Here is a 227383-nt window from a genome sequence, read left to right on the forward strand (position 1 = left end):
TTCTTCATCATCGGCCTGATCATCTGGGTGCTGCGTAGCGTCAACCCGGAGCAGATCGAGGAGAACGAGTTCCAGATGAAGGAAAACACCCAGCCGAAGGAGGCCGTGTAACATGGAACACTATCTGAGCCTGTTCATTGCCTCGGTCTTCGTCGAGAACATGGCCCTGGCGTTCTTCCTGGGGATGTGCACCTTCCTGGCCGTGTCCAAGAAGGTGGCCTCGGCGTTCGGCCTCGGCATCGCCGTCATCGTGGTGCTGACCATCACCGTGCCGGTGAACAACCTGATCCTGGAATTCCTCCTCGCCGAAGGGGCCTTGACCTGGACGGGCATTCCCGGCGCCGAGAACATCGACCTGTCGTTCCTCGGCTACCTGAGCTACATCGGCGTGATCGCCGCCATCGTGCAGATCCTGGAGATGTTCCTCGACAAGTACGTGCCGGCGCTCTACAACGCCCTGGGCGTCTTCCTGCCGTTGATCACGGTGAACTGCGCGATCCTCGGCGCGACCCTGTTCATGGCCGAGCGCAGCTACCACTTCGGCGAATCCGTGGTCTACGGCCTCGGTGCCGGCGTGGGCTGGGCCCTGGCCATCACCGCCCTGGCCGGCATCCGCGAGAAGCTCAAGTACAGTGACGTGCCCGGCTCCCTGCAGGGTCTCGGCATCACCTTCATCACGGTGGGCCTGATGTCGCTGGGCTTCATGTCCTTCTCCGGCATCCAGCTCTGAGACGGCTTCCCGGCGGCGCGCCGCGCCGCCGGTGACCAGGCAACGCTAGCAATAGGAAACCGACATGGTTGATACAACAGTCATCTTGCTCGGTGTGGTCATGTTCACCGTGATCATCATCGGTCTGACCGCGGTGATCCTGGCCGCCCGCAGCAGGCTCGTCAGCACCGGGGACGTGACCATCGAGGTCAACGACGACCCCGAGCACACCCTGACCACCCAGGCCGGCGGCAAGCTGCTCAACACCCTGGCCGCCAACGGCATCTTCCTGTCCTCCGCCTGCGGCGGCGGCGGCTCCTGCGCCCAGTGCAAGTGCCGCGTGGAGGAGGGTGGCGGCGCCATCCTGCCCACCGAGGAATCGCACTTCACTTTGCGCGAGAAGAAGGAAGGCTGGCGCCTGTCCTGCCAGGTGCCGGTCAAGCAGGACATGAAGATCGAGGTTCCCGAGGAGGTCTTCGGCGTCCAGAAGTGGGAATGCGAGGTCATCGAGAACCCCAACGTCGCCACCTTCATCAAGGAGCTCAACCTGCGCCTGCCCGAGGGCGAGGAAGTGGCCTTCCGCGCCGGCGGCTACGTGCAACTGGTGGCACCGCCCTACGACATCAAGTTCTCCGACTTCGACATCGAGGAGGAGTACCGGGGCGACTGGGAGAAGTTCGGCCTGTTCGACGTCTCCCACAAGAACACCGAGGAAGTCATCCGCGCCTATTCCATGGCGAACTACCCGGAAGAGAAGGGCATCCTCAAGTTCAATATCCGTATCGCCACCCCGCCGCCCAATACCAGTCATCCGCCCGGCCTGATGTCCACCTATGTCTTCAACCTGAAGCCGGGTGACAAGGTCACGGTGATGGGGCCCTTCGGCGAGTTCTTCGCCAAGGACACCGATGCCGAGATGGTCTTCGTCGGCGGCGGTGCGGGCATGGCGCCGATGCGCAGCCACATCTTCGACCAGCTCAAGCGCCTCGACACCAAGCGCAAGATCTCCTTCTGGTACGGGGCCCGCTCCTGGCGCGAGACCTTCTACAACGAGGAGTACGACAAGCTGGCCGAGGAGCACGACAACTTCGACTGGCACCTGGCCCTGTCGGACCCGCAGCCGGAGGACAACTGGGAGGGGCCGACCGGCTTCATCCACAATGTCCTCTACGAGAACTACCTCAAGGACCATCCGGCCCCCGAGGATTGCGAGTACTACATGTGCGGGCCGCCCATGATGAACGCCTCCGTGATCAAGCTGCTGCTGGATCTCGGCGTCGAGCCCGAGAACATCATGCTCGACGACTTCGGCGGCTGAAGCGAGCGCCGTGAGGCGACGCGGGCCGGCCCCTCGGGGCCGGCCTTCGTCGGTTCCGCTGCCCGATATGCCGATCCCGCGGGTCGGCATATCAGGCAACGGATCCCCTGGAGTCGAACCTCCCGTCGCGTGGTCTCAAGAGGACCCCTCTCTTTTCAAGTTCTTTGGAGCATCCTATGAGCACCTTTCTCGTGGTCCTGGCCTTCATGCTACTCATCATGGCCGCCATGGCGGTGGGCGTGATCCTCGGCCAGAAGCCCATCGCCGGCACCTGCGGCGGCCTCAACAAGCTCGGCCTCAAGGAGGGCTGCGAGGTCTGTGGCGGCAAGGATGAGGTCTGTGAAGAGGAAAACCGCAAGCGCCAGGGCAGCGCGCGTCGGCGCAGCGACGAGAGCCGCGGGGCGGATCTCGGCTACGACGCCACCAGGCGCTGAGCGGGCTTCGTGGAGCCGTAAACCTTAAGCTGTAAGTGATAAGTGAGGCCGGATAAGTCCGCGAAGCGGGCGTTCCCACAGGAGGTGGCAGTTCGGCTCTTCGTGGGAGCGCAGCGAGCTGCGCGATCCGCCGCGCAGCGGCGGCAGGAGAAACCCCGGGCGCTTCGGATGCTGGCGGCGCCATCGCCGATACGTCGGACCGGATCTATCGATCGCTCCTACAGAAGTTTCGGGACGTCGCTGTTTCTGTGTGCGCAGCTTGATACGCGATGAGAGGGCGATCGCCCGTTCCGACCCCCGCCTGACGCGCCGCGCCAATCTCCATTCCCTTTCCCACACTCCCCGGTTGTTCTCTCGAGAGGGCAGCCTCTTCGCCTGTGCGTTCAACGCGCCATGGACGTGCCCGATGTCTCATCGCCCCCGCCGGTCACCGCCCCAGACGGACGTAGACCATAAGCCCGGCGTCCAGAGCATGACAGCGCATCAGAATAAGTATGAAAAAAACCAGCTACGCAAGAAATAAATACGTTTAGTAACATTGTGTAGGGGAAAGTTAACATTTTTAATACAACCGCCACCTAATCAATGAGGGGCGCGTCATGAGAGTGCGCGTCATCGAGGGGGCGTGCAAAGAGAGGGCGCGTAAAGAGAGGGCGCGTAAAGAGAGGGCGCGTAAAGAGAAGGCGCGTAAAGAGAGGAGAAGCAGAGTCGTGCCGATGGCAATGCAGGGCCAGGGCCGGGAGCCACCATGAAATCGATGCCTCGTTCGTTGCCTTAGGAGATGCCGTCTGCGGATGACAGCTTGGAAAAGCGGCTGCGCGCTCATGAGGTTACCAAGCCAGGGGCCAGAGTGAGGAGATCATGACGACGAATTACAGGCCAGAGGTCGATGGCTTGAGGGCAGTGGCTGTTATCCCTGTCATCCTGTTCCATGCCGGCTTCGAGTGGGTCAGCGGTGGCTATGTCGGGGTCGATGTCTTCTTCGTGGTGAGCGGCTATCTGATTACCAGCATCATCTACGGCGAAATACTCAAGGGAAACTTCTCGATCGTCCACTTCTACGAGCGGCGAGCGCGTCGGATCCTTCCAGCCCTCTTCTTCGTCACGCTCGTCTGTCTGATGGTTGCCTGGTTCTGGTTGCTACCGGAAGAGTTCGAGAGCCTGAGCGAGAGCCTGATCGCCGTCAATCTTTTCGTCTCCAATATCTACTTCTGGCAGTCCCTGGACTATTTCGCAGGGCCGGCGGAGATGCAGCCCTTCCTGCACACCTGGAGTCTTGCCGTCGAGGAGCAGTTCTACCTGTTCTTTCCGCTGTTCATGTTGATCGTGGCACGCTTCAGGCACGGGGTGATGCTGAGCATCATCGCCCTGGGACTCCTGGGCAGCCTGTTACTGGCCGAGTATGGCGCGAGTCATCACCCTACCGCCAACTTCTACCTGCTGCCGACGCGCGCCTGGGAGCTGCTGGCAGGAGGCATCATCGCCATCTACATGCACGATCACAGGATCGCTCGTTCCTGGTGGGTCAGCCGAGTGGGCGGCAGTTTCGGCCTTGCCCTGATCCTGTATGCCGCCTTCGCCTTCGATGAGACGACGCCCTTTCCCAGCCTGTGGACCGTGCTTCCCGTGCTGGGGGCATCCCTGGTGATCCTCTTCGCCAACGGCAACGATGTCGCCGGCCGCCTGCTCTCCTGGAAACCGGTCGTCGGCATCGGGTTGATCAGCTATAGCGCCTATCTGTGGCATCAGCCCGTCTTCGTCTTCGCCAAGGAGCGCAGCCTGGGGCCGATCAGTGATGGTCAGCTTCTGTTGCTCAGTGTGTTCTCGATTCTTCTGGCCTGGTTATCCTGGCGCTTCGTCGAGCAGCCCTTCAGAAACCGCCGCAATTTCACTCGAGCCCAGATCTTCAAGACAGCATTGGTGACATCCTGCCTGATGATCGGCATCGGGACGTACGGGCTACAGGCACAAGGCATTCCCTGGCGTTTCGGTGAAGAGGTAGAACGAATCGTCAATGTGCGTATGACGAACAGTCAAGTGCCGGAGGAGTGTCATGCGACCGAAGGCAGGTTCCTGAGAATCGACGAGACCTGTGAGTACAACGAGAACGGCGAGAAAATCGTGGTGATCTGGGGCGATAGTCATGCCACGCCGCTGGTCAAGCCGGTGGCGGATCGCGTCGATACACTGGGCATGAGGGTCAAGATGCTCGTGTATACCAACTGCCTGCCGATCGAGGGGATTTCTCGATTCGATGAGCCGGGCTGCGGCAGGTTCAATGACCAGGTCATGGACTATCTGATAGGGAATGAAGATGTCGATATGGTGATCATGATGGCACGCTATCCGCTTCAGATCGAGGGTGAAGTCTTCGATAATGGTGAAGGCGGTATCGAGGACGGAAAAATCATGAAGGCCATACCGATGGAGCAGGAAAGCGACGCGTATCTTGATGATGATGAGCGTATCGATATCGTTGGACAGCGACTCGAATCGACCGTCGATCGGCTGGTCAATGATGGCAAGCGAGTCGTGCTGTACTATCCAGTGCCGGAAGTGGGTTGGGATGTTCCCTACCTGCTGGCCAAGGAAAGAATTTATGGCATCGAGCGACAGGCGCCACTATCGACCAACTATGAGCGCTACAAGGAGCGTGTCGCCAGTTCCTATCGTCAGTTCGCTAGAGTGGCACCGCATCGCAATATCCTGAAAATGGAACCCTCGGCGCTGTTGTGTGATACGTACCTTCCCGGGCGATGTGCCGCCCAGATTGAAGACCAAATCTTCTACTACGATAGCAATCATCTGAGCGTTCAGGGTTCCTCGCTGCTCGTGGACCAGATGTTCCGCGATATGGGGCACAGGGGATGGATGAACGAGCAGCAATTGAAACTGACCCAGTTGGATGAATGACGAGCGGACAGACACATCGGTTCCTCAATCCTGAATGGCATGCAAGGGAAGGGAATGACATGAAGATACTGGTTATTGGCAATATGGGCTATGTCGGCCCTGTGGTGGTGAGAGAGCTGGCCAGGCAACATCCGGAGGCCGAACTGCATGGCTACGACAATGCCTATTTCGCGCACTATCTGACCGGGGTCGATTGTCTTCCGGAGCGATACCTGGCTCGCCAGTATTTCGGCGACATTCGCCAGTTGCCCGACGGCATGCTCGAGGGCTACATGGCGGTGGTGCAGCTGGCCGCCATCTCCAATGACCCCATGGGGAGTCGCTTCGCGAAGGTCACGCGAGAGGTCAACCAGGAGGCGACCGTGCGCATTGCCAGGCAAGCGGCCACGGAAGGCGTCGGCCACTTCGTGTTCGCCTCCAGCTGCAGTGTCTACGGGATGGCCAGCGGCGAACCGAGAAAGGAGACAGACCCCTTGTCACCGATGACGGCCTATGCCAAGTCCAAGATCGGTACCGAGCAGGCGCTACAGGAAATCGAAGGGGACATGGTCATTACCAGCCTGAGGTTTGCCACCGCCTGTGGCATGTCCGCGCGACTCCGGCTCGATCTGGTACTCAACGATTTCGTCGCCTGCGCCCTGTCGCAGAAGAAGATCAGCGTGCTGAGCGACGGCACGCCCTGGCGCCCCTTGATCGATGTCAACGATATGGCGCGGGCCATCGACTGGGCCGTGGCGCGCCCGGCCAGTCAAGGGGGCCGAATCCTCAGCGTCAACACCGGGTCCAGCCAGCGCAACCATCAGGTACGCGACCTGGCCGAAGCCGTTGCCGGGGCGATACCCGACACGACTCTCAGTATCAATGAGCAAGCGGCGGTCGACAGCCGTTCCTACAAGGTCGATTTCGGCCTGTTCGAGACCCTGGCACCGGACCATCAACCCAGAATGACATTGCATGATTCCATTCAGGGCCTCGTCGACGGGTTGACGCGCATGGACTTCGCCGATGCCGATTTTCGCCTTTCCTCCCTGATGCGGCTGAAGGTCCTCGAGGATCATGTGGACCAAGGCCGGCTGACGGATGCCTTGACATGGACAAGATCATGACAGGCCGGCATCGCTCATGATGCCGACCTCGGTATCCAATACCAACAACCGAGCGGGAGTACAGATCATGAAAGTCGTTATCCTGGCAGGTGGTTTCGGTACTCGTCTAAGCGAGGAGACCTCGATTCGTCCCAAGCCGATGGTAGAGATAGGCGGGCGACCTATTCTCTGGCACATCATGAAGAACTATGCCCATTTCGGCTTCAAGGACTTCGTGATCCTCGGCGGCTACAAGGTCGACTATATCCGCAATTACTTTCTCAACTACCGCGGCAAGCAGACGGATTACACCATCGACATGAAGACGGGGCGGGTCGAATGGCTGCAGGGCGTCAGCGAAGACTGGACCGTGACCGTACTGGATACCGGTGCGGAGTCGTTGACCGGCGGCAGGATCAAGCGCGCCGCGCCATTGATCGGCAATGAATCCTTCTGCCTGACCTACGGTGACGGTGTCAGCGATGTGGACATCCAGGCCCTTGTCGAGGCCCACCGTGCCTCGGATTGCTGGTGCACCCTCACGGCGGTGACACAGCCCGGACGATACGGGGCCCTGAGGCTGGATGAGGCGAGCAGTCACGTCAAGGCCTTCCGGGAAAAGGGAGCCGTGGATGGGGGGCTGATCAATGGAGGCTTCTTCGTCTGTGAACCCGAGGTGATGGACCTGATCGATGACGACCGAACGACCTGGGAGAACGAGCCGATGGAGCGCATGATCGAGATGGGCAAGCTGGGATATTTCCACCATCAGGGTTATTGGCAAAGCATGGATTCGCTGCGTGACAAGATGGTGCTCGAGGCCAGCTGGGCGGATACCCCCCCCTGGAAGCTTTGGGCGGACTAGCCTTGCCTGAAAGAGTCGACGAACGAAACCTTTCCCCATTTTGTGAGACGGCCATGATTATCGTAGACACAGCACTAGCGAAGAGAGCCGCGGACAACAACCCCATTCGCGTGGGCATGATCGGGGCGGGATTCCAGGGCAAGGGGATCGGCCTGCAGATCATGACGGCGACACCGGGCATGACGCTTTGCGCGGTGGCCAACCGGCATATCGAATCGGCCATCCAGGTCTTCGGGCAGGCAGGCCTCACGCCGGAGCGGTGCGATACCAGTTCGCAGATCGAGTTGGCCATCGCCAGAGGTCAGCCCGTGGTCACGGAAGATGCCAATGCCCTGGCGACGGCAGAGGGCCTGGATGCCATCATCGAAGTGACCGGATCCATCGAGTACGCGGCACTGGCCATCCTGTCGGCCATCACCAGCGGCAAGCATGTCATCCAGATGAACGCGGAACTCGATGGTACCATCGGGCCGATCCTCAAGCGCAAGGCCGATCAGGCCGGGGTCATCTATACCTTCGCTGACGGCGATCAACCCGGCGTGCAGATGAATCTCTACCGGTTTGCCCAGGGCATCGGCCTCAGGCCGGTGCTCTGCGGCAATATCAAGGGGCTCCACGATCCCTATCGCAACCCGGCCACCCAACGCGCCTTCGCCGAACGCTGGGGGCAGAAGCCGGCCATGGTGGCCTCGTTCGCCGATGGCACCAAGATCTCCTTCGAACAGGCCATCGTCGCCAATGGTACCGGCATGCGAGTGGCACGCCGTGGCATGCTGGGGCCGGATTTCTCGCGGGGTGACCCCAATGCACCACTGATCCCCATCGAGCAGACCGTCTCCTCATTCGCCCCCTATCTGAACACCTCGAGCACCGGCCTGGTGGACTATGTGGTGGGGGCCCGGCCGGGGCCGGGCGTGTTCGTGATCGGTACGCTGGAAGACCCCCGACAGAGGCACTATCTCGAACTCTACAAACTCGGCAAGGGACCCTATTACTGTTTCTACACCCCTTACCATCTGTGCCATTTCGAGGTGCCGACCTCAGTGGCACGCGCCGTGCTGTTCAACGACGCGGTGTTGGCGCCACAGGGCGCGCCGAGGGTCGGGGTCGTCGCCATGGCCAAGAAGGATCTATCGGAAGGCGAACGGATCACCGAATTCGGCGGTTTCGAAGTCTATGGGGTGGCGGAGAATATGGCGACGATTTGCCGGGATAACCTGCTGCCCATCGGCTTGGCTATCGACGCCACACTGCAACACCCCGTCAGGAAGGATGCGCCTCTGACCATGGATGATGTCCGGATGCCGGAAGGCCGGCTGGTCGATCGGCTCTACAGCGAGCAGGTCAGGATCTATTCCGGGACAACGACTCTGGCCTAAGCGTAAGGGGAGGGACACAATGAAATTCATCGAGACGACCCTCAAGGATGCCTATCTCATCGAGCTCGAGCCCCGCGGCGATGATCGAGGATTCTTCGCCAGGACGATGTGCCGCGAGGAGTTTTCCCGAATGGGGCTGGATAGCGATTTCGTTCAGCAGAATACCTCCTTCTCGGCTCAACGCGGGACCCTCCGAGGGCTGCATTTCCAGAAACCGCCCTACGGGGAGGATAAGCTGGTTCGCTGTCTCAATGGCGCCATTGTCGATGTCATCGTCGATATCCGTGAAGATTCCGAGACGTACATGCAACATCAGATGTTCGAGCTGACGAGCCGGAACCGTCTTCAGCTCTACGTCCCCAAGGGGTTTGCGCATTCTTTCATGACCCTGGAAGACAATACCGAAGTCAGCTATCTGGTGACGTCCTGGTATGCGCCCCAGTCCGAAGATGGCCTGCGTTATGATGATGAGGCACTGGGAATCGAGTGGCCGCTTCCGGTAACGGTCATTTCGGAAAAGGATGCAAGCTGGCCCCTGATAGCCGAGCGTCATGGTGTTCTTTACTGATTTCAGGCAAAGCAAACCAAGGGAGAGCCCATGATGGATAAGGTAATCGCGGTCGTATTGACCTACAATCGAAAGGAACTGCTTCAGCGATGCCTCGAGGCTATCCAGGCGCAGACACGACCCTGTGATGACATCATTGTCATCAACAATGCCAGTACGGATGGCACCCTGGAAATGCTGAATGACGGAAGCTTTTCCGATATCAAGATCTATACGCTCAAGGAGAACAAGGGAGCGGCAGGCGGGTTCAATCTTGGCTTTCGCGTGGCCTATGATAATGGTGCCGATCATGTCTGGATGATGGACGACGATGTGATACCCGAACCCACGGCATTGGAAGCCTTGCTGGAGGCCGATGCCCTGCTCGAGGAGAAGCGTACGCCCAGGAGCTACCTCGTCTCGATGGCCTATTCCGAGGCCGGCAGGCTGACCAACCTGCCTTATCTCAGTGAATGGCATAAGAACCATTGGCCTCAGTATCTCGAGCATGGCCTGGTAGCCGTAGGATACAGTACCTTCGTGTCGATCCTGGTACCTCGCCGCATCCTGGAAACCTACGGGCTGCCGATCGCCGAGATGTTCATCTGGGGCGAGGATGCCGAGTTCACACTCCGTATCACCCGTGAGGCCCCCGGGTATCTGGTGGGAGACAGCAAGGTCGCCCACGTTCGCGCCGGCACCGGTGGCATCAGCATCCTGCCCGAGACCAATCCGGCTAGAATCGCCTACTACAGTCATTTTATCAGGAACAACATCTTCCTGGCGCGCAAGTACAAGACGCGCCGGCGGCTCGGTTCGGTACTCTGCTCCAACCTGATGCTCGTGCTCAAGCTACTGCTCAGGAAGGAGCCGGGCAAGGCGCGGGTCGTGCTGAAGGGCATGCGTCAGAGCCTCTACTTTTCCCCTCGAGCCGAGTCGGTGCACGCCGACTATGATGATTCGTGTATCGAACTCACCATCACCGCGCCCCATGAAGGGCGAAGCGCCACGCCCTCCCACGACAATGACGACAGGAAGCTGGTGCTGGTGAGCCACTCGTCTTCTTCGTGAGGTCGAAGCGGGGTCAAGATGGCATCTCGAATTCCCGTGTTCATGGCCCTCACGCCGAACTGCACGTCGCGACAACCAGGAGCCAGCCCATGTCACTCGACTCCCTCACGGATACCGACAGTGCCCTTCTGGCATCTGCCGGGGCGGCCTCGGTTGTGTCTCCGAAGGATGCGGCGGCGCCCGGGATACGTCCCAGGCCGCCCATTCTCACCACCAGCCAGCTGGGCATGGCACCCAGCGGTGATCCAGTGACGGACCATCGACACCTTCAGCGCTTTATCGACGATGTCGCCACGGACAGGGTGATAGGAGTGATCGAGGCGGGGCACTGGTTCGTGCATCGCAAGTTGCGACTGCGTGATGGTCTGCGCCTGCGTGGTCAGGGGATGGCGAATACCGTTATCGAAGCGCGTCCCGAGGACTGGCTCGAGGACAGGTATACGCTGATGCATCTCGATGTCGGGGAAACCCTTCATGAGAGTGGCGTTGTGCTGTCCGACTTCTCTTTGATCGGTGCCGACAAGCGTGCCACCGACAACGGCCCCCTGCTGGTGCTGTCGGGGGTCTCCGACTTCCTGATCGAGAGGGTCCGCACCGAGGATGCCTCCAGTTACGGAATCTTCGTGGCCGGCTACGGGGTAGGGGACTTTACCAACGACATTCACAGTGACTTCTGGAACTCGACGCATCGTGGCGTGATTCGCCAGTGCCGAGCCTTGCGCGGCCAGGTCGGGATCGGCTGCGAGGGCGGGGCACAGAACGTGCTGATCATGGCCAATCATACCGATGGTCAAACGCTACATGGTTTCCGTCTCGCCTCCGCCTATGATACCCAGCTGATCGCCAACAGCGCGATCAATACCCTGAATGCCTACTGGATCGACCGTCACGACGGCATCCATGTGCTGTACAACGTGGCCAGCCAGGTCAAGCGAGGCTGCGTGTACGGCGGCTTCCACCAAGAGCGGGACGGTCGCGTTTCGAGAGGCCTATGGATACTCGGCAATCGCTTCAGTACCTCGGGCACCACCATTACCGATGCCTATCAGGGGAATGCCGACAAGTTTACCCGTATCGTCAAGATCAAGGACAACCTGCTCGAGGGAGGCCATGTGCGCCTGCTGTGGTCGCGGCAGGTCGATATCCAGGGCAACGATGGTGATGGTCGCAATGCCATCATCACCTCCCACGAGGTCAGTGGGTTCATCGGCAACAACTTCCTGCGACTGCACAACACCTCGGATGCCGTGATGGACCTGGGCAGGAATATCGACGCTATCGAGCCCCTCGGCCGCTGAGACTAGGCTGTCTGGCTGGAATGGGGGGCTTTCTCGTGCATTCCGGCACGACGGAAATGACTAGTTTTCTCCTCCTGCCTGATCCATTCTCCGCCCGTGACTGTGCGATCCCGCCTCTAGTGACCAGTCATCACGTTCCTTTTTTCCTGGTCCGATTGAAATGCCTTTCAATACAGGAAGATGAAGTCGGTATGCGATTGCTTCGACTGTCATCATGCATCATGACGACTAAGTCTTTAGTAAGTCTTTAGAAATGAGAAATTCCATACTCACGACAGTTCGTTATATTTGTAATTTTGTGTAATGATGATTGTGACCCTGTATGTGTTCGGGGTGAACCTGTAATTCATCGAGTGTGATGATGCCATTCATGGAAGATGTCATTGCTGACTGTTAGCGGGCGAGAGTTTCTCTCGAAAAAAACCATGAAGCGCGCATAGCGAACATCTGGCACTTTCTGCTGGGCATCGGGCAAAGGCACCACGGATGAGCTCGGTCGGTGATTCGCCGATGAATGAGAAGGGTGGGCCACTGGACTCCAGAAGAGCACTCGGCATTTCTTGAGAGCGAGGGAGAGGAAGACCATGAACAAGCTGACACGCAGCACCTGCTTGGCTGTCGCACTGCTTCCTGTGAGCCTGGTGGGAGGGTGTGCTCTGGCACCCGGTGGCCATATCGATTATGAAGCGCAGGAGATGAACCTGGATAATCAGGTGGATATCGTGTCGATCACGCCGCAACTGATCTCGAACTATCGTGCCGAGAATGGCACCACGAAGGCGCAGTCGATGTCGCCCGAGATGATACGCGAGATCGAGGAATATCAGTATTATGTCGGGCCGGGTGATGTACTGAATATCATCGTCTACGATCATCCGGAACTGACCATTCCGGCGGGCAGTGAACGCAGTGCAGAAGAATCGGGTACCCTGGTCCATGCCGACGGCACCATTTACTATCCCTATATCGGCAACATTCAGGTAGAGGGGAAGACCGTCAACCAGATCCGTAGCATCCTCACCCAGCGCCTGGCGACCTATATCGCCGAGCCCCAGGTCGAGGTGAATGTGGCGGCCTTCCGCTCCAAGAAGTACTACATCAGCGGCGAGGTCGAAGCTCCCGGCACACAGCCCATCACCAATGTGGCCATGACCGTGCTGGATGCGATCAGCCAGGCGGGGGGGGCCACCGAAAATGCCAACTGGCACAACGTCACCCTGACGCGTAACGGCCAGGAACGGACGCTGTCTCTCTACGACATACTGAAGAAGGGTGATCTGACACAGAACACCCTGATGCAGGCCGGTGACGTCCTCCATGTCTCCTCGGCAGAGAACCAGAACATCTCCGTGCTGGGCCAGGTGCGCAACCCGGGCAATGTTCAGGTGGGTAGGGAATACCTCAGTCTCACCGATGCCCTGTCTCGGGCCGGGGGCGTCGTCGAGAGTCGTGCCGAACCTTCCGGCATCTTCGTGATTCGGGCGAAGCCGCAGGGCAGCGACAAGATGGCGACCGTCTTCCAGCTCGATATCTCCAACGCCGTCGCCCTCAACATGGGGTCCTATTTCCCGCTCGAGCCTCAGGACGTCGTCTACGTGACGTCTGCACCGCTGGCTCGCTGGAACAACGTCATCAGTCTGCTGCTGCCGTCCATCAGCCTGCCCAGTACGGTGGCTGACACGACCAGTGATGTTGGCGACCTCTGATCCACTCGAGCCACTCCGTGTGATGGCAACCTCAGGCAGCGGGTCATCCAGGACCGCGCATGAGGTTGCCATGATACCCGAGGCAGGGTCTTCCAGAGCGGTGTTTCGCCGCACCCTTCCAAGGATGACATCAACATGACCAGTTTGCATACGAACACCATGGTACAACCCCGCCAAGGGATGTCTCCTTCCCCCACCATGCCCCTTGGTGAAGAAAATTTCGATCTGGGACGCCTGCTTGGCATACTGATCGATAACAAGTGGAAGATTATCCTGTTGACCCTGTTGTTCGGGATCGCCGGCTTCGTCTACTCGCAGCTCGTCACCCCTATCTACCAGGGGGATGCCCTCGTCCAGGTGGAAAGGGCCGGTGGCAATAACGGTGCCGACGAGATCGCGGCGATGCTTACCGAAGAAGAGCCGAGGACGGCGGCACAGGTGGAAATCCTGCGTTCCCGGCTCATCATCGGCCAGGCGGCGAGCCAAGAGAAGCTGGATATCAGCGTCTCACCCGTCGTTTTCCCCGTCGTCGGCAACGCCATCATCCGCCACGAGATCCTGCGTCCCGCCTTCGCCGAGGGCCGGCCCGAGGTATGGGGCGGCGAGAGCATCAGCGTGGAATCGCTGAGCGTCGATCCGGAGCTCGTGAACAAGCCGCTCATCCTGGAGGTGACCGGCGACGGCGGCTACCGGCTCCTCGATCAGGAGGAGGAGGAGGTGCTGTTGACCGGCTGGCCCGGTGAGCGGGCCGAGGCCAGCACCCCCTGGATCGAGATCCGGGTCGGCGAGATCCAGGCGCCGCCCGGGGCCCGATTCACCGTCGTCAAGCGCAGCCCTCAGGGGGCGATCAACAGCCTCAAGAGCCGCTTCAATGTCCTGCAGAAGGGGGAGAGCGATACCGGCGTCCTGGAACTGATCCTGATTGGCCCCGATCGCGCCGAGGTGGAGTCGTCGCTCAATGCCATCGCCGAGGTGTATCTGGCGCAGAATATCGCCCGCCAGGCCGCCGAGGCCGAGAAGAGCCTGGACTTCCTCGACAAACAGCTGCCGCGGGTGCGGGAGCAGCTGGTGCAGGCCGAGAATCGGCTCAACGACTACCGCACCGAGCAGGAGAGCGTCGATCTGACTCAGGAGACCCAGAACGTCCTGACCAGCATGGTCGATATCGAGAGCCGCATGAATGAGCTCGAGATGCAGGAATCCGAGCTGTCGCGGCGTTTCACTCCCAATCACCCGGTCTATGCCGCCCTGCTCGACAAGAAGGCCCAGCTCCAGCGCGAGCGGGCCAACCTGGAAGAGCGCACCAGCAACCTGCCCGAGACCCAGCAGCAGATCCTTCGGATGACCCGTGATGTGGAGGTCACCCAGCAGATCTACGTGCAGCTGCTCAACCGCATGCAGGAGTTGAACATCGCCAAGGCCGCCACCGTCGGTAACGTGCGCATCATCGACTTCGCCATGGTCAAGCCCTGGCCGATCAAGCCGAGGCCGGCGCTGATCATGGTCATCGCCATGCTGGTGGGGCTGCTGCTGGCCATTAGCCTGATCCTGCTGCGCGGGCTGCTCAGCAAGGGCGTCGAGAGTGCCGAGCAACTGGAGGATCTCGGCCTGCCGGTCTATGCCACGGTGCCCCGCTCCTTCGACCAGATGAAACTCGTCAAGCGCATCAAGTACCGCAAGGACAAGGTCTCCAAGCATGCCATCGGCAGTTTCCTGGCCAAGTCCCATCCCACCGACATGGCCGTGGAAGCGATCCGCGGGCTGCGCACCAGCCTGCACTTCGCCATGATGGATGCGCGCAACAACTGCATCATGATCACCGGCCCGAGTCCGGGGATTGGCAAGAGCTTCATCACCATCAACCTGGCCTTCGTCTGTGCCCAGGCGGGGCAGAAGGTGCTGGTGCTCGATTCGGACATGCGCAAGGGCAACTTGCACCACACCTTCAAGGACAAGTCCGAAAAGGGGCTCTCCGAGGTGATCTCCGGCAAACTGTCCGCCGAGAAGGCCATCCGCGCCTCCGATGTGCCTGGTCTTCACTACATGACACGTGGCGTTGCACCGCCCAACCCCTCCGAGCTGCTGATGCGTCGAGAGTTCGCGGAGATGGTGGGGGAGGTCAGCCAGGCCTATGACCTCGTCTTCATCGACACGCCGCCGATCCTGGCCGTCACCGATGCCTCCATCATCGGCAAGGTGGCCGGCACTTCCCTGCTGGTCGCGCGCTTCGGTGTCAACCCGCTGCGCGAGGTCAAGATTGCCGTGCGTCGCCTGGAGACGACCGGGGTCGAGGTGAAGGGCTGCATCCTCAACGCGATCGAGAAGACCGCCGCCATCAGCTATGGGTACGGTTATTACAACTATTCCTATAAATGACCGCTGAGGCTCGGAGCGGAGCAAGGGGCTACGCTCCGAGCCTCAGGTAGGGGAGCATCACACCGGCGACGCCAGAGAACCCCAAGCGTAGGTGGATGACCGTGAAATATTCAACCAGAGCCATGGACGTCGACAGCTTCCGAGGGGGCCTCCGGTACATCCACGGGGTGACCTATCGAAATATCATCATGTTGACGCTGTTGCTGTATCTCTACCTGCTGAGCCCCTATTTCGATGTAGGCGGCATGCTGATCCACGGCGGCATGATCTCGATCTTCCTGTTCTTCGTCGCTCATTATCGTCTGGTCCTCAGGTCATTTCAGCAAGCATCCCTGCTGCTGACGCTCATCGGGCTATGCCTGTTCTGCCTGTATAACCTGATCCTGATCATCGTCTATATGGAGGCCTTCAGCACCTCCTTCCAGAACTACATGATCCAGGTGGGAATCTACATCCTGCTGGGCTTCGTCCTGGCCTTCTACATGATCGACAAGGCGCTCGACCTGGATCAGGCACTGACCCTGTGCTTCCGGCTGATTGCCTTCGTGGTCTTCATCAACGCCATCATCATCCTGGTGGAGTATCACTTTCCGCCGTTCCGCCAGTTCGTGGAGTCCATGCTGTACCAGCAAGAGAACACCAATATCAACTATCTGACCCGCGAGTACCGGCTTCGCGGTATCGCCTCCGGGGGCGCGGCCAATCTCTCGCTCTTCCACGGCACCGTGCTGGTGCTGCTCCAGGCCCTCTATATCAAGCGCAAGATCGGCTTGCTGTATTTCCTGGTGGCCTCGGTGACCATCTTCACCTCGCTGCTGTTCATCGGCCGCACCGGTATCGTGGTCGGCTTCATCGGCATCGTTCTGTTTCATTTTCTCAACCTGATGATGTCGCGGCAGAAGGCGTCCATGCGGCGGGTCATTCTCTACATCAGCATTTCGGCTATCGTGGTCATCGCCCCCCCGGTGTTCGCCATGCTCTTCCCCGATAGCCTGCTGGGTTACTCCATCAGCTTTCTCTATGAGGGCGTCGAGGGAATTCGTCAGGAGGGAACGGTCACCACGGTGGCCAGCATGTTCGACATGACGGGCCAGTGGCTGAAGCTTCTGTTTGGCGTGGGGGCCCACTGGGGGGATTTCAATCTGCAGGGACGCGTGGATGCGGGGTATATGCGGATGTTCACGGCCCTGGGTATCCCGCTGGCCGTGCTCTTCTATCTGCTGATCGGCTATCTCGCTCGGTTCCTGCTGGTGATTACCCATTACAAGAGCCTGTGGATCGTCATCATGATCATCATGTTCATCGCCGAGATCAAGGAGCCGTTCATCTTCAAGGGATACTCGGCAAGGCTGATGTGGATGTTGATCGGCATGGGAATCTGTTACACCTTCTGTTCGCCTTTCTATGAGGAACAGGTGAAATCCACGCCGAGAAAGAGCGCCTGAGGCTTGTCTGGAAAGTCGGCGAGCACAGTCACTTTTCAGGCATCGATTAGGGGAGGAGGGAGAGCGTCATGCGGCCACTCGTCAGTGTCATCATCCCCGTCCACAACAAGGGAGACTACGTATCACGGGCCCTGCAGTCCGTGCTCGACCAGAGCTATCCGCGGCTCGAGGTGCTGGTCGTCGATGATGCCTCACGGGACGATAGCCTGGCCCGCGTCGCCCGCTTCGACGATGCCCGGATCCGGGTACTGCGAAGGGAATGCCCGGGGCCCGGCGGCTACGCCGCGCGGAACCTGGGGATCCAGCAGGCCCGCGGCGACTGGGTCGCCTTTCTCGACGCCGATGACGTCTGGCTGCTCGACCATCTCGACCAGTCGATGGGGATCGCCGTCCGCTATCCGGAAATCGCGCTCATCAGCGCGGCGCGTCTCCTGCAGCGGGGCGGTCGGCAGCAACTGGACGCCTTCGCCGAGCGCTTCATGCCCCGGGGCCCCCAGGTGCTCCATCTCACGGATTACCTGAAGCAGGCCTGCCAGGGGCGGCGTGCCATGGGTACCAACTCGGTGCTGATCAAGCGGGCCGCGCTCGATACCCATCGGGTCTTTCCCGAAGGCCGCACGCAGCGCTCCGGCGATCTCTATGCCTGGGTGGAGCTGCTGGCGAGATTGAAGTATCTGGTCTGGTCGCCCCATGTCGCCTCCGTCCACCACGGGGACGTGATCGGCGTGTCCCGCAACAATATCCCGTCCATGGCGCTCTTCCGCGACATGGTCGAAGATCTCCGCGCGTACACCACCCAGGAGGACGAGAAGTGGTTGAAGATCTACGCCAACCAGATGATCAAGTACGCCTGGCTCGAGCAGAAGAAAAAGCGTGAGGCGCTGCCGGTCTCGGCACTGCCCGGTGCCTTCTACTGGACGCATGGCCGGGGCTATTGCCTGAAGTGGACGATGCTCTCCCTGGTGCCCTTCGGGGTACTCGAATGGTTGAAGCAGCACTCGCCGGCCGACTGAGGCCTGCCGCGATCACGCCACGACAGGGAGCCCTGCATGCATATCGTCCATGTCATCACCAGCCTCTACCCCGGGGGCGCCCAGTCGGCCCTCTGCCGGCTGTGCACGGGCGACACGTGCCACCGTCACACCGTCATCGCCATGCTCGGCGGTGGTGCCCTGGAGGAGACGCTACGCGCTCACGGGGTCGAGGTGTTCTCCCTGAACTGTACCCGCCTGAGTGGGCTGCTCGCCGGGAGCGTGACCCTCTACAGGCACCTCAGGCGGTTGCGTCCGGATCTCGTCCAGACCTGGATGTACCATCCCGACCTGGTCGGCGGGCTCTGCGCGCGCCTCGCCGGCATTCGCCACGTCTGCTGGGGGATCCGCCATACCGCCCTGGAGGCGGGGCAGAGCTCTCGCTCCTCGATCCTCGCGGCCAGGCTCGGTGCGCGCCTGTCGGGATGGGTTCCCGAGCGCATCGTCTGCTGCGCCCATGAAGCGGCCGAGCTGCATGCCTCGCTCGGCTATCGTGCCGACAAGCTGGTGGTGATCGCCAACGGCTACGACCTCGCCGACTTCCGGCCCCGCGAGGACGCCGCCGCGCAGCGCGCCGCACTGCTGGGTGACGACGCCGACCGGCCCGTCCTGGGCATGGTGGGGCGCTTCAATGCCCAGAAGGATCACCGGAACCTCCTCGAGGCGCTGGCCGAGGTGCAGGCCCGCGGCCAGGATTTCCTGTGCCTGCTGATCGGCGCACGCCTCGATGCCGACAACGCCGAGCTGGTCGGTTGGATCGACGCACGGGGCCTGGCGTCGCGGGTTCGCCTGCTGGGCGTGCGCTCGGATATCCCGCGGCTGATGAACGCCCTCGACCTGCACGTGCTCTCCAGCGCCTTCGGCGAGGGTTTTCCCAACGTGATCGCCGAGGCCATGGCCTGCGGAACGCCCTGCGTAGGCACGGCGGTCGGCGACACCGCGCGGATCATCGACGAGACCGGCTGGCTGGTGCCTCCCCGGGAGCCGACGGCGCTCGCGCAGGCGATCCTGGCCGCGCTTGACGAGCGCGAGAGGCAGCCGGCGCGCTGGGCCGAGCGGCGCCAGGCCTGCACCCGACGCATCGCCGATCACTTCACCCTGGAGCGGATGGTGAGCGCCTTCGACGACGTCTGGCGCGAGTGCCTCGGTGACACCCGCGACAGGGCGGGGCGGCGATGGGGCGGGGGGGGCGGCAGGGCGCAAGGGACGGACAGCGAAAGAGGAGCGCTCATGAACCGGGAACCACAGGGGACCTTCCTGATCATCGCCGGGGCGCCGGTGTCGCTGGTCAGCTTCCGCGGCCACCTGATCGCCGAGCTGATCGCCCTGGGGCTGAGGGTCCATGCCGCCGGCCCCAACCTGCCCCCGGACAGCCCGGTCCGCGCCGAGCTGGAGCGGATGGGCGCACGGGTCCATGAGGTCTTCCTCAATCGCACGGGCATCAGTCCGCTGGACGACCTGCGCACCCTGATCGGCCTGGTCGGCCTGATGCGGCGCATCCGGCCCGACTATGTGCTGGGCTACACCATCAAGCCGGTGATCTTCGGCACCCTGAGCGCCTTCCTGGCCGGGTGTCCGCACCGCTTCGCGCTGATCACCGGGCTTGGCTACGCCTTCTCGGACCACGAGGTCGGCCGCCGGCAACGCCTGATCGGCGGGCTCGTCACCGGCCTCTATCGCCAGTCGCTGCGCTTCGCCCACAAGGTGTTCTTCCAGAACCCCGACGACCAGGCCCTGTTCCGGCGACTGGGCGTGCTGAACGGGGCCACGCCTTCGGTGGTGGTCAACGGTTCCGGGGTCGACGTCGACCATTACGCCCCGCGGGCGCCGGCCCCGCGCCCGACCTTCCTGCTGATCGCCCGCCTGCTGATCGACAAGGGGGTGCGCGACTATGCCGAGGCCGCCTATCGCCTCAAGGCGGAGTTTCCCGAGGCCCACTTCCTGCTGGTGGGGATGCTGGACAGCAACCCGCGGTCGATTCCGCCCGCGGAGCTGGCTCGCTGGGAGGCCGACGGCGTCATCAGCTATCTCGGCTCGATGCGTGACGTGCGCGAGGCCCTCGGGGCCGCCAGCGTCTTCGTGCTGCCCAGCTTCTATCGCGAGGGCGTGCCGCGCACCATCCTCGAGGCGCTGGCGATGGGACGGCCGGTGATCACCACCGATACGCCCGGCTGTCGCGAAACCGTGGTGGACGGCGAGAACGGCTACCTGGTCCCCCCGCGGGACGTCGACAGCCTGGCCGCGGCCATGCGTCGCTTCCTCGAGCGTCCCGAACTGGCGATCAGCATGGGCGAGCGCGCCCGGCAAACGGCCCTGACGAAGTATGACGTCAGGCGAGTCAACGCGGTGATGCTCAAGGAGATGGGGTTCACATGCTCAAGCGATGCTTCGATGTGACGGTCGCTGCCGGCCTGCTGGCGCTGCTGGCGCCGCTGCTGCTCGTCGTGGCGCTACTGGTGCGCTGGCGGCTCGGCTCGCCGGTGTTCTTCATTCAGACCCGCCCGGGACGCCACGCCGAGCCGTTTCGCATGGTCAAGTTTCGCACCATGCGCGATACCCGCGACGCGCAAGGCGAGCTGCTGCCCGCGAAATGCCGACTGACCGCCTTCGGCAGCCTGCTGCGCTCCACCAGCCTCGACGAGCTGCCCGAGTTGTGGAACGTCCTGAAGGGCGACATGAGCCTGGTCGGCCCCCGGCCACTGCTGGTGGACTACCTGCCGCTCTATACCCCCGAGCAGCGGCGCCGCCACGAGGTACGCCCCGGCATCACCGGCTGGGCCCAGGTCAACGGGCGCAACGCCATCACCTGGGAAGAGAAGTTCCACTACGACATCTGGTATGTCGACCACCAGTCCTTCCGGCTGGATATCAGGATCCTGATGTTGACGGCCAGAAAGGTGTTCATTCGTGAAGGTATCTCCCACGCCAATGATGTTGGCATGCCGAGGTTTAAGGGGGTGAAGTCGGCGTGCAAGAGGAGCAACGAACATGACTGACAGGATCAACATCCTCGTGACGGGGGTGGGGGGACCCACACCCCGCAGCTTCGTCAGGTCGATTCTCGAGTCGGCCTGTGAGCGCTATCGATTCGTGGGAGTGGATGCGAATCCCCTGGGCATCGGCCTCTATGACCGGGACAGCTACCTCGATACCTACGTGGTGCCGGAGGCCGACAGCGACGATTACTGGTCTGCCATCGGCCGCATCGTCAATCGGCACGAGATCGCCTTGGCCGTGGTCATGCCGGAGGTCGAGGTGCTGGCCTGGGCCAGGGCCCAGGAAGAACACAGGCTGCCCTGCAAGGCGTTCGTTCCCGCCTATCAGGCGAGTCGCGTCCTGGTGGACAAGAAGGCGATGCATGACGTCCTGCACGGCAAGCAGTATCTGCCGAAGCATTGCACCTTCTCGAACGGCGCCGATATCGGCGACCTGCCGTTACCCTATCCGTTCTGGGTGCGTGCCACCACTGGGTCGAGCGGTCTCGGCTCCCTGAAGGTCAACAACCGGCAAGCCCTCGACGAATGGGTGCGCATCAACCCCGCCGTGGAGGAGTTCATTGCCTCGGAATTCCTGCCGGGCCGAAACCTGGCCTGCAAGCTGCTCTATGTCGATGGCCAGCTGCTGCGCTCGGCGTGTGCCGAACGGGTGGAGTACATCATGGCCAAGGTGGCTCCGTCCGGCATCACCGGCAACACCGCCTTCGGGCGCCTGATCAATGACCGGCACCTGGTCGATATCGCCGATGACGCCATCCGGGAGGTCTTCGCCCGCCATGGCATCCAGCCGCACGGCGTGTTCACGGCGGATCTCAAGGAAGCGGCAGACGGGCAGCCGATGATCACCGAAATCAACGTGAGGTGCGTGGCCTTCGTGTCGGCATTGGCCAGGGCCGGCGCCAATCTGCCCCTCGATTACCTCGAGGCCAACCTGAATCCCGATGGGTTCTCTTTCGCCTATCGGCACTATGTGTTCCAGGACGACATGATCTTTCTGCGCGACGTCGATGAAGCGCCGGTGGTCATGAAGGAAAGCGAACTCCTGACGCGCGAGGCCTTCGATGATTGATGGACCCTTTTCTCCCTGGCCCTGCTTCACCGAGGAAGAGGCCCGGGCCGTGGAAGAGGTCCTGCTGTCCAACCGGGTCAATTACTGGACGGGACACCAGGGCCGTGACTTCGAGCGCGAGTTCGCCGAGAGCCTGGGCTGCGAATACGCCATCGCCGTCAGCAACGGCACGGTGGCCCTGGAGCTGGCCCTGCGCGGCCTGGGCATCGGCCCCGGCGACGAGGTGATCGTCACCTCGCGGACCTTCCTGGCCTCCGCCTCCTGCATCGCCGCGGTGGGCGCCACCCCGGTCTTCGCCGATGTGGATCGCGATTCCCAGACCATCACCCCGGCGACCGTGGCCGCCGTGATCACGCCCCGCACCCGGGCGATCATCGCTGTGCATCTGGCGGGCTGGCCCTGCGACATGGCGGGCCTGATGGCGCTGTCCCGCGATGGCATCGCGATCATCGAGGACTGCGCCCAGGCTCACGGCGCCCGCTATCGGGGCCAGCCCGTGGGCGCCATCGGCCGGGTGGGTTGCTGGTCGTTCTGCCAGGACAAGATTCTCACCACCGGCGGGGAGGGCGGCATGGTCACCACCAGCGACCCGGCGCTCTGGCAGCGCATGTGGGCCTACAAGGACCACGGCAAGAGCTGGCAGGCCGTGCACGATCCCTCGCCGCCTTCCGGCTTTCGCTGGCTGCACTACAGCCTGGGCACCAACTGGCGGATGGCCGAGATACCGGCGGTCATCGGTCGGATCCAGCTGCGTCGGCTACCGGCCTGGTCGGCGGCGCGTCGCGCCAATGCCCAGCGCATCTGGGCGGCGGCGGAAGCGTGCCCCGGGCTCCGCGTGCCCGTCGTTCCCGACGACATCCAGCACGCCGCCTACAAGTGCTATGTCTTCGTCGAGCCCCAGGCGCTTCATGCCGGTTGGAGCCGGGACCGCATCATCGAGGCGGTCGTCGCGCGCGGCGTGCCCTGCTTCAGCGGCTCCTGTTCCGAGGTCTACCTCGAGAAGGCCTTCGACGACACCGGCTGGCGACCCGACACCCGCCTGCCCGTGGCCCGCGAACTCGGCGAGACCAGCCTGATGTTCCTCTGCCACCCCACCCTGACGGAGCAAGAAATCGACACCACCTGCCGCGTGCTCGACGACGTCATGGCTCAGGCCGCCGGCTGAGCCGGCCCCTTCCTCCGCGATCCGTCGCGCAGCGGCGGTGGGGGATGCCACGGGCGCCTGATGGTGCCATCGGGCTCTCTGCTGAGGCGTCGGACCGGCACTCCCACAATTCTCAAGGATGTGCCGCGGCACCTTGCTGTACGCTGCCGATGGCTATCGGCGCTCGGCACTCTGGGTGGCTGCGCCTGGGCCCTGGCAGCCGCCTGGCCACCGTGTACCAGCTCGATGTCAGCAACGCCGCCGTCTCCACCCTCGGCAACCGCTTCCAACTCGAGCCAGAGGGTGTGGTCTACGTGGCCACCGCGCCCATCGCCCGCTGGAACCGCGTGATCAGCCTGCTGCTGCCTTCGGTGCAGCTGCCGGGTACAATCGCGGAATCCAGTACCGACGTGCGTGATGTCAGCGAGTAGACCCCTATGTTCGAGCGTATCCTGGTGCTTTGCACCGGCAATATCTGTCGCAGCCCCGTGGCCGGCGCCCTGCTGGCGGCGCGACTGCCCAACAAGCAGATCGAGACCGCCGGTCTCAACGCCCTGGTCGGCCAGGGCGTGGAGCCCAAGGCGCGACGCCTGGCCGAGGCGGAGGGGCTCGATGTCAGCGGTCACGAGGCGCGCCAGCTCACCAGCGAGATCCTCCAGGGCGCCGACCTGGTGCTGGTGATGTCCGCTGGCCAGCGCCTGGTGGTCAGCCAGATGGATCCCGCCGCCCTGGGCAAGACCATGCTCTTCGGCCGCTGGCTCGAAGGTGGTCAAGGGCATGAGATTCCCGATCCCTATCGCAAGAGCGATGAGGCCTTCCAGCAGGTGCACAAGTTGCTGGTGCAGGCCGCCGACAGCTGGGTCGGCAAGCTGTAGCGCCCCCAGCCTAGCTCAAGTTGACCGAGATCCGTCAGCACCAGGCACTGGATCGGGGGCATGCCGTGCACTGTGTCGCTCACCTGCTCGAAGAAGGTGGGCCGTTCGGGCGATCCTGCCCGTTGTGCTGGTCAAGCCTCAGCCTGGCAACCAGACCGTGGACCTGGACGAGATGCTGGGTGATACCTGGCGCTGCGCTGGCAGGAGCGACCTCCGGGCTACGGCGCAGGTTGAGCGCTGGATCGATGACGTCGCCGGGCACCTCGAGCGCGAATTCATGACGCAGGATCTCCATGGCGGCGAGCGCCATGAGGTCGTTGGCCGCGAAGAGGGCGTCTGGTGGCGTAGGAGAGCCGACCAGGCGGCGGGTCGCCTGGCAGGCGTCGTCGTAGCGATAGTTGCCGATCTCGATCGCCGGGCAGGTCTGGTCCATGGAATGCAGGCCCTCGAGGAAGCCCGCCTCACGCTGCTGATGCGTTGAGGAGTCCGGCAAGCCGCCCAGGAGGGCAATGCGTCGATGCCCGAGGGACGCCAGGTGGCGACCGGCCCAGTAGCCGCCCTGAACGTTGTCGCTGCCCACCTGGCTGATCCCGGCATAGTCGACCGTGCGATTGATGATGACGACCGGGATGCCGAAGTCGTCCACCAGCCCGGTTTGGTGCTGGGTCATGGTGATGGCCAGCATCAATACCCCCTCGACCTGGCTGCGGATGATGTCATCGAGCACGGCGTCGAAATCACCACTCGGTGGGGCGAAGAACATCAGCAGGTGATAGCCCTGCGCCTGGAAGAAGCGAGAGGCCTTCTCGAGCATGAAGCTGTAGAAGGGGTTCTCCAGGCTGTAGGTCACCACGGCGATGGTGCGACTCGAGCGCGTGATGAGCGAGCGGGTGATCGTGTTGGGGCGATAGCCCAGCTCGCGGGAGGCGTCCATTACCTTCCTGCGCGTCCCCTCCGAGACCTTGGCGTTGGGAGAGAAGCTACGGCTGACGGTGGATTGCGAGACGCCGGCCAACCGGGCGACATCGCGTGAGGTAACGGATTTTCTTTTCATCGATTCCGGGCCGAAAAGGGTGGCTGGGCTAGGAGGCAGGGTCGACGCGCTCCAGGGAGCGGTAGGTGTCGATCTTCTGCACATAGCGACGGCTGTTGTCCAGCGCCGACTGCACTTCGTCGTCGGTCAGCTCCCTGACCACCTTGGCGGGGGCGCCGACGATGCAGTGCTCTCCGATCTCGGCGCCTTTCAGCTGCAGCATCTCGCGCGCCTCGTCGGGGGTCGCGAGCTCGAAGGAGAGGCCCTCGAGGATCTCGCGGACCTTGGCCACTTGGCTGGCATTGCTCTCGGCAAGCTTGCCCGGCGCCAGCCACAGCGAGTCCTCGAGCCCCACGCGGACATGGCCTCCCATGGCGGCGGCCTGGGCGGCGATGCGCATCTGGCTGCTGCCAGCCCCCAGCACGGACCACTCATAGTCATCGCCGAACAGCCGGTTGGCGGTGCGGCGCATGTGCATCACGTCTTCCGGATGGGGGCCGATGCCGCCCAGGATGCCGAACACGCTCTGCACGAAGATTCGCCCCCCGACGATGTCGCGATCCATCAGGTGGCGCAGGCTGTAGAGGTGGCCGATATCGTAGCATTCGCACTCGAAGCGAGTACCGTTCTTGCCGCCCAGTGTCATGGCCGTCTCGATGTCGGCGAAAGTGTTCTTGAACACCAGGTCACGGCTGTTCTCGAGGTGGGTGCGCTCCCACTCGTGCTGGAAGCTAGCGTAGCGGTAGCGCCTCATCGAGCAACAGCCCCAGGCTGTTAATCACGATGACCACACCGCCCGCGGGAATGGCCATGTAGGGCCACATCATGGAAATGCGGGTGCTGGGGGCGGTCTGGTTGGAGACGCGATCCGTCAGGTCGAAGCCGTACTTGACCATGATGAAGGCGAAGAGGGCGGAGCACAGGATGATGGCGATCCGCAGCAGGCAGGCCAGCGTCTTGCCGGCATACTCCAGCACGATGTCCACGGAGATCAGCTCCCCTTGCGGTAGGCATAACCGATCCTGAGGAAGGTCAGACAGAGCATGGCGAAGCGGGCGATTTCATCGGAGAAGAACAGTGGGATTCCGACCACGAATCGGGCGAATACCTGCCAGAAAATGAGCACGGTCATCACCAGCAGAAGGGCGGCCAGTGACCAGCCGATAAGACGGTTGAACTGATTGATGACCCTATTCGCCAGCAATAGAGTAAGTCTCCGTTGCTGCCTCATACGTCAGTAGGGCGCCCGCAGGTAGTCGTGTTGTCTGCGGGCGTCGTGGCCTCAGTACTCGTAGTTGATGGCAGCGTCGACCAGATCCTCACCGACGGTGGGGGGCCCACTTGTCGATCACGGGTTTGACCGCTTCACGGAAGGAAGCGAGGTCGGGGTGGGTCACGGCCATGCCCAGTTCCTCGAGCTGCCCGAGGTAGCGCTCCTCCAGCGCCTGGCTGGCTTCACGCTGTACCGGCAGTGCGCCACTGCGCATAACCGCAAGGGATGGCTATTCGCCGGCGGCCTCAAGAGGCGGAGGCTAGCGCCACGATCTACCTGATCGGCAGCCCGTCGGTCCGCCTGCTTGATCAGGTCAAATCCAAGTGAAACGTCAAAGAACCCGGGAAAGAATACGCCGGTGATCAAAGATAGCTTCGTGGTAGAACCAGGAAATATCTTGGCTTCGTCCTCACGATTTCAGGTAATAAAAGCAGCATAACAAATCCAGTTTATAATGACGTTTATCCTTTGAAAGAACTAAAAAAGGCATTAAGGTAGTTCGTGTAAAAGCCTCCGGTACTAGTTTTGTAATCATTTCATCATGGCTATCTTCATGCTTGAGTAGCTGGTGTTTCTTTCTCACACTTACTCAACGTCACAGTTTGCTTGCACAGTGTGAACAATGTCGGGGGCTCGGTGAGATTCGCGATGATATCCCGGGGCGGTAGCGTGGCCAACGGCTCGTAATCGCACCAATAGGCATCCCCATCTAGGTTGTCCCACGCGGACGTTATCCAGTCCTTTTTCCTTCAATGTCCAGCAAAGGACGTCCCGTGACAGATAAGCTTCCCTTGCCATCATCGGCGGTGCCGGACATCGATCTTGGCCACTTCGTCGGCTGGCTGGTCGATCATAAATGGCTGATTGCTTTGGTGATGGTGCTATTTGGCATGGGTGGCTACCTGTATGCCGGCTCGCAGCCCCGCATCTACAGTGCCGATTCGCTCGTTCAGGTGGAAAGCGAGAACGGCTCGCTGATCAACCTGCCCGGGATGTCGGGTCAGGTCAGCGTCGAGCAGAATCGGACCCTGACCGAGATCGGCATCCTGCAATCGAGAATGGTGCTGGGTGAGGCCGTCGATCGCGAAAACCTGACCATCCGCGTCTCACCCCAACGCTTGCCCTTCCTCGGTAACTTCCTGGTCAACCAGGGCGTGTCCGTGCCGTCCTTGATGCGTGACCAGCCCTATGTGTGGGCCAACGAGTTTGCCAAGGTGTCGCGCTTCGAGGTGCCCGGTGGGGCGGATCCAGGCCCCTACATCATCCGCTCGACGGGGGACGGTGGTTACGTCCTGCGTCAGGAGGAACGGGCTCTGTTGACCGGCCAGGCCGGCGAGACGGTGCACAGCGACGATGGTTATCGGTTATTCGTGCAGCGCCTCCAGGCGCATGCAGGCGCCGAGTTCCTGCTCTACCGGAGTACCCGGCTGAGTGCGATCAACGCGCTCAAGTCGAGTTTGAGCAGCCACCAGGCGGAGGGCGAGTGGTTGGTCAATCTTCGCCTGACCGGCCAGGACAAGACGCAGATCGAGGATACCCTCAACACCATCATGCAGGTCTTCCTGGCCCAGAATATCGAGCGTCAGTCCGCCGAGGCCGACCGCCAGCTAGCGTTCCTCGAGGAGCAGATTCCCCAGGTGGGTGAGCGGCTCTCCGCTTCCGAAACCAACCTGAACAGCTATCGTGCCCAGCGCGACTCCGTCGATCTGGACTTTGAGACCGAAACCATGCTGAACAAGCTGGTGGCGTTCGAGAACCAGCTGTCGGATATCGAGTTCCAGCGGGTGGAGCTGGAGCGGCGGTTCACCAGCATCCACCCCACTTACCAGGCGCTGTTGGACAAGAAGCAACAGCTGCAGGCAAACAAGGCGGAACTGGAGAGTCGCATCACGGACCTCCCCGAGACCCAGCAGGAGATCCTCAGGCTCGAGCGGGCGGCGCGCGTCAACCAGGAGATCTATGTCCAGCTGCTCAACAAGCAGCAGGAAATGCGTCTGGTCCAGGCGGGCACTGTCGGCAATGTCAGGATACTCGACACGGCCGTCGTCCAGCCTTCGCCCATTGCGCCGCGTTCGAACCTGATCATGATGCTGAGCCTGCTCATGGGCCTGCTCGTCGCCATTGCCCTCGTCATGGCCCGCTACCTGCTCAACCGGGGTATCGAGACACCCAAGCAGCTCGAGGAGCAGGGCCTGCCGGTCTATGCCACCGTCCCCCTCTCGAGGGAGCAGGCCAAGCTCTCGGAGGGCTTCAAGGCCGGCCTGAACCGCCGCAAGCATGCTCGCCTGGACGACCTCCTGGCGTTGCGAAGCCCGACCGACCTCTCCATCGAGGCAGTGCGTAGCCTGCGTACCAGCCTGCACTTCGCGATGCTGGAGGCGGGTGACAATCGGCTGATGCTCACGAGCTCCTCGCCGGCGGTCGGCAAGAGCTTCATCAGCGTCAACCTGGCCGCGGTCTGTGCCCAGGCTGGCCAGAAGGTACTGGTCATCGACGGCGACATGCGTAAAGGGCATGTCCACCATGCCTTTCATGGCGACAGCGAAGGGGGGCTCTCCGAGTTGCTCGGCGGAAAGCTGACTCTGGAAGGTGCGATCCATGCCTCCAAGGTGGAGGGACTGGATTACATCGCCCGGGGTGTTTCTCCGCCTAACCCCTCCGAGCTGCTGATGCAGCCGAGTTTTTCCCGGCTGATGGCGGAGATATCGTCCCGCTACGACCTGGTGATCATCGATACCCCGCCGGTGCTGGCAGTGACCGATGCCGCCATCATCGGCAAGCAGGTCGGTACCAGCCTACTCGTGGCACGTTTCGGCATGACTCCACCCGGTGAGATAGAGGCAACGGTGGAGAAGCTGGAAAACAGCGGCATCATCCTCAAGGGCGCCATTCTCAATGCGATGCGCCGCAAGGTGTCCACCAAATACAGTTATTACACATACGCTTATAAATAGATTTTTATTGTTAGAAGCAAACAGCAGCAAGTTGGCTGCCACCAGCGAATGGACAACGTCATGGTCACTGTTACCACTGTCTTCCCGGGTCAAGGGTGGCAAGCACGTCTTGTCAAAAGGCTGCTGAATAATGACAAGTTGCAGCTGTGGCTGGGCTTGGCCTTCGCTGTCCTGCTGCCTTCGCTGGTAAGCCGGGAGAGCCTCTTGTGGCAGACCGCCGGTCCGACCCAGTGGCTTACCTTCCTGCTCACGACCCTGGCCTACTGGTGTTCGATGACGACCGTGCAGCGCATGGGACGCCTGCCCGGAACCTGTGTCCATCGGTTGAGCATCCCGGTCACGTCGGTATGCTTCGCGATTCCCTACGCGGTTGTGCTCTTCCTGGAACGCGAACTGCTCGATGAGCTCTATCTCGCCGGTTACCTCCTCACGATGCTCTACGGTACCGCCGGTTACCGGATCGGGCGGCACTATCGGGTGCTCAAGCTCGGCGTAGTACCCTTCGGCAAGGCACCCAGCCTGTGTCAAAACCACGGCGTCGAGTGGCATAGCCTCGGTACACCTGAGCTGGGTAATGTCGGCATAGATGGTGTAGTTGCCGACTTGTACGACGATCTCCCTCCTGAGTGGGAGCGCTTCCTGGCCGACTGCACGCTTCATCGCCTCCCTGTCTACCATGCCACCACCACCTTGGAGTGGCTGACCGGGCGTGTGCAGCTGGGGTACCTCTACGAGAATCGCTATGGAAGCCTGCGCCCGGATGAGGGCTACGAGATGCTCAAGCGCTGCCTGGACCTCCTCACCGTGCTGGCAACGCTCCCTCTCACCTTGCCGTTGATGGTGATCACCGCCATCGCGATTCGCCTGGAGAGCCGGGGGGCCGTCCTCTTCACCCAGCAGCGTATGGGCTTCCAGTGCCGCCCCTTCACCGTCTACAAGTTCCGCAGCATGTACACCCACCAGCAGGGCAATGGCTACACCGAGGATAGCGAGGATCCGCGCATTACCCGTGTAGGCAAGGTGATCCGCAAGTATCGCGTGGATGAACTGCCCCAGCTGTTCAACGTGCTGAAGGGGGACATGAGCCTGATCGGTCCACGTCCGGAATCCATGGACCTGGCCAGCTGGTACCAGAAGGACGTACCGTTCTTCCACTATCGCCACGTGGTGCGCCCCGGCATCTCCGGCTGGGCTCAGGTGGAACAGGGCTATGCTGCCGAGGTGGATGGCATGAATCGCAAGCTGGAATACGACTTCTACTACATCAAGAACATTTCGTTCTGGCTCGACCTGCTGATCGTGCTGCGCACCATCCGTACCGTGCTGACTGGCTTCGGAAGTCGTTAACCCCCGCACCTCTAACCTCGGTCCTCGTCCCCGACATGCTCTCCCAGCTCAAGGAACTCTATTCCCTGCTCACCGACGAGCAGCGCAAGAAGCTTCTGCGCCTCCAGGTCCTGGTGCTGCTGATGTCCCTCGCCGAGATCGCTGGCGTGGTCTCCATCGGTCCCTTCATGGCCCTGGTGGGTGACATGAGCCAGCTTCAGGGCGAGGGGATGCTGGCCGAGCTTTACCGCGGCAGCGGTGCCGCGACGCCACGCGCCTTCCTGTTCTGGCTGGGCATCGGCGTGCTGGTGGTGCTCACCGGTGCAGCCCTGGTCTCGATGTATACCATCTGGCGGCTCTCCATGTACGGGGCGCGGGTCGGGGGTGAGCTTTCCAGTCGACTCTATCGCCACTACATGCATCAGCCATGGCTGTTCCACGCCAGTGGTAGCAGCAGTCAGTTGACCAACCAGATCGCCCAGGAGTGCGCGCGGATCACCACGGGCATCATCCATCCATTGATGCAGATGAATGCCAAGCTGGTGATGGCAACGTTGATGTCGGTCGTGATTTTCGTCTACAACCCAATGGTCGCGGTGTTGGGGCTGCTGATCTTCTCGGGCGCCTATTTTCTTCTCTACCGCACGGTGCGACGGCGCCTGATACGCAACGGCAGGGCGATTTCCGGTGCTCAACATCAGCGCTTCAAGCTGATGGGCGAAGGGTTCGGCGGGATCAAGGATGCCTTGCTGCTGGGTCGCCAACAGCTGTTCACCGATCGTTTCGACGCGGCCTGCGAACGCTTTGCCAGGGCGCAGGGCACCAATCAGGCCATGAGTCAGGCACCCCGCTATGCCATGGAGCTGGTGGCCTTCGGCAGCGTGATCTTCCTGGTGCTCTACCTGCTGGCCGCCCATCAGGGCAACCTTGGCACCATCCTTCCGGTCCTTTCTGTCTACGCCCTAGCAGGCTTCAAGCTGTTGCCCGCCTTTCAACAGGTCTATACCAGTATCTCGCGCATCCGGGGAAACCTGGCGGCTTTCGAGGCCTTGCGGGAGGACCTGCGCGCCAGTGCCCTGGTGCATGCCATTAGCCGTCACCCGTCTCCTGAACAGAAGGAACACGGCTGGGCGCCACGCCATGCCATCCATCTCGAGAAGGTGACCTTTACCTACCCAGGCAAGCAGGAGCCGGCGTTGCGGGGGGTGGATATCGAGATCCCGGTCAACCAGATCGTCGGCCTGGTGGGGGCTTCCGGTTCCGGCAAGTCAACCACCATTGACTTGTTGCTGGGTCTGATCGAACCGCTCCAGGGCCAGCTGCTGGTCGATGACCAGCCGGTGACAACCATGAACCGGCGTGCCTGGCAGAACATCCTGGGGTTTGTGCCTCAGTCGATCTTCCTGGCCGACAGCAGCATACGCGAGAACATTGGCTTCGGCTTGTCACCTGATGTCATCGATGATGAAAAAGTCCGCCATGCCGCGAGTCTGGCACACCTGGATGAGCTCCTGGCGGAGCTGCCTGATGGCCTGGAGACGCGGGTCGGGGAGCGGGGAGTACAGCTCTCCGGCGGTCAGCGCCAGCGTATCGGCATTGCTCGAGCACTCTATCACGATGCCGAGGTGCTGATTCTGGACGAGGCCACCAGCGCACTGGATGGTATTACCGAAAAAATGATCATGGAGGCAATTCATGAGTTTTCCGGAAAGAAGACCATCATCATGATCGCCCACCGACTGACCACGGTAAGACAGTGCGACCACATCTATCTCCTTTCCAGGGGAGAGGTTGTGGATCAAGGCAATTATCAATCACTGCTGAAGCGTAACAGGACATTCCAGCACATGGCACAACATGCCTAGACGGTAGCCCTCAAGAAGTTTCAGCCCTCGCGGGTTCTCGCTGCAATACCCAGCATGAAAGTGAAAGTTTCCAGGCGGTCATTTCTGTCAAGCAGCAGGAGAGTACAATGATAAACACCATACTAGTGACCGGTGGGGCAGGGTTTCTGGGGTCGCACCTGTGTGAGCGGTTGTTGAACGAGGGAAATAATGTCATCTGTGTCGACAACTTTTCTACGGGTAGCAAGGATAATATATTGCATCTGCATGGCAATCCGAGATTCGAGATTATACGTCATGATATAAACCTGCCTTTATTTGTGGAGGTTGATCAGATATACAATCTCGCCTGTCCGGCAAGTCCGGTGCATTATCAACTCGATCCCGTGCAGACCATCAAGACCAACGTGCATGGCTCCATCAATCTACTGGGGCTGGCCAAGCGCACCAAGGCGAGGATTCTGCAGGCATCAACGAGCGAAGTGTATGGTGATCCGGACGTGCACCCTCAGCCCGAAACCTACTGTGGCATGGTCAATCCCATTGGACCAAGGAGTTGTTATGACGAGGGCAAACGTTGTGCCGAGTCCTTGTTCTTCGACTATCACCGCCAATATCAGATGGATATCAAGGTGGCGCGAATCTTCAATACATATGGGCCTCGCATGCACCCCGATGATGGGCGCGTGGTCAGCAACTTCATCATGCAGGCACTACAGAATAAGGATATCACAATATATGGAGACGGGCACCAGTCACGAAGCTTCTGCTATGTCGATGACCTGGTCGATGGCTTGATTCGGCTCATGAGTACCGAAAAGTTGGTCGGCCCCATCAACCTGGGCAATGATGGGGAGTTCTCGATGAAGGAGTTGGCGGAAAAAGTAATAAGGCTAACGGGCAGCAGAAGTCAGCTGAGCTATCATCCCTTGCCCATGGATGATCCAAGGCAACGTCGTCCGGATCTTCGGCAGTCCAAGGAGAAGCTTGGATGGAAGCCTAGTGTGGCACTGGAAGAGGGGTTGACTAGGACGATCGACTACTTTATTGGCTTGCTGGAACGTCATGGCAATACCGTGAATGTCAACGCGACGGTCAACATGCCGGAGTTCACTATCCAGGCAACCTGAAAATGATGCAAAAAGCGCCCAGGAAGCATGTACCGAGGTATATGAAAGTGACATGACAGGCATGGCTACAGGCTTGTCGAAAAACTCGGAATGCAACAGGTGACGGATTTCTATGCAGGTACTCTTCAGATCCACGTCGATCTTTTTGAGTCACCATGTGGATAACTCTACAAGGTTGCTTATGACGATAAAAATAGTAATGAAGCGTGTGGCCAGAAGCGTGATAAAGGCGCCCATGAAAAAAATCCCGATCCTTCTGGAGCATGCCTGCTTCGTCAGTCCGAAGAAATCCAGCTTCGCTGTGTGGTATAGCAACAAGGTCTCCGACCAAGGCGTTGCTTATTCAGATCATATCGCCGCAGGGGAAGTGGGAGGACCCCCTCCTATAGATTGGAGACGAAACAGCAAGGTCAAGTTTTCGGGTGTGTGTGTGTTGTCCTTCGCGAAGCTTTTGATGTGCCGCCCACTGGAGGTGCATGAGCGGCATCCGGATTCGCGAAAGGCCATTGTCTGTACCAGAAACTATCGACCACTGAAGTACCCCGGGTCGCAATCGTTATTGTTTTCCTTGACATTCATACGCAGAAATCTGAGGCATTGGCTGAAGGAAGACGGGAATGGCATCCTCCCGGGAAATGTGGCGCTACTGGGTAATAGCGTATTTGACAATGCCAATTACTATCACTTCTGGACTGATGTGATTGCAGATATCTGGTATATTAGACAGCATCTTCCCGAAAAAGACCTTCCGGATTATTATCTTGTTCCTCACTCGAACACGTCATGGCAGTGGGATGTTTTGAGCCTGTGTGGCATACAACAGTCGCAGGTGATTCCCTATTCCGGGAATGAAACTTTCTCGCTCGAGAAGTTGACAATACCGGTTCGAGACAAGGGGGCAATGAACTTGCCGTCTTGGCTGTGCCGCGCGATGCATGACATGTGTGAGTGGTCGCCCAGAGCGCAAAGGGGAGAGCGTCTGATCTTCGTTTCTCGTGCCGATGCCGGCCGTCGGCGCGTTGCCAACGAGGAAATCATCCGGGAGCGTTTACGTCAAAAGGGATTCGAAGTGCATACCCTGAACGGTTTGAGTGTCACGGAGCAACAGCAACTGTTCGCCTCGTCCGCCATTATCTGTGCGCCACACGGCGCCGCCTTGACTAACCTGGTGTGGTGTGGCCCCGGTACCGTCATCATCGATCTTCTCTCCGAGCGGCACTTGATTCCTTGTTTTCGTGAGTTGGCGGCGCAAAACCGGCTGTTTTATTACCCTGTTGCTTGCCAGCAGGTGGAGGGCGTCACCAGTGGCATAAAGGGCGATATAGTCGTGTCGCTTGCTCAGGCCGAGTCGATCTTGGATATCGTTGATCATCATAAGAAGAAATCTAGTGATCTAATGGAAGAGCAAGATGGCGATGTGCCGATAGGTAAGTCTACGCCCATCAGTTGAAAGATATTGACGATAAAAGGACAAGCGGACTCGAACCGGATGAGCCCTCATTCCCGACCAGGCTTAATGCTGAAAGAATCAGGAGCTGAATAATGGAAACCGGCCGCGTCATAGTGAGCTGCACTACGACAGCGCAGCGCCTGGGAATGCTGTTCTATGCCGTCGAGTCTATAAAGAAACAGCGGGTGCTGCCAAGCAGGATTCAGGTCAATATCTCCAGGGAGCCCTACCTGGGTGATACCGGAATCAAGGAGGTGTCCGACTGGCTTAACCATGAGCTGGTGGACGTGAAGTGGGTAGACAACATCGGGCCTTTTCGCAAGCTCCTTCCGGCTATCAATGGCTGTTCCGATAACGATCTGGTCGTCACCATGGATGACGATATCCTCTACCATCCTGAATGGCTGGGCAACCTGCTGAAAAGTGCCAGTACGCATTACGATTGCATCGTCTGTGCCAGGGCTCGTTACATGAAGCAGTCGTTGCTGGGAGGCTGGCAGAACTATTCGCACTGGCACCTGGCAAGCAAAGCCACGCGCGCCCTGAGCATGTTACCAACCGGAGGAGCGGGTGCGGTCTATAGACGCTCACTTCTGGATCTCGATTTTCTGAATGACCCGCGGTTTCTGGAGATATCACCAACAACGGATGATCTGTGGTTCAGGATGGCGAGCCTTAGAAAAGGCGTACCCGTCCATGTGGACCCGGAAATAGATGCAAAGAATATTTATCTTATTCATCATGACGGCCTTGGAAAAGTCAACTTTCCGGGAAGAAAGGGATCCTTCCTCAACAAGATTTACCAACGAACGGTAGGGTACTGCCGCGATACACTGGGTTTCGATTATTATGAAAATGACAGAGCATGGACACGGGTATATGACTACTCGAGGAACTGGAAGAGACCAATATCCGGCGGAAGCCAAGTGAAGAATGCCTGATATGACGAGTGGTCGAGCCGTTCCTTTGCAGCACTTACCGCTAGTTTCGTCTAACTCATATGCCCGGCCGATGACGGGCCGAGGTACTTCGGTAACCAGTAGGACCCGATTGTGAAAATTGCGATGCTGATGCCAGATCTGCGGGGCGGTGGGGTGGAACATATCCGGCTAGTGCTGGCGAAGGAGTTTGCCCGGCGAGGGCATCGCGTGGAATTCGTGCTGTTGCAAGCCAGAGGGGAGCTACTGGCCAAAGCAGAAGCCCTCTTTTCAGTGCATGATCTCGCCTGCGAACGTATCCGCTATCTGCCGCTGGCTCTGGCCCGCTATCTCAGACATCAACGCCCCGACGCGCTGATTGCCGCCATGTGGCCTTTGACGGTTATTGCTCCCGTGGCTCGTCTGCTGTCGGGTCACTCGTGCACGCTGATCGTATCGGAACATGCCATTCTGTCGGCACAGTATGCTGGCTGGGGAAGCATCCATCGGTTTTTGCTGAGAAGCAGTACGGCCATCGGCTATCGGCTTGCCGATGCCTGTATCGGGGTGTCGCGTGGGGTGGCTGACGACATGCAGAAACTCTCGCTCCAGCCAGCCGGTCTTTTTACGGTAGTGCATAATCCGATGCGCTCCCAGCGCTGTCCGTCAACCCGGCAGCTGGCAGAAGCCGAAGCGCTATGGGGGCAGGGGGGGCCACGCATTCTGACGGTCGGCTCCCTGAAGCCGGTCAAGAATCATGCCCTCCTGTTACATGCCTTCTCCAGGCTGGTGAACCACGCCTCGGCACGGTTGATGCTGCTGGGGCAGGGGCAGCAAGAGGCCAGCTTGCGGGCACTGGCTAGCGAGCTCGGTGTTGCTGGACGTGTTGTCTTTGTCGGATTTCAACCGGACCCCACTCCTTTTTATCATACCGCTGACCTCTTTGTTCTTTCGTCCGACCATGAGGGTTTCGGTAATGTCATCGTCGAAGCTTTGTCCTGTGGGACGCCCATCGTTTCGACGGCTTGCCCCTCTGGCCCAGCCGAAATATTGAACAATGGCGAGTACGGTTTCCTCGTGCCGGTGGGTGATGATGCAGCACTGGCTGACGCCATGGCGGCATCACTACAAGGTGAGCACCCGCGTGAGCGCCTGATCGCCAGGGCGGGCTGCTTTTCTCCCTCGGTGGCCGCAGACAAGTATCTCGAGCTGCTGAGTTGAAGGTGAAAGGCCTCATGTCTATTCAGGAAAGTTTTATCAGTCATGGCTCACATCCTTGGTTCGTGGAGTTTGTCGGCCCGGGGTGCAGTGGGAAAACTACCTTGCTGAAGTGTCTGAAAAGCCGTTATGGGGACGAGTTTTCCTATATTGGCGCTCCAGAGCTTACACGATTCTCCAGAGCCATGACGCGGCTTCGCGAGGTGCTGTGCAACAGGCGAGTGTTTAATGGCTATCATCTCGATGCGTCTTCCCGAGGGAGGCTGATAAAAGGATTTTCAACGGTCACGGGCGGGCTGGATTGGTATGCGAGATGCCGTGGTGGCATCTTTGTGGTGGATGAGGGACCTTTTCGTGTCCTGATGGATTACGCCGTCCAGGGGGAAATTCCATATCAGCTCTGGAGAAACTTCTGCATAAAGGCGCTGGAAGAGCTGGCACGCTACAGGATCCTGCTGATTGTTGTGCAGGCGGATCCAGCCGTTCGTGTCGAGCGCGGCAAGAAGCGCCGAGAAGCGTCCGGGAAGGCGGCGACAGAGGGCTATCCAGGCGCCGGCGCTGATGGGGCATCATCCCCACCGCGCCGGTTCTTCCGCGAGGAAGCCATTAGCCTGATTGAGACTGGAAAGTACAAGAACTTTCATATTGTCACACTGCTCAATGACAATGAAGCGGGGGAGGTGGCGTTGCGAGCGCGCCACCTCATCCATGATCGCACGGCCTGCACCAAGGGGCTCAAACCTGTTAACTGAACGCTTACACTTCGTGCCTTGGCTATGAGAGATTGTTATATCGAGATCATCGGGCCATCGGGCTCTGGAAAGACCGCACACTTGGCGGTCTTGAGTGAAGATTCTCGTTTTACTATCGATACGCGACATCATATCCGTCAGCATGTGTTTATACTGGTCAAGTCGATATGGGTCTGGCTGTTTTTACAGATAAAGTTTTTCCTACTTGATGCCCGGCTGATCATGTTCAAGCGGGTCTGTGTCTACCATGCGGCGTTAAAGACCTCATCGCTTGGCGAGAAGAGGGTCAAGCGTAACCAGCATCTGAAAATGGGACATCTGGTGGATGAGGGGGCTTTACATGTGTTGCTGATGCATAAATTCGCCTCGCTGAAGGAGAAGGCTGCATGGTCTTATTTTTCCAGAAAGCAGCTCTGCCAGCTTGTTGAAGACAAGAATGTGATCGTCTTTTTCCTCTCCGTGGATGAGGGGCTGCGACGTGAGAGACTGGAGCGTCGTAATGAAATAGAATCGGAAAGATTGCGTGTGGAGAATAATCTGCGGAGTCTAGCCTTCGGTCCCCTGGGGATCGAGTTTATCCGTTCCGTGACGTGTGATGGTGATGGTCGCTTGAAGGTTGTGGTTGTGGACAACAATGCTGAGGGTGGGATCGAGTCTAATGTCGAAGGAATAAGGGAAGCTTTTCTTGCGCACCGTGCTTATCCTGAACATCTTTCACAGTAAGGCGCTTGATCCAGACGCGTGATATAGCCGATTTCATATGCAAAATCCCCATGATATGAGCAGTTGTCTGAAGTCCACTTTGTTCATTACCTATGATGGCCTGCTTGACCCGCTGGGTGGTAGTCAAGTTATGCCTTATCTGTACCGAATTGCGAACCATCCACGTCAGTTGCATATCTTGAGTTTCGAGAAGGCGTACCGCTTCAGGAGTGGGGAAAGTGCGCTGCGGAAGGAGCTGAAAACACAAGGTATCGGGTGGACGCCACTGACCTTTACATCGCGAATGGGGAAACTGGGCAAAATGTGGGACCTGCTTCGAATGTATGCCACGGCACTCAGGATGCAGCGGCGCTATCGATTCGGTATCGCTCATTGTCACAGCTATCCGGCCATGCAGGTCGGCTGTTTCCTTCGAGGTTTCACGGAGGTGAAGACGATATTCGACATGCGGTGGCTATGGGTCGACGACAGGATTGAGGGGAACTTCTAGCCGCAGTACCGCTGGCTCTATCGCTATTAAAAGCGAGTGGAGAGGCACCTTGTGGAGTGTGCAGATGACCGGGACTGAATACCGAAGATTCTGCGCTTATTTATTGAATTCAGAGCTGTCCGCGTACGACATGTCATCCATAATTTTATTGGTAAATTCAGGTCCTAATAAGACCGGATGTTGTTTGTGTAATGGTGCATAAATGTTGACAGTCCAGGATAGGGTGCAGATCTGGTTGAAGCACTCGCAGTTTAGTATTGGTATGCCTGACTGGGTTTATCGTTACCTGTGGATGGGAGGCGATCCATTTATTGAGGGCTTTCATCGCTACCAATCTATCTTCATTCATATCCCAAAAGCGGCAGGAAGCAGTGTGGCCGATGCCTTATTCAAGGAGTCGGGAGGGCACCGCCCCATCCGTCGATATTTAGCTTATTCTCCCGATCTTGTGGACCATTATTTTACTTTTACATTCGTGCGCAACCCGTGGGACCGGTGTCATTCTGCTTATCATTATTTTGCATGCCGAGCTGGTTCGGACGCGCACAGAGATCATCGCTGGGCCAGTGCAGTGTTGTCTGGTATAAATTCATTCCGGGAGTTTGTTTTGCTTCTCAAGGATCTGGATTATGCAAAGAGGATAAAGCGTTATGATCATTTTCGGGATCAAGTGGACTGGTTGGTGGATCCGGTTGCTGACGATTTTATGGTAGATTTTATCGGGCGGTTTGAGGTGCTGGGAGAGGACTTTGAACATATAAAGAATAAAATGGGAGTTGATGTGGCATTGCCGCATCACAGGAAGGGAGGAGGTGGCTCATATCTGTTGGAATATGATGAAGAAATGAAGGAGATCGTGGGGTTTCTTTACTCGAGGGATATTGAAAGATTGGGTTATGTTTTTGAAGGGAGTTCGGGGGGTTGAGGCTATAGTCAATGGCTGCGATTTATGTTGTACCATTTTTAAAGGGGCTGAGTATGGAAAAGGGCGAAGGTGGATGTCGCATCTGGGCCCAAGTGAATCCGACGAGTCAATCCAGCAGTGCTTTATTTATTACCTATGACGGTTTGCTCGATCCGCTGGGTGGCAGTCAGATTCTGCCTTATCTGTACAGGATTTCTGATCATCCACGTCGATTGCATATCGTGAGTTTCGAGAAGGCGTATCGCTTCAGAAGTGGGGAAAGGGCGCTGCGCAAGGTACTGGAAGAACGAGGGATCGGGTGGACGCCACTGAAATTCACGTCGCGAATGGGGAAGCTGGGCAAGATGTGGGACCTGTTCCGAATGTACGCCACGGCACTCAGGCTGCAGCGACGCTATCGGTTCGGTATCGTTCATTGCCGCAGCTATCCGGCCATGCAGGTCGGCTGTTTCCTTCGTCGTTTCACGGCGGTGAAGACGATATTCGACATGCGGGGGCTGTGGGTCGACGACAGGGTGGAGGGGAACCTCTGGCCGCAGGACCGTTGGCTCTATCGATGGCTCTATCGCTACTACAAGCGCCTGGAGCGGCAGCTTCTGGAGTGTGCGGATGCTGTAGTGGTGCTGACCGACCGTGTAGTGCCAGAAATACGTCGCCTTGCGCCTGGCATGCATGCTCCCGTTGCGGTCATTCCCTGTTGTGCGGATTTCGATCATTTCTCCGGGATCTCCGCGTCGGAGAAACTGGTGGTGCGCGCCAGTATTGGTATTGACAAGGATGCACTGGTCATCTCCTATCTGGGGTCCCTGGGCACCGTCTACCTGCTTGACGATATGTTCCGGTTGTTCGAGACCGTGGCCAGGCAGCGCGACGACGCTCACCTGCTCCTGATCACGCGGGACTGGTCACCCCAGCATGACGCCTACCTGGGCCAGTCGAGCCTGGCCGAACTGCGGCATCGTATTCACGTCAGGTCTGCCGATCGTGACGAGGTCCCCAGGTTGCTCGGTGCCTCGGATCTCACTCTGAGCTTTCGACGGCCCACCTATTCCCAGATGGCATGCTCTCCCACAAAGCTGGCAGAGGCATTCGCCTTGGGTATCCCCGCGATCAGCAATGCCGGCGTCGGCGATATCGATGCGATTACCCGGGCACTGGATGCTGGCGCTGTGGTTGATCTGAACGACCCGAATGCCTTCGAAGCAGTCTCGAGGGAGCTGGACAGCATCCTCGCCAAAGGAGGTGAGCAGTTGCGACACCGTGCGCGAGAATGCCTTGGTCTGGAACGGGCGAAGCACGCCTATCGCAGTGTCTATGCCCAGATTGAGGGCTTGCCATGACCGGCCGGCCAGATCCCGAAGTCTACATTGTGGACGTATGCGGCACTCTGGTACTGGAGGACACCACGCTCGGGCTGCTGCGCCACCACTTTGCCAAGGATACCGAGCGGCCGCTGCGGGGCTGGCTCTTCGATACCGTGTGTAGTCGTCGCACCCTGCCGTGGTGGACCTTCGCGGTGGCGGAGAAGTTGACCGGGCAACATCTCCTGAAGCGTTTTGCCGTACGCCTGCTGGCCGGTGAGTGCCGGGAGGCGCTCGACGCGAGTGCGCATGAATATGCCAGGAAGTTATTGGCTGATCGGCGTATTGACCCTGTGTGGCAAGTGTTGGAGGAGCCGTTCGCGACAGGTCGCGTCGTGCTTGCCTCGGCCAGCCTGGATCCGGTGGTGGCGGCGTTGGCCTCCTTGACCGGTGCGCGCTATGTGGCCAGCACGCTCCAGCAGCATGACGGCATTCTTTCGGGATGCTACGAGACGGACCTGACAGGTCTCAAGCACCAGGCGCTGGTCGAGAAGTACGGCGAGGACCTGCTGGAGAGGCCGATCGGCGTGATGACCGACAATGCTTCGGATCGACGCCTGGTCGAGAGGGCCTCGGTGGCCTATATCGTGCTGCATAAAGCGGCACACCGAGACCGCTGGCAGGGGGTCGGGGCAAACTTTATCGAGATCGGCTCATGAAGCTGGTGTATCTCCTGCCATTCAGCTACTTCCTGGATACGCGTCTTCGCGAAGGCAGCATTGCCTTCCATCTGGTCTTCGAGTGGTTGGCCGCGGTGGTGCTCGTGGTGGTGTTTGGTGCGGCGGAGCCACTGCCGGCCCTGGCCATGGCGGGGCTTGCCTACCTGGCGTTCATCAGCCTGTACGAGATTGGCTACCTCGTGAACGACCTGTATGCGGCTCCACGGGAAGCGAGGGGGCGCAAGCGAGGGCCGCAGGGCACGACGCTCGGGTGGGGGCTGGCCTGGACGGGGAGTCGCCTCATGGTATTCGTGCTGGTCACGACATGGCTGGATTTCCTGGCGGTGCCGGCGTGGTGGTCGTTTTACCTGGCCCTGTCCCTCACCTTTGCCCTGCACAATGTCCTGCAGGACAAGGAACTCAAGGCAGCCACCTTCCTGTGGCTGGCATGGTTGCGATTCATGGCCCCGGTGATATTCGTGGTGGAAGACACCCAGCGACTCGGCATCGGGCTGGCGGCGGCGGTCTCTTATGTCGCCTTCCGCCTGCTGGGCTATCTGGACAGCAAGGGGCTTCTGCGTATGCCGGGCAGACAACGAGCTTCATTTCGGCTGTTTTTCTTCCTCATGCCCCTCATCGGCCTGCTGGCCCTCTGGCCCTATGCCGGCGCCGGGGGGTTCATGGTCCTGACAGGGTACTTTGCCGTGGCGGCGACAGTGGGCAGCCTGGCCGGGCCGGCCCTGTCACGTGTCTCACACTTGGGCAGGTAGGCGACATGTGTGGCTGCGCTGGTTTTCTGGCAGGGGGATCGTCGCCACTGGTTGAGCTACAGACGGCCGTCAGGGGGATGACCGACACTCTCTGGCATCGTGGCCCCGATGATGCGGGGGCTTGGGTCGATGGAGAGGCCAGCGTGGCGCTGGGGCACCGTCGACTCTCCATCCTCGATCTTTCGTCGGCGGGTCATCAGCCCATGCATTCCCTCTGCAGGCGTTATGTGATCGCCTTCAACGGCGAGATCTACAACCATCTGGAAATTCGTCAGAAGCTGAAAGCTGAAAGCTGGCAGACACCCCCGGTCTGGCGTGGACATTCGGATACCGAGACATTGCTGGCGGCTTTCAGCACCTGGGGGACCGAGCGCACGCTGCAGGTCGCGGTGGGGATGTTTGCCATTGCGCTGTGGGACAGGCAAACCCGAACCCTGACCCTGGCGCGAGATCGGTTCGGTGAAAAGCCGCTCTACTATGGCTTCGCTCGAGGCAAGCTCGGGCACAACGCGAACAAGGTCCACGGCAGCGGGCCGCTGCTATTCGGCTCCGAGCTCAAGGCGCTGATGGCCCACCCCGAGTGGCAGGGCACCCTGGCCACCGACGCCCTGGAAGGGTATCTGCGCTTCGGCTGTGTGGGCGGTGAGTCCAGCGTCTTCCAGGGCGTGGCCAAGCTGCCGCCGGGGTGCCTGGTGCAGGTGTCGCTTGCCGATGTGCTGGCCGGTGAACTGCCGGCCCCGGGGACCTGGTGGTCGGCGCAGCGGGCCGCCGGTGAGGCCATGCAAGCAGGGCGCCTCGAAGGGCCCGAGGCCGCCGTTTCTGCGGTAGGGCAGGCGCTGGGCCAATCGGTACGCCACCGTATGCTGGCGGATGTGCCGCTGGGGGCCTTCCTGTCAGGAGGTATCGACAGCTCGCTGATCGTGGCGCTGATGCAGCAACAGGCCGACCGGCCGGTGCGTACCTTTTCGGTAGGCTTCGATGATGCCCGCTACGATGAATCCACCCATGCCGAGGCGGTGGCGGCCCACCTGGGCACCGAGCACCTGACGTTGCAGGCCACTTCCAGAATGGCGGTCGACCTGGTGCCGAACCTGCCTGAGCTCTTCGACGAGCCGTTCGCCGACTCTTCCCAACTGCCCACAGCGCTGGTCGCTCGGCTGACCCGCGAGCACGTCACGGTGGCACTCTCCGGCGATGCTGGCGATGAACTGTTCGGCGGCTACAACCGCCACCTCTGGGTGCCGCGGATCTGGCACCAGCTCAAGCGTCTGCCGCTCCCTGCTCGGCGGGCCCTGGCGGTGACGCTCAGGGCGATTCCTTCGCACCGCTACGACCGGATGATGCAGCTGGGGGGCCGGCTGCTGCCGAGCCAGCTGCGCTTGCGCACCTTCGGTGAGAAGCTGCACAAGCTGGCGGCGGTACTGGCCAGCCCAGGCGAGAGGGCACTGTTCGCCGGGGTGGCCGCGATGAACCACCAGCCCGCTGCGCTGCTGGGCGGGCAAGGGCCAGGGAGGGTGCCGGAAGCCTTGTTCCCGGCTCTCCAGCAGTTCACCGGCGTGGAGTGGATGCTGCTGATGGATACGCTCCACTACATGGTCGACGACGTGCTGGTGAAGGTGGACCGCGCCAGCATGGCCAGCAGCCTGGAGGTCCGCGTGCCCTTCCTGGACCCCGACGTATTCCACACCGCCTGGCGCATTCCCGCCGAGATCAAGCTGCGCAACGGCCAGGGCAAGTGGGTACTGCGCCAGTTGCTCTACCGCCATGTGCCCCGCGAGCTGATCGAACGGCCCAAGATGGGCTTCGCTGTGCCTCTGGATGCCTGGCTGCGGGGCCCGCTCAGGCCATGGGCCGAGGATCTCCTTGCCTCCGCCAGCTTGAAGGATCTCCCCCTGCTCGATACCCGCCAGGTTCGGTCGCTATGGCGGGCCCATCTGAGGGGCCAGGGGCACCACGCCCAGCAGCTCTGGGCAGTGCTGCAGTTACTGGCCTGGCAGAGACGGTGGAAGCCCAGTCTGCCTTGACCCATGACGCTGAGTACTGCACTCACCGTACCTCTCCTTTCATAAGCGCATAGGCGGTTGCCATGCTGCCTTACTGGATTCTCTTCCTGATACCTGCCATGGGGGTGCTGGCGCCATACCGGCTGACCCCCGCCTCTCGTCCCGTGATGTGGTGGTTGGTCGGCAGCCTGTTTGCCCTGGCCATTGGTCTGCGCTTCGAGGTGGGGGGCGACTGGGGGGCGTATCTCGCTCATCTGGATCGCACCTCGGCCATGACGCTCCTGGAAGTGTTGATGCGTGAGGATCCGGGCTATTACCTGCTCAACTGGCTGGCGGTGAAGCTGGGCGGCAATATCCATTGGGTGAATCTGGCCTGTGGTGCCATCGTGATGACCGGGGTAGTGGCCTTTGCTCGCCACCAGCCGCTGCCCTGGCTGGCCCTGATGGTGGCGGTGCCTTACCTGATCATCGTGGTGGCCATGGGCTACACACGCCAGGCGGCGGCGCTGGGATTCGTGCTGCTGGGACTGGTGGCACTCTCCGATGGCAGGATTCGTCTCTTCGTGGTCTGGGTGCTGATCGGTGCGGCTTTCCACCGGTCCGCGGTGCTGATGCTGCCGGTGGCGGGGCTGGCGGCCAGCCAGAGCCGGCTCAACTCCCTGGTCTGGGCGGCGGCGGCCACGCTGATCGGCGGTTATTTGTTCCTGTTCGAATCCGCCGATGAGCTCTGGACCAATTATGTCGTGGCCGATTACCAGTCCGAGGGTGGGCTGATTCGCGTACTGATGAATGCCGTACCGGCAGCGCTCTTTTTCGCGTTGCAGCGATACCTGCGACTCAATGAAGAGGAACGGCGTCTGTGGTGGTGGCTCTCGGTGCTGGCCCTCGCCTGCATTCCGCTGGTGGTGATGTCCTCGACCGCCACCGACCGTGTTGCCCTTTACCTGATCCCTCTGCAGATCTTCGTGTTCTCAAGACTTCCGCTGATTTGTCAGGACTCACGCTGGTCGACGCTGATTGTGATAAGCGTGGTGATCTACTACGCGGCAGTCATGAACGTATGGTTATTCTTTGCACACCATGCTCAAGCTTGGCTGCCTTATCAAATTGCCTGGTTTTCAATGCATTGAATGATTATGGCTTCGAGATAAATCTGATGAAGGTGAAAACTAAATTTTTCGGGGTATTGGTTGTATTGCCGGTACTATTCTCCATGTACTTGTTTTTGACACAGGTGGATAGCGATATAACTCGGGAAGATACGCAAGCCATTGGGCAAGTGTTGGGCCCCCTTTTTGACAGGTCGGAATACGGAAATCTGACATTCCCGGAAGAGGTCGATTTCATACGTCAGGTGCAGGAGGCTGTGCTCGGCAACGTGCCTGTCAATTCCGGGATCCCGCATGGAATGCCACGAGAGCCCCAGGATCTGCTGGCGAGAGGTAAAGGGCTTTGCTTCGATCGTAGTCGCTTTATCGAAAAAGCGCTTCGCCTACACGGATTCGAAACACGTCATGTTGCTATTTACTCAACATCCGAAACCAGCTCTGCGATCGAGTCCCTGTTGACTCCACAAGTCCGCTCGCATGCTGTAACCGAAGTGTTGACTTCACTTGGCTGGCTGGTGGTTGACTCTAATGAGCCATGGATATCTCTCGACAAGAGGTATCAGCCGTTATCGATAGATCAGATCTCGGAACTGGGCAGCTCTGGCATAGAGGAGGTTCTGATGTCACAACCTGAAACCTCGATCTATGCGGGTGGTTTCACTTTTGTGTACGGGCTGTATTCAAGACACGGCATGTTCTATCCGCCTTATGATCGTGTGCCAGATATCAATGTTTCTGAGTTTGGTCAAAACATTTCGCGCCTATTTGATTAGGAGGCGAATCCGCTACTGACGGGGCACTTCATGAAAGGCAATGATGTCGTAGTGTTTGTGGCCAACTCCTCCTGGTATCTCTATAACTTCCGCCGCGGCACGATTGTGGCGCTGCGCGGGGCAGGTTACCGGGTGGTAGCGCTGGCGCCGGAGGATGAGTACTCCCGCTACCTGGTGGAGGAACTGGGTATCGTGCACCTGCCGCTGCCCATGGAGGGCAAGGGTACCCGGCTGCTGGGCGAAGGCAGAAGCCTACTGGCACTGGCCTATATGCTGCAGCGGTTGAAGCCGGCCTTCGTATTCAATTTCACGGTGAAGGCTAACATCTATTCCGGTCTGGCCTGTCGGATGTTGGGCATTCCCTATGCCAACAACGTCTCCGGGCTGGGTACCGCCTTTCTGCATGATAGCTGGCTGTTCCGCCGTGTGCGTTCGGTGTATGGCGTTGCGAATCGTGGTGCACGGCGGGTGTTTTTCCAGAATCAGGAAGACCATGACCTGTTCCTGAGCCATGGCCTGCTCCAGGAAACTCCCACCACCGTACTGCCGGGGTCCGGCATGGATACCACCCGTTTTACTTTCTCGCCGCTGCCGCCCCCCGCCCCCTTTACCTTCGTGTTGATCGGCCGCCTGCTGGGCGACAAGGGCGTACGCGAGTACGTGCAGGCGGCGGGGGAGGTGCGTGCGGCCCACCCCGATAGTCGATTCTTGCTGATCGGCCCCCATGGGACCAGCAACTGTACCGCGATCACCCATGCCGAGGTGCAGCGCTGGCAGGCCGCAGGCGTGGTCGAGGTCCTGGGTCAGCAGCGCGATGTGCGGCCCTTCATCCAGCAGGCACATGTGCTGGTGCTGCCTTCCTATCGTGAAGGGATGCCCCGCACCGTGCTGGAAGCCGCTGCCATGGGGCGGCCCTCCATCGTCTCCGATGTTCCGGGCTGCCGCCAGTCAATCGTGGCCGGTCGGACCGGTTGGTTTTGCGATGTAAAGAGTGTTGATTCGTTGACCCAGTGCATGAGGCGGTGCATGGCCCTGCCCCAGGCGGAACTGCAGGCGGCAGGCAAAGCGGCGCGTGCGCGAATCGAGGCGGAGTTCGATGAGCGCATCGTCGTGGAGGCAGCATTCGATTGCCTTCGCGACGTCAGGACAGGGCACGGCGAGGTTCTTTCCTGGTTACCGACGCACAGGGAGTGACGCGATGACCATGGGGCTTGGCCACTCGATGCCTGAGGGGGCTGAGTGGCGACCGGGTCATCGGAATGGCCATCCGTAACGCAAGGGGTGAGACGATGCTGACGATTGATGAGGTGCGGCTGGGCGTCATCGGCCTGGGGTATGTCGGGCTACCGCTGGCGGTGGAGTTCGGCAAGGTGTTGCCCACCGTGGGCTTCGATATCGACACCCGGCGGGTGAACGAGTTGATCGATCATGTCGACCACACCCTGGAAGTGGATGCGACCCAGCTGGCCGAGGCCTGGCAGCTGAGCTTCTCGAGCGATGCCGAGGCTCTGCGCCGCTGCAATGTCTATATCGTTACCGTACCGACGCCCATCGACGCGAGCCGTTGCCCGGATCTCTCGCTCTTGATCACGGCCAGTCAAACCGTGGGGAGGGTGGTGCAGCCGGGAGACGTGGTGATCTATGAATCGACCGTGTTTCCTGGCGCCACCGAGATGTACTGCATCCCTGTGATCGAACGTGTCTCTGGCCTGGCCTTCAACCAGGACTTCTTCGCGGGTTATAGCCCCGAGCGTATCAATCCCGGTGATAAGGAGCATCGGGTCACCTCCATCCGGAAGGTGACCTCGGGTTCCACGCCGGAGGTGGCCGATTTCGTGGATTCTCTCTATCGTCTGGTCATTACCGCTGGCACCCACAAGGCCAGTTCCATCCAGGTCGCGGAGGCGGCCAAGGTGATCGAGAATACGCAACGAGACCTCAATATCGCCCTGATGAACGAGCTGGCGGTGATTTTCAACCGGCTCGGCCTCGATACCGAGGAGATACTGGAAGCGGCAGGGAGTAAATGGAATTTCCTGCCGTTCCGGCCCGGCCTGGTAGGCGGGCACTGTATCGGCGTGGACCCCTACTACCTGACTCATCGTGCACAGCAGGTGGGGTACCATCCCGAGGTGATCCTCTCGGGGCGGCGCATCAATGATGGGATGGGGGCCTATGTGGCCAACCAACTGGTCAAGCAGATGGTCAAGCGTCGCCTGCAGGTTCAGGATGCGCGGGTGCTGGTGATGGGGCTGACCTTCAAGGAAAACTGTCCCGATCTGCGCAACACTCGGGTGGTGGATATCCTCAGTGAACTTTCCGACTACAACGTGATGGTCGATGTCTATGACCCTCAAGTGAACAAGGCCGAAGCCGAAAGGGTATATGGCATTCGTCTGGTAGAGCGTCCCGAAGCCCATGCCTATGATGCCATCATTCTGGCGGTCGCCCACCGGGAGTTCCGCGAGCTCAGGGCCGAGGTCATCCATGGTTGGGGGAAAGCCGAGCATGTGCTCTATGACCTCAAGTTCGTGCTGCCCAGGCGGGACGTGGATTTGAGGCTTTGAGCCAAGGAGCAAGGGGAGACAGTATGTGCAGCCCTCAGCCCTCAGCCCTCAGCCCTCAGCCCTCAGCCCTCAGCCCTCAGCCCTCAGCCCTCAGCCCTCAGCCCTCAGCCCTCAGCCCTCAGCCCTTGCCCTCCGATCGGAGATACCATGAAGATCCTTGTCACCGGCAATGCCGGCTTTATCGGTTTTCACGTGGTCAAGTGCCTGCTGGAGCGGGGCGACAGCGTGGTCGGTGTCGATGTGGTCAACGATTACTACGATCCGACGATAAAGGAGGCGCGCCTCAGGATTCTGGAGGAGACCTCGGCGCGTACCGGCAGCGCCTATGTGTTTCTGCGGCAGGACCTGGCCGATCAGCAGGGAGTGGACGATGCCTTCCGTGAGCACCGCCCCGAACGCGTCATCCACCTGGCCGCCCAGGCCGGGGTGCGCTACTCGCTGGAGAACCCCCACGCCTATGTGCAGAGCAACGTGGTGGCCTTCACCAACATCCTGGAGGCCTGCCGGCATCACCGGGTGAAGCACCTGACCTACGCCAGCACCAGCAGCGTGTACGGGGCCAACACCAGGATGCCGTTCTCGGAGCACGAGAGCGTCAACCATCCGCTGCAGTTCTACGCTGCCACCAAGAAAGCCAACGAGCTGATGGCGCACAGCTACAGCCACTTGTTTGGCCTGCCCACCACGGGACTGCGCTTCTTCACCGTGTATGGCCCCTGGGGGCGTCCGGACATGGCGCTGTTTCTGTTCACCAGGGCCATTCTGGCCGGCGAGTCAATCCAGGTGTTCAACTACGGGAACCATACCCGCGACTTCACCTACATCGATGACATCGTCGAGGGGGTGATCCGTACCAGCGACGATGTGGCCCGGCCCAACCTGGCGTGGGACAGCGACAGCCCCGATCCGGCCACTAGCAACGCGCCGTATCGCCTCTTCAACATCGGTAACAACGATCCAGTGCATCTCTCCGAGTACATAGAAGCGATCGAGGAAGCGCTGGGCAGGAAGGCCATCAGGGAAAGGCTGCCGTTGCAGCCGGGTGACGTGCCTGCCACCTACGCCGACTGCACTGAGCTGGAGAAGGCGGTGGGCTACAAGCCTGCCACGCCGGTGAGAGAGGGCGTGGCCAACTTTGTGGCTTGGTATCGAGAGTTTTATCGGGTGTAGCTGGTCCTTTCGGGACTGTTGCTGTGCGTCGTCTTCGTGGATGATGGGGCGATGCAACCCACGCTGACAGGGATGCGTCAGGATTCAGTGGCTACCTGGGGGCGGGGGTGGCATGCTGGATGCTTTTAAAAACAAAATTGGAAACATTAAAATCATGCAGGGATAGCAAAGGGCACGGGGAACCATGAAACTCTTGATCACCGGGGTAGCGGGCTTTATCGGCCATGCCGTCGCCAAGCGGCTGTCGGGGCAGGGCCACGAGATCCTGGGCATCGACAACCTGAACGAATACTACGATGTCTCGCTCAAGCAGGCGCGACTGGACGACCTGGCCGCGTGCGAGGATGTTCGCTTCCTGAAGCTGGACCTGGCCGACCGGGAAGGCATGGCCGCGCTGTTCGCCGAGCAGCGCTTCGACCGGGTGATCCACCTGGCCGCCCAGGCCGGAGTGCGCTACTCGCTGGAGAATCCGCATGTCTATGCGGACAGCAACCTGCTGGGGCACCTGAACGTGCTGGAAGGGTGCCGACAGCAGGGCGTGGAGCACTTGGTCTACGCCTCGTCCAGCTCGGTCTACGGGATGAACGACAAGACCCCGTTCGCGACCTCCGACAGCGTGGATCACCCCGTCAGCCTGTATGCGGCCACCAAGAAGGCCAACGAGCTGATGGCGCATACCTATTCGCACCTCTATGGCATTCCCGCTACCGGGCTGCGTTTCTTCACGGTGTACGGGCCCTGGGGCCGGCCGGACATGGCGATGTTCAAGTTCACCCGGGCGATCCTCGCGGGTGAACCGCTGCAGGTGTTCAACCATGGCGAGATGTCGCGGGACTTCACCTACATCGACGATATCGCCGAGGGGGTGGTGCGCACCCTGGCGGTGATTCCCGCAGCCGATCCGGAGTGGCGGGCCTCCCACGGCGGGCCGGACAGCAGCAGTGCCCCCTATGCGCTCTACAACATCGGCCATGGCAGTCCGGTGGGGCTGATGGACTTCATTCGGGCCGTGGAAGCCGCCACCGGCAAGGAGGCGATCTGCGATTATCAGCCGATGCAGCCGGGGGATGTGCCACGCACCTGGGCGGATACCGAGGCCCTGTTCGCCGCCACCGGCTATCGGCCGCGGGTCAAGGTCGAGGAGGGCGCTCGGCGGTTCGTGGAGTGGTACCGTGGGTATTATGGGGTGTAAGGGAGGAGCGCTCCCACAGAGTATTTCAATCGCAACCCGGCATATCGCCGGGTTGCGTCGTTTCTGGCTCAGGCTTTCGAGCCCCAGACGATGAAGTGGGGGTTGAGATGCTCGCTGGGCGTGGCGTAGCTGAGCGGCTCGCCTTCCCGGGTCTCGACGCGACCACCGGCCTGCTCGACCACCGCCTGGGCGGCGCCGGTGTCCCACAGGCAGGTGGGGCCGAGGCGGGGGTAGACATCCGCCGCGCCTTCGGCGATCAGGCAGAGCTTCAGCGAACTGCCCATGGGCACCATGTCGTGGCTGCCCAACTGCTCCAGCCACTCGGCCAGGTCGGGGCTGGGGTGGGAGCGGCTGCCCACCACCCGCCAGCTGGCGCCTTCGGCCGGCCGGCCGGCCACGCGGATCGGCTGACGCTCCCCGCTGCCGTCCACCTTGAAGGCGCCCATGCCCTCGGCGGCGAGATACGACACCTCCAGCGCCGGGGCGACGACCACGCCGAGCACCGGGGTGCCGTTTTCGATCAGTGCGATGTTCACCGTGAACTCGCCATTGCGCTTGATGAACTCCTTGGTGCCGTCCAGCGGGTCGACCAGCCAGTAACGGCCGTCGGCGTCCGCCCCGGCGAAGCCTCCGGTGTTCTCCTCGGAGAGCACCGGAATGTCGTCCGGCAAGGCTTCCAGACCCCTGACGATGACCTCATGGGCGGCCTTGTCGGCCTCGGTCAGCGGGCTCTTGTCTTCCTTGTCTTCGACCGTGAAGTCACGCGCGTAGACTTGCATGATCGCCTGGCCGGCTTCGAGGGCGACGGTGTGGGTGCTATCCAGGAGTGTTGGTAAATCCATCTGTTGAGTTCCTTTCCAGGTGTTAAAGCTTGAAGCCGGAAGCTGGAAGAAACCCCAAGGCAGCGAGCTGAGTGGGGATGCCGCGTAGCGGCATTCTTCCAGCTTCAAGCTTATGGCTGACAGCTCCGGGCGAAGCCCGGTCCTGGCTTCAAGCGATTATTTTCCGTTCGCGCAGCAGTTCGATGATCGCATCGGCGGCTTCGTCACTGCTCATCTCGCCGGTCTTGATATGCAGGTCCGGGTTCTCCGGTGTCTCGTAGGCGGAGTCGATACCGGTGAAGTTCTTCAGCTCGCCGCGTCGTGCCTTGCGGTAGAGCCCCTTGGGATCGCGGTCTTCGGCCACCTCCAGCGGGGTATCGACGAAGATCTCGATGAATTCGCCGTCTTCCATCAGGTCGCGGGCCAGTTGGCGCTCGCTGCGGAAGGGCGAGATGAAGGCGGTCAGCACGATCAGGCCGGCATCGGCCATCAGCCTGGCCGTCTCGCCCACGCGGCGGATGTTCTCGACGCGATCGGCATCGGTGAAGCCCAGGTCGCGGTTGAGGCCGTGGCGCACATTGTCGCCATCCAGCAGGTAGGTGTGCTGGCCGGCGGCATACAGCTTCTTCTCCACCAGGTTGGCGATGGTGGATTTCCCGGCGCCGGAGAGGCCGGTGAACCACAGCACCGCGGGCTGCTGTGCCTTGGAAAGGGCGCGTGCCTGCTTGTCGATATCCACGTGCTGCATATGGATGTTCTGGCTACGCCGCAGGGCGAAGTGGAGCATGCCGGCGCCGACCGTGTTGTTGGTCATGCGGTCGATGAGGATGAAGCCACCGGTATCCTGGCTCGTCTGGTACGGGTCGAAGGCCACGGGCTTGTTCAGGCTCAGGGTACAGATCCCGATGCCATTGAGATCCAGTTGCTTGGCCGCGGCATGCTCCAGGGTGTTGACGTTCACCTGGTACTTGATGTCGCTGACGGTGGCAGAGACGGTCTGGGTGCCCAGCTTCATCAGGTAGGGGCGGCCGGGCAGCAGTGGCTGCTCGTGCATCCACACCAGGGTGGTCTCGAACTGGTCGGCGGTCTGCGCCGGCTGCTCGACGCCGGAGATCACATCGCCGCGGGAGATGTCGATCTCGTCGTCCAGCAGCAGGGTGACGGACTGGCCGGCCACGGCCTCGTCGAGGTCGCCGTCGAAGGTATAGATCCGCGAGACCTTGCTGGTCTTTCCGGAGGGCTGCACGCGGATGGCGTCGCCGGGTTTGACCGTGCCGCTGGTCACCATGCCGGTGAAGCCGCGGAAGTCCAGGTTGGGACGGTTGACCCACTGCACCGGCAGGCGGAAAGGCGCGCGCTGCAGGTGCTCGTCGTCGATTTCCAGCGTCTCCAGGTAGGCCATCAGGGTGGGACCGTGGTACCAGGGCATGTGGTGGCCATGCTCGATGACGTTGTCGCCCTTGAGTGCCGACATGGGGATGAAGGTGATCGCCTCGAGCCCCAGCTGCCTGGCGAAGGCCCGGTACTCCTCGACGATCTCCTCGAAGCGCGCCCTGGAGTAGTCCACCAGGTCCATCTTGTTGATTGCCACCACCACCTGGCGCATGCCGATCAGCGACATCAGGAAGCTGTGGCGGCGGGTCTGGGTAAGGATGCCGTGACGGGCGTCGACCATCAGGATGGCGGCATCGGCGGTGGAGGCGCCGGTCACCATGTTGCGGGTGTACTGTTCGTGCCCCGGCGTATCGGCGACGATGAACTTGCGCTTGTCGGTCGAGAAGAAGCGGTAGGCCACGTCGATGGTGATGCCCTGTTCGCGCTCGGCGGCCAGGCCGTCCACCAGCAGGGCGAAATCCATCTCGCTGCCCTGGGTGCCGTACTTCTTCGAGTCGGCCTCGATGGAGGCCAGCTGGTCCTCGAACAGCAGCTTGGACTCGAACAGCAAGCGTCCGATCAGTGTGCTCTTGCCATCGTCCACGCTGCCGCAGGTGATGAAGCGCACGAGCCCCTTGTGTTCATGGGCTTTCAGGTATTGTTCGATGTCACCGGCGATCATGTCGGAGGCGTGTGCCATCAGAAGTACCCCTCTTGCTTTTTCTTTTCCATGGAGGCGGCGCTGTCGTGGTCGATGACGCGGCCCTGGCGCTCGGAGGTGCGGGTGAGCAGCATCTCCTGGATGATATCCGGCAGGGTGTCGGCCTCGGATTCGATGGCACCGGTGAGCGGGTAGCAGCCCAGCGTGCGGAAGCGCACCTTGCGCATCATCGGCACCTCGCCGGGCTCCAGCGGCATGCGCTCGTCGTCGACCATGATCAACGCGCCGTCACGCTCCACCACCGGGCGCTCGGCGGAGTAGTAGAGGGGCACGATGGGGATCTCCTGCAGGTAGATGTACTGCCAGATATCCAGCTCGGTCCAGTTGGAGAGCGGGAAGACGCGGATCGACTCCCGCTGGTGCTTGCGCGTGTTGTAGAGCTTCCACAGTTCCGGGCGCTGGTTCTTGGGGTCCCAGCGGTGCTGGGCGGTGCGGAAGGAGAAGACCCGCTCCTTGGCCCGGGACTTCTCTTCGTCGCGGCGCGCCCCGCCGAAGGCGGCATCGAAGCCGTACTTGTCCATGGCCTGCTTGAGGCCCTCGGTCTTCATCACGTCGGTGTGAATGGCCGAGCCGTGGGTGAAGGGGTTGATGTCCTTCTCGATGCCTTCCGGGTTGATGTGCACCAGCAGGTCCATGCCCGCTTCCTCGGCCATGCGATCGCGGAACTCGTACATGGCGCGGAACTTCCAGCGGGTATCCACGTGGAGCAGTGGAAAGGGCGGCGGGGAGGGCGCGAAGGCCTTGCGCGCCAGGTGCAGCATCACGGCGCTGTCCTTGCCAACGGAGTAGAGCATCACCGGGTTCTCGGTCTCGGCGACCACCTCGCGCATGATCTGGATGCTCTCGGCCTCGAGCCGTTGGAGATGGGTGAGTGTCGTCATCGTCCTTCCTGTGATGGTGAATTCAGGGCAATCAACCGCGTGTAGAGGCTGCCCTGAGGTTGGCGTTGGGCGGTACGTTGATCAGGGCGAAGTCGGGGTGATCGTCGAGCCAGCCCTGGATTTCCGGGCAGGCCTGGAAGTAGGCACCGTGAAAGATCAGTGCCATCGGGCCTCGCGAGGCCAGGCGCGCGAACAGCGTCAGGTAATCGTCGGCGAGGGGCGGCGCGGTGAAGCAGCGGGTGTACAGGGCTCCGCGCTTGCCGTGCAGGTAGAGCTGATAGCGGCGGGAGGCGTTTTCCGCCGACGTGGCAGGCACCGCCACGCGAACGCCCCCCTGCCAGTGTGCGGCGCTGCCCTGGCCCAGGCGCTCGAGTGCCGGCTGCACCTGCTGGCGAAACCAGCGCCCTTCGCGGGAGCGACGCCGGGCCAGATCGTCCAGCGCCATCGGGGATGGCTTGAGGTTCTGTGTGGCCAGCCAGTGTTCGATGGCACGGGGGGAGGCGTCGCCGGCCCCCGCATCGCTGAGTGCCTGGGCCAGGGCGCGGCTGCTCCAGCCGGGCTCGTCGGTGTCGGGCCAGTGAGTGAGTCGCTGCCACAGCCGCCGCTGCAGTGTCTCGTCCAACCGATGAGCCTGGCCGGTGGGGCGGCCGCGGGGCCGAATCGGCACGGCTTCCCAGCCGCCTTCCCGGAAGGCCTTCCAGGCCGCCGAGACCGTGGGCGCGGAGAGCCCCGTTCGACGCGCGGACTCGGCCACCGTCAGTCCATCAAGGCGCAGGCGCACGGCTTCCAGACGGCGCTCGCTCACAGTTTCGGGCGATAAATGTTTAGCGTTCATTGTTACGCCAACTCTCTGATTTTTGAGGAGTTCGTAAGATGACTGCCATGTTTGGTGAACCGATATTTATCAGTAGCATAAAACCCCTGGTGCAATCCCTCAAGTTTGCCTTCAATCTTCCAGGATGAACTGATGGAGGGGCGGTCGGGCAGCACGACGCTGAAGCTGATGAGTGCCAGTATGGTGCTGCCACATAAGACGGTAAGTGTTGAGGCGTTTGTAGGAACGCAGTGGGTTGCGCGATCCGTCGCGAAGCGGTGGTGGGGGGAGCCTCGGGCGCCTGGCGGCGCCATCGCCGATACGTCGGACCGGCGCTCCAACAGGGGGGGCTTCCAAAAAGGGGGGCTCCTGCAGAGCCGTGAAGTAACAACGAAGACGCGCAGGGAGGCGATGACGAGGATGTATGATCTGCTGAAGACGCTGGTGGGGGAGCTGCTGCTGCCCTTGCCGGTGGCGCTGGGCCTGGGGGGGCTGGGGTTGCTGCTGGCCTGGTGGGGGCGGCGCCGGCTCGGCGCGAGCCTGGCCGTCGCGGGGCTGGCGCTGCTGGTGCTCTCGAGTTGGGCGCCGGTGGCCGATCGGTTGCTGGCGCCGCTCGAGGCGCGCTATCCCGCACTCGAGACGCTGCCGGAGGACGAGCCCCTGGCGGGCATCGTGGTGCTGGGCGGGGGCTGGGCGTGGCAGGCGCCCTGGACGGTCACCGGCCAGTTGACCGAGAGTTCGGCCATCCGCCTGATGGAGGGCGTGCGGCTGTGGCGCCAGCAGCCGTCGTTGCCGCTGGTGGTCACGGGGGCCAGCCGCGCGCCCGGGGCTCGGCCGGTGGCCCATGGCTACGCCCGGGCCGCCCGTGAGCTGGGCGTGGCGCCGGACCGATTGCGGGTGCTGGATTTTCCGACCGATACCGGCCTCGAGGCGCAGGCGGTGCGCGAGGCGCTGGGGAAGGGCGCGCGGGTAGCCTTGGTGACCTCGGCCTCGCATATGCCCAGGGCCATGCGGCATTTTCGGCGGGCTGGGCTCGAGCCAGTGGCCGCCCCCACCCATTACCTGGCCGAGCGGAGTCGCAAGGATAGCCTGGGGTATTGGGTCCCCTCGGCCACCGAGCTACGCAAGACCGAGCGGGCGATCCACGAGCACCTGGGGCAGCTGGCGGTAACCCTGGAGCATTAGGCCAGCACTCGCACCTTGATACGCTCCAGTTCCTGGGCCATGCCCTCGCCGACGGGCATCTGCCACAGCACCTTGCCCCAGTTGTGGTTGCCCTCGAGGAGCAGCGGGCCGTCCGGGGTCACGGCGATGTCCCAGCCAATGACCCGGGCCTCGGTTTGCCGAAGGGCCGAGCGTTTCGCCAGGTCCAGTACCGCGTCCCACATCGGGATCGCCTTGCCCTGGAAGGTCTCGCCGGTCTTCGGATGGCGCTCGAACGTCCTGTCGATCAACGAAGCGCTGGCGATGGCCGGCCCGGAGATTACCCCACTGTCCAGGTCGACGGGCACCGCCAGGCCGCCGGAGCCGAGGTTGTCCACCACCTTGCCGTTGGAGAAGCGTGCCCGGGCGAAGAGGAACTCGATCTCGCCCGCGGTGGTCACGGCGGTGACCACCCGGATGGTGCTCAGGGCGTCCGGCGAGATGCGCTGGAGGTTCGGGTGATTGGTGAGTCGACGCTCGACGATATAGGTCCCGCCGCCCGCCGTGGCGCGGGCGAGCGCGCCTCGGCCGTCTTGTCTCAGTTCCTCGGCACTGAGGACGCTGGCGCCGGAGCCACATTGACCGTCGGCGGGCTTGATGAAGATGTCATGCCCTGCGGCCCGGAGCGCCTCGAGCAGGGGCTCGGGGTCGTCCGTGGCGGTATGGAACCGCGCGCTGCCGTCCATGAGCTCGCGATAGCGTTCGGTGAAGCGTGTCTTGTCGGCGAAGTCGCCGCGTATGGTGGCCGGGACGAAGCGCCGCTGCGCCAGCCACATGCCGACGGTGCCTACCCAGCGTTTGCGCTCGGCATGGAGCTTGTCGTAGAAGCCGAACAGGAAGTATTCCTCGGGCGAGGTACCGTAGCGGAAGGGGGCCAGGATCGAACCGACCAGCGCCCGAGCGCCGCCGCGTCGGGAGAGCGTCCGGGATTCCCGGGCAAATCGCAGGGTCTTGGGCCAGTCGGCCTTGACCAGGCAATAGCCGGCGCCGATGAAACGCAGGCCGGCAGTCATGACAGGATGCATGCTGGTTCCCTCGCTGCAAGAATGACCATCGCGCAGGCATCGACGATGGCATCGGCCACCCGACCCGTCGGCGGCCCCCCTGAGTAGCGAAACCCTGGCTGTTCGATTCGATTGTAGATGAGCCCGGCCGCGACGTGAGTGTCAAGCGCACGATCTTCGAGCCCTTCAACGGACGACGTTGCGGCGGCCAGACGGCAAGGCGCTATCCTTCAGGCTTAAAGGGAGGCGGGGCACGCGGACCAGCGCGTTCCGTCACGATAGAGGGGAAGGCCCAGCATGACGAAGTTGATGAGAAAATTTTATGATGTCCTGCCGGCGGCCGCCAAGGACCATATAAAGTTCGTCTCCCGGCTGCATTATCTTCCGAACTTCAAGCAGCCGAGAACCTACAACGAGAAAGTCAACTTCAGGAAGCGCCATTACACGTCCGAGCTATTCGCGCTATGTGCCGACAAGGTCAAGGTCAAGGACTATGTCCGGGATGCCGTGGGCAGCGAGGTCGTCATCGACAACCTGTTCGTGGGTGACTCGCTGGAACCGGCGCATTTGCAGGAGTTGATCATCGCCAATGATGGCGCGGTGTTGAAGACCAACCATAATTCCGGGACGGTGTTTATCTTCGACCGCGATACCGGCCGCGAGGAAATCGAGCATGCCTGCGCGGTGGTCGGCCGGGGGCTGGGCAAGGATTATGGGAAAATCAAGCGGGAGCCCTGGTACAGCGATATCACACCGAAGCTGCTGGTGGAACGTAAACTGCCCGTGAAAGCGGGCGAAGCCGCGCTGGATTACAAGTTCCACGTCTTCAAGCAGGGCGAGGGGTGCGATCCGGTGGTGATCCTGCATGTCGACTTCGATCGCTTCACCAACCACAGCCGCTCCTATTTCAGCGAGGACCTGGAGTGGCTACCCTTTGCCGTCAAGTATCCCTCGATTTATCACCGGATCGAACGGCCCGAGAACTACGAGCGGATGCTCGAGATCGTCAAGACCCTGGCCGAGCCGTTCTCCTATGTGCGTGTCGATCTCTATAACATTCGCGGCCGGATCTTCTTCGGAGAGATGACCTTCGCCCACGCCGCGGGATTTGGGGCCTTCACCAGCAAGGCGTATGACCTGTGGATGGGCAATCTCTGGAAGTGTGATCCCAGGTACTGAGGCGCCGGCCGGCCAGGCCGGGCGCGCCGACCGCATGATCCGACGGGGGAGGCGCTCAACGCCAGGCCTGATCGCTCTCTTCCCACAGGCGGTGCAGGTCTCGATCCTGGGTCATGTCGTAGAGCCGATAGCGTCGCGCGAGCCGCCGTCTCGCGTCAGCGCCGACCAGGCCATGTGCATATGGCTGCGGGTCGAGGTGGTGAAGAAGGCGTCCAGCGGCAGCGAGACGTAGATGCCCTTGTCGAAGCTGCCCTCGCCGTAGTCGTCGCCGGCATCCGTGAACGAGGCCCAGGCCCCATGACAGCCCCGGAGTCGAATTCCCGCGAGAGGTCGAAGGTGGCGCCGAGATCCTTGGCCAGATAACGACCGACGCTGACCTTGGCGAGGACATCCTCGATTCCGGCATTCTGGCCGCAGACACTGAGTGCAACACCTGATCTTTCAGGTAAAGTTTTGTGTCCATGTCCTATTCTGAACTCAGTATCGAAGAACGCGCCACGCTTCAGGTCAGCTTGGCTCACGGCATGAGTAGGTGGGAGATCGCTCGCTCGGTGGATCGGCCCCCTCAACCATCAGTCGCGAGATACAACGCAACCAGAAGCCCTGTGGGTGATAATCCTTCCGGGATCGGTCTGCCGCGGCTCGGGGAGAGATTAACGACCGGGCCAATCTGCATATTGCACCCGTGACATGAAAGTATTGCTACAGGTGCAGGTGGTGAAACGCCCGTGTGGGTATGCAGGATACGCCGAACGGGCCCGAGGGGGAGTGAGGCATGATACCGTCGGCGATCTGGCCGCGGCCAGTGGCGCAGGGCGATGATCCCTGGCGTCGTGGCAATACCCTGCTGCTATGGGCCTTCGTATCGCTGTTGATCCTGGTGCCCTGGGGCTATGCGGCGGTGCCGCTGGCGGCCGGGCTGCTGGCGCTGTGCGGGATGTTGGCTCGCCGGGGGCTGACCCGCCAGTGCCCGGCCCTGCTGGATGGCGAGGATTGGGGCTGGTTGCTGGTACTGGCGACCTTCGCCGGCCTGTGGTGCTGGGACGTGGCGCGCACCGGCGTATGGCCGGTGGCCGAGCATGGACGCGGCTGGCTGTTGCCGCTGTGGCCGCTGCTGGCGGCGGCGCTGCTGATCTGGCTACGCCGCCATCCGCCGTCGCGCATGGGCTGGTGGCTGGGCCTGCTGGTGGGCGGGCTGGGGGCCGGGGCGATTGCCGTACACGAACGTTTCGTGCTCGGTGCCTACCGCGCCGACAACGGCATGAATGCCATTCCCTTCGGCAATCTCGCCCTGCTGCTGGGCGTGCTGGCGCTGGTGGCCCTGCTCGGGCGCCTGTCCCGTTCTCGGCGACCGTCTCCCTGGCTGACCGCGGCCCTGGGCCTGGCAGCGGTGGCCGGTGTCGCGGCCTCCTTCCTCTCCGGCACTCGCGGTGGCTGGGTGGTGGTGCCGCTGCTGGCATGGATGGGCTTTCGCGCCTTTCGCGGGGTCTTTCCCCGGCGTCGCCTGCTGATGGCGGCGGCGGGGTTCTGGGGGCTGCTGGCCGGGCTGGTCGCGATGACGGCCCTCACCGATTACGGGGTCTCCGTGCGTATCGAGAGGGCCGTGGATGATGTGCGCGACTATGTGGCGGAAGTCGATAGCGGCAGCTCCGTGGGGTTACGCCTGGAGATGTGGTATGCCGGCGGCCAGCTGTTTCTGGAGAGGCCGCTGACCGGCTGGGGCGAGGGACAGCTGCAGGCGGCCCGGGATGCGATGGTCGAGGCAGGCGTATTGCATCCGGAGGTGAGCCGGTATGATCAACTGCATAGCGATATCATCGACACCACGGCGCGGCGCGGGGTGCTGGGCCTGCTGACGCTGGTCGCGCTGTACGGCGTGCCCGCCTGGCTGTTCGCCCGGCACCTGCATCGAAGCCGTGATCCCCAGACCCGAACGCTGGCCCTTTCCGGGCTGATGGTGGCCGTGGCCTTCGTGGATTTCGGCTTGACGCAGTCCATGCTGCGTGACGTGAGAGGGTTGAGCGGCTACCTGGGACTGAGCGTGGCCTGCTGGGTGTTGTTGAAGGCCCGTCTGGTGACCTTGAGGTTACGTGAGGCACCCGGGAGCTGTCCGAGTGGGGTGTCGGACGCCGCGAGGGGCGGCATCGCCGACAAGGGATCTGTCAAGATGTTCGAAGACGATACATCGGAAAGAGAGAAGGAGCCTGGGGAATGAAGATCACGATTTTCGGTACGGGGTATGTCGGGCTGGTGACCGGGACCTGCCTGGCCGATGTGGGGCACGACGTGATGTGCATGGATGTGGATGGCGACAAGATCGCGCGGCTGCGCGAGGGCGTGATCCCCATCTACGAGCCGGGCCTCGAGGCGTTGGTGAAGAGCAACGTGGATGCCGGTCGGCTGCGCTTCACCACCGACCCCGTCGAGGCGGTGGCCTTCGGCACCCTGCAGTTCATCGCCGTGGGCACGCCGCCGGATGCGGACGGCAGTGCCGACCTGCAATACGTGCTGACGGTGGCCGAGACCATCGGCCGGCATATGCAGGACTACAAGGTGATCGTCGACAAGTCCACCGTGCCGGTGGGAACGGCCGATCGGGTGCGTGGCAAGGTGGCCGAGACGCTGGCGGCCCGTGGCGAGGCACTCGACTTCGATGTCTGCTCCAACCCCGAGTTCCTCAAGGAGGGGGCGGCCATCGAGGACTTCACCTATGGCGCGCGCATCGTGGTGGGAACCGATTCGGAGCGGGTCAAGGAGCTGATGCGCGAGTGCTATGCCCCCTACAGCCGGCTCCATGACAAGATGATGTTCATGGACGTGCGCGCCGCGGAGCTGACCAAGTATGCGGCCAACGCCATGCTGGCCACCAAGATCAGTTTCATGAACGAGATCGCCAATCTCGCCGAGCGCCTGGGGGCGGACGTGGAGCAAGTGCGCCACGGCATCGGCAGCGACCCGCGCATTGGCTACCAGTTCATCTACCCGGGCTGTGGCTACGGCGGCTCCTGCTTCCCGAAGGACGTGCAGGCGCTGGCGCGCTCCGCCGCAGAGGTGGACTACCAGGCCGAGCTGCTCAACGCCGTGGAAGCGGTGAACCGCCGGCAGAAGCAGAACCTGTTCACCAAGCTCGACCAGGCCTTCGATGGCGACCTGGCGGGCAAGACCATCGCCTTGTGGGGGCTCTCCTTCAAGCCCAACACCGATGACATGCGCGATGCCCCGAGCCGTACCCTGATGGAGGCGGTGTGGAACGCCGGTGGCCGCGTGCAGGCCTTCGATCCCGAGGCCATGAAGGAGTGTCGCCGACTCTATGGGGAGCGTGACGACCTGACCCTGGTGGCCGACCGCATCCAGGCGGTGAAGGGGGCCGACGCCCTGGTGATCTGTACCGAGTGGAAGGAGTTCCGTAGCGTGGACTTCGCGTGGCTGAAGGCCAACCTGACCACGCCGGTGATCGTCGACGGCCGGAATCTCTATGACCCGCAGACTGTCAAGCGCGCCGGCCTGCTCTACTTCGGCGTGGGTCGCGGCGACTCGTTGCAGGCGGTCGTCTAGACATGCTGGATTGACCTGACCCGCCGCGAACGTGATCCCCGCTGCCCCCTTGCGCCCAGCTGCGCAAGGGGGCTTTCGTATGGGGCCGCGCAGCGGCGGTGGGGATGCCTCGGCGCCTGGCGGAGATGTATCAGTTTCGTCATTCCTCGATGTGTAGGCAATTCGTGAATGCGTGGGGTGTGTGACGTGAAAAATTCAAGAAAAAGCGGGATGGACGTCACGCCAGCAGTTGCGCTGTACTGGTCAGCGGCACTTTTCATTACCTGGAGTTACCTTGTGTCACCTGGCGTTACCTAGGGAGGGGTGGCTTTCGGTCACCTCACGACATTCGCGAGGGCTTCCATGACCGACTTCCTGTTCAGCTCCGACCGTCTCCCCTCCGGCCGCCTTGCCCAGGCCTTGCAGCCGCTCCATCTCGAGGATGCCGTCCCGGTGTCGGAGTTTCACGGCGACTGGGGGGCCCTGGCTGTCACGCCGTCACGCTATTCCGGCTTTGCCCCGGTCGAGACCGATACCCATCTCTGCGTGATCATCGGGGGGCCGGTGCTGTACTTCCGGGATAACGACTTCCTGGCCGGCGGCGACCGTCAGGCCGGGACGAAAGCCATTCTCGCTCACTGGCAAGGGGGAGAGGCGGACTGGAGCGAGGATCTCAGCGGTCCCTTCGTCATCCTGATCATCGACAAGGTCTCGCAGCGGATCACGTGCATCACGGACCTGATGCTGTTCATCCCCGTCTACCGCTATCAGCAGGCATCGTGGCTATGCCTGGGCACCCACGTCGATGCCGTGGCGGGGGCGTGTGGCCGTGAGGCGGATTTCGATGAAACCTCGCTGGTGGATTTCATCCTGCACGGTGCCGTCACTTTCCCCCATACGGCCTATCACCTGGTCCAGCTGTGCCATCCGGGAACGGAGCATGAGTTCCAGTTGATCGGCGGTCAGGTGCATGACTTCCCGCATGTTCCCTACTGGTGCCCGAAGGAAGAGCCCCTGTTCGATGACCTGGCGTCGGCGGCGGGGGCGCTGCGTGTCGGAGTCGAGGGGTATGTCGAGCGCGTCACGAGCTCGATGCATCGCGTGGCCCAGTTCCTGAGCGGTGGCGAGGATTCCCGGGTCGTCGCGTCGATGTTACCGCAACGCTTGGCACGTGATGCGTTCGTGTTCCTGAACGGCCACACCCGCGAAGAGAGGATCGCCGGCAAGGTGGCCGTGGCCTCGGGCGCGAACTTCCGGCCGCAGTACCGGGGGCCGCTCCACTACCTGGAGTTGATGCAGGAGGCGTCTCGGCTGGTCGGCAGCGGGCACCAGTATATCCATGCTCACGCCCTCGGCTTCCATCGCCAGTGCGATCTGTCGTCCTACGAGGCGGTGTTTGGCGGCTATCTTGCCGACTGCCTCATCAAGTCCCACCACGCTCGCCCGGTGCCGGGATCGAATTTCTTCGTTTTCCTGCCCCAGGTCGACATGGGCGGGGAGACGCGCACCCGGGAGGTCAGGAGCGATCTCTTTCCCCGGAGCCTGTTGCGCGAGGTGACCCAACGCCGACGCGCCCATTTTCAGGAGGTCAGCGCGATCAGGCCCCACAGTGCCCATGAATGGTTCAGACTGTGGCCGATGACCATGGAAACCGCGATTCCCAACCTCTACAGCAACCGGCGCCTGTTCCGCAGCTATGAGATGTTCACCTGCAAGGAAGCGGTCAAGGTGAGCGCCGCCACGCCAATCGCCTGGAAGTTGAATCGGCGGCTGTTCCTGAAGGCGTTCCGGCCCTATCTGAAACCGACTCGGTTCCTGTTCCATACCGATGGGCGGCTGCCCTATTTTCCCTGGTGGGTCAACCTGCCCCTTCGTACCTCGTTGTGGTCTGCTCGCCAGTTGTTGCGGCGCACCGGGCTACAGACGCAATACCAGGGATCCTGGGCTGACTGGAAGTCGGTGATCGCGAGCCAGCCGTGGAAGCGCCTGTGCGAGACCACGACGCCGGAGAGCATGAGCCTGCCGTCACTGCGGGCGGCGTTGGCCAATGAGGCGCTGGCGCCGGGCAGGCTGTCCGTGCCTCAGCAGGTCAACCTTCTGCAGGTCTGCTACCTGACCTCGGCGGCCTGCCGTTGGGGGGCGGGTGAGGCGTCCCGGGCCGACACCCTGCTGTCTCGTTGAGTCGCCTGGTGCGGGCGGGATGCGAGGGGGCGCTCGGCCTGGGGATGCCTCGGGCGCCTGGCGGCGCCATCGCCGATACGTCGGACCGGTTCTATCGTCGATGCGTCGGACCGGCGCTCCCTCAGGTCCAGCCCTCCCCCAAGAGTTGTCGTCATTTGGCCCCGAAGCAGGGCGGCGAGGCCGGTTCCCGATCCTCGGCATCTTCGTCCTCGAGGGCCTTGAGCAGTGCCTCCCGGAGCATCGGCAGGTGAGAGGCCTCGAGATCCCGTGCCGCCGAGAGCAGGGTCAGACGCTCCTGCCGGGCGTGACGCATCAGCGGCAACAGGCAGTCGGGATCGTCGCGCAGCTCGCCGCGGTAGCGCGCGGCAAACACGCTGGCACTGATCTCCCCCTGATGGTACTGCCGGCGCAGGGCGGGGGAGGGCGAGGCATCACGATACCAGTCGGTCAGTGCCAGGGATTCCCGGCGCTTGCCCCGCGGCCATAGGCGGTCGACCAGTATCCGGGCACCGTCCTCGGCTTCCGGTGCCTGGTAGATGCGCTTGAACACGATGTCGTAACTCATCCATCTGTCTCCTGATCGAGGGCCGCCTGTTCCTCCCGGGCCCTCGCCTGCCAGGGCCCGGGGAGCGCGGCCGCCCGGGCCAAGGCACGACGTGCCATCTGCAGGTCTCCCTCCCGGCTTGCCAGCAGGCCCAGGTTGAGCCAGGCCGGTGCCAGCTCGGGATCGGCGGCCGTGGCGGCACGGTAGGCCGCCATGGCCCCGGGCCGATCGCCGGTCGAGTGATGGGCATTGCCCAGGGCGAACTGCACCATCGCCGCGGTGGGGTGGCGCTCGGCGAGGGCCTGCCAGGCGGGCAGGGCCGCCCGGCTGCCCCGCGCCGCCTCGAAATCGGCGATCGCCCGGGTGGCGGCATCGGCGTCGAGGCTGGCCGGCAGCTCACCCGGTGGCAGTGCCACGAAGGCCCAGCGGTCGCTGCGGGCCCAGGTGGCATCGAAGCGCGCGAAGTCGACGGCACGGCCGGGCGTCATGCCGGTATGCAAGATCAGTGACTCGTCCGGCAGGTCGTAGCCGATGGCGACGGCATAGTGCCACAGCGGCCAGGCGGGGAGCGCCAGGTTCTGCATCACCACCACCGGATGCCCGGCCGCCAGTTCCTCGAGAAGGGCGCCGAACGCCCCCGGGAGCCGGAACGGGATCATCCCCTGGCGGCGTACCGTGGCGAGCATCTCCGGTTGCACGCTGCCTTCCCGCCCGGGCAGGAAGACCTGGGGAATGAGGGCGTCGACACCGACATCGCGGCCGCCGGCGTTGAGCACCATGGCCAGTGATGCCGGCCCGCACTGGTAGTCGCGCTGACCATGGAAGGGCACGTCGTCGAGACGTACCCGGTCGGGCAGGGCGTCACGGGTGGCGGGCGTCAGTTGGGGGGCGGTCGCGCACCCCGTCAGCAACAACAGGTAGGCCACCATCACAAGAACGCCCGCGATGCGGGCGTTCTTGCGTTCCTGTGGCCGGAAGGGGCCGGTCATTCGCTGCCTCGGGTCTCAGCGGGTGAAGGGGTAGACATCGGTGAGGCCGAGGATATCGGTCACCAGCAGGATGACGAAGACGGCGAAGAGGACGCCGACCACGCTGGCCCCGGCGGGCAGTTGATCGAGACGCTCGGCCATCTGGCGGGCTTCCTCGTCGGAGAGGGCGGCCACCCGGGCTTCCACCTCGGTCGGCGAGACGCCCTGGGCCAGGAGCTGCTGCTGAACGTCGTCGCGGGCGAGGACCTCGCGGATCTTGGCTCGATCGCTCTGGGCGGAGCTGGCGTCGAGTACGGCCGTGGTGCCGACAAGGTCATCGTCGGCCGGCACGGGGGCGGCGGCGACCGGCAGGCTGCCCAGGACCAGGGCGGCGATCAGGAGCGGGCTGAGGAGTCGGCTGAGTCGTTTCATGATGGCGTTCCTTTTTCTGTCATGGTTGGTCCGGCTCGTGTCCGCTCTGCATGGGGCCTCCTTGTCCCATGCCGGCGGCGATGCCCCGACAGTATAGAATATAAGTCACTGACGTTTCACGACTCTGCGTTGATTTCCTTGGCATTGCCTGGTCGCGGCCCGGCCGGCTACGGGGTCCCGCCGCCGTGAAGTGCTTGGCTGTCCGGTGGTGTCGCAGGGGGCGTCGCCCCCCAACCCTGGAGCGGATGTCTCGCATCGCGCGGGGGCCTGTGTCGCTGCGGCGGGCATGGCGAGTCGGGAACTCAGCCGACCCGATAGGAGGAGGGCAGTTCCGCCAGCGGGCCGCGGCCGCCGGCCAGCGTCAGGGCCAGGTCATGCAGGCCGTCCCAGAGGGGAATGGGACTCGCGCCCTTGATCGCCAGGTCCAGTCGCTGGGCGAACAGCAGTAGCTTGTGCAGGCGCTTCATGGGCAGGCGGCTCAGGGCCTGTTGGTAGGCGGGGCGTCGCTTGTCGAAGATGGGGGGTTTCTGCGCCTTGCAGGCATGCTCGAGGCTCTGGCCCTGGTCCAGGTGCTGGTGAAGCGAGAGCAGCAGACGCAGTTCGCGGGTCAGCGCCCAGAGCACGATGGGGGCCTCGACCCCCTCGCCCTGCAGCCCGGCCATGATGCGGGCGACGCGCACGCGCTCGCCCTTCAGGCAGGCATCCATCAGCGTGAAGACGTCGAAGCGGGCGCTGTCCTCCACGCCCCCGGCGACCTGTTGCGGCGAGATCCGCGCGCCGGGAGGGGACAGCAGGGCGAGCTTCTGCAGCTCCTGGTCGGCGGCCAGCAGGTTGCCCTCGGTGCGCTCGCCGAGCAGGCGGGCGGCATCGAGGTCCATCGTCAGCCCATGGCGACCGGCCCGGTCGCGCAGCCAGAAGTGCAGTCGCGAGGCGTCCACCGGCCAGACCGGGACGAAGAGCCCGGCCTTGTCCAGGGCCTTGAACCAGGCGCTCTTCTGCTCCCGGTAGTCGAGTTTGCCGGCGGCGATCAGCAGCACGTTGTCGCTCGTCGCCATGCCCTCGGCGTATTCGCGCAGTGCCTTGGCGCCTTCCTGGCCGGGCTTGCCGTTGCCCAGGCGCAACTCGATGAGCTTGCGCGAGGCGAACAGCGAGAGGCTGGCCGAGGCCTCGGTGAGTCGACCCCAGGCGAAGTTGGCCTCCACGTGGAGCACCTCGCGTTCCTCGATGCCCGCCGCCCGGGCGGCGCCACGCACCGCGTCACAGGCTTCCATGTGCTGCAGGGGTTCGTCGCCGGCGACGATCACCACCGGCGGCAGTGACTTGGCCAGGGCCGGTTCGAGCTTGTCGGGAAAGACCTTCACGATACGCCCTTCATGCCTCGGCGAGCGGGCGCAGGCGGTCGAGCAGCTGGCGGGCGGCCTCGCGGCGCAGCCGTTCCTTGACCGCCTCGCGCTGTTCGTCGCCGGCCAGCAGGTTGTCCTCGCTGACGTCGAAGCGCTCGCTGACGTCCAGGGTCTGCTGGTCGAGGCGATAGGCGCCATCGGCGCGTCGCTGGACCGAGAAGGGCACGCGCAGCGTCATCTCGTGTTCCTGGTTGCCCGAGTCGAGCACGCTCAGGCCGCGCTCCACGAACTCCCCGGCGCCGAGGTTGAGCACCAGGGGGGCGTCGTCACGCACCTGGGTGCCGGCGGCCTCGAGCCGCTCCGTGGCCACCCGCCGGAACTCGCCCTCGCTGCCGGCGATGGCCAGTGCCTCGAGGCGCAGGGCGGACCGACCGTACCCGCGCAGGTGGAAGCCGCAGCCGGCCAGTGCCAGGGAGGCACCGGCGGCGAGACTCAGGCGAAGCAGGGTGCGACGTTGCATGGAAGCTCCTTTCCGGCCCTCAGCCGACGACGATGTTGACCAGCTTGCCGGGCACCACGATGACCTTGCGCACTGTCTTGCCCTCGACATGGCGCTGGACGTTCTCGGCGGCCATGGCCTGGGTCTCGACGGCCGCCTTGTCGGCATCGGCCGGGACCTCCAGGCGAGCGCGCAGCTTGCCATTGACCTGGACGACCAGCTCGATGGTGTCGCGGGCCAGCGCCGACTCGTCGAGGGCCGGCCAGGCGGCATCGATGGCCGGCTCGTCATGGCCGAGCTCGGCCCAGAGGGCGTGGCAGGCGTGGGGGGTGATCGGCGCCAGCAGCAGCACGCAGGCCTCGACCGCCTCGCGGGCCACGGCCAGGCCGAGCGGGCTGGTATCTTCGAACTTGCCCAGCGCGTTGGTGAGTTCCATCACCGCGGCGATGGCGGTGTTGAAGGTGGTGCGCCGGCCGATGTCGTCGCTGGCCTTCTTGATGGTCTCGTGGGTCTTGCGACGCAGTTCGCGCTGGGCGTCGTCGAGGGCAGCGATGTCGAGCTCGCCGGGCGTGCCGGCCTCGAGGTGCTCGGCCACCAGCCGCCACAGGCGCTTGAGGAAGCGGTGGGCCCCCTCGACGCCGGAGTCGGACCACTCCAGGGACTGCTCGGGGGGCGCGGCGAACATCATGAACAGGCGCACGGTATCGGCCCCGAAGCGGTCGATCATCGCCTGGGGATCGACGCCGTTGTTCTTCGACTTGGACATCTTCTCGATGCCGCCCATCTCCACCGGCTGGCCATCGCTCTCGAGCACCGCGCTCAGCGGCCGGCCCTTGTCGTCGCGCGTCACCACCACATCGGCCGGGTTGAACCAGTCCTTGCCGCCGTTCTTGGTGGGCCGGTAGAAGGTCTCGGCGATCACCATGCCCTGGGTCAACAGGCGCTGGAAGGGCTCGTCGGAGTCCACCAGGCCGAAGTCGCGCATCAACTTGTGGAAGAAGCGCGCGTAGAGCAGGTGCAGGATGGCGTGCTCGATGCCGCCGATGTAGAGGTCCACCGGCAGCCAGTAGTTGGCGCGCTCGTCGAGCATCGCCTCCGGGTTGTCGGCGCAGGCGAAGCGCGCGTAGTACCAGGAGGACTCCATGAAGGTGTCGAAGGTATCGGTCTCGCGCACCCAGCCGTCGCCCAGGTCACTGAACGCGGGCATCTTCTTGAGCGGCGAACCGGAGGCGTCCACGGTGACCTCCAGCGGCAGCTCGACCGGCAACTCGGCGTCGGTGAGCGGCACGGTCTGGCCCTCGGGGCCGTACTTGACCGGAATCGGCGCGCCCCAGTAGCGCTGGCGGGCCACGCCCCAGTCACGCAGCCGGAAGTGGGTCTTGACCTCGCCGTGGCCCTGCTCGGCCAGTTTGGCGGCGATGGCGTCGAAGGCCGCCTGGAAATCCAGGCCATCGAACTCGCCGGAGTTGATCAGCACGCCGTAGTCGTCATGGGCGCCCTGGCTGAGGTCCGGGGCCCGGCCATCCGCCTCGGCGATCACCGGCTCGATGGGCAGCGAATACTGGTTGGCGAACTCCCAGTCCCGCTGGTCGTGGGCGGGCACCGCCATGACCGCGCCCGTGCCGTACTCCATGAGCACGAAATTGGCCACGTAGACCGGCACGCGACGGCCGGTGAGGGGATGCACGGCCTGGTAGCCGGTGTTCATGCCCTTCTTTTCCATGGTGGCGAGCTCGGCCTCCGAGGTGCCGCCATGGCTGCACTCCTCGAGGAAGGCGGCAAGCTCGGGCTGGCCCTCGGCCGCGGCGCGGGCCAGGGGGTGAGCGGCCGCCACGGCCACGTAGGTCACGCCCATCAGGGTGTCGGGGCGGGTGGTGTAGACCCGCAGCGGCTCCAGGGCGTTGTCCTCATGGTCGGCGACGTCGAAAGCCAGCTCCACGCCCCGGGACTTGCCGATCCAGTTGCGCTGCATGGTCTTGACCTGCTCGGGCCAGTCGACCTTGTCGAGGTCTGCCAGCAGCTCCTCGGCGTAGTCGGTGATCTTGAGGAACCACAGCGGGATTTCCTTGCGCTCCACCGGCGCGCCGGAGCGCCAGCCGCAGCCGTCGATGACCTGCTCGTTGGCCAGCACGGTCTGGTCCACCGGGTCCCAGTTGACGGTGGACATCTTCTTGTACACCAGCCCCTTCTCCACCAGCTTGGTGAAGAACCACTGTTCCCAGCGGTAGTAGTCGCTGTCGCAGGTCGCGAACTCACGGCTCCAGTCGTAGGCGAAGCCCAGCGCCTTGAGCTGGTCGCGCATGTAGTCGATGTTCTGGTAGGTCCACTTCGCCGGCGGCACCTGATTCTTGATGGCGGCGTTCTCCGCCGGCATGCCGAAGGCGTCCCAGCCCATCGGCTGCAGGACGTTCTTGCCCTGCATCCGCTGATAGCGGGAGACGACATCGCCGATGGTGTAGTTACGCACATGCCCCATGTGCAGCTTGCCGCTGGGATAGGGGAACATCGACAGGCAGTAGAACTTCTCGCGGCCGGCGTCTTCCACCGCCTTGAAGCACTGGTTCTTGTCCCAGTAGTGCTGGGCGTCGCGTTCGGTGTCAAAGGGCTTGTATTGTGCGTCCATCGCTGTCTTCGGGTACCTTGCTAGTCGAGAGCAGCGCCCGGGGCGCTGCGCATGTCAGCGGGCCTTGTCCGGCGTCAGGGTTCGCCCCGTCGAGGCGGGGAACCCATTGATTCGCCGTCGGGCATGTCGTCTAAATGGAAGAACCGTTGGGTCGCAAGGATACCCCAGCACGGCAGGCCTCGGCTATGGTGGCCTGGCCACCCACCAGCAGGGCTATCGCAGTTGGGTCTGGCGAGGGGCGCCGGGGACGAGCCGAAGAGGAGGTCCTACGCCAGGGATGGCGTCGGTAGCGTACAGGGAGGTATTCACAGCGCCTCCTTGAAGGCTTGTCGACGGATCAGCCCCGAGTGACAACGCTAAGCGCTAGCCCTGTGGCCACCAGGCCCAGTGCGGACACGAGGAGACCAGCATGAGCGAGCACAAGGAACCGCAGCATCAGGACCATCGGTTGAAGGACGCCTATGAACGGGTGCTGTCCCGTCTCAAGGAAGGCGCCGGCGAGCTCAACCGGGAGAACCTGCAGAAGGAACTCGACGAGGCCGTGGAGTTCGAGGCGGAGGTGGAAGAGTTCACCCGGGACGAGCTGTCGCTGCTGCGTGCCTGGGTCGAGCGCGACCTCAAGGAGATGCGTCGCTACCTGGGCGCCGGCGGCGAGGGCGTGGCCAGCTGGCTAGGCATCGACCTCTCGATGCTCTCCCGCAAGGTGGTGGAGTCGCTGCTGTCCATCGCCGACCGCAGCCTGGTCGAGCGCGAGCGCCTCGAGGAGGACCTGGAGGCTTCACGGGCCGATTACACGGCCGGCGAGATGGCGGCCCCCGGCCGCATGGCCTGCACCCACTGCGACGCCATCGTCGAGCTCGAGGGCATCACCCGTATCGAGCCCTGTCACCAATGCGGCCATCGCTACTTCGTGCGCGCCCCCCTGGGCTGAGTCTCAGGCATCCTCCGAGCGACGCCGGCAGGGCAACCGGACAGTGAGCCGGTTGCCCCGCGGCGAGCCTCCTGCGCGCCCCGGGCGGTGATCGGCTCGCTGCTCTTGCGGGGCAGCGGCAGCATCAGGCCATAACGGAACGCCTGGCCGTACCCTCCTACAGTGGACGCCGAAGATCCACTGGCAGAGACCGATGTCTCTTGTTTGAAACGACCCTCTAATCCTTTTTTCCTATGCCGATGCATTAGCAATACCACCTGGCAACAGGCCAGGTGAAGTGTAACTATTTGTAATAGTTTGTATGCAAAAATAGTGTTCGTGTGGACTTGTGTTTGTTTGTTGTAAAGCCTCGGGTGAGGGCAACGGCAACGCCATGGGGCGGCGGAGACCGAGGAGATAGCCATGACGCTGATGATGCACAGCTCGCGAATCTGGCATGCCGGCCCGGGCGAGATTGCCGGCTGGGAGCTTCCGCTGCGTCGACTGGTGCGTGAAGAGCAGGCGCGCCAGGCAGGGGCGCTGATTCGCGGCGTCGATCTCGACGCCTACCTCGATCGAGTCGTCGCGCGAGGCGAGTTCGTGCTGTTGACGCTGGATGAGCACCTGGGCGGGTTTTGCGCCTTCTATGCCTTCGACCCGGCGCTCGACAGCGCCTTTATCACACTCTTCGTGGTGGCCCCCGAGGGACGCGGCCTGGGGCTGGCCGAAGCGATGCTGGCGTGCGTGGCGACCCAGGCCCGGCAGCGGGGCTATCGCTATCTGACGCTCTGGGTGGGTGAGGACAACGTCCCGGCTTTGCGCTTCTATCGGCGCCAGGGATTCCGGGTGCTGGCACATGATGACGAGAAAGGGCAGGTCTTCGTGCGCCTGACAGTGGGGGAGGCGTGAAGCCGGCTCGGGGCGCAGGCCATCATCGATCACGGGCGGCAGTCGACCGTACGGGCTAGAGGAAGGGGGGGCAACATGCAAGGACATCATGCACTGAGCACAGGTGAGGGAGGAGTCGCCGGCGAGGGGGGGCCGGAGGCCGAACCGTCGATGAGTGTGGAGGAGTTCGACACCCGGATTCGGCGCGACGGCTGGGTAGTGTTCGAGCGTGCGCTATCGCCGGCCTTCACCCGCCTACTGAGACAGGATTGCCTGAAGTGGATCGCGCATTGTCAGGCCCTGCAGGTGCGCAACGGCGTCAACGCCTCCGGCGATGGGACGGGGCACCACTGCCTGGGCGCCGGCGACAGCATCGACCGCTACATCCACATGCACCTGTTCCATCCCTATATCGCTCGCTACTTCGATGACGAGCCCTATATATGTCACTCCCTGACGCCTATTGGCGGCTTCCCGGGGCTGAACACCTACGTGCACAAGCTGCATCGCGATGTGCGCACCGTGATTCCCGGCTATCCCTTCAAGCTGAACATGCTGGTGATGTGCGATGACTTCACCCCGCACAATGCCACCCGGGTGCTGACCGGGTCGCATACGCGGACGTCTCCCCCCGAGGTCGAGGAGTTCGAGCGCTGCCACGAGCGCATGCTCGGGCCGGCCGGCTCGGTGGTGCTGTTCAACTCGGCGCTCTGGCACCAGGGCACCAGAATTCCCGGGCCGGAGCTCCGGGTGGCGTTGACCGTGGGCTATGGCCGGGCCTTCGTGAAGCCTGCCATGGACTATGCCCGCATGCTGGGCGAGGCGTACGGCCGGTCGCTGTCGCCGCTGTCCCGCCAGGTGCTGGGCTACAACGCCCGAGTGCCGGTCAGCCTGGAGGAGTGGTATCGCCCGGCCGGCGAGCGGCTCTATCGCCCCGATCAGGGATGAGCCTGAGGCCTTCCCGAGAAACTCTTCCACCTGCACAGGGGAACCAGAGATGCGCCTTGACCATGCCTGGCTGGCCAGACTCTCGGCTCGACTCGGCGGCAGTTTCTACGTCTTCGACGAGGAGGTGTTTGCCGACAACTACCGGCGGCTCCGGGATGGGCTGAGGCGGGAGTGGCCGCGAAGCGAGGTGGCCTATGCCATGAAGGCTAACTACATGCCGCCGATCGGCCGCTGGCTGTCGCGCCACGAAGGTCTGGCCGAGGTGGTGTCCCGCTTCGAGTACGAGGTAGCGCGTCAGCACCTGCCCGGACGGCAGCTGATCTTCAACGGTCCGATCAAGCGCACGGCGGACCTGCGCCGGGCCCTGCGGGATGGCAGCCAGGTGAACCTGGACAGCTTCGAGGAGGTCCGCCGGCTGGCACGGCTGGCGGGGGAGTTCACGCGTGTGCGCATTGGACTGCGTCTCAATTTCCCCGACCCGGAACTGGAGAGCCGCTTTGGCTTCGAGGTTGAAAGCGGTGAGCTCGAGCGGGTGCTGGCGGCGCTGGCGGCGATCGGAAATGTTGAGTTGGTGAGCCTGCACTGCCATGCCACCTGTCGCGCGCGAGGCGTCCGGGATCCGGTGGAACGTCTGCGTCGGCTGTGCGAGCTGGCCGGAGAGCTGATGGCCGAGCATCCCCTCGAGACTCTCAACATCGGCGGCGGGCTGCTGGGGCGGATGCCCGAGTCGCTGAAAGCCCAGTTCCCGTTCCCGGTGCCCGAGCTCGACGAGTATGCCGCCGAGATCGGTGCCGCCATGGCTCGCTATGCACCCTCGCCTTCGCTGCGCCTGGTCGTGGAGCCGGGCGTCTCGATGATCGCCGATACCATGGTGCTGGTGGCTCCGGTCATGGAAGTGCGCCGCCGTCGCCGGGGGTGGCAGGCGCTGCTGGACACCAACGTCAACGGCATCAATCCGACCCGCAGCGATACGTGTCCCTCGCTGCGGGCCGTGACCCCGCGCCGGCATGAGGCCGAGTCGCTGCGCCGCTATCGGCTGGTCGGTAATACCTGCATGGAGCATGACGTGATCTGTGAGGCCTTCGAGGCGTCCCGCCTCGAGGCGGGTGACTTCATTGTCGCGGCGAACCGGGGCGCCTACTCCCTGAACTACACGCCGCCATTCATCGTGCCAGTGCCGGCGCTCGTCGATCGCCATGGCCGGGTACTGAAGGCGGCTGATGATCATCACGCGCTGCTGGCCGGCTATCGCCAGCCTGCCGCCGACCTCACTGAGGGCTGAGACATTGAATATACTGCTGACCTGTGCCGGACGGCGCCACTATCTGGTCGAGTACTTTCGCCGAGCCCTCCAAGGGCGGGGGAGGGTGCTGACCGCTGACAGCAGCCCCCACGCCATCGCTCTCCATGCGGCGGACAAGGGAATCGTCGTGCCCCCCATAAGCGATCCGGGCTATGTGACCCGCCTGCTGGCGCTGTGTCTGGCGGAGGACGTGGAGCTGGTCGTGCCGCTCAATGACCATGAGCTGCCCGTGCTCGCCGAACATCGCGACCGCTTCCAGCAGGTCGGAGTGGAGGTGGTGGTCTCGTCGCCGCAGGTGGTCGCGAAGGCGGCCGACAAGCTGGCCACGGTGCGCTTCGCCCGGGAGGCGGGAGTGTCGACGGCGACGACCTATACACGGCTGTCGGATGCCCTTGCGGGACTATCACAGGGGCACCTGACGTTCCCCCTGTTCGTCAAGCCGCGTTGGGGCACGGCCTCGATCGGCATCGAGCGGGTGACGGGGCGTGAGGAACTGGAGCTGGTCTGGCGACGGGCCGACCTGGTTGAGGCGAGCCGGGGGCGGCCGGTGGAAGCTGAACGGGCGACCGGCCTGCTGATTCAGGAGGCGCTGCCGGGGCTGGAATACGGACTCGACGTGATCAACGACCTGGCCGGGCGCTACCAGGCCACGCTAGTCCGACGCAAGCTGTCGATGCGGGCGGGTGAGACCGACTGTGCGATCACCGAGGCGTGCCCGGCGCTGGTCGAGATCGGACGGCGAATCGGTGAAGCCCTGGGCCACGTGGGCAACCTGGATTGCGACGTCTTCTGGGACGGGAAGCGAGGACATCTGCTGGAGATGAACCCCCGCTTCGGGGGCGGTTATCCATTCAGCGCCGAGGCCGGCGCCGACGTACCCGGTGCGCTGCTGGCCTGGGCGGAGCGGCGTGATCCACCCGCGGGCTGGGCGAGTCCCGAACCGGGTGTGGTGACTGGCAAGTACTACGATCTGATGCGCACCGGGTTGCTGATGGCCGAGCGGCGACCCGTTCAGGCACGTCTCGCCCCCGGTATCTCGTGAGGCGAGGAGTGGCTACTTTTGAGGCAGGTGGCCGTAGCAGGAAGGCGATGCGGGCCGTCCTCCTTATACGGCGCGCTGAGCAGGGCATCGAGCAGGATCGGCAAGCAGGTGGCTTCCAGGTCGCACGCGACCGATGGGTCGCCGGTTTGCCATGCGAGCGGCCCCGGCTTGCATGACCTTGTCGGGAAGTCGGCCGTGTGCCGTTGGCGCAGCTGTTGACCATGAGGCGTTATCGGCGGCTCGTCGTCGAGATACCGACAGTGGGGTGCATCGGGCGGGACCGTCGGCAGCGGCGGCGGGGCTGGGAGAGGGTTTCACCGCCGCCGGGCAGGAGTGTCGCCGGTGATGGCGGGTGTCGCCGGTGATGGCGGGGTTCACGCGCTGGCGAGCATGGCGCCGAGTCAGGCCATCACCAGGATGCCTGCCACCACCAGGGCCGCCATGATCAGCGCATAGCGCAGGTTCTCGCGCATCATTCGGGTGCCGCTGACGCCGTAGCGTCCCTGCAGCGAGAGATTGATCCCCGACAGCGGCCCGACGCTGGTGCCCACCGCCCAGGCCGCCAGCGCCGTGAAGGCGAACAGCGTCTGCTGGCCATCCGCCAGCTCGAGCACCGAGGCCAGCACCGAGACCCCGATGATCGGGTGCAGTCCGGCCACGGCGCTGGCCAAGATGGCCAGGAAACTGATCGTTGCCTCGCCGGCGCCGAAGGTCTCGAACAGCGTCCAGCCGCCCTCGGTGGCCACGTCGGCCAGGGTCGAGAGCCCCAGGGTCAGTAGCCCCGCGCACAGGAACAGCGATATCTCGCCGCGCATGGCGGGCAGCCGGGTCAGGGTGTGACGATGCAATCGCCCCAGGGTCCAGCGCGGCCCGTGAATCAGGTTGGTCGCCAGCGCCGTGCCCGGCATCAGGAAGGTGATGATGGCGACGATCGATAGCGCCGGCGTCAGGCCGAAGTGGAAGCCCATCACCAGCGCCGCCATGACGACCGGCAGCAGCAGGCTCCTCGGCGCCATCGAGAAGCCGGCGGTGTCGGTCAGGTCGAAACGCCGGGGCAGCTCGATCATCGTCACCAGGCCCGCGCACAGCGCCAGGGGCAGGCCGTGGACCAGCACCGTGGCGTAGTCCATCGCCGGCGCCAGGGTCATGACGATACCCATGGAGGCGAAGAACGGCGACCACAGCGCCGCGCTGGAGAGTCCCCGGTTGAGCCCCAGCAGCTGGGGCATGGTGAGCGGTGCTCGACGGGCCAGGCGGTCGCCCACCATGAACACCGTCGACAGGTTGAGGATCGAGCCGAGCAGGTGCACCCCGAGCCAGGTACCCAGTAGGCCGCGCCGCCCGGTCACGGGATGGCCGGGCGGACGCGACTGGCCCCGCAGGTTGCCGATCAGGCCGATGAAGCTGACTCCCACCAGCATGGCCACCACTTGGGTGTTGCCGTCCAGCACTCTGGACCAGTCGACCCGGGCGCCGTAGCCGAACGTCGCGACCAGCAGCAGGCCGAGGCCGATGCCCGCCAGCAGCCCCGCCTGGCGACGGTTGCGCCGTGGCAGGTCGGGCCACAGCAAGGCGGTGCCCAGCCACAGCGCGGGGCCGGTCAGTGCCTCGATGGCGGGCCACCAGGCCAGGCTTGCGATCCGCGACAGCAGGCCGACGAGAATCGCCAGACCGGCCAGGGCGTGGCGGGGGGCGACCTCGGGCGAGGCCGCATCGGCGGTCTGGGCGGACATGGCGAGGTTCCTGGTCGACGGGCGAGAGAGAAGGAAAGCGGCAGAAAGCATAGCATCCTAAGCAAGTCGTCGGATCGCCTCTAGCAAGCGCCGGGGTCTGTGCGGAATCACCCCGGCCAGTGCCGCGCGTCCTCCTCCCGGGCCTCATCGAGCAGCTCGAGCATGGCCCGGGCGGCGTTGGACAGGGTGCGGCTGCGATGCACCAGGTAGCCCAGGGGGCGCTGGATCGGAGGATGATCCACCTCGAGCACGTACAGCTCCCCGGCCACCAGGCCCTCCGGCAGCAGGCTCCAGCCGAGGCCGATGGCGGTCATCATCTTCAGCGTCTCCAGGTAGTTGGTGGAGAGCGCCACGGGGAGCTTTAGGCCGGCGGCGGCGAAGCGGCCCTCGATCAGGCCACGGGTGAAGGTCAGCGGGCCGGGCAGCACGGCGTCGAAGTCGCACAGCTCATGCAGCACCAGCCGGCCGCGGCCGACCAGGGGGTGGTCCGGGGCGCAGACGAAGCACAGCCGGTCGACCCACACCGGCACCACCTCGAGCTGGGTGTCCGGGTGCGGCGCCAGGGTCACCACGGCGATCTCCAGCTCGCCGTCGAGCACCCCCTGATAGGCCTGTTCGGAATCCAGGAAGTGCAGGTCCAGCCGGACCTCCGGGTGGCGGCCGGTATAGGTCTTGAGCAGTGGCGGGAGGCGGTGCAGGCCGATATGGTGGCTGGTGGCCAGCGTCAGGCTGCCGGCCACCCGCCCCTCCAGGTTGCCCAGCGCCCGGCGGCTATCGTCCACCATCACCAGGATCTGCCGCGCCCGGGGCAGCAGCAGCCGGCCGGCCTCGGTGAGCGCCACCCGGCGGCCGATGCGGTCGAACAGCCGGGCATCGATCTGTCCTTCCAGCACGGCGATGCGCTTGCTCACCGCGGGCTGGGTAAGGTGCAGCTGCTCCGCGGCACGGGAGAAGCTGCCGGTGTCGGCCACGGCGAGAAAGGCCTGCAGGCTCTGGGTATCCATGGCGTGTCCTCTTGGGCTCGACAAGTATTCCCGAAAGGAATCCATTGAATAAATAACATGAATTGCTTTTATGTGCTCGTCGCGTGACACTGCGGGAAAAGCGCCGAGGTCCAAAAAAGACTAAGGATGACGACTCGCCCGAGTGGCGCCGGGGGCAGGTCGAAGAGGAGGTCCGATTCCAGGGAAGGAGTCGGTAGCGTGCAGGGAAGAATTCACAGCGCCTCCTCGTAGGCCTGCCGCCGGGAAAGCCACTATGCCGGGGGCACAGAGTCATTAGCGGATTCCAAGGTCGACCGGATTAAGCATGAATAGCAGGGCCGCAGGCCCGGGAGAACGAGATGGCAGGCCAGACACTCTACGACAAGTTGTGGTCGCAGCACCTGGTGAAGGAGCGCGACGACGGCACCGCCCTGATCTATATCGACCGCCAGCTGCTCCATGAGGTGACCTCACCCCAGGCCTTCGAGGGCCTGCGCCTGGCGGGGCGCAAGCCATGGCGTATCGATGCCAACCTGGCGACCCCGGACCACAACGTGCCGACCACCCTCAAGGAGCGTGCCGAGGGCAATGCCGGCATCGAGGATCCGGTGTCGCTGATCCAGGTGCAGACGCTTGACGACAACTGCAACGAGTTCGGCATCGAGGAATACCGCATCAACGACCCGCGTCAGGGCATCGTGCACGTGGTGGGCCCGGAGCAGGGCGCTACCCTGCCGGGCATGACCGTGGTCTGCGGCGACTCCCATACCGCTACCCATGGCGCCTTCGCGGCTCTGGCCCACGGCATCGGCACCTCCGAGGTCGAGCACGTGCTGGCCACCCAGTGCCTGCTGGCACAGAAGATGAAGAACATGCAGGTGCGTGTGGAAGGCAAGCTCGGTGCCGGCGTCACCGCCAAGGACATCGTGCTGGCGATCATCGGCCGGATCGGTACCGCCGGCGGCACCGGCTATGCCATCGAGTTCGCCGGCAGCGCCATCCGTGAGCTGTCCATGGAAGGCCGCATGACGGTCTGCAACATGGCCATCGAGGCCGGGGCCCGGGTCGGCCTGATCGCCGTCGACGACACCACCATCGACTACCTCAGGGGCCGTCACTACGCCCCCGCCGGCGAGCAGTGGGAGGCCGCGGTAGCCGACTGGCGCGAGCTGGTCTCCGACGCCGACGCCGCCTTCGACAAGGTGGTGACCCTCGAGGCCAGCGAGATCGAGCCGCAGGTCTCCTGGGGCACCAGCCCCGAGATGGTCACCGGCATCGGCGGCGAAGTGCCGGACCCGGCCGAGGCCGCCGACGAGACCGCGCGCACGGGCATCAGCCGGGCACTGGAGTACATGGGGCTCGCCCCCCGCCAGAAGATCACCGATATCCGCCTCGACAAGGTGTTCATCGGCTCCTGCACCAACTCGCGCATCGAGGACCTGCGCGAGGCCGCCAGGGTGGCCCGCGGCAAGAAGGTGGCCGATTCCATCAAGCTGGCAATGGTGGTGCCGGGCTCTGGCCTGGTGAAGCGCCAGGCCGAGGAGGAAGGCCTCGACAAGATCTTCCTCGAGGCCGGCTTCGAGTGGCGCGAGCCGGGCTGCTCCATGTGCCTGGCCATGAACGCCGACAAGCTGGGCGCTGGCGAGCACTGCGCCTCGACCTCCAACCGCAACTTCGAGGGGCGCCAGGGCTACGGCGGACGTACCCACCTGGTCAGCCCGGCGATGGCCGCCGCCGCCGCCATCGCCGGCCACTTCGTCGACGTTCGCGACTTCGGCGACGCCGCCAACGACGCCACCCAGCAGCAGGAGGCCTGAGCCATGCAGAAATTCGAACGCCTCGACGGCCTGGTCGCGCCGCTGGACCGCGCCAACGTCGACACCGACCTGATCATTCCCAAGCAGTTCCTGAAGTCGATCCAGCGCACCGGCTTCGGCGTCAACCTCTTCGACGAGCTGCGCTACCTCGACGAGGGCCAGCCGGGCCAGGACGTGTCCAATCGTCCGCTCAATCCCGACTTCGTGCTGAATCAGCCACGCTACCAGGGCGCCAGTGTGCTGCTGGCCCGCCAGAATTTCGGCTGCGGCAGCTCGCGGGAGCATGCGCCCTGGGCGCTGGCCGACTTCGGCTTCCGGGTGGTGATCGCGCCGAGTTTCGCCGACATCTTCTACAACAACGCCTTCAAGAACGGCATCCTGCTGATCACGCTTCCCGAAAGCGTCGTCGACCGGCTGTTCGCCGAAGTCGAGGCCACCGAGGGCTATCGCCTCGATGTCGACCTCGAACAGCAGCGCGTCATCACGCCGTCCGGCGAGATCCTCGGTTTCTCGGTGGACGAGTTCCGCAAGCACTGCCTGCTAGAGGGGCTCGACGATATCGGCATCACCCTGCAGAACGAGGATGCCATTCGCGATTTCGAGAAGAAGCATCGCGAGGCGCGGCCCTGGCTGTTCCGCGATGGGGCGCAAGCCTGACGTATTCTCGCTGTTACCTGCCGGGTACGGGGCTGATCCGGCGGCAGGCCTGCGAGGAGGCGCTGTGAACCCATCCCTGGGCGCTACCGACGCCATCCATGGCGTAGGACCTCCTCTTCGGCCTGCCCCCGGCGCCTCTTCGTTGCCCGGCTATGAGGACACAAGGAAGACACGATGACACGCAAGATTCTGGTTCTCCCGGGCGACGGCATCGGCCCGGAAATCACCGCCCAGGCCAGCCGGGTGCTGGCCGCCTGCCAGGCCCGCGGGCTGGATATCGAGGTCGAGGAGGCGCCGGTCGGCGGTGCCGCCTATGACGCCGAGGGCTCGCCGCTGCCGGAGAGCACCCTGGCCAAGGCCAGGGCCGCCGACGCCATCCTGCTCGGCGCCGTGGGCGGGCCCAAGTGGGACAAGCTCGAGGACATCGGCAAGCGTCCCGAGAAGGGCCTGCTGGGCCTGCGCAAGGAGCTCGGCCTGTTCGGCAACCTGCGTCCGGCGCTGCTCTACCCGCAGCTGGCCGAGGCCTCCAGCCTCAAGCCCGAGCTGGTCGCCGGGCTCGACATCATGATCGTGCGCGAGCTCACCGGCGGCATCTACTTCGGCCAGCCGCGGGGCATCGAGGAGCGTGACGGCCAGCGGGTCGGCTACAACACCTACGTCTACTCCGAGGCGGAGATCGAGCGCATCGGCCGGGTCGCCTTCGAGATGGCACAGAAGCGCGGCAAGAAGCTCTGCTCGGTCGACAAGGCCAACGTGCTCGAGGTGACCATGCTGTGGCGCGAGGTCATGGAGCGGCTGGCGCCGGAGTACCCGGACGTCGAGCTGTCGCACATGTACGTCGACAACGCCGCCATGCAGCTGGTCCGTGCGCCCAAGCAGTTCGACGTGGTGGTCACCGGCAACATGTTCGGCGACATCCTGTCGGATGCCGCGGCCATGCTCACCGGTTCCATCGGCATGCTGCCCTCGGCCTCGCTCAACGAGTCCGGCCAGGGCATGTACGAGCCCTGCCACGGCAGCGCCCCGGACATCGCCGGCCAGAACATCGCCAACCCGCTGGCGACCATCCTCTCGGTGGCGATGATGCTGCGCTACTCGCTGGGCGAGGCGGAGCTGGCCGAGCGTATCGAGGCCGCCGTGGGCCAGGTGCTCGACGACGGTCTGCGCACCGCCGATATCGCCTCGACCGGCACCGAGACGGTGACCACCGAGGCCATGGGCGATGCCGTGCTGGCGGCCTTCGAAGCGCAGTAGGGGGATAAGCGAGCTTGCGAGCGCATCCATTACGGTGGCAGCGTCTCCGGTGGATGCGCTGACGCTTCCCCTCTCCGAGCTTGGCCGCTGATGAGCGGCACCGCTTCCTGTATACTAATGGGTTCATTCTTTCTGGAGGACTTCACATGTTGAAAGTCGGTTTCGTCGGTTGGCGCGGCATGGTGGGCTCCGTGCTCATGCAGCGCATGGTGGAAGACGGGGATTTCAAGGGCATCGAGCCGGTCTTCTTCACCACTTCCCAGGTCGGCCAGGTCGGGCCCGACGTCGGCGTGGACGTGCCTCCGCTGAAGGATGCCTTCGATATCGAGGCCCTCAAGGCCCTGGACGTGGTGATCACCTGTCAGGGCGGCGACTACACCAAGAAGGTCTACGAGGACCTGCGTGGTGGTGGCTGGAAGGGCTACTGGATCGACGCCGCCAGCACCCTGCGCATGGCGGATGACGCCACCATCGTGCTCGACCCGGTCAACCGCAAGGTGATCGACGAGCAGCTGGCGCGCGGCACCAAGACCTTCTGCGGTGGCAATTGCACGGTCAGCCTGATGCTGATGGGCCTGGGCGGGCTCTTCGAGGCGGACATGATCGAGTGGATGACCTCCATGACCTATCAGGCCGCCTCGGGCTCCGGTGCCAAGCACATGCGTGAATTGCTCAACCAGATGGGCACGCTGCGCGACAGCGTGGCCGGTGAGCTGCGTGATCCGTCCAGCGCCATCCTCGACATCGACCACAAGGTCACCGCGGCCATGCGCGGCGGCGACTTCCCGGTCGACAACTTCGGCGCGCCGCTGGCCGGCAGCCTGCTGCCCTGGATCGACTCCAAGCTCGACAACGGCCAGAGCCGCGAGGAGTGGAAGGGCAACGTCGAGACCAACAAGATCCTCGGCCTGCAGGACAACCCGGTGCCGATCGACGGCCTGTGCGTGCGGATCGGCGCCATGCGCTCCCACAGCCAGGCGTTCACCATCAAGCTCAAGCACGACGTGCCGCTCGACGAGATCGAGGAGCGCATCGCCACCCACAACGACTGGGTCAAGCTGATCCCCAACGACAAGGACGCCACCATCGACGGCCTGACCCCGGCCGCCGCCACCGGCACCCTGGACGTGCCGGTGGGCCGGCTGCGCAAGCTGGCCATGGGCGGCGAGTACCTGTCCGCCTTCAGTGTCGGCGACCAACTGCTGTGGGGGGCCGCCGAGCCGCTGAAGCGGATGCTCAAGATCCTCCGCGAGCAATAATACGGCCTCAGGCCTGCTTCGCCAGACGCGGGACGCCTCCTCACGGGGCGTCCCGCGTTTTCGTTGGGCGGGACTCGGCTGGCCACCGGATCGAGGGAGAGGGGCTCCCGAAAATTCCGTTACGATTCAGTAACATTTTTGCCAGGGGCGTCGGGAACCCGTCATTCACCGCCAGTGTCCATTAACTAGCTTGACCATAAAATAAATCGCTATCTATTCGCAGGGTGACCTAGTCCATTTCAAGGGAGAGAAACCATGTTCACACGGGCTTCCCGCCTTGCTTGTCTGTTGTTCGTCGCTGCCAGTGCATACACCGTTCCGGCGCTTGCCTATGTCGGACCGGGGGCTGGCCTTACCGCGATTGGCACGATGGTCGCGGTCATCGCGGCGATCCTGCTGGCCGTGGTCGGCTTCGTCTGGTACCCGCTGAAGCGCGTGATGCGGAAGAAGCGCACGGCGCATACTGGTGATGCGCGAGTCGCGACCGACTCACGTGATGGCATCGACGACTCGGGCAATACCCACTGATGGCTGTGGTAGCCCTCGTTGCGGGCCTCATCGCCTTTATCGCCGTCTTGCGCGGGTTGCAAGTACAGCGCCACGCTTCCCATGCCGTCAGGACCGCACAAGATGCGATCGGCGTGATCACAGACCCTGATCTGAGCGACGATGACAAGGAGCAACGCGTCCAGCGCGCCTCGCTGTCACTATTGAAGAGCTTCGTGATCCTGGTCGCCATCAGCCTGGTGGCGTGCTTGAGCGCGGCGCTCATGGTGGCGGGTGGCGAGCTGTTCGGACTGTTCAGTCTCGATCAGGCGCTGGCGACTGCCACGAGTGGGGCCTTCATCCTGTGGTCGTCCGTTGGCGCCGTCGCGTTATGGATCATTCTCGGCAAACTGGGTGGGCGATCCAGCGCTGCAAAGGAGGACGGCGAAACCGCCCGTGAGGAAGTGCCTTATTCGACACTCGACAAGGCGCTGCACAATTACGCTTTTTCTTCGCCGGGGCTGCAGATCACGCTGTCGTCGATCGAGGATCGGTTATGGCGGAACAAGGTCGCAGCGACCCCAACCGGACGGCCGCTCTTCATTACCTCGCTGCCACGTGCCGGGACGACCATCCTGCTGGAGCTGCTGGCCCAGCAGGAAGAATTCGCCTCCACCACCTATCGCAACATGCCCTTCACCATGGCGCCGCTACTTTGGGGGCGTTTCTCGAGCATGTTCCGCAAGGCTGGCGAGAAAGCCGAACGTGCCCATGGTGATGGAATCGCCGTTGATTTCGACAGCCCCGAGGCCTTCGAGGAAATGATCTGGATGGCCTTTTGGCGCGAGCACTACGAAAATGAGTGTATCAGGCTCTGGGAGGTATCGGATCGGGATGCCGAGTTCGAAGCGTTCCTCTCCCGTCATATGCAGAAACTCGTGGCGAGCACGCCTGACGCAAAACGCTATGTGTCGAAGAACAACGCCAGTATTGCGCGATTGCCGCTGCTTTCTGCCGCCTTTCCTGAGGCGCAGATACTGATCCCCATCCGCGATCCAGCCTCACAGGTCGCATCGCTGAAACGGCAGCACAGCCGTTTCAGCGATCTCCATGCCCGCGATCGCTTCGCGCAACAGTACATGGAGGGGATAGGGCATTTCGAGTTTGGTGCCGCCCTCAGGCCTATCGCCTTTTCGGGTGCCCCGGAGAGTGCGGAGGGGGCAGAGCATGTCGATTACTGGCTGCGCTACTGGATCGCCGCCTATGAACATGTTCTGCATACCGCCCCGGCGGAGGCGGTTTTTATCGACCATGTTGCGCTCAGTAGTCGTCCCGATATTCAGCTTCCACGACTCGCTGAAGCGCTTGGCATCAATGATCGGGAACGTTTTGTCGCGGCGTCCAGCATGTTTCGCGCGCCGGCCTCTCCGCCACCATTGCCGGATGCCTCGGCTGATCTCGTGCGACGTGCCAATGAGCTTCATGCTGCGCTGCTCGAGCGGGCGCTATAACCCGATCCCGCGGACAATAGGGAAGTCTACTCAGTGAAATCATCGTTTTTTGATCGTATTGGTCTCATCGTGTTCGTGGTATCGCTGGCGATCATTGCCATGGTCTATGGCACCGTTTCATCCATGCGAGGCTGGTTTCCGGCTCCGCAGATCAAGCTGGCGCAGCAGACGCTGATCGATGTCGCATCCAACTGGAAGAATGACCTTGCACTGGAGCCCACCCGGCACTTGGTCGATCCTGGCGGTGCCAATACGGGGCCGGATCGTGGCAAATCAGGCGGACAGAGTATGTCCAATGACGGCTATGTCCTCGTTGCGGGGCTGAACGAGAAGCAGGATGAGTCATTCCATGTGGTCCATCTGTATGACAGAGCCGGGGAGGAAGTGCACCGATGGCCGGTGCATTACGAATGGCTCGATAGTGAGCGTAAACCCCAGAATGTCATGCTGCATGGGATGGAGGTCTTCAAGGACGGCTCCCTTGCGTTGACATTCGATGGGGGTAATGCCATTGCCCGCATCGATGCCTGTGGCAAGCCAATCTGGACGCGGAATGGCATTTTTCATCATTCCATCTCGCGTGATGGCGAAGGGCGCCTCGTCACCCTCCTGAAAAACGGCGTGGCCTGGATCGACGAAGATTCCGGTGAGATTCTGCATACGCTGGATGTCGAAGAGGACATGATTACCGTCGATGACGGGGCGCAACAGGCCATGTTCAACATCCGGACGCGCAGCCCCGAAGACGCCAGCGGTGAGATCAGCTACCTGCTGGACCCGTTCCACATCAACGATGCCGAGCCCCTGCATAGTGATATGGCCAGTGCCTTCCCGATGTTCGAGGCCGGTGACGTCCTCATCAGTTTCAGGGAGCTCAATCTCGTCGCCGTCGTCGACCCCGAGAGCGGGCGCATGAAATGGTGGCAACATGGCCCGTGGTTCAAGCAGCACGACCCCGACTTCGAGCCCGATGGTAGGATCACCGTCTATGATAATGGCACCGGCACCGGGGCCAGCAAGATTCGCCGGATTCGTCCTGTCGACGGCGCGGACGTCGAGACGCTGTTCGCGGGCTCGGAGGAGGTGCCGTTCTATACTTGGCGTCGCGGGAAGCATCAAACCTTGCCGAATGGCAACATTCTCCTCACCGAAGCGGAGGGTGGGCGTGTTCTCGAGGTTACGCCGGAGGGCGAGCTGGTTTGGGAGCGTCACATGGTCTGGGATGCCGAAAAGAACCTGATCATCACCGAGGCCCGCTTCGTCCCGGAAGACTTTTTCAAGACCAGCTTCGATAGCGAAGTGCCTGATTGCGACTCGCGCTGACTTCAGCCGGCGAGTCTCGACGCAGGACCCACAACGGGGCTTACAAATGGTTCTGCCTGAAAGGGCTCTACGCAGTTCAGCGTGAAGAGCCCGGCCCCGTCGATCCAGCCCTTCCGATACTGTCACCCCGTTGATCCGGCTTGCGTCGGCCCCCCAATTCCCCTGTCTGCGGTGGCTGCGACACCTGCGCTGCTCCGTCTGCGGCGCCACGCGGGAGCGTATCAACTGGCTGCCTGGCCGGCCGCCAGTCACCGATCCACCTTGCAACACGCCCGCGTCGGCCAGCCCGGGCCCGACGTGGGCGTGGACGTGCCTCCGCTGAAGGTTGCGTGAGCGACGAGGCGGGCGTCTCGCACATGAATGAAGTACGTTGAAAGCATGAGGCGTGTCCTGCGTCATGCGTAGCACGCCAACGAGTGGAATATGATACACAGAGATCATGCCATCTCCTTGGTTGCCATCGGCGCGTCGCCGGAGGGATGGTCGCTGACAGGACGCAAGGGAACTCATGAATCGCAAGCTGACGCTCACCATGCTGCTCTCGCTTTCCGCCGCCAGCCCGTTGGCGCTGGCGCTGGGGCTGGGCGATGTCGAGGTGCGCTCGACGCTCAATGCGCCGCTGCGTGCCAGCATTCCGCTGACCGATGCGGCGGGCCTGCAGGCCGGCCTGCTCAATGCCACTGTCGCCGACCCGGGGGCCTTCCAGGCCGCGGGTCTGACGCGCACGCCGCTCGCGGCCAGTGTCCACCTCGAGGTCAGTCGTCGCCAGGGGCAACTGGTGCTCGACCTCGCCACCGAGCGTGCCGTGCGCGAACCCTGGCTCGACCTGCTGCTGCGCTTCGACTGGCCGGGCGGGCGCCAGCTCCGCGAAGTGACCCTGCTGCTCGACCCGCCCGACTACGCCTCGATGCCGGTGCTGATCGGCTCGTCGCGTCCCAGCCGGGTCACCCAGGCCCCCTCGGCGTCGACTCCCGCGAGCCGCCGGGCCGCCGCGCCCTCGACGCCCGCCGATCCGGAGGACCCCGCCCGGGTGCGCCGCGGGGACACCCTCTGGGCGGTGGCCGGCCGCCTGCGTCCGGACAGCGGCATCAGCATGAACCAGATGATGCTGGCCCTGGTGGAGGCCAACCCCGAGGTGTTTCCCACCGGCAATATCAACCAGATGCGCGCCGGGTTCACCCTCGTGGTGCCGCCCCGCGAGGCCATCGCCTCCCGCTCGTCCGAGGCGGCGACCGACCTCGTCCAGGCCATGAACCAGGCCTGGGCCAATCGCGGCAGCGGGGCGCCGGCACGGGTACCGCTCTCGGCGGAAGCCGAGCCGACGGCCGTGGCCGGGGCCGAGACGCCGGCCGCTGAGGCGGCGCCCCTCGCGGCCGGCGACGAGGCGGCGGATAGCGCCACCCGGCGTGCCGATGCCGCCGCAAGCGGCCCCCGGCTGACACTGCTCACCGAGGCGGAGGCCGCGGCCGCCGGCCTCGGTGACGGCGGCGGGGCCGATGCCGGCGACGGCGGGCAGGGCGATGGCTGGCAGGCGGCCCCGAGGGAGCGGCTGGATCCCGCCGTGCTCGCGACCATCACCGGCACCGGCACCGGCGAGCTGAGCGAGGATCAGCGCCTGTTGCGCCTCGAACGGCGCTGGCAGGATAACCGGGACGCGCTGGCCGCGGTGCAGGCCGAGCGCGACGCCCTGGAGGCGGAGGTCGGCGACCTGCGTGGCGAGCTCGCCGCCCTGCGCCGGCGCGTCGAGGCGCTGACGGCCGGCGGCAGCGGCGTCGACGGCGCCGGGGCCGGTGGCGTGGTGTCGCCCGGCAGCGAGCCCGCCGATGCGTCCCCGCCCTGGTGGGGCGCCCTCTACCAGGGCGCGATCGAGCGGCCCTTGCTGCTGGGCGGGGCCGGACTGGCCGCCCTGCTGGCGCTGTGGGCCCTGGTGCGCCGGCGGCGACGCCGGGAGGAGGAGCCGGTCTTCCCCTTCGGCGAGGTGCAGGTGGCCGAGCCTTCCACTGACGCCCCGGCCGAGCGTCCCTCGGTCGCTGCGGGGTCGCACCGAGCGCCGGAGCGGCCCTCTGTCGACTCGGTGCGGGCCTCCATGCCCGAGGCCGAGGCCATCAACGAGGCCGACATCTTCATCGCCTATGGCCGCTACGACCAGGCCCGCGAACTGCTGGAAGCGGGACTGGCACGAGAGCCGGAGCGCGACGACCTGCGCCTGAAGCTGCTCAAGGTGGAGCTGGAACAGGGGGACCGGTCGGCGGCCCGTCGGCAGGCGCAGCGGCTCCAGGAGTCCGGGGATACGGAGACCCGGGCCGAGGTGGAGCGACTGATGGCCCGTCATGCCGCCTCCGCCGTCCCCCCGGACAGTCCTGCTGGCGAGCGCGCCGTCTTCCCGGAGCCGAGCGAGCTGCCGCCACGGGTCTTCGGTGACCCCGATGCCCCCGAGGCGGAGGAGGATGGTGAGGAGAGTGGTGAGGAGGAGTCCCATCCGGCGAGGGAGCCCCAGTCGGCGAGTGACGGCGACGGCGAGGCCGCGCGCGGCGCCTCGCGGGAAGCGCCCGCGGCGGATAACGGCGAACCCGATGACCTGGCCCGCTACCGCCCTCCCGAGGTCGACGCCGGCGCCGAGGACGAGGGGCGTGACCGGACGGTCCCGACGGGCCGGGACGAGGCGTTCGACGGTCCGCCGCCCGGGCCGTCGAGCGAGCCCTCCTCGACGCCTGACACCGGGAACGAGGAGCCGCCGATGCCTCAGGTGACAAGCCGCACCAGCGAGGAGGGGCGCGAGATCATCGATTATCGCCCGCCATCCCTCGATGAGGAGGCGCCCGTGCGCCAGGAGACGCCCATGCAGCCGGGCGTGGACTTCACCACGGCAGGCGGGGAGGCAACGGACGAAGACGCGGCCGCCCCGTCCCGCGACTCTTCCCGCTGGGAGGTGGAGGAGGTGGCGTTTCCGCCCCTTGGCGGGGATAATGGAGCCTCTTCCGGCGCGGCGTCCTCCCCGGCGACCCTGGCTGAGGCCCGCCACCTGATCGATCTCGGCGAGGTGAGCGAGGCCCGGATCCTGCTGGAACGCTTGCTCGAGGAGTCCCATGACGCCGGAGCGAGGGAGGAGGCCCGCGAACTGCTCGACCGCCACCAGCCATGACGTGCGCATGACCCTTTTTCAACGGCTCGATGAACATCACCCGCTGACCGGCCGCCTGGCCATGGCGGTGGAATACGACGGCACCGCCTACTGCGGTTGGCAGCGCCTCAAGCATGCCGCCTCGGTGCAGGCCTCCCTCGAGACGGCCCTGTCCCGGGTGGCCGGTGACCGGGTCAAGGTCCACGCCAGCGGGCGTACCGACTCCGGTGTCCACGCCACCCGCCAGGTCGTCCACTTCGACCCCCCGGCCGCGCGCTCCCAGAAGGCGTGGGTCTTCGGTGCCAACGCCAACCTGCCGCGCGACGTCGCCGTGCGCTGGGTCAAGCCGGTGCCCGACGACTTTCATGCCCGCTTCAAGGCCCTGGCCCGGCGCTACCGCTACGTGATCCTCAATCAGCCCAGTCGACCGGTGCTGGAGCGCGCCAATGTCACCTGGTGTCGGGATCCCCTGGATGCCGAGGCCATGCATGTGGCGGCCCAGGTGCTGGTGGGCGAGCACGATTTCTCCAGCTTCCGCGCCGCGGGCTGCCAGTCGAAGACCCCCTGGCGTCACCTGCACTTCATCGAGGTGCATCGGCATGGCCCCCTGGTGGTGGTCGATGTCCAGGGCAATGCCTTCCTGCATCACATGATCCGCAACATCGTCGGTGCCCTGGTCTCGGTGGGCCGCGGCGAGCAGGGCGCCGACTACCTGGTGCGGCTGCTGGCGCTCAAGGATCGCACCCTGGGGGATGTCACCGCCCCGGCCTGCGGCCTGCACTTCGTCGACTCCCTCTACGACGAGGCGTGGGGCCTGCCCCGCGAGCCGCTGGGTCCCAACCTGCTGGCCTTCCTGGGCGAGTGGACCGGCGAGCGGCCACTGCCGGACTGTCCCATGGTCGAGTTCCGTCGCGGCCGCCCGGTGGCGCAGGCGGCCATGGCCGGGGAGGGCGGCGATGACTGAGCACGGACGTGTCCCGGGGCGCACCCGGATCAAGTTCTGCGGCATGACGCGCCCCGAGGACGTGGACGCCGCCGTGGCCGCCGGCGCCGATGCCCTGGGCTTCGTGCTCTGGCCCGGCAGCCAGCGGGCCGTGGATCTCGCGCGCCTGGCGACGCTGGCGGCGCGGGTGCCGGCCTTCGTGACCCGGGTCGGGCTCTTCGTCGACCCCGAGCCGGAGCTGGTGGCGAGGGCCGCCGAGCATCTCGACCTGCTGCAGTTCCATGGCGAGGAATCGCCGGCCATCTGCGCCGCCGCCGGGCATCCCTGGATCAAGGCCCTGCGCATGCGCGACGGCCTCGACCTGCCTGCCGCGGCTGGCGACTATCACCAGGCCCGCGCGCTGCTGCTCGACGCCTATCGTCCCGGCCTGCCGGGGGGCACCGGCGAGACCTTCGACTGGTCGCGAATCCCCGCAAGCCTGGCAAAACCTGTTATCCTCGCCGGAGGCCTGACACCGGCCAACGTGGCCGAGGCCATCGCGGTGGTCCGGCCCTACGCGGTGGATGTCTCCGGCGGCATCGAGACCGCGCCCGGGCGCAAGGATGCCGCCTTGATGGCGGCCTTCCGGCAGGCGGTGCGTCGCGCCGACGAGTGCCGCACCGATGGTTGAGCCCGCACCACCGCGTCTTCCAATCCCAAACACCCCTTCTGGCGACCCTGTGAGGTGTCTTTCGTGAGCAAGTTCAGTGACCTGACCCGACTGCCGGATGCCCGTGGCCATTTCGGCCCCTATGGCGGCCGGTTCGTCTCGGAGACCCTGAGCTTCGCCCTGGAGGATCTGGAGAAGACCTACCTGAGTCTTCGTGACGATCCGGACTTCCAGGCGGAATTCGACTATGACCTGGCCCATTACGTGGGCCGCCCGTCACCGCTCTATCATGCCGAGCGATGGTCGAAGCAGCTCGGTGGTGCCCAGGTCTGGCTGAAGCGCGAGGACCTCAACCACACCGGCGCCCACAAGGTGAACAACACCATCGGCCAGGCCCTGCTGGCCAAGAAGAGCGGCAAGCCGCGGGTGATCGCCGAGACCGGTGCGGGCCAGCACGGCGTGGCCACCGCCACCGTGGCCGCCCGGCTGGGCCTCCAGTGCGAGGTCTACATGGGCGCCGAGGACGTCGAGCGCCAGAAGCTCAACGTCTACCGCATGCGCCTGCTCGGTGCCAATGTCATTCCGGTGGAGTCCGGCACGCGGACCCTCAAGGACGCCATGAACGAGGCGCTGCGCGACTGGGTGACCAACGTCGACGATACCTTCTACATCATCGGCACCGTGGCCGGGCCGCATCCCTATCCGATGCTGGTGCGCGATTTCAATGCCGTGGTCGGACGCGAGGCGCGCCGCCAGTCGTTCGAGGAGTTCGGCCGGCTGCCCGATGCCCTGATCGCCTGCGTCGGCGGCGGTTCCAACGCCATGGGGCTCTTCTATCCCTTCGTCGAGGACGACGAGGTGGCCATGTACGGCGTCGAGGCCGGCGGCGACGGGGTCGCCACCGGACGCCATGCCGCGCCGCTGGCTTCGGGCGCGCCGCGCGGCGTGCTGCACGGCAACCGCACCTACCTGATGTCCGACGAGGGCGGTCAGGTCTCCGACACCCACTCCATCTCGGCGGGGCTCGACTACCCCGGCGTGGGGCCGGAGCATGCCCTGTGGAAGGACGTGGGCCGAGTCAACTACGTGGCCGCTGATGACGACGCCGTGCTCGAGGCGTTCCGCGAGCTGACCCATGTGGAGGGCATCATGCCGGCGCTGGAGTCGGCCCATGCCCTGGCCCACGCCAAGGTGCTGGCGCCGCAGATGCGCCCCGACCAGAACATCGTCGTCAATCTCTCCGGACGCGGCGACAAGGACATCATGACCGTCGCCAAGCTCGACGGCATCGAATTCTGAGGGCACCGATGAACCGTATCGACCAACGCTTCGCCGCACTCAAGGCCGAGGACCGCAAGGCCCTGATTCCCTACATCACCGCCGGCGACCCGGCCCCGGCGCACACCGTGGGCTTCATGCACGCCCTGGTCCGTGCCGGGGCCGATGTCATCGAGCTGGGGGTGCCGTTCTCGGACCCCATGGCCGATGGCCCGGTGATCCAGAAGGCCTGCGAGCGCGCCCTCAAGCACCAGGTGCGGCTCTCGCACCTCTTCGAGATGGTCCGCGAGTTCCGCCAGGAGGATACCGAGACGCCGATCGTGCTGATGGGCTACCTCAACCCGGTGGAGCGCATCGGCCTCGAGGCCTTCGCCGACCAGGCCCGCGAGGCGGGCGTCGACGGGGTGCTGATCGTCGACATGCCGCCGGAGGAGGCCGACATCCTCGGCCCGACCCTCAAGGCGCGGGGCCTGGCCTCGATCTTCCTGGTGGCCCCTACCACTTCCCGCGCCCGGGCCGCTACAATATGTGCCCACGGCGAGGGGTATCTCTACTACGTGTCCCTCAAGGGCGTGACCGGTGGTGCCGCCCCCCATGCCGATGATGTCGCCGAGCATCTGGCCCCGCTGCGCGAGCTGACCGACCTGCCGCTGTGCGTGGGCTTCGGCATCCGCGACGGGGCCTCGGCCGCCGAGATGGGCCGGGTCGCCGACGGCGTGATCGTGGGCAGTGCGCTGGTCAGCCGCATCGCCGAGAACGCCGATGCGCCCGAGGCGATTCCCGCCGCCCTGGAAGCGGTACTGGGCGAGATGCGTCAGGCACTGGATGCGTGACGGGCCCCGCGCCGACCGATTCGATTCCGCCCCCGGCTCGCCGGGGGCGACAGCATAGATGGAAGCGTTTCTGACATGAGCTGGCTAGACAAGATCGTGCCCTCGGTGGGCCGCATTCAGCGCAAGGAGCGTCGCGCGAGCGTGCCCGACGGCCTGTGGCGCAAGTGTCCCAAGTGCGAGGCGGTGCTCTACCTGCCCGAGCTGGAGAAGCACCACAACGTTTGTCCCAAGTGCGATCACCACCTGCGCCTCACCGCCCGCAAGCGGCTGGACTGGTTCCTGGACAAGGACGGCCGCGAGGAAGTCGCCGCCGACCTCGAGCCCAGCGATCGCCTCAAGTTCCGGGACTCCAAGAAGTACAAGGACCGCCTGGCGGCGGCCCAGAAGGCCACCGGCGAGAAGGATGCCTTGGTCGCCATGCGTGGCACCCTGGAGGGGCTGCCGGTGGTGGCCGTGGCCTTCGAGTTCACCTTCATGGGCGGGTCCATGGGCGCCGTGGTGGGCGAGAAGTTCGTGCGTGCCGCCACCCTGGCTCACGACGAGGGCATCCCGCTGATCTGCTTCTCCGCCTCCGGCGGGGCGCGGATGCAGGAGGCGCTGTTCTCGCTGATGCAGATGGCCAAGACCTCGGCCGCCCTGGAGAAGCTCAAGCAGGCCGGCGTGCCCTATATCTCGGTGCTCACCGACCCGGTGTTCGGCGGGGTCTCGGCGTCGCTGGCCCTGCTCGGCGACCTCAACGTGGCCGAGCCCAATGCCCTGATCGGCTTCGCCGGGCCCCGGGTCATCGAGCAGACGGTCCGCGAACAGCTGCCCGAGGGCTTCCAGCGCAGCGAGTTCCTGCTCGAGCACGGCACCGTGGACATGATCGTCCCTCGCCAGGAGATCCGGGCCCGCCTCGGCGGGGTGCTGCGCAAGCTGACCCATCAGCCGACCACCGGCCTGGCCGAGCCCGCGCCGGCGGTTGAGCCCGACCTGGTGGATGCGGCGGAGCAGGCGGAGGCCCAGGGCGAGGAGGCGCCGGTCGCGGCGGACGCCGCCGAGCCGGTGGAGACGCCAGAGCCGACGGGCGACGAGCAGCGCCCCGACGCCGGCCGCTGAGCCAGGAGCCCATGCACGACGCTTCCCTTTCCCCGCTCGAGGCCTGGCTGGCACGGCTGGAAGCGGCGCATCCGGTGGATATCGACCTCGGCCTCGAACGGGTGGCCGAGGTCGCGCGCCGCATGGGCCTGCTGGACGCGCCCGTCGCCGGGCGCGTGATCACCGTGGCCGGCACCAACGGCAAGGGGTCCACCGTGGCCATGCTCGAGTCGCTGGCCCGGGCCCATGGCCGGACCACGGCGACCTACACCTCGCCCCACCTGCTGCGCTACAACGAGCGCGTCCGCCTGGACGGCCAGGAGGCGGATGACGACTGCCTGGTGGCGGGCTTCGAGGCGGTCGACGCCGCCCGGCATGACGGCGACCCGGTCAGCCTGACCTATTTCGAGGCGGGCACCCTGGGCGCACTGCATGCCATCGCGGCGCGGGGCCCGGACCTGGCGATCCTCGAGGTCGGCCTCGGCGGGCGCCTGGACGCGGTCAACATCCTCGATGCCGACGTGGCCGTGGTCACCACCATCGCCCAGGACCATGCGGCCTTTCTCGGCGACGATCTCGAGGGCATCGGTCGGGAAAAGGCCGGCATCATGCGCCCGGGGCGCCCCGCGGTCCTCGGCAGCACCGCGCTGCCGACGAGCGTGCGTGCCACCGCGGCTGCGCTGGGGGCGCCGGTGCATGCCCTGGGCGAGGCCTTCCAGCGCCTGGCCGTCGAGCCCGACTGGACCTGGCGGGGGCATGACGCCGCGGGGCGAGCGCGTCGACTGGCGGCGCTGCCCGATCCGGGCCTGCCCCTGGACAATGCCGCCACCGCCCTGCAGGCCCTGGCGCTGGCCGGCGTCGCGTTGGACGAGGCCGCCTGCCGCCAGGGCCTGGCGTCGGTGACGCTGCCCGGTCGCATGCAGTGGCGGGGCCAGTGGTGCCTGGACGTCGGCCACAATCCCCATGCCGCCGGCTACCTGGCCGGTCGCCTGGCCGAGCGACCCTGCCGGGGGCGCACCATCGCCCTGCTCGGCATGCTGGGCGACAAGGATGCCGATGGCGTGATCCGCACCCTGGCGCCGGTGATCGACGCCTGGGTGCCGGTCGGCCTGGACGGCGACCGGGCCCGCAGCGCCGACGCCCTGGCCGGCCATCTCGAGGCCCTGGGCCAGACGGTATGGCATCGCGCCGCGTCGCCGGGGCAGGGGGCGGACTGGCTGGAAGCGCGCCTCGAGCCCGAGGATCGGGTGCTGGTCTGCGGTTCCTTCTTCACCGTGGGCGCCGTGCTGGCGGCCTGGGCGTCCCGGGCGCAGACTGCAACGGATGACAGGCCCAGTGAGGGAGCGACATGAAATACGGTATGCGTGAGCGGGTCAGTGGTGCGCTGATCCTGATCGCCCTGGCGGTGATCTTCGTCCCGCTGTTGTTCGACGACCCGGCCCCCCGGGAGGATCGCCCCGAGCCGGTGCTGACCATCGAGCAGCCGGTGGAGGTCCAGCGTCGCGACCTGGCGGATCCGCAGCCGCCCGAGAGCCTGCAGGAGACCCCGGAGGCCGGGCGCGACACGGCGAGCGACGAGGCCACGGCGTCCCGCGAGCCGACCCCGCCCGCCCCGCAGGAAGACACGGCGTCGAATGCCTCCGAGCCTGAGCCCGAGCCCGAACCCGAGCCCGTCGCCGCGGCCGATGCCCCGGAGCCGGCGGCCGAGCAGGAGACCTCGTCCGATCCCATCGCCGACCTGGCCCGCGCCGCCGACGAGCGGCTGGCTGGCGGCGAGGCATCCGGCGGCGACGCGTCCGACAGCGAGCCGGCTTCCCCCGCACCCGGCGGCGAATGGGCCGTCCAGGTGGGCAGCTTCGGCGAGCCGGGCAACGCCGAGCGCCTCGAGACGCGGCTGACCGAGCAGGGCTACCCGGCCTACCGGCGGCCACGGGGCGACGACCTGACCAGCGTCTATGTGGGCCCCTATGGCAGCTCCGAGGTGGCCGAGGACGTGATGGGCCAGCTCAAGGCCAGCCTGAACCTGCAGGGCCTGCTGGTGAAGGCGCCATGACGCTGACCTGGCTGGACTGGCTGTTCATCGGCCTGCTGACGGTGACCACCCTGGCCGGCTTCCTGCGAGGCCTGGTGCGCGAGGCGCTCGGGCTGGCGTCGTGGATCGTCGCCCTGCTGGCGGCGCGCTGGCTGGCCGAGCCGGTGGCCGAGCTGCTGTCCGGCGTCATCGACAGCCCCGACGGCCGCCTGGTGCTGGCCTTCGTGCTGGTGGTCTTCGCCGTCATCCTGGCCTGTGGCGTGATCATCCGGCTGATGCATGCCGCCATCGAGTGGGTCGGCATGGGGCTGCTCAACCGGGTCACCGGGGCCGCCTTCGGGGCGGCCAAGGGCGCGGCGATCCTGGTGCTGGTCACCATCGTGATCAGCCTGACGCCGCTGGTGCAGCTCCAGGCCTGGCAGCAGGCCACGCTGCGCCCGAGCCTCGAACAGATGAGAGACTGGGCGGTAAGCCGACTGGCGGTCTGGGAGGATCGCCTGCCCGAGTCGGCGCCGTCTCTGGGCGACCTCCCGCGCTCCGCCTCGCGACCGGCGACGGAAGCGGACGAGGCCGGGGTCGCCTCCCCCTGACATTGATGAAACACGGGGCGGCCTGTCGATGCCGTCCCACCCTAGGCGAGCGAGGTAAGGTGTAATGTGCGGTATCGTGGGCCTGATGGCCAAGCAGGCGGTGAACCAGGGGATCTATGATGCCCTGACGGTGCTTCAGCATCGAGGCCAGGATGCCGCCGGCATGATGACCTGGAACGAGGGGCGCTTCCTGCTGCGCAAGAGCAACGGCCTGGTGCGTGACGTCTTCCACACCCGCCACATGGCGCGTCTCAAGGGCCACCTGGGCATCGGCCATGTGCGCTACCCCACGGCGGGGTCCTCCAGCGAGGCGGAGTCCCAGCCGTTCTACGTCAACTCGCCGTACGGCATCAGCCTGGCCCACAACGGCAACCTGACCAATTCCGAGCAGCTCAAGCAGGAGCTGTTCTCCTCCGACCTGCGCCACATCAACACCAGCTCCGACTCCGAGGTGCTGCTCAACGTCTTCGCCCATGAGCTGGGCAAGCAGGGCCTGCACCTGGAGCCGGGCGATATCTTCGATGCCGTGCGCCGCGTGCATCGTCGCTGCCGTGGCGGCTACGCCGCGGTGGCGATCATCAACGGCGTCGGCATGGTGGCCTTCCGGGATCCCAACGGCATCCGCCCGGTGGTCTTCGGCACCCGTGACGAGGGCGACGGCCAGGAGGTGATGATCGCCTCCGAGTCGGTGGCCCTCGACGTCGGCGGCTTCGAGCTGCACCGCGACCTGGCGCCCGGCGAAGCGCTGTTCGTCGACATGGACGGCCAACTGCATACCCAGTCCTGTGCCGACGCCCCGCGACTCGCCCCCTGCATCTTCGAGCATGTCTACCTGGCGCGCCCGGACTCGATCCTCGACGGCGCCTATGTCTACGGCACGCGCATGCAGATGGGTCGCAAGCTCGGCGATCGCATCAAGGCCGAATGGCCGGACCACGATATCGACGTGGTCATCCCGATCCCCGACACCTCCCGGACCTCGGCCCTGGAGCTCGCCCAGCACCTCGGCGTGACCTTCCGGGAAGGCTTCATGAAGAACCGCTACATCGGGCGGACCTTCATCATGCCCGGCCAGACCCAGCGCAAGAAGTCGGTGCGCCAGAAGCTCAACGCCATCGACATCGAGTTCAAGGGCAAGAACGTGCTGCTGGTGGACGATTCCATCGTGCGCGGCACGACCTGCCGGCAGATCATCCAGATGGCCCGGGAGGCCGGGGCCAACAACGTCTACTTCGCCTCGGCGGCGCCGCCCGTTCGCTATCCGAATGTCTACGGCATCGACATGCCGGCGGCCGCCGAGCTGATCGCCCATGGCCGCAGCGAGGCCGAGGTGGGCGAGCTGATCGGCGCCGATCGCATGATCTACCAGGACCTGGAGGATCTCCAGGACGCCTGTCGCGAGGTCAACCCGGCCCTGGACGCCTTCGACTGCTCGGTGTTCGACGGCCGCTACATCACCGGCGACATCGACGACAGCTACCTGGCCGATCTCGAGGCGTCCCGCAGCGACGCGGCCAAGGAGCAGAACACCGGTGACCATGCCCTGGTGGGCATGCACAACCAGGAAGACGACATCGACTGAGGGAGGTCCCATGCACGACGAATCCAATCCGGCGGACGCCTGGGGCCTCGACACTCGGGCGATCCGCACCGGGCACCAGCGGACCGGCGAGCAGGAGCACGGCGAGCCGATCTTCCCGACCTCGAGCTTCGTCTACGAGAGTGCCGCAGAGGCGGCGCGCAAGTTCGGCGGCAAGGAGCCGGGCAACATCTATTCACGGTTCACCAATCCCACGGTGCGCACCTTCGAGCAGCGTCTGGCCGCCCTGGAAGGCGGCGAGCGTTGCGTGGCCACCAGCTCCGGGATGTCGGCGATCCTGGCCACGGCACTGGCGTTGCTGCAGGCCGGCGACGAGATCGTCGCCTCGCGGTCGCTGTTCGGCACCACCGTGAGCCTGTTCGACAAGTATCTGAGCAAGTTGGGCATCACCATCCGCTATGTGGAGCTCTCGAACCTCGAGGCCTGGGAGGCGGCGGTGACGCCGGCGACCAGGCTGATGTTCGCCGAGACCCCGTCGAATCCGCTGTCCGAGGTGGTCGATATCGCGGCGTTGGCCGAGATCGCCCGTCGCCATGGGGCCTGGCTGGCCATCGACAACTGCTTCCTGACCCCGGCCCTGCAGCAGCCGCTGGCCCTGGGGGCGGACCTGGTGATCCATTCCGCGACCAAGTATCTGGATGGCCAGGGGCGTGCGGTGGGGGGCGCCGTGGTGGGGCCCGACAAGCTGCTCGAGGAGCTGTACGGCGTGGTGCGCACCTGCGGGCCCTGCCTGAGCCCGTTCAACGCCTGGATCTTCACCAAGGGCCTGGAGACCCTCGGTCTGCGGATGAAGGCCCATTGCACCAATGCCCGCCAGCTGGCCGAATGGCTCGAGGTCCACCCGGCGGTGGAGCGGGTCCACTACAGCGGCCTGGCCAGCCATCCCCAGCACGCCCTGGCGGCGCGCCAGCAGCGCGACTTCGGCGCCGTGCTCGGCGTCGAGGTCAAGGGGGGCCGCGAGGGCGCCTGGTCGGTGATCGATGCGACCCGGCTGCTGTCGATCACCGGCAACCTGGGCGACGTGAAGAGCACCATCACCCATCCCGGGACCACCACCCACGGTCGTCTCTCCGACGACCAGAAGGCCGCCGCCGGCATCCGCGAGGGGCTGATCCGCGTGGCCGTCGGCCTCGAGGATATCGCCGACATCCAGGCGGACCTGGCCCGCGGGATCGACGCGCTGACCTGATCCTCCTTCTTCGCATGCCGTCCGTCCGGGCGGCATGTGGAAATTCCGAACGAAACTTTCATCTTTTTTCAGCGGATTCGGCCGGTCCGGTCGGGTAGCCTGTCGTCTCGATTCGCGATGATCAGGAGTCGCTCATGTGGCGTAACTCGACTTCCGGCTGGGGGCTGGTCAGCATCCTGCTGCACTGGCTGAGTGCGCTGGCCCTCGTCGGCCTCTTCGTGCTGGGCTGGTGGATGACCGGGCTCGACTACTACGACGGCTGGTACAACCTGGCGCCCTGGTGGCACCGCTCGGTGGGCATGCTGCTGCTGGCCGCGACCCTGGCGCGGCTGGCCTGGCGGCTCCCCCAGCCGGCGCCGGCGCTGCCCGGCCCCCGTCGGGAACGCCTCGCCGCGCACCTGGGGCACGTGGCGCTCTACGCGCTGATGCTGCTGGTGCCGATCAGCGGCTACCTGATTTCCACCGCCGAGGGCGACGGCATCAGCGTCTTCGGCTGGTTCACGGTGCCGGCGCTGGTCAGCGACCTGCCCAACCAGGCGTCCCTGGCCGGCACCGTCCACTGGTACGGCGCCCTGGCCATGATGGGCCTGGCCGCGGGCCATGCCCTGGCCGCCCTCAAGCACCATTCCCGGGATCGCCACGATACTCTGGTCCGCATGCTGCATCCGCGTCATGCCCGTCGTGGCGGGACGCCACCCCCCTGAGTCACCCCCAAGGAGACAGCGATGTTCAAGAAGAACACCCTGGCGGCCATCCTGGCCACCACCGCCCTCGTGCCGTTTGCCCAGGCCCAGGCCGCCGACTACGTGATCGATACCGAAGAGGGCCAGCATGCCTTCATCCAGTTCAAGATCAGCCACCTCGGCTTTTCCTATATCCTGGGCAGCTTCGAGGACTTCTCCGGCCAGTTCAGCTATGACCCGGACGATCTCGCGGCCTCTTCCGCCAACCTCGAGGTGGACGTGGCGAGCCTGACCACCAATCACGCGGAGCGCGACAAGCACATCAAGAGCGACGACTTCCTCGACATCGCGGAATACCCGACCGCCAGCTTCACCTCCACCGGTTTCGAGGCCACCGGCGAGAACCAGGGCGTGCTGAGCGGCGAGCTGACCCTGCACGGGGAGACCCGGGCCATCGAGATGCCGGTGACCCTGCTGGGCGAGGGCGAGGACCCCTGGGGCAACTACCGGGCCGGCTTCGAGGGCTCGACGACCCTGACCCTGGCCGACTACGGTATCGACATGTCCAGCTTCCCCGAGCCGATGCAGGAACTCGAGCTCTACGTGACCTTCGAGGGTATTCGCCAGTAAGCGTCACGCCCCGGCGTTTCTGTCCGAACCAGAACACCCCCGGCCAGCGGCCCGGGGTGTTTTTTTCATGCCTGGCCATCAGGCCAGGTTGACAGGGCCGGCTCCGGGGACCTCAACGACCCGCGTCGTGGAGGATGGCCTCGGGGAAATGCCGGCGCAGGATACGGTTCTGGAAGGGGTCGACGAAGCGTGAGTTGATGATCACGATGAACCGTTCGAACGGCACGCGGGGATCCTGCTGGGTGATAGCGTCCACGCTGTGAAAGAGCTTGTCGTCGCGCAGGTGAAGCACGTCACCCGGGGCGAGGGACAAGTCGGCGAGCCGCCGGCTCCCGGCCTTGTCGACATAGAGATGGTTCTCGCCGCCGGCCAGGTTCTCCCGTCTCACCACCATGATGCTCAGGGCCTTGCAGCCGTCGGCATGAATGCCCTGTCCCTGAAGGGGATCCACCTGGCCTTCCCCCCGGACGCCGGTGATCTGCATCAGGATCGGCTCGTTGGCCTGGAGCCCCCACAGCCGCGCCCAGGCCTTGACGAAGCTCTTGACGTCAGCGCGGGCCATGAAGGCCTCGGTCAACGGCGCATAGTAGCGCAGCCGGTCGGCCATGCTCGCGGCATCATTGAAGGCGCCGCCCTGGGCCATGGGGCAGGGGCCCATTTCCTTCATCTCGCCATCCTCGTCCAGCGCCAGCCAGGACATGCGCTTCCAGCGTCGATTGACATAAGGATCGCGAGGCAGGTCGGTGGTGGCGGCCTGCCACGCGCCCAGGTCCAACTGCTCACGCACGTCGGTCAAGGCCCAGTCCTGGCGTGCCAGGTCATCCGTGACCCCCGCGGGCCAGTAGCTGGAAAGGGAACTGACGAGCAGGGAGCTGGGCTGGTAGCCATACTTGAGACTCTCGAGTTTCATCCTTCTTCTCCTGTTTTTGCCTGTAGTGGTGACCGCAGGTACGTCGTTTTCCTGAGATGCATTTACTAGAGGAAAAGTAAGGTTACAAAAGTAAACAATAAGGCTCGCGTAAAGGAAAAAACGGCCTTCAGCCCTTAAAATGAGAAAAATTTATGAGTTTTCTGGCATATAAACTTAAGGGAGGTACGAGAATCGTCATGTCATGTGAAGTATAAAAATCCTATTCCATGGGGTTCGGTATCATGAGGATCGTCGGCAGCGTCGAGATAGAGAGGTCAGTATCATGACCCGCGAGGTGTCATGCCCCTTCAGGCGGCGGATGCGTATGCTGTGGCGGAAGTGTCGCGCCACGGTGTTTCGGCCTCGCCAGCTGCGCCATGACGAGATCGAGCAGGTGCGTCGCCAGTACCAGGAGAGCGAGCAGCGCTTTCGTGCCCTGCTGGAGAGCCTGCCCAAGGTGGCCGTGCAGGGTTACGACCGGGACCGGCGGGTCATCTACTGGAACGAGGCCAGCACGCGACTCTATGGCTATCGGGCGGAGGAGGCGGAAGGGCGACTGCTGGAGGACCTGATCATTCCGCCCCCCATGCGCGAGGCCGTGATCCGGGCCCATCGGGCCTGGATCCAGGAGGGGCAGGAGATTCCGGCGGGGGAGCTCGAGCTGCTGCATCGCAGCGGCGATCTGGTCCCGGTGTTCTCGCACCACGTGATGCTGGGGCAGCATACCGAGTCTCCGCTGATGTTCTGCGTCGATGTGGATCTCTCGGACCAGAAGCGGGCCCATCGCGAACTGGCCTTCGCGACCCGCTTCGACAGCCTGACTCAGTTTCCCAACCGCCGGACCTTCGAGATCGAGCTGGATGCCCTGCTCGAGGAATGTCGGCGGCGGGGCATCGGCGCGGCGTTGCTCTACCTCGACATCGACCGCTTCGTCGAGATCAACGATGCCTTGGGGTATGCCCAGGGGGATCAGCTGCTGGTGGAGCTGGCGCATCGGTTGCGCCATGAGCAACGCGCGACGGACCTGATGTCCCGGGTCTCGAGCGATGAGTTCGTGCTGGCGTTCCCGGGGATCGAGTTTCACGACGATGTCCTGCGCCTGGTGCGCAAGGTGAGAGGCGTCTTTCAGCGGCCCTTCACCCTCGAGGGCGGCGAGCGCATGGTGACGGCCAGCCTGGGGATCAGCCTGTTTCCCGAGAACGGGACCGCGGCCCGCGACCTGATCCGTAACGCCGACGTCGCCAAGAACCACGCCAAGCTCGCGGGGCGTGGCGGACTGCAGTTCTTCCACCAGCGCTTGCACGATGAACTTGTCTATCAGCTTGACCTGATGGAGCGGCTGGAGAAGGCCCTCGATCGGGACGAGCTGAGCCTGTGGTACCAGCCTCAGGTCTCGGCCGTCAGCGGGCGCATCGAGAATGTCGAGGCGCTGTTGCGCTGGCTGCCGGCGGAGGGGGCCGCGGTGTCGCCCGCGGAATTCATTCCCCTGGCGGAGCAGTCGGGCTTGATTCACCGCCTCGGGGACTGGGTGGTCGAGGAGGCCTGTCGTCAGCAGGCGGCCTGGCGTGCCGCGGGATGCCTCGTCTCGCGCATCGATATCAATGTCTCGGGCTCCCAACTCACCCGGCCGGATATCCTGGAGCGCTTCGAGGCGTGTCTGCAGGCCCATGGCCTGGCGCCGGGCGATATCGGCATCGAGCTGACCGAGAACGTGTTGATCGATGCCGACCACCAGATCCTGGAGGGGCTGCGGCGTCTCTATCATCGCGGCGTGCGGATCGCCATCGATGACTTCGGTACCGGCTACTCCTCGTTGAGCTATCTCAAGCACTTTCCGCTGACGGCACTGAAGATCGATCGCACCTTCGTGCATGATGCCCCCAAGCAACCAGAGGATCGCGCCATCATGGAGGCGGCGGTGTTCATCGGTCATCGCCTGGGGCTCGAGGTGGTCGCCGAGGGGGTGGAGACCGCCGAGCAGCTGACCCTGATCCGCGAGATGCACTGTGACCTGGTGCAAGGCTATTACTTCTATCGCCCCATGCCGGCGCCGGACATCGAGCGCCTGCTCTTGGGGCGGGTGACCGCCCATCAGGGGAGGGCCGACTGAGAGTCTTCACGGGATGGCGTAGAATGCCCAGCTCACGTTTCGACCCGGAGTCCCTGTGAGTCATCCCTCGCCCCCCTCGTCGTCGCTGGGGCTGACGCTGTGGCGTCAGACCTGGCCCATGGCCATCGGCGTGATGGCCCTGCTGGGGTTCCAACTGGTGGACAGTGCCTTCGTCGCCCGGCTGGGCACCCGGCCACTGGCGGCCCAGTCCTTCACCTTCCCGCTGTCGTTCCTGATCATCGGCGTTCAGGTGGGCATGGGTATTGCCATTGCCGCCCTGGTATCCCGTGCCCTGGGCGCCGGAGAGGCGGGGAGGGCGCGGCGCCTGGGCAGCCTGGTGCTGCTGGCCGGCACGGCGGTGATCGCGCTGATGGTGCTGGCGCTCTGGCTGACCCAGGGTCCGGTCTTCCGCCGGCTGGGGGCCGACACGGCATCGCTGGCCCTGATCCGCGACTACTGGGCCCCCCAACTCCTGGCCGCCTGGTTGGGCGCGGCGCTCTATTTCGGCTACAGCCTCTTCCGTGCCCATGGCAACACCCGACTCCCGGGGTCGCTGATGGTGCTGACCAGCCTGGTCAACCTGGCGCTGGACCCCCTGCTGATCTTCGGCCTCGGTGACTGGCCGGGCCTGGGCCTGCCCGGGGCGGCCTGGGCCACGGTGCTGGCCTTCGGGGCGGGACTGGTCGTGATGGGCGCCCGCCTGCGAGGGACCCGCTGGCTGGCCGGCGCGGGGCTGTTGACGGAGGCCCGTGCGTCACTTCGTCCCTTTGCCGGCATCGCCGGCCCGGCCATGGTCAGCCAGTTGATGCCCCCGCTTGCCGCCATGCTGGCGATCGCGGTGGTGGCGCGGCTGGGCGAGGCCGAGGTGGCGGCCTGGGGGCTCGCCAGCCGCCTGGAGACCCTCTCGCTGATGGTGGTACTGGCCATGACCATGTCGCTGCCGCCGTGGCTCGGGCGCTGTTACGGCGCCGGTGACTGGGAGCAGGTACAACGCCTGATGCGCCTGGCGCTGCGCGTGGTGGTGGCCTGGCAGCTGCTGCTGGGGGTGGTTCTGGCGCTGGCCTCGCCCTGGGTCGCCGAGACCCTGTCGGGCAATCCGGAGGTGCGGGACGAACTGGCGATCCTGATTCGCTTCCTGTTGCCGAGCTACGCCGCCCTGGGCGTGTGCATGCTGGTGGTCTCGGCCGGCAACGCACTCGGCTGGCCGCTCAGGGCCATGCTGATGTCCGCGGCACGGCTGTTCGTGTTCTACCTGCCGTGCCTGTGGGTCGGGGCCTGGGTGGCCGGGGTGAGCGGCCTGGCGCTGGGGGCTGCCATCGGCAACCTGCTGGCGGGGCTCGCGGCCTGGCAGCTGCTGCGGCGCATTCTGGCGAGCCCCCGGCGCAGTCCAGTTCATGGCAGTTGAAAAGACTTTGTTATGCTCTATATAAGAATGATAAGACTGAATAATTTAACATAATTGGTTTTTATATTCATATATAGGAGGAAAAACAGAATATTAACCTGCATTTTCCATCCTATACTCTCTCCCTCATTCGGTCCGGGGGGCCCCGCCCGGGCCATGTCGTTCCCGCAGGTGACAACGAGAAGGTGAGGGAAGCGCATGAAGGTACTGATTCTTGGCAGCGGCGTGGTGGGCGTCACCAGCGCCTACTACCTGGCCCGCCGGGGCCATGAGGTCACGGTGGTGGATCGACAGCCGTCACCGGCCATGGAGACGAGCTACGGCAATGCCGGCCAGGTATCCTTCGGCTTCTCCTCGCCCTGGGCGGCGCCGGGTATCCCCCAGAAGGCCATGAAGTGGATGTTCCAGGAACACGCCCCGCTCAAGATCCAGCCCAGGATGGACCCGACCATGGCGCGCTTCATGATGAAGATGTTCGCCAACTGCAATGCCGAGCACTATGCCGTCAACAAGGAGCGCATGGTGCGTATCGCCGAGCACAGCCGGGCCTGCATCGATGCCCTGCGTGCCGAGACGGGGATCCGCTACGAGGATCGCCAACGCGGCCTGCTGCAGCTGTTCCGCCACGACAGTCAGGTCGAGGCGGTGGCCAAGGACATGAAGGTCCTGGCCCAGTGCGGCGTACGCCACGAACTGCTCGACAGCGAAGCGATCAAGACCGTGGAGCCGGCGCTGGCCCGGGTGCCCGGAAAGTTCGTCGGAGGGCTCCACTTGCCCGATGACCAGACCGGTGACTGCCATCTGTTCACCAACCGGCTGGCCGACCATTGCCGGCAGCACCTGGGAGTCAAGTTCCGCTTCAATGTCGATATCCAGCGTCTCAAGCGCGGCGGTGCCGGCATCGAGAGCGTGGTCACCAGCGCCGGGGAACTGACCGCCGATGCCTACGTGGTCTGCCTGGGCAGTTATTCGCCGTTCCTGGTCAAGGACCTGGACATTCGCCTGCCGATCTACCCGGTCAAGGGCTACAGCCTGACCGTGCCGGTGGTCGACGATGGCGGGGCCCCCCAGTCCACGGTCATGGACGAAAGCTACAAGGTGGCGATCTCGCGCTTCGACGACCGCATCCGCGTGGGAGGGACCGCGGAGCTGGCCTCCTTTGATCTGAGCCTGCTGGAGAAGCGTCGGGCCACCATCAGCATGGTGGTGAAGGATGTCTTCCCCGAGGGGGGCGACGTGGCCAGGGCCGAGTTCTGGACCGGCCTGCGCCCCATGACGCCGGACTCCACGCCGATCATCGGGGCCACCAAGCACGGCAATCTCTGGCTCAATACCGGTCATGGCACCCTGGGCTGGACCATGAGCTGCGGCAGTGGCCAGCTGCTCTCGGACCTGATCGACGCTCGCCGGCCGGCCATCGACCCGCGTGGGCTCGACGTCTCGCGCTACGCCTGACCGCCGCGACCGGTCCATCCTGCAGCCCGCCCGTGCGGGCTGTTCTGCTTTGGCAACACTGCAACCGGTTGATCATGCAGGGATTCGAGATCCCGGCGCGAAGGAGTGTCGTCGAATGCCGACGGTCACGCGGGCCCAGGCGACCGTCACCCGTGCAGCGTGGTGGTGTATTCGTTCATAACTAATTGTTGATGGAGCGCTTTTCTGGGGATGGCATGGCTTTCGCTCGTTTTAACCTGCAGCCTTGGCAATTCTTTTCCAGGGTGTCGAGCGATACCGAAGGGGTTCTCCGCTGCCACGGAAGGCGCTGGGCCAGGGATGGGCCCGGTCGACAGGGCCCCCAAATACAGGACAGGCCGGGTGCGCCCGGCGGTTCCACGATGGAGGTAGCATGCAGTTGAAGACATTGGGAATCAGTATCACCCTCGCGCTCGCGGGGCTTGGCGCCAATGCCGTCATGGCCGACAGTGGCAGTGCCGGGATGCAGGCAGAGGCCGGCGCCTCCGTCCAGGCGGGGGCGGCCGGGCAGAGCGCCGAGGCGGACCTCGGCGCCGAGGCCCAGGGCAACGCCGACTCGGGCATGGGCGCCCAGGCCGGTGAGCGTGCCGCAGGCTCCATGGAGCAGGCCACCGGGACCGCCGGCGAGGCCCTGGAATCGGCCACCGGCACGGCCGAGCGGTCACTCGACTCGGCCACCGGCACCGCCGAGGCGGCGGGATCCACCGCCGCAGAGGCCGATCTCTCCGGCTCCGCCGAGGGCGAGGCCAGCCTCGACTGAGGTGCCGTCCTGCCGTGAGGTGATCGCCGCGGCAGGCGACAGCCCATGAAAAAGACGCCCGGGTCTCTCGACCCGGGCGTCTTGTGTGAGCAGGCGGCGGGGCCGGCTCAGTTGACCGCGGCGATGGCCTTGGCCAGGTAGGGCAGGTTCTCGTCGGAGAAGCCGGCCACGTTGGCGCGGCCGGAGCGCACCATGTAGATGCCGTACTCGTCACGCAGGCGGTCCACCTGCTCCGGCGTCAGGCCGGTATAGGAGAACATGCCGCGCTGTTCGGCGACGCAGGCGTATTTCTCGTCGAGCCCGTAGGGCTGGAGGGCCTCGACGAACTGGCGCCGCAGCCCGTTGATGCGATCACGCATCTCGGTGAGTTCCTCGCGCCAGATGGCGGCGAGCTCGGCGGAGTTCATGATCTCGGAGACGATGGAACCGCCATGGGCGGGCGGGTTGGAGTAGTTCTCCCGGGCCACGATGGCGACCTGGGAGCGCACGTTCTCCATCTGCTCGGCGGTCTTCGCCACCATGATCAAACAACCGGTCCGCTCGCAGTAGATGCCGAAGTTCTTGGAGCAGGAGCTGGTGACGATCATCTCGTCGAGGTTCTCGGCGAGCAGGCGCACGCCGTAGGCGTCCTCGTCGAGGCCCTCGCCGAAGCCCTGGTAGGCGAAGTCGACCAGCGGCAGCAGGCCACGCGCCTTGACCACCTCGAGGACCTGGTGCCACTGGTCCCGTGACAGGTCGAAGCCGGTCGGGTTGTGGCAGCAGGCGTGCAGCAGCACCACATCCCCTTCGGGAATCTGCTTCAGGGCCGCGAGCATGCCGTCGAAATCGAGGCGGTTCTCGGCATCCACGTAGGGGTACTTGCGCAGCGTGAGGCCCGCCGCCGGGAAGATGCCCAGGTGGTTCGGCCAGGTCGGGTCGCTGACCCAGACGTCCTTGCCGGGCAGCTGGGTGGCGATGAAGTCCGCGGCCAGGCGCAGGGCACCGGTGCCGCCCGGTGACTGGGTGGCGCTGGCGCGACCGGCCTCGAGGACCGGCGACGACGCGCCCAGCACCAGCGGCAGGATGGCCTGGCCATAGCGCGGGTCGCCGTGAGAGCCGATGTAGGTCTTGGTGGTCTCGTTCTTGAGCAGCAGGGCCTCGGCTTCCTTGACCGCGCGCATCACCGGGGTGTTGCCCTGGGCGTCACGGTAGACGCCGACGCCGAGATCGACCTTCTGGGGGTTGGTGTCCTTCTTGAAGGCCTCGATGAGCCCGAGGATGGCGTCCCCGGGAACCCGCTCAATTTGCTCGAACATTTACTTCGCTACCTCGTCGGTTCTGGCGGCTAGGATGAAATCGTTCTTGTGCAGGCCCTTCATCTCGTGGGACCACCAGGTCACGGTGACCTTGCCCCATTCGGTGAGCAGGGCAGGATGGTGACCCGCGTCCTCGGCGATCTCGCCGACGCGGTTGGTGAACTCGAGGGCCTGACGGAAATTGCGGAACGTGAAGCTCCGCTCCAGCTGCATGATGCCATCGCGCTCGACGATCTGCCACTCGGGGATGTCGCGGCGGAACTGCTCGATCTCGCTCTCGGTGACGTGGGGGGCATCCCAGCTGCAGGCTTCGCACTGCTGTTCGGAAAGCTCGCTCATGATGACTCCTGGTTATCGTTGGTCGTCGGGTGAAGCAGGGCTATCGCAGTTAGCGTTATCGCTCGGGGCTGATTCGTCGACAGGTCTGCGAGGGGGCGCTGTGAACCCCTCCCTGGGCGCTACCGACGCCATCCATGGCGTAGGACCCCCTCTTCGACCTGTCCCCGGCGCCCCTCGCCAGATCCAACTGCGATAGCCCTGGGGGGTGAAGGGGGTCAGGCGGTGGCCTCGGCCGGCTTCGGCTTGGGCGGGAAGCGCGGTTCGAAGAGCCCCAGTGCCTTGGCCTTCTCCACCAGGCCCATGATGTCGCGACCCGCCAGCTCGTGCAGGGTCTCCAGGCCATCCAGAACATAGTAGAGGGGCTGGAGGATATCGATGCGATAGGGCGTGCGCAGGGCATCGATGGGGTCGAAGGGCGCATGCACCGGCACCTCGGACAGGGCGTGCAGGGTCTCCTTCGGCGAGGAGATGATGCCGCCGCCATAGATGCGCCGCCCCGCCGGCGTGTCCACCAGGCCGAATTCCACGGTCATCCAGTAGAGCCGCGCCAGGTAGACGCGATCCTTCGGCGAGGCAGACAGCCCCAGGCGACCGTAGGTGGCGGTGAACTCGGCGAAGGCCGGGTTGGTGAGCATCGGGCAATGGCCGAAGATCTCGTGGAAGATGTCCGGCTCCTGCAGGTAGTCCAGCTCCTCCGGCGTGCGGATGAAGGTGGCCACCGGAAAGCGGCGATTGGCCAGCAGCTCGAAGAAGGTGTCGAAGGGGATCAGCGCCGGCACCTGGGCGGTCTCCCAGCCGGTGGCGACCCTGAGCACCTCGTCGACGTCGCCGAGCTGGGGGATGTGGTCCACCGGCAGCGCCAGGCGCTCCATGCCGTCCAGGTACTCCTGGCAGACGCGTCCGGGGAGCAGCTCGACCTGGCGCTCCATCAACGTCTGCCAGGTGGCATTCTCCTGGTCGGTCCAGGCGATATGGCCGTTGGCATCCGGCATCCTGGCCTGGTAGGCGGTCTTCTTGCCTGTCTGTGCCTTCATGTTGTCTCCCGTGGCGTTGCTTGGGGTTGTCGTGGCCTCAAGGGAATACCCGGAGTCTAGGCTCGGCGGCGAGGCGAGGGGACGCCCGGGCCGAGGGGCAGGCCGCAGGGAAGGGGGGTGTGTCGTAACGAAATCTTGACGGTCGAGGCCTTCCCCTCCCTGAGCGCATGCCAGGACAGGAGTCTCGGCCGTTGTCGGGCGTCTCGTGTCACGTTATCTTGACAGTAGAGTCACGCCCGGCTGACGGCCTTTTGATCCCCCGACCACTTTTATTTCTTCGAGTGCCCCATGCGCCTGAGATTCCATTGCCAGAACCGGATCGGCATCCTTCGCGACATCGTCGCCCACTTCGCCGATTACGGCCTCAACGTGGCCCACGGCGAGGTCGGGGGCGAACACGGCAATGCCATCTACCTGCATGTGCCCAACCTGCTCAATGCCCAACTGGCCACCCTCAAGCCCGAGCTCGAGCGGGTGCCCGGGGTGTTCGGCGTGCGCCGGGTCAGCCTGATGCCCAGCGAGCGACGCCACCTGGAGCTCGATGCCCTGCTCTCGTCGCTCTCCGACCCGGTGATGTCGATCGACATGGAGGGCCACCTGGTGGCCGCCAATCGGGCCGCCGGCCAGCTGCTGGGGGTCCGGGTCGACGAGGTGCCGGGCCTGTCCCTGGACCGCTACTTGCCCGACCTCGACCTGCCGGCGCTGATCCGCCGCAACAACGCCCGGGTCAATGGCCTGAGGGTCAAGCTGCGTGACACCGTCTTCCTGGCCGACATCGCGCCCCTGCATCTCGAGAACCTCGAGGACGTCGCCTCCCTGGCCGGGGCCGTGGTCACCCTGCACCGGGCCGATCGCATCGGCGAGCGCATCTATCAGGTGCAGCGCCAGGAGCTGCGCGGCTTCGAGTCGCTGTTCCAGTCCAGCCCGCGCCTCGCCGCGCTGATCCGCGAGGCCCGGCGCATGGCGCCGCTGGATGCCCCGCTGCTGATCCAGGGCGAGACCGGCACCGGCAAGGAGCTGCTGGCCCGGGCCTGCCACCTGGCCAGTCCCCGCGGCCAGGCGCCCTTCATGGCGCTGAACTGTGCCGGCCTGCCGGAGTCGATGGCCGAGACCGAGCTGTTCGGCTATGCCCCCGGGGCCTTCGAGGGCGCCCGCCCCGAGGGCAAGCTGGGGCTCCTCGAGCTCACCGCCGGCGGCACCATCTTCCTCGACGAGGTGGGCGAGACCAGCCCGCGCATGCAGGTCAAGCTGCTGCGCTTCCTCCAGGACGGCGGCTTCCGCCGGGTCGGCAGCGACGAGGAGACCTACCTGGACGTGCGGGTGATCTGCGCCACCCAGCAGGACCTGCCGACGCTGTGCGCGGAGGGCCGCTTCCGCCATGATCTCTACCACCGGCTCAACGTCCTGACCCTGGCGGTGCCGCCCCTGCGCGACTGCCTGGACGGCATCGAGGAACTCGCGGCGCACTTCATCGACCGCGCCGCCCGGCAGATCGGCTGCCCGCTGCCCACCCTGTCGCCGGCCGCCGTGGCGCGGCTCACCGGCTACCACTGGCCGGGCAACGTGCGCCAGCTCGAGAACGTGCTCTTCCAGGCGGTCTCGCTGTGCGAGGGCGGGACCATCGAGCCAGCCCACCTGCGCCTGCCCGACGTGGGCCAGGCGCCGGGACTGGCCGGCATCGACCTGGACGGCTCGCTGGCCGACATCCTCGGCGAGGTGGAGCGCCGGGTCCTGGCGACCCTCTATCCCCAGCACCCCTCCAGCCGCCAGCTCGCCAAACGGCTGGGGGTCTCCCACACCACCATCGCCACCAAGCTCAAGCGCCACGGCATCGGCACGGAGGAGGCGCCGCGCTGAGCGTGCCTCGTCTCTCGGCCCGCGTACGCCGGGACTACACTCCAGTCAGGTGAGCGTGACACAAGAGGTGGCGGGTGCGTCCGGAGGAGGTCCTTCATGAACAAGGTCTGTGCCATCGTCGGTGTCGGTCCAGGCAATGGCCTGGCGCTGGTTCGGCGTTTCGCGAGGGAAGGCTACCGCGTCGCCATGCTGTCGCGGGATATCGACAGGCTGACGGGCTGGGAGCAGGAGATTCCCGGGAGTCATGCCTATCGCTTTGATGCCACCGAGGGGGAACGGGCCCACGCGGTCTTCAAGCAGGTTCGCGAGGAACTCGGGGCGGTCTCGGTGTTGCTCTTCAATGCCGGCGGCGGGATCTTCAAGAGCGCCGAGCAGGTGACGCTGCAGGAATTCGAGGACAGCTGGCGGATCAATTGCTACGGCCTGCTGGCCACCGTCCAGGCCGCCCTGGGACAACTTCGCGAACATGACCAGGCCTGCCTCGTCATCACCGGGGCCTCGGCGGCCCTGCGTGGCCGAGCCGCCACCGCCCCCTTCGCCTCCGCCAAGGCGGGGCAGCGCAGCCTCGCCCAGTCCCTCGCTCGCCAACTCGGCCCCGAGAACATTCATGTCGCCTATGTGGTCATCGACGGGGTGGTGGACCTGCCGCGCACCCGGGAGGCGATGCCTGACAAGCCGGATGATTTTTTCCTCAGCCCCGACGCGGTGGCAGACAGTGTCTGGTTCCTCACTCGCCAGGCGCGCTCGGCCTGGACCTTCGAACTCGACCTGAGGCCGTTCGGGGAGACGTGGTGACGTAGTGGCGTCGGGTCGTCGCGGCGGAAGGGCGGGGACAGGATATCGCGTCGATCAACGGAGGGACACATGCCACCGCCAGGCCTGCCGCTATGGCTCAAGCTCACCTTCACGCTCTGGGTGGTCATCTGGGCGACGACCTACGCCCGGGTGCTGGGCTGGCAGAACTTCCTGTGGCTGTGCGACCTGGCGAGCTTCCTGATCCTGGTCGCCCTCTGGACCGAGAGCCGTCTGCTGATCTCCGCCCAGTGGCTGGCGGTGGCGTTGGTGGGCGTGCTGTGGGCAGTGGACGTGGCGGTGGCGTTCGCCACCGGGGTGCACCCCATCGGCGGGACCGAGTACATGTTCAATGACGCCCGCCCCCTGGCCTTTCGGCTGCTCTCGCTGTTCCATCTGGTTCTGCCGCTGGTGGCGGGCTACGGCGTGTGGCGGCTGGGCTACGACCGCCGCGGCCTGGGGTGGCAGGTCGCCCTGACCTGGCTGGTGATTCCGCTGAGCTACGTCGTCACCGACGCCGAGCGCAACATCAACTGGGTGCAGGGCCCCTTCGGTCAGCCACAGACGACCCTCGATCCGCTGGTGTATCTCGTCGGCCTGATGCTGGCCTGGCCCCTGGTGGTCTATCTGCCGGTGCACCTGGCGACCCTGGCCCTGCGTCGCCGCCGCCGTCCTTGAGGCGTCATCCCGCCAGGCGGCCCCCCAGCCAGTCGCGTACCTCGGCGAAGGGATAGGCCTCAAGCGCCGCGAAGCCGTCGAGGCGCCGGGCCTTGTGGCGGGTCAGGCGGGGCGAGGTCAGCCCGCACAGGAAGCGGGCCAGCAGGGCCGGCGTGGCGGCCTCTCCCTCGCCGGCATCAACCAGGCGATCGCGCAGCGGCGCACACAGGCGCCAGGGGTCGAGCGCGTCCAGGGGGGTGGGCCGGGGCGGAGCCGGCAAGCGGGCGACTTCGCCGCGACAGGCCGAGCAGTGGCCGCAGCGCGTGGGCGCGCGGTCATCGCCGAACCAGTCGGCCAGGCGCCGGGTCAGGCAGCCGTCGGTCTCGAACAGCGCGAGCATGGCATGCAGGCGCGCGATCTCTGCGCGCTCCTTGTCGACGAAGTAATCGTGCAGGTCGGCGACGAGCGCTGGGGCGTCGCCGCGCTCGATCACCTCGAAGACCTCGGTCATCTGGCGGGTCTCCAGCACCAGCCAGCCCTTGTCGACGAAGTAGTCCAGGGCGGTGATCACCCGCCGCCGCGAGGTATCCAGGCCGCGCTCGCCGCCCAGCCGCTCCAGTGCCGCGAAGTCCAGGCCGTACCAGGTCCGGGCCCTGGAGGAGGCCGCCAGGATCGCCTCCACGAAGGCGCGACGCTCGCCCTGGAAGCGCCCGACCAGCGTCTCGGCGTCCTCCAGCAGCCGGAAACGGTACTCGGCGAAGTAGCTGTAGCGCGGCCGGATCACCCCGCGCAGCTCCAGCTGCACCAGCAGGGTCTTGAGCGGCAGGGGGCGGATGTCGCTGTCACGGGACAGGGCGTTGAGGGTGAACTCCCAGGCCTGGCCCGCGGGCGGCAGCGTCTCGATGACCCGGGCGATGGCGCCGCGCTCCGGCGTGTCGCCATAGGCGAAGTTCTCCAGCACGTTGAGGTGATCCCCGCCGGCCAGCATCAGGCACTCGGCGGGGGCGCCGTCGCGGCCGGCCCGGCCGATCTCCTGACTGTAGTTCTCCACCGACTTGGGCAGGTCGTAGTGCACCACCGCGCGGATGTCGGCCTTGTCGATGCCCATGCCGAAGGCGATGGTGGCGACGATGCAGGGCGCTCGGCCGGCCATGAAGTCGTCCTGCAGCCGGGTGCGCGTCTCGGCGTCGAGCCCGGCATGATAGGCCACCGCCGGCAGGCCGGCGGCCTGCAGGTAGGCGGCGATGCGCTCGGCGGTCTGCTGCAGGGTCACGTAGACGATGCTGGGCCGCGGGGTGGCCTGGGTGAGGCGGGGGCGCAGCCAGTCGACCAGTCGCCGGGGGCGCTGCTCGGCGGGCACCGGCGCCACCTGCAGGTCCAGGTTGGGGCGATAGAAGCCCGTGGCGGTGACGTCGGCGGCCTCGATGGCGAACCGCGCGCGCATGTCGTCGATGACCCTGGGGGTGGCCGTGGCCGTCAGCAGCAGCACCTGGGGGATGCCCAGCTCGCGGCGCACGTCGGGCAGCTTGAGATAGTCGGGGCGGAAGTTGTGGCCCCACTCGGAGATGCAGTGGGCCTCGTCGACGACCATCAGCGACAGCGGCACGCGACGGATGAAGGCCCGGAAGCGCTCGTTCTTGAGGCGCTCGACCGAGACCATCAGAATGCGGATCCGCCCCTGGGTCACCCCCTCCATCACGGCCTGGACCTCCTCCCGGCTCTGGCCGGAGGCCAGGCTGGCGGCCGGGACATGGTGGCGCTGCAGGAAGTCCAGCTGGTCCTGCATCAACGCCAGCAGCGGCGAGATCACCAGCGTCAGGTGGGGCAGGTGCAGGGCGGGCAACTGGTAGCACAGCGACTTGCCGGAGCCCGTGGGGAAGATCGCCGCGGCCGAGCGACCGGCCACCACGGCCTCGATCACCGGCCGCTGTCCGGGGCGGAAGTCGGGATAGCCGAAGACCCGCTCGAGGGTCTGGTCGATGGCGGTCATGCGCACTCCTGGGCCGTCACAAGGGGGGCCTCAGGATACACGCTCGCCGGGGCGATGACCCGCACCGCCTCCCCTTGGCATAATGAGCCGTTTACGGGCCCCAAGGATGTCACATGACCGCATGGAGCAAGCTGCTCGTCGCCACCACGCGGCTGATCGACCTGCATGACAGCCGCCACGCACCGGGCTCTCCCTTCGTGCAGGTCAGCCAGGAGCAGCGTAGTGGCCTGAGTGATGGCTACTGGCTGGATCTCGGTTGCCTGCTGCTGGAATACCTGCTCGATGTCGACTTCGCCACCAACAGCGCCTTCGTCTCCCAGGCCCGCTGCCTGGCCTGGCTGAAGAGCTACTATCCCGACCTGGTGCATGACGACCTGGCGTTCGTCATCAACCTGCTGGCCACGCCCAGCGAGCTGCACTTTCGTCAATCGTCCCCGCAACCGGACGCGCGTCAATCGTCCCCGCAACCGGACGCGCGTCAGTCGTCCTCGGCAGCCGGCACGGGCCGGGCCGAGGAGGCGACGCGGGGCGGACGCAGCACCAAGCGCACGGCGCTGATCGAGAAGCAGGGCCAGACCGGCCAGGTGCGCCTGACGCCCAGCGGTCGCCAGGCCGTGACCCTGGCCGGCCAGGTCGAGGACCTGCTGTACTCCGAGTACGATGCGGCCAAGGTGCTGGCGGCGCTGGCGCGGGGCGACTTCGCGCGGATTCCCGATATCACCAACCAGATCCTGCTGGCGATTCGCGCCCTGACCCAGGAGCTACGCCGGGTCCGCGAGAACCCCACTCGGGAAGGCAAGCTCTCGGCGCTGCTGGACAACGAGCGGCACTACCACAATGCCCTGTCGAGCATTCAGCAGACGCTGCTCGACGCCCGGGCCCAGCTCGGCACCCCGCGGCTGATGGAACGCTTCGCGGCCTGGCGCCAGGCCCAGGGCGAGGACTGGGACCTGCGCATGCTGTCCGGCGCCATCGGCCGGGTGCTCACCGCCATCGAGAACCTGTCGCGGCGCCTCTCGGAGCTGCTCGCCGATATCGCCGAGGGGCGCGTCCAGTCCATGGGCGTGGTCGACTTCGCCGGCCTGGCCCGGGAGCTGTTGACCGCCGCGCCGCAGCCGGCGCTGCAGGCGGCGCTGGTCAAGCGCATGATGCCCTTTCACCAGGCGGTGGCGGTGCCGCGCCTGGCGCCGCTGCTGCCGCTGCTCGAGACGCGCCGGGCCGAGACCAGCCATGCCGCCCTGGTGTTCGACGAGACCGACGACGCCCGCCCGCAGGACCCGCTGCTGGCGCGCTTCCTCGAGGCCCGGGGGCCGGCGCTGCGCCGACGGGTGGCGCGGGAGCCGCTGTCGCTGCCCGAGGCGCTGGCCGAGGGCTGGCACCGCTTCGAGGAGGCCGACTGCCTGCCCCAGCTGCTCAACGTCTTCGTCGATACCCAGCAGCTCGACGACGCCCTGGCAGTGGGCATCGAGGCCCGGCCCTTCCGGCTGGAGCTGCCCGACGGCCGACGCATCGAGGGCCACGTGACGCCCAGCCTGAGACTCGCCGCCGCGGCCGACGGGCCGCCTCTTGCCACGGAACAGGACGCTCCGCGATGAACATGACCGAGATGGGCGAGGTGGTCGCCTACCTGCTGCGCTACCGCAGCGCCGAACGCCAGCCGGGCAGCGGCCGCAAGCGCCGTGCGGCCCGGGAGGGCCAGCTCTCCGAGCGCGATGTCTGCGCGCTGATCGACGATGCCAGCGATGCCGAGCGCGAGGCCCTGCGCGATTTCCTGGCCGGGCAGGGGCTGCGGCTGCGGGTCCTGGAGGCTGGCGACTACCCGGGCATCGCACCGGGCTCGCGCTACTTTGCGCTGTTGCCCGATCCCGAGCTCGAACAGCCGCCGCTCTATACCCGCGAGCCGGTGTTCGACGCCCTGCGCCTGCGCCAGGAGAGCCGCGGCGAGCTCGCCCAGTGGTACCTGCAGCTGTGGCTGCTGATGCATACCCTGCTCTACACCCGCTACAACCGCGCGCTGTCCGACGTCAGTCGCTACCAGGAGGCGACCTTCTCGGCACCCGAGCTGGTGGAGTTGATGCGCGACCAGCTCGAGGCCCTGCGCGGCCTGGGCGAGACGGTGCCGGAGGCCAACCTGTCGCTGCTCGACGAGCGCGGCGAGGACATCAGCCGGCGGGTGCGGGCCTTCATCGACCTGCAGGTCCGCGCCGGCTTGCTGGAACCCCTGCGCGAGGCCGCCGAGGAGGGCGGCGAGGTCTGGCAGCAGACCCTGCTCGGCGCCCTGGAGAGCGAGCAGGTCGGCATTCACCAGCTGGGACACCTGCAGGCCCTGGCCGAGGGACGACTCGAGGAGCCGGGCGCCGTCTCGGCCGAGGCCGGGGTCGGGGCGGAACAGGATGCCGAGGAGGGCGAGGCATGAGCGTGATCAACCGGATCGAGGTGGCCAACCTGCTCAACAAGCACGGCGACGTGACGTCTCCCTGGGAGGCCAAGATGCGCCACCTGTTGCTCGACCTGCGCGGCCAGTCCAGCGCCATCAGCATGGAGAATGGTTTCGGCAAGACCACCCTGGCGGAGGCGCTGATCGGGCTGCTGTCCCGGGACAAGACCCTGCTGACGCGGACCCGCCGCAAGTGCTCGCCGACCCAGGTAGCCGGCCAGGGACGCAGCTGGAGCCACCTGCGGGTGGAGTTTCGCTCGCGCAGCGGCCAGGGCGGCCAGGAGGACATGCTGGCGGCGGCGGGCGAGGAGGTCGCCGGCGAGACCTTCGTCTTCGGCTTCTACGGCTACAGCGACGGCAGCGGCCTGTCCTTCTATCACTACACCGGCCGGCTGGAAGACGTCCCGGTTCACCACCAGACCGTCGACGGCAAGCTGGCGCTCTATGCCAACAGCGACGTCAAGACGGCCATGGGCCGTCAGGGCGTGCGTCTGACGCTCAACCGCGAGGAGTGGCTCGAGGCGGTGGGGGCCCATGTCTCGCGCCGGGAACTGGCCCAGCTCGCCGCCTTCCAGAAGGACGGCGGCGCCGACAAGAGCCAGATCTTCAACGCCATCCGCCCCCGGGCCGGCGAGAAGGCCGACCAGGCCTTCTTCTTCGAGGTGCTGGCGCCGGAGATCCTCTCCGGCGCCACCCGCGGCGAGACCGACGAGGGCGAGGAGTTGATCGAGGAGGTCATCCTCAACTCCGGGACCAATATCACCGAGTTGCGTCACCGGCTCGAGGAGGCGGAGCGCGACCAGCGCCGTACCGGCGACAAGGTGGAGTGTCTCGCCGGGCTGACGGGCCGGGGCGAGGCACTGGTCGAGGCGCGTGATCGCCTCATCGCGCTGGACCGGGGGCTGGCCGCCAGCGAGCGCCTGCTCGGCGGCCAGGCGCTGAGCGGGCTGCCGGGGGTGCCGCGGCCTCCAGGGGACGGCGACGAGGCCGAGCGGCTGGCCGGCTTCGCCTGGGGGGTCGGGGATACCGGCCGACCCCGGGTCTCGGTGTGGCTGCTCGCACGGCTCAGCGGCCTCGGCGAGCGCCGATTGCGCCAGCTGTTCGCCGACCAGGGGCCGAGGGCGGACCATCATCGCCGGCTGATCCACCTGCCCGAGGCGCCCTGGGTCGCCGCCCGGGACGTCGCCCATCTGAGCTTCGAGGCCGCCCGTGACTGGCTGGCGGGCAGCCTGGCCTTCGATGACGACGCCGCACGGCACCGCGCCGTTTCGGCCCTGGAGGCGGGCGCCGAGGCCTTCGAGGCGCTCGATGGCAATCGTTTCCGGGACGAGGTGATCGCCGACCGGCACTACCTGGCCGAGCTGGACCGCGACCTGGCAGGCCTCGACGGCGAGTCAGAGCGGCTCGACCAGGAGCGCGAGCGCCTCGAATCCCGCCGGCGCGAATTCGTCGACAACCAGAGCTTCTTCACCCAGGCCCTGTCAGAAGGGCTCTTCGACGAGGCCGAGCTGGAAGCGCCCACGGCCACCGCCGAGGCCTGCCGGGCCGAGGCGGCGTCGGCCCGGCAGGCGCTGCTCGATCACACCACCCGGGTGGGCGAGCTCTCGCGGGTCGCCGAGTGGCACGCGGCCTTCCGCCGCGAACACCCCGCACAAGACCCGGAGACGCTGCTGGAAGAGAAGCGGGAACGCCAGGCGACCCTCGAGGCGACGCGGCACGCCGCGACAACCGAGCGCGATGCCGCCGCCGCCGCCGTCGAGACGGCGCGTGGCGAGCTTGGCCGCCTCGATGGGGAGCGCCAGCGGCTCGCCGGGGAGCGTGCCCCCCTCGAGCAGGGGCGGGCGCCCTGGGAGGCCTTCCGTCGCGGCTGGCCCGACGAGGCCGTGTCCGGCTTCTGGGCCGGTCGCAAGGCGGCGCTGGCCGAGCTCGACGAGGTCTGTCGCGAGGCGCAGCGCCAGCGCGAGGAGGCCGAGCGACGTCGGGCGCGGCTGACGCCCCTGGCCGAGGCCGCGGGTCGCTATCGCCGCCTCCACGGCGAGGACGAGCCCGTCCACCTGCGTGATCGCCTGCATGCCGAGGCCCGCACCCTCGCCGACGAGGCCCATCATCTCGAGGCCGAGGACGCGCGGCTGCGGGAGCTGCACGCGGCACGCCTGGCCTTCGCCGAGGTCAGCGAGCTGGCGCCGTCGGACTGGCTGCGGGACGCGCGGCGCCGCTATCCGCGGTTGCTCGCCGAGGCGGAGCAGCTCGAGGTCGAGCTCGCCCGGCGCGAGGCCTACCTGGAACAGTTGAATCGCGACCCGCTGGAGCGACGCGCCGTGGAGGCCGAGGCCCATGCCTGCCTGGACGCCGCCGGGATCGCCTGGCAACCGTTGCATGGGGTGCTCAACGATCCGGCCCACCCCGAGGCACGGCGTCGGGACTGGCTGGCACAGGCCGCCGGCCTGCTGTTCGCGCCGGTCGTCGAGGGCACCGAGGCCGCCGGCGCCGCGGCCGAGGCCCTGGTCGAGGCGGGCTTGGCGGTGCCGGTGGTCGAGCGCGAGCGTCTCGCCGGTTGTCTTGGAGCAGAGGCATCGCCGCTGGGCGCGATCCAGGGCGTCGAGACCCTGGCGGTGAAGGCCGCCCTGGACCCGCGCCACCTGGAGGCCCTGCGCGAGGCCACCCAGCGGCGCCTGGCCGCCGATCGCCAGCGCCGCGAGGCGCTGGCGGCCGAGTGCCATCGCCTCGACCCCCATGGCGAGCGCCATGCGCTGGCCCTCCAGGCACGTGAGGCCGACGAGGCGGACGTCGAGGCGGCGCTGCCGCGGCTGGGGGAGCGGCGCGAGGCCCTCGAGGCACGTCGCCAGGCGCTGGCCCCGCGGCTGACCGATGACGCCCTGAGCTGCATCGACGATTACCAGCGGTTTCTCCAGGAGGGCGGCCAGGTCGCCCTGGAGGAAGCCGCCGAGGAGAGGCTCGCCGCCGAGACGCGCCTGGCCGAGGTCGAGCCGGCCCGCGAGCGGGCCGCCCGGGAACTCGAGACCCATGGCGACACCTGGCTCGCCGCCGAGCGATTCGCCGATGCCGGGGGTGCCCAGCGACTGGTCGAGCTGGAGGAACGCCTGGCCGGGCTCGATGAGCAGTGGCAGCAGGCCGAGGCGCGACGGGCGGCGAAGACCGAGGCCCTGGAGGCGGCGCGTGGGCGACTCGACGATCTCGACGGTCAACTGCGGGGCCTGTTCGCCGATGGCGAGCGTGACCGCCTCCAGGCCCTGGCGGACTACGAGCGCCAGGAAGGGCCGGCCTTCATGGCCGGGGCCGAGGCCCGCCAGGCGACCCTCGAGGCGGCCCAGGCGCGGGCCGGCCGGCGTGCCGATTTCGATTTCGAGCGGATCCGCGCCTACCTGGCGGTACGCGATGCCAGCGGCGGCAGCCAGGCCCTGGAGCGGGACCTGGCCAACCTCAAGCGCCGGCTCAGGGAGACCCGGGAGGCGCGCAAGGCCAAGGACCGGGAGCGTCGCGACGTCCAGGCGCGCCTGACCGATCAGCAGGCCGCCCTCGGCTGGGTGGATCAACTGGGCATCGCCTGGCTGGAGGCGGTGCGCCAGCTGCCGGCGGGCTGGGCGCGGCGGCTCGGGGCCCCGCTGGCACCGAGCGAGGCCACCTGGCCCGAGGACGCCCCGCAGGCCGAGGCGCGCGAGGCGGCGCTGGCCCGCTGGCGAGCCCTCGCCGGCGGCGCGGAGGCAACGGAGCTCGCCGAACTGGAAGGCTGCCAGCAGTCGCTGCTCGACGCGCTAGGCGAGATGCACCTCGGCGAGCGGGCGCGCGACCGCGAGCGTCAGGCCCGCCAGGTGGCCGAGGCCGAACGGGCGCTGACCGCGGCCCTGGAGGAGAGCGCCCACAGCCGCCTGTTCAACGAGACCGAACGGGCCCGGCTGGCGTCCCTGCAGGGGGTGACCGAGGCGACCCTGGCCGACCTGGCCGGCCTGCATGCCCAGCTCGACGAGCAGCTGGCGGAGCACCGCGGCCGGGTCGCGCGCCTGCAGGCTTCCCGCGACCAGATCGAGGGCACCCTGGTCGAGCGCCTCGGCTCGATCATCGGCGATGCCGCCGGCAACCTGGATATCCTCAGGCGCGTGGCCCGACGCGGCAGCGAGCGTCGCGATGGCGAGGACGGCGCCTACTTCGAGGTCAAGGCCGGGCTGATCGGCGGCGACCAGCTGCGCGAGCTGATCGTCACCCTGCTGGCCGATATCGACGAGCACCAGGCGGCCCTGCGTCGGCGGGCCGAGCGCGACGGCGGCCTGGCCGAGGGCGAGGCGCTGCGGCGCGACGACGAGCTGCTGGGACAGATTCGCCGGCGCATCTATCGTGGGCTCTTCCACGACGTGGCGATCCGCCTCAAGCACGACGCCATCCGTCCCCATGGGCGGCTGTTCTCGCTCAACGAGGCGATGTCGGAAGGCCAACGCGAGGCGGTATCGCTGATGTGGCTGGTCAAGCTCTCCGAGTTCGCCATCGAGCGTGAGCTGCGCGAGCTGCCCGGGCATCACAAGCGCCGCGCCCGGGCCAGCCGCGAGAGCGTGATCCTGCTCGATGGCCTGTTCTCCAAGCTCTCCCATCGCCGGCTGATCCAGGATTCCCTGGAGTCGCTGCGCAACACCCGCGGGCGCTTCCAGATGATCGGGCTGATCCATAATCCCAACTACGAGAACGATGCCGAGATCTTCCCGACCTACCTGGTGGGCAGCGTCATCGGTGGCGTGCAGGGGCAGGGCGGACACGTGATGGTCCGCGACGGGCGAGTGGCCGCTCCCGAGTCCCTGGGTCGGGGTGAGGGGGAGGCGAGCCTGTTCGGTATCCATGTCACGGAGGCAGCGACATGAGCGCTCCCGGTGAGGCGGCCCGGGCCGTCCAGGTCTGGCTGGAGGCGGACTGGTGTCGGCAGTACCGGCGCCAGGGAGCGAGACGCTGGCGCAGCGACACCCTGGTGCGTCGCCTGTACCGCGAGGGCATCTGCGACTCGGAACTGGCGGGGTGGCAGGCCCTGGCCGAGTTGGCCCGCTTCGGCATCCTCGATGCCCCCGAGGCCCTGCGGCACCGTGTCCCGGTGCGGCTCGGCCTGTCGGAGGGCGAATGCCACCGCCTGCGCGAGGGGATGGTCGGTCCCGATGCCTCCCTCGGGCTGACGGCCGACCAGGCGATCCCGTGGGGCCTGGCCCTGGAGCGTCGCCTCGACGACTGGTCGCTGGCGGACCAGCGTCGCCTGGTCGAGGGGCTGCGCCGGCTCGCCGCCGACCTGCCCGAGGCCTATGGCCTGAGCGCCAAGGTGGCCAGTGCCCGCTACCTGCTGGGCAGCAGCAAGCTGCTCGAGGCGTTGCCGGGCGAACTGGTGCGCCGCTTCGGCATCGAGCCGCGAGCCTTTCGTGCCGCGCCGGTGTGGCTGCTGGCCGCCATGCCCGAGGTGCCGGAAGGGCTTCTGCTGATCGAGAACCCGCAGAGCTTCGCCCAGGCCTGCCGGGTCGGGCTGGATTGCCGCCTCGCCCTGGTGTGCAGCTTCGGCTACGGCCTCTCGCTTGGCGAGGCGGTGCTCGACCCGGCGACCGTGCGCCTGGTCGGCGAGCAGGGGCCGTCCCAGGACCTGACGGCACTGCTCGGCCTGCCGTCGCCGACCTACTGGGGGGATCTCGACCCCGAGGGACTGCGGATCTATCGGCGCCTGAAGGCGCAGCTGCCCGCCTTGCGGCTTTCCGCGTTGCTCGAGCCGATGGCCTCGGCGCTGGCGGGGCAGGGTGGCCACCCGCTGCATCGCCTGACCGGCAAGGAGGGGCAGCGGGCGGCCGGCGACTGGACGCGCGGGGTCGATCAGGAATGGCTGGAGGATGCGACGGTGGCGGCACTGGGCGGACAACCGCTGTCCTCGGCGCTCGAGGCCGAGTGGATGGCGGCGCTGGTCGATTAAGCCATCGAGCCCTCAGCGGCCGGCCACCACCCGGTTGCGGCCCTGGTGCTTGGCCCGGTAGAGGCTGTCGTCGGCGCGTTTCATCAGGATATCCCGGGCATCGCCGACGCGGTGTTCGGCGATGCCGATGCTGACGGTGACGCGGCCGCTCTCCATGCCATAGTCCTGTGCGGCAATGTGTTCGCGCAGTCGCTCGGCCAGTCGCTCGGCGTGGGCCCGTGGGGTCAGCGGCAGCAGCAGCGCGAATTCCTCGCCGCCGAGCCGCGCCAGCAGGTCTTCCTCGCGAAGCAGACCCTGGCAGTGCCCCGCCAGCGAGGCCAGGACCTCGTCCCCCTGCAGGTGCCCCCAGGTGTCGTTGATGGCCTTGAAGTGATCCAGGTCGAGCATCATCAGCGACAGGGGCGTGGCGTGGCGATTGCTCAGGGAGATCTCCTCATCCAGGCGCTGGAGCAGCTTGCGGCGGTTGGCCAGCCCGGTGAGGGCGTCGGTGTCGGACAGCGCCCGAAGGCGCTCCTCCTCGGCCACCTGCTCGCTGATGTCGAGCATCATGCCGTGCCAGAGCACGCCGCTCTCGATCCGCTGGGGTTGGGCGCGGACGGCGATCCAGCGACAGTGTTCGCCCTGGACGATCAGGCGGAACTTGGTGGCGATGGGCGTGCACCAGCGCACCGAGCGCTCGATGGCGGCCATCAGCCGGGGATAATCGTCGTCGTGGACGCGCTCGAGGGCCGGGCGTGCGTCGCCGGCCAGCACCCCGGGGTCCAGATCGAGGAATCGCGTTCCGCTCCCCACCAGGTGGGGGAAGTGCAGGTGCCCGGCCTCGCTGCGGTGGAGCTGGAAGATCAACCCGGGCAGTCGTTCCGCCAGTTCGAGAACCCGCTGCGGCTCCGGTCGTTCTCTGCACGGCATGACATCGATCGAAGGCATGCGGTTGTCCTTGTCGTTCCTGCTGCGTACAGGAAGATGCTTCATCGTCTCCTGCCGCGTTTCAGGCGCCGGAAGGACAATGTCATTATTTGTAAACGTATCGAGGCGCACATGATACACGGGGGGCGGGAGGCTGGCACTGCCCATCCGTTGTAGGAGATTGCCGACAATTCTCCGGCATTAACGCCCGTTTCTTTCCTTTTCGTGCTTGTTGTTAGCACGACAACAGATTGCGGGCGCGGAAGGCGCCGGCACACACGGACAGGCCGAGTGGTGAGCCGGAACAGGCGTCGCCGGCGCATGCTCAGCGCGGATCAACGCGGGGCGTCGTAGCGGCCCGGGCGGCCCAGCGAGTAGACGACCTGCCACAGCTGCAGGTTGCGGGCGCGGAAGGCGCCGGCACACATGGACAGGTAGTAGCGGAACATGCGCCGGGTCCGCTCGTTGTAGCGATCGGCGATCTCGTGCCAGTGGGCATCGAAGTTCGCGAGCCAGGCCATCAGGGTGCGGTCATAGTCGGCGCCGAAGTTCTGCCAGTCCTCCATCAGCAGGTGCTTTTCGCTGGCCTTGGCGATGTGCATGACCGAGGGCAGCACGCCGTTGGGGAAGATGTAGCGGTTGATCCAGGGGTCGATGCTGATGTCGGAGTTGTTGGAGCCGATGGTGTGCAGCAGGAAGAGCCCCTCCGGCGGCAGCAGCCGCCGAACCGTCTCGAAGTAGGTCTCGTAGTTGCGGTGGCCGACATGCTCGAACATGCCGATGGAGACGATGCGGTCGAAGCGTCCCTCCAGGTCGCGATAGTCCTCGAGCAGGATCTCCACGGGCAGGCCCTTGCAGCGCTCCCGGGCAAGCTCGGCCTGCTCCCGGGAGATGGTGATGCCGGTGACGTTGACGCCATGATGCCGTGCGGCATGCTCGGCCAGGCTCCCCCAGCCGCAGCCGATATCCAGGACGTGCATGCCCGGCTTCAGGTCGAGCTTGCGACAGGCCAGCTCGAGCTTGGCCTTCTGGGCCTCGTGGAGGCTGCCCGCGTCCTTCCAGTAGCCGCAGGAATAGCACATGGTCTCATCCAGCATGCGCCGGAAGAGATCATTGCCCAGGTCATAGTGCGCCTCGCCGACGATGTAGGCTCGGGCACGGCTCTGCAGGTTGAAGAATCCGGACTGCAGCCGATACATGAGTCGCTCGGAAGGGGGCTGGGAATGCGCGCCGAGGCCATGGCGCAGCATCAGGTTCGCCATCCGGTCGATGCGGTCGCAGTCCCACCAGCCATCCATGTAGGACTCGCCGAGCCCCAGGGTGCCCTGGTGGAGAATGCGGGCAAAGAAGTCGGGATGGTAGACGCGGATATCCTGGGGGGCATCGCCGTTGAGGCTCACCCCAGAGCCGTCCAGCAGCTTCTCGACAACGTGACGGGCCCGGGTATCGGGCAGGGCAACAGGGCCGAGGCGTGAGTCACTGGTCATGGAGTCCTCCTGGTCCCGCAGTGGCTGGATGCCGGATACTGGCGGCGTAACCGCATCTCCCATCATCATAGACCACTGATTAAAGTGCGCATCTTCATGCCACCGTCCGCGTCAACGAGGAGAAAACGTCATGCACGTCATCATCGATCTCTGCGTGGTGCCCCTGGGCGTGGGGGTATCCGTCTCGTCCCATGTGGCCGCCTGTCAGCGGGTCATCGAGGCCTCCGGCCTGGAGCACCGGATGCACGCCTACGGCACCAACATCGAGGGCCCCTGGGACGAGGTGATGGCCGTGGTCAAGCGTTGCCACGAGGCGGTGCACGAGATGGGGGCGCCGCGCATCACCACCACCCTGAAGCTCGGCACGCGCACCGACCGTGAGCAGCACATGGACGACAAGGTGCAAAGCGTCGAGTCCCTGTTGCGCGCACCCGGCAGTGGTGCGGTGTAACGAATCCCTTACGGCCTGTCAGCCAGTCTTGCCGCCCCGGCGAGGCCATTCATGGCCTCGCCGGGGCTGTAACGAATGCTTGCCGGCGGGATGGCCAAGGCGGCCTCCAGCAGCGGGGAAAGCGTGGTCTCGGGGCGTTCCGGCGGGGGCGGGGGCGCTCTAGTCTGGGGGCATCCAAGCCAAGGGCGATGCGCCCGGACACGACAACCACAAGCGACCCGGAGGTCCTACATGAACGCCCCTGCCCAGACGCGCCAGACCGCCAACACTGACAACCCCATCGGCACCGATGGCTTCGAGTTCGTCGAGTACACCGCCCCCACCGCCGAGGGGATCGAGGCGCTGCGCCAGCTGTTTCTCCAGCTGGGCTTCACCGAGACGCGCCGGCACCGTTCCAAGGCCGTCACGCTGTTCCAGCAGGAGCACATCAACTTCGTGCTGAATGCCGAGCCGGACAGTCACGCCGCCGAGTTCGCGCGTGTCCACGGCCCGTCGGTCTGCGCCATGGCCTGGAAGGTGGCCGACGCCCGGCAGGCCTTCGACCATGCCGTGGCCTGCGGTGCCAAGCCGGTGGAGACGCCGGTGGGCGAGGGCGAGGTAGGCATTCCCGCCGTCGAGGGCATCGGGGGCTCGCTGCTGTACTTCGTCGACCACAAGCTCGACGGCGAAGGCCGCAGCATCTACGACATCGACTTCGTGCCGATCCCCGGACGCACGCCCCAGGATCACAGCGTGGGCCTCGCGGTGCTCGACCACTTGACCCACAACGTCGACCGCGGGCAGATGGACGTCTGGGCGGACTTCTATACGCGCGTCGCCAACTTCCGCGAGATCCGCTACTTCGATATCGCCGGCAAGAAGACCGGGCTGCATTCCCGGGCCATGACCGCGCCCTGCGGCAAGATGCACATTCCCATCAACGAGTCCGCCGACGATAACTCGCAGATCGCCGAGTTCCTGCGCGAGTACAACGGCGAGGGCATCCAGCACCTGGCCATGGCCACCGACGACATCTACGCCACGGTGCGTGCCCTGAAGGCCAGCGGCGTGACCTTCCTGACCACGCCGGACACCTACTACGAGCGGGTCGACCAGCGGGTGCCCAACCACCAGGAGAACCTCGAGGAGCTGCGCGAGCTGAACCTGCTGGTGGACGGCGGTCCCGACCAGGGCGTGTTGCTGCAGATCTTCACCGAGACGGTGATCGGGCCGATCTTCTTCGAGATCATCCAGCGCAAGGGCAACGACGGCTTCGGCGAGGGCAACTTCAAGGCCCTGTTCGAATCCATCGAGGAAGACCAGATCCGTCGCGGCGTGCTCGAGGCCGACGACTGATCCACTCCTCGTCGATCCCGGCAGCGATTGTCGGGATCGACGGGCAGGGCGATGATAGCCAGAACAATCTCCCGTCTCCCTGCCCATTCACGATAAAATCCGTCACAATGGGCGTCTTGCTGGCCCCATGCCGCGTGGCGGGTGACAACAACAGTTCCGTGATCCCTGGTGTGACATGACAAACGACGCTCAACCCCGTACCCAGTGGCTCGGCCGCTGGGGCTTCGTCCTGGCCGCGACCGGCTCCGCGGTCGGCCTCGGCAACATCTGGAAGTTTCCCTACATCACCGGCGAGTATGGCGGCGGTGCCTTCGTGCTGGTCTACCTGGCCTGCATCCTGGCCGTCGGCGTGCCGGTGATGATGACCGAGATCGCCTTCGGCCGTCGTGGCCGCGGCAGCCCCATCGACGCCATCCGTCGGGTGGCCGGCGAGTCCGGCGCCTCCCCGGTGTGGTCGTTGCTGGGCTGGATGGCCATGCTCTGCGGCTTCATGATCCTGTCCTTCTACGTGGTGGTGGCCGGCTGGTCCTTCGCCTACCTGTGGAAGATGCTCAGCGGCGGCCTGGCCGGCTCCAGCGTCGACGAGATGGCGGCGATCTTCGGCGCGAACAACGAGAGCCCGCTGAACCTGGGCTTCTGGAGCACCCTGGTGACCGTCGCCACCATGGCCATCGTCGGCAAGGGCGTGCAGGCCGGCATCGAAAAGAGCGTCAGCTGGATGATGCCCGGCATGGTCGTGATGCTGGCCATCCTGATCGGCTATGGGGCCTTCTCCGGTGGCTTCGTCGAGGCGCTGCGCTTCCTGTTCACCTTCGACGCGGGCAGCCTGTCCAGCGAGGGGATGCTGGCCGCCCTGGGCCATGCCTTCTTCACCCTGTCCCTGGCCTCCGGGGCCATCCTCACCTATGGCAGCTACCTGCCGGGGCGGGCCTCCATCGCCCGCACCACGCTCAGCGTGGCCGTGGCCGATACCGTGGTGGCCCTGATGGCGGGCCTGGCGATCTTCCCGGTGATCTTCGCCAACGGCATGGAGCCGGCCAGCGGCCCCGGGCTGATCTTCATGAGCCTGCCGCTGGCCTTCCAGGCGATGCCGCTGGGCACCCTGTTCGGCATCCTGTTCTTCGTGATGCTGTCCATGGCCGCGTTGACCTCGTCGATCTCCATGGTGGAGGCCACCGTGTCCTGGCTGACCGACAACAAGGGCATCTCGCGGCGCACCGCCTCCTGGGGCACCGGCATCGTGCTGTGGCTGATCAGCACCCTGGCCATGCTGTCGTTCAACGTGGGGGCCGAGTGGACCCTGGCCGGCAAGCACTTCTTCGGCTGGCTGGACTACCTGACCTCCCGCTGGATGATGCCTCTCGGCGGCCTGGGCATGGTGCTGCTCGCCGGCTTCGTGCTGAAGAACGAGGCCTTCCGCGAGGAGCTCGGCCTGTCCCCGGCCTGGCATGCGCTGTGGCTGTTCATGGTGCGCTATGTCAGCCCGCTGGGTATCCTGTTGATCTTCGTCGACGCCCTGGGTATCGCCAGGGTGCAGTTCGGGACCCATTGGCCCTGGTTGCTGCTGGTGCTGGGCGTGATCACCGTGGTCGGCGAGCTGGCCAGCCCGCGGCTCAAGCGAGCCCTCGGCGCCTGAGCCGACATCGCCACCGTCCCACGACATCGCCCCCGCCCTGCGGGGGCGATGTCGTTGGCAGGGCAGAGGGGCGCGTCCGACGTCAGCGGTTATATGCTTGCGCAGAGTCGTTAGTGGCAATCAGGCGGCAAATTAATTACTTTATCGCATATTAAATCCTGTCAATCTTGGGTGTGTGGAATATGAGTGCCGCAAGCGATCCCCGGGCGCCCGATAGCGTACGGTTGCCGAAGGCCGTCTCCGAGCTGGCGCCGGGTCGGGTCAGCCTGGTCGGCGCGGGGCCGGGGGATCCGGAACTGCTGACCGTGAAGGCCCTGCGGCGTCTCCAGGCCGCCGAGGTGATCCTTCACGACCGCCTGGTCAGCGACGAGATCCTGGCCCTGGCCAACCCCGCGGCCTGGAAGCTGTACGTGGGCAAGGCCCGCTCGGATCACAGCGTGCCCCAGGAGGGCATCAACCAGGCGCTGGTCGACTGGGCGAGCGCCGGCAAGCGGGTGGTGCGCCTCAAGGGCGGCGATCCCTTCATCTTCGGGCGTGGCGGGGAGGAGCTCGAGACGCTGGTGGCCGCGGGGGTCGAGGTCGAGGTCGTGCCGGGCATCACCGCGGCCTCGGGATGCGCGGCCTATGCCGGCATTCCCCTGACCCATCGGGATCATGCCCAATCGGTGCGCTTCATCACCGGCCACCTGCGCGATGGCGGCTGCGACCTCGACTGGGCGGCCCTGGCGAGCCCCGGTCAGACCCTGGTGTTCTACATGGGGCTCGGCAGCCTGGCGATCATCGCCGAGCAGCTCAAGGCCCATGGCCTGGCCGCCGACACCCCCCTCGCCCTGATCGAGCAGGGCACCACCGCCCGCCAGCGCGTGCATGTGGGGAGCCTGGCGAGCTTGCCGCCGGCCATCGAGCAGGGTACCATTCGACCGCCGACGCTTATCATCGTCGGCACAGTGGTGACGTTGCATGACGCGCTGGCCTGGTTCGACAACGATCGTGCCGGCAGCAGGGGTTGGTTGCAGGGAAAGCACCCGACGCCGTCTGACACGTCTCAAGGCGCCTGAAGTCGCGGGGAGATCGACATCGGCGTACAAGTCGTTGTGAGGTGACGAATGGTGTATTCCCGCAAGGCGAGCTCGACTCGTCCCCATGGGTGGCGTCTGTTGTGTCTCGGGCTGTCCCTGCTGCTGCTGAGCGGCTGTGCAGGGGATTCGCTGGCCCACCAGTCCCGCGACGATGTCGCGATCCAGAAGGGGGTCGCCTCCTTCTACAGTGACCGCTTCCAGGGCCATGCCACCGCCAGCGGTGAGCCCTTCGACCAGCAGGCCCTGACCGCCGCCCACCGGAGTCTGCCCTTCGGTACCAAGGTGTTGGTGACTCGGCGCGATACCGGCCGCCAGGTCGAGGTGGAGATCACCGATCGGGGCCCCTTCGTCGACGGCCGCGTGATCGACCTCTCCAAGCGGGCCGCCCGTGCCCTCGGCATGCTGAGTCGCGGTACCGCCCCCGTCCAGCTCAGCTACGTGCAATGATCCTGTCTGCCCGGCGAGTCGGCCGGGCCCGGCGAGTCACTCGCCTGCCTCGCCCCCCCGCGAGAACTCCCGCCGCCAGCGGGCCAGCAGGGCCTGTCGCTTGAGGTCATCCAGCGTGGCCAGCAGCCCCGGGCCCAGCGCCAGGGGCCGCAGGGCCTCGCCGTGGGTCGCGCGCAGGCGGTCCGCCGTCCCCGGGCCGTCCAGCGCCGGGTGGATCGCGCCCAGCGCGGTCTGCTCGGCGATCACCCGCTGGCCCTCCAGGCCGATCAGATACTCCAGGAAGCGTCGCGCGCTCCTCGGGTGAGGAGCCCGCCGGGGAATCAGCGCCAGGCGCTGGGTGACCAGCGCATAGTCGTCGGGAATCACCATCTCGAGCGCCGGATCCCGTTCCACCACCCGGTGGGCATAGCTGCCCAGCAGGTTGTAGCCCAGCCAGTAGCGCCCCTCCGCGAGCCCCGCCAGCATCTCGCCGGTGGTATCCACCAGGCTTGCCTCGGCTTGGCCCAGGGCGGCCACCAGGTCCCAGTAACGCGGCGACAGCCGCGATTCCTCGATGGCATAGGTATAACCGGCGCCGCTGCGCGACGGGTCATAGGTCACCACCCGTCCTGCCAGCGCCGTGCCGTGCCGCTGGAGCAGGGTGAGCAGGTCGGCATGGCTCTCCGGGCGGCCGAAGCGGTCGATCAGCTCGCGGCGGACCACCATCACCACCGGCTCGAAGGTGAAGGCGAACAGCTCCTGTCGCCAGCGGGCCCAGTCCGGCCAGGCCGCGGCGACGGCGGCGTCGAGGGGCTGGGCATGGCCGTCGTTGGCCAGGCGGTACTGCCAGGGCATGGCCGAGGAGATCAGCACATCCACCTCGTCCGGTGCGGCCAGGAAGCGCTCGTGGAGCGGCAAGGTGTCGAGGTTGCGGTAGGTCAGCTCGATGCCGGGATACCGCCGGTGGAAGGCCGCCAGCAGGGGGCGGACATGCACCAGGTCAAGGGCCCCATGGATCACCAGCTGCCCCGTGGCCTGATTGGGCTGGGGGCGCGCCGGGTAGTGGAGGTCCTGCGCCGCGGCGAGGGGGGCGGTACACAACCACAGCAGCAGGGTGGCGACGCCTAGCCTCATGGCGTGTCTCCCGGAAAGCGCAGCACGACCCTCAGTCCGCGGCCATCGTCGCCGTCCTCGAGGGCCAGGCGGGCGTCATGGGTGCGGGCGATGCCATCGACGATGGCCAGCCCCAGGCCGGAGCCGTCGGGGTCATCGCTGCCGCGATGGAAGGGCCGTAGCATCAGCAGGCGGCGCTCGGCGGGAATCCCGGGCCCGTCATCCTCCACTTCCAGGGTCGGCGGCGAGGCGTGGGTGCGCACGGTGATGTGTCGGGCGCCATAGCGCCTGGCGTTGTCGATCAGGTTGCCCAGCGCCTCCTCCAGCTGCCAGTCGAGCCCCTCGATCGTCACCGGCGACGGCGAGGCCTCGACGCCCAGGTCGACCGCGTCCCGATGGCAGGCGTTCCAGTGGGCCCTGACGGCCTGGCGGGCCAGCGCGTTGAGGTCGAGCGAGGCCAGTTCGGGACGGTATTCGGGATTGTCGAGGCGCGTCAGCGACAGCAACTGGATGGCCAGGCGCGAGGTACGCACGCTGGTGGTGTGCATGGCCTCGAGCGCCTCCCGCCAGCGGGCCGGGTCGTCCTGGCGCAGGGCCAGCTCGGCCCGCGCCGACAGCCCCGCCAGGGGGGTGCGCAACTGGTGGGAGGCATCGCCGATGAAGCGTTCCTGGTTGGCGCGCACCCGGCGCATGCGGGCCAGCAGGTCATTCAGGGTCTCGCGCAGTTCCGCGAGCTCCCTGGGCAGGCTCAGCGCCAGGGGAGCCAGGGTGCGCGGATCGCGGGCGCGGATGGCGCGGCGCAGGCGGGTGAGCGGGGCCAGGGCGGCGCGAATCGCCAGCAGCAGGATCACCACCGCCAGCGCCGCCATGGTCAGGATATAGGCCAGGTTGCCGCGCAGCAGTTCGGCGGCCAGGCGCTCGCGCCCCTCGCGGGTATGGGCGACTCGTACCTCGAAGCGCTCGCGCTGCCGCCAGTCCTCCAGGTGCGCCCGGCGGACGCCCTGTCGCAGGGCCAGGTCGCGCCAGACGATATCGCGGTAGAGCAGGCCATCGGCGCGCTCGCCGACCTCACGGGGGTCGCCGGGGAGTTCGGCGTTGCCGGTGACGAACCGGCCCTGGGCATCGTAGAGGGCATAGAAGACCCGTTCCTCGGCGTCGGTGGCGAGCATCTCCAGGGCCGCGGGGGGCAGGTCGAGCCACAGGCGCTGTTCCTGCCACTGTACCTGCTCGGCGATCGCCAGGGTGGCGGCCTCGAGCAGGCGGTCATAGGCGCGATCGGCCGTGCGGCGGGCATCCATCCAGGCCTGCAGCACCATCAAGCCGCCCAGGGCCAGCAGGGGCAGCAGCAACCAGGTCAGCAGCCGCCGGTAGAGGCTGTCCCGGCGGGTCACGTCGCCTCCAGCAGGTAACCCAGGCCGCGCACCGTGCGCAGGGCCACGCCGCCGCCGGCCAGGCGCTTGCGCAGGCGATGGACATAGACCTCGATGGCATTGTCGCCCATGGGCTGGTCCTGGAAGGCCTCCTCGGCGAGGCGTGCCTTGTCCACCGGCTCGCCGGCGTGACGCATCAGGCAGGCCAGCAGGCGCTGCTCCCGCGGCGGCAGTGCCAGGGGCGTGTCGCCGAGGCTGAAGCGCTGGGACAGCCCATCGAAGCTCAGGGGGCCGACCTGCAGCAGCTGGCCGCGCTCGCGGCGGCGCAGCAGCGCCCGTACCCGCGCCTCGAGCTCGTCCAGGGCAAAGGGCTTCGCCAGGTAGTCGTCCGCCCCCAGGTCCAGTCCGCGCACCCGGTCCTCGATGGCGCCGCGGGCGGTGAGGATCAGCACCGGGGTGTGGCGGTCGTGGGCGCGCAGGGTCGCCAGCACCTCCAGTCCCCCGCAGCCGGGCAGGTTGAGGTCCAGCAGCACCAGCGACAGGCCGTGCTCCGGTCCGGTCAGGCGCTCCCGGGCCGCCTCGCCGTCGGCCAGGTGGTCGACGACATGCCCTTCGAGGCGCAGGGCATCGACCAGGGTCTCGGCCAGCAGGCGGTCGTCCTCCACCAGCAGCAGTCTCATGGGGTCGTTTCCTCCTCGGCCTGAGGTGCCTCCAGGCGGCCGCGTGCCGCCTGGAGGGCCCGGCGCCACGCACCGGCCGGCTGGCGGCCGGTGGGACCCGACAGCGACAGCCAGAAATGCGGCTCGTCGGGGCCCGTCGTCAGCGCCAGGCATTCCATGTGGCCCCCGGGCAGCACCGGGCGCGGGTCGTCGTCCTTGGTGGTCGGCCAGCGGCTGCCGGGCCTCAGGTCATGGCGCAGGTCACTGGCCGGCAGGGCCACCAACCGACACTCGGCCTCGCCGTGGCGCGCCTCCAGCAGGGCCGCGGTCTCCCCGGTCTCGGCGGCCAGGTGCTCGAGCTGGGGTTGGACCCTGGCCGCCAGGTGTCGTGACGGGGCATGCCGCCGGGCCAGGCGGACCGGGCTGGAGCCGAGTCGCCAGCGGCCGTCGCGGCTACGCTGGACGTAGTCGAAGCGTTCCAGTGAGCCGAGCAGCCGCAGCAGGGTGCTCTTGTAGAAGCCGGTGGCCTGGGCCAGTTCGGCCAGGCTGAAGGCCTCCTGCTCGGCGTCGAAGGCGTCGAGCACCGTCAGGGCTCGCTCCACCGCTTCCACGCGATCCTGCGCCATCTGGGGGTCTCCGGGGTCGAGAGGAGGTATGCAACTTTGGTCGCAAATTCACGGCCAGGCGTTGACCCCGACCAGCGAGGCGCCTAGCTTTCTATCCTGAAGAACGCGGTTCTGCCTTACAGAATTGTAAGCCAGTCGTCAGCGTTCGACAAGCCCAACGTTTCGTTCCACCGACCAGGGGACCACAACAATGTCCAAGAGTACGCCGCTCAAGCTCATCGCCGTCGCCGCCTTCACCGTCAGCGCCGGCTCCGCCATGGCCTTCGAACCCGAGGGCAAGGTCGAGTGCCTGGCCCCCGCCGACCCGGGTGGCGGCTGGGACTTCACCTGCCGCAGTGTCGGCAAGGTGATGGAGGACCTGGATATCGTTCCGCGCAGTGTCCAGACCATCAACATGGCCGGTGCCGGTGGCGGCGTGGCCTTCGGGCATACCGTCAGCAAGCGGGCCGGCGACGAGCAGTTGCTGGTGGCGGCCTCCACCGCGACCACCACGCGACTGGCCCAGGGCCAGTTCCCGGGCATGAACGCCGACATGGTCAACTGGATCGGCGCCCTCGGGGCCGACTACGGCATCATCGCCGTGTCGGCGGATTCCGAGTACGAAGATCTCAATGACCTGATGGATGCCCTCAAGGAGGATCCGCGCGCCGTCAAGTTCGCCGGCGGCAGCGCCAAGGGCGGTTGGGATCACCTCAAGGTGCTGATCGCCGCCCAGGCCGCCGATGTCGAGAATCTGCCGCGGATTCCCTACCTGTCGTACAACAACGGCGGCGAGGCACTGACGCAGGTGATCGGGGGGCACGTGGACGCCTTCACCGGCGACATCACCGAGGCCCAGGGCTTCATGGAATCGGGCGACCTCAAGGTGCTCGCGGTGCTGTCCGAGGAGCGCCTGCCGGGCGAGTTCTCCGAGATCCCCACCGCCATGGAGCAGGGCATCGATGCCCTCGGCCCCAACTGGCGCGGCTTCTACATGCCGGCCGACATCTCCGACGAGGCCAAGCAGTACTGGGTCGACGCCATGGACACCATCTATGAAAGCGAGGAATGGCAGAGCGTCATGACCCAGAACGGCCTGATGCCCTTCCATATGAGCGCCGGTGAGTTCGAGTCCTTCGTCAAGGACCAGATCGTCGAGATCGAAACCCTCTCCAAGGACATCGGGTTGATTCAGCAATGACCTTCAACGACCGCATCTTTGGGGTCCTGATGATCGTCCTGGCCGTCGCGTACGGCTGGGGCACCACCCAGTTCCCCGAGCCGTTCGGCGGGACCGAGGCCGTCGGTCCCGAGACCTTCCCACGCCTGCTGGCCGTCGTGCTGGCACTCTCCAGCCTGTACATGGTCGTGCGACCGGATCCGGATAATGCCTGGCCGTGGAGCCGTACCGGCATCGAGCTGATCATCGCCGTGGTGGTGTTGATCCTCTACGCCATGCTGCTGCAGCCGCTGGGCTTCATCATCAGCACGACCCTGGCGGTGGGCACCCTGTGCTGGCGCATGGGCTCCGCCCCGGTGCGAGCCTTCGTCACCGGCGCGGCGTCGGGGGTGGTGGTCTTCCTGCTGTTCAACTTCGCCCTCGACCTGGCGCTGCCGCTGGGCCTGCTGTCCTTCCTGGAGGTGAGCTGATGGAGACCCTTGGCTTCCTGATCGACGGGTTCGGCGTCGCCCTGGCGCCGCACAACCTGATGTTCGCGCTGCTGGGGGCCTTCCTCGGCACCCTGATCGGCGCCCTGCCGGGGCTCGGCCCGGCCAACGGCGTGGCCATCCTGATCCCGCTGGCCTTCACCCTGGGGCTGGCGCCGGAGACCGCGATGATCATGCTCACCGCGGTCTATGCCGGCGCCATGTACGGCGGGCGCATCTCGTCGATCCTGCTCAACATCCCCGGTGACGAGCCGGCGATGATGACCTGCCTCGACGGCTATCCCATGGCCCAGCAGGGCAAGGCCTCCGAGGCCCTGGCGATCTCCGCCGTGGCCTCCTTCATCGGCAGCCTGATCGCCACCATCGGGTTGATCCTGCTGGCGCCGTTGCTCGCCGACTTCGCCCTGACCTTCGGCCCGGCGGAGTACTTCGCGCTCTTCCTGCTGGCCTTCGCCACCCTCGGCGGCATCACCGGCAAGAACCCCATGAAGACGGTAGTGGCCGCCGCCATCGGCTTGATGATCGCCACGGTGGGCATCGACAACACCGGCGTGCAGCGCTACACCTTCGGCGTGCTCGAGCTCTACGAGGGCGTGGACTTCATCATCGCCATCGTCGGGTTGTTCGCCATCTCCGAGCTGCTGTTCTTCATCGAGGAGAAGGCCGGTGGCGGCAAGGCGAAGATGGCCGTCAACAAGCTCACGCTCAGCTGGAAGGACATCCGCAACATCCTGCCGTCCAGCTTCCGTGGCGGTGTGCTGGGCTTCATCGCCGGGGTGCTGCCCGGGGCGGGCGCGTCGCTGGGCAGCTTCATCGGCTACACCCTCGAGAAGAAGATCGTGGGCAGCAAGGGCTACTTCGGCAAGGGCGACCCGCGCGGCGTGGCCGGGCCCGAGGCCGGCAACAACGGCGCCTCCAGCGGGGCACTCGTGCCCATGCTGACCCTCGGCGTGCCGGGCAGCGGCACCACCGCGGTGCTGCTGGCGCTGCTGATCTCGCTGAACATCACCCCCGGGCCGCTGATGTTCACCCAGAACGCCGACATCGTCTGGGGCGTGATCGCCGCGCTGTTGATCGGCAACTTCCTGCTGCTGGTGCTGAACATCCCGCTGGTGGGCATCTTCGTCAAGCTGCTCTCGGTGCCGCCGATGTACCTGCTGCCGGTGGTGACCATGATCGCCTTCGTCGGCATCTACTCGATCAGCAACACCACCTTCGACCTGTACTTCATGGTGGCCTTCGGCGTTGCCGGGTACCTCTTCCGCAAGTTGGAGATCCCGCTGGTGCCGATCATCCTCGGCCTGCTGCTGGGGCCGGAGATGGAGAAGAACCTGCGCCACGCCATGGATATCTCCGACGGCGACTGGACCATCCTCTGGGACAGCGGCCTGGCCATCGGCCTGTGGGTGTTCGCCGGCCTGGGGCTGCTGCTGCCCTATATCGTCGGTCCCCTGCTGCGTCGCCGCATGCAGGTCCAGACCGGCACGGGGGGGCCGGAGGGCGACTGATCGCCCGATTTTCCCCGCAGCGCCACGAGGGGCGCCGGCCAGGCCGGCGCCCCTCGTGCCGTCTGGAGGGTCGAACCGGGCCTGCCTCATGCGGGTGCAGTGGGCCGGCCATCGGCACCGCCCTGGTTCGATATCGGGCGTCATCCTGCACCAGAAAGCACCGCCTGCTTCCAGAGAGACAGGGTTGTGTATGTCCAATTCATTGAAATAAAAGGAATAGTGAGGAGCCGCCGTATTCTGGCACGCCCCTTGCGCTGGTAAGGGGGCAGGGGGCCGTCGCCACCGTACCGCTGCCCATCGATACCAACCACATCGCAAGGAGTTTCCATGATCCCGATTCCGACCGTGCATCCCACACGTTGGCTGGCCGCCTCGCTGATCGGCCTGGGTCTCTCCTCGCCGGCGATTGCCCAGGAGGACCCGATCAAGGTCGGCATCCTGCACTCGTTGTCCGGCACCATGGCCATCAGCGAGTCGACCCTCAAGGACACCCTGCTGATGCTGATCGAGCGGCAGAATGCCGAGGGGGGGCTGCTCGGTCGCCAGATCGAGCCGGTGGTCGTCGACCCGGCCTCCGACTGGCCGCTGTTCGCCGAGAAGGCCCGCGAGCTGCTGGCCCAGGAGGAGGTCGACGTGATCTTCGGCAACTGGACCTCGGTGTCGCGCAAGTCGGTGCTGCCGGTGGTCGAGGAGCTCAACGGCCTGCTGTTCTACCCGGTGCAGTACGAGGGCGAGGAATCCTCCGAGAACGTCTTCTACACCGGGGCGGCACCCAACCAGCAGGCGATTCCCGCCGTCGACTATCTGATGAACGAGGTGGGGGCCGAGCGCTGGGTGCTGGCCGGCACCGACTACGTCTATCCGCGGACCACCAACAAGATCCTCGAGGCCTATCTCAAGGCCCACGGCGTGGCCGACGAGGACATCATGGTCAACTATACGCCCTTCGGTCATTCCGACTGGCAGAACATCGTCTCCGACATCAAGCGCTTCGGCAGCCAGGGCAAGAAGACCGCGGTGGTCTCCACCATCAACGGCGATGCCAACGTGCCGTTCTATCGCGAGCTGGGCAACCAGGGCATCGATGCCGCCGACATCCCGGTGGTGGCCTTCTCGGTGGGCGAGCAGGAGCTCTCGGGGATCGACACCGCGCCGCTGGTCGGCCACCTGGCCGCCTGGAACTACTTCATGAGCGTCGATACCGACGCCAACTACGACTTCATCGACAGCTGGATCGAGTACACCGGCGACGAGATGGCGGTCACCAACGACCCCATGGAGGCCCACTACCTCGGCTTCACCATGTGGAAGGAGGCCGTGCGCAAGGCCGGTACCACCGACGTGGATGCGGTCAAGGACGCCATCATCGGGGTCAGCGTCCCCAACCTGTCCGGTGGCCATGCGGCGATGATGCCCAACCACCACATCACCAAGCCGGTGCTGATCGGCGAGATCCAGGACAACGGCCAGTTCTCCATCGTCTGGGAGACCCCGTCCACCGTCGCCGGGGACGCCTGGTCCGACTACCTGCCCGGCTCCCGGGACCTGATCAGCGACTGGCGAGCGCCCCTGGAATGCGGCAACTACAACGTCGTCGAGGGTCGCTGTGGCGGTGGTGCCAGCGAGGATGTCGCGACGGCGGAATGATCTCGTCCGCGGGCCGGCCGCCTCAGGGGCTATCGCAGTTAGCGGTATCGCTCGGGGCTCTTCCGTCGACAAGCCCCGGCGCCCCTCGCTGAGGGCAATAGCGATTGCCCTGGCGTGCACCGGCGTGGTTGATCCGAGATACGCCATCTCACCACTTCCTACAGGACATGCCCATGAGGATGATCCGCTCCCTCGTGCAGGGGCTGCTGTGCCTCGTCGTCGTGGCGCTCGCCGCACCGGCCGCCGTGGCCGCGCCCGACGACGACGGCCAGGCGCTGCTCGAGGCCCTCGATACCCGCTCCTACGCCGACAAGGGCGAGGCCATTGAGGCGCTCGTCGCCAGCGGCGACGAGCGCACCCGGCGCTGGCTGGACGCCCTGCTCGACGGCAAGCTGCAGCGTCACCAGGACACCGGTCGCTTCGTCGTGGTGCTCGAGAACCGCGGCCGCCAGTGGCCGGTGGCCGATGCCCTGAGCGGCGAGCGACTCGGCGAGATGTCACGGCGCGAGCTCGACCGCATCGGCATCAACAATGCGCTGCGCGGCCAGTTGCACAGCACCCTGGCGGTGCTCGACCTGCGCGTCGACGACGTGCGGGCGCGCCGTGAAGCGGCCCGCGAGCTGCTCGGCAATGTCGAGGCCGCCATGCTGGCGCCGTTGCAGCAACGGGTGGCCGACGAAGCCGATGGCGAGGTGAGGCGCCTGCTCGAGCAGGCCATCGCCATCCATCGTCTGGGACAGGGCGATGCCGCGGCCGTCGAGGGCCTGGCCGGTAGCCTCAATCCCGAGGCTCGGGCGGCACTCCGTGCCGCCGCGCGCAGCGACGACGTCGCCCTGGCCGAGGCCGCCAGCGGGGCACTCGCCGGTATCGAGCAGAAGCTCAAGCTGAACCGCGGCGTCGAGACGCTCTACTTCGGCCTGTCGCTCGGCTCGGTGCTGGTGCTGGCGGCCATCGGCCTGGCGATCACCTTCGGCGTGATGGGCGTGATCAACATGGCCCATGGCGAGCTGATGATGCTCGGGGCCTACACCGCCTGGGGGATGCAACAGCTGCTGCCCGGCCAGCCGGGGCTGGCGCTGATCCTGTCGATCCCCGCCGGCTTCCTGGTGGCGGCCCTGGCGGGGATCGCCATCGAGCGCAGCGTCATCCAGTTCCTCAAGGGGCGTCCACTGGAGACCCTGCTGGCCACCTTCGGCGTCAGCCTGATCCTCCAGCAGCTGGTGCGCACCCTGATCTCGCCGCTCAACCGCAGCGTGGTCTCGCCCGAGTGGATGAGCGGTTCGCTGATGATCAACGAGGGGCTGTCGCTGACCCTCAACCGTCTGTTCGTGCTGGGCTTCGCGCTGCTGGTCTTCGCCGGCCTGATGCTGGTCATGCGCCGCACCCGGCTGGGCCTGGAGGTGCGCGCCGTGACCCAGAGCCGCGCCATGGCGCGCGCCATGGGCATCCGCGCGACCCGTGTCGACATCCTGACCTTCGCCCTGGGCTCCGGCGTGGCCGGGCTCGCGGGGGTGGCGCTCTCCCAGCTCACCAATGTGGGGCCCAACCTCGGCCAGAACTACATCATCGACTCCTTCATGGTGGTGGTGTTCGGCGGGGTGGGGAACCTCTGGGGCACCCTGGTGGCGGGCCTGTCACTGGGCGTGATCAACCAGGTCCTCGAGCCCTGGGCCGGCGCCGTGCTGGCCAAGATCCTGGTGCTCGTCTTCATCATCCTGTTCATCCAGAAGCGCCCCCGCGGACTCTTCCCGCAGAAGGGCCGGGCGGCGGAGGGCTGATTCATGCTGGCTTCAAGATCCTGGCTATCCCGACCCCTGCACGAGCGCTCGACGCGGCTCTTCCTCGGCGCGCTGATCGCGGCCCTGGCCGTGGTCACCCTGCTCAACCTGGCGTTGCCGGCGGGGCATCCGCTGCATGTCTCCACCTATACCGTGACGCTGCTCGGCAAGTACCTGTGCTATGCGCTGCTGGCCGTGGCGGTGGACCTGGTGTGGGGTTATCTCGGCATCCTGAGCCTTGGTCATGGCGCCTTCTTCGCCCTGGGCGGCTATGCCATGGGCATGTACCTGATGCGCCAGATCGGTGATAGAGGTGTGTACGGACATCCTGTCTTGCCGGACTTCATGGTGTTCCTCGACTGGCAGAGCCTGCCCTGGTACTGGCACGGCTTCGACATGGCCTGGTTCGCCTTCCTGATGGTGCTGCTGGCGCCGGGACTGCTGGCCCTGGTGTTCGGCTTCCTGGCCTTCCGCTCCCGGGTCACCGGGGTGTATCTGTCGATCATCACCCAGGCGCTGACCTTCGCGCTGATGCTGGCCTTCTTCCGCAACGAGATGGGCTTCGGCGGCAACAATGGCCTGACCGACTTCAAGGAACTGCTGGGCGTCGACCTGACCACCGACGCGACCCGCCTGGGGCTCTTCCTGGCCACCGGCGTGGCCCTCGCCCTGGGCTATGTGCTGTGTCGGGCGATCGTCGCCAGCAAGCTCGGCCGGGTCTGCGTGGCGACCCGCGACGCCGAGGCCCGCACGCGCTTCCTGGGCTACCGGGTGGAACGCTTCCAGCTCTTCGTCTTCGTGGTCTCGGCGATGCTGGCCGGCGTCGCCGGCGCGCTCTATGTGCCCCAGGTGGGCATCATCAATCCCGGCGAGTTCTCGCCGATCTTCTCCATCGAGATCGTGCTGTGGGTGGCGCTGGGCGGTCGCGGCACCCTCTACGGCGCGGTGATCGGGGCGTTGATCGTCAACTACGCCAAGACGGTGTTCACCGGCGTGATGCCGGATGCCTGGCTGTTTGCCCTGGGCGGGCTCTTCGTGCTGGTCACGGTGCTGCTGCCGAAGGGCATCGCCGGCCTGCTGGGCTATCGCCGGCCGCGCCGCCCCCCTGACTCATCCACGACCCCACGGGAGGCCTCGACATGAACGTCCTGAAATCGCTGGCCGATCGCGATCGCGTCTTCGACTTCCTGGTGCCCGTCGAGTCCCCGGTCGACGTGCGCCATGGCCCGATCCTCTATCTCGAGGACGTGACGGTCAGCTTCGACGGCTTCCGCGCCATCGAACGCCTCAACCTGACCATCGACGATGGCGAGCTGCGCTGCATCATCGGCCCCAACGGGGCCGGCAAGACCACCATGATGGACATCATCACCGGCAAGACCCGGCCGGATGCCGGCCGGGTCTGGTTCGGCAGCCGCCACGACCTGCTGACCATGAACGAGCCGGAGATCGCCAGCCTCGGCATCGGCCGCAAGTTCCAGAAGCCCACGACCTTCGAGGCCCTCACCGTCTTCGAGAACCTGGAACTGGCCATGGCTGCCGACAAGCGCATCCTGCCCACCCTCACGGCGCGGACGACCGGCGAGGTCCGCTCGCGAATCGAGGAGGTCATGACCACCATCGGCCTGGTCGAGCTGCGTCATCGCCCGGCCGGGATCCTCTCCCACGGCCAGAAGCAGTGGCTGGAGATCGGCATGCTGCTGATGCAGCGTCCGCGGCTGCTGCTGGTGGACGAGCCGGTGGCCGGCATGACCGAGCAGGAGATGGAACGCACCGCCGAGCTGCTCACCGGCCTGGCGGGCCAGCAGTCCGTGGTGGTGGTGGAGCACGACATGGGCTTCGTGCGCTCCATCGCCCGCACGGTCACCGTGCTCCACCAGGGCAGCGTGCTGGCCGAGGGCCGCATGGACCAGGTGTCCCTGGATCCCCGCGTCGTCGAGGTCTATCTCGGCGCCGAAGCCGACGAGGAGGTGGCCTGATGCTCGCGATTGACAAGCTCGACCAGTACTACGGCGAGAGCCATACCCTGTGGTCCCTCGACCTCGAGGTGCCGGCGGGGGAATGCACCTGCGTGATGGGCCGCAACGGGGTCGGCAAGACCACCCTGATGAAAGCGGTGATGGGCGAGGTCCCAGTGGCCTCGGGCAGCATCCGCTATGCGGATGATGTGGAGCTGACGAAGAAACGCGTCGAGGACCGTTCGCGGCTGGGCATCGGCTATGTGCCCCAGGGGCGCCAGATCTTCCCGCTGCTCACCGTGGAGGAAAATCTGCGTACCGGCCTGGCGGCCCGCGGCGATGGTCGCAGGTCGATCCCCGAGCGCATCTACGAGCTGTTCCCGGTGCTGGCGGAGATGAAGCACCGTCGCGGCGGCGACCTCTCGGGCGGCCAGCAGCAGCAACTGGCCATCGGCCGGGCGCTGGTACTCGAGCCCCGGCTGTTGATCCTCGATGAGCCGGGGGAGGGCATCCAGCCCAATATCGTCACCCAGATCGGCGAGGTGATCCGTCGCCTGATCCGCGAGGACGGCCTGACGGTGCTGCTGGTGGAGCAGAAGCTGCCCTTCGCCCGCAAGTATGCCGACCGCTTCGCGATCATGGACCGGGGGCGACCGGTCGCCGGCGGCGAGATCGGCGAGCTCAGCGAGTCGCTGATCAAGGAGCATCTCAGGGTCTAGTGTCTGGGGTCTGGGGTCTGGGGTCTGGGGTCTGGGGTCTGGAGCTACGAGCGCCCGTCTCGGCCTCGGCCGTGGTGGGCACTTCGCCCCATGGTGGTGCGTTCGTCGCTCTCGCGTACTCGGATGGTGCAAAAGCCCGCTCGCTCAGCGGCGCCGGTGGTGCATGCGAGTATCCGGATACCTCTTTGTGTACAAAATAAGTTTTTGATAAACAAAAGATTGCCGGTGTCTTCACCAGATTGGTACGCGACTTGCTCAGTGAGAGGCAACTGCCACCGGACGCACAGGACCCTTGTCGATGACGGCCATCCCGCGCGCCATCCCTTCCCATCCCGAGTCGGGCCACCGCTTCGATGCCGGCCGCCGCTGGGCGGCATCGCTTGACCTTGTCTTCTCGGTACGGGATGGCGTGACCCGCCTGTCCCGGGCGCGTCACCAGGGGCCATTGCGGGTCCAGCGGCCCTTCTATCCCGAAGGGCGCGATGCGGCAGGCCGCCCCGGTGCCTGCCACCTCTATCTGCTGCACCCTCCCGGTGGCCTGGTCAGCGGCGATGCGCTGAATATTGCGGCACGTGTCGAGACGGGAGCCCAGGCGCTGCTGACCACGCCGGCCGCCAACAAGCTCTACCGAACTGATAGCCACGGTGTGGCCTGGGCGCAGCAGACCCGTCTCGAGGTGGCCGATGGGGCCGTCCTCGAGTGGCTGCCCCAGGAGACCATCGCCTTCGATGGCTCGCGCGGTGAGCAGGGCACCCATGTCGAGCTGACGGGAACGGCGCGCTGCCTGGGCTGGGAGGTGCTGTCCCTGGGCCGCCCGGCCAGCCGGCTGCCCTATGTCACCGGCCGCATCGAGCAGCGCTTTCGCCTGACGCGTGACGGCAGGCCGCTGTGGCTGGAGCGCCAGCCGCTGGACCCGAATCATCCTCGCTTTACCGGACGCTGGGGGCAGGGCGGTGCCACTGTCCAGGCGACGCTATGGGCCGTGGGCCTGTCCGACGAGGCCGAGGCCATCGAGGCACTACGCGAGCAGTTACCCGCGAGCCCGCACTGGGCGGTGACGGTGCGTCACGGGGTGCTGCTGCTGCGCTACCTGGCAAACGAACGCAACGAGGCCTGGGCGCTGTGCGAGGCGGCCTGGAAGGTCTTGCGGCCGCGGCTGATCGGCCGCGAGGCCTGCATACCACGGATCTGGCGGACCTGACCGGCATGAGGCTTTGGGGTCAGACCCCGGCGGAGGCATTTCCGCAAGCAATCAGCAGAAAACGGGCCTTGGTGTAACGGCTGGGGTCTGACCCCAAAAGCCCACAGCTTGTTTGCGACTGGCTGGGCATCGAATGCAATCGACATGGTTTGGGAGCTACCGCGATGGAACTGACCCCGAGAGACAAGGACAAGCTGCTGCTCTTCACTGCCGGCCTGCTGGCCGAGCGGCGCCGGGCACGTGGCCTCAAGCTGAACTACCCCGAGGCGGTGGCGCTGATCAGCTGCGAGGTCATGGAGGGCGCGCGTGACGGCAAGAGCGTCGCCGAGTTGATGGGCGCGGGCCGCGAGATCCTCGGCCGCGACGACGTGATGGAGGGCGTGGCCGAGATGGTCGACGAGGTGCAGGTCGAGGCGACCTTTCCGGATGGTACCAAGCTGGTCACGATCCACGACCCGATCGTCTAGAACTGGCTGCACTCGGCCATGCTGTGTTGGCTTCGTGGCGAAAAATGCTCATTTACTAAAGTAAACTCGGGCGCGAGTCCGATCCGTTTTTCGACACTCGCCGCCTTGCTTGGCCTTCGTTCGCTCAGTTCATAGCGGTTCTACGGCAGACAAACAACGAAGAGGGAAGGGCTCCATGATCCCCGGTGAATACCAACTCCAGGATGGCGAGATCGCGCTCTGCGAGGGCCGCGAACGGATCACTATCGAGGTGGCCAATACCGGCGACCGGCCGATACAGATCGGCTCGCACTACCACTTCGCCGAGGCCAACCCGGCCCTGGTCTTCGATCGGGACCGGGCCCGGGGCTACCGGCTGGATGTCGCCGCCGGCACGGCGATCCGCTTCGAGCCCGGCCAGGCCCGGGAGGTGATGCTGATTCCCTATGCGGGGAGTCGGCGTATCTTCGGCTTTCGCGGCGAGGTGATGGGTGCGCTGCTCTCTAACGCGCCGCCCTCTAGTGCGCCCGAGGCTACGCAAGGCGCGCGTAATCCGCCTTCCGGCGGAGTCAAGGGCGTTGCGAAGCCTGGTAGCCATGGGAGGAAATCATGAAGATCAGCCGCCAGGCCTATGCCGATATGTACGGACCGACCACCGGCGACCGGGTGCGCCTCGGCGACACCGAGCTGTGGATCGAGGTCGAGAGCGATGCCACCCACTATGGCGACGAGGTCAAGTTCGGCGGCGGCAAGGTGATCCGCGATTGCATGGGTCAGAGCCAGCGACTCGACGACGCGGTCATGGACACCGTCATCACCAATGCCCTGATCCTCGACTGGTGGGGCATCGTCAAGGCCGATGTGGGCCTCAGGGCAGGGCGCATCGCCGCCATCGGCAAGGCCGGCAACCCCGACACCCAGCCCGACGTCCAGCTGGTCATCGGTCCGGGCACCGAGGTCATCGCCGGGGAGGGCAAGATCCTCACCGCCGGTGCCATCGACGCCCATATCCACTTCATCTGCCCTCAGCAGGTGGAGGAGGCGCTGATGAGCGGCGTCACCACCATGCTGGGGGGCGGGACCGGCCCGGCCACCGGGTCGAAAGCCACCACCTGCACCCCGGGGGCCTGGCATATCGGCCGGATGCTGCAGGCCGTGGACGGCCTGCCCATGAACATCGGCTTTCTCGGCAAGGGCAACGCCAGCCTGCCGGAAGCCCTGGAAGCCCAGCTCGAGGCGGGGGCCATGGGCCTCAAGCTCCATGAGGACTGGGGCACCACGCCGGCCTCCATCGACAACTGCCTGAGCGTGGCCGACCGCTACGACGTCCAGGTGGCCATCCATACCGACACCCTCAACGAGTCGGGCTTCGTCGAGGACACCCTGGCCGCCTTCAAGGAGCGCGGCATCCATACCTATCATACCGAGGGTGCGGGGGGCGGCCATGCACCCGATATCCTCACCGCCTGCGCCAAGCCCTATGTGCTGCCCTCGTCGACCAACCCCACCCGGCCCTACACGGTGAACACCATCGACGAGCACCTCGACATGCTGATGGTCTGTCACCACCTGGACCCGGCGATTCCCGAGGACGTGGCCTTCGCCGACTCGCGCATTCGCCGCGAGACCATCGCCGCCGAGGACATCCTCCACGACCTGGGCGTGATCTCGATGATCGCCTCGGACTCCCAGGCCATGGGGCGGGTCGGTGAGGTGATCTGCCGCACCTGGCAGACCGCCCACAAGATGAAGCTGCAGCGTGGGCTGCTGCCGGAGGATCAGGCGCGGGGCGCCGACAACCTGAGGGCGCGTCGCTACGTCGCCAAATACACCATCAACCCGGCGATCACCCATGGCATCGGCCATGAGGTGGGCTCGGTGGAGGTCGGCAAGCTGGCCGACCTGGCGCTGTGGGATCCGGCCTTCTTCGGCGTCAAGCCGGCGCTGATCCTCAAGGGCGGCATGATCGCCGCCGCGCCCATGGGCGATCCCAATGCCTCGATCCCCACGCCCCAGCCGGTGCATTACCGCCCCATGTTCGGTGCCTTCGGCCGGGCGGCGAGCCGCTCGCGACTGACCTTCGTCAGCCAGGCCTCCCTGGACGCCGGCATCCAGGACCGGCTCGGACTGGACAGCGACCTCGTGGCCTGCAAGGACGTTCGTGGCGTGCGCAAGGGCGATATGAAGCTCAACGATGCCTGTCCCGACCTCAGCGTGGACCCCCAGACCTACGAGGTGCGGTGCGACGGCGAGCTGCTGACCTGCGAGCCGCTGGCCGAGCTGCCCCTGGCCCAGCGCTATCACCTGTTCTAGCCCCCAACCCCGAACTCTCCACGCTTATCCGCCCCACCCAGATTTCGAGGACATAGAGACATGCTGAAACTGACCGAACGCCTGGGGCCGATAACCGCCGACCAGGCCGATGACAGCCTGACCCTGCCCTTCGAGATGCGCACCCGTGGGCGCTTCAAGGCGACCAGCGACGCGGGTCGCGAGGTCGGCGTCTTCCTCGATCGCGGCCAAGTGCTGCGCGATGGCGAGGGGCTGCGTGCCGAGAGCGGCGAGACACTCAGGGTGCGTGCCGCCGTGGAGCCGGTGATCACGGCCCGCATCGAGGCCGGCCTCGCGCTGGCGCGGCTGTGCTATCACCTGGGCAACCGCCATGTGCAGTTGGCCCTGGGCGGCGGCGATGCCGGCACCGGTTGGGTGCGCTTCCCGCCGGACCATGTGCTGGAGGCCCTGGCCGAGCGCCTGGGGGCCCGGCTCGAGCGTCACGAGGCGCCCTTCGATCCCGAACCGGGGGCCTATGCCCAGGCCGGGGAGGGCCAGGGGCACCACCATCATCACCACGGCCAGGCGCATGGCCATGCTCACTGAGCGTCCAGAGGCAGCGACCGAAGGCGACGACCTGGCGCTGCTGGGCCTGCTGCAGCTGGTCAGCCCGGCGCTGCCGATCGGCGCCTTTGCCTGGTCCCAGGGGCTGGAGAGTGCCTTCGAGCTGGGCTGGGTCGAGGACGAGGCGAGCCTCGCCCGTTGGCTGGAGGGCGTGCTCGACGATGGCCTGGCACGCTGCGAGCTGCCGGTGCTGACCCGGCTCATGTCGGCCTGGGCGGACCGGGAAGGCGCGGCGGTGGCCCAGTGGAACGACTGGCTCGCCGCCAATCGCGAGACCGCCGAGCTGGCCGCCGAGGACGCGCGCCTCGGCGCCGCCCTGGTCCGCCTGCTGGCGAGTCTCGAGCTGCTGCCGAGCGAGACGCCGCTGCCCCAGCCGGCCGGTTACGTCACCGTCTTCGCCTGGCTGGCCCATGCCCGCGGCATCGCCCCTCGTCAGGCGCTGCTGGGGTTCGCCTGGGCCTGGCTGGAGAACCAGCTCGCGGTGGCCTGCAAGGCCCTGCCGCTCGGTCACACCGCGGCCCAGCGCCTGGTCGAGCGCCTGCGGCCGTCCCTGGTAACGGCCGTGGACGCGGCCCTGTCGCGGGACGACGAGGCGCTCGGCCCGGTGCTGCCGGGGCTGGCGCTGGCCAGCGCCCGGCACGAAACCCAATATTCACGACTCTTCAGAAGTTAGCGGCGCTACGCGCCGATCTTCCCTCTTCGAGTCGCGGAGCGACGTCTTCCTTCTGGCCATTTCCCGGAAGTTGAATTCATGCAAGGAGAAAGTCGATGACTCATTGCCTGCGTATCGGCGTCGGCGGCCCGGTCGGCTCCGGCAAGACCGCGCTGCTCAAGCAGCTCTGCCTGGCATTGCGCGACCACTACGACATCGCGGTGGTCACCAATGATATCTACACCCGGGAGGACGCCGACTTCCTGACCCGTCACGAGGCGCTGCCCGAGGACCGCATCCTCGGGGTGGAGACCGGTGGTTGCCCGCATACCGCCATCCGCGAGGATGCCTCCATGAACCTCGCCGCCATCGACGACCTGCAGGCCCGCCATCCGGGCCTCGAGCTGGTGCTGGTGGAGTCCGGGGGCGACAACCTCTCGGCGACCTTCAGCCCCGAGCTCTCCGACCTGACGCTCTACGTCATCGACGTCTCCGCGGGTGACAAGATCCCCCGCAAGGGCGGCCCCGGGATCACCAAGTCGGACCTGCTGATCATCAACAAGATCGATATCGCCGAGCGGGTGCACGCCTCCCTGGCGGTGATGGAGCGCGACTCGCGCCGCATGCGCGGCGAGCGCCCGTTCGTCTTCGCCAACCTGCATGACGGCATCGGGGTGGAGGAGATCATCGCCTTCATCCTCGATCGCGGCATGCTGCCCGAGCGCCGGCCGACCCAGGGCCGGCCCGCGGCGGACGACGTATCCGCCTGACCCTCATCCCCCCTCAAGGAGACCTTCCGATGCTTCGCCTTCTCACCCCTGTCGTGCTCGCCGGCCTGCTGGCGAGCGCCCCCGTCCTCGGCCATCCCGGACACGGCGCTCCGTCGCTGCACCAGCATGCCGCCGAGCCCTCGCCCCTCGTCCTGCTGGGCGTCGCCACCCTCGCGGGCGTCGCCGTCGGCCTGCTGGGACGGACCCTGCTGAGGCGTCGCCGGGCACGTTCCCGGCACTGAGACGGCGGCATGCGCTCCCCCAGCGCCTCGCCACCTGCATGCCGGCGGCGGGCGCGTTATGCTGCTGATGATCGTCGTCGACCGGCGTCCAGGATGGCCGGCCGGGCCGGCAAGGAGAGTCAGGGATGCGTAAGCGACGCGGATCGCACGGGGGGAGGATGCCCATGGGCGCGTGGATACTGGCCATCGGGTTGCTCGCGTGGGCGGCCATGGGCCTGTGGCAGCGCTACAAGCCGCTGCCCGAGGGCATCGGCGAGGCCCATCCGGTGCGCACCGCCGACGCGGTGCGCTTCCTCGCCGACGAGACCTGGTACGACGCCGAGGGAGACCGACATCATCGCCGGGTCATCTTCGACGAGGTGCTCGGCCTGATCGGCCAGGCGCAACGCCTGGTGGTGGTCGACATGTTCCTGTTCAACGACTTCGCCGGCGAGGCCCGTGGCCACGAGTTCCGGCCCCTCTCGGCACAGCTCACCCGGGCGCTGGTGCGTCAGCGAGAGCGGCATCCCGACCTCCAGGCGGTGCTGATCACCGACCCGCTCAATACCGTCTATGGTGGCCTGGAGCTCGATCACCTGCAACGCCTGCGCGAGGCCGGCGTCTCGGTGGTCATGACCGACCTGACGCGGCTACGCGCCTCCAATCCGCTGTGGTCCGGGCTCTGGCATCTCGGGCCACGCTGGCTCGGCAACAGCGCCCAGGCCGGCTGGCTGCCCAATGTGCTGGGACCGGGACGCGTGACCCTGCGCAGCTACCTGGCCCTGGCCAACGTCAATGCCAACCATCGCAAGACCCTGGTGGTGGATCACGGCGAGGGCTGGGCCGGCCTCGTGACCTCGGCGAACCCCCACGATGCCAGCAGCCTGCACGTCAATGTGGCGCTGCGCTTCGAGGGCGCTGCGGCGCTCGACCTGCTGGCCTCGGAGCGTGCGGTGGCGACCTGGTCGGGCGTCGAGGTGCCGGGGCCGATGCCCCCGGGGGGGGACGACGACGTCTCGGGTCTGCGCCTGCAGCTGCTCACCGAGGGGGCCATCCTCGACGCCCTGCTGACCGCCGTGGAGCGCACCCGGGAAGGAGATCGACTGGATATTGCGGTCTTCTATCTGGCCCATCGCGACCTCATCGAGGCGCTGATCGCCGCACGACGGCGTGGCGTCGAGGTCCGCGTGCTCCTCGACGCCAACCGGGAGGCCTTCGGCATCGACAAGGGGGGCATTCCCAACCGGCCGGTGGCCGATGAGCTGGTGGCGGCCGGCATCACGGTGCGCTGGTGTGCCAGCCGTGGGGAGCAATGTCACAGCAAGCTGCTGTTTCGTCATCCGGCGAACGGCGGAGAGGCCGAGCTGATCCTCGGTTCGGCCAACTTCACCCGACGCAACCTGGATGACCTGAACCTCGAGAGCAGCGTGCGGCTCACCGGCCCGCCACAGCACCCGTCGCTGGCCGAGGCGGCGGCCTTCTTCAGCCGTCGCTGGCAGTCCACGCCGGAGCACCTGACCAGCCATCCCTACGGGAAGCAGGACGCCGTCAGCGCGGCGACCTGGTGGCGCTATCGGGTCATGGAGGCCACCGGGCTCTCGTCCTTCTAATGTTTGCAGATCACCGCCGATCATGATGGCAGTATGAGAGCCACTCGCTGGCCGCCTTGGGCGGTCTTTTTCTTGATATTCGATCGAATATGCTCGTCGCTTCTTCTTCTGTGTGGAACCCTCTGACGACGCTGGGGAAATGTCGTGCGCACGATCTCAGGAGTATGCCACCAGGCGCCTTTTTTTCCTGCAAATATACTGTCGCAGATTCGTAGCCTAATGCTGCCAGGCACGCTATGCGGTGTTGGCCCGTCGAAATGGCAATCGTCCAGTCATTTTCATCCGCCCAGACTGTTCCGGTTATCCAGTCGCCTCTTTCAGGTGTGTATCCATGTTGTTTTATCGAATCATACAAGGTGGTCAGTCTGCCGTATTCAATGGCAAGTTTTTTTATTTCAATGGGTCCGTATTCACTTCCTCCGATGAACTTTCCCGTTCTTATGCCTTGTGCTTCATCTTCCTTTCGATAGATGTATTTTAAATAGGATATTTGATCTTCTGGGCGCCTGGAGGCCCAGAGTGGTGTGGCGGCGAGCGCGGGTAGTGCGTTGAAATCTGTATAGCTGGGGTTGTCGATATCCATTAGATCGCTTGCGCTTTTGGGCTGATAAAGCTCATAGTAGCGATATAGGGGCGACAGCTCCAAAGGGATGTTCTTGTCGTTTTTGTACTCATTCAAAGTCGCGAGAAAAGGGTGCCCGTCTTCCGGATCAAGTGAGAAGGCACTGTAGTTGAATGTTACCATCTTGCTCAATGGGGCTGTGATCAGAAAGGGGTTGCCACGAGCAGCATAAGCGGCCTCGATCGGGTGAGGGCAATCAGCTTTGGTGAGGTCGAAGACAATCGTTTCCTTGGTTTTTCTGATTTCGATGCCGGCAGAATACAGGGAGGATTTTATCAGGTCTTTTGCCGATCCCGTCAACATGATCTCATCTCCCGGTGGAAAAGCGGCAAGGGGTGGTGGTGCTTTCCGAAAGTGATCGATGAGTTTCCAGCTCATGCATGCTCGGCCATCCGCTGGAAAGTTGCATTACGCTCTACCAGCTCGTCAAACGTTCCACTATCAATGACGCGACCGGCCTCCAACAGGTAGATACGGCCGCACGACTTTACAGTCGCCAGGCGATGGGCAACCATGACAATGGTTTTCTTTCCCGAAAAGTCATGAATGGCATCTATCACCAAACGCTCTGTAATGCCATCCAGAGCGCTGGTCGCTTCATCCATGACCAGGACTTCCGCGTCATCATACAGTGCCCGCGCGATGCCGATACGTTGGCGTTGCCCCCCCGAGAGCTGAATGCCGCGTTCACCGACCCGAGTGTCGAGGCCTTCGGGCAAGCGTTCCAACAGTTCCTCGAGGTGAGCCATCTTGGCGGCACGCAGGACCTTCGCATCGTCAATGCCTTCCCTGGGCAGGCCAAAGGCGATGTTTTCCCGAATGCTGGCATCGGCCAGGAAGATACTTTGGGGCACGAAGCCAAGGGTGTTCTGCCACGCCCGGCGCCGGTCGGGTGTCAGGGGTTGACCATCCAGCGAAACCTGCCCCTTTTCAGGCACAATCAGTCCTAGAAGCAGGTCGATGATGGTGCTTTTGCCACAGCCTGAAGCACCAACCAGACCGATGACGCCATTGACGGGAATGGTCAGGTTGATGTCTTCCAGCGTGATTTCCCTCTTGCCTGGATAGCGGAACGTAATGTTTTCCAGGCTGATGGAGTGATGGGGCACCCATTTTTCGTCCCGAAGCGTTGACTCGCCTTGGTCGTTCTCGGGCTGACTGGCCTCCAGGTCATCTTGCAGGTTGGTGAAGGACGCAATGTTGCCACGCACCGTGGCCAGGCCGCGGTAGATTTGCTGGAAGGCCGGCATCAGCTTGAACCCTGCCATGGCATACACGGAGAGAATTGGCAGGATCGTGCTCAGGTTGCCTTGATGCGTGATCAGTAAATAAAGAACCAGCGTGATGACAGCCCCGAAGGCAACCAGTTCCATGAGATAACGCGGGGCTTGGCTGAGGGCCATGTTGGTGCCTTTGGCATACCCCAGTTGTCGGCTCGACTTTTCGAAACGACGATTGAACTCAGATTGACGTCCCAGGAGTAGAGTATCCTTGATGCCGCCAAACCCTTCGTTCATTAATTTAAAGCGTAGGCGGTTGGTCTTGCTCACCACGCTGCCATTATGGATCAGCCTGCGACGGACAGTGCGATAGAGTACCCAATAGATGAAGCTGAATAATGCCAGGCCGCTTAATGCTACCCATGGGTTGAACAAGAAGATTGCTGTCGAAATGAAAAAGGTCAAGAAGATTTTGGCGTTTATTTGCATCAAGGGCGACAGGACGTTGTCGCTGATTCGCCTGCACTCCTGGGCGAGCTTGTTGGTAAGGTCACTGCTGCTTCCGGCGGCATGGAACAGCCAGTCCTGTTGCATGTAATGCCTGTATAGGCGCGTGCTCAGTTCGGCCCCCACTTGCTGGGAATAGAGTGATAGCTTCCAGGTAGTGAGGACAGAAAATATGGCGGCGATGGTTAACACGCCCAGTACACCCAAACCTAGCCAGAACAGGAAAGTGGTGGGGTCACCATTGCCGTGCAGGCGATAGAAGCTGGCCAGGATTCCCTGCCCCTCGAGGATGCTCATGTTCCCGACTACCGCCATGAACCCCCCTATGGCGGCGATGCTGGAGAGCTCTGCGAAGGACATCGCGGCGACCAATAATTGCAAGCGGAAAAGGCGCTTGCGTTGTTCGGCTGTCAGCAACCGGTACAGTCGTTTTATACTAGGTATCAATGGAGAGGTTGATATGTTCTTGACCAGAGGTTCCATAGAGAACTCCCTCACAGGATGTGAGATGATTCCGCACTGAATTGAAGCCCTCAAGCCTTCATAGCGAAGGTCATACTCAAGAGTAACAGATGCGATGAAGAATGTTACAATTTGTGAGGTTAGCGGGTGATGATTTTTCTAATACTGATACGAGGGTAATCTACGCCGAGGTGCTCAAGACATCGGTCGCCGGTCCGAGCACCCTCTCATTAGTGTTGCACCTGGAACTCGAGATCGCCGAGTGAGCTTTCAATCCACGTGGGTGACGGCCTGGTGGCGGGGGTCCAGGTGCCAGGGCACGCCGAGGCGGGCATTACGCTCGAGTTCGGCGATGACCTGGGCACCGAGCAGGAGGATGACGGCGCCCACCTCCAGGGACAGCAGCACCACGATCAGGGTCGCGAGCGAGCCATAGACGGCATTCACGAAGGACAGGTTCTCGAAGTAGAACACCAGCAGCAGCCGGACGCCCTCCCACAGCAGGGCGGCGACGAAGCCGCCGACCACGGCGCGTCGCACGGCGATGCGTACCACCGGCAGGACCTTGTAGATGGCGCTGAAGAGCAGGAAGACACCCGCGAAGCTTGTCAGGTTGAGGGCGGTGCCGGAGAGCCCCGCCAGGGGCAGTTCCCGGCCCAGCACCGCCATCCATAGCGCATTGACCGCGCTGGCCAGGCTCACCAGCAGGGTCAGGCCCAGCAGGCCGGCGCCCAGCACCACCATGAAGGCATAGGGCATCAGCACCGAGACCCAGATCGAGCGACGCGTATGGGTGTCCGGGGCGTGGAAGATGATCGCCAGGGCATCCTCGAGCATGCGAAAGACGAAGGAGCTGAACACCAGCAGCACGGGGATGCCGAGGATGCCGATGGCATCGCGGGAGTCGAGCAGGGTGCGCACGGCATCCAGCAGCACCTCGGCGTGGGCCGGTGCCAGGTGCCTGGCCTGGATGGCCAGCACGCCGAGCAGGTGCTGCTCGTCCACCACCTGGGCGAGCAACACCACCAGCAGAGCGAACAAGGGCACGATGGAGAGCAGGATATTGTAGCCGACGCCACCGGCCAGCAGGATGCCCCGATTGCGCAGGAAGGCGGCCAGGACCCGCCAGGCGAAATGCAACACCCGTGGCAGAAGGGTGAGCATGCGGTGACGGGCGGGGGCGCGGTCCGGCGGTGCGGTCATGGGCAATCCGGTCGGGGGGGCTTTCGACATGATATGCCGAGGGCCGCCTTCTGCGTCAATCCTCGCCCCGTTGCCCCGGCCGAGGCGGGATGCCGCCGGGCATGGCGGTGTCCCCCCGCCGCGTGCGGCGATCCTCGACGGGGCAATCGCCGAGACCCGTCGGCGCTTCGGGGTGTATGCTGGAATGGTTGCCGGGGCGCCTGCCCAGGGTGTCGCTGGCCCCAGCCAATGATCAAGGGAGAATGCCCGATGGCCGATAGTTCGATGGGACAGCTCTTCAAGGACAATCGCGTCAGAGGCCTGGCAGCCGTGACGGTGATTGCCATCGTCTGGGCCCTGGTGGCCCAGTCCAGCGTGAGCTCCAGCAACGAGGCGCGCGAGTCGCTGCAGGCGCGACTGGAGACGGCGTTGGCCGAGAACGAGTCGCTCTCCGGGCGGCTCGCCCAGCTGGACGAGGCCGAGACCGATGTCGACAGCCTCCAGACGACGATCGAGGAGCTGGAGACCCGCCGACAGGATGCCCAGGCCGAGCTCGAGGACAAGACGGCCGAGTTGAGCAGTGCCCAGAATCAGCTCGAGGAGGTAGGTGCTCGGGTCGAGACCATGCGGACCGACGCCGAGAGTGCCGAGAGCCGGCTGGCCGAGGCCGAGGCGGCCCTGGCCGAAGTCCAGCAGCAGGCCGAGGATGCCGAGCAGGCCCGTGACGAGGCCCAGGCGGCCCGCGACGAGGCCGAAGCCGCCCGCGAGCAGGCCGAGCAGGCTCGCCAGCAGGCCGCCGACCAGCGGGAGGCGATGACCAAGGAGAACACCGCCCTGGAGGAACAGATCGGTGAGCTCGAGACCTCTCTGGAGACGCTCAACCAGGAGCAGCAGACCCTGCAGACCCAGCGCGACGAGACGCGCAACGAGTTCGAGAACCTCAAGGTGGCGATCCAGAGCGGCCGTGATGAGCTCGCCGAGATCGAGTCCCAGGTCGAGGCGCGCCGCAGCCAGCTCGAGCTGCTGAACGCCGAGCTCGACGCCTGGCGCGAGCAGCTCGCCGAGCTGGATACCCGTGTCACCGAGAGTGCCGAGGCCTCCGAGGCAGCCACCACCGAGGCCGGCGATGCCGCCGCCGGAAGCCAGGCGTCCTCTGCCAGCGAGCCGAAAGCCACCTCGTCCAGCGCCTCCGAGGCCGGCGATGCCGCCGCCGGCAGCCAGGCGTCCTCTGCCAGCGAGCCGAAAGCCACCTCGTCCAGCGCCTCCGAGGCTGGTGATAGCGAACAGGCCACTGCTTCCGGCGAACCGGGGGCCACCTCGGGCAGTGCCTCCGAGGCTGGCGACAACGACCAGGCCTCCACTTCAGGCGACCCGGAAACCGCCGGCGCTACCGATGACTCTGCGGACACGTCGTCACAGACCACGACGGCCGATGAAGTCGACCAGGATGCCGACGGTGAGGAGGCGTCGGCGGATGATGCCGAGACGGCACCCAAGGAGTCCTCGAACTCTTGATCCATCCGCGTGCTGTCCAGGCCCAGGGAGCGCGCCGCGGCGCGCCCCCTGTCGCTTCCAGGCAGGGGGGCGGCATTGCATCGGGGCGCGCCGTGACGGGTATACTGGCGCCAGTTGCCGCCTGGGCGGCACCGCCAACTGCAGAAGGAGCGAGTCGTGATCGAAGGGGTCAAGCACATCGTCGCCGTGGCGTCCGGCAAGGGCGGGGTGGGCAAGTCCACCGTCACCGCCAATCTGGCGCTGGCCATGGCCGCCGAGGGCTATCGCGTGGGGGTCCTCGATGCCGATATCTACGGGCCGAGCCAGGCCCAGATGCTGGGCGTCGGTGAGGGCGTGCGGCCGGAGGGCGCCGGCGAGAATCGCATGAAGCCGCTCCAGGCCCATGGCGTCCAGGCCATGTCCATGGCCTTCATGGTGGATATCCGCGAGCCCATGGTGTGGCGTGGCCCGATGGTGGCCGGCGCCTTCCAGCAGCTGCTGACCCAGACCGCCTGGGACGACCTGGACGTGCTGTTCATCGACATGCCGCCGGGCACCGGGGACATCCAGCTGACCCTGGCCCAGAAGGTGCCGGTGGATGGTGCCGTGATCGTCACCACCCCCCAGGACATCGCCCTGCTGGATGCCCGCAAGGGCATCGAGATGTTCCGCAAGGTCAACGTGCCGGTGTTCGGCGTGGTCGAGAACATGAGCCTGCACGTCTGTTCCAACTGCGGCCACAGCGAGCCGATCTTCGGCGAGGGCGGCGGCGAGCGCATCGCCGACGAATACGACACCCGGGTGCTGGGTCGCCTGCCGCTGGCGCTGTCGATCCGCGAGCAGGCCGATGGTGGGCGGCCCACCGTGGTGGCCGAGCCGGAGGGCGAGGTGACCGCCACCTTCCGCGACATGGCCCGCCAGGTGGCCGATCAGCTCAAGGGCGCGGCTGACGAGGGGCCGGAGATCTCCTTCAGCGACTGAGGCTAGAGCTATCTCAGTTTTGGATATGACGAAGGGCGCTGGGGACAGGTCGAAGAGGAGGTCCTGGTATGGATTGACCTGTCACCGGATCAGCCCCGTGCCCCTGAGACACGGCTAGCTGTAATACCTTCGCCGAGGCGACGAGAAGTGACGCTTGACCCCGGGGCCGCTATCATGGCGGCCCCCTTCGTTTCGAATCCACCCAGCAGGACGACCCATGAGCATCAAATCCGACCACTGGATCCGCCGCATGGCCGAGCGGGAAGGCATGATCGAGCCCTTCGAGGCCGACCAGGTGCGCTATGTGAACGACCGGCGGGTGATCTCCTACGGGACGTCCAGCTACGGCTACGATGTGCGCTGCGCCGACGAGTTCAAGGTCTTCACCAACATCCACTCGGCGGTGGTCGACCCCAAGGGCTTCGACGACAAGAGCTTCGTCGACATCAAGGGCGATGTCTGCGTGATCCCGCCCAACTCCTTCGCCCTGGCGCGCACCGTGGAATACTTTCGCATCCCGCGCAGCGTGCTGACCATCTGCCTCGGCAAGTCTACCTATGCCCGTTGCGGGATCATCGTCAACGTCACGCCCCTGGAGCCGGAGTGGGAGGGGCACGTGACCCTGGAGTTCTCCAACACCACCAACCTGCCGGCCAAGATCTATGCCAACGAGGGCGTGGCCCAGATGCTGTTCCTCGAGTCCGACGAAGTCTGCGCCACCTCCTACAAGGACCGTGGCGGCAAGTACATGGGGCAGCGGGGGGTGACCCTGCCGCGTACCTGACTCCGGGCTACGCCCGGGAGCTGTAAGCCATAAGCTTGAAGCTGGCAGAAAAAGCGAACCCCACAGGCACAAGGCTCGTGGGGTTCGCTTTTGACTATCTGGTTTACAGTTTACAGCTTACAGCTTACAGCTTACAGCTCCTGATCCTCGTCCAGTTCCTCGGCGGCGTCGGCGTGGGACATGCGTAGCCCCTGAGCGGGCAGGGGAGTACCGTCGAAGCGGGCACCGTCGTCGGCGAACTGCAGGCGGCCTTCCAGGCACCATTTCACGGCGATCGGGTAGATCAGGTGCTCTCGGGCGTGGACCTTCTCCTTGAGACTCTCTTCGGTCTCGCCCTCGGCCACCTCCACCACCGCCTGCAGCAGCACCGGGCCGCCGTCGAGTTCCTCGGTGACGAAGTGCACGCTGCAGCCGTGCTCGGCGACACCGTCGGCGAGCGCTCGGGCGTGGGTATTCAGGCCCTGGTAGGCCGGCAGCAGCGAGGGGTGGATATTGATCAACCGCCCCAGGAAACGCTGCACGAAACGCGGGGTGAGGATGCGCATGAAGCCGGCCAGCACCACCAGGTCGGGCTCGTGGCGCTCGATGACCTTGATCAGGGCGCCGTCGTAGGCCTCGCGGCTGTCGTACTCGCGGTGGGGCAGGGCGACGGCGTCGATGCCGGCGTCCCGGGCCCGCTTGAGGCCATGGGCATCGGGCTGGTTGGAGATCACGGCGACGATCTCGCCGCCCAGGCGGTCGTGGTGCTGCTCGTCGATCAGCGCCTGGAGGTTGCTGCCGTTGCCGGAGATCAGCACCACCACCCGCCGGGCCTCGGCGGGCTCGGGGGTGAAGTCCTGCAGGGTGTCGCTCGGGTCACCGGTCTCGCTCATGCCTCGAGGTTCTCCAGCCGGACCGCATCCTCGTCCTCGCCGCGGGCGACGATCTCGCCGATGCGATGCACCGTCTCGCCGAGGCCCTGCAGGTGGGCGCGGGCCTGGTCGGCCTTCTCCGCCGGCACCACCAGCACCATGCCGATGCCGCAGTTGAGTACCCGGTGCATCTCGTGCTCGTCGACGTTGCCCTGTTCCTGCAGCCAGTCGAAGACGGCCGGGCGGGTCCAGCTGGCCACGTCGATGCGCGCGGCCGTCCCCTCCGGGAGCACGCGCGGCAGGTTCTCGGTGAGCCCGCCGCCGGTGATGTGCGAGAGCGCATGCACCGGCACGTCGGTCTCCTTGAGCAGCGACAGCAGTGGCTTGACGTAGATGCGGGTCGGCGCCAGCAACGCCTCGCCGAGGGGCTGGCCGTCGATGGCGGTGTCCAGGGAGGCGCCCGAGACCTCGAGGATCTTGCGGATCAGCGAGTAGCCGTTGGAGTGGGGGCCGGAGGAGGCCATGCCCAGCAGCACGTCGCCCTCGGCGACCCGCTGGCCGTCGAGGATCTCGTCCTTCTCGACGACGCCGACGCAGAAGCCGGCCAGGTCGTAGTCGCTGCCCTCGTACATGCCGGGCATCTCGGCGGTCTCGCCGCCCACCAGGGCGCAGCCGGCCTGCTCGCAGCCTTCGCCGATGCCGGTCACCACGTCGGCGGCGATGTCCACATCCAGCTTGCCCGTGGCATAGTAGTCGAGGAACAGCAGCGGCTCGGCGCCGGCGACCACCAGGTCGTTGACGCACATGGCCACCAGGTCGATGCCGATGGTGTCGTGACGGCCGAGATCCATCGCCAGGCGCAGCTTGGTGCCCACGCCGTCGGTGCCGGTCACCAGCACCGGCTCGCGATAGCCGCTGGGCAGCTGGCACAGGGCGCCGAAGCCGCCCAGGCCGCCCATCACCTCGGGGCGGGTGGTGCGGCGGGCGACGCCCTTGATGCGGTCGACCAGGGCGTTGCCGGCATCGATGTCGACGCCGGCATCCTTGTAGCTGAGGGAAGCCCCGCTCGGGCGGTTGGTGGAATCGGTCATGACCTGTCCTGTGTGAACATTGCTGTCGAAGAGTCGTCCCGACGCCGTGGCGGGCCGCGTGCAGGGGCGCCACGGTGGGCAAGCGTGGGCAGGAATTGTAGCATCACGACGCACGGCTCGCACCGCCGTGCCAGGCATCACACAGGGAGAGCGCGATGCGCAGACAGGGGTGGATAGTGGCCGCGCTCGCGGCCCTGGGATTGTGGTTCTTCATCAGCATCGAGCCGGTGCTGATGCCGTTCTTCGTCAGCATGATACTGGCCTATCTGGGCGACCCGCTGGCCGACCGGCTGGAGGCCCATGGTCTGTCACGCCGGCTCTCGGTGTCGGTGGTCTTCCTGCTGCTGACGCTGGTCATCGTGCTGACCCTGCTGCTGGTGATCCCGCTGCTAGGGCGCCAGATCGGCCAACTGGTCGAGCTGATGCCGGTGGCCCTGAACTGGATGCAGGGCAGCGTGCTGCCCAGGCTGCAGGCGCTGACCGGCATCGACCTCTCCACCGACTTCGACCAGATGCGCCAGGCCCTGCTGGAGAACTGGCGGGAGACCGGTACCTTCGCCGCCACCCTGCTGGCCCAAGTGTCCAAGTCGGGCCTGGCGCTGGTCGCCTGGGTCGGCAATCTGGCGCTGATCCCGGTGGTGACCTTCTACCTGCTGCTCGACTGGGATGACCTGGTGGCCAAGGTGCGCCGCTCCCTGCCGCGCAGCTGGGAGCCCGCCGCGGTACGCCTGGCCAGCGAGTGTGACGAGGTGCTGTCGTCCTTCCTGCGTGGCCAGCTGATCGTGATGCTGTGCCTGGGCGTGATCTACGCCATCGGCCTGACCCTGCTGGGGGTGAAGTTCGGCCTGCTGATCGGCCTGCTCTCCGGCCTGGCCAGCATCGTCCCCTACCTGGGGGTGATCGTGGGCATCTCGGTGGCCGGCCTGGTGGCGTTCTTCCAGTTCGGCGATCCCCTGATGCTGCTCGCGGTGGCGGGGGTCTTCGGCTTCGGCCAGCTCGTCGAGAGTACCCTGCTGCAACCCAAGCTGCTGGGCGACAAGATCGGGCTGCACCCCGTCGCGGTGATCTTCGCCGTGCTGGCCGGCGGCCAGCTGTTCGGCTTCACCGGCGTGCTGCTGGCCTTGCCGGTGGCCGCCGTGGTGATGGTGGTGTTGCGTTATCTCCACGAGCGTTATAAAAACAGCACACTCTATGACGCGGGCCACCGGCCCCTGGACGAGGAGTCGCCATGAGCCGTGCACCCGCACAGCTGCCGCTGGGCGTGGGGCTGCGCGACGATGCCACCTTCGCCAATTTCCACCCTGGGCCCAGTGCGACCCTGGTCGATCGCCTGCAGCACCAGCTGGACGACGCGGGGGAGCCCTTCCTCTATCTCTGGGGGGGCGACGGCGTGGGGCGCAGCCACCTGCTCCAGGCGGCCTGCCATGCGGCCTCCGACCGTGATCGCCGGGCACTCTACCTGCCGCTGGAGGAGCTCGGCCACTTTCCGCCGCTGATGCTCGAGGAGGTCGAGCGCCTGGACCTGGTAGCCATCGATGACCTCGACCGGGTGGTGGGCCGCAAGCGCTGGGAGGAGGCCCTGTTCCATGCCTTCAACCGCCTGCGTGACGAGGGACGACGCCTGGTGATCGCCGCCTCCGCGCCGCCGCGGCAGTTGGGCGTCGCCTTGCCGGACCTGGCCTCGCGACTGACCTGGGGGATGACCTTCCATGTCCAGGGGCTCGATGATGGCGGGCGGCTGGAGGCGCTGCAGCTGCGCGCCCGGGTGCGTGGCATGCAGCTGCCCGACGAGGTGGCGCGCTACATCCTGCACCGCGGGCCCCGGCGGCTGGAGGCGCTGTTCGCGGCGCTGGAGACCCTCGATCGGGCCTCGCTGTCGGCCCAGCGCAAGCTGACCATTCCCTTCGTCAAGCAGGCGCTGGGCTGGTAGGTCTCGTCCGGCCCTGGCGTTCAGACGAGGCCGCGGCTCATTGCTCCTGCTCGCTGCACAGCCACTCGGTATCGAAGCGAAAGGCGTTGAGGATGTCATCCTGGGTGAAGCCGTGCGCTTCCAGGGTGTCCTGCCAGGCTCGGGTATTGCGGTAGTCCAGCAGCTCCTCGGTGAAGGCATCGCGCAGGTCCTGGGCCTCCGGGGGGAAGGTGAAGGCACCCCAACTGCGCACCAGCTGGCCGTCGATCTTCGGATCCTTGAAGTTCTGCACCACCTCGACCTCCGGGCTGCTGTCGTCCAGCTGGCTCACCGTGAGGCCGGTGCCGGCATAGGCATCCGCGTCCCCCTCCAGCAGGGTATCGATGGCCGCCGCGTTCTCGGCGATCCGGACCATCCGAGCATCGGGGACGCCCAGCGCTGTCATGATGTCGATCTGGGAGGCGCCCGCGAGGACGGCGACGCGGATGTCGTCGCGCTCGGCGAAGTCGGCGTAGCCGCTGATCTCCAGCGGGTTCGCGGCGCGCACCAGCAGGCCCTCGCCGTAGGAGGTGTTGGGCGCCGAGAACAGCACCCGCTCGCAGCGAGCCGGGCGAATGGCCATCTCGGCGGCGGCCATGTCGAAGCGTCCTTCCTCGAGCCCGGGGATCAGCTCGCCGAAGGGCGTGACTACCCACTCGATCCGGTCGATCCCCAGTTCCCCCAGGATATGCCGTGCCACCTCCGGGCCGGCGCCGCGTCCCTCGCCGTTGTCGTCCAGGTAGCCGTAGGGCACCTCGTTGGCCACGGCCACGCGGATGCTGCCACGCTCCTGGAGTTCCGCCAGGGTCGCTGCCATGGCGAGAGATGGGGCAAGGGCCAGGGCCAGGGCTAGCGTCCAGCGGGCCCAGGGCGCAGAGAGGGGGCGGTCGGTGCCGTCGGTACTGCGGTCCATGTCGAATCTCCCGTTCGAGCCGGCACCTCCGTTAAGAGATGCCTGTATCAGCCTTCAGCGTAGATGGCAGGGCATGAGGCCGCCACGGGGTGCCGGTCAGCGGCTGAGCTGGAGCTCTCGGTGCTGGCCGGGGGCCAGCGAGACCTGGTGGATCACCACGCGCCGCTTGCCGCTGGCGGGGTCCACCAGGCTGCCCGAGACATAGAACTCGCCGGCGGGCAGGCCCCGCAGCAGGAAGTGGCCATTGGCATCGGTGCGCGTGGTATGGGTATAGGCCCGTGCCCGTGGGTCGGCCCGCTCGACGGCGCGGCCGGCCAGGGCCTGCTCGGCGGCCTCGGCGGAGTAGGTGGTGATCGGGGCCACCGAGATGGTCTCGCCGGCGCCCACCACCGTGCCCGCCGCGCTGTCCAGGGTCAGGCGGCCACTCACGGCGGCGCTGCCGTTCTTCTCCAGGGCGGCGTATTCCTCGGCGGGGAAGGCCACCTGGCGGGGGACGCGTCCGCGGGTCTGGCCCTGCGATTCGCCGATGTCGATCACCTCCGCGGGCTCCTCGCGCTGGGGCAAGCCGGCGGGGGGCAGCATCTGGCAGCCGGACAGGGTCAGGCCCAGCAGGGCGATCAGGATGGGGTATCTCATTGCACTCTCCCGGTGGGGTTGGCCCTGTGCGGGGGAGAGAGTAACCAAAAAAGGGGCCACCGCGGTAGCGGTGGCCCCTTTTTCAATCGGTCGCCGATGGCGACGTCAGGCTTACTGAGCGGCCTTGGTGGCGGTCTCGGTGGCCTGCTTGACGCTGTCTTCGGTCAGCTTCTGGCTCTGCTGGACGAAGTCCTGCTGCAGGGACACGACCTTCTCGGCGTCGCCCTTCAGGCGCTCGGTCAGGTCCTTGGCGACCTTCTGCTGGCCTTCCATGTAGCTGCGCAGGCCTTCGGCGTCCTTGACGTCGAGCAGGGCGCGGGCCTGGGCCAGGCCGGTGTCGGTGTAGGCCTTGCCGGCTTCCAGCTGGGCATTGGCCAGCTTCTCGGCGAAGTCCACGGACAGGGTCGCATAGGCGCGAGCCGGACCGAAGAACATGGATTCGAATTGCTGGGTGAACTGCTTGGTGTCGAAGTTTTGCATCGTCTGACCCTCCTCGGGGGGTTGGCTTGGTGAAGGCCTGGGCGGTCCGCCGATGCCTTCCCGCGTCTGTTGCAGTGCACAATAGCAAAGCGGTTTGTGCAGTGCAACATGGTCGGATCAAATTCTTTCGCCCGGACAGGGCAATCGCAGTTGGGTGGCGAGGGGCGACGGAGCAGCTCCGAGCGCCAAGGCGAACTGCAATAGCACTGTCGGCCCTGGTCATTGTCTTGCAAGGTGCCCCGGCGGACACCATGGTGACAGGGCAGCCATCCACGAGGAGCCGATCATGAGCGAGCAGCGTACTGAACGCGACAGCATGGGCGAGCTGGAGGTGCCGGCGCATGCCCTCTACGGCGCCCAGACCCAGCGGGCGGTGAACAACTTTCCGGTGTCCGGCCAGGCCATGCCGACGGCCTTCATCCATGCCATCGCCCGCATCAAGCTCGCCGCGGCGCGGGTCAACCGCGACCTGGGGCTGCTCGATGCCGAACGGGCGGCCGCCATCGTGACGGCCGCCGAGGCGGTGATCGCGGGGGACCACGACGACCAGTTTCCGGTGGATGTCTTCCAGACCGGCTCGGGCACCTCGAGCAACATGAACGTCAACGAGGTCATCGCCAACCTGGCCAGCGGTGACGATCTCACGGTGGGCCCCAACGACCATGTCAACATGGGCCAGTCCAGCAACGATGTCATTCCCACGGCCCTCCACCTGTCCGCCGCCCTGGAGGTGACCCGGGGACTGCGCCCGGCGCTGGTGCGCCTGCACGAGACGATCGACGTGCGTGCGGAGTGTCTCGATGGCGTGGTCAAGACCGGACGCACCCACCTGATGGATGCCATGCCGCTGCGCATGAGCCAGGAGCTCGGCGGCTGGTCCAGCCAGGTGGGCCAGGCCATCGAGCGTTTCGACAGTGCCATGCTGCGCCTCTGTCGGCTGGCCCAGGGGGGCACGGCGGTCGGCACCGGCATCAACGCCCATCCCGAGTTTGCCGGGCGCATGGCACGCGATCTCAGCGAACAGACCGGCCTGGCGCTGTCCCCCAACGACAGCTTCTTCGCCAGCCTGGGGGCCCAGGATGCCGCCGTGGAACTCTCCGGCCAGCTGCGCGGCCTTGCCTGCGTGGTCATGAAGATCGCCAACGACCTGCGCTGGATGAACTCCGGCCCCCTGGCGGGCCTCGGCGAGATCGAGCTCGAGGCCCTCCAGCCCGGCAGTTCCATCATGCCGGGCAAGGTCAACCCGGTGATCCCCGAGTCGGCGGCCCAGGCCGCGGCCCAGGTGATCGGACTCGATACCGCGGTGACGGTGGCCGGCCAGAGCGGCAACTTCCAGCTCAACGTCATGCTGCCGCTGGTGGCCAACAACCTGCTGACCGCGATCACCCTGATGCGCAACACGGCCTGGCTGCTGGCCGACCGGGCCATCGCCACCTTCAAGGTCCGCGAGGACCAGCTGCGTGAGCCCCTGTCGCGCAATCCCATCCTGGTGACCGCGTTGAACTCGGTGATCGGCTACGACGCCGCCGCGGCCATCGCCAAGAAGGCCTACCAGGCGGGGCGTCCGATCATCGAGGTGGCCGAGGAGGAAACCGATCTCGGCCGCGAGGAGCTCGAGCGACTCCTCGACCCCGCGGCGCTGACCCGGGGCGGGATTCCCGAGTAGCCGGCGTGATGTTCCAGGGGGGCGGCGAGTGTCATCGCCGCGCAGGGTGACTGCGCGCCGATCAAGTGTCCTGGTCGCGCTCCCTGGCCTCCTCCACGGTGCCTTCGGCATCGCGATGCTCGTCATCGGTGGCCGTCGGGGTCTCATGCTCGTCGGCCCGGGAGGGGCGATAGCAGAGGGTGGCCAGGATCGGGAAGTGATCCGAACCGAAGCGGGGCAGGCGCTGCATCTTCTTCAGCGTGAAGTGCTCGCTGACGAAGACGTGATCGAGGGGCCAGCGCATCAGCGGGTAGTCCGCATGGAAGGTACTGAACATGCCGCGCCCCCGCCTCGGGTCGAGCATGCCGCTGACCCGGCAGAACAGCCGGGTACTGCGTGACCAGGCCACGTCGTTGAGATCCCCCGCCACCACGGTGGGCTCGTCGGGCTCCTGGTGGATCAGCTTGGCCACCAGCATCAGCTCGCCGTCCCGCCACAGCGACTCTTCGCTCTCGCTGGGGGCCGGTGGCCGGGGGTGCAGGGCATGAAAGCGGATCCGGTCGCCGCTCTCGAGTTCGACCCCGCAGTGGATAGACGGGATATCGTCCTGGATCAGCCACTTGACCGTGGGATCGACGAGCGGGCGGCGCGAATACAGGTGCATGCCATAGAGGTTGTCCAGGGGGATGCGCACCGCATGAGGCCAGCCGCCGTTGAGCCCCTCATCGAGGCGCTGCTCCCACCAGTCATCGGACTCCAGGGTCAGGACCAGGTCGGGATCCTGTTCGCGGATGGTCGCCAGCAGGGCATCGCTGTTGCGATTGGGGGTCAGCACGTTGGCCACCAGCAGGGTCAGGCAGCGATCGGGGCGATCGTCCCGGGCGGTCTTGACCTGGACCGGCCACAGCGGCGTCCAGGGCAGGACATGGCGCAGCTCCAAGGCGAGCACGGCGACTCCCGCCGCGGCGATCCACGGAGTCGCGGCCGGGTCGGCCAGCGGTGAGGCGAGGGCGCAGCCGGCACCGCCCAGGCCGATCTGCAGACGCGGGAACTCGCAGGCCCGTAGCCACCACCAGTGCCCGGGGACCCGAGCGATCAGGCTGGCCAGCAGCAGGACGACGGCCAGCCCACCGAGCCACCATTCGACCATGTCGCGTTCTCCCCCCGAAATGACGTTCGGCAGGTGCGCTTCCTGTCGCGCCCGCTTCCCGAGGGTAATGCCACCGGCCTCAGGCCGCGAGCTCGGTACGGCGGCGGGCCATGTAGTCTGCCAGACGCGCGACCTGGACGGGGGAGAGATGCAGGCCGAGCTTGGTCCGGCGCCAGAGGATGTCCTGGGGTTCGCGGGCCCACTCCTGGGCCATCAGGTAATCCACCTCGGCGGTGGTCAGGCCCGCGCCGAAGTTCTCACCCAGCGACTCCAGGGAGCGCTTGCCTTCCAGGAAGCGCAGGCACAGCGAGCCGTAGCTGCGGGAGAAGCGGCGCACCTGGGCCGGGCTCAGGAACGCGAAGTCGGCGGCCAGCCGTTCGCGGAAGCGCGCCTGGTCACCGATGTCGCCGCCGGGCAGGGGCGCCACGGCCGTCCAGGGCCCCTGCATCGCCGGCAGGTGCGGGGCCAGGGCGGTCATGGCCGCCTCGGCGAGCTTGCGATAGGTGGTGATCTTGCCGCCGAACACCGACAGCAGCGGCGGGCCCTTGGTATCCAGATCCAGGGTGTAGTCACGGGTCATGGCGGAGGGCTCGGCGGATTCATCGTCGCATAGCGGGCGGACCCCGGCGAAGGTGCGAATGACATCGTCCCGCGTCAGGGGGGTGCGGAAGTGGTCGTTGACCACCGAGAGGAGGTAGTCGATCTCCTCCTCGGTGGCCTCGACGCGGGCGGGGTCGCCCTCGTAGCGCCGGTCGGTGGTGCCCACCAGGCTGAAGTCCTCATCGAAGGGCAGCACGAAGACGATGCGCTGGTCGGTGTTCTGCAGGATGTAGGCTCGGTCGTCGCGGTTGCGGCGGGGCACGATCAGGTGGCTGCCCTGGATCATGCGCACGCCGTAGCGGGAGGGCCGGTGGGCCTTGTCCTTGATCACGCCTTCCACCCAGGGACCCGCGGCATTGACCAGGGCGCGGGCCCGTCGCCGGAAGCGCCGGCCGCTATCCACGTCCTCGAGCTCGATCTGCCAGTGGTCGTCGACCTCGCGGGCGTCGAGGCAGCGCGTGCGCACTCGGATCTCGGCCCCCAGCTCCCGGGCCTGCAGGGCGTTGAGGATCACCAGGCGGGCGTCATCGACCCAGCAGTCGGAATACTCGAAGCCGCGGCGGATGTCCGGGCTCATGCCCAGGGCCGGCGTGAGCCTGATGCCGCGCGAGCCCGGCAGCTGCTGGCGCTTGCTCAGGTGGTCGTAGAGGAACAGGCCGGCGCGCAGCATCCAGGCCGGGCGCAGGTGGGAGCGATGGGGCAGGATGAAGCGCAGCGGCCAGATGATATGCGGCGCCTTGGCCAGCAGGATCTCGCGCTCCCGCAGGGCCTCCCGCACCAGGCGGAACTCGTGGTGCTCCAGGTAGCGCAGCCCGCCATGGATCAGCTTGCTGCTGGCCGACGAGGTGGCGCCCGCCAGGTCGGCCTGCTCGCACAGGCCCACCGAGAGGCCTCGCCCGGCGGCATCGGCGGCGATGCCGGCACCGTTGATGCCGCCACCTATCACGAAGAGATCCAGGAGGTCACGCGTCGTTGCCATGGAGTGCTCCGCACCGGCCGGGAGGCCGGGATGTCTGAGGATGATCACGAAATGTTTGAAATCGAAAATAGAGCAATTGAATTCGAACATCAAGTGATGCGGCCCGGTGGACAGGGCTATTGCAGCTAGTCTGACGAGGGGCGCCGGCGGACGATGGGCCCACCGCAAGGGCGGGCCGGCGATCAGGCGAGGTGGAGAGTGACGTCGTGAGCCTGCAGCAACTGCAGGATGCGCTCGGAGGGCTGGCGGTCGGTGAACAGGGCGTCGAGCTGGGAGAGGTTGCCCTGGCGCACCACGGGGTTGCGCTGGAACTTGGAATGATCGGCGGCCAGGTAGACCTGACGTGAATTCTGGATGATGGCCTGGGCGACCCGCACTTCCTGGTAGTCGAACTCCAGCAGCGAGCCGTCCTCGTCGATGCCGCTGATGCCGATGATGCCGAAGTCGACCTTGAACTGGTTGATGAAGTCGATGGTGGCCTCGCCGATGATGCCGCCGTCCCGGGAACGGACCTGGCCACCGGCGATGATCACGTTGAAGTCTTCCTTGCGCTGCAGGATGGCGGCCACGTTGAGGTTGTTGGTGATGACCTCCAGCCCGTGGTGGTCCAGCAGCGCCTCGGCGACCACCTCATTGCTGGTGCCGATGTTGATGAACAGCGAGGCATGGTCCGGGATATGGCGGGCGAGCAGGGCCGCGATGCGCTGCTTGGCCTCCAGGTTGAGGGTCTTGCGCATCGCGTAGGCGGTGTTGACCGTGCTCGACTCGAGGCCGGCCCCGCCATGGACGCGCCGCAGTTGCCCCTCGCCGGACAGCCGGTTGAGGTCGCGGCGGATCGTCTGGGGGGTGACCGCGAAATGTTCGGTGAGCTGTTCGATGCTGGCGTAGCCCTGGCGGCGTACCAGGTCGACGATGCTGTCTTGGCGCTGCTGTGGGTTCATGCGGACTCCTTGATCGCCGGGATTCTACGCCATCCCGTCGGCCGCTGCAGGGGCGCGTTCCCCGATCATCATGCGGCGAAAGTCGTAGGTCGGTGGCGGTGTCGCCAATTGAGCGTCATCGGCCACTAGCGTAGTCTTTTGATCATAAGCGAACATTTTCGTCGTGGAAAACGAAAGTGTTCCTCCGCTCAACGACACCAGGATGCATCGCCATGGCCTCTTACCTGCTTGCCATCGACCAGGGCACGACCAGCTCCCGGGCGATCCTCTTCGACCGCGACGGCCACAGCATCGCGGCCGCCCAGCGTGAGTTTCCCCAGCAGTTCCCCGCCGATGGCTGGGTGGAGCACGATCCCGAGGCGATCTGGGATAGCGTGGTGGCGACCTGCCGCGAGGTGATCGAGCACCCGAGGGTGGGGCTCGAGGCGATCGCCGGCATCGGTATCACCAACCAGCGCGAGACCACCCTGCTGTGGGATCGGCAGACCGGCGAGCCCCTCCACAACGCCATCGTCTGGCAGGACCGGCGCACCGCCGATCGCTGCCAGGCGCTGCGCGAGGCGGGACACACCGATCTCGTCCAGGCGCGCACCGGGCTGCTCATCGATCCCTACTTCTCGGCCACCAAGCTTGGCTGGCTGCTCGACAACGTCGAGGGTGCCCGTGAGCGGGCGGAGCGCGGCGAGCTGGCCTTCGGCACCGTCGACACCTTCCTGATCTGGCGGCTCACCGGCGGTCGGGTGCATGCCACCGATGCCACCAACGCCTCGCGCACGGCGCTGTTCGACATCCATGCGCAGCGCTGGGACCCGGAGTTGCTTGCGTTGTTCGACATTCCGGCGAGCCTGCTCCCCGAGGTGAAGGATTCCAGTGACGACTTCGGCCAGGTGCGGGCCGACCTGCTGGGCGGAACCCTGCCGATCGCCGGGGTCGCCGGCGATCAGCAGGCGGCCCTGGTGGGGCAGGCCTGCTTCACGCCGGGCATGGGCAAGAGCACCTACGGCACCGGCTGCTTCATGATCGTCAATACCGGGGAGCGGGCCGAGGTCTCCCGCAATCGGCTGCTGACCACCGTGGGCTATCGTCTGAACGGCGTGCCGACCTACGCCATGGAAGGCAGCATCTTCGTCGCCGGGGCCACCGTCCAGTGGCTGCGGGACGGGCTCAAGCTCTTCGCCGATGCCGCCGAGACCGAGACCCTGGCCAGCGAGACCCGGAGCGGTCACAGCGTCTACCTGGTGCCGGCCTTCACTGGCCTGGGCGCGCCGCACTGGGATCCCAAGGCCCGGGGCGCCATCCTCGGGCTGACCCGGGACACCGGCATCGCCGACATCGTCGCCGCGGGGCTCCAGGCGGTCTGCTACCAGACCCGGGACCTGCAGGTGTGCATGAGCGACGACATGAGCACGCCGCCGGGCACCCTGCGGGTGGATGGCGGCATGGTCGCCAACAACTGGCTCATGCAGTTCCTGTCGGACATGCTGGGGGTGCAGGTGGACCGTCCGGGGATTCTCGAGACCACCGCCCTGGGGGCGGCCTACCTGGCCGGCCTGCGCCTGGGCTGGTACCGGGATCTCGACGAGATCGCCGCCCTCTGGCACTGCGAGCGCAGCTTCACCCCGACCATGGACGAGGGAGAGCGGGAGCGGCTGTATGCCGGCTGGCTCGAGGCGGTGGATCGGGTCCGCTGCACGCCGGGGCAGGGCACCCCAAGTTCCTGATCCGGCGCGACTTGATGGCCTCGTGACGGGAAAAAAGGGGGTTGCATTTTCCGCTCGGGCCAGTAGAATACGCAACCGTTGTCACGGCGAATGCCGCCGGGAACGTAGGACCATAGCTCAGTTGGTTAGAGCGCCACGTTGACATCGTGGAGGTCGGCGGTTCAAATCCGCCTGGTCCTACCAACGCTTTCCAGACGACCTTCAATTGCAGGACCATAGCTCAGTTGGTTAGAGCGCCACGTTGACATCGTGGAGGTCAGCGGTTCAAATCCGCTTGGTCCTACCAGCTTCCCGAAACGCCCCGAGGTCGTCCAGGCCTCGGGGCGTTTTCCGTACACGGCACCGGCAGACGGGTCCGCGAAGCGCTTGGGTAGGCACCCTCTGCCCCTCGATCTTCGCCATGGCTGAGGCTTGTCATCTCGACATGGATCCCTGGGAATAGGGTACAGGCATGATGTTGAGTGCTGATCTTAGGCGGGATTTTCATGCCGCCCATTGGTTGAAAGGGAATCTAGCCACCGACTAGTCTGTTCAATGAAGGTGAAAAGAGCCAACTCACTGCCCTTTATGGGGAAGGGAGGTGTGCCATGCTAGTAAAAGAGGTGATGACGAGGCGGCCGGACTTCCTGGACGGTACGGCCAGCATCCGCCAGGTCGCGGAACACATGCGCGATCGCAATTCCGGCTTCGAGCCCCTGGTCGATCAGGACAAGATCGTCGGCGTCGTGACGGATCGGGACATCGCGTTGCGTGCCGTGGCAGAGGGCCGGGGCGCGGACGATCCTGCCCGGGATATCGCCACCGATCCTCCGCTGTACACCTACGAGGACGATACGCTGGAAGACGTGCTCTCCAACATGCAGCAACAACGGGTGCAGAGACTGCTGGTGCTCGACAGCGCCGATACAAAGCGCCTGACAGGCATCCTGACCATCGGTGACATCGCCGATCATTGCCAGGACGATGACCTGGCCCGAGCGCTGGTCGGCTGTACCCGGCATTACGTCTGAAACTTCCGACCCCGTGGGTGAGGATGCGGGCTCATCTCCCCCACGGCACCAACCCGAGGTCCTGGGCACGTCAGGACAGCCTGGGTTTCGAGAGGCGAAAGCCTCTGCTTCGATGCTTGGAATTCGACGATGATACCTTCCGAAACGCCGTGTCGGCTGGCACTCGATGATGCGGTCCTTGAAGGACAGCTGCTGAAGCCCGACGCCGTGACGGGCATCGTCGTCTTCGCCCATGGCAGTGGCAGCAGCCGCTTCAGCGTGCGCAATCGGCAGGTGGCGCGCTATCTGGCCGAGCAGGGCATGGCGACCCTGCTCTTCGACCTGCTGACCGCCGAGGAGAACGTGATCGACGAGCGCACCCGGGCGCTGCGTTTCGATATCGACCTGATCTCGCGGCGCCTGATCGGCGCCGTGGACTGGGTGGGGCAGGCGAGCGAGACCCGTGACCTGCGGATCGGGCTCTTCGGTGCCAGTACCGGGGCGGCCGCGGCACTGATCGCCGCCGCGGAGAGGCCGGAGCGGGTGAGGGCGGTGGTCTCCCGCGGTGGGCGAGTCGACCTGGCCGACGACCAGTTGGCGGCGGTGCGGGCGCCGACGCTGCTGCTGGTCGGCGAAAACGACCCGACGGTGCTGCGCCTCAACGAGTTGGCGCGCCAGCGGATCCCGGGGCGCTGTGAACTGGTGGTGGTGCCCGGCGCGACCCATCTCTTCGAGGAGCCGGGCAAGCTGGAAGAGGTGCAGGAGCACGCCGCCCGCTGGCTGCTCGAGCACCTCTGATCCCCCTGGGCCGGGGAGGTGTGTTCAGGTCAGGTCGGTGTTGGCGACGAAGGCCCGCACCAGCCGCTCGATCCCGTGCTGGTCGGCCTCAGTGAAGCGGCCCCGGCGGGGGCTGTCGAGATCCAGCAGGCCCCACAGGCGGTCGTCGACCACCACCGGCACCACCAGTTCGGCGTTGGACGCGCTGTCGCAGGCAATATGGTCGGCGATGGCGTGGACGTCATCGATGCGTTGGGTCTCGCGGGTGCGTGCCGCGGCGCCGCAGACGCCCTTGCTGAAGGGGATGGGGTGGCAGGCCGGTTTGCCCTGGAAGGGGCCGAGGCCCAGCATTCCGGGCTCGCGGTGCAGGTAGAAGCCGACCCAGTTGAGCGCCGGCAGTTCCTGCATCAGAAAGGCGCAGGTCTGGGCGCTGTTGGTCAGCCAGTCCCGGTCGTCGAGCAGGGCATCGAGCTGGCGCGCGAGCAGGGCGTAGTCGGTCATGGAGTTTCCTCTAACGCAAGGGGCCGGCATCGAGCCGGCCCCGCAGTCTTTGATGCAGAGGGTAATGCGGATATGCGTCATGAGCGAAGATAGGCTGGTCTCCGCCGGAGCGCAGCTCCCGGAGTGTAGCCTGCTACATGAGGAGAGCGAGCACCGCCGGCGGCCAGGGTGGCTAGGTTCGTTCCCGACGAACCAACGCACTTCCCACCTCCATGTGGGTCGTCGAGCGCAATAGCATATCCACTTGCCCTCACTCCCAGCCGGGAACCGCAGCCCCCTTGAACAGCTCCTCGGCCTTGGCGGCGACCTCGTCGCGCTGGTAGGCGTCGACCAACTGCTGGATGGCCTCGCGATCCTCGTCGCCCGCACGCACCGCGATGATGTTCACGTAGGGCGATTCCGGCCCCTCGCTCACCAGGGCATCGTCCAGGTTCAGGCCGGCCGGCTGGGCGAAGGTGTTGTTGATGAACGCCATGTCCACGTCGGGCAGGACGCGGGGCAGCTGGGCGGCCTCGATCTCGCGGAAGTCGAAGTCATGCGGGTTCTCGACGATGTCCAGCGGGGTGGCTTCCAGGTTGTTCGGGTCGTTGAGGGTGATCAGGCCCTCGTTGTGGAGCAGGATCAGCGAACGGCCCTCGTTGGTCGGGTCGTTGGGCAGGGCGATGGTGGCCCCGTCCGGCAGTGCCTCGAGGCTGTCGTACTTCTCGGAATAGGCGCCGATCGGATAGACGAAGGTGCGACCGGCGATGGCGAGGTCGTAGCCGCGGTCCTCGACCATGGACTGCATGTAGGGCTCGTGCTGGTAGGCGTTGGCATCCAGGCTGCCATCGGCCAGGGCGGCGTTGGGCGTCACGTAGTCGGTGAACTCGACGAGCTCGACCTCCAGGCCATACTCGCGCTCGGCGATGTCGACCGCCACCTGCATGACGTCGGTCTCGGGGCCGGCCACGGTGCCCACCTTGATGCTGTGCTGGTCGGCATTGGCGTAGCCGGCGGTCAGGGCCAGGGCCGAGGCGGCCACGGTGCCGATCAGGGCGTTGCGCATGTCATTGTCTCCCTAGCGAGCTGTCGTGATGAATGGGGCGCGATATTAATGAAATAAGCAGTCAATGTGTAATGCTTTATAGTTATCAATTGGGGCGAATCACTTGTGGTCGCTCTTGCGCACCAGGTAATCCCCCAGGCTCTGGAAGCCCTGCACCAGCACCACCAGGATCACCACGGTGATCAGCATGATGGTGGGGTTGAAGCGGTTGTAGCCATAGCGGATACCCAGGTCGCCGAGGCCGCCGCCGCCCACCGCGCCGGCCATGGCCGAGTAGCTGACCAGCGTGACGATGGTCACCGTCAGGGCGGTGAAGATGCCGCCCCGTGCCTCGGGCAGCAGCACCTTGGCGATGATCTGCCAGGGCGTGGCGCCCATGGACTGCGCCGCTTCGACCAGGCCCGGCGGGACCTCGTTCAGGGCGCCCTCGACCAGGCGGGCGATGAAGGGGATCGCGGCAATGGTCAGCGGCACCACGGCGGCATTGGTGCCGATCGAGGAGCCGACCAGCGCCCGGGTGAAGGGGATGATCGCCACCATCAGGATGATGAAGGGCACCGAGCGACCGATATTGGTGATCACGCCCAGCGCACCGTTGAGGGCCGGTTGGGCGAGGATCTGCCGGGGGCGGGTGACGTAGAGCATCACCCCCAGCGGGATGCCCAGCAGGGCGGCGATCAGCCCCGAGACTGCCACCATGTAGAGGGTGTCGAGGGTGGCCTCGAGGATCAGTTCAATCATCGCGCTGGACATGGCCGAGCACCTCCACCTGCAGGTCGTGGGTTTCCAGATAGCTCAGGGCGCGGCGGGTATCCGCCGCGTCGCCCATCAGTTCGGCGATCATCAGCCCCAGGGTGCGGTCCTGGATGGACTCCACCTTGGCCTGGAGGATGCTGACGTCGACGCCGCACTCCCGGGCCAGCCGCGAGATCAGCGGCGTGGAGACGGCATCGCCGGAAAAGGCCAGGCGCACCACCGGGTGGCTGTGCGGGCCGGGGTCGGCCTCGAGGCGCTCGATCAGCGCCCGGGGCGGCTCGAGCTCGAGGAAGTCGTTGAGGAAGTCACGCCCCAGCCGGGTGCGCGGGGCGGTGAAGAAGTCGCCGACCTCGGCCTCCTCGACCAGCTCGCCGCCGGAGATCAGGCTGACCCGATGGCAGATCGACTTGACCACCTCCATCTCGTGGGTGATCAGCAGGATCGTCAGGCCGAGCTGCTGGTTGATGTCGCGCAGCAGCTCCAGGATCGAGCCGGTGGTGTGCGGGTCCAGTGCCGAAGTGGCCTCGTCGCACAGCAGCACCCGCGGCCGGCTGGCCAATGCCCGGGCGATGGCCACCCGCTGCTTCTGGCCGCCGGACAGCTGGGCCGGGTACTGGCGCGCCTTGTCGGCCAGCCCGACCAGTTCCAGCAGCGGGGTGACCCGCTCGGCGATCTCGGCCTTCTTCATGCCCATCAGCTCCAGGGGCAGGGCGACGTTGGCAAAGACGCTGCGCGAGGTCAGCAGGTTGAAGTGCTGGAAGATCATGCCGATGCGATGGCGCGCCTGGTTGAGGGCGTCGCCGCTTAGGCCGGTGAGTTCCTGGCCATCCACCGTCACGCTGCCGGTGGTGGGGCGCTCGAGCAGGTTGACGCAGCGGATCAGGGTCGACTTGCCGGCTCCGGACAGGCCGATCACGCCATGGATCTGGCCCTTGGGCACATGCAGGTCGACCGCCTTCAGTGCCTCGACGCCACCGGGGCCGGCGCCTTTGCCCTTGCTGAAATAGGTCTTGGAAACGTTTTGCAGTCGAATCATCTGGGCCACCGAGGTAGCGCCGGGGCCGGCGCGGGCGAGCAGCGAGCGGGCAAAAAAAAGGCCACCCTGACGGGTGGCCATCAACGCTGGACACACCCTTTTAGCTGCACTTCCCGTCGCGAGACACGGGGCCTCGCGACGTCGGCGCCCGCAATCCGGGTACAAATCGGCGCCTTCAAAATGTAGCCGACAATCCTAGGTCTCGAACAAGCGTATGTCAAACGCCTTGGGCCATGTTGAGCCTCTATAGGCGATCAACTGGCAAATTCCACTGAAAAATCCTTATCGGCAGCAAGAATCGCTGGCCTGGGCGCCTGCGTCGCCATCGGCCGTCGGGCCGTCCCGCCCGGCCGGGCCGCGCGGGGTGGCAGGCACCGGCATGGACGCGGCGGCCCGAGCTTCCCTACACTAACGGCTTTCCCGGCCGCCTTTCCCGGCGGCCCCGCGACGAGAGGAGAGGGCATGTTCACAGGCATCGTGCAGGGCACCGCTGAAGTGGTCGCCATCCAGGAAGCGGAGGCGTTCCGCACCCATGTGCTGGCCTTGCCCCCGGCGCTGCGCGAGGGCCTCGAGATCGGCGCCTCGGTGGCCCATAACGGGGTCTGCCTGACCGTCACCGGCATCGACGGCGAGCGGGTGAGCTTTGACCTGATGCGCGAAACCCTGAGGGTGACCAACCTGGGCGAGCTCGCCGTGGGCGACCGGGTCAATCTCGAGCGTGCCGCCCGCTTCGGCGACGAGATCGGCGGCCACGCCATGTCCGGCCATATCATCGCCATGGCCGAGCTGGTGGAGCTGGACGAGGCGCCCAACAACCGGCGCCTGTGGTTCGAGCTGCCCCATGCCCTGGGGCGCTTCCTGTTCGACAAGGGCTACATCGGCGTCGACGGGGCCAGCCTGACCATCGGCGAGGCGCGCCAGGCGACGGCCGGTCACGGCCCGCGCTTCTGCGTCGACCTGATTCCCGAGACCCTGGCGCGAACCGTGCTGGTGGATCGGGTGCCGGGCGATCACGTCAATATCGAGATCGACCCCCAGACCCAGGCCATCGTCGAGACCGTGGAGCGGGTGCTGGCGGCTCGGGGCGTCTGAGGCGTTCAGTCTGCGTTGGCGGCGCGGCTGGCGTTGCCCCAAGAAGTCACTTATATATCAGGGAGCCTCGCCGCACCGGTTGCCCGCTGGCGTCTCGCAACCCGGGACGCCATCCGCTACCATGTGCGGCTTTTCTCGCACCCGGACGCGACGTCCCCCCGCAGGACGAATCCCATGCTGAAACGCCTTCTGGATAATCACTTCGCGCTCACCGAGCACGGCACCGACATCAAGACCGAGGTCATCGCCGGGATCACCACCTTCCTGACGATGGCCTACATCATCTTCGTCAACCCGAGCATCCTCTCGGAGTCGGGGATGGACTACGGCGCGGTGTTCGTGGCCACCTGCGTGGCCTCGGCCATCGGCTGCCTGATCATGGGACTGTGGGCCAACTATCCCATCGCCCTGGCGCCGGGCATGGGCCTCAACGCCTTCTTTACCTATGGCGTGGTACTCGGCATGGGCTACAGCTGGGAGGCGGCGCTCGGCGCGGTCTTCCTCTCCGGCTTCACCTTCTTCCTGCTCAGCATCTTCCGCGTCCGCGAGTGGATCATCAACGCGATCCCCATGTCGCTGCGCATGGGCATCGCCGCGGGCATCGGCCTGTTCCTGGCGATGATCGCGCTGCAGAACGCCGGCATCGTGGTGGCCAATCCGGCCACCTACGTGGCGCTCGGCGACCTCTCCGAGCCCTCGGCCCTCTACGCGCTGCTCGGCTTCTTCGTGATCACGTCCCTGGCCTACCTGCGCATCACCGGCGCGGTGATGATCGGCATCCTCGGCATCACCTTCCTGGCGATGATCCTGGGCCACAACGAGTTCGCCGGGGTGATGTCCATGCCGCCGTCGATCGCCCCGACCCTCATGCAACTGGACCTGGCCGGCGCCTTCGACATCGCCATGTTCAGCGTGGTCTTCGCCTTCCTGTTCGTCGACCTGTTCGACACCTCCGGGACCCTGATCGGCGTGGCCCATCGCGGCGGCCTGCTCGACGAGCAGGGCAAGCTGCCGCGCATCGGCCGGGCCATGATGGCCGACAGTGGCGCCTCCATGGCGGGGGCGGCGCTCGGCACCTCCACCACGACCAGCTACATCGAGTCCACCGCCGGCATCGTCTCCGGCGGGCGCACCGGCCTGACCGCCGTGGTGGTGGCCGTGCTGTTCTTGATCAGCCTGTTCTTCTCGCCGCTGGCCGCCTCCATCCCCGCCTTTGCGACGGCCGGCGCCCTGCTCTACGTGGCGGTGCTGATGGCCGGCAGCCTGACCCATGCCGACTGGGACGACGCCACCGAGGCGGCCCCGGTGCTGATCGCCGCGCTGGCCATGCCGCTGACCTTTTCCATCGCCGAGGGCATCGCGCTGGGCTTCATCAGCTACGCGGCCATCAAGACCCTGTCCGGCCGCTTTGGCGACCTGAACCCGGCCGTGGTGGTGCTGGCGCTGATCTTCGCCGGCAAGTTCCTGTTCCTCGACTGACACTGACCAACCGAGAATCCCGATGAGCATCTACGGCGACTACATCAAGTCCGTGATCCGCACCGTCCCCGACTGGCCGCAGCCGGGGGTCAACTTCCGCGACATCACGCCGCTGCTGCAGAACAGCGCCGCCTTTCGCAAGCTGATCGACAGCTTCGTGCACCGCTACCAGGAGATGGACATCGACGCCGTCGCCGCCATCGATGCCCGGGGCTTCATCGTCGGCGCGCCGCTGGCCTACGAGCTGGGCTGCAGCTTCGTGCCGGTGCGCAAGAAGGGCAAGCTGCCGTTCAAGACCATCAGCGAGACCTATACCCTGGAGTACGGCGAAGCCGAGGTGGAGCTGCACTCCGATGCCTTCCGCGCCGGAGATCGCATCCTGGTGGTCGATGACCTGATCGCCACCGGCGGGACCATGCTGGCCGCGGCCAAGCTGATCACCCGTACCGGCGGCCAGGTAGTGGAGACCGCGGCCGTCGTCGACCTGCCGGACCTCGGCGGCGCCGGGAAGATCCGCGAGGCAGGCTTCGGTGTCTTCTCCGTCTGCTCCTTCACCGAGGACGAGTGACACCGCCATGAGCACCCACCGCTACCACCAGCATTTCACCGTGTCCTGGGACCAGCTGCACCGGGACGTGCGCGAGCTCTGCCATCGCCTGGTCGAGCGCGACTTCAAGGGCATCGTCGCCATCACCCGGGGCGGGCTGATCCCCGCCGCGCTGATCGCCCGCGAGCTCAACGTGCGGTTGATCGACACCGTCTGCATCAAGAGCTACGAGGGCATGGAGCAGGGCGGTCTCGAGGTCATGAAGGGCGTCGATCACGATGGCGACGGCTGGCTGCTGGTCGACGACCTGGTCGACACCGGCAAGACCGCCCGCAAGGTGCGCGAGATGCTGCCCAGGGCGCATTTCGTGACCGTCTATGCCAAGCCGGAGGGCCGGCCGCTGGTCGACCAGTACCTCACCGAGGTGGCCCAGGACTGCTGGATCCAGTTCCCCTGGGACATGGGCGTGGCCTATGTCGAGCCCCTGGCCGACCAGGTCAAGCGCTGAGCCATGAGTTGTCCGCTTCCCGACAGCTGGCAGCAGTGGCTGGGTGACGAGTTCGAAGCGCCCTACATGCAGGCGCTGCGCGACTTCCTGGCCACCGAGAAGGCCGCCCGCAAGGTCATCTACCCGCACTCCTCGAACTGGTTCCGGGCCTTCGAGCTGACGCCGCTGGACCGGGTCAAGGTGGTGATCCTCGGCCAGGATCCCTACCACGGCCCGAACCAGGCCCACGGCCTGTGTTTCTCGGTGCGCCCCGAGGTGCGCATACCGCCCTCGCTGGTCAATATCTACAAGGAGCTGGCCGCGGACGTGGGCTTCCGCCCGGTGAACCACGGCTACCTGGAGAGCTGGGCCCGCCAGGGCGTGCTGCTGCTCAACACCTCGCTGACGGTGGAGCAGGGCAACGCCGGGTCCCACCGGGGCAAGGGCTGGGAGACCTTCACCGACCGCGCCATCGCCGCGGTCAACGAGCACGCCGGCCCCTCGGTCTTCCTGCTCTGGGGCAGCCATGCCCGCCAGAAGAAGGCCCTGGTGGATACCCGCCGGCACCTGGTGCTGGAGTCGCCGCATCCCTCGCCGCTCTCCGCCCATCGCGGCTTCTTCGGCAACCACCACTTCTCCCGGGCCAACGCCTTTTTGGTCGAGCAAGGCCGCACGCCGATCGACTGGCAGCTGCCCGAGACCCCGTGAGCGGGCTGGCCGTGAGCGGCGGGTCTCAGAGCCATCACAGTTGTGTCTGACGAGGGGCGCCGGGGACAAGCCGAAGAGGAGGTCCTACGCCAGGGAAGGCGTCGGAAGCGTACATGGAGGTATTCACAGCGCCTCCTCGATGGTCCGACACTTCGGGGCTTGTCGACGGATCAGCCCCGAGCGATACCGCTAACTGCGATTGCCCGGCGGCGGATCTCGGCCAGCTTAACCTCGCGCCGGGATGCGGTTAGAATATCGCCAAGTTTGCACATGCATCGCGTGCGTCTAAGCTTGCCGACGAATCCCATGTCCCGAGAGGTCCGCCATGAGCGTTCATGCCATCCAGCATCCCCTGGTCCAGCACAAGCTGGGTCTGATGCGCGAAGTCGGCATCAGCACCAAGAGTTTTCGTGAACTGGCCGGCGAGGTGGCCAAGCTGCTCACCTACGAGGCGACCCAGGACCTCGAGCTGGAGACCCAGGAGATTCCCGGCTGGAGCGGCGAGCCGATCCCCGTGCAGCAGCTCAAGGGCAAGAAGGCCACCATCGTGCCGATCCTGCGCGCCGGCCTCGGCATGCTCGAGGGCGTGACCGACCTGATTCCCAGTGCGCGGATCAGCGTGGTGGGCCTCTATCGCGACGAGGAGACCCTCCAGCCGGTGCCGTATTTCTCCAAGTTCGCGGGGGATCTGGACGAGCGCATGGCCATCGTCATCGACCCGATGCTGGCCACCGGCGGCACCATGGTGGCAACCCTCGACATGCTCCGCGACCGGGGCTGCAAACACATGAAGGTGATCGTGCTGGTGGCCGCCCCGGAGGGCATCGAGCGCGTGCAGGCCTCCTACCCGGACATCGAGATCTACACCGCCGCCGTGGACGACCACCTCGACGAGAACGGCTATATCGTGCCCGGGCTCGGCGATGCGGGAGACAAGATCTTCGGCACCCGCTGAGACCTTCCCCCTGCCCGGTCGGTCGGCACCCGCCGGCTGGCCGGGCGCCCACTCTCGCTGTGCTTGACGCCATCGCCGCCTTCAGAAAAAACTCAAGCCAACCTGAAAGAGTCGTTCCACATCGCGGATACGGCGCTTGTCGATGACGAACAGGATCACGTGGTCTTCGGCTTCGACCACGACATCATCGTGGGCGATCAGCACCTCCTCGCCGCGCACGATGGCTCCGATGGTGGCCCCCTTGGGCAGGTCGATGTCGCCGATGGCACGCCCGACCACCCGGGAGGAGTGGGCATCGCCGTGAGCGATGGCCTCGATGGCCTCCGCGGCTCCCCGACGCAGCGAGTGGACGTTGACGATGTCGCCGCGGCGCACATGCGTCAGCAGGCTGCTGATGGTGGTCTGCTGGGGCGAGATGGCGATGTCGATCTCGCCCCCCTGGACCAGGTCCACATAGGCCGCGTTGTTGATCAGGGTGAGCACGTTGCTGGCCCCCATGCGCTTGGCCAGCATCGAGGACATGATGTTGACCTCATCGTCGTTGGTGAGCGCACAGAAGATGTCGCACCCTTCGATGTTCTCCTCCTCGAGCACTCGCTTGCTGGTCGCGGTCCCATGCAGCACCACGGTGCGATCGAGGCGTTCGGACAGCTGGGCACAACGCTCGAGGTCGCGCTCGATGATCTTGACCTGGTAGTCGTGCTCCAGGTGCTCCGCGAGGCGCTCGCCGATGTTGCCGCCGCCGGCGATGATGACCCGGCTGAAGTCCTCATGGCGACGACTCAGCTCGTACGTGACCGTGCGGATGTCGCGACGCGCGGCGATGAAGAAGACCTCGTCATCGGCCTCGATGACGGTGTCGCCACGGGGGATGAGCGGCCGATTCTGCCGGTAGATGGCCGCCACCCGGGTATCCACGTTCGGGAGGTGGCGCCGCAGGAAGCCCAGGTCCTGTCCCACCAGGGCCCCGCCGAAGACCGCCTTGATGGCGACCAGCTGAACCAGGCCACCGGCGAACTCCAGCACCTGCAGGGCGCCCGGATACTGGATCATCCGCCGGATGTGGTCGGTGACCACCTGCTCGGGGCTGATCAGCACATCGATGGGCACCGCCTCATGGGCGAACAGTCCCTTGCGGGTCAGGTAGGCGCTGGAGCGGACCCGGGCGATCCTGGTGGGCGTGCGAAACAGCGTATAGGCGACCTGACAGGCGATCATGTTCACCTCGTCGCTATTGGTCACCGCGATCAGCAGGTCGGCATCCTCGCAGCCCGCCTGGCGCAGCACCGCTGGGTAGGACGCGACGCCTTGTACGGTGCGGATATCGAGCCGCGTGTGCAGCTCCCGCAGGCGCGCCCCATCGATATCGACGACCGTGATGTCGTTCTCTTCATGTGCCAGGTGTTCGGCCAGCGTCCCGCCGACCTGACCGGCACCGAGGATGATGATCTTCATGCGTCCTCTCCCGAGGTGGTAAGCAGGCGGTAGCCGACCCCGGCTTCCGTCTGCAACAAGGCCGGAGATTGCGGGTCGTCACCGAGCTTGTGACGCAGCTTGCTGATCACGATGCGCAGATAATGGCTGTCATGGGCATGCACGGGCCCCCAGATCTCGCGCAGCAACTGTGTCTGGGTCACCACGCGGCCGGCATGGCGGACCAGCTGGGCGAGCACGGCGTATTCCTTGGGGGTCAAGTGCACCATGGCGCCATCGCGCAGCACCTGCCGGCTCTCGAGGTCGATGGCGACGCCCCCATGCCGGTAACGCGACGTCTCGGGCACGGAGGCGGCATTCTGGTGGCGTCTGAGTACCGCGCGGATACGCGCCAGCAGCTCGCGAATCCCGAACGGCTTGGTGACGTAGTCGTTGGCACCGTTGTCCAGGGCCCGCACCTTCTCGTCTTCCTGTTCCCTGACCGACAGGACGATCACCGGCACATCACTGTGCCGCCGGAGGGACTCCAGAATGCTCTGGCCGTCCATGTCCGGCAGCCCCAGATCCAGCAACACCAGATCGACACCGCCCGCCTTCGCCTGGTCGAGCCCCATGGTGCCCGAAGCGGCCTCGACGACCTCGAAACCCTGGGAACCCAGGCTGATCCGCAGGAAGCGGCGAATCTGGGGCTCGTCGTCGATCACCAGCACCCGGGGGCATTCAGTCGGCATCGGGGTCCTCCTCATGCGCCGACAGCGGGAGGCGGACCTCGATGGTGGTGCCCTGACCATCGGGGCCGGGCAGGGCGGCCACCGAGCCACCATGCGCGCCTATCATGCCTCGACAGATGGCCAGTCCCAGGCCACTGCCACGACGCCCGCGGTCGCCTTCGCCGCCGGTGACGAACATGTCGAAGACGGCATCTCGCTGTTCCGGGTCGATCCCCGGTCCTTGATCGGTGATGCGCAGGGTCAGCCAGTCGCGGTCCGCGGAGGGCTCGCCGTGGATCGCGATCCTGCCCCCCGGCGGGGAATAGCGTGCCGCGTTGTCGATGATGTTGACCAGCGCCTGCTCGATCAATGCCGGATGGACATGCAGCAAGGGCAGGTCTCCAGGCCAGTCACGCGCCACCGACAGTGCCTCGAGAGCGGGGGCGAGGCGCTGGAGGGCCGACCCCACCAGGTCATCCAGCGAGATCCAGTCGCGCTCGATCTTGAGCCGGCCCTGTCCCAGCCGGGTCATGTCCAGCAGGTTCTGGATGTAGCGGTCCAGGCGCTCACTCTCGCTCAGGATGCTGTCGAGCAGCTCGCGCTTGTCGTCATCCCCCAGCTGTTCATCGAGGTCACGCAACGAGCTCGCCGAGCCGATGATCGAGGACAAGGGCGTTCTCAGGTCATGCGACACGGAGGAGAGCAGCGCCGAGCGCAGGCGCTCATTCTCCTCCGATACCCGCGACGCGCTCAGCTCGTCGACGAGGCGGGTGCGTTGCAGGGCCATCGTCAGTTGCCGGATCAGGGCGTCGATCAGCGCCTCCTGGTCGGCGGTGGGAGAGGGCTGCAGCACGGCCAGCTTCAGGCCGACCACGCCCAGCAGCCGGCCATGCTCATGCAGGGGGATGAAGCGCCAAGGCAGCTCGCTCTGCTCGCCGGTGTCGAACCCACAGGCCTGCCGTGTCTGGCGGCACTGCTGGGCGGCGTCTTCCGCCGCCTGGTCCAGAGACACCCCCTCGGGCAGCGATTGACGGAGGGTCAGGGGCGCATGCGGGGCATCGGCCTCCAGAAAGATCACCGGCACCGAAAGCCAACGCTCCAGGGTGGAGACTCCCACCCGGCGTACCTGTCCCCAATCGGTCGCGATCGATAGCGCTCGGGCATACTGCAACAGCCGGTGGGTGTGTTCACGGTTCGCCCTCAGCGCCACCAGCCGCTGCCGCCCGCTGCCGGCCAGCTTGCCGACCACGATGGCGACCAGCAGGAAGAAGGTGACCGTCAGCAGCTGCTCCTGCTCTCCCACGACCAGCGAGAAACGCGGCCGAGTGAAGAAGAAGTTGAAGGCCAGGAAGCCGAGGATGGCGCTGGCCATGGCCGCCCGTGTTCCCGCCAGGGTGGCGCTGGCCAGGACGGCGCCGAGGAAGAGCAGCGACAGGTTGGCCAGCTCCAGCCAGGCCTCCAGGCCCCAGGACAGCCCCAGCGCGACCAGCGTGGTCCCGATGGCGATGGCGGGCTCCTGCCATCGCAAGGCCTGCCAGCGGGCTCGGGGGCGCCATCGCTCCCGTACGCCGCCACCGGACATGACGACCAGGTCGAAGCTGCCTTCCCGCCGGGCCAGCCGGTCGGGCAGGGAATGCCGCCAGAAGCGCCAGCCGGAGGGGCGCGACCGGCCCAGGATCAGGGTGCGAACCTTCTGGCTCTCCGCGTAGTCGAGCAGTGCCTCCGCCCATCCCTCGCCCTGTAGCCAGCGCGTATCACCGCCCAGTCGGGTCGCCAGGGCGAAGCCTTGCTCCACCCGGAGCCGGCGGGCGCTGTCATCCCGGGCCGGCTGCACATGGACGGCTCGCCACCGCAGGTGATCTCGCGCGGCCATCCGGTGCGCGGCCCGCACCAGGTCGCTGTCCTGGGCGCCGCCGCTCAAGGCCACCAGCAGCGATACCGGGGCCGTGCCTTGCGTCCGGTCACTCGCCGGGTGGTCCCGTTTTTCGGACAGCGTGCTGGCCATGGAGGACGCCTCTTGCAACGTATGAATCATTGGACCTGGCTCCCCGCGGTTCATCGACGCCAGAACATGGGGGTCAGGAGCACCAGGACGGTGAGGATCTCCAGCCGGCCCATGAGCATCCCGATGCACAGGAGCCATTTCGCGGCATCCGGCAAGGGCGCAAAGTTGCCGGACGGGCCGATGATGTCACCGAGCCCAGGCCCCACATTGGCCACGGCCGTGGCGGCCCCGGAGAGCGCGGTGACCAGATCCAGGCCCAACAGGGAGAGGCCCAGGGCCACGCCGGCGATGGTCAGGAAGAAGAAGAAGGAGAAGGCCACCACGCCACGCGTGATCTCATCGGTCAGTGATTGGCCATTGTAGCGCGACACGAAGACGCCGCTGGAGTGGGTGAGGAAGCGCAACTGGCTGATCAGCAGCAAGATGGCGACCTGGAAGCGGAAGATCTTCATGCCGCCCGCCGTGGAACCGCTGCAGCCACCGACGAAGGTGAGGTAGAAGAAGGCGACCGTGGCCATGGGGCCCCACAGAGTGTAATCCTCCGATGCATAGCCCGTGGTAGTGACCACCGAGATGACATTGAAGACCACATGGGTCAGGGCCTCGGTGGGGGGCGTGCCGAGCTGCATCCGCCATATCGCCAAGAACAGGCAGACGACCGTGAGCACCAACAGCAGCCCCCTGACCTGCTGATCCTTCCACAGGGCCAAGCCGTGGCCGCGCAACATGCGGATATACAGCACGAACGGCAGCGCGCCACCCAGCATGAACAGGCTGGCGAGCCACAGTATTCCAGGTGTCTCGGCGTAGGCGCTGAAGGAGGCATCGGTATTGGCGAACCCCCCGGTGGCCACGGAGGTCATGGCGTGGACGACGGCGTCCAGGGGCGTCATGCCCGCCAGCCAATACGTGACCATGGCGGTCAGCGTCATTCCGCAGTAGATCCCCAGGGTCGCCTTGGCGATGCCGCCGGTCCGAGGCATGACCTTGTCCGACCAGTCCGACGACTCGGTATGGAACAGTCGCATGCCGCCGACCTTCAGGAACGGCAGGATGGCGATGCCCATCACGATGATGCCGATGCCCCCCAGCCACTGCATGATGCCGCGCCACAGCTTGAGCCCATCGGAAAGCGTGTCGATGCCTCCCAGGATCGTGGAGCCGGTCGTGGTGATCGCCGAGACCGACTCGAACACCGCGTTGGTGAACGAGAGTTGGGGGGCGCCCAGGATGAGCGGCAGGCTGGCGAAACCGCTGACGCTCACCCAGCTCAGGGTCGTCAGCACGAACATCTGCCAGGGCTTGAGTTCAACGCTGGTGCGAAAGGTCATGCTCCAGGTGATGCCCACCGCGAGGAGGATAAAGAGGATGGAGAGACCGAACGCCATGGCGTCGGGATCCCCCTCGATCAGCAGCACCCCCCAAGGCAAGGTCATGAACAGCGCCAGGACCAGCCAGAGCACGGATACCGCCTTGAACACGGGCGCCCAGTGGCGAGTGCGTTCTTCGGCACGACGAGGAAAGCCCAACGTCCGAGACACTTGGATACTCCACAAAGTCCAGTCGCCATCATGAGAACACGCGGGGGCATAAAATTTCTGTAAAGATTCTCAGGCTAATAACGGGGCAGTCCACGTAGAGAAAAACAGGAACCATCCTGTCTCTCGTGACATAAAGAATGCGTAAAAACTTCCAGGAGAGCCTGGGGAGTGCTTGAGAATTTCATCGTTCTGGTCAAATCTTTGTGTCCATCTGGACTCTCCGGATAGAGAGTATCTTGATCTTCAAGTTTGAATGGCGAACTTTCCATGTGCCAAGATGAAAACTCGCTGACTTACCATGTCATGTCTGCAGGCGCCCAATCCGTCAGCCCAGAGGTGCGTCGAGCACATGCGGTATCTGCAGCAACGGAGTTGATTGCCATCAGGCTTCGCTCATCGACCGATGGCAATCTGGAAGAAGAGCTTGAAAAGCTGGACTCCTATGCCGATACCATCCAAGCCGCATTGCGGCATTCTCGCCTGAGTGACAAGGATCGAGAGGGTAAATAACGACAACCGTCACCGGTGGCCTCAATGACCGAAGTCAGCGCGTGACCCATCAGGTACGGTGATGCCATGCTGCGTCGCTGCCGGCTTCCACCGCCGAAGACCGAGCGGCCATCATGATGATGCGAACCACTCTTCGCTTTCCTGCAGATCGGCAACGGCAAGCGTTGCTCGCGACACCCCTGCCTACCTGAAAAACGTGCTGGCTCGGCTGCCGACGCAGAACGCCAGCCGGAGCCACAAACTCCTGCCTCACCACTGGTCACACGGTTTTCCGAATTGCGTACTAAGGCACTATTAGTGAGTATTTATGCGTTCTCGCAAACCTCAGGCATTGCCAGGAGTTTATGACAGGCGTATATTGCTAACTATGAGTGAGCAATATACAAGGCGCATAAACCGCCTGATGGCCAACCTGGGCGACACCACCCTGGCTTCCAGCCGCTGGCTGAGGGCCCATGGCTACTCCAGCAGCCTCGTCAGTCGTTATGTGGCTAGCGGCTGGCTGGAGTCGCCGGCACGCGGCGTCTACATGAGGAAGGGTGGGCGACTCCTGTGGGAGGGCGTGGTGCGTTCTCTCCAACTCCGGGAAGGGCTGTCGCTTCATGTGGGCGGACGCTTCGCACTTGCCTGGCAGGGGTATGAGCATTACCTGCACCTAGGCGAAGGAGATGTAGTGACACTGTATGGCTCTGACCGGCTCCCGGGATGGGCTGCCAAACTCCCGATGTCCGAACGATTCGAGGCATGCGGAAAAGGCCCCTTCGATCTCCCCGCGCTTCGTTTCACATCCGAGGTGCCGGACCGTCAGCTAGCTGATCAAGGCTTCGTCAGGCGGGAGACCAGCTTCGGAGAGGGGCCCATCGCCTGCTCCACGCCAGAGCGGGCCATGCTGGAGCTGTGCAATGCCCCTCCGGACGCAGCCTTGATCTATGAAGCGGATGCGCTGATGCAGAGCATGACGACCTTGAGGCCGCGCCGGATCGGCATGCTGCTGCGTCACTGCAACAGCATCAAAGCCAAGCGCTTGTTCCTTGCGCTGGCGGAAAGGCACGAGCATGCCTGGCTGCCCCGGGTCCCGATGGATGACGTGGATCTAGGCCGCGGCAAGCGATCGTTGGTGCCTGGAGGGCGGCTGCATCCCACCTATCTGATCACGCTACCGGGAGACTTGGATGAGCACTTGGGATAGGCGCTATGCCGACCGTGTGCAACTGTTGGTCGACATCCTGCCCATGTTGGGGCGGGACCCGCGCTTCGCCTTGAAGGGTGGGACGGCGATCAACCTATTCGAGCACGATCTGCCCCGGCTGTCGGTGGACATCGACCTGGCATGGCTGCCGGTACATGATTTCAACCAGGATTCAGCCCTCATCGCCGACTCGCTGGAGACATTGGCTGGCCTCCTGCGGGCTCCCCCGCTTCGGTTGCAGGTGCAGCTATCGCGTAGCCGGGGGGGCCGGGGTATTACCCGACTGGTGGTCAGCCGCGATCGTGCACGCGTACAGATCGAGACTTCACCGGTAATGCGCGGGACTGTGCAGCCAGGTTCTCGCATTCGCTGACCTCTATGCAGGCAAGCTGTCGGCTGCGCTGTCGCGGCAGCATCCGCGCGATCTATTCGATATCGGGTTGCTGCTGCAGGATGAACGGGCGGACGCCACGCTATGGCGCACCTTCCTGGTCTACCTGACTTGCAGCCCCAAACCCGCTTGGGAAATGCTGGCGCCACGAGAGCCCGAGAATTTCGAGGCGATATTCAATACCCACTTCAGAGGGATGACCGCCGTGCCGGCGAGCACGAACGGTCTCCTGGAGACTCGAGCCCAGCTATTGGCGTGGATTTCTGGCTGGCTGGATGAATCGTCTCGCGATTTCCTGCGATCCGTGGAATCCGAACAACCGGATTTCGGGCTGATCGGATTGCCTCAGGCGCAGGCGTTACCCGGGGTGCGTCGCAAGCTACACAACCTGTCCCGCCGTTCACGGGCCAAGCGGGAGGCCGATAAGCTGGAGTTGGAGCGGATGCTGGCGCAGGTGGCTGAGCGAGTAACTTGAGATATGCCGCGGCAACTGTTCCGAGGTAGTCGCAGTGCCTGGGCAGCTGTCTGGTGGGAGAGCGAGCGTCGAGGGGCTTATCACCAGTGCCCCCTATTGTGGCGTGGCTCGGGTATCCTCCCGCTGCCGATCGATGAAGGCGGCAAGATCCAGGGCGGTCATCTGTTGACCGCCCTGGCGCAGTGGCTGGCTAGGCTTCCTCTGCGGGTTCCGTATCACTCGCGACGGCTTGCTGGATCGCCGACCGCCACGCCGGCTGGACGGGCAGGGAGAAGGTCTCCCGCAGCGTCGCCTCGATACCGTCAACGTCCAGCGTCTGCCGATGGATTTCCCCATCCGGCCGGCGAATGGTCAGGCGGTCGTTCAGCAAGGTGAATCGCCCCGCCGAGGTCGTCCTGGCCACCATCAGCGAGCGCTTGAACGGCGAGCCTGGATGGGTGGCCGTATACCAGTTGAACGGCTCGAAGTCGGCGGCCAGCTGCGGCTCGGTGGAGAGCTCGTACAGCGACCACCATGGGTCGCTGGACCGAGACTGGACCATCAGGCTGTCCCCGAAGGGGAGCACCCGGAAGGTCTCGTGCCGGGTGGCCTGGGGAGTCACGGTGTCCATGCGCAATGGCGCCGACGGCCCCCACCCGCCGAATCCCACGTCGACCAGCCATGGTACGGCGTCGATCGTCACTCTCAAGGCCATGTGGGATCTCGGCATCGGGGCTGCACCGGGCGGCTGCCCCCAGCGGACACGGGCGATGAGGCCATCGACCTCGAATCCCATCGCCATCAGCACGCGTTTCATCAGTCCGTTCTGCTCGTAGCAGTAGCCGCCTCGCCCGGAGGCGATCAGCTTCCGGTCGACCGCGACCGGATCGAGGTCGACGCCGTGTCCGAGCAACACGTCCAGGGCCTCGAACACGATGGCGGCCGAATGCAGCTCCACCAGCGAGTGCAACGTTTTCAGCGTCGGCGTGCGCGGCCCCCGGTAGCCGATACGCTGGCAATACGCATCCAGGTCCACCGGCGGCGCGCAAGGGCCATCCTCCAGGGCGGAGAGGATCTGCCACGCTGCTCGCGGCGCAAAGGTGTCGAGCAGACGGACGTAAGGGTTCTGCGCCGAGTAGACCCGTTTCAGCCGATCCTTGATCCGCGCCGGTATCCCTCTTCCGAAGGCGATCAGGTCGAACCCATCGGCGTGATAGCGGACTTCGGCAGCCTCCGGCTCCACCGTCCCGGTGACCTGAAGACCGGCGTCGGCGAGTTCGGCGCACACCGTCTCCATCACCTCCTGGGCACGCCCGAGGACCAATACCCGGACACCGCCATGCCCCGTTATCGTGAAATCACTCATGTCACAGCCTCCTGATAAGTGTGGGCCTGACGGGCATGTGCCAGGGCGTTCGCCCACCATTGCAGGCGTGCCAGGAGCGTCTTCATGGCGCGGGACGGGCGTTCCGGTTCGATCATGGCGCCGTCCTCATCGAACTGGCTCCACACGTTGGGCAGAATCACCGCGTCGCGAAGCCCCACGGCGTGCAGCTCCGCGAATACCCCACGCAACTGCTCCACGGCGCGAATGCCGCCGGAAGCCGCACCGTAGGAGACGAAGGCCACCGGCTTCGCCTGCCATTCCCAGAAGTGGCTGTCGATCAGGCTCTTCAGGGCACCGGGAAAGGAGTGGTTGTACTCGGGGGTGACCACGATGAAGCCATCGGCGGCGTTCAGCTTGTGGTCGTGGGCGCCCTCGTCCTCGGCGTCTCGCCCCGCAGGGTCTATGACGTCGACGGCGAAGGCCTGCCACTCGCTCAGCTGGCTCTTGACCCAGCTCACCACCGTATCGGCCATACGGCCATCACGCACGCTGCCGTAGATGACGGCGATTCGGATCTTCTCTTGCATGGCGTTCGACTCCTCTTGTGGGGATATGCAGGAGTCGTTTTAAGACCTCAAGTATTGTTGAGGTCAAGGGCCGAATGGTAGATTCGTCGCATCATCCACTCGAGACGAGAGGCAGTCGTGGCTTCCCAGGGCAAGCGCAGGATCCGACGTGAGCTCAGCGTGGGGGAGGTGGCCAGCCGAAGCGGTGTCGCGATCTCCACCCTCCACTTCTACGAGGCCAAGGGCCTCATTCGAAGCTGGCGCAATCAGGCCAATCATCGGCGCTATTGCCGGGATGTGCTGCGCCGGATCGCGGTCATCAAGGTGGCCCAGCGAGCCGGCATTCCCCTGGGGACCATCCGCGAGGCGTTGGCACAGCTACCGGATCAGCGGACCCCCACCGCCGAGGACTGGCAAAGGCTCTCGGCCCAGTGGAAGGAAGAGCTCGACGCCCGCATTACCAAGCTCACCGAGCTCAGGGATCAACTCGGCGGTTGCATCGGCTGCGGGTGCCTGTCGATGGAGGACTGCCCGTTGCGCAACCCCTGGGACGAACTCTCGGAACGGGGCTCGGGCCCACAGCTACTGTAAGCGGTCCACGACCCCCTCTTTTCCGCAACTCGCGACGCTGCCCTCGGCGGTGTCGCTCTCCCCGCAATATGATTTATTTCTGATGTTCGAATACGCTCAGTAGCGAACATTTGTCTCTCGGCCGCGCCTTTCTAGCGCGGCAGGATGACGGCCTTGGACAAAAGTTCAATGTCGGCACAAAGATTTTTGAAAACAATGGATTAAACGATCATGTCCGGGATTTTTCACGGCGCGCTGCCCGTTTTCGGTTATTAACATTTGTGGCGGTATGCGAATCTCGGCTAGGGTTCCCTCAGTCGTTTCCGAATACCGTCAACAACAACGAAAGCCGAGAACTGTATGTCCCTGATCCTTGAAAACATCGATCGTGTGGTCGGCGGTGACACGCACATCGCGGGGGTGAGCCTCGAGCTCGAGCCCGGCTCCTTCAATGTGCTGCTGGGCCGCACCCTGTCCGGCAAGACCACGCTGATGCGCCTGATGGCCGGTCTCGACACCCCGACCCGGGGCCGGGTGCTGATGGATGGCGAGGACGTCACCGGCCGTTCGGTGCGCAAGCGCAACGTCTCGATGGTCTACCAGCAGTTCATCAACTACCCGAGCCTCAGCGTCTACGACAACATCGCCTCGCCGCTCAAGCTGGCCAGGGTCGAGAAGCGCGAGATCGATCGGCGGGTCCGCGAGATCGCCGAGATGCTGCATATCGAGGCCTTCCTGAATCGCCTGCCCCTGGAGCTGTCCGGCGGCCAGCAGCAACGCACCGCCATGGGCCGGGCGCTGGTCAAGGACGCCGATATCGTGCTCTTCGACGAGCCGCTGGTGAACCTCGACTACAAGCTGCGCGAGGAATTCCGCGAGGAGCTGCGCGCGGTGTTCAGCGAGCGCAACTGCATCGCCGTCTACGCCACCACCGAGCCCGCCGAGGCCCTGGCCCTGGGCGGCAACACCGCGGTGCTCCACCAGGGGCGACTACTGCAGTACGGTCGCACCGAGGATGTCTACCATCGCCCCCGGGACATCCTGACCGCCGAGATGTTCTCCGAGCCGCCGATCAACATCGTCGACGGCATCGTCTCCGGCGCGGAGGTCACCTTCGACAGCCGCCTGCATTTCCCCATCAACGACGACCTGCGCTCGCTGCCCCCCGGGGAATACCGCTTCGGCGTGCGGGCCTCGCACATCTCGCTCACCCGCCGGGCCGAGGACGACATCGAGGTGCCGATGATCGTCGACCTGGCCGAGATCAGCGGCTCCGAGACCTTCCTGCACGTGCACAACGAGAGCTTCCACATGACGGTGCATCTCGAGGGCGTGCACGAGTTCCCGGTCGACGCCTCCGTCACGCTCTACTTCCCGACCCACAAGGTCTATGCCTTCGACCGGCAGGGCGCCGTGGTGCATATCCCGACCCACCTGGGAGGCCTCTGAGATGGCCGAGATCACCCTGAAGTCCCTGGCCCACACCTACCTCGCCGACCCCGGGTCGCCCGAGGACTACGCCATCCGCGAGATGAACCACGTCTGGCACCAGGGCGGGGCCTATGCGCTGCTCGGGCCTTCCGGCTGCGGCAAGTCGACCCTGCTCAACATCATCTCCGGCCTGCTGGAGCCGTCGAGCGGTGACGTGCTGTTCGACGGCGAGCGGGTCAACGCCCTGCCGCCGGAGGCGCGCAACATTGCCCAGGTTTTCCAGTTCCCCGTCATCTACGACACCATGACGGTCTACGACAACCTGGCCTTCCCGCTGCGCAACGTGAAGACCCCCGAGGCCCGGGTCCACGAGCGGGTGATGGAGGTCGCCGACGTGCTGGAGCTGACGACCAAGCTCAAGCGCAAGGCCAAGAACCTCACCGCCGACGAGAAGCAGAAGGTCTCCATGGGCCGCGGGCTGGTGCGCGACGATGTCTCGGCGATCCTCTTCGACGAGCCGCTCACCGTGATCGACCCGCAGCTCAAGTGGAAGCTGCGCCGCAAGCTCAAGGAGATCCACCAGCGCTTCGCGATCACCATGGTCTACGTCACCCACGACCAGCTCGAGGCCTCGACCTTCGCCGACAGGATCGCCGTGATGTACGAGGGGCAGGTGGTGCAGTTCGGCACGCCCCGCGAGCTCTTCGAGACCCCCAACCACACCTTCGTCGGCTACTTCATCGGCAGCCCCGGCATGAACTTCCTCGATGTCGCGCTGCGCGACGGCCGGGTGATGGCCGGCGACACCGCCTTGGCGGTGGGGCAGGGCATGCGCCGGGCCATCGATGGCGCCCGCTCGAGCAACGTCAAGCTGGGCATTCGCCCCGAGTTCATCGAGGTCCACGAGACCCCGGTGGAGGGCGGCATGGAAGCCAGCGTCGAGCACGCCCAGGACCTCGGCACCTACTCCATCGTCTACCTCAAGCTCGGTGACACCGCCCTCAAGGCGCGCATCGAGGAGGACCAGCCGACCCCGACCGGGCGCGCCTACCTGCGCTTCCCCGACGATCGCCTCGGCCTTTACGTCGACGAATACCGCGTGGAGATCGATCATGACTAAAGTCCAGAACAACCGCGCCTGGTGGTTGATCCTGCCCATGCTGCTGCTGGTGGCCTTCTCGGCCATCATCCCGCTGATGACCGTGGTCAACTACTCGGTCCAGGACGTCTTCGACGCCAATACCCGCTTCTTCACGGGCACCGAGTGGTTCAGGGAGATGCTCAACGACCCGGCCCTGCAGGCGGCGGTGCTGCGCCAGTTCGCCTTCTCGCTGACGGTGCTGGCCATCGAGGTCCCGCTGGGGATCGGCATCGCCCTGCTCATGCCCAGGAAGGGCTGGCAGGCCTCGGCGGTGCTGATCCTCGTGACCATGCCGCTGCTGATCCCCTGGAACGTGGTGGGCAGCATCTGGCAGATCTTCACCCGCGGCGATATCGGCCTGATGGGCTGGAGCCTGCGCGAGCTGGGCTACGGCTACAGCATCACGGCGAGCCCGGTGGATGCCTGGGCGACCATCATCCTGATGGATGTCTGGCACTGGACGCCGCTGATCGCGCTGCTCTGCTACAGCGGCCTGCGCTCGATCCCCGATGCCTACTACCAGGCCGCGCGCATCGACCGCGCCTCCAGGTGGGCGGTGTTCCGCTACATCCAGCTGCCCAAGCTGACCAACGTGCTGGTGATCGGCGTGCTGCTGCGCTTCATGCACTCCTTCATGATCTACGCCGAACCCTTCGTGCTCACCGGCGGGGGGCCCGGCAGCTCGACCACCTTCCTCAGCCAGTCGCTGACCACCATGGCCATCGGCCAGCAGGATCTCGGGCCCTCGGCGGCGTTCTCGCTGATCTACTTCCTGATCATCCTGCTCGTCAGTTGGGTGTTCTACACCGCGATCATGAACATGCAGAAAGACAAGCAGGAAGGGGAGGCCTGAGATGACCGATTCGATGCCCACCACACCCGAGGCCGTGCGCAAGCGCGCGGCGACCACCGATGCCCGTCGCCGTCGCCAGGCGCGCCCGCTGGCTCGCCAGTGGCGCAAGCGCGGCCTGATGGCGGCCTATATCGTCTTCGTGCTGCTGCCGATCTACTGGCTGCTCAACATGTCCTTCCAGTCCAATACCGAGATCCTCGGCGGGCTGACCCTGTGGCCCGAGGACTTCACCCTCGAGCACTACGCCAGGATCTTCACCGACTCCAGCTGGTACATGGGCTATGTGAACTCCATCACCTACGTGGTGATGAACATGGCGATCACCATCGTGGTGGCCCTGCCGGCGGCCTATGCCTTCAGCCGCTACCGGTTCATCGGCGACAAGCACCTGTTCTTCTGGCTGCTGACCAACCTGATGGCCCCCCCGGCGGTGTTCCTGCTGCCGTACTTCCAGCTCTACTACACGGTCGGGCTCTTCGATACCCATATCGCCGTGGCCCTGGCGCACTGCCTGTTCAACATTCCGCTGGCGGTGTGGATCCTCGAGGGCTTCATGAGCGGCGTGCCCAAGGAGATCGACGAGACGGCCTTCATCGACGGCTACAGCTTCCCGAAGTTCTTCGTCAGGATCTTCATCCCGATGATCAGCTCGGGGATCGGCGTCACGCTGTTCTTCCTGTTCATGTTCTCCTGGGTCGAGCTGCTGCTGGCCAGCACCCTGACCGCCACCAATGCCCAGCCCATCGCCTCGGTCATGACCCAGACCAAGGGGGCCTCGGGGATCGACTGGGGGGCGCTGGCCGCCGCCGGCACCCTGACCATCCTGCCGGGCATCGTCGTCGTCTACTTCGTTCGCAACCACATCGCCAAGGGCTTCGCCCTGGGCCGGACCTGAGGAGGACACGCCATGGAATGGATGGTCTGGACCACGCCGACCATGCTCTTCTTCTCGGCCATCGCGGCCATGCTGGCCGGGATGACCGCCTGGGAAGTCGCCTCACCCTCGATCGAGCGCAAGGGCTTCCTGCCGATCGCCACCACGCGGGGAGACCGGCTGTTCATCGGCCTGCTCTCCGCCGCCTACATCCATCTACTGGTGGTGGGATTCACGCCACTGAGTATCTGGATCGCCCTGGGCGCCTCCATCCTCTGGATGCTGGCGTTGATGCGCTGGGGCTGACAGCCACGCATGGAACCGAAGGTTCACGGACGAACGACCATATCAATCCAGGGCAATGCAATTGGTTATCGAGGGGGACGGGGACAGGTCGAAGAGGGGGTCCTACGCCAGGGACGGCGTCGGTAGCGCCCAGGGAAGGGTTCACAGCGCCCCCTCGCAGACCTGTCGACGGACCAGCCCCGTACGACCCGTACGAATAGCCCTGCACAACAAACGAAGAGGTCAATATGCAAGCGACAACAATGCGACGCTCCCTGCTGGCGGCCGGTGTCATGCTGGCAAGCACCGCCCTGCACGCCGACAATCACGACGCCCGCGCCATCGCCGAGCGGCTGGTCGATGAGCACTTCCAGGACTCGACGCTGACCCGCGAGCAGCAGATCGAGGAACTGCTGTGGTTCGCCAAGGCGGCCGAGCCGTTCCGCGGCATGGAGATCAACACCGTCGCCGAGGGCCTGACGACCCACATCTACGAGCGCGACGTGCTCGCCGAGGCCTTCGGCGAGCTGACCGGCATCGAGGTGACCCACAACATCATCGGCGAGGGTGATGTGGTCAACAACATGCAGACCCAGATGCAGTCCGGGCGCAACATCTACGACGCCTACGTCAACGACTCCGATGCCATCGGCACCCATATCCGCTACGGCACCACCGTCAACCTCTCCGACGCCATGGCCAACGAGTGGGCGGACTACACGCTGCCGACCCTGGACCTCGAGGACTTCATCGGCCTGCAGTACGGTACCGGGCCCGACGGCAGCCTCTTCCAGCTTCCCGACCAGCAGTTCGCCAACCTCTACTGGTTCCGCTACGACTGGTTCCAGCGCGAGGACCTGCAGAACCAGTTCCGCGAGCGCTACGGCTACGACCTCGGCGTGCCCACCAACTGGACCGCCTACCAGGACATCGCCGAGTTCTTCACCGAGCACGTCGGCGAGATCGACGGCACCAAGGTCTACGGCCACATGGACTATGGGCGCCGGGATCCGTCGCTGGGCTGGCGCTTCCACGACTCCTGGCTGTCGATGGCCGGCATGGGCAGCCCCGGGGTGCCCTTCGGCCATCAGGTCGACGACTGGGGGATTCGCGTCAACGAACAGAGCCAGCCGGTGGGGGCCAGCGTCAGCCGTGGCGGCGCCACCAACTCGCCGGCCGCGGTGTTCGCCGTCACCAGGATGGTCGACTGGCTGGACAAGTACGCCCCGCCCGAGGCCAGCGGCATGACCTTCGGTGAGGCGGGGCCGGTGCCGGCCCAGGGCAACGTCGCCCAGCAGATGTTCTGGTACACCGCCTTCACCGCCGACATGACCGACCCGGGCCTGCCGGTCACCGAGGACGATGGCACGCCCAAGTGGCGCATGGCGCCGTCGCCGACCGGGCCCTACTGGGAGGAGGGCATGAAGGTCGGCTACCAGGACGTGGGCGCCTGGACCTTCTTCGACTCCACCCCCGAGGACCGGCGTACCGCGGCCTGGCTGTTCGCCCAGTTCACGGTCGCCAAGACCGTCTCGCTGGAGAAGCTGATGGCCGGCCTCACGCCGATCCGCCGCTCCGACATCTTCTCCGAGCAGATGACCGAGATGGCACCCAGGCTCGGTGGCCTGGTGGAGTTCTACCGCAGCCCCAACGAGTCCCAGTGGACGCCGTCCTCCACCAACGTGCCGGACTATCCGCGCATGGCGCCGCTGTGGTGGCAGAACCTGTCGCCCGCCGTCAGCGGGGACATCTCGCCCAAGGAGGCCCTCGACAACCTGGCCGGCGACCTGGACAGCATCATGGCGCGCCTGGCGCGGGCCAAGGTCTTCGAGACCTACGCCCCCAACCTCAACGAGGAGCGCGACCCCGAATACTGGCTCTCCCGGGACGGCTCGCCCAAGGCCGAGCTGGAGAACGAGATGCCGCAGGGGACCACCGTGCCCTACGACGAGATGATGGAGGAGTGGATGGCCGCCGGCTCACGTTGATCGGGCCCGCCGCTCGGCGGCGGGTAACGACACCCGTGTGAACGGTTGCCTGACCCGCTCGGTGCACGCCGGGCGGGGCCCCTTGCTTCCACGAAGGGCCAGACATGCAACTACGACAGACCAATCTTCGCAAGCTGCCCGAGCCGGTGTTCGACGTGCTGGTGATCGGCGCCGGCATCAACGGGGCCTCCGCCGCCGCCGCGCTCAGCGGCAAGGGGGCGCGGGTGGCGCTGATCGACCGTGGCGACTTCGCCGGCGGCACCAGCATGCAGTCCTCCAACCTGGTGTGGGGCGGCATCAAGTACATGGAGAGCGGCGACTTCGCGCTGGTACGCAAGCTCTGCAAGAGCCGCAATCACCTGATCGAGAGCTATCCCTCCACGGTGCAGGAGATCCGTTTCCTGACCACCATCGACAGGGGCTTTCGCCATCATCCGCTCTATCCCTGGGCCGGCACCTGGCTCTACTGGCTGATGGGCAGCGGCTTCACCCGCCGGCCGCATTTCCTCAAGGCCTCCGACATCAAGGCACGCGAGCCGATCATCGACACCGACGACGCCCTGGGCGGCTTCGAGTATTCCGATGCCTACCTGCACGACAACGACGCCCGCTTCGTCTTCAACTTCGTGCGCGGGGCCCTGGACTTCGGTGCCGTGGCCGCCAATTACGTCGAGTCCCTGGGCTCACGGCGGGAGGGAGACCTCTGGGTGACCCGGGTGCGCGACGTCATGCACGGCGACACCTTCGAGGTCCGCTCGAAGGTGCTGATCAATGCCGCCGGCCCCTGGGTCGACCGGCATAACCGCCTCTCGGGCCAGCAGACCGAGCATCGACACCTCTTCTCCAAGGGCATCCACCTGATCGTGCCGCGCCTCACCGAGCACCGTCGGGTGCTGGCCTTCTTCGCCGACGACGGGCGGCTGTTCTTCGTCATCCCCATGGGCGCGCGCACCTGCATCGGCACCACCGATACCCGGGTCGACGCGCCCGAGGTCGAGGTCACGGACGACGACATCCAGTTCGTGCTCGACAACATCAACAAGCGCCTGGCGCTTCCGACGCCCTTGAGTACCGCCGATATCATCGCCACCCGCTGTGGCGTGCGGCCGCTGGCGGTGAAGTCCAGCAACGGCGGCGAGCGGGACTTCCTCAACCTCTCGCGCAAGCACGCCATCGACATCGACCGCGAGGCCCGTCACCTGAGCATCTTCGGCGGCAAGCTGACGGACTGCCTCAACGTCGGCGAGGAGGTGGTCGAGGCGGTGGGGCGGCTGGGGGTGAGGCTGCCCTATCCGGACGATCGCTGGTACGGCGAGCCCGATGCGTCGTTACGCGAGACCTTCATGCACCAGGCGCGCCTGATGGAGCTGGACGCCATGACCGCCGCCCATGCCTCCGAGCCGCTGAGCCTGCGGCTGTGGCGGCGCTACGGCGCCCAGGCCCTGGAGGTGCTCGAGGACATTCGCCAGGACCCGCGCCAGGGCGAGGTGCTGATCGCGGGCACCGAGTACCTGCGCGGCGAGCTCGAGCTGACCCGGCGCCGCGAGATGGTCACCCGGCTCGAGGACTTCCTGCGCCGACGCTCGAAGATCTCCCTGGTGGTGCCCCAGGCGACCATCCGCACCTCGCCGGGGCTGCGCGAGGCCTGCGACATCCTCTTCGGCGACGAGGCCGAGGCCCGCATGGCCGAGTACTTCGCCGACGCGCCGGTGCCGGTTCTCAATGGCAATGGGCGCCGGGGACAGGCCGAAGAGGAGGTCCTACGCCAAGGATGGCGTCGGTAGCGTACAGGGAGGTATTCACAGCGCCTCCTCGATGGTCCGGCACCCCGGGGCCAGTCGCCGGAAAAGCCCACCGTCCAAGTGCCAGGCCGTGGGGTCGCTTGTCACTGGCGTCGTGGCTCGTCCGGTTCCTGGAAAGCCCCAAAGGGCGGAGAGGCTGCTAGAATGCCGCGCGATGCCACTGCCCGCTGTCCAGGAGCCTACCCCCATGTCCGATACCTCGGCGGCCGCCCCCCTGCCGGTCGATTCCCCCGTGCGCACCCTGCTGGTCGGTGCCCAGATGCTGTTCGTGGCCTTCGGCGCCCTGGTGCTGGTGCCGCTGCTCACCGGCCTCGACCCCAACGTGGCGCTGTTCACCGCCGGCGTCGGCACCCTGGTCTTCCATGGCGTGACGCGGGTGAGCGTGCCGGTCTTTCTGGCCTCGTCCTTCGCCTTCATCGCGCCGATCCAGGGCTCGGTGGCCAACTTCGGCATCCCCGCGACCCTCGGCGGTCTGCTGGCGGCGGGCCTGGTCTACGTGGCGATCTCGCAGCTGGTGCGCCTCAAGGGCACCGCCTGGCTGCATCGCCTGCTGCCGCCGGTGGTGGTGGGGCCGGTGATCATGGTCATCGGCCTGGCGCTGGCGCCGGTGGCGGTGGACATGGCCACCGGCGAGACCAGCGAGGCGATCGGCTACGGCCCGGCGATCTTCCTGTCCATGGCGAGCCTGCTGGTGACCCTGGTGCTGGCGGTGTTCAGCCGTGGCCTGATCCGGCTGGTGCCGATCATGGGCGGCATCGTCGTGGGCTATGGCCTTTCGGTGCTGATGGGGGTGGTCGACTTCACGCCCGTGCACGAGGCGGCTTGGCTGGCGCTGCCCGAGTTCGTCGCGCCGAGCTTCCACTGGGCCGCGGTGCTGTTCATGCTGCCGGTGGCCATCGCCCCGGCGGTGGAGCATATCGGCGACATGGTGGCCATCGGCTCGGTGACCCGCCGCAACTACCTCGAGACGCCGGGCCTGCATCGCACCCTGCTCGGCGACGGCCTGGCCACCAGCGTCGCGGCGCTGGTCGGCGGGCCGCCCAACACCACCTATTCCGAGGTGACCGGGGCGGTGACCCTGACCCGGGCCTTCAATCCCTGGATCATGGTGACCACCGCCTGCATCGCCATCCTGCTGTCCTTCTTCGGCAAGCTCGGGGCGGTGCTGCAGACGATTCCCGGCCCGGTGATGGGCGGCATCATGACGCTGCTGTTCGGCTCCATCGCCGTGGTCGGCATGAACACCCTGGTGCGCGCCGGCAAGCCGCTGACCGCGCCGCGCAACCTGGTGGTGGTATCGCTGATCCTGGTCTTCGGCATCGGCGGCATGCAGTTCGGCGGCGGGCAGTTCACCCTGCAGGGCGTGAGCCTCGCCGCCCTGGTGGGCATCGTGCTCAACGGGGTGCTGCCCAGGGTCGAGGAGGAGTAATCGAGGGCAGGATCCCGGCGAAGAAACGCTCTGAGCATGGTTGAGCACTACATCACCGTCGACCGCCACTCCAGGTCGGACTATAGTGATGGGTATTACCTCTAGCTATGGAGGACGGAGTGGCATCGCCAACATCCATCAAACTCGACGAAGACCTGAAGGGGCGGCTCCAGCACCTGGCCAATGCTCGCCGTCGATCGGCGCACTGGCTCATGCGTGAGGCCATCGAGCAGTATGTGGATCGCGAGGAAAAGCGAGAAGCTTTCAGGCAAGACACGCTCAGGGCCTGGGAGGACTACCAGGCTAGTGGCCTTCACGCGCCCGCTGACGAAGTGGAAAAGTGGCTGGAAAGCTGGGGAACGGATAACGAGCTTCCGGTCCCGGCCTGCCACGAGTGATCTTCGCCCCGGCAGCGATCCGTGATCTGGAGAGACTGCGCGATTTTCTGCGACCGAAAAACCCGGCAGCAGCTGCGAGAGCCGCAAGAGCCATCATCCAGGGCGTCCAGGCACTCGAAGAGCTGCCACATATCGGGCGTCCCGTTGACGGCTTGCCCCAAGTATACCGGGACTGGCTCATTGAGTACGGTGACAGTGGCTATGTCGCCCGATACCGCATCGACGGTGACACCATTGTAGTGTTGACCATCCGTCATCAAAAGGAAGTCGGCTTCTAGCTGTATCAAGCATATCTTTCGGATACCCATAAAAGCCATCAGAATGAATCCACGATCCGATCCTTGATTCCGCATTGCCAAGCGCAGGCACTTTTCAGACATTGTGCTTAGCCATGGTGCAGCGCCTCTCCGCCATCGGAGAACGACGGCGGGGTGTTGGCGCTGACGATCACGCACTCCCGGTCGCCGACGTTGCGAGAGCGGTGGGGCAGGCGCGAGTCGATGTCGGCGTCATCCAACGCTCAGTCTCGCCAGTCATCGGGAAGCGCCTTTGCTCCCTTGCCGGCGTGACTGGCGGGGCCATGGCCCTCCCTGCGTCTCAGGGCCACCAGATTCAAAAGCAGGCCGATATCTTGACTTTTCATATTCTCACCAAGTCACCAAGTCACCATGTCCCGTGTCCTGGGACACGGGACATGGCTGATGGGGCGCCATTCTATTGTCAAGGAAAAAACGTTCGGCGATATGAATGGCCAAATAACGTGAGCCCGCACCGGCCAAGGCTTATGACCCACCTCGAGGGGGCAATGCTCTATCGAACGTATCTGCTGAGCCAGGGGCCGGGGCGGCGACGTGGAAACGGGGAAACACGCTTCATGCCACCGGCGCGAACAGCAACGCCAGATCCTCCTCGTCGAACAGCGGCCCGTCACCCTGACGCTCTGCACCGCCCTCCAGAATCGACGCCGCCAGGTCCGCCTTGCGCGCCTGCAGGTCGAGGATGCGCTCCTCCACGGTGCCGGCACACACCAGCTTGTAGACGAACACCGGGTTCTGCTGCCCCATGCGATGGGCGCGCCCGGTGGCCTGGGCCTCCACCGCCGGGTTCCACCAGGGATCGTAGTGGATCACGGTATCCGCGGCCGTCAGGTTGAGCCCTGTTCCGCCGGCCTTCAGGCTGATCAGGAACACCGGAATCTCGCCCTGCTGGAACAGCGCCACCCGCTGGGTGCGGGTCTTGCCCGGGGTATCACCGGTCAGCGTGGTATAGGGGACGCCGTCCTTCTCCAGAGCCTGGCCGATATGCCCGAGCATCTCGGTAAACTGCGAGAAGATCAGGATGCGCCGCCCCTCCTCGATCAAGGGCGGCAATAGCTCGCGAAGCTGCACCAGCTTGGCCGAACGCGTGACCTGGCGGGCGCTGTCCAGCTTGACCAGCCGTGGGTCACAGCACACCTGGCGCAGCTTGAGCAGCGCGTCCAGCATCACGATGCCTGAGCCGGCCAGGCCGCGCTCGGCCACCGCCTGCTGCACGCGCCGGTGCTGGGCCAGGCGCAGGCTCTCGTAGAGTTCGCGCTGGACGCCGGTCAAGGTAATCTCACGGCGAGACTCGGTCTTCTCCGGCAGCTCGGCCAGCACCTGCTGCTTGGTGCGCCGAAGCATCAGGGGCGCGATTCGCCGCGTGAGACGCGTGCGAAGGGCGACATCCCCCTCCTTCTCGATGGGCGTGCGGAAACGCTGGCCAAACCACTGCTGGCTGCCCAATGCCCCCGGGGCCACGGCATCCAGCTGGGCCCACAGCTCGCCCAGATGGTTCTCCAGCGGCGTGCCGGTCATGGCCAGGGCACGCCTGGCGTTGAGCTCGCGCACCGCCTGGGCGGTCTGGCTGGCGGCATTCTTGATCGCCTGGGCCTCGTCGAGCACCAGCAGGCCGAAGTCGTGCTCGCGCAGGTGCGCCAGATCCCGGATCAACAGGGCATAGGTCGTCACGACCAGGTCGGCCTCGGGGAGTGCCTCTTCGAGCTGGCGTTCGCGCTTGGCCCGACCGCCTTGCAACGCCATCACCTCGAGCTCAGGAGCGAAGCGTGCCGCCTCGGTGCACCAGTTGCCGACCAGGCTGGTGGGGGCGACGACCAGCGTGGGCCTCTCGAGCGTGCCTCGGGCACGCTCATCGAGGACGTGGGCCAGCACCTGCACCGTCTTGCCGAGCCCCATGTCGTCGGCGAGGATGCCGCCGGTGCCGAGCTCGGAGAGGAAGCGCAGCCAGGCCAGTCCGCGCGCCTGGTAGTCACGAAGCTCTCCTGCGAAGCCGGGTGGTTTGGGCAGGCTGTCGGGCAACGCACGCAGGCGCCGGGCCAGGGCGGTCACATCCTCGCGCCCCGTCCAGCGCTCGTTCTCGGCCAATGGCGCGACGTTCTCGGCCGCCGTCAGCGGGAGCTTGAGCGCCGCCTCGGGATCGCTTTCATCCCCCAGCCAGTCGAGGATCGGCGCCATCAGCGCGCGCAGCCTGGCAAGCGGCAGCACCAGCCGCCGGTTGTCCGGCAGGCTCAGTGTCCAGGTGGCGTCTTCCGCTTCCCCCTCGGCTGGCTCAAGCGGGAAATCCGCACGCTTGAGCAGCTGACGCAGGATCGGCAGGAGATTGAGCCGCTCCCCTTCGACCTCGATATCCAGCGCCAGATCGAACCAGCCGTTGCCGGCCGGCTCGAGCTCGCCGTGCCACGTATCCGGTTCGAGGAGGATCGGTTCCTCGGGGAAGTCGTCGCCGAACTCGACCAGGCAGCCGGCCTGGCGCAGCCGGGCGATCATCTCCCACCAGCCATCGGGACCCGCCAGGTGGGTCGGCCACTCCGTAGCGCTGGCCGGCGGCGTGCCATCGATGGGCAGCAGCAACGTCCAGGTCGGCAACTCCAGATAGTCGGGCAGCGCATCGATCTCGCTCAGTTGCTCCAGAGTCACCATGCCCGGCGGCAGGGAATGCACAAGGGCCAGCTCCGCCTCGGGGTCACGCCGAATCGTCAGCCGCTGCCCATCACGGTACCCCTTGGCGGTCTCGCCTTCCTCGGGCGGCACCTCGATGCCGTCATAGTCGAAGCCGACCACGGCAGCACCGGCCTGTATCCAGCGCGGTAGCGGCGCACCGTGGCGGAACCCGATCTGCCCCTCGGCCACCTTCATGGTCACCTTGATTCGCGGCACCACGTCTTCCAGCGTCTGCTCTTCCACCCGGCTCGGCGCCGGCAACTGGTCGGCCAGCGTCGGGGACTGACGAAACCGTTCGCCCAGCCAGTCACTGATCTCCGGCGGCAGCGGCGGTGCACGGCGCAGCCTGGTCAACAGCTCGGGAGAGCCGTCCATGCGACCGAACTGGCCACGCTCGGGATCGAGATAGCAGAGCTGGCGTCCCGCCCTGGCGATGACCGCTTCGGGTGAGAGAACGCCTAGCGGGTCCGTTGACGGCTGCAGGCGCTGAATCCCCTGATCATCCGCCTGCCAGCTGGGCACCAGTCGACAGGCGGGACCATGGGCCAGCTGGATCCCGGTCTGCTTGCGGTAAAACAACAGCGGCGGCTCATCGCTCTCCAGTAGCGACCACAGAGCCCGGGCCTGAAAGGGGTGCGACACCAGCGCCCACATGCGCTGAGTGCTCGACCAGGGCATTTCGACCTCGCCGTGCATCAGCTGATCGATCGCCTCCTCCTGTTCCGCCACCCAGCCTTCCGCGGGGGCCGGCAGTAGCTCCCCCGAGGGGCCTGCCTCGATCCCGCGTGGTGAGACCCAGCCATTACCGCGGCTCCGCTGCCTGGACGGACGCAGCCACACGGGGAGTACCGCAAGCACGGGCTGGTTACCCAGCCGACCGCCGCTATCCAGGAAGAGTCCCAGCCGATACTCGGCGCCGACGCGATGGTCATCGAGCACCGGTTCGGGTGGTTTCTCCAACTGCCCGATCCAGTCGTCCCAATGCTGCTTGAGCCGCTCCTCCTCGCCCCCTCCTGGTGTCGGCTCAGGGTGAGGTGGCCGACGCGCCGCGACTGCCTCGGGGCTTGCCATCTGGTCAAGGAACGCCTGGATCAGCGCGACCGCATGCTTGCAGCCCATGCCCACCGGGCAGCTGCAATCGGTGAACAGCTCCTCATCCTGGCCGAGGACATCGATCTCGACCTCGGTCAGGTAGGGCCGCTTGCGGCTACCCTCCACCTCGCCCGTCAGCATCACCCGCTCGTCTTCACGCTGCAGGCGCAACGCCCCCGGCACGCGCCGCTGCCTGGCATAACGCTTGCCGCGCTGCAACGCACCGGGATCGAAGCAGCTCTGCCAATCGTGCTGGTGAAGGGCGATGAACAACGCCAGGGAATCGTTCGCAGGAAGAGGATCAGACACGGGCATCCCTCAAGGACTGAACAACGGCGCTATTGGACAGAAGACGTCAAGACTTGGCAACCGTAGCGGCCGAGCGGGACAGGGCAATCGCAGTTGGGTCTGGCGAGGGGCGCCGGGGACAGGTCGAAGAGGGGGGCCATAGCCCTGCCGAGCGGGACGCGGGCCTTGGCAACCGCTAGCCGTGGTGAAGCTCGTTCCCGCCATCGGAGAACGACGGCGGGGTGTTGGCGCTGACGATCACGCATTCGCGGTCGCCGACGTTGCGAAAGCGGTGGGGCAGGCGCGAGTCGAAGTAGTAGGCGTCGCCGGCCCCCAGCACCGAGACCTCGCCGTTCACGGTGATCTCGATCTCGCCTTCGACCACCACGCCGCCTTCCTCGCCCTCGTGCTCGAGCATCTCGTCGCCGCTGTCGGCGCCCGGCGGGTAGCGCTCGTGCAGCACCGACATGCGCCGGTCCGGCCGACGCGCGGCGACCAGCCGCCAGGACAGCACCCCGTCGCCGATCTCGGTGAGCTCCGAGGCCTTGTAGAAGGGGCGCGGCTGGCTGTGCTCGTCGCCGGCGAAGAAGGCGCTGATCGACACCGGCAGGGCATCGAGGATCTTCTTCAGCGAGCTCACCGAGGGGCTCACGCTGTTTTGCTCGATCAGCGAGATGCTGCTGTTGGTCACCTTGGCGCGCTTGGCCAGCTCCCGCTGCGAGAGGCCACGCTCCTGGCGCAGCTGGCGCAGGCGGGTGCCCACGTCGAATCCTTCATCCATCGTCGATCCTGTCGGCGGCATCGGCCGCGAGCCTGAAGTGAGTGGTCGTGGAATATTCTTGACGGATGATACCGTGTCGCGACGGCCTCGATAAGCCGCGGCTTGATCGGCGTCACGGCGAGGGCGGAGCGTGAGCGGCGGTCATGGCACCCGGCGCGTGGCTAAGGCATCATGAGCGTATGCCTGAGCAATCCACTGGAGTATCGATGATCCACCGAGACGACCTCACCGGGCTGGTGCTGGCCGGGGGTCAGGGGCGCCGCATGGGCGGTCGCGACAAGGGCCTTGAGCCGTTCGCCGGCCGCCCGCTGGTGGCCCATGCCTGCGCCCCCCTGGTCGGGCGGGTGAGCGAAGTGCTGATCAACGCCAACCGCCACCTCGAGGCCTATGCCGAGCAGGGCGACCGGGTGATCCGCGATGCCGAGGACGGCTTCCAGGGCCCGCTGATGGGCATCTACAGCGGCCTTCACGCCGCCCGGACCCCCTGGGTGGTGGTGGTGCCCTGCGACAGCCCGGCGCTGCCCGACGACCTGGTGGCGCGGCTGGTGGCGGGCATCGGCGCGATGGATATCGCCGTGGCCGATGACGGCGAGCGGCTGCACCCGGTGGTGGCGCTGATCCGCCGCGCGCTGGTCGACGACCTGGCCCGGGCCCTGGCCCAGGGCGAGCGCAAGATCGACCGCTGGTACGCCCGGCACGCCTGGTGCCGCGTCGATGTCTCCGACTGCCCCGACGCCTTCGCCAACCTCAACACCCCCGACGAGAAGCAGCGCCTGGAGCGGCTGCACGGCAAGGAGTCTGCGCGCCCATGAGCGATTCGCTACCCGCCTCCCTGACCCTTCGCGACGACCTGCCGCTGCTCGGCATCGCCGCCTGGAGCGGCACCGGCAAGACCACCCTGCTGGAGCGCCTGCTGCCCGCCTTGCGGCGCCGAGGGCTACGCGTGGCGGTGATCAAGCATGCCCACCACGGCTTCGATGTCGACCAGCCGGGCAAGGACAGCCATCGGCTGCGCCAGGCCGGGGCCGCGCCGATGCTGGTGGCCTCCCGGGCGCGCATCGCGATGATGATGGAGACCCCGGGCCGAGACGAGGCGGACCTCGCCGAGCTGGTCGAGATGGTCCGCCCCCAGGCGCCGGACCTGGTGCTGGTGGAGGGCTTCAAGGCCTGGCCGCTGCCCAAGCTCGAGCTGCATCGTCCCGCGGTGGGCAAGCCGCTGCGCGTGGCCGAGGACCCCTGGGTCATGGCGGTGGCCAGCGACGTCGCCGTGCCCCTGCCCGCAGGGGTCGAGGCCCTGGATCTCAACGACCTCGAGGCCCTCGCCGACTGGGTCGCCGCCTGGCCGGCGCGCTGGCCCGAGGCGCGCCACCCGCGCCGGGAGGGCCGCCCGGCATGACGCTCTCCTGCTTCGATCTCGGTGAGCGCATGCTCTCGCCGGCGGAGGCCGACGCCGCCCTGGCCGAGCTGGTGCCGACGCCGCTGGCGGTGGAGCGGGTGGGCCTGGATGCCCTCTACGGCCGGGTGCTGGCCGAGGACGTGATCTCGCCCATCGACGTGCCCCAGAACACCAATGCCGCCATGGACGGCATCGCCCTGGCCTGGCCCGTCGCCGGCTCGCCGCCCGAGACCTGGCGTCGGGTCGGCGAGGTGCTGGCCGGCCGCGCCCATGGCGCGGCGCTGGCGCCCGGCGACTGCGTGGCCATCACCACCGGGGCCCCGCTGCCGCCGGGCGCCGACACCGTGATCATGCGCGAGCAGCTCGAGGCGGCGGGGCAGACCATTCGCGTGCAGCATCCCGAGCGCGTCAGGCGCGGCCAGCACGTGCGCCAGGCCGGCGAGGACATCGCCCGTGGCCAGCGGGCGCTGGCCGCCGGCACCCGGGTCGGCGCCGCGGAGCTCGGCCTGCTGGCCTCCCTGGGGCTGGCCGAGGTGGCGGTCCATCGTCGCCCCCGCGTGGCGGTGTTCTCCACCGGCGACGAGGTCACGCCCCCGGGCGAGGCGCTGCCCCCGGCCGGCATCTTCGATGCCAACCGCTTCAGCCTCGCCGGCCTGCTGCGCGAGCAGGGCGCCGAGCTGCTCGACCTGGGCATCCTCGCCGACGACCGGGCCGCGATGATCGCGGCGCTGCGCGAGGGTGCCGAGCGGGCCGACCTAGTGATCACTACGGGCGGCGTCTCGGTGGGCCAGGCCGACTTCACCCGCCAGGCGCTGGAGGAAGTGGGCCGCCTGGCCTTCTGGCGCATCGCCATCCGCCCGGGGCGGCCGCTGGCCTGCGGCCAGCTCGGCGAGCGGCGAGTGCCCTTCCTCGGCCTGCCGGGCAACCCGGTGGCGGCCATGGTCACCTTCCTGCAGTTCGTGGTGCCCTTGCTGGGCCGGCTGCAGGGCAGGGCGGAGGTGGCCCCGCGGCGACTGACGGCGCTGGCCGAGACGCCCCTGCGCAGCCGCACCGGGCGCACCGACTTCCTGCGCGGGGTCACCCGCTGCGACGAGGCCGGCCGGCTGTGGGTGCGCGACACCGGCGCGCAGGGCTCCGGCATCCTGTCTTCGATGGTGGCCGCCGACTGCCTGATCGAACTCGACGCCCGGCGCGACAGCGTCGAGGCCGGCGAGGCGGTGACCATCCAACCCCTTTTTCGACTGTCTTGAGGCGCAAAACTGATGAGCCTGACCCATCTCAATCCCCGCGGTGAAGCCCATATGGTCGATGTCGGCGACAAGGCGGAGAGCCGCCGCGAGGCGCGGGCATCCGGGGTCATCCATATGCGCCCCGCGACCCTGGCCCTGCTGGCCGATGGCGACCTGCCCAAGGGCGATGTCCTGGCCACGGCGCGTATCGCCGGCATCCAGGCCGCCAAGCGCACCCACGAGCTGATCCCGCTGTGCCATGCCCTGGCGCTGTCCAAGGTGAGCGTCGACTTTCGCCTGGACGAGGCTGCCTCCTGCGTGCATGTCAGCGCCACCTGCCGGCTGACCGGTCGCACGGGGGTCGAGATGGAGGCGCTGACCGCCGTGTCGGTGGCCTGCCTGACCCTCTACGATATGTGCAAGGCCGTGGACAAGGACATGGAGATCGGCAGCATCCACCTGGAGGCCAAGACCGGCGGCAAGTCTGGCGACTATCACCGCGGCCCGGCCGCCCTGGAGCCGGCGCCCATCGTCACCGGCGAGGGCGCCACCGGGGAGGTGTCGCTGGGCGTGCGCTGTGCCATGGGCGAGCCCTGCATCCGCGTCAAGTGCCTGGCCGAGCTCCGCGAGCGGCTCGGCGTGGGCGAGGTCTCGGTGCCCTTCGACGAGCTGGAAAGCGCCGACGTGGCCGGCCTCAAGGCGCTGCTCACCTCCATGGACGCGCGCTTCGCCGGCCTCGACGAGGGCCGGGTGCTGTGCGCGGTCAATCAGGTGATGGCGGGCAACGCCACCCCGCTGACCGCCGAGGACGAGGTGGCCTTCTTTCCACCGGTGACGGGGGGCTAGTGTGATGATTCGTGTGCAGCAGGAGCGCTTCGATGCGGGGCGCGAACAGCAGGCCCTGACCCGGGGCCGCAGCGATATCGGCGCGGTGGTCAGCTTCACCGGGCTGGTGCGCGACTTCAACGAAAGGCCCGAGGTCCAGGCCCTGACCCTGGAGCATTATCCCGGCATGACCGAATCGGCCCTGGCCGAGATCGTCGCCGAGGCCGAGCAGCGCTGGCCGCTCCAGGGCGTGAGGCTGATCCACCGCATCGGCCGCCTGGCCCCGGGGGATCCTATCGTGTTAGTGGTGGTGGCCAGTGCCCATCGGCGTGCGGCCTTCGAGGCCTGCGACTTCATCATGGATTTCCTCAAGACTCGCGCGCCCTTCTGGGAGAAAGAACACACGGCCAGCGGTGCCTACTGGGTGGCCGAACGCGAGGGTGATCATCATGACGCCCGACGCTGGGAGACATCAGAATGAAAGACGAGCTCATCGACGACTTCGGCAGGCGAGTGCGCTACGTGCGCATCTCGGTGACGGATCGCTGCGACTTCCGCTGCGTGTACTGCATGAGCGAGGAGATGACCTTCCTGCCGCGGGCCCAGGTGCTGACCCTCGAGGAGCTCGCGCTGGTGGCCCGGGCCTTCACCGAGATGGGCGTGGAGAAGATCCGCCTGACCGGCGGGGAACCGCTGGTCCGGCGCGACATCGACCGCCTGGTGGACGACATCGGCGCCTTGCCGGGGCTCAAGGACTTCGCCATGACCACCAACGGGGCGAGCCTGCGCAAGTTCGCCCCGCGGCTGCGTGAGGCGGGGCTGAAGCGACTCAACATCAGCATCGATTCCCTGGACGCCGAGCGCTTCCGCCGGCTGACCCGCACCGGCGAGCTGGCCAAGGTCATCGATGGCATTCGCGTGGCCCGCGAGGCCGGCTTCGAGCGCATCAAGCTCAATGCGGTCATCCTCAAGGGCCGCAACGACGACGAGGTGGTGGACCTGGTCGACTTCGCCCGTGGGGAAGGGGTCGATATCAGCTTCATCGAGGAGATGCCCCTGGGCGACGTCTCGGACCACTCCCGGGCCGAGACCTTCTGTTCCAGCGACGAGGTGCAGGACCTCATCGAGCGCCGCCACAGCCTGATTCCCACCACCGAGTCCACGCTCGGGCCCTCGCGTTATTTCCGCATGCCGGACAGCGAGACCCGGGTGGGCTTCATCTCGCCCCACAGCCATAATTTCTGTTCGACCTGCAACCGGGTTCGCGTCACGGTGGAAGGGCGCCTGCTGCTGTGTCTCGGCAACGAGCACTCGGTGGACCTGCGCGCCGTGCTGCGCCGGCACCCCGGGGATATCGATGCCCTCAAGGAGGCCATCGTCAAGGCGATGCCGCTCAAGCCGGAGCGCCACCATTTCACCACCGACGGCGATGTCCAGGTGGTGCGCTTCATGAACATGACCGGCGGTTGATGCCTCCCCACCCGCCGGGGAAGGTGGTTCCTTTCCCGGCGGGTCATGGCTCCGCTGCCCTTCGTTTCCCTCCCGGTTTTTTCCCCTCTTCATTGTTCTTGCCGAGGAATCCCATCCACGACGGCGGGGATTTTTCCGCGACTATTCTTGCCAAATGGGTACCGACGAATATACTTTCGATATGGCCCGGTTGGTCGCAACCGAACGTGAGAATTCCCGATACGGAGGGGGCAATGTCCAACGAATCCCTGGAGCGCATCGCTCGCAACAAGAACGTGGCGCGTGCTGCGGCTCGTCAGCTCAGCATGGAGCAACTCCACAAGCTCGCCGAGGTGATCGGTGAGGTCATCGAGCAGAAAAACGATGAAGAGCGTCGTCGCCAGGAAGAGGAAGCGCTGAAGGCACGCAAGCTGGCCGAGATCCGTGAGCAGATCAATGAAGCCGGCCTCTCCGTCGATGATCTGGTGCCCGAACAGCCGAAACGCAAGCGCGGCCGTCCGCCGAAGAAGGCCGACAACGCCTGAGCCCACGCGGTGACCTCGCGAAGGTCATCGCGAAGCACATCGCATTGAAAGAAAAAAGCTCCCGCCCTTGAGGCGGGAGCCTTTTATTTGTCCGGAGCCGCCGTCAGTCCGAGGGGCTCGAGAGGAGTTCCGCCTCGGCGGCGAGGATCTGCAGGTGGATTTCCGGGACCCGGCGCAGGTGCTCGCCCATCCAGGCCAGCAGTCTCGGGCGCAGGGCGAGGCGCAGGTCGGCAAGGGTGTCGACGCGAATCTCCGCGAGACAGTCGTCCAGCCAGTCGGTGAAGGCGTCCTCGTCGAGGGGCGACGACTGGCTGGTATCGAGCAGCAGGCGGCCGAGGCGCGTCCAGCCGTGGTCGGTGGCGGCCACCGTCAAGGCGAGGTGAAGCTGCCCATGGCGCGAGCGCTCCTCCCCGCCGAGGCCCGGCAGGGGCGCCACCTCGTCCTGGCGGATCATCCGCGGCGACTGGGGATGGCGCGCCTCGAGATGCAGGCCCTCGGCATCCAGGCGGATCAGGTCGCCGTTCTGGGGCGTGAGGGGCGCCTCGATGCCGAGTTCCCGGGCGAGCGCTCGATGGGCATCCTGATGGCGTGGCTCGCCATGCACCGGCAGCAGGCGCCGGGGGCGCACCCAGCCATAGAGGGTCGCCAGTTCGTCCCGGGCGGGATGCCCGGAGGCATGCAGCTCCGGGTGGTTGCCGTCGTCCATCAGGGTGACCCCGAAGCGCCCCAGCGCGGTCTTCAGGCGCTCGATCAGGCGCTCGTTGCCGGGGATGGTCCGGGACGAGAAGATCACGCTGTCGCCGCGCTCCAGCTCGAAGTGGCGATGGTTCCCTCGGGCCAGGCGGGACAGCGCCGCCCGGGGCTCGCCCTGGCTGCCGGTGGCGATCACCAGCACCTCCTCCGGGGGCAGGTAGCCGAGGTCGCAGACCGGCACCAGCGGCGGGAAGTCCTCCAGGTAGCCGAGCCCCCGGGCCACGCCCACCATGCGCTCCATGGAGCGGCCCATCAGGCTCACCCGGCGCCCGCAGCGCTCGGCGGCGCGGCCGATGGCCAGCACCCGGGCCAGGTTGCTGGCGAAGCAGCTGACCACCACCCGGCCCCGGCAGGCGCCGATCGCCGTCTCCAGGGCTCGCGCCACCTCGCCCTCGCTGCGCGAATGCCCGGCCACGAGGGCGTTGGTGGAATCGCCCACCACCAGGTCGACCGGCGCCAGGGCGCGATAGGTCTCGGCGGCCACGGCCGGGCCGATCAGCGGCTCGGGGTCGAGCTTCCAGTCGCCGGTATGCAGCACCCGGTGCTCGCCGGCGGCGAGCAGCAGCGCGCAGCTCTCGGGGATGGAGTGGGTGAGCGGCAGGTAGCGCAGTGTGAAGGGACCCGTCTCCACGGCCTCGCCGGGCTCGATGACCCGGATGGCATCCGGGCGCAGGCCGCGCTCGGCGAACTTCGCGCGCAGCAGGCCGGCCGCCAGGGGCGTGGCATGGATCGGGCAGCCCCACTTCGGCCACAGCCAGGCGGCGGCGCCGATATGGTCCTCGTGGCCATGGGTGATGATCAGCGCCGAGGGCCGGATGCCCAGGGTGGCCAGGGTCGAGAGATCGGGCACCTGCAGCGGGCTGTCCGGCAGGTCCTGGCGGATCATCATGCCGCAGTCCACCGCGATCCAGTCTCCCTCGTGGCCGTAGAGGCTCAGGTTCATGCCGATCTCGCCGCATCCGCCCAGCGGCAGGAAGTGCAGCGGCGGGCGGCGGCGGGGACGAATCTGGACACGGGGTTGGGGCATCAGGGAGGCAGGCGGCCGGGAAATGTGCCTTCACTATACGGGATCGTCGCCCGGGCCCACAACGAACCCCTTATCAAGCGGCTCACGTTATCCGGGTGTTGCAGCCGTTCTGACAGGGCTATCGGAATTGCCTATAGCGAGAGGGCGCCGGGGGCAGGCCGTAGAGGAGGTCCTACGCCAAGGGTGAGGAGCACTGCTCCGAACGGGCTGGCCATGGATGGCCAGCACCGGTCCTGCAAGCGAAGCAGGACGCGAGAGCGCCGCTGGGCGTCGGAAGCGCCCAGGGAGGGGTTCACAGCGCCTCCTCGAAGGCCTGCCGACGGATTAGCCCCGAGCGTTGCTGCTATCACCGATACCCCTGGCCGGGCCGCCTGCGGGTCTGACCCGAGAGCAGGATTTCGCTACAATGCGAACTCCCTCGTCCGCCCAACCGCAACGGTCATCCGATGTCACATTACTATCGACTGGTGGTTTCCTGTCCCGACCGCCTGGGAATCGTCTCCCGGGTGTCGACCTTCATTGCCGGGTATGGGGGCTCCATCACCGAGGCCAGCCAGCACTCCGATCTCGAGTCGGGACGCTTCTTCATGCGCTACGAGATCCTCGCCGATTCGATCGGCATGTCCCATGAGACGCTGCGCGATGCCTTCGCCCCCATCGCCGACGAATTCGCGATGGACTGGGCGCTCAACGACACCAGCCGGCGGCGCCGGGTGGTGCTGATGGTGTCCCGGGAGAGTCACTGCCTGGTGGACCTGCTCTATCGCTGGACCGCCGGCGAGCTCGACTGCGACATCGCCGCGGTGATCTCCAACCATGACGACCTTCGCGCCCTGGTCGAGTGGCACGGCATCGCCTATCACCACGTGCCGGTGGCCCCCGACGACAAGGCGCCGGCCTTCGCCGAGGTGCAGCAACTGGTGGACGAGGCGCGCGCCGACTGCGTGGTGCTGGCGCGCTACATGCAGATCCTGCCGCCGAGCCTCTGCGAGCGCTATGCCGGGCGGGTGATCAATATCCACCACAGCTTCCTGCCGTCCTTCGCCGGCGCCAAGCCCTATCACCAGGCGTACCAGCGGGGCGTGAAACTGATTGGCGCGACCTGTCACTACGTGACCGAGGAGCTCGATGCCGGGCCGATCATCGAGCAGGATATCCATCGGGTCAGCCACTGTCATACGCCCAATGACCTGGTGAGGTTCGGCCGCGACGTGGAGAAGGCCGTGCTGGCCCGCGGCCTGCGCTGGCACCTGGAGGATCGCGTGCTGGTGCACGGCAACAAGACCGTGGTCTTCGCCTGAACCGGAGGCGCGATGTCGTTTTCCGAGCTGGTACTGGCGCCGTGGCTGCTGTGGCTGGGGGCCGCCGTCTCGCTGGCCTTCGTCGGGCTGGCGCTGAGCCGACGCCCCTGGCGGGCGCTGCTCGACGACCATGCGCTGCAGCACCGCTGGCTGGCGGCCACGGTGATGGTCATGCTGCTGTGGCAGCTGCGCGCCCAGGCGGTCGACTGGCTCACCCTGCACCTGATGTTCACCGCCCTGCTGACGCTGATCTTCAAGGCGCCCCTGGCGCTGCTCTCCATCGTCGCGGTGAACCTCGCCATGGTGCTACTGGGGCGGGTCGAGTGGCCGCTGCTGGGCGTCAACGTGCTGGTCACCGGGGTGGTGCCGGCGCTGGTCATCAGCCTGGTCTGGCGCCTGGTGGACCGGCGCCTGCCCGACCACCTGATGGTGTTCCTCTTCGTCGGGTGTTTCTTCGGCTCCGCGCTGGCCACGCTCGCCGCCGGGGGCGCCGCGGTGGGGCTGATGGCCCTCGGCGCGACCGATCCCGGCGCCATGCACCAGGCGCTGGAGTATGCCCGCTTCCTGCCCCTGCTGATGCCCTCGGAGGCCTTCATCACCGGCATGCTGATGAGCATCCTGCTGGTCTATCACCCCGACTGGGTCGCCACCTTCAACGATCACCGCTATATCGATACCAAGTAGGGCCGAGGAGCAACACACCCGTGATGTCGCAGGGCGTCGATCAGGTCGTTCTTATGTGGGCTTTCCGGGCCATGCAATGTGGCTCGTTATGGCATAGTGTGGCCTTTTCGCCGTTGCCCCGAGAGACTTCGTGAACGCCAACGCTACCCCTGTCGCCCGCTCACCGAGGCTGCTGCGTCAGCAGATGCTGCGAGATAACCGCTTCTTCGGTCTTCACCAGCTCTGGTTCGCCGTACTCTTGACCCCTGCCAGCCTGTATCTCATGCGCCTGTTCAGTCCGTTGGAATGGCAGTGGCTACTGGCCCCCGGCTTCCTGGTGGCCTGGCTGCTGGTCGAGCTGCTGTTTCTTCCCCGCCGTCTGGCGATCCGGCGGCTGGCGGTGAAGCAGAGCTATGACGAGATCGTCCGCGAGGCCCTTCATCACGGGGTCGCCTTGCAGGAGGTCCGCGTGATCGATCGTGCGAAAGGATCAACAGGCAGGATCTGAGCCTTCAGATCGGCAGGCTCAGCTGCTGTCGGGCATCTTCCGGCAATAGCCGCACCCCGACCCCCAGCAGGCGCACCGGGCGATGGGCCCGGGCCCAGGCCTGCTCCAGCAGGCTCAGGTAGCTGGCGAGATCGGTCGAAAGCCCTCGGCTCTCCAGCGTGGTCAGGCTGAAGTCATCGAAGCGCACCTTGACGAAGATGCCGGTCAGCGGCGGGTGCCCGTGACGGGCCAGGCGGCCTTCCAGGCGCTCGCACAGCGGGGCCAGGGCCGCCCTTGCGCTCTCCAGGTCGGGCAGGTCGCGGTCGAAGGTGGACTCCACGCTCACCGACTTGCGCTCGCGCTCCACCTTGACCGGCCGCTCGTCGATGCCCCTGGCCAGTTCGTAGAGGCGATGGCCGAACTTGCCGAATTCCTCGAGCAGCCGCTCCAGCGGCACCCGGCGCAGGTCCGCGCAGGTGGCGATGTCCAGCGCCTCCAGCCGCGCCCCGGTAGCCGGCCCCACCCCATGCAGCTTCTTCACCGGCAGGGCCTCGACGAAGCCCTCGACCCGCTCGGGGGAAATCACCGTGAGGCCATCGGGCTTGTCCCAGTCGCTGGCGATCTTGGCCAGGAACTTCGAGGGTGCCACCCCCACCGAGACGGTGATGCCGGTGCGGGCCAGGCACTGCTGCTTGAGCCACTGGGCCATCCAGGTGGCGCTGCCCTGGAAGCCTTCCGCGTCGGTGACATCCAGGAAGGCCTCGTCCAGCGACAAGGGCTCCACCAGGGGCGTGAGCTCATGGAAGATGGCCTGGATCTGCCGCGAGACCTCCCGGTACTTGTCGAAGTCGCCGGGCAGCAGGGTCAGGTGCGGGCAGAGGCGCAGGGCCCGGGCCGTGGGCATGGCGGAGTGGATGCCATAGCGCCGGGCGGGGTAGTTGCAGGTGGCGATGACGCCGCGATGCTCCCGCGAGCGGCCGATGGCGATGGGAATCTCCCTGAGGCTGGGGTCATCGCGCATCTCCACCGCCGCATAGAAGCAGTCGCAGTCGGCATGCAGGATCTTGCGGAGTCTCTGGGTCATGGGAGCAATTACGACTCGCGCATCATCACAAGGCGGATTGCGAAGTAAAACCTGAATTCAAGCAATAAGCGCAGCCGGTTTTAGCCCAGGGCCTGGCCATTGCCGCCGCGAATCACGCCCACGCCGATCCCTTCGATCTCCAGCACCTGGTGGCGCAGGTCCACCTCGATGGGGGCGAAGTCGGGATTCTCGGCCTCGAGGGTCACGGTGTGGCCCTTGCGATGGAAGCGCTTGACGGTCACGTCGTCCTCCAGGCGAGCCACCACGATCTGGCCGTCGCGGACCCGCTCGGTGCGATGAACCGCGAGCAGGTCGCCCTCCAGGATGCCCACGTCCCTCATGGACAGCCCGCGAACGCGCAGCAGGTAATCGGCCCGGGGCGTGAAGTATTCGGGGGGCAACGGGCAATAGCGGTCGATATGCTCGGCGGCCAGGATCGGGCTGCCGGCGGCCACCTCGCCGATGATTGGCAGGCCCTGGGGGGCGTCGTCCTGGGGGGCATCGGGGGCCGCGGCCTCCGGCTCCTGGGCCGGCAGGCGGATGCCCCGGGAGGTGCCGCGGATCATGCGGATGGCGCCCTTGCGCTCCAGGGCCCGCAGGTGCTCCTCGGCGGCGTTGGGCGACTTGAAGCCCAGGGCGCGGGAGATCTCGGCCCGGGTCGGGGGGTAGCCCAACTCGTTCATGGTCTTGACGATGAAGTCGTAGACATTCTGCTGACGCGGGGTGAGGGGGCGAGTCATGCGACCTCCGGGGCGGGACCAGTGGATGGCATCCATGCTGCCAGTCTATTGGGGAAGTATACAGCATGGGTATCCATCCAGTAAAAGGTCAGCTGGCCGTCCCCAAGGCAATCGCAGTTGGATGGCCCTATCTGTCGACGGAGCAACTCCAGGAGCCAGCACGTTTCAAACGCCTGGCCGTGTGCGCATTGAGGCGAGGCCCTTGGCTGTCATACACTCGACATATATTCAAACAAATGTTTCCAACCCGGACGCACCCCATGGCTCAGCCCGATACCGTTACCCGCATCCTCGATACCGCCGAGGTGCTGTTCGCCGAGCGCGGCTTCGCCGAGACCTCGCTGCGTAACATCACCAGCAAGGCCAAGGTCAACCTCGCGGCGGTCAACTACCACTTCGGCTCCAAGAAGTCGCTGATCCAGGCGGTCTTCGCCCGCTACCTCGATCCCTTCACGGCACGCTTCCATACCGCCCTGGACGACCTCGAGGCACGCCACGCGGGGGAGGGCGACGAGATTCCCCTGGAGGAGCTGCTGGAAACCATGGCGCGCACCGTGCTGGAGGTACCGGCGGAGCGCAACAGCCTGAAGGTGTTCATGCGCCTGCTGGGGCTGGCCTACAGCCAGGCCCAGGGGCACCTGCGCCGCTATATCCAGGATGAGTACGGCAGCGTCTTCACCCGCTTCACCGAGCTGGTACGCCGCGCCACGCCCGACCTGCCGGACGCCGAGCGCTTCTGGCGGCTGCACTTCATGCTGGGCACGGTGATCTTCACCCTGTCGGGCCTGGATGCGCTGCGCGATATCGCCGAGAAGGACTACGACGAGCACGTCACGGTGCGCGACCTGGTGCGTCGCCTGCGACCGGTGGTCGTGGCGGGGATGAATGCCCCCCTGCCGGAGCCGCCGGTCGCGGTCCGCCAGGCGAGTTGAAGGGGCCCTGCAGGCGCCGTTGCCGAGGTTCCCTAGATCACGCTACCCAGCTCGAAGATCGGCAGGTACATGGCAACCACCAGGCCGCCGACCAGCACCCCCAGCACCACGATGATGAAGGGTTCGAGCAGCGAGGTGAGGGTGTCGACCATGTTGTCGACCTCCTCCTCGTAGTAGTCCGCCACCCGGTTGAGCATGGCATCCAGCGAGCCGGCCTCCTCGCCTATGCCGACCATCTGCACGGCGAGCGGCGGGAATTGCTCGGTCATGCGCATGGCGAAGTGCAGCTGCTGGCCCGTGGAGACATCCTCGCGCACCTGGTTGACGGCCTTCTCGTAGACCTTGTTGCCGCAAGCGCCGGCGGCGGTATCCAGGGCCTCCACCAGGGGCACACCGGCACCGAAGGTGGTGGCCAGGGTGCGGGAATAGCGGGCCACCGCGGACTTGTCGAGGATGGTGCCGATCACCGGGATGCGCAGCGACAGGGCATGCATGCGGTAGGCGAAGGCCTCCGAGCGCTTGATTCCTGCCCGTATCAGGAAGATAAAGGCGACAGTGCCGCCCAGTCCCCATAGCCAGTAGGCCTGGGCGAACTCGGAGAGCTCGATGGTCATGCGCGTCATGGCCGGCAGCTCGGCACCGAAGCCGTGGAAGACGCTCTCGAACTGGGGCACCACCTTGATCAGCAGCAGGGCGGTGACACCGATGCCCACGGCGATCACTGCGGCGGGATACCAGAGCGCCTTCTTGACTCTGGCCTTCAGCGCCTCGAGTTTTTCCTTGTAGGTGGCCACGCGCTCGAGCATGCGATCGAGCGAGCCCGACTGCTCGCCGGCCTCCACCAGGTTGGAGAACAGGCGATCGAAATGCTGAGGGTGGCGCTTCAGGGCCTCCGAGAAGCTGGCGCCGGCTGCCACGTCGTTCATCAGCTCCTGGACGAGGGCGCACATGGCCGGTTTCTTGAGGCTCTCGGCCACCACCTGGAAGGCCTGGAGCACCGGCACGCCGGCGCGGATCATGGTGGCCATTTGCCGGGCGAACAGCATGATATCGCGGGGCTTGATCTTGCCCATGCCGCCGCCGAGGCCACTCTTGCGGCGGATGTTCTTGATCATGATGTTCTGGCCGACGAGTTCCCTTTCGACCTCGACGCGCCTTGTGGCAATGATTTCGCCACTGACTTTTCGGCCCTGGGGTCCCTTGCCGGTCCACCGCCAGCGGTACAGTTTGAGCTTCTCGGTCTTGCGTAATGTCGCTGTGGCCATGGTCTTGATCCCTGCCTGGTAAGTTATCTGCCTCGGTCTTATGCCGGGCTTTTATGGTTCTGGTGCTGGTCCTGGTTCTAGTCCTTGGTAACGCGATTGACCTCCACCAGGCTGGTCAGCCCCTGCATTACCTTGAGCAGGCCGCTGCGGCGCAGGTCGGGGTGGCCTTCCTCTCGCGCCTGGGTGGCGAAGTCCATCGAGTTGCCCTGCTTCATGATCAGCTGGCTCATGGCAGTGGTGATCGGCACCACCTCATAGATGCCCACGCGCCCCTTGAAGCCCTGGGTGCAGTGCTTGCAGCCCACCGGCTCGAAGATGGTGGCCTGCTCGACCTCCGCCTCACTGAAGCCCTGGTTGAGCAGCGCCTCCCGGGGGATATCGGCCGGCTGCTTGCAGTGGTTGCACAACCGCCGCGCCAGGCGCTGGGCGATGATCAGGCTCACCGAGCTGGCGATATTGAAGGGCGCCACGCCCATGTTGGCCAGGCGGGTCAGCGTCTCGGCGGCGGAGTTGGTATGCACCGTGGATAGTACCAGGTGGCCGGTCTGGGCGGCCTTGACGGCGATCTCGGCGGTCTCCAGGTCGCGGATCTCGCCGACCATCACCACGTCCGGGTCCTGGCGCAGGAAGGCGCGCAGGGCGCTGGCGAAGTCCAGGCCGATCTTGGGCAGCACGTTCACCTGGTTGACCCCGGGCACCTTGATCTCCACCGGGTCCTCGGCGGTGCAGATGTTGCGCTCCACCTCGTTCAGCAGGTTGATGCCCGTATAGAGGGTGACGCTCTTGCCGCTGCCGGTGGGGCCGGTGACCAGGATCATCCCCTGTGGGTGATCCAGCACGTCTTCATAGATCTCGCGCTGCTCGGGGGTGAAGCCGAGTTGCTCGATGCCCAGCTGCGCCGAGGCCGGATCGAGGATCCGCAGCACGACCTTCTCGCCGTAGACGGTGGGCAGCGAGTTGACGCGAAAGTCGATGGAGCGGGTGCTGGAGATCTTCAGCTTGATGCCGCCGTCCTGGGGCAGGCGCCGCTCCGAGATATCGAGGCGCGACATCACCTTGAGGCGGGCGGCGATGCGCGTGCGCATGGCGAAGGGCGGGTGGGCCACGTCGTGCAGCATGCCGTCGATGCGAAAGCGCACCCGATAGCTCGTCTCGTAGGGCTCGAAGTGGATGTCCGAGGCGCCGCGGCGGATGGCGTCCAGCAGGATCTTGTTGACGAACTTGACGATGGGCGCGTCGTCCCCGGCGGCGGCCACGGCCTGCTGCTCGTCGCTGACGTCGGTAACGTCCTCGCCGTAGCTGAGCTCGCCGATGGCATCGTCCACATTGGCCAGGTCGTCGAGCATGCTGTTCTCGCCGCGGGCGAGATAGCCCTCGAGCACCGGGCCGAGCTGATCCACCGGGGCGAGAATCCCCTCGGGCGTCAGGCCGGTGGCGAACTGCAGCTCATCCAGCTGGGCCAGGGTGGAGGGGTAGGGCACCGCCACCGTCAGGCGATGGCCGTGCCGGTTCAGAGGCAGCACCCCCAGCCGCCGCAGGATCTTGTCCGGGTAGTCCGCCGCGGCGGGCAGGCTCTCGAGCCGGATGGCATCCAGGTCGATGATCGGCAGGCCATATTCCCAGGCCGCCGTCAGCGTCGCCTGCCGGGCCGGCACGATGCCGGACTGGATCACATGCTCCAGCAGCGAGATCTCGCCCTCCCGGGCCTCCTGCTCGGCGCGGGCGGCGGCGGCCTCGCTCAGGTAGCCATCGCGCATCAGGCGCCGGCTGAGCCCGCGCAGCCCGCTGCGGTTGGCGGCGCCGGAGAGGGGGGAGCTTGTGGGCTCGGGTACGTGGGGCTGCTCGGGGCCGGGAGGGCGGTAGTCATTCATGTGGTTGTATCGTCTCGCCGCGGGTGCTGATGGCTTTCCTGCTTGATTCTAGCCTGTAAGCATGGCGGGCGCCCAGCAGGGCCGCCGCGGGGCTTTCAACCTTATGCTGATCCTTCCCAGCAAGCGTCCGTGTGAGTCCCGTCAGTCTTGAGGTCACGTAATGTGATATCGTGTCCTTGCAAAGTGGCGAATTGTAAATTAATGTAACGTCAGGGCGGCCTTCTTGCCGCCTGCGGGGGCTCAGGAGAGGCCAGCCATCGAGCGGTATCTCCACCGGGTCCCGAGGCTTGGCAACGAGTCCGCCTGCACCACTATCTGATATCGGCCTGGGCAGGCGGGAAGAGCGAGGGGTGAAGATCATGAAGAAGCAAGGCATGAAGCATTACGTCAAGGCGGGTCAGGGCGGCTTTACCCTGATCGAGCTGATGATCGTGATAGCAATTATCGGTATATTGGCTGCAATAGCTTTGCCAAGGTATCTTGACTATACAAACAGGGCCAAGGCTTCTGAAGTTGTATTGGCAGCAAGTTCCGCTCGTACATGTGTGACAGAGCTTAACCAATCCGATTACGCCAATGCTACATATACATCCTGTAGTACTACGGATGGAACTCAGTATGTATCAAGTGTCAATGTTACGGCTGCAGGGGTTATTACCGCTAATGGTGATATTGATGAAGATGCAACTGACGATACAACTGTAACTTTAACGCCTGATGTTACTTCGCTAGATGGTACAACAACCAGTAATGATGCAACCAATGGGTATATAGATGGTTGGGCATGTACAGGTACTCCGACAGCTTGGATGCCAGGTAGCTGCAGGTAAATAGCTAATCGGGGGCAGACCCCAAGAAAACAATCGGGGACAGACCCCAATTAAAGGAGACGGTCGGCATTTGCCGGCCGTTTTCTTTCCGTTTTAAGCTGATCGCAGAGTGGTCGGTGGAAGTGCTGGCCGGCGCCTGACGCCCCCTGATGATCAACCCACCCAGCCCGCCACCCGGCGGGCTTTCAATGAGGTGGTCAGCCTGACCATGCACTTTGTCTGAGGAAGCGCTATGCCTATCGCGATTGCAGCCGCGCTGGCCCTTGGGCAAGGCGGCCCCGGTGCTGGTGGCGTGCTACATGACCTATCTTCACCCCACGACGGCCGCCTTGCCCTGGCTCTGGGGTGATGGCGGTGATCCATGGGGCGGTGGCGTGGCGGAATGGGCGGCTGGAGATTTGCGTGAACCTCGCGCTCCGGAAGCAGTCACATGAGCGCATAGGCTTTTTCAAGGAGTTACCTCATGGATG

At 65.6% G+C, this 227383-nt stretch carries 202 protein-coding genes, 2 tRNA genes and 5 pseudogenes (2 of these 209 only partly in view); 150 read left to right on the forward strand and 59 right to left on the reverse strand.

Features of this window, described 5'->3' with window-relative positions; genetic code table 11:
* The 21 genes from FHR97_RS01760 to FHR97_RS01865 form a co-directional block, all read left to right on the forward strand.
* Positions 1–111, forward strand: the 3' end of a protein-coding gene (locus FHR97_RS01760) for an NADH:ubiquinone reductase (Na(+)-transporting) subunit D (RefSeq protein ID WP_183382043.1). The gene continues 558 nt to the left of window position 1, outside the view; 111 of the gene's 669 nt are visible here — the last part of the coding sequence; the start codon falls outside the window, past its left edge; its stop codon occupies positions 109–111.
* Between the two features lies 1 nt (position 112).
* Positions 113–730 (forward strand): NADH:ubiquinone reductase (Na(+)-transporting) subunit E, encoded by a 618-nt coding sequence (nqrE, locus tag FHR97_RS01765; RefSeq protein ID WP_183382044.1) that lies wholly within the window; start codon positions 113–115, stop codon positions 728–730.
* A 64-nt stretch (positions 731–794) separates the two neighbouring features.
* On the forward strand, positions 795–2027 hold the full coding sequence (nqrF, locus tag FHR97_RS01770; RefSeq protein ID WP_183382045.1) for an NADH:ubiquinone reductase (Na(+)-transporting) subunit F: 1233 nt from the start codon (positions 795–797) through the stop codon (positions 2025–2027).
* A gap of 176 nt (positions 2028–2203) precedes the next feature.
* Positions 2204–2461 carry a (Na+)-NQR maturation NqrM gene (gene nqrM / locus FHR97_RS01775; protein ID WP_183382046.1) on the forward strand — a complete coding sequence of 86 codons (258 nt, stop codon included), beginning with the start codon at positions 2204–2206 and terminating at the stop codon, positions 2459–2461.
* A gap of 861 nt (positions 2462–3322) precedes the next feature.
* A complete protein-coding gene (locus tag FHR97_RS01780; protein ID WP_183382047.1) occupies positions 3323–5374 on the forward strand; it encodes an acyltransferase family protein in 2052 nt (683 codons plus the stop codon).
* Between the two features lie 59 nt (positions 5375–5433).
* Positions 5434–6480: an NAD-dependent epimerase/dehydratase family protein gene (locus FHR97_RS01785; protein ID WP_183382048.1), complete on the forward strand. Its 1047-nt coding sequence runs from the start codon at positions 5434–5436 to the stop codon at positions 6478–6480.
* 67 nt (positions 6481–6547) lie between these two features.
* Positions 6548–7324: a glucose-1-phosphate cytidylyltransferase gene (gene rfbF / locus FHR97_RS01790; protein ID WP_183382049.1), complete on the forward strand. Its 777-nt coding sequence runs from the start codon at positions 6548–6550 to the stop codon at positions 7322–7324.
* Between the two features lie 53 nt (positions 7325–7377).
* Positions 7378–8703 carry an NAD(P)H-dependent oxidoreductase gene (locus tag FHR97_RS01795; RefSeq protein WP_183382050.1) on the forward strand — a complete coding sequence of 442 codons (1326 nt, stop codon included), beginning with the start codon at positions 7378–7380 and terminating at the stop codon, positions 8701–8703.
* Between the two features lie 19 nt (positions 8704–8722).
* Positions 8723–9271 (forward strand): dTDP-4-dehydrorhamnose 3,5-epimerase, encoded by a 549-nt coding sequence (gene rfbC / locus FHR97_RS01800; protein ID WP_183382051.1) that lies wholly within the window; start codon positions 8723–8725, stop codon positions 9269–9271.
* A gap of 30 nt (positions 9272–9301) precedes the next feature.
* Complete coding sequence (locus FHR97_RS01805; protein WP_183382052.1) at positions 9302–10321, forward strand: glycosyltransferase family 2 protein; 1020 nt, start codon at positions 9302–9304, stop codon at positions 10319–10321.
* A gap of 89 nt (positions 10322–10410) precedes the next feature.
* Positions 10411–11619: a right-handed parallel beta-helix repeat-containing protein gene (locus FHR97_RS01810; RefSeq protein WP_183382053.1), complete on the forward strand. Its 1209-nt coding sequence runs from the start codon at positions 10411–10413 to the stop codon at positions 11617–11619.
* Between the two features lie 584 nt (positions 11620–12203).
* Positions 12204–13325, forward strand: a complete 1122-nt coding sequence (locus FHR97_RS01815) for a polysaccharide export protein (protein ID WP_183382054.1) — start codon at positions 12204–12206, stop codon at positions 13323–13325.
* A 198-nt stretch (positions 13326–13523) separates the two neighbouring features.
* The gene (locus FHR97_RS01820) at positions 13524–15701 is read left to right on the forward strand and encodes a polysaccharide biosynthesis tyrosine autokinase (protein WP_246403652.1); all 2178 of its coding nucleotides are present in this window, start codon (positions 13524–13526) and stop codon (positions 15699–15701) included.
* Positions 15702–15796: 95 nt separating this feature from the next.
* A complete protein-coding gene (locus FHR97_RS01825; RefSeq protein WP_183382056.1) occupies positions 15797–17146 on the forward strand; it encodes a hypothetical protein in 1350 nt (449 codons plus the stop codon).
* Between the two features lie 68 nt (positions 17147–17214).
* Positions 17215–18159, forward strand: coding sequence for a glycosyltransferase family 2 protein (locus FHR97_RS01830; protein ID WP_183382057.1), 945 nt, complete (start codon positions 17215–17217; stop codon positions 18157–18159).
* A 36-nt stretch (positions 18160–18195) separates the two neighbouring features.
* Positions 18196–20574, forward strand: coding sequence for a glycosyltransferase (locus FHR97_RS20090; RefSeq protein WP_221187636.1), 2379 nt, complete (start codon positions 18196–18198; stop codon positions 20572–20574).
* Positions 20550–21173: a sugar transferase gene (locus FHR97_RS01845; RefSeq protein ID WP_183382058.1), complete on the forward strand. Its 624-nt coding sequence runs from the start codon at positions 20550–20552 to the stop codon at positions 21171–21173. Before FHR97_RS20090 ends, FHR97_RS01845 begins: the two co-directional genes overlap by 25 nt.
* Positions 21166–22242, forward strand: a complete 1077-nt coding sequence (locus FHR97_RS20095; RefSeq protein WP_221187637.1) for an ATP-grasp domain-containing protein — start codon at positions 21166–21168, stop codon at positions 22240–22242. Before FHR97_RS01845 ends, FHR97_RS20095 begins: the two co-directional genes overlap by 8 nt.
* Positions 22235–23407: a DegT/DnrJ/EryC1/StrS family aminotransferase gene (locus tag FHR97_RS01855; protein WP_183382059.1), complete on the forward strand. Its 1173-nt coding sequence runs from the start codon at positions 22235–22237 to the stop codon at positions 23405–23407. Before FHR97_RS20095 ends, FHR97_RS01855 begins: the two co-directional genes overlap by 8 nt.
* Before the next feature lie 212 nt (positions 23408–23619).
* Positions 23620–23817, forward strand: a complete 198-nt coding sequence (locus FHR97_RS01860; protein ID WP_343065538.1) for a hypothetical protein — start codon at positions 23620–23622, stop codon at positions 23815–23817.
* Positions 23818–23823: 6 nt separating this feature from the next.
* On the forward strand, positions 23824–24261 hold the full coding sequence (locus FHR97_RS01865; protein WP_183382061.1) for a low molecular weight protein-tyrosine-phosphatase: 438 nt from the start codon (positions 23824–23826) through the stop codon (positions 24259–24261).
* A gap of 79 nt (positions 24262–24340) precedes the next feature.
* Here the strand turns inward: FHR97_RS01865 and FHR97_RS01870 are convergent, their stop codons facing one another.
* The 4 genes and pseudogenes from FHR97_RS01870 to FHR97_RS01885 all read right to left on the reverse strand — a co-directional run bounded on the left by FHR97_RS01870 (position 24341) and on the right by FHR97_RS01885 (position 26781).
* Positions 24341–25315, reverse strand: coding sequence for a LacI family DNA-binding transcriptional regulator (locus FHR97_RS01870; RefSeq protein WP_183382062.1), 975 nt, complete (start codon positions 25313–25315; stop codon positions 24341–24343).
* Between the two features lie 28 nt (positions 25316–25343).
* Positions 25344–26048: a 3-keto-5-aminohexanoate cleavage protein gene (locus FHR97_RS01875; RefSeq protein ID WP_246403662.1), complete on the reverse strand. Its 705-nt coding sequence runs from the start codon at positions 26046–26048 to the stop codon at positions 25344–25346.
* Positions 26026–26525: pseudogene (locus tag FHR97_RS20670) on the reverse strand (TRAP transporter small permease). The gene FHR97_RS01875 and the pseudogene FHR97_RS20670 overlap by 23 nt, the downstream one beginning before the upstream one ends.
* Before the next feature lie 88 nt (positions 26526–26613).
* Complete coding sequence (locus tag FHR97_RS01885; RefSeq protein ID WP_246403668.1) at positions 26614–26781, reverse strand: hypothetical protein; 168 nt, start codon at positions 26779–26781, stop codon at positions 26614–26616.
* Between the two features lie 559 nt (positions 26782–27340).
* Between FHR97_RS01885 and FHR97_RS01890 the strand changes: the two genes are divergently transcribed.
* From FHR97_RS01890 to FHR97_RS01990, 21 genes are all read left to right on the forward strand, one after another.
* Positions 27341–29521, forward strand: coding sequence for a polysaccharide biosynthesis tyrosine autokinase (locus FHR97_RS01890; RefSeq protein ID WP_343065540.1), 2181 nt, complete (start codon positions 27341–27343; stop codon positions 29519–29521).
* Between the two features lie 60 nt (positions 29522–29581).
* Entirely contained in the window at positions 29582–30868 is a 1287-nt protein-coding gene (locus tag FHR97_RS01895; RefSeq protein WP_183382064.1) for an exopolysaccharide biosynthesis polyprenyl glycosylphosphotransferase, read from the forward strand.
* Between the two features lie 35 nt (positions 30869–30903).
* A complete protein-coding gene (locus FHR97_RS01900; protein WP_183382065.1) occupies positions 30904–32712 on the forward strand; it encodes an ABC transporter ATP-binding protein in 1809 nt (602 codons plus the stop codon).
* Positions 32713–32819: 107 nt separating this feature from the next.
* Positions 32820–33821: a UDP-glucuronic acid decarboxylase family protein gene (locus tag FHR97_RS01905; protein WP_183382066.1), complete on the forward strand. Its 1002-nt coding sequence runs from the start codon at positions 32820–32822 to the stop codon at positions 33819–33821.
* A 199-nt stretch (positions 33822–34020) separates the two neighbouring features.
* Complete coding sequence (locus tag FHR97_RS01910; RefSeq protein WP_183382067.1) at positions 34021–35271, forward strand: glycosyltransferase family 61 protein; 1251 nt, start codon at positions 34021–34023, stop codon at positions 35269–35271.
* A 92-nt stretch (positions 35272–35363) separates the two neighbouring features.
* Positions 35364–36212: a glycosyltransferase gene (locus FHR97_RS01915; protein ID WP_183382068.1), complete on the forward strand. Its 849-nt coding sequence runs from the start codon at positions 35364–35366 to the stop codon at positions 36210–36212.
* Between the two features lie 129 nt (positions 36213–36341).
* Positions 36342–37409 carry a glycosyltransferase gene (locus tag FHR97_RS01920; protein ID WP_246403739.1) on the forward strand — a complete coding sequence of 356 codons (1068 nt, stop codon included), beginning with the start codon at positions 36342–36344 and terminating at the stop codon, positions 37407–37409.
* A gap of 14 nt (positions 37410–37423) precedes the next feature.
* Positions 37424–38158: a hypothetical protein gene (locus FHR97_RS01925; RefSeq protein WP_183382069.1), complete on the forward strand. Its 735-nt coding sequence runs from the start codon at positions 37424–37426 to the stop codon at positions 38156–38158.
* Positions 38159–38182: 24 nt separating this feature from the next.
* Positions 38183–38881, forward strand: a complete 699-nt coding sequence (locus FHR97_RS01930) for a hypothetical protein (protein ID WP_221187639.1) — start codon at positions 38183–38185, stop codon at positions 38879–38881.
* A 37-nt stretch (positions 38882–38918) separates the two neighbouring features.
* The gene (locus FHR97_RS01935) at positions 38919–39371 is read left to right on the forward strand and encodes a hypothetical protein (RefSeq protein WP_183382071.1); all 453 of its coding nucleotides are present in this window, start codon (positions 38919–38921) and stop codon (positions 39369–39371) included.
* Positions 39372–39594: 223 nt separating this feature from the next.
* Positions 39595–40296: a sulfotransferase family 2 domain-containing protein gene (locus FHR97_RS01940; RefSeq protein ID WP_183382072.1), complete on the forward strand. Its 702-nt coding sequence runs from the start codon at positions 39595–39597 to the stop codon at positions 40294–40296.
* Positions 40297–40307: 11 nt separating this feature from the next.
* On the forward strand, positions 40308–41636 hold the full coding sequence (locus FHR97_RS01945; RefSeq protein ID WP_183382073.1) for a glycosyltransferase: 1329 nt from the start codon (positions 40308–40310) through the stop codon (positions 41634–41636).
* Positions 41633–42316 carry a haloacid dehalogenase-like hydrolase gene (locus FHR97_RS01950; RefSeq protein WP_183382074.1) on the forward strand — a complete coding sequence of 228 codons (684 nt, stop codon included), beginning with the start codon at positions 41633–41635 and terminating at the stop codon, positions 42314–42316. The genes FHR97_RS01945 and FHR97_RS01950 overlap by 4 nt, the downstream gene beginning before the upstream one ends.
* Positions 42313–43086, forward strand: a complete 774-nt coding sequence (locus FHR97_RS01955; protein WP_183382075.1) for a hypothetical protein — start codon at positions 42313–42315, stop codon at positions 43084–43086. The genes FHR97_RS01950 and FHR97_RS01955 overlap by 4 nt, the downstream gene beginning before the upstream one ends.
* Before the next feature lie 5 nt (positions 43087–43091).
* A complete protein-coding gene (gene asnB / locus FHR97_RS01960; protein WP_183382076.1) occupies positions 43092–45110 on the forward strand; it encodes an asparagine synthase (glutamine-hydrolyzing) in 2019 nt (672 codons plus the stop codon).
* A 62-nt stretch (positions 45111–45172) separates the two neighbouring features.
* Positions 45173–46219: an EpsG family protein gene (locus FHR97_RS01965; protein ID WP_183382077.1), complete on the forward strand. Its 1047-nt coding sequence runs from the start codon at positions 45173–45175 to the stop codon at positions 46217–46219.
* Between the two features lie 26 nt (positions 46220–46245).
* Complete coding sequence (locus tag FHR97_RS01970; protein ID WP_183382078.1) at positions 46246–46971, forward strand: transglutaminase domain-containing protein; 726 nt, start codon at positions 46246–46248, stop codon at positions 46969–46971.
* A 30-nt stretch (positions 46972–47001) separates the two neighbouring features.
* Positions 47002–48165: a glycosyltransferase family 4 protein gene (locus FHR97_RS01975; protein ID WP_183382079.1), complete on the forward strand. Its 1164-nt coding sequence runs from the start codon at positions 47002–47004 to the stop codon at positions 48163–48165.
* A 95-nt stretch (positions 48166–48260) separates the two neighbouring features.
* Entirely contained in the window at positions 48261–49538 is a 1278-nt protein-coding gene (tviB, locus tag FHR97_RS01980) for a Vi polysaccharide biosynthesis UDP-N-acetylglucosamine C-6 dehydrogenase TviB (RefSeq protein ID WP_183382080.1), read from the forward strand.
* Positions 49539–49685: 147 nt separating this feature from the next.
* Positions 49686–50708, forward strand: coding sequence for an NAD-dependent epimerase (locus FHR97_RS01985; protein ID WP_183382081.1), 1023 nt, complete (start codon positions 49686–49688; stop codon positions 50706–50708).
* 184 nt (positions 50709–50892) lie between these two features.
* Complete coding sequence (locus FHR97_RS01990) at positions 50893–51900, forward strand: NAD-dependent epimerase (protein WP_183382082.1); 1008 nt, start codon at positions 50893–50895, stop codon at positions 51898–51900.
* A 68-nt stretch (positions 51901–51968) separates the two neighbouring features.
* Here FHR97_RS01990 and cysQ read toward each other — a convergent pair whose 3' ends face one another.
* The 4 genes from cysQ to FHR97_RS02010 form a co-directional block, all read right to left on the reverse strand.
* Positions 51969–52742 carry a 3'(2'),5'-bisphosphate nucleotidase CysQ gene (cysQ, locus tag FHR97_RS01995; RefSeq protein WP_183382083.1) on the reverse strand — a complete coding sequence of 258 codons (774 nt, stop codon included), beginning with the start codon at positions 52740–52742 and terminating at the stop codon, positions 51969–51971.
* Positions 52743–52890: 148 nt separating this feature from the next.
* Positions 52891–54795, reverse strand: a complete 1905-nt coding sequence (cysN, locus tag FHR97_RS02000) for a sulfate adenylyltransferase subunit CysN (protein ID WP_183382084.1) — start codon at positions 54793–54795, stop codon at positions 52891–52893.
* A complete protein-coding gene (cysD, locus tag FHR97_RS02005) occupies positions 54795–55697 on the reverse strand; it encodes a sulfate adenylyltransferase subunit CysD (RefSeq protein WP_183382085.1) in 903 nt (300 codons plus the stop codon). The genes cysN and cysD overlap by 1 nt, the downstream gene beginning before the upstream one ends.
* 31 nt (positions 55698–55728) lie before the next feature.
* The gene (locus FHR97_RS02010) at positions 55729–56502 is read right to left on the reverse strand and encodes a helix-turn-helix domain-containing protein (RefSeq protein ID WP_183382086.1); all 774 of its coding nucleotides are present in this window, start codon (positions 56500–56502) and stop codon (positions 55729–55731) included.
* A 429-nt stretch (positions 56503–56931) separates the two neighbouring features.
* Here FHR97_RS02010 and FHR97_RS02015 point away from each other — a divergent pair, with 429 nt between their 5' ends.
* On the forward strand, positions 56932–57696 hold the full coding sequence (locus FHR97_RS02015; protein ID WP_183382087.1) for an ElyC/SanA/YdcF family protein: 765 nt from the start codon (positions 56932–56934) through the stop codon (positions 57694–57696).
* Here the strand turns inward: FHR97_RS02015 and FHR97_RS02020 are convergent.
* Positions 57693–58739, reverse strand: coding sequence for a sugar-transfer associated ATP-grasp domain-containing protein (locus FHR97_RS02020; RefSeq protein ID WP_183382088.1), 1047 nt, complete (start codon positions 58737–58739; stop codon positions 57693–57695). The genes FHR97_RS02015 and FHR97_RS02020 overlap by 4 nt on opposite strands.
* A gap of 276 nt (positions 58740–59015) precedes the next feature.
* Between FHR97_RS02020 and FHR97_RS02025 the strand changes: the two genes are divergently transcribed.
* Positions 59016–59897, forward strand: a complete 882-nt coding sequence (locus FHR97_RS02025) for an ATP-grasp fold amidoligase family protein (protein ID WP_183382089.1) — start codon at positions 59016–59018, stop codon at positions 59895–59897.
* Positions 59898–60008: 111 nt separating this feature from the next.
* Here the strand turns inward: FHR97_RS02025 and FHR97_RS20225 are convergent.
* Positions 60009–60418 (reverse strand): annotated as a pseudogene (locus FHR97_RS20225) (YjbH domain-containing protein).
* On the opposite strand from FHR97_RS20225, the pseudogene FHR97_RS20235 reads away from it, so the two are divergent.
* From FHR97_RS20235 to FHR97_RS02045, 4 genes and pseudogenes are all read left to right on the forward strand, one after another.
* Positions 60359–60507: pseudogene (locus tag FHR97_RS20235) on the forward strand (helix-turn-helix domain-containing protein); the annotation flags it as partial. The pseudogenes FHR97_RS20225 and FHR97_RS20235 overlap by 60 nt on opposite strands.
* Positions 60508–60672: 165 nt before the next feature.
* Positions 60673–62112 (forward strand): O-antigen ligase family protein, encoded by a 1440-nt coding sequence (locus FHR97_RS02035; RefSeq protein ID WP_183382090.1) that lies wholly within the window; start codon positions 60673–60675, stop codon positions 62110–62112.
* Positions 62109–63452: a UDP-glucose dehydrogenase family protein gene (locus FHR97_RS02040; RefSeq protein WP_183382091.1), complete on the forward strand. Its 1344-nt coding sequence runs from the start codon at positions 62109–62111 to the stop codon at positions 63450–63452. Before FHR97_RS02035 ends, FHR97_RS02040 begins: the two co-directional genes overlap by 4 nt.
* A 342-nt stretch (positions 63453–63794) precedes the next feature.
* Positions 63795–65612, forward strand: a complete 1818-nt coding sequence (locus tag FHR97_RS02045) for a hypothetical protein (protein WP_183382092.1) — start codon at positions 63795–63797, stop codon at positions 65610–65612.
* A 151-nt stretch (positions 65613–65763) separates the two neighbouring features.
* Here FHR97_RS02045 and FHR97_RS02050 read toward each other — a convergent pair whose 3' ends face one another.
* The 6 genes from FHR97_RS02050 to leuS form a co-directional block, all read right to left on the reverse strand.
* On the reverse strand, positions 65764–66177 hold the full coding sequence (locus tag FHR97_RS02050; RefSeq protein ID WP_183382093.1) for a DUF488 domain-containing protein: 414 nt from the start codon (positions 66175–66177) through the stop codon (positions 65764–65766).
* Positions 66174–67145: a PA2778 family cysteine peptidase gene (locus tag FHR97_RS02055; protein ID WP_183382094.1), complete on the reverse strand. Its 972-nt coding sequence runs from the start codon at positions 67143–67145 to the stop codon at positions 66174–66176. Before FHR97_RS02055 ends, FHR97_RS02050 begins: the two co-directional genes overlap by 4 nt.
* Positions 67146–67160: 15 nt before the next feature.
* The gene (locus tag FHR97_RS02060) at positions 67161–67556 is read right to left on the reverse strand and encodes a PA2779 family protein (protein WP_183382095.1); all 396 of its coding nucleotides are present in this window, start codon (positions 67554–67556) and stop codon (positions 67161–67163) included.
* 302 nt (positions 67557–67858) lie between these two features.
* The gene (holA, locus tag FHR97_RS02065; protein WP_183382096.1) at positions 67859–68917 is read right to left on the reverse strand and encodes a DNA polymerase III subunit delta; all 1059 of its coding nucleotides are present in this window, start codon (positions 68915–68917) and stop codon (positions 67859–67861) included.
* A 10-nt stretch (positions 68918–68927) separates the two neighbouring features.
* Positions 68928–69419: an LPS-assembly lipoprotein LptE gene (locus FHR97_RS02070; RefSeq protein WP_183382097.1), complete on the reverse strand. Its 492-nt coding sequence runs from the start codon at positions 69417–69419 to the stop codon at positions 68928–68930.
* A 19-nt stretch (positions 69420–69438) separates the two neighbouring features.
* Positions 69439–72021 (reverse strand): leucine--tRNA ligase, encoded by a 2583-nt coding sequence (gene leuS / locus FHR97_RS02075; protein WP_183382098.1) that lies wholly within the window; start codon positions 72019–72021, stop codon positions 69439–69441.
* Between the two features lie 409 nt (positions 72022–72430).
* On the opposite strand from leuS, the gene FHR97_RS02080 reads away from it, so the two are divergent.
* The 5 genes from FHR97_RS02080 to FHR97_RS02100 all read left to right on the forward strand — a co-directional run bounded on the left by FHR97_RS02080 (position 72431) and on the right by FHR97_RS02100 (position 77112).
* Positions 72431–72952 (forward strand): zinc ribbon-containing protein, encoded by a 522-nt coding sequence (locus FHR97_RS02080; protein ID WP_183382099.1) that lies wholly within the window; start codon positions 72431–72433, stop codon positions 72950–72952.
* A 402-nt stretch (positions 72953–73354) separates the two neighbouring features.
* Positions 73355–73840, forward strand: coding sequence for a GNAT family N-acetyltransferase (locus FHR97_RS02085; RefSeq protein ID WP_183382100.1), 486 nt, complete (start codon positions 73355–73357; stop codon positions 73838–73840).
* 75 nt (positions 73841–73915) lie between these two features.
* Complete coding sequence (locus FHR97_RS02090) at positions 73916–74767, forward strand: phytanoyl-CoA dioxygenase family protein (RefSeq protein ID WP_183382101.1); 852 nt, start codon at positions 73916–73918, stop codon at positions 74765–74767.
* Between the two features lie 49 nt (positions 74768–74816).
* The gene (locus FHR97_RS02095; protein ID WP_183382102.1) at positions 74817–76049 is read left to right on the forward strand and encodes a type III PLP-dependent enzyme domain-containing protein; all 1233 of its coding nucleotides are present in this window, start codon (positions 74817–74819) and stop codon (positions 76047–76049) included.
* On the forward strand, positions 75988–77112 hold the full coding sequence (locus FHR97_RS02100) for an ATP-grasp domain-containing protein (RefSeq protein WP_183382103.1): 1125 nt from the start codon (positions 75988–75990) through the stop codon (positions 77110–77112). Before FHR97_RS02095 ends, FHR97_RS02100 begins: the two co-directional genes overlap by 62 nt.
* A 401-nt stretch (positions 77113–77513) precedes the next feature.
* On the opposite strand, the gene FHR97_RS02105 is transcribed toward FHR97_RS02100, so the two are convergent.
* On the reverse strand, positions 77514–78845 hold the full coding sequence (locus tag FHR97_RS02105; RefSeq protein WP_183382104.1) for a hypothetical protein: 1332 nt from the start codon (positions 78843–78845) through the stop codon (positions 77514–77516).
* Between the two features lie 107 nt (positions 78846–78952).
* A complete protein-coding gene (locus FHR97_RS02110) occupies positions 78953–79849 on the reverse strand; it encodes a LysR family transcriptional regulator (protein ID WP_183382105.1) in 897 nt (298 codons plus the stop codon).
* A 338-nt stretch (positions 79850–80187) separates the two neighbouring features.
* Here FHR97_RS02110 and leuC point away from each other — a divergent pair, with 338 nt between their 5' ends.
* From leuC to FHR97_RS02210, 20 genes are all read left to right on the forward strand, one after another.
* The gene (gene leuC / locus FHR97_RS02115) at positions 80188–81645 is read left to right on the forward strand and encodes a 3-isopropylmalate dehydratase large subunit (protein WP_183382106.1); all 1458 of its coding nucleotides are present in this window, start codon (positions 80188–80190) and stop codon (positions 81643–81645) included.
* Between the two features lie 3 nt (positions 81646–81648).
* Positions 81649–82302: a 3-isopropylmalate dehydratase small subunit gene (gene leuD / locus FHR97_RS02120; protein ID WP_183382107.1), complete on the forward strand. Its 654-nt coding sequence runs from the start codon at positions 81649–81651 to the stop codon at positions 82300–82302.
* Positions 82303–82476: 174 nt separating this feature from the next.
* Entirely contained in the window at positions 82477–83556 is a 1080-nt protein-coding gene (gene leuB / locus FHR97_RS02125; RefSeq protein ID WP_183382108.1) for a 3-isopropylmalate dehydrogenase, read from the forward strand.
* 146 nt (positions 83557–83702) lie between these two features.
* Positions 83703–84815, forward strand: coding sequence for an aspartate-semialdehyde dehydrogenase (gene asd, locus FHR97_RS02130; protein ID WP_183382109.1), 1113 nt, complete (start codon positions 83703–83705; stop codon positions 84813–84815).
* A 255-nt stretch (positions 84816–85070) separates the two neighbouring features.
* Complete coding sequence (locus FHR97_RS02135; RefSeq protein ID WP_183382110.1) at positions 85071–85343, forward strand: hypothetical protein; 273 nt, start codon at positions 85071–85073, stop codon at positions 85341–85343.
* Positions 85343–86812, forward strand: a complete 1470-nt coding sequence (locus FHR97_RS02140; RefSeq protein ID WP_183382111.1) for a sulfotransferase — start codon at positions 85343–85345, stop codon at positions 86810–86812. The genes FHR97_RS02135 and FHR97_RS02140 overlap by 1 nt, the downstream gene beginning before the upstream one ends.
* A gap of 33 nt (positions 86813–86845) precedes the next feature.
* Positions 86846–88135, forward strand: a complete 1290-nt coding sequence (locus FHR97_RS02145; protein ID WP_183382112.1) for an arylsulfotransferase family protein — start codon at positions 86846–86848, stop codon at positions 88133–88135.
* A gap of 508 nt (positions 88136–88643) precedes the next feature.
* Entirely contained in the window at positions 88644–91277 is a 2634-nt protein-coding gene (locus FHR97_RS02150) for a type IV pilus assembly protein FimV (RefSeq protein WP_183382113.1), read from the forward strand.
* A 7-nt stretch (positions 91278–91284) separates the two neighbouring features.
* Positions 91285–92220, forward strand: coding sequence for a tRNA pseudouridine(38-40) synthase TruA (gene truA / locus FHR97_RS02155; RefSeq protein ID WP_183382114.1), 936 nt, complete (start codon positions 91285–91287; stop codon positions 92218–92220).
* Positions 92213–92869: a phosphoribosylanthranilate isomerase gene (locus FHR97_RS02160; RefSeq protein WP_183382115.1), complete on the forward strand. Its 657-nt coding sequence runs from the start codon at positions 92213–92215 to the stop codon at positions 92867–92869. Before truA ends, FHR97_RS02160 begins: the two co-directional genes overlap by 8 nt.
* A gap of 63 nt (positions 92870–92932) precedes the next feature.
* Positions 92933–94147, forward strand: a complete 1215-nt coding sequence (gene trpB / locus FHR97_RS02165; protein WP_183382116.1) for a tryptophan synthase subunit beta — start codon at positions 92933–92935, stop codon at positions 94145–94147.
* Between the two features lie 8 nt (positions 94148–94155).
* The gene (trpA, locus tag FHR97_RS02170; protein WP_183382117.1) at positions 94156–94959 is read left to right on the forward strand and encodes a tryptophan synthase subunit alpha; all 804 of its coding nucleotides are present in this window, start codon (positions 94156–94158) and stop codon (positions 94957–94959) included.
* A gap of 75 nt (positions 94960–95034) precedes the next feature.
* Positions 95035–96057 carry an acetyl-CoA carboxylase, carboxyltransferase subunit beta gene (accD, locus tag FHR97_RS02175; RefSeq protein ID WP_183382118.1) on the forward strand — a complete coding sequence of 341 codons (1023 nt, stop codon included), beginning with the start codon at positions 95035–95037 and terminating at the stop codon, positions 96055–96057.
* Positions 96058–96068: 11 nt separating this feature from the next.
* Positions 96069–97388, forward strand: a complete 1320-nt coding sequence (folC, locus tag FHR97_RS02180) for a bifunctional tetrahydrofolate synthase/dihydrofolate synthase (RefSeq protein WP_183382119.1) — start codon at positions 96069–96071, stop codon at positions 97386–97388.
* Positions 97385–98089, forward strand: coding sequence for an SPOR domain-containing protein (locus FHR97_RS02185; protein WP_183382120.1), 705 nt, complete (start codon positions 97385–97387; stop codon positions 98087–98089). Before folC ends, FHR97_RS02185 begins: the two co-directional genes overlap by 4 nt.
* Positions 98086–98658 carry a CvpA family protein gene (locus tag FHR97_RS02190; protein WP_183382121.1) on the forward strand — a complete coding sequence of 191 codons (573 nt, stop codon included), beginning with the start codon at positions 98086–98088 and terminating at the stop codon, positions 98656–98658. The genes FHR97_RS02185 and FHR97_RS02190 overlap by 4 nt, the downstream gene beginning before the upstream one ends.
* A 64-nt stretch (positions 98659–98722) precedes the next feature.
* On the forward strand, positions 98723–100240 hold the full coding sequence (gene purF, locus FHR97_RS02195; RefSeq protein ID WP_183382122.1) for an amidophosphoribosyltransferase: 1518 nt from the start codon (positions 98723–98725) through the stop codon (positions 100238–100240).
* 10 nt (positions 100241–100250) lie between these two features.
* Entirely contained in the window at positions 100251–101447 is a 1197-nt protein-coding gene (locus tag FHR97_RS02200) for an O-succinylhomoserine sulfhydrylase (protein WP_183382123.1), read from the forward strand.
* Between the two features lie 134 nt (positions 101448–101581).
* Positions 101582–102151: a cytochrome b gene (locus tag FHR97_RS02205; protein ID WP_183382124.1), complete on the forward strand. Its 570-nt coding sequence runs from the start codon at positions 101582–101584 to the stop codon at positions 102149–102151.
* A 21-nt stretch (positions 102152–102172) separates the two neighbouring features.
* On the forward strand, positions 102173–102760 hold the full coding sequence (locus FHR97_RS02210) for a YceI family protein (protein WP_183382125.1): 588 nt from the start codon (positions 102173–102175) through the stop codon (positions 102758–102760).
* A gap of 112 nt (positions 102761–102872) precedes the next feature.
* Here FHR97_RS02210 and FHR97_RS02215 read toward each other — a convergent pair whose 3' ends face one another.
* Positions 102873–103670, reverse strand: coding sequence for a 2OG-Fe dioxygenase family protein (locus FHR97_RS02215; RefSeq protein WP_183382126.1), 798 nt, complete (start codon positions 103668–103670; stop codon positions 102873–102875).
* Between the two features lie 325 nt (positions 103671–103995).
* On the opposite strand from FHR97_RS02215, the gene FHR97_RS02220 reads away from it, so the two are divergent.
* From FHR97_RS02220 to FHR97_RS02235, 4 genes are all read left to right on the forward strand, one after another.
* Complete coding sequence (locus tag FHR97_RS02220; protein ID WP_246403674.1) at positions 103996–105780, forward strand: putative bifunctional diguanylate cyclase/phosphodiesterase; 1785 nt, start codon at positions 103996–103998, stop codon at positions 105778–105780.
* A gap of 118 nt (positions 105781–105898) precedes the next feature.
* A complete protein-coding gene (locus FHR97_RS02225) occupies positions 105899–107185 on the forward strand; it encodes an MATE family efflux transporter (RefSeq protein WP_183382479.1) in 1287 nt (428 codons plus the stop codon).
* 198 nt (positions 107186–107383) lie between these two features.
* Positions 107384–108640, forward strand: coding sequence for a D-amino acid dehydrogenase (locus FHR97_RS02230; RefSeq protein WP_183382127.1), 1257 nt, complete (start codon positions 107384–107386; stop codon positions 108638–108640).
* A gap of 391 nt (positions 108641–109031) precedes the next feature.
* Positions 109032–109418, forward strand: coding sequence for a hypothetical protein (locus FHR97_RS02235; protein ID WP_183382128.1), 387 nt, complete (start codon positions 109032–109034; stop codon positions 109416–109418).
* Positions 109419–109525: 107 nt separating this feature from the next.
* Here FHR97_RS02235 and FHR97_RS02240 read toward each other — a convergent pair whose 3' ends face one another.
* From FHR97_RS02240 to phhA, 3 genes are all read right to left on the reverse strand, one after another.
* A complete protein-coding gene (locus FHR97_RS02240) occupies positions 109526–110713 on the reverse strand; it encodes an amino acid aminotransferase (RefSeq protein WP_183382129.1) in 1188 nt (395 codons plus the stop codon).
* Positions 110714–111052 (reverse strand): 4a-hydroxytetrahydrobiopterin dehydratase, encoded by a 339-nt coding sequence (locus FHR97_RS02245; RefSeq protein ID WP_183382130.1) that lies wholly within the window; start codon positions 111050–111052, stop codon positions 110714–110716. It abuts the gene before it with no gap.
* Positions 111053–111267: 215 nt separating this feature from the next.
* Complete coding sequence (gene phhA, locus FHR97_RS02250) at positions 111268–112086, reverse strand: phenylalanine 4-monooxygenase (RefSeq protein WP_183382131.1); 819 nt, start codon at positions 112084–112086, stop codon at positions 111268–111270.
* A 288-nt stretch (positions 112087–112374) separates the two neighbouring features.
* Here phhA and FHR97_RS02255 point away from each other — a divergent pair, with 288 nt between their 5' ends.
* The 3 genes from FHR97_RS02255 to FHR97_RS02265 all read left to right on the forward strand — a co-directional run bounded on the left by FHR97_RS02255 (position 112375) and on the right by FHR97_RS02265 (position 115413).
* Positions 112375–113943: a sigma-54-dependent transcriptional regulator gene (locus tag FHR97_RS02255; protein WP_183382132.1), complete on the forward strand. Its 1569-nt coding sequence runs from the start codon at positions 112375–112377 to the stop codon at positions 113941–113943.
* 96 nt (positions 113944–114039) lie between these two features.
* Positions 114040–114738, forward strand: a complete 699-nt coding sequence (locus FHR97_RS02260) for an SDR family NAD(P)-dependent oxidoreductase (protein ID WP_183382133.1) — start codon at positions 114040–114042, stop codon at positions 114736–114738.
* 69 nt (positions 114739–114807) lie between these two features.
* Entirely contained in the window at positions 114808–115413 is a 606-nt protein-coding gene (locus FHR97_RS02265) for a hypothetical protein (RefSeq protein WP_183382134.1), read from the forward strand.
* 4 nt (positions 115414–115417) lie between these two features.
* Here the strand turns inward: FHR97_RS02265 and FHR97_RS02270 are convergent, their stop codons facing one another.
* Positions 115418–117382, reverse strand: coding sequence for a RecQ family ATP-dependent DNA helicase (locus FHR97_RS02270; RefSeq protein WP_183382135.1), 1965 nt, complete (start codon positions 117380–117382; stop codon positions 115418–115420).
* Between the two features lie 113 nt (positions 117383–117495).
* On the opposite strand from FHR97_RS02270, the gene FHR97_RS02275 reads away from it, so the two are divergent.
* From FHR97_RS02275 to FHR97_RS02290, 4 genes are read left to right on the forward strand one after another with little or no spacing between them, the layout of a single operon-like run.
* On the forward strand, positions 117496–118977 hold the full coding sequence (locus tag FHR97_RS02275; protein ID WP_183382136.1) for a hypothetical protein: 1482 nt from the start codon (positions 117496–117498) through the stop codon (positions 118975–118977).
* Positions 118974–119798, forward strand: a complete 825-nt coding sequence (locus tag FHR97_RS02280; protein WP_183382137.1) for a hypothetical protein — start codon at positions 118974–118976, stop codon at positions 119796–119798. Before FHR97_RS02275 ends, FHR97_RS02280 begins: the two co-directional genes overlap by 4 nt.
* A complete protein-coding gene (locus tag FHR97_RS02285; RefSeq protein ID WP_183382138.1) occupies positions 119795–124684 on the forward strand; it encodes a hypothetical protein in 4890 nt (1629 codons plus the stop codon). Before FHR97_RS02280 ends, FHR97_RS02285 begins: the two co-directional genes overlap by 4 nt.
* The gene (locus FHR97_RS02290) at positions 124681–125760 is read left to right on the forward strand and encodes a Wadjet anti-phage system protein JetD domain-containing protein (protein WP_183382139.1); all 1080 of its coding nucleotides are present in this window, start codon (positions 124681–124683) and stop codon (positions 125758–125760) included. The genes FHR97_RS02285 and FHR97_RS02290 overlap by 4 nt, the downstream gene beginning before the upstream one ends.
* Before the next feature lie 12 nt (positions 125761–125772).
* On the opposite strand, the gene FHR97_RS02295 is transcribed toward FHR97_RS02290, so the two are convergent.
* Both FHR97_RS02295 and cfa read right to left on the reverse strand, forming a co-directional pair.
* A complete protein-coding gene (locus tag FHR97_RS02295; RefSeq protein ID WP_183382140.1) occupies positions 125773–126687 on the reverse strand; it encodes a GGDEF domain-containing protein in 915 nt (304 codons plus the stop codon).
* A gap of 314 nt (positions 126688–127001) precedes the next feature.
* Entirely contained in the window at positions 127002–128153 is a 1152-nt protein-coding gene (gene cfa, locus FHR97_RS02300; RefSeq protein ID WP_183382141.1) for a cyclopropane fatty acyl phospholipid synthase, read from the reverse strand.
* A 130-nt stretch (positions 128154–128283) separates the two neighbouring features.
* Between cfa and FHR97_RS02305 the strand changes: the two genes are divergently transcribed.
* The 5 genes from FHR97_RS02305 to FHR97_RS02325 all read left to right on the forward strand — a co-directional run bounded on the left by FHR97_RS02305 (position 128284) and on the right by FHR97_RS02325 (position 133101).
* On the forward strand, positions 128284–128604 hold the full coding sequence (locus tag FHR97_RS02305; protein WP_183382142.1) for an MTH1187 family thiamine-binding protein: 321 nt from the start codon (positions 128284–128286) through the stop codon (positions 128602–128604).
* Between the two features lie 231 nt (positions 128605–128835).
* Complete coding sequence (gene hppD, locus FHR97_RS02310; RefSeq protein WP_183382143.1) at positions 128836–129939, forward strand: 4-hydroxyphenylpyruvate dioxygenase; 1104 nt, start codon at positions 128836–128838, stop codon at positions 129937–129939.
* 175 nt (positions 129940–130114) lie between these two features.
* Positions 130115–131575 carry a sodium-dependent transporter gene (locus tag FHR97_RS02315; protein ID WP_183382144.1) on the forward strand — a complete coding sequence of 487 codons (1461 nt, stop codon included), beginning with the start codon at positions 130115–130117 and terminating at the stop codon, positions 131573–131575.
* A 182-nt stretch (positions 131576–131757) separates the two neighbouring features.
* A complete protein-coding gene (gene cobA, locus FHR97_RS02320; protein WP_183382145.1) occupies positions 131758–132633 on the forward strand; it encodes a uroporphyrinogen-III C-methyltransferase in 876 nt (291 codons plus the stop codon).
* 48 nt (positions 132634–132681) lie between these two features.
* On the forward strand, positions 132682–133101 hold the full coding sequence (locus FHR97_RS02325) for a septal ring lytic transglycosylase RlpA family protein (protein WP_183382146.1): 420 nt from the start codon (positions 132682–132684) through the stop codon (positions 133099–133101).
* A gap of 36 nt (positions 133102–133137) precedes the next feature.
* Here FHR97_RS02325 and FHR97_RS02330 read toward each other — a convergent pair whose 3' ends face one another.
* The 4 genes from FHR97_RS02330 to FHR97_RS02345 are packed head-to-tail and all read right to left on the reverse strand — an operon-like array spanning position 133138 to position 136848.
* Positions 133138–134214: an ABC transporter substrate-binding protein gene (locus FHR97_RS02330; protein WP_183382147.1), complete on the reverse strand. Its 1077-nt coding sequence runs from the start codon at positions 134212–134214 to the stop codon at positions 133138–133140.
* Complete coding sequence (locus FHR97_RS02335) at positions 134211–135584, reverse strand: sensor histidine kinase N-terminal domain-containing protein (RefSeq protein WP_183382148.1); 1374 nt, start codon at positions 135582–135584, stop codon at positions 134211–134213. The genes FHR97_RS02330 and FHR97_RS02335 overlap by 4 nt, the downstream gene beginning before the upstream one ends.
* The gene (locus FHR97_RS02340) at positions 135581–136243 is read right to left on the reverse strand and encodes a response regulator transcription factor (RefSeq protein ID WP_183382149.1); all 663 of its coding nucleotides are present in this window, start codon (positions 136241–136243) and stop codon (positions 135581–135583) included. Before FHR97_RS02340 ends, FHR97_RS02335 begins: the two co-directional genes overlap by 4 nt.
* Positions 136240–136848 (reverse strand): IclR family transcriptional regulator, encoded by a 609-nt coding sequence (locus FHR97_RS02345; RefSeq protein WP_183382150.1) that lies wholly within the window; start codon positions 136846–136848, stop codon positions 136240–136242. The genes FHR97_RS02340 and FHR97_RS02345 overlap by 4 nt, the downstream gene beginning before the upstream one ends.
* A 190-nt stretch (positions 136849–137038) precedes the next feature.
* Here FHR97_RS02345 and FHR97_RS02350 point away from each other — a divergent pair, with 190 nt between their 5' ends.
* The 17 genes and pseudogenes from FHR97_RS02350 (at position 137039) to FHR97_RS02430 (ending at position 153900) form a co-directional block, all read left to right on the forward strand.
* Positions 137039–138028: a Bug family tripartite tricarboxylate transporter substrate binding protein gene (locus FHR97_RS02350; protein WP_183382151.1), complete on the forward strand. Its 990-nt coding sequence runs from the start codon at positions 137039–137041 to the stop codon at positions 138026–138028.
* The gene (locus FHR97_RS02355) at positions 138025–138477 is read left to right on the forward strand and encodes a tripartite tricarboxylate transporter TctB family protein (RefSeq protein ID WP_183382152.1); all 453 of its coding nucleotides are present in this window, start codon (positions 138025–138027) and stop codon (positions 138475–138477) included. Before FHR97_RS02350 ends, FHR97_RS02355 begins: the two co-directional genes overlap by 4 nt.
* Positions 138477–140003, forward strand: a complete 1527-nt coding sequence (locus FHR97_RS02360) for a tripartite tricarboxylate transporter permease (protein WP_183382153.1) — start codon at positions 138477–138479, stop codon at positions 140001–140003. Before FHR97_RS02355 ends, FHR97_RS02360 begins: the two co-directional genes overlap by 1 nt.
* A 327-nt stretch (positions 140004–140330) precedes the next feature.
* Positions 140331–141650, forward strand: a complete 1320-nt coding sequence (gene urtA / locus FHR97_RS02365; protein WP_183382154.1) for an urea ABC transporter substrate-binding protein — start codon at positions 140331–140333, stop codon at positions 141648–141650.
* Between the two features lie 173 nt (positions 141651–141823).
* Positions 141824–143428 carry an urea ABC transporter permease subunit UrtB gene (urtB, locus tag FHR97_RS02370; protein ID WP_425486057.1) on the forward strand — a complete coding sequence of 535 codons (1605 nt, stop codon included), beginning with the start codon at positions 141824–141826 and terminating at the stop codon, positions 143426–143428.
* 3 nt (positions 143429–143431) lie between these two features.
* Positions 143432–144571: an urea ABC transporter permease subunit UrtC gene (gene urtC / locus FHR97_RS02375; RefSeq protein ID WP_183382155.1), complete on the forward strand. Its 1140-nt coding sequence runs from the start codon at positions 143432–143434 to the stop codon at positions 144569–144571.
* Positions 144568–145407, forward strand: coding sequence for an urea ABC transporter ATP-binding protein UrtD (gene urtD / locus FHR97_RS02380; RefSeq protein WP_183382156.1), 840 nt, complete (start codon positions 144568–144570; stop codon positions 145405–145407). The genes urtC and urtD overlap by 4 nt, the downstream gene beginning before the upstream one ends.
* Entirely contained in the window at positions 145407–146105 is a 699-nt protein-coding gene (urtE, locus tag FHR97_RS02385; RefSeq protein WP_183382157.1) for an urea ABC transporter ATP-binding subunit UrtE, read from the forward strand. Before urtD ends, urtE begins: the two co-directional genes overlap by 1 nt.
* 298 nt (positions 146106–146403) lie before the next feature.
* A complete protein-coding gene (locus tag FHR97_RS02390; RefSeq protein WP_183382158.1) occupies positions 146404–147306 on the forward strand; it encodes an urease accessory protein UreD in 903 nt (300 codons plus the stop codon).
* A gap of 164 nt (positions 147307–147470) precedes the next feature.
* Positions 147471–147773, forward strand: a complete 303-nt coding sequence (ureA, locus tag FHR97_RS02395; protein ID WP_183382159.1) for an urease subunit gamma — start codon at positions 147471–147473, stop codon at positions 147771–147773.
* A gap of 175 nt (positions 147774–147948) precedes the next feature.
* Positions 147949–148251, forward strand: a pseudogene (locus tag FHR97_RS02400) (urease subunit beta); the annotation flags it as partial.
* 110 nt (positions 148252–148361) lie between these two features.
* Positions 148362–150065: an urease subunit alpha gene (gene ureC, locus FHR97_RS02405; protein WP_183382161.1), complete on the forward strand. Its 1704-nt coding sequence runs from the start codon at positions 148362–148364 to the stop codon at positions 150063–150065.
* A gap of 60 nt (positions 150066–150125) precedes the next feature.
* Positions 150126–150629 (forward strand): urease accessory protein UreE, encoded by a 504-nt coding sequence (ureE, locus tag FHR97_RS02410; protein WP_183382162.1) that lies wholly within the window; start codon positions 150126–150128, stop codon positions 150627–150629.
* Positions 150619–151320 (forward strand): urease accessory protein UreF, encoded by a 702-nt coding sequence (locus tag FHR97_RS02415; protein WP_183382163.1) that lies wholly within the window; start codon positions 150619–150621, stop codon positions 151318–151320. Before ureE ends, FHR97_RS02415 begins: the two co-directional genes overlap by 11 nt.
* Positions 151321–151415: 95 nt before the next feature.
* Positions 151416–152069 (forward strand): urease accessory protein UreG, encoded by a 654-nt coding sequence (ureG, locus tag FHR97_RS02420; RefSeq protein ID WP_183382164.1) that lies wholly within the window; start codon positions 151416–151418, stop codon positions 152067–152069.
* 29 nt (positions 152070–152098) lie between these two features.
* Positions 152099–152311 carry a hypothetical protein gene (locus FHR97_RS02425; RefSeq protein ID WP_183382165.1) on the forward strand — a complete coding sequence of 71 codons (213 nt, stop codon included), beginning with the start codon at positions 152099–152101 and terminating at the stop codon, positions 152309–152311.
* Positions 152312–152475: 164 nt separating this feature from the next.
* Positions 152476–153900 carry a phospholipase D family protein gene (locus FHR97_RS02430; RefSeq protein ID WP_221187640.1) on the forward strand — a complete coding sequence of 475 codons (1425 nt, stop codon included), beginning with the start codon at positions 152476–152478 and terminating at the stop codon, positions 153898–153900.
* Between the two features lie 10 nt (positions 153901–153910).
* Here the strand turns inward: FHR97_RS02430 and FHR97_RS02435 are convergent, their stop codons facing one another.
* The 3 genes from FHR97_RS02435 to FHR97_RS02445 all read right to left on the reverse strand — a co-directional run bounded on the left by FHR97_RS02435 (position 153911) and on the right by FHR97_RS02445 (position 157914).
* Positions 153911–154900 carry a hypothetical protein gene (locus FHR97_RS02435; RefSeq protein ID WP_183382166.1) on the reverse strand — a complete coding sequence of 330 codons (990 nt, stop codon included), beginning with the start codon at positions 154898–154900 and terminating at the stop codon, positions 153911–153913.
* On the reverse strand, positions 154897–156732 hold the full coding sequence (locus FHR97_RS02440) for an ABC transporter ATP-binding protein (RefSeq protein WP_246403676.1): 1836 nt from the start codon (positions 156730–156732) through the stop codon (positions 154897–154899). Before FHR97_RS02440 ends, FHR97_RS02435 begins: the two co-directional genes overlap by 4 nt.
* Positions 156733–156981: 249 nt before the next feature.
* Positions 156982–157914, reverse strand: coding sequence for a YihY/virulence factor BrkB family protein (locus FHR97_RS02445; RefSeq protein ID WP_183382167.1), 933 nt, complete (start codon positions 157912–157914; stop codon positions 156982–156984).
* Between the two features lie 249 nt (positions 157915–158163).
* Between FHR97_RS02445 and FHR97_RS02450 the strand changes: the two genes are divergently transcribed.
* The 3 genes from FHR97_RS02450 to dcd all read left to right on the forward strand — a co-directional run bounded on the left by FHR97_RS02450 (position 158164) and on the right by dcd (position 161152).
* Positions 158164–159408 carry a hypothetical protein gene (locus FHR97_RS02450; RefSeq protein WP_183382168.1) on the forward strand — a complete coding sequence of 415 codons (1245 nt, stop codon included), beginning with the start codon at positions 158164–158166 and terminating at the stop codon, positions 159406–159408.
* 159 nt (positions 159409–159567) lie between these two features.
* Positions 159568–160368, forward strand: a complete 801-nt coding sequence (gene apbC, locus FHR97_RS02455) for an iron-sulfur cluster carrier protein ApbC (RefSeq protein WP_183382483.1) — start codon at positions 159568–159570, stop codon at positions 160366–160368.
* Between the two features lie 217 nt (positions 160369–160585).
* Positions 160586–161152, forward strand: a complete 567-nt coding sequence (gene dcd / locus FHR97_RS02460) for a dCTP deaminase (protein ID WP_126486044.1) — start codon at positions 160586–160588, stop codon at positions 161150–161152.
* A gap of 131 nt (positions 161153–161283) precedes the next feature.
* On the opposite strand, the gene purN is transcribed toward dcd, so the two are convergent.
* Both purN and purM read right to left on the reverse strand, forming a co-directional pair.
* Positions 161284–162024 carry a phosphoribosylglycinamide formyltransferase gene (gene purN, locus FHR97_RS02465; protein ID WP_183382169.1) on the reverse strand — a complete coding sequence of 247 codons (741 nt, stop codon included), beginning with the start codon at positions 162022–162024 and terminating at the stop codon, positions 161284–161286.
* Positions 162021–163094, reverse strand: coding sequence for a phosphoribosylformylglycinamidine cyclo-ligase (gene purM / locus FHR97_RS02470; RefSeq protein ID WP_183382170.1), 1074 nt, complete (start codon positions 163092–163094; stop codon positions 162021–162023). The genes purN and purM overlap by 4 nt, the downstream gene beginning before the upstream one ends.
* Before the next feature lie 155 nt (positions 163095–163249).
* Here purM and FHR97_RS02475 point away from each other — a divergent pair, with 155 nt between their 5' ends.
* Both FHR97_RS02475 and hda read left to right on the forward strand, forming a co-directional pair.
* Positions 163250–164326 (forward strand): AI-2E family transporter, encoded by a 1077-nt coding sequence (locus tag FHR97_RS02475; protein ID WP_183382171.1) that lies wholly within the window; start codon positions 163250–163252, stop codon positions 164324–164326.
* Positions 164323–165024 carry a DnaA regulatory inactivator Hda gene (gene hda / locus FHR97_RS02480; RefSeq protein WP_183382172.1) on the forward strand — a complete coding sequence of 234 codons (702 nt, stop codon included), beginning with the start codon at positions 164323–164325 and terminating at the stop codon, positions 165022–165024. The genes FHR97_RS02475 and hda overlap by 4 nt, the downstream gene beginning before the upstream one ends.
* A 37-nt stretch (positions 165025–165061) precedes the next feature.
* Here the strand turns inward: hda and ehuB are convergent, their stop codons facing one another.
* The 3 genes from ehuB to FHR97_RS02495 all read right to left on the reverse strand — a co-directional run bounded on the left by ehuB (position 165062) and on the right by FHR97_RS02495 (position 167071).
* Positions 165062–165955 carry an ectoine/hydroxyectoine ABC transporter substrate-binding protein EhuB gene (gene ehuB / locus FHR97_RS02485; RefSeq protein ID WP_183382173.1) on the reverse strand — a complete coding sequence of 298 codons (894 nt, stop codon included), beginning with the start codon at positions 165953–165955 and terminating at the stop codon, positions 165062–165064.
* 96 nt (positions 165956–166051) lie between these two features.
* Positions 166052–166591, reverse strand: coding sequence for a carboxypeptidase-like regulatory domain-containing protein (locus tag FHR97_RS02490; protein WP_183382174.1), 540 nt, complete (start codon positions 166589–166591; stop codon positions 166052–166054).
* A 111-nt stretch (positions 166592–166702) separates the two neighbouring features.
* A complete protein-coding gene (locus FHR97_RS02495; RefSeq protein ID WP_183382175.1) occupies positions 166703–167071 on the reverse strand; it encodes a phasin family protein in 369 nt (122 codons plus the stop codon).
* Between the two features lie 286 nt (positions 167072–167357).
* On the opposite strand from FHR97_RS02495, the gene FHR97_RS02500 reads away from it, so the two are divergent.
* Positions 167358–168737 carry a class II fumarate hydratase gene (locus FHR97_RS02500; protein ID WP_183382176.1) on the forward strand — a complete coding sequence of 460 codons (1380 nt, stop codon included), beginning with the start codon at positions 167358–167360 and terminating at the stop codon, positions 168735–168737.
* 61 nt (positions 168738–168798) lie between these two features.
* Here the strand turns inward: FHR97_RS02500 and FHR97_RS02505 are convergent, their stop codons facing one another.
* The 3 genes from FHR97_RS02505 to FHR97_RS02515 form a co-directional block, all read right to left on the reverse strand.
* Positions 168799–169866 (reverse strand): endonuclease/exonuclease/phosphatase family protein, encoded by a 1068-nt coding sequence (locus tag FHR97_RS02505; RefSeq protein WP_183382177.1) that lies wholly within the window; start codon positions 169864–169866, stop codon positions 168799–168801.
* Positions 169867–169945: 79 nt separating this feature from the next.
* Positions 169946–171445, reverse strand: coding sequence for a glycerol-3-phosphate dehydrogenase (glpD, locus tag FHR97_RS02510; RefSeq protein WP_183382178.1), 1500 nt, complete (start codon positions 171443–171445; stop codon positions 169946–169948).
* Positions 171446–171627: 182 nt separating this feature from the next.
* Positions 171628–172386 carry a DeoR/GlpR family transcriptional regulator gene (locus FHR97_RS02515; protein ID WP_183382179.1) on the reverse strand — a complete coding sequence of 253 codons (759 nt, stop codon included), beginning with the start codon at positions 172384–172386 and terminating at the stop codon, positions 171628–171630.
* Positions 172387–172598: 212 nt separating this feature from the next.
* On the opposite strand from FHR97_RS02515, the gene glpK reads away from it, so the two are divergent.
* From glpK to FHR97_RS02540, 5 genes are all read left to right on the forward strand, one after another.
* Positions 172599–174107, forward strand: a complete 1509-nt coding sequence (gene glpK / locus FHR97_RS02520; protein ID WP_183382180.1) for a glycerol kinase GlpK — start codon at positions 172599–172601, stop codon at positions 174105–174107.
* Between the two features lie 106 nt (positions 174108–174213).
* Positions 174214–174290, forward strand: a tRNA-Val gene (locus tag FHR97_RS02525).
* Between the two features lie 26 nt (positions 174291–174316).
* Positions 174317–174393 (forward strand) — tRNA-Val (locus FHR97_RS02530).
* A 301-nt stretch (positions 174394–174694) separates the two neighbouring features.
* Complete coding sequence (locus tag FHR97_RS02535; protein WP_183382181.1) at positions 174695–175117, forward strand: CBS domain-containing protein; 423 nt, start codon at positions 174695–174697, stop codon at positions 175115–175117.
* A gap of 129 nt (positions 175118–175246) precedes the next feature.
* Positions 175247–175894, forward strand: a complete 648-nt coding sequence (locus tag FHR97_RS02540; protein ID WP_183382182.1) for a dienelactone hydrolase family protein — start codon at positions 175247–175249, stop codon at positions 175892–175894.
* A gap of 24 nt (positions 175895–175918) precedes the next feature.
* On the opposite strand, the gene FHR97_RS02545 is transcribed toward FHR97_RS02540, so the two are convergent.
* From FHR97_RS02545 to FHR97_RS02560, 4 genes are all read right to left on the reverse strand, one after another.
* A complete protein-coding gene (locus FHR97_RS02545) occupies positions 175919–176374 on the reverse strand; it encodes a GAF domain-containing protein (RefSeq protein WP_183382183.1) in 456 nt (151 codons plus the stop codon).
* Between the two features lie 250 nt (positions 176375–176624).
* Complete coding sequence (locus tag FHR97_RS02550) at positions 176625–177419, reverse strand: MetQ/NlpA family ABC transporter substrate-binding protein (RefSeq protein ID WP_183382184.1); 795 nt, start codon at positions 177417–177419, stop codon at positions 176625–176627.
* Positions 177420–177518: 99 nt separating this feature from the next.
* On the reverse strand, positions 177519–178172 hold the full coding sequence (locus FHR97_RS02555; RefSeq protein ID WP_183382185.1) for a methionine ABC transporter permease: 654 nt from the start codon (positions 178170–178172) through the stop codon (positions 177519–177521).
* On the reverse strand, positions 178153–179211 hold the full coding sequence (locus FHR97_RS02560) for a methionine ABC transporter ATP-binding protein (protein ID WP_183382186.1): 1059 nt from the start codon (positions 179209–179211) through the stop codon (positions 178153–178155). Before FHR97_RS02560 ends, FHR97_RS02555 begins: the two co-directional genes overlap by 20 nt.
* A 462-nt stretch (positions 179212–179673) precedes the next feature.
* Between FHR97_RS02560 and FHR97_RS02565 the strand changes: the two genes are divergently transcribed.
* From FHR97_RS02565 to upp, 6 genes are all read left to right on the forward strand, one after another.
* Entirely contained in the window at positions 179674–180303 is a 630-nt protein-coding gene (locus FHR97_RS02565; protein WP_183382187.1) for a riboflavin synthase subunit alpha, read from the forward strand.
* 174 nt (positions 180304–180477) lie between these two features.
* Complete coding sequence (locus tag FHR97_RS02570; RefSeq protein WP_183382188.1) at positions 180478–181782, forward strand: NCS2 family permease; 1305 nt, start codon at positions 180478–180480, stop codon at positions 181780–181782.
* Positions 181783–181804: 22 nt separating this feature from the next.
* Positions 181805–182350, forward strand: a complete 546-nt coding sequence (locus FHR97_RS02575) for an adenine phosphoribosyltransferase (protein WP_183382189.1) — start codon at positions 181805–181807, stop codon at positions 182348–182350.
* A gap of 7 nt (positions 182351–182357) precedes the next feature.
* The gene (gpt, locus tag FHR97_RS02580) at positions 182358–182837 is read left to right on the forward strand and encodes a xanthine phosphoribosyltransferase (protein ID WP_183382190.1); all 480 of its coding nucleotides are present in this window, start codon (positions 182358–182360) and stop codon (positions 182835–182837) included.
* A 3-nt stretch (positions 182838–182840) separates the two neighbouring features.
* Complete coding sequence (gene ung / locus FHR97_RS02585; protein WP_183382191.1) at positions 182841–183524, forward strand: uracil-DNA glycosylase; 684 nt, start codon at positions 182841–182843, stop codon at positions 183522–183524.
* 325 nt (positions 183525–183849) lie between these two features.
* Entirely contained in the window at positions 183850–184479 is a 630-nt protein-coding gene (upp, locus tag FHR97_RS02590; protein ID WP_183382192.1) for a uracil phosphoribosyltransferase, read from the forward strand.
* A gap of 81 nt (positions 184480–184560) precedes the next feature.
* Here upp and trkA read toward each other — a convergent pair whose 3' ends face one another.
* From trkA to FHR97_RS02610, 4 genes are read right to left on the reverse strand one after another with little or no spacing between them, the layout of a single operon-like run.
* A complete protein-coding gene (gene trkA, locus FHR97_RS02595; RefSeq protein WP_183382193.1) occupies positions 184561–185934 on the reverse strand; it encodes a Trk system potassium transporter TrkA in 1374 nt (457 codons plus the stop codon).
* On the reverse strand, positions 185931–186644 hold the full coding sequence (locus tag FHR97_RS02600) for a response regulator (protein ID WP_183382194.1): 714 nt from the start codon (positions 186642–186644) through the stop codon (positions 185931–185933). Before FHR97_RS02600 ends, trkA begins: the two co-directional genes overlap by 4 nt.
* Entirely contained in the window at positions 186634–188628 is a 1995-nt protein-coding gene (locus FHR97_RS20240; protein ID WP_183382195.1) for an ATP-binding protein, read from the reverse strand. The genes FHR97_RS02600 and FHR97_RS20240 overlap by 11 nt, the downstream gene beginning before the upstream one ends.
* A 50-nt stretch (positions 188629–188678) precedes the next feature.
* Positions 188679–190157: a TrkH family potassium uptake protein gene (locus FHR97_RS02610; protein ID WP_246403748.1), complete on the reverse strand. Its 1479-nt coding sequence runs from the start codon at positions 190155–190157 to the stop codon at positions 188679–188681.
* 279 nt (positions 190158–190436) lie between these two features.
* On the opposite strand from FHR97_RS02610, the gene FHR97_RS02615 reads away from it, so the two are divergent.
* The 3 genes and pseudogenes from FHR97_RS02615 (at position 190437) to FHR97_RS02625 (ending at position 192734) form a co-directional block, all read left to right on the forward strand.
* Complete coding sequence (locus FHR97_RS02615) at positions 190437–190679, forward strand: hypothetical protein (protein WP_221187641.1); 243 nt, start codon at positions 190437–190439, stop codon at positions 190677–190679.
* A gap of 367 nt (positions 190680–191046) precedes the next feature.
* Positions 191047–191868: a type IV toxin-antitoxin system AbiEi family antitoxin domain-containing protein gene (locus tag FHR97_RS02620; RefSeq protein WP_183382196.1), complete on the forward strand. Its 822-nt coding sequence runs from the start codon at positions 191047–191049 to the stop codon at positions 191866–191868.
* 43 nt (positions 191869–191911) lie between these two features.
* Positions 191912–192734: pseudogene (locus FHR97_RS02625) on the forward strand (nucleotidyl transferase AbiEii/AbiGii toxin family protein).
* Between the two features lie 190 nt (positions 192735–192924).
* Here FHR97_RS02625 and FHR97_RS02630 read toward each other — a convergent pair.
* Together FHR97_RS02630 and FHR97_RS02635 are read right to left on the reverse strand one after the other, a co-directional pair.
* On the reverse strand, positions 192925–194079 hold the full coding sequence (locus tag FHR97_RS02630; RefSeq protein ID WP_221187642.1) for an arylamine N-acetyltransferase family protein: 1155 nt from the start codon (positions 194077–194079) through the stop codon (positions 192925–192927).
* Positions 194076–194627, reverse strand: a complete 552-nt coding sequence (locus FHR97_RS02635) for an NADPH-dependent FMN reductase (protein WP_183382197.1) — start codon at positions 194625–194627, stop codon at positions 194076–194078. The genes FHR97_RS02630 and FHR97_RS02635 overlap by 4 nt, the downstream gene beginning before the upstream one ends.
* 117 nt (positions 194628–194744) lie before the next feature.
* Here FHR97_RS02635 and soxR point away from each other — a divergent pair, with 117 nt between their 5' ends.
* The 10 genes from soxR (at position 194745) to FHR97_RS02685 (ending at position 205377) form a co-directional block, all read left to right on the forward strand.
* On the forward strand, positions 194745–195197 hold the full coding sequence (gene soxR / locus FHR97_RS02640) for a redox-sensitive transcriptional activator SoxR (protein ID WP_183382198.1): 453 nt from the start codon (positions 194745–194747) through the stop codon (positions 195195–195197).
* Positions 195198–195536: 339 nt separating this feature from the next.
* A complete protein-coding gene (locus FHR97_RS02645) occupies positions 195537–196625 on the forward strand; it encodes an ABC transporter ATP-binding protein (protein ID WP_183382199.1) in 1089 nt (362 codons plus the stop codon).
* Between the two features lies 1 nt (position 196626).
* Positions 196627–197727 (forward strand): ABC transporter ATP-binding protein, encoded by a 1101-nt coding sequence (locus FHR97_RS02650; protein WP_183382200.1) that lies wholly within the window; start codon positions 196627–196629, stop codon positions 197725–197727.
* Positions 197720–198601, forward strand: coding sequence for a carbohydrate ABC transporter permease (locus tag FHR97_RS02655; protein ID WP_183382201.1), 882 nt, complete (start codon positions 197720–197722; stop codon positions 198599–198601). The genes FHR97_RS02650 and FHR97_RS02655 overlap by 8 nt, the downstream gene beginning before the upstream one ends.
* Positions 198602–198614: 13 nt before the next feature.
* Positions 198615–199496: a carbohydrate ABC transporter permease gene (locus FHR97_RS02660; protein ID WP_246403750.1), complete on the forward strand. Its 882-nt coding sequence runs from the start codon at positions 198615–198617 to the stop codon at positions 199494–199496.
* A gap of 12 nt (positions 199497–199508) precedes the next feature.
* Positions 199509–199781: a DUF2160 domain-containing protein gene (locus tag FHR97_RS02665; RefSeq protein ID WP_183382202.1), complete on the forward strand. Its 273-nt coding sequence runs from the start codon at positions 199509–199511 to the stop codon at positions 199779–199781.
* A gap of 227 nt (positions 199782–200008) precedes the next feature.
* Positions 200009–201748: an ABC transporter substrate-binding protein gene (locus tag FHR97_RS02670; protein ID WP_183382203.1), complete on the forward strand. Its 1740-nt coding sequence runs from the start codon at positions 200009–200011 to the stop codon at positions 201746–201748.
* A gap of 104 nt (positions 201749–201852) precedes the next feature.
* Positions 201853–203532, forward strand: coding sequence for a glycerol-3-phosphate dehydrogenase/oxidase (locus tag FHR97_RS02675; protein WP_183382204.1), 1680 nt, complete (start codon positions 201853–201855; stop codon positions 203530–203532).
* A 205-nt stretch (positions 203533–203737) separates the two neighbouring features.
* Entirely contained in the window at positions 203738–204979 is a 1242-nt protein-coding gene (locus FHR97_RS02680) for a uracil-xanthine permease family protein (protein ID WP_183382205.1), read from the forward strand.
* A 119-nt stretch (positions 204980–205098) separates the two neighbouring features.
* On the forward strand, positions 205099–205377 hold the full coding sequence (locus FHR97_RS02685) for a ribbon-helix-helix protein, CopG family (protein ID WP_183382206.1): 279 nt from the start codon (positions 205099–205101) through the stop codon (positions 205375–205377).
* On the opposite strand, the gene FHR97_RS20675 is transcribed toward FHR97_RS02685, so the two are convergent.
* Entirely contained in the window at positions 205283–205510 is a 228-nt protein-coding gene (locus FHR97_RS20675; protein ID WP_425486062.1) for an LPXTG cell wall anchor domain-containing protein, read from the reverse strand. The two genes, FHR97_RS02685 and FHR97_RS20675, sit on opposite strands and share 95 nt — an antisense overlap.
* Here FHR97_RS20675 and FHR97_RS02690 point away from each other — a divergent pair.
* The gene (locus FHR97_RS02690; RefSeq protein WP_246403752.1) at positions 205425–205655 is read left to right on the forward strand and encodes a type II toxin-antitoxin system RelE/ParE family toxin; all 231 of its coding nucleotides are present in this window, start codon (positions 205425–205427) and stop codon (positions 205653–205655) included. The genes FHR97_RS20675 and FHR97_RS02690 overlap by 86 nt on opposite strands.
* A 107-nt stretch (positions 205656–205762) precedes the next feature.
* Here FHR97_RS02690 and FHR97_RS20470 read toward each other — a convergent pair whose 3' ends face one another.
* The 3 genes from FHR97_RS20470 to FHR97_RS02705 all read right to left on the reverse strand — a co-directional run bounded on the left by FHR97_RS20470 (position 205763) and on the right by FHR97_RS02705 (position 210516).
* Complete coding sequence (locus tag FHR97_RS20470; protein WP_281380441.1) at positions 205763–205894, reverse strand: cupin domain-containing protein; 132 nt, start codon at positions 205892–205894, stop codon at positions 205763–205765.
* 355 nt (positions 205895–206249) lie between these two features.
* Positions 206250–209756 (reverse strand): SNF2-related protein, encoded by a 3507-nt coding sequence (locus FHR97_RS20605; protein WP_183382207.1) that lies wholly within the window; start codon positions 209754–209756, stop codon positions 206250–206252.
* Between the two features lie 175 nt (positions 209757–209931).
* Positions 209932–210516: a cupin domain-containing protein gene (locus FHR97_RS02705; RefSeq protein WP_183382208.1), complete on the reverse strand. Its 585-nt coding sequence runs from the start codon at positions 210514–210516 to the stop codon at positions 209932–209934.
* 206 nt (positions 210517–210722) lie between these two features.
* Here FHR97_RS02705 and mobA point away from each other — a divergent pair, with 206 nt between their 5' ends.
* The 7 genes from mobA to FHR97_RS02740 all read left to right on the forward strand — a co-directional run bounded on the left by mobA (position 210723) and on the right by FHR97_RS02740 (position 215960).
* On the forward strand, positions 210723–211328 hold the full coding sequence (gene mobA, locus FHR97_RS02710) for a molybdenum cofactor guanylyltransferase MobA (RefSeq protein ID WP_183382209.1): 606 nt from the start codon (positions 210723–210725) through the stop codon (positions 211326–211328).
* On the forward strand, positions 211325–211912 hold the full coding sequence (mobB, locus tag FHR97_RS02715) for a molybdopterin-guanine dinucleotide biosynthesis protein B (RefSeq protein ID WP_183382210.1): 588 nt from the start codon (positions 211325–211327) through the stop codon (positions 211910–211912). Before mobA ends, mobB begins: the two co-directional genes overlap by 4 nt.
* The gene (gene moeA, locus FHR97_RS02720) at positions 211909–213162 is read left to right on the forward strand and encodes a molybdopterin molybdotransferase MoeA (RefSeq protein ID WP_183382211.1); all 1254 of its coding nucleotides are present in this window, start codon (positions 211909–211911) and stop codon (positions 213160–213162) included. Before mobB ends, moeA begins: the two co-directional genes overlap by 4 nt.
* A gap of 12 nt (positions 213163–213174) precedes the next feature.
* Positions 213175–213987 (forward strand): cyclic pyranopterin monophosphate synthase MoaC, encoded by an 813-nt coding sequence (gene moaC, locus FHR97_RS02725; protein ID WP_183382212.1) that lies wholly within the window; start codon positions 213175–213177, stop codon positions 213985–213987.
* A gap of 4 nt (positions 213988–213991) precedes the next feature.
* Positions 213992–214447, forward strand: coding sequence for a molybdopterin synthase catalytic subunit MoaE (gene moaE / locus FHR97_RS02730; protein ID WP_183382213.1), 456 nt, complete (start codon positions 213992–213994; stop codon positions 214445–214447).
* Entirely contained in the window at positions 214444–215436 is a 993-nt protein-coding gene (moaA, locus tag FHR97_RS02735; protein WP_183382214.1) for a GTP 3',8-cyclase MoaA, read from the forward strand. Before moaE ends, moaA begins: the two co-directional genes overlap by 4 nt.
* A 233-nt stretch (positions 215437–215669) precedes the next feature.
* Positions 215670–215960, forward strand: a complete 291-nt coding sequence (locus tag FHR97_RS02740; protein ID WP_183382215.1) for an H-NS family histone-like protein — start codon at positions 215670–215672, stop codon at positions 215958–215960.
* 103 nt (positions 215961–216063) lie between these two features.
* Here FHR97_RS02740 and FHR97_RS02745 read toward each other — a convergent pair whose 3' ends face one another.
* Complete coding sequence (locus FHR97_RS02745; protein WP_183382489.1) at positions 216064–217656, reverse strand: ribonuclease J; 1593 nt, start codon at positions 217654–217656, stop codon at positions 216064–216066.
* Positions 217657–218186: 530 nt separating this feature from the next.
* On the opposite strand from FHR97_RS02745, the gene purU reads away from it, so the two are divergent.
* From purU to FHR97_RS02760, 3 genes are all read left to right on the forward strand, one after another.
* Positions 218187–219041, forward strand: coding sequence for a formyltetrahydrofolate deformylase (gene purU, locus FHR97_RS02750; RefSeq protein ID WP_183382216.1), 855 nt, complete (start codon positions 218187–218189; stop codon positions 219039–219041).
* A 12-nt stretch (positions 219042–219053) separates the two neighbouring features.
* On the forward strand, positions 219054–219725 hold the full coding sequence (locus tag FHR97_RS02755) for an energy-coupling factor ABC transporter permease (RefSeq protein ID WP_183382217.1): 672 nt from the start codon (positions 219054–219056) through the stop codon (positions 219723–219725).
* Between the two features lie 130 nt (positions 219726–219855).
* Entirely contained in the window at positions 219856–220212 is a 357-nt protein-coding gene (locus FHR97_RS02760) for a hypothetical protein (protein WP_183382218.1), read from the forward strand.
* Positions 220213–220216: 4 nt separating this feature from the next.
* Here FHR97_RS02760 and dinB read toward each other — a convergent pair whose 3' ends face one another.
* Positions 220217–221275: a DNA polymerase IV gene (gene dinB / locus FHR97_RS02765; protein ID WP_183382219.1), complete on the reverse strand. Its 1059-nt coding sequence runs from the start codon at positions 221273–221275 to the stop codon at positions 220217–220219.
* Positions 221276–221355: 80 nt separating this feature from the next.
* Complete coding sequence (gene lexA / locus FHR97_RS02770; protein ID WP_183382220.1) at positions 221356–222015, reverse strand: transcriptional repressor LexA; 660 nt, start codon at positions 222013–222015, stop codon at positions 221356–221358.
* 260 nt (positions 222016–222275) lie between these two features.
* Here lexA and FHR97_RS02775 point away from each other — a divergent pair, with 260 nt between their 5' ends.
* Positions 222276–222947 carry a TetR/AcrR family transcriptional regulator gene (locus FHR97_RS02775; RefSeq protein ID WP_183382221.1) on the forward strand — a complete coding sequence of 224 codons (672 nt, stop codon included), beginning with the start codon at positions 222276–222278 and terminating at the stop codon, positions 222945–222947.
* 32 nt (positions 222948–222979) lie between these two features.
* On the opposite strand, the gene FHR97_RS02780 is transcribed toward FHR97_RS02775, so the two are convergent.
* Both FHR97_RS02780 and pilB read right to left on the reverse strand, forming a co-directional pair.
* The gene (locus tag FHR97_RS02780) at positions 222980–224212 is read right to left on the reverse strand and encodes a type II secretion system F family protein (protein WP_183382222.1); all 1233 of its coding nucleotides are present in this window, start codon (positions 224210–224212) and stop codon (positions 222980–222982) included.
* 77 nt (positions 224213–224289) lie between these two features.
* Complete coding sequence (pilB, locus tag FHR97_RS02785) at positions 224290–226083, reverse strand: type IV-A pilus assembly ATPase PilB (protein WP_183382223.1); 1794 nt, start codon at positions 226081–226083, stop codon at positions 224290–224292.
* 359 nt (positions 226084–226442) lie between these two features.
* On the opposite strand from pilB, the gene FHR97_RS02790 reads away from it, so the two are divergent.
* Complete coding sequence (locus FHR97_RS02790) at positions 226443–226913, forward strand: pilin (RefSeq protein WP_246403680.1); 471 nt, start codon at positions 226443–226445, stop codon at positions 226911–226913.
* Positions 226914–227376: 463 nt separating this feature from the next.
* Positions 227377–227383, forward strand: the start of a protein-coding gene (locus FHR97_RS02795; RefSeq protein ID WP_183382224.1) for a YqaE/Pmp3 family membrane protein. 152 nt of this gene lie beyond the right edge of the window; the window shows 7 of its 159 coding nt (coding positions 1–7); its start codon is at positions 227377–227379; its stop codon lies beyond the right edge, outside the window.

It is taken from the genome of Halomonas stenophila, from assembly GCF_014192275.1.
GTDB classification, from domain to species: domain Bacteria; phylum Pseudomonadota; class Gammaproteobacteria; order Pseudomonadales; family Halomonadaceae; genus Halomonas; species Halomonas stenophila.

What these genes read in the sequence shown, in the direction of transcription:
- FHR97_RS02325 (WP_183382146.1), top strand. Translation starts at nt 132,682, where the DNA reads ATGGTGTATTCCCGCAAGGCGAGCTCGACTCGTCCCCATGGGTGGCGT.
- FHR97_RS02025 (WP_183382089.1), top strand. Translation starts at nt 59,016, where the DNA reads ATGACGAAGTTGATGAGAAAATTTTATGATGTCCTGCCGGCGGCCGCC.
- dinB (WP_183382219.1), bottom strand. Translation starts at nt 221,275, where the DNA reads ATGACCCAGAGACTCCGCAAGATCCTGCATGCCGACTGCGACTGCTTC.
- FHR97_RS02240 (WP_183382129.1), bottom strand. Translation starts at nt 110,713, where the DNA reads ATGTTCGAGCAAATTGAGCGGGTTCCCGGGGACGCCATCCTCGGGCTC.
- FHR97_RS02290 (WP_183382139.1), top strand. Translation starts at nt 124,681, where the DNA reads ATGAGCGCTCCCGGTGAGGCGGCCCGGGCCGTCCAGGTCTGGCTGGAG.
- FHR97_RS01830 (WP_183382057.1), top strand. Translation starts at nt 17,215, where the DNA reads ATGCGGCCACTCGTCAGTGTCATCATCCCCGTCCACAACAAGGGAGAC.
- nqrF (WP_183382045.1), top strand. Translation starts at nt 795, where the DNA reads ATGGTTGATACAACAGTCATCTTGCTCGGTGTGGTCATGTTCACCGTG.
- FHR97_RS02040 (WP_183382091.1), top strand. Translation starts at nt 62,109, where the DNA reads ATGAAGATCACGATTTTCGGTACGGGGTATGTCGGGCTGGTGACCGGG.
- hda (WP_183382172.1), top strand. Translation starts at nt 164,323, where the DNA reads ATGAGCCGTGCACCCGCACAGCTGCCGCTGGGCGTGGGGCTGCGCGAC.
- FHR97_RS02630 (WP_221187642.1), bottom strand. Translation starts at nt 194,079, where the DNA reads ATGAGTGATTTCACGATAACGGGGCATGGCGGTGTCCGGGTATTGGTC.
- FHR97_RS01945 (WP_183382073.1), top strand. Translation starts at nt 40,308, where the DNA reads ATGGCTGCGATTTATGTTGTACCATTTTTAAAGGGGCTGAGTATGGAA.
- truA (WP_183382114.1), top strand. Translation starts at nt 91,285, where the DNA reads ATGACCCTTTTTCAACGGCTCGATGAACATCACCCGCTGACCGGCCGC.
- accD (WP_183382118.1), top strand. Translation starts at nt 95,035, where the DNA reads ATGAGCTGGCTAGACAAGATCGTGCCCTCGGTGGGCCGCATTCAGCGC.
- moaE (WP_183382213.1), top strand. Translation starts at nt 213,992, where the DNA reads ATGATTCGTGTGCAGCAGGAGCGCTTCGATGCGGGGCGCGAACAGCAG.
- FHR97_RS02495 (WP_183382175.1), bottom strand. Translation starts at nt 167,071, where the DNA reads ATGCAAAACTTCGACACCAAGCAGTTCACCCAGCAATTCGAATCCATG.
- leuB (WP_183382108.1), top strand. Translation starts at nt 82,477, where the DNA reads ATGACACGCAAGATTCTGGTTCTCCCGGGCGACGGCATCGGCCCGGAA.
- FHR97_RS02780 (WP_183382222.1), bottom strand. Translation starts at nt 224,212, where the DNA reads ATGGCCACAGCGACATTACGCAAGACCGAGAAGCTCAAACTGTACCGC.
- moaA (WP_183382214.1), top strand. Translation starts at nt 214,444, where the DNA reads ATGAAAGACGAGCTCATCGACGACTTCGGCAGGCGAGTGCGCTACGTG.
- glpD (WP_183382178.1), bottom strand. Translation starts at nt 171,445, where the DNA reads ATGGCAACGACGCGTGACCTCCTGGATCTCTTCGTGATAGGTGGCGGC.
- ung (WP_183382191.1), top strand. Translation starts at nt 182,841, where the DNA reads ATGAGTTGTCCGCTTCCCGACAGCTGGCAGCAGTGGCTGGGTGACGAG.
- FHR97_RS01910 (WP_183382067.1), top strand. Translation starts at nt 34,021, where the DNA reads ATGAAGCGTGTGGCCAGAAGCGTGATAAAGGCGCCCATGAAAAAAATC.
- nqrE (WP_183382044.1), top strand. Translation starts at nt 113, where the DNA reads ATGGAACACTATCTGAGCCTGTTCATTGCCTCGGTCTTCGTCGAGAAC.
- FHR97_RS02135 (WP_183382110.1), top strand. Translation starts at nt 85,071, where the DNA reads ATGTTCACACGGGCTTCCCGCCTTGCTTGTCTGTTGTTCGTCGCTGCC.
- FHR97_RS02575 (WP_183382189.1), top strand. Translation starts at nt 181,805, where the DNA reads ATGAGCATCTACGGCGACTACATCAAGTCCGTGATCCGCACCGTCCCC.
- FHR97_RS02235 (WP_183382128.1), top strand. Translation starts at nt 109,032, where the DNA reads ATGCAGTTGAAGACATTGGGAATCAGTATCACCCTCGCGCTCGCGGGG.
- FHR97_RS02095 (WP_183382102.1), top strand. Translation starts at nt 74,817, where the DNA reads ATGCGCCTTGACCATGCCTGGCTGGCCAGACTCTCGGCTCGACTCGGC.
- FHR97_RS01820 (WP_246403652.1), top strand. Translation starts at nt 13,524, where the DNA reads ATGCCCCTTGGTGAAGAAAATTTCGATCTGGGACGCCTGCTTGGCATA.
- moaC (WP_183382212.1), top strand. Translation starts at nt 213,175, where the DNA reads ATGAGCCTGACCCATCTCAATCCCCGCGGTGAAGCCCATATGGTCGAT.
- FHR97_RS02620 (WP_183382196.1), top strand. Translation starts at nt 191,047, where the DNA reads ATGAGTGAGCAATATACAAGGCGCATAAACCGCCTGATGGCCAACCTG.
- asnB (WP_183382076.1), top strand. Translation starts at nt 43,092, where the DNA reads ATGTGTGGCTGCGCTGGTTTTCTGGCAGGGGGATCGTCGCCACTGGTT.
- FHR97_RS02615 (WP_221187641.1), top strand. Translation starts at nt 190,437, where the DNA reads ATGTGCCAAGATGAAAACTCGCTGACTTACCATGTCATGTCTGCAGGC.
- FHR97_RS02555 (WP_183382185.1), bottom strand. Translation starts at nt 178,172, where the DNA reads ATGTCCAGCGCGATGATTGAACTGATCCTCGAGGCCACCCTCGACACC.
- FHR97_RS02415 (WP_183382163.1), top strand. Translation starts at nt 150,619, where the DNA reads ATGCTCACTGAGCGTCCAGAGGCAGCGACCGAAGGCGACGACCTGGCG.
- FHR97_RS02535 (WP_183382181.1), top strand. Translation starts at nt 174,695, where the DNA reads ATGCTAGTAAAAGAGGTGATGACGAGGCGGCCGGACTTCCTGGACGGT.
- FHR97_RS02345 (WP_183382150.1), bottom strand. Translation starts at nt 136,848, where the DNA reads ATGGCGCAGGATCGCGTGGAAGCGGTGGAGCGAGCCCTGACGGTGCTC.
- cysD (WP_183382085.1), bottom strand. Translation starts at nt 55,697, where the DNA reads ATGACGACACTCACCCATCTCCAACGGCTCGAGGCCGAGAGCATCCAG.
- FHR97_RS01875 (WP_246403662.1), bottom strand. Translation starts at nt 26,048, where the DNA reads ATGAGGCGCTACCGCTACGCTAGCTTCCAGCACGAGTGGGAGCGCACC.
- ureC (WP_183382161.1), top strand. Translation starts at nt 148,362, where the DNA reads ATGAAGATCAGCCGCCAGGCCTATGCCGATATGTACGGACCGACCACC.
- FHR97_RS02160 (WP_183382115.1), top strand. Translation starts at nt 92,213, where the DNA reads ATGACTGAGCACGGACGTGTCCCGGGGCGCACCCGGATCAAGTTCTGC.
- FHR97_RS02280 (WP_183382137.1), top strand. Translation starts at nt 118,974, where the DNA reads ATGAACATGACCGAGATGGGCGAGGTGGTCGCCTACCTGCTGCGCTAC.
- mobA (WP_183382209.1), top strand. Translation starts at nt 210,723, where the DNA reads ATGATCCACCGAGACGACCTCACCGGGCTGGTGCTGGCCGGGGGTCAG.
- purU (WP_183382216.1), top strand. Translation starts at nt 218,187, where the DNA reads ATGTCACATTACTATCGACTGGTGGTTTCCTGTCCCGACCGCCTGGGA.
- FHR97_RS02305 (WP_183382142.1), top strand. Translation starts at nt 128,284, where the DNA reads ATGCACGTCATCATCGATCTCTGCGTGGTGCCCCTGGGCGTGGGGGTA.
- purM (WP_183382170.1), bottom strand. Translation starts at nt 163,094, where the DNA reads ATGACCGATTCCACCAACCGCCCGAGCGGGGCTTCCCTCAGCTACAAG.
- FHR97_RS01870 (WP_183382062.1), bottom strand. Translation starts at nt 25,315, where the DNA reads ATGAAAAGAAAATCCGTTACCTCACGCGATGTCGCCCGGTTGGCCGGC.
- FHR97_RS02355 (WP_183382152.1), top strand. Translation starts at nt 138,025, where the DNA reads ATGACCTTCAACGACCGCATCTTTGGGGTCCTGATGATCGTCCTGGCC.
- rfbC (WP_183382051.1), top strand. Translation starts at nt 8,723, where the DNA reads ATGAAATTCATCGAGACGACCCTCAAGGATGCCTATCTCATCGAGCTC.
- urtB (WP_425486057.1), top strand. Translation starts at nt 141,824, where the DNA reads ATGAGGATGATCCGCTCCCTCGTGCAGGGGCTGCTGTGCCTCGTCGTC.
- FHR97_RS01810 (WP_183382053.1), top strand. Translation starts at nt 10,411, where the DNA reads ATGTCACTCGACTCCCTCACGGATACCGACAGTGCCCTTCTGGCATCT.
- FHR97_RS01785 (WP_183382048.1), top strand. Translation starts at nt 5,434, where the DNA reads ATGAAGATACTGGTTATTGGCAATATGGGCTATGTCGGCCCTGTGGTG.
- tviB (WP_183382080.1), top strand. Translation starts at nt 48,261, where the DNA reads ATGCTGACGATTGATGAGGTGCGGCTGGGCGTCATCGGCCTGGGGTAT.
- FHR97_RS02450 (WP_183382168.1), top strand. Translation starts at nt 158,164, where the DNA reads ATGGCCGATAGTTCGATGGGACAGCTCTTCAAGGACAATCGCGTCAGA.
- FHR97_RS02315 (WP_183382144.1), top strand. Translation starts at nt 130,115, where the DNA reads ATGACAAACGACGCTCAACCCCGTACCCAGTGGCTCGGCCGCTGGGGC.
- FHR97_RS02660 (WP_246403750.1), top strand. Translation starts at nt 198,615, where the DNA reads ATGCCCACCACACCCGAGGCCGTGCGCAAGCGCGCGGCGACCACCGAT.
- FHR97_RS01950 (WP_183382074.1), top strand. Translation starts at nt 41,633, where the DNA reads ATGACCGGCCGGCCAGATCCCGAAGTCTACATTGTGGACGTATGCGGC.
- FHR97_RS02245 (WP_183382130.1), bottom strand. Translation starts at nt 111,052, where the DNA reads ATGAGCGAGCTTTCCGAACAGCAGTGCGAAGCCTGCAGCTGGGATGCC.
- FHR97_RS01985 (WP_183382081.1), top strand. Translation starts at nt 49,686, where the DNA reads ATGAAGATCCTTGTCACCGGCAATGCCGGCTTTATCGGTTTTCACGTG.
- FHR97_RS02360 (WP_183382153.1), top strand. Translation starts at nt 138,477, where the DNA reads ATGGAGACCCTTGGCTTCCTGATCGACGGGTTCGGCGTCGCCCTGGCG.
- FHR97_RS02070 (WP_183382097.1), bottom strand. Translation starts at nt 69,419, where the DNA reads ATGCAACGTCGCACCCTGCTTCGCCTGAGTCTCGCCGCCGGTGCCTCC.
- FHR97_RS01900 (WP_183382065.1), top strand. Translation starts at nt 30,904, where the DNA reads ATGCTCTCCCAGCTCAAGGAACTCTATTCCCTGCTCACCGACGAGCAG.
- FHR97_RS02050 (WP_183382093.1), bottom strand. Translation starts at nt 66,177, where the DNA reads ATGAGTTACGACATCGTGTTCAAGCGCATCTACCAGGCACCGGAAGCC.
- FHR97_RS01925 (WP_183382069.1), top strand. Translation starts at nt 37,424, where the DNA reads ATGTCTATTCAGGAAAGTTTTATCAGTCATGGCTCACATCCTTGGTTC.
- FHR97_RS02425 (WP_183382165.1), top strand. Translation starts at nt 152,099, where the DNA reads ATGCTTCGCCTTCTCACCCCTGTCGTGCTCGCCGGCCTGCTGGCGAGC.
- FHR97_RS02090 (WP_183382101.1), top strand. Translation starts at nt 73,916, where the DNA reads ATGCAAGGACATCATGCACTGAGCACAGGTGAGGGAGGAGTCGCCGGC.
- FHR97_RS01955 (WP_183382075.1), top strand. Translation starts at nt 42,313, where the DNA reads ATGAAGCTGGTGTATCTCCTGCCATTCAGCTACTTCCTGGATACGCGT.
- FHR97_RS02200 (WP_183382123.1), top strand. Translation starts at nt 100,251, where the DNA reads ATGCACGACGAATCCAATCCGGCGGACGCCTGGGGCCTCGACACTCGG.
- FHR97_RS20095 (WP_221187637.1), top strand. Translation starts at nt 21,166, where the DNA reads ATGACTGACAGGATCAACATCCTCGTGACGGGGGTGGGGGGACCCACA.
- dcd (WP_126486044.1), top strand. Translation starts at nt 160,586, where the DNA reads ATGAGCATCAAATCCGACCACTGGATCCGCCGCATGGCCGAGCGGGAA.
- upp (WP_183382192.1), top strand. Translation starts at nt 183,850, where the DNA reads ATGAGCGTTCATGCCATCCAGCATCCCCTGGTCCAGCACAAGCTGGGT.
- FHR97_RS02140 (WP_183382111.1), top strand. Translation starts at nt 85,343, where the DNA reads ATGGCTGTGGTAGCCCTCGTTGCGGGCCTCATCGCCTTTATCGCCGTC.
- FHR97_RS02215 (WP_183382126.1), bottom strand. Translation starts at nt 103,670, where the DNA reads ATGAAACTCGAGAGTCTCAAGTATGGCTACCAGCCCAGCTCCCTGCTC.
- FHR97_RS02600 (WP_183382194.1), bottom strand. Translation starts at nt 186,644, where the DNA reads ATGCCGACTGAATGCCCCCGGGTGCTGGTGATCGACGACGAGCCCCAG.
- phhA (WP_183382131.1), bottom strand. Translation starts at nt 112,086, where the DNA reads ATGAAGGCACAGACAGGCAAGAAGACCGCCTACCAGGCCAGGATGCCG.
- FHR97_RS01815 (WP_183382054.1), top strand. Translation starts at nt 12,204, where the DNA reads ATGAACAAGCTGACACGCAGCACCTGCTTGGCTGTCGCACTGCTTCCT.
- trkA (WP_183382193.1), bottom strand. Translation starts at nt 185,934, where the DNA reads ATGAAGATCATCATCCTCGGTGCCGGTCAGGTCGGCGGGACGCTGGCC.
- FHR97_RS20240 (WP_183382195.1), bottom strand. Translation starts at nt 188,628, where the DNA reads ATGGCCAGCACGCTGTCCGAAAAACGGGACCACCCGGCGAGTGACCGG.
- FHR97_RS02330 (WP_183382147.1), bottom strand. Translation starts at nt 134,214, where the DNA reads ATGAGGCTAGGCGTCGCCACCCTGCTGCTGTGGTTGTGTACCGCCCCC.
- FHR97_RS02105 (WP_183382104.1), bottom strand. Translation starts at nt 78,845, where the DNA reads ATGTCCGCCCAGACCGCCGATGCGGCCTCGCCCGAGGTCGCCCCCCGC.
- FHR97_RS02295 (WP_183382140.1), bottom strand. Translation starts at nt 126,687, where the DNA reads ATGCCTTCGATCGATGTCATGCCGTGCAGAGAACGACCGGAGCCGCAG.
- FHR97_RS01865 (WP_183382061.1), top strand. Translation starts at nt 23,824, where the DNA reads ATGTTCGAGCGTATCCTGGTGCTTTGCACCGGCAATATCTGTCGCAGC.
- pilB (WP_183382223.1), bottom strand. Translation starts at nt 226,083, where the DNA reads ATGAATGACTACCGCCCTCCCGGCCCCGAGCAGCCCCACGTACCCGAG.
- FHR97_RS02445 (WP_183382167.1), bottom strand. Translation starts at nt 157,914, where the DNA reads ATGACCGCACCGCCGGACCGCGCCCCCGCCCGTCACCGCATGCTCACC.
- FHR97_RS02085 (WP_183382100.1), top strand. Translation starts at nt 73,355, where the DNA reads ATGACGCTGATGATGCACAGCTCGCGAATCTGGCATGCCGGCCCGGGC.
- FHR97_RS02265 (WP_183382134.1), top strand. Translation starts at nt 114,808, where the DNA reads ATGCCACCGCCAGGCCTGCCGCTATGGCTCAAGCTCACCTTCACGCTC.
- FHR97_RS02390 (WP_183382158.1), top strand. Translation starts at nt 146,404, where the DNA reads ATGACGGCCATCCCGCGCGCCATCCCTTCCCATCCCGAGTCGGGCCAC.
- FHR97_RS02340 (WP_183382149.1), bottom strand. Translation starts at nt 136,243, where the DNA reads ATGAGACTGCTGCTGGTGGAGGACGACCGCCTGCTGGCCGAGACCCTG.
- purF (WP_183382122.1), top strand. Translation starts at nt 98,723, where the DNA reads ATGTGCGGTATCGTGGGCCTGATGGCCAAGCAGGCGGTGAACCAGGGG.
- lexA (WP_183382220.1), bottom strand. Translation starts at nt 222,015, where the DNA reads ATGACTCGCCCCCTCACCCCGCGTCAGCAGAATGTCTACGACTTCATC.
- FHR97_RS02255 (WP_183382132.1), top strand. Translation starts at nt 112,375, where the DNA reads ATGCGCCTGAGATTCCATTGCCAGAACCGGATCGGCATCCTTCGCGAC.
- FHR97_RS02260 (WP_183382133.1), top strand. Translation starts at nt 114,040, where the DNA reads ATGAACAAGGTCTGTGCCATCGTCGGTGTCGGTCCAGGCAATGGCCTG.
- urtA (WP_183382154.1), top strand. Translation starts at nt 140,331, where the DNA reads ATGATCCCGATTCCGACCGTGCATCCCACACGTTGGCTGGCCGCCTCG.
- FHR97_RS01935 (WP_183382071.1), top strand. Translation starts at nt 38,919, where the DNA reads ATGCAAAATCCCCATGATATGAGCAGTTGTCTGAAGTCCACTTTGTTC.
- ureE (WP_183382162.1), top strand. Translation starts at nt 150,126, where the DNA reads ATGCTGAAACTGACCGAACGCCTGGGGCCGATAACCGCCGACCAGGCC.
- rfbF (WP_183382049.1), top strand. Translation starts at nt 6,548, where the DNA reads ATGAAAGTCGTTATCCTGGCAGGTGGTTTCGGTACTCGTCTAAGCGAG.
- FHR97_RS02680 (WP_183382205.1), top strand. Translation starts at nt 203,738, where the DNA reads ATGTCCGATACCTCGGCGGCCGCCCCCCTGCCGGTCGATTCCCCCGTG.
- mobB (WP_183382210.1), top strand. Translation starts at nt 211,325, where the DNA reads ATGAGCGATTCGCTACCCGCCTCCCTGACCCTTCGCGACGACCTGCCG.
- FHR97_RS02110 (WP_183382105.1), bottom strand. Translation starts at nt 79,849, where the DNA reads ATGGATACCCAGAGCCTGCAGGCCTTTCTCGCCGTGGCCGACACCGGC.
- asd (WP_183382109.1), top strand. Translation starts at nt 83,703, where the DNA reads ATGTTGAAAGTCGGTTTCGTCGGTTGGCGCGGCATGGTGGGCTCCGTG.
- nqrM (WP_183382046.1), top strand. Translation starts at nt 2,204, where the DNA reads ATGAGCACCTTTCTCGTGGTCCTGGCCTTCATGCTACTCATCATGGCC.
- FHR97_RS02560 (WP_183382186.1), bottom strand. Translation starts at nt 179,211, where the DNA reads ATGATTCGACTGCAAAACGTTTCCAAGACCTATTTCAGCAAGGGCAAA.
- FHR97_RS02270 (WP_183382135.1), bottom strand. Translation starts at nt 117,382, where the DNA reads ATGACCGCCATCGACCAGACCCTCGAGCGGGTCTTCGGCTATCCCGAC.
- FHR97_RS02230 (WP_183382127.1), top strand. Translation starts at nt 107,384, where the DNA reads ATGAAGGTACTGATTCTTGGCAGCGGCGTGGTGGGCGTCACCAGCGCC.
- FHR97_RS02275 (WP_183382136.1), top strand. Translation starts at nt 117,496, where the DNA reads ATGACCGCATGGAGCAAGCTGCTCGTCGCCACCACGCGGCTGATCGAC.
- FHR97_RS02190 (WP_183382121.1), top strand. Translation starts at nt 98,086, where the DNA reads ATGACGCTGACCTGGCTGGACTGGCTGTTCATCGGCCTGCTGACGGTG.
- FHR97_RS02185 (WP_183382120.1), top strand. Translation starts at nt 97,385, where the DNA reads ATGAAATACGGTATGCGTGAGCGGGTCAGTGGTGCGCTGATCCTGATC.
- cysN (WP_183382084.1), bottom strand. Translation starts at nt 54,795, where the DNA reads ATGGCACACGCCTCCGACATGATCGCCGGTGACATCGAACAATACCTG.
- FHR97_RS02505 (WP_183382177.1), bottom strand. Translation starts at nt 169,866, where the DNA reads ATGGTCGAATGGTGGCTCGGTGGGCTGGCCGTCGTCCTGCTGCTGGCC.
- purN (WP_183382169.1), bottom strand. Translation starts at nt 162,024, where the DNA reads ATGAGCGAGACCGGTGACCCGAGCGACACCCTGCAGGACTTCACCCCC.
- cfa (WP_183382141.1), bottom strand. Translation starts at nt 128,153, where the DNA reads ATGACCAGTGACTCACGCCTCGGCCCTGTTGCCCTGCCCGATACCCGG.
- FHR97_RS02060 (WP_183382095.1), bottom strand. Translation starts at nt 67,556, where the DNA reads ATGAAACGACTCAGCCGACTCCTCAGCCCGCTCCTGATCGCCGCCCTG.
- FHR97_RS02210 (WP_183382125.1), top strand. Translation starts at nt 102,173, where the DNA reads ATGTTCAAGAAGAACACCCTGGCGGCCATCCTGGCCACCACCGCCCTC.
- FHR97_RS02675 (WP_183382204.1), top strand. Translation starts at nt 201,853, where the DNA reads ATGCAACTACGACAGACCAATCTTCGCAAGCTGCCCGAGCCGGTGTTC.
- FHR97_RS02545 (WP_183382183.1), bottom strand. Translation starts at nt 176,374, where the DNA reads ATGACCGACTACGCCCTGCTCGCGCGCCAGCTCGATGCCCTGCTCGAC.
- ureG (WP_183382164.1), top strand. Translation starts at nt 151,416, where the DNA reads ATGACTCATTGCCTGCGTATCGGCGTCGGCGGCCCGGTCGGCTCCGGC.
- FHR97_RS01825 (WP_183382056.1), top strand. Translation starts at nt 15,797, where the DNA reads ATGACCGTGAAATATTCAACCAGAGCCATGGACGTCGACAGCTTCCGA.
- FHR97_RS02150 (WP_183382113.1), top strand. Translation starts at nt 88,644, where the DNA reads ATGAATCGCAAGCTGACGCTCACCATGCTGCTCTCGCTTTCCGCCGCC.
- FHR97_RS02755 (WP_183382217.1), top strand. Translation starts at nt 219,054, where the DNA reads ATGTCGTTTTCCGAGCTGGTACTGGCGCCGTGGCTGCTGTGGCTGGGG.
- FHR97_RS02020 (WP_183382088.1), bottom strand. Translation starts at nt 58,739, where the DNA reads ATGCATCCTGTCATGACTGCCGGCCTGCGTTTCATCGGCGCCGGCTAT.
- ureA (WP_183382159.1), top strand. Translation starts at nt 147,471, where the DNA reads ATGGAACTGACCCCGAGAGACAAGGACAAGCTGCTGCTCTTCACTGCC.
- trpA (WP_183382117.1), top strand. Translation starts at nt 94,156, where the DNA reads ATGAACCGTATCGACCAACGCTTCGCCGCACTCAAGGCCGAGGACCGC.
- FHR97_RS01915 (WP_183382068.1), top strand. Translation starts at nt 35,364, where the DNA reads ATGGAAACCGGCCGCGTCATAGTGAGCTGCACTACGACAGCGCAGCGC.
- FHR97_RS02500 (WP_183382176.1), top strand. Translation starts at nt 167,358, where the DNA reads ATGAGCGAGCAGCGTACTGAACGCGACAGCATGGGCGAGCTGGAGGTG.
- FHR97_RS01905 (WP_183382066.1), top strand. Translation starts at nt 32,820, where the DNA reads ATGATAAACACCATACTAGTGACCGGTGGGGCAGGGTTTCTGGGGTCG.
- FHR97_RS01780 (WP_183382047.1), top strand. Translation starts at nt 3,323, where the DNA reads ATGACGACGAATTACAGGCCAGAGGTCGATGGCTTGAGGGCAGTGGCT.
- FHR97_RS02045 (WP_183382092.1), top strand. Translation starts at nt 63,795, where the DNA reads ATGACCGACTTCCTGTTCAGCTCCGACCGTCTCCCCTCCGGCCGCCTT.
- FHR97_RS02635 (WP_183382197.1), bottom strand. Translation starts at nt 194,627, where the DNA reads ATGCAAGAGAAGATCCGAATCGCCGTCATCTACGGCAGCGTGCGTGAT.
- urtE (WP_183382157.1), top strand. Translation starts at nt 145,407, where the DNA reads ATGCTCGCGATTGACAAGCTCGACCAGTACTACGGCGAGAGCCATACC.
- FHR97_RS02550 (WP_183382184.1), bottom strand. Translation starts at nt 177,419, where the DNA reads ATGCGCAACGCCCTGATCGGCACCGTGGCCGCCTCGGCCCTGGCCCTG.
- FHR97_RS02015 (WP_183382087.1), top strand. Translation starts at nt 56,932, where the DNA reads ATGTATGATCTGCTGAAGACGCTGGTGGGGGAGCTGCTGCTGCCCTTG.
- FHR97_RS02435 (WP_183382166.1), bottom strand. Translation starts at nt 154,900, where the DNA reads ATGAGCTGGAAACTCATCGATCACTTTCGGAAAGCACCACCACCCCTT.
- FHR97_RS02790 (WP_246403680.1), top strand. Translation starts at nt 226,443, where the DNA reads ATGAAGAAGCAAGGCATGAAGCATTACGTCAAGGCGGGTCAGGGCGGC.
- FHR97_RS02475 (WP_183382171.1), top strand. Translation starts at nt 163,250, where the DNA reads ATGCGCAGACAGGGGTGGATAGTGGCCGCGCTCGCGGCCCTGGGATTG.
- FHR97_RS01990 (WP_183382082.1), top strand. Translation starts at nt 50,893, where the DNA reads ATGAAACTCTTGATCACCGGGGTAGCGGGCTTTATCGGCCATGCCGTC.
- moeA (WP_183382211.1), top strand. Translation starts at nt 211,909, where the DNA reads ATGACGCTCTCCTGCTTCGATCTCGGTGAGCGCATGCTCTCGCCGGCG.
- FHR97_RS02570 (WP_183382188.1), top strand. Translation starts at nt 180,478, where the DNA reads ATGCTGAAACGCCTTCTGGATAATCACTTCGCGCTCACCGAGCACGGC.
- FHR97_RS02775 (WP_183382221.1), top strand. Translation starts at nt 222,276, where the DNA reads ATGGCTCAGCCCGATACCGTTACCCGCATCCTCGATACCGCCGAGGTG.
- FHR97_RS02285 (WP_183382138.1), top strand. Translation starts at nt 119,795, where the DNA reads ATGAGCGTGATCAACCGGATCGAGGTGGCCAACCTGCTCAACAAGCAC.
- leuC (WP_183382106.1), top strand. Translation starts at nt 80,188, where the DNA reads ATGGCAGGCCAGACACTCTACGACAAGTTGTGGTCGCAGCACCTGGTG.
- FHR97_RS02665 (WP_183382202.1), top strand. Translation starts at nt 199,509, where the DNA reads ATGGAATGGATGGTCTGGACCACGCCGACCATGCTCTTCTTCTCGGCC.
- FHR97_RS01930 (WP_221187639.1), top strand. Translation starts at nt 38,183, where the DNA reads ATGAGAGATTGTTATATCGAGATCATCGGGCCATCGGGCTCTGGAAAG.
- FHR97_RS02540 (WP_183382182.1), top strand. Translation starts at nt 175,247, where the DNA reads ATGATACCTTCCGAAACGCCGTGTCGGCTGGCACTCGATGATGCGGTC.
- FHR97_RS20090 (WP_221187636.1), top strand. Translation starts at nt 18,196, where the DNA reads ATGCATATCGTCCATGTCATCACCAGCCTCTACCCCGGGGGCGCCCAG.
- FHR97_RS01885 (WP_246403668.1), bottom strand. Translation starts at nt 26,781, where the DNA reads ATGCGCAGTGGCGCACTGCCGGTACAGCGTGAAGCCAGCCAGGCGCTG.
- FHR97_RS02205 (WP_183382124.1), top strand. Translation starts at nt 101,582, where the DNA reads ATGTGGCGTAACTCGACTTCCGGCTGGGGGCTGGTCAGCATCCTGCTG.
- FHR97_RS02565 (WP_183382187.1), top strand. Translation starts at nt 179,674, where the DNA reads ATGTTCACAGGCATCGTGCAGGGCACCGCTGAAGTGGTCGCCATCCAG.
- FHR97_RS02035 (WP_183382090.1), top strand. Translation starts at nt 60,673, where the DNA reads ATGATACCGTCGGCGATCTGGCCGCGGCCAGTGGCGCAGGGCGATGAT.
- FHR97_RS01795 (WP_183382050.1), top strand. Translation starts at nt 7,378, where the DNA reads ATGATTATCGTAGACACAGCACTAGCGAAGAGAGCCGCGGACAACAAC.
- FHR97_RS02515 (WP_183382179.1), bottom strand. Translation starts at nt 172,386, where the DNA reads ATGAACCCACAGCAGCGCCAAGACAGCATCGTCGACCTGGTACGCCGC.
- FHR97_RS01970 (WP_183382078.1), top strand. Translation starts at nt 46,246, where the DNA reads ATGAAGGTGAAAACTAAATTTTTCGGGGTATTGGTTGTATTGCCGGTA.
- FHR97_RS02080 (WP_183382099.1), top strand. Translation starts at nt 72,431, where the DNA reads ATGAGCGAGCACAAGGAACCGCAGCATCAGGACCATCGGTTGAAGGAC.
- FHR97_RS02490 (WP_183382174.1), bottom strand. Translation starts at nt 166,591, where the DNA reads ATGAGATACCCCATCCTGATCGCCCTGCTGGGCCTGACCCTGTCCGGC.
- FHR97_RS01845 (WP_183382058.1), top strand. Translation starts at nt 20,550, where the DNA reads ATGCTCAAGCGATGCTTCGATGTGACGGTCGCTGCCGGCCTGCTGGCG.
- cobA (WP_183382145.1), top strand. Translation starts at nt 131,758, where the DNA reads ATGAGTGCCGCAAGCGATCCCCGGGCGCCCGATAGCGTACGGTTGCCG.
- FHR97_RS02740 (WP_183382215.1), top strand. Translation starts at nt 215,670, where the DNA reads ATGTCCAACGAATCCCTGGAGCGCATCGCTCGCAACAAGAACGTGGCG.
- FHR97_RS01965 (WP_183382077.1), top strand. Translation starts at nt 45,173, where the DNA reads ATGCTGCCTTACTGGATTCTCTTCCTGATACCTGCCATGGGGGTGCTG.
- ehuB (WP_183382173.1), bottom strand. Translation starts at nt 165,955, where the DNA reads ATGGACCGCAGTACCGACGGCACCGACCGCCCCCTCTCTGCGCCCTGG.
- FHR97_RS02350 (WP_183382151.1), top strand. Translation starts at nt 137,039, where the DNA reads ATGTCCAAGAGTACGCCGCTCAAGCTCATCGCCGTCGCCGCCTTCACC.
- hppD (WP_183382143.1), top strand. Translation starts at nt 128,836, where the DNA reads ATGAACGCCCCTGCCCAGACGCGCCAGACCGCCAACACTGACAACCCC.
- FHR97_RS02705 (WP_183382208.1), bottom strand. Translation starts at nt 210,516, where the DNA reads ATGGATGAAGGATTCGACGTGGGCACCCGCCTGCGCCAGCTGCGCCAG.
- gpt (WP_183382190.1), top strand. Translation starts at nt 182,358, where the DNA reads ATGAGCACCCACCGCTACCACCAGCATTTCACCGTGTCCTGGGACCAG.
- FHR97_RS02430 (WP_221187640.1), top strand. Translation starts at nt 152,476, where the DNA reads ATGGGCGCGTGGATACTGGCCATCGGGTTGCTCGCGTGGGCGGCCATG.
- FHR97_RS02100 (WP_183382103.1), top strand. Translation starts at nt 75,988, where the DNA reads ATGATCATCACGCGCTGCTGGCCGGCTATCGCCAGCCTGCCGCCGACC.
- cysQ (WP_183382083.1), bottom strand. Translation starts at nt 52,742, where the DNA reads ATGGATTTACCAACACTCCTGGATAGCACCCACACCGTCGCCCTCGAA.
- FHR97_RS01805 (WP_183382052.1), top strand. Translation starts at nt 9,302, where the DNA reads ATGATGGATAAGGTAATCGCGGTCGTATTGACCTACAATCGAAAGGAA.
- urtD (WP_183382156.1), top strand. Translation starts at nt 144,568, where the DNA reads ATGAACGTCCTGAAATCGCTGGCCGATCGCGATCGCGTCTTCGACTTC.
- FHR97_RS02055 (WP_183382094.1), bottom strand. Translation starts at nt 67,145, where the DNA reads ATGACCGGCCCCTTCCGGCCACAGGAACGCAAGAACGCCCGCATCGCG.
- leuD (WP_183382107.1), top strand. Translation starts at nt 81,649, where the DNA reads ATGCAGAAATTCGAACGCCTCGACGGCCTGGTCGCGCCGCTGGACCGC.
- FHR97_RS01920 (WP_246403739.1), top strand. Translation starts at nt 36,342, where the DNA reads ATGCCAGATCTGCGGGGCGGTGGGGTGGAACATATCCGGCTAGTGCTG.
- urtC (WP_183382155.1), top strand. Translation starts at nt 143,432, where the DNA reads ATGCTGGCTTCAAGATCCTGGCTATCCCGACCCCTGCACGAGCGCTCG.
- FHR97_RS01855 (WP_183382059.1), top strand. Translation starts at nt 22,235, where the DNA reads ATGATTGATGGACCCTTTTCTCCCTGGCCCTGCTTCACCGAGGAAGAG.
- FHR97_RS02220 (WP_246403674.1), top strand. Translation starts at nt 103,996, where the DNA reads ATGCTGTGGCGGAAGTGTCGCGCCACGGTGTTTCGGCCTCGCCAGCTG.
- FHR97_RS02645 (WP_183382199.1), top strand. Translation starts at nt 195,537, where the DNA reads ATGTCCCTGATCCTTGAAAACATCGATCGTGTGGTCGGCGGTGACACG.
- FHR97_RS01895 (WP_183382064.1), top strand. Translation starts at nt 29,582, where the DNA reads ATGGTCACTGTTACCACTGTCTTCCCGGGTCAAGGGTGGCAAGCACGT.
- FHR97_RS02745 (WP_183382489.1), bottom strand. Translation starts at nt 217,656, where the DNA reads ATGAACCTGAGCCTCTACGGCCACGAGGGAGACTGGATCGCGGTGGAC.
- leuS (WP_183382098.1), bottom strand. Translation starts at nt 72,021, where the DNA reads ATGGACGCACAATACAAGCCCTTTGACACCGAACGCGACGCCCAGCAC.
- FHR97_RS02650 (WP_183382200.1), top strand. Translation starts at nt 196,627, where the DNA reads ATGGCCGAGATCACCCTGAAGTCCCTGGCCCACACCTACCTCGCCGAC.
- FHR97_RS01975 (WP_183382079.1), top strand. Translation starts at nt 47,002, where the DNA reads ATGAAAGGCAATGATGTCGTAGTGTTTGTGGCCAACTCCTCCTGGTAT.
- FHR97_RS02655 (WP_183382201.1), top strand. Translation starts at nt 197,720, where the DNA reads ATGACTAAAGTCCAGAACAACCGCGCCTGGTGGTTGATCCTGCCCATG.
- glpK (WP_183382180.1), top strand. Translation starts at nt 172,599, where the DNA reads ATGGCCTCTTACCTGCTTGCCATCGACCAGGGCACGACCAGCTCCCGG.
- FHR97_RS02440 (WP_246403676.1), bottom strand. Translation starts at nt 156,732, where the DNA reads ATGGAACCTCTGGTCAAGAACATATCAACCTCTCCATTGATACCTAGT.
- FHR97_RS02225 (WP_183382479.1), top strand. Translation starts at nt 105,899, where the DNA reads ATGGCCATCGGCGTGATGGCCCTGCTGGGGTTCCAACTGGTGGACAGT.
- FHR97_RS02670 (WP_183382203.1), top strand. Translation starts at nt 200,009, where the DNA reads ATGCAAGCGACAACAATGCGACGCTCCCTGCTGGCGGCCGGTGTCATG.
- folC (WP_183382119.1), top strand. Translation starts at nt 96,069, where the DNA reads ATGCACGACGCTTCCCTTTCCCCGCTCGAGGCCTGGCTGGCACGGCTG.